Source organism: Streptomyces sp. WM6372 (assembly GCF_001279655.1).
Classification (GTDB): domain Bacteria; phylum Actinomycetota; class Actinomycetes; order Streptomycetales; family Streptomycetaceae; genus Streptomyces.
This window is the reverse complement of the sequence record NZ_LGDB01000183.1, coordinates 1-222,076: the sequence shown is the minus strand read 5'-3', so window position 1 is coordinate 222,076 and position 222,076 is coordinate 1. Positions and strand designations below refer to the sequence as shown.

General features: G+C 72.4%; 208 protein-coding genes, 1 tRNA gene, 4 pseudogenes and 4 riboswitches. Of the genes and pseudogenes, 92 read left to right on the top strand and 121 right to left on the bottom strand.

The window, feature by feature from the left end; translation table 11 throughout:
- Window positions 1-187: 187 nt before the first annotated feature.
- The gene (locus ADK52_RS18560; protein ID WP_053690934.1) at window positions 188-517 is read right to left on the bottom strand and encodes a hypothetical protein; all 330 of its coding nucleotides are present in this window, start codon (window positions 515-517) and stop codon (window positions 188-190) included.
- A 242-nt stretch (window positions 518-759) separates the two neighbouring features.
- Here ADK52_RS18560 and ADK52_RS18555 point away from each other — a divergent pair, with 242 nt between their 5' ends.
- Window positions 760-3,486, top strand: a complete 2,727-nt coding sequence (locus tag ADK52_RS18555; RefSeq protein ID WP_159045978.1) for an NACHT domain-containing protein — start codon at window positions 760-762, stop codon at window positions 3,484-3,486.
- 326 nt (window positions 3,487-3,812) lie between these two features.
- Here the strand turns inward: ADK52_RS18555 and ADK52_RS18550 are convergent, their stop codons facing one another.
- Together ADK52_RS18550 and ADK52_RS18545 are read right to left on the bottom strand one after the other, a co-directional pair.
- Window positions 3,813-5,057, bottom strand: a complete 1,245-nt coding sequence (locus ADK52_RS18550) for a glycosyltransferase (RefSeq protein WP_053690932.1) — start codon at window positions 5,055-5,057, stop codon at window positions 3,813-3,815.
- Window positions 5,020-5,856 (bottom strand): MerR family transcriptional regulator, encoded by an 837-nt coding sequence (locus tag ADK52_RS18545; protein WP_053690931.1) that lies wholly within the window; start codon window positions 5,854-5,856, stop codon window positions 5,020-5,022. The genes ADK52_RS18550 and ADK52_RS18545 overlap by 38 nt, the downstream gene beginning before the upstream one ends.
- Window positions 5,857-5,984: 128 nt before the next feature.
- Here ADK52_RS18545 and ADK52_RS18540 point away from each other — a divergent pair, with 128 nt between their 5' ends.
- Both ADK52_RS18540 and ADK52_RS18535 read left to right on the top strand, forming a co-directional pair.
- A complete protein-coding gene (locus ADK52_RS18540) occupies window positions 5,985-6,329 on the top strand; it encodes a PadR family transcriptional regulator (RefSeq protein ID WP_053690959.1) in 345 nt (114 codons plus the stop codon).
- The gene (locus tag ADK52_RS18535) at window positions 6,326-7,192 is read left to right on the top strand and encodes a hypothetical protein (RefSeq protein WP_053690930.1); all 867 of its coding nucleotides are present in this window, start codon (window positions 6,326-6,328) and stop codon (window positions 7,190-7,192) included. Before ADK52_RS18540 ends, ADK52_RS18535 begins: the two co-directional genes overlap by 4 nt.
- A gap of 122 nt (window positions 7,193-7,314) precedes the next feature.
- On the opposite strand, the gene ADK52_RS18530 is transcribed toward ADK52_RS18535, so the two are convergent.
- From ADK52_RS18530 to ADK52_RS18515, 4 genes are all read right to left on the bottom strand, one after another.
- Window positions 7,315-7,569, bottom strand: a complete 255-nt coding sequence (locus ADK52_RS18530) for a hypothetical protein (protein WP_159045977.1) — start codon at window positions 7,567-7,569, stop codon at window positions 7,315-7,317.
- A 34-nt stretch (window positions 7,570-7,603) separates the two neighbouring features.
- The gene (locus tag ADK52_RS18525; protein WP_053690958.1) at window positions 7,604-8,908 is read right to left on the bottom strand and encodes a ferric reductase-like transmembrane domain-containing protein; all 1,305 of its coding nucleotides are present in this window, start codon (window positions 8,906-8,908) and stop codon (window positions 7,604-7,606) included.
- A 259-nt stretch (window positions 8,909-9,167) separates the two neighbouring features.
- Window positions 9,168-10,391, bottom strand: a complete 1,224-nt coding sequence (locus tag ADK52_RS18520; RefSeq protein ID WP_159045976.1) for a hypothetical protein — start codon at window positions 10,389-10,391, stop codon at window positions 9,168-9,170.
- A 192-nt stretch (window positions 10,392-10,583) separates the two neighbouring features.
- The gene (locus ADK52_RS18515; protein ID WP_053690927.1) at window positions 10,584-11,948 is read right to left on the bottom strand and encodes a pyridoxal phosphate-dependent decarboxylase family protein; all 1,365 of its coding nucleotides are present in this window, start codon (window positions 11,946-11,948) and stop codon (window positions 10,584-10,586) included.
- Window positions 11,949-12,088: 140 nt separating this feature from the next.
- Between ADK52_RS18515 and ADK52_RS18510 the strand changes: the two genes are divergently transcribed.
- The 4 genes from ADK52_RS18510 to ADK52_RS18495 all read left to right on the top strand — a co-directional run bounded on the left by ADK52_RS18510 (window position 12,089) and on the right by ADK52_RS18495 (window position 14,162).
- Entirely contained in the window at window positions 12,089-12,787 is a 699-nt protein-coding gene (locus ADK52_RS18510) for a ribonuclease H family protein (protein ID WP_053690926.1), read from the top strand.
- Between the two features lie 175 nt (window positions 12,788-12,962).
- Window positions 12,963-13,331 (top strand): PRC-barrel domain-containing protein, encoded by a 369-nt coding sequence (locus ADK52_RS18505; RefSeq protein ID WP_053690925.1) that lies wholly within the window; start codon window positions 12,963-12,965, stop codon window positions 13,329-13,331.
- A gap of 106 nt (window positions 13,332-13,437) precedes the next feature.
- Window positions 13,438-13,704: a DUF4235 domain-containing protein gene (locus tag ADK52_RS18500; protein WP_053690924.1), complete on the top strand. Its 267-nt coding sequence runs from the start codon at window positions 13,438-13,440 to the stop codon at window positions 13,702-13,704.
- Between the two features lie 227 nt (window positions 13,705-13,931).
- Window positions 13,932-14,162 carry a DUF5133 domain-containing protein gene (locus ADK52_RS18495; RefSeq protein WP_053690923.1) on the top strand — a complete coding sequence of 77 codons (231 nt, stop codon included), beginning with the start codon at window positions 13,932-13,934 and terminating at the stop codon, window positions 14,160-14,162.
- Window positions 14,163-14,280: 118 nt separating this feature from the next.
- On the opposite strand, the gene ADK52_RS18490 is transcribed toward ADK52_RS18495, so the two are convergent.
- Entirely contained in the window at window positions 14,281-14,547 is a 267-nt protein-coding gene (locus ADK52_RS18490) for a protealysin inhibitor emfourin (RefSeq protein ID WP_053690922.1), read from the bottom strand.
- Between the two features lie 296 nt (window positions 14,548-14,843).
- On the opposite strand from ADK52_RS18490, the gene ADK52_RS18485 reads away from it, so the two are divergent.
- Window positions 14,844-15,962 (top strand): glutamate--cysteine ligase, encoded by a 1,119-nt coding sequence (locus tag ADK52_RS18485; RefSeq protein WP_053690921.1) that lies wholly within the window; start codon window positions 14,844-14,846, stop codon window positions 15,960-15,962.
- 97 nt (window positions 15,963-16,059) lie between these two features.
- Here ADK52_RS18485 and ADK52_RS18480 read toward each other — a convergent pair whose 3' ends face one another.
- On the bottom strand, window positions 16,060-17,910 hold the full coding sequence (locus ADK52_RS18480) for a GAF domain-containing SpoIIE family protein phosphatase (protein WP_053690920.1): 1,851 nt from the start codon (window positions 17,908-17,910) through the stop codon (window positions 16,060-16,062).
- 195 nt (window positions 17,911-18,105) lie between these two features.
- Between ADK52_RS18480 and ADK52_RS43015 the strand changes: the two genes are divergently transcribed.
- Window positions 18,106-18,261, top strand: coding sequence for a DUF6131 family protein (locus ADK52_RS43015; RefSeq protein WP_199809302.1), 156 nt, complete (start codon window positions 18,106-18,108; stop codon window positions 18,259-18,261).
- A gap of 97 nt (window positions 18,262-18,358) precedes the next feature.
- Here ADK52_RS43015 and ADK52_RS18475 read toward each other — a convergent pair whose 3' ends face one another.
- On the bottom strand, window positions 18,359-19,240 hold the full coding sequence (locus ADK52_RS18475; protein WP_234343972.1) for a YihY/virulence factor BrkB family protein: 882 nt from the start codon (window positions 19,238-19,240) through the stop codon (window positions 18,359-18,361).
- 102 nt (window positions 19,241-19,342) lie between these two features.
- Here ADK52_RS18475 and ADK52_RS18470 point away from each other — a divergent pair, with 102 nt between their 5' ends.
- The 5 genes from ADK52_RS18470 (at window position 19,343) to ADK52_RS18450 (ending at window position 26,575) form a co-directional block, all read left to right on the top strand.
- The gene (locus ADK52_RS18470) at window positions 19,343-20,005 is read left to right on the top strand and encodes a VanZ family protein (RefSeq protein ID WP_234343969.1); all 663 of its coding nucleotides are present in this window, start codon (window positions 19,343-19,345) and stop codon (window positions 20,003-20,005) included.
- A 112-nt stretch (window positions 20,006-20,117) separates the two neighbouring features.
- On the top strand, window positions 20,118-22,751 hold the full coding sequence (gene lanKC, locus ADK52_RS18465) for a class III lanthionine synthetase LanKC (RefSeq protein WP_053690919.1): 2,634 nt from the start codon (window positions 20,118-20,120) through the stop codon (window positions 22,749-22,751).
- Window positions 22,748-22,891 (top strand): SapB/AmfS family lanthipeptide, encoded by a 144-nt coding sequence (locus ADK52_RS18460; protein WP_030162116.1) that lies wholly within the window; start codon window positions 22,748-22,750, stop codon window positions 22,889-22,891. The genes lanKC and ADK52_RS18460 overlap by 4 nt, the downstream gene beginning before the upstream one ends.
- Window positions 22,892-22,958: 67 nt before the next feature.
- A complete protein-coding gene (locus ADK52_RS18455; protein WP_063783879.1) occupies window positions 22,959-24,791 on the top strand; it encodes an ABC transporter ATP-binding protein in 1,833 nt (610 codons plus the stop codon).
- Window positions 24,788-26,575, top strand: coding sequence for an ATP-binding cassette domain-containing protein (locus ADK52_RS18450; RefSeq protein ID WP_053690918.1), 1,788 nt, complete (start codon window positions 24,788-24,790; stop codon window positions 26,573-26,575). Before ADK52_RS18455 ends, ADK52_RS18450 begins: the two co-directional genes overlap by 4 nt.
- 39 nt (window positions 26,576-26,614) lie before the next feature.
- Here ADK52_RS18450 and ADK52_RS18445 read toward each other — a convergent pair whose 3' ends face one another.
- The 3 genes from ADK52_RS18445 to ADK52_RS18435 form a co-directional block, all read right to left on the bottom strand.
- Window positions 26,615-27,223 carry a response regulator transcription factor gene (locus tag ADK52_RS18445; RefSeq protein ID WP_053690917.1) on the bottom strand — a complete coding sequence of 203 codons (609 nt, stop codon included), beginning with the start codon at window positions 27,221-27,223 and terminating at the stop codon, window positions 26,615-26,617.
- A 198-nt stretch (window positions 27,224-27,421) separates the two neighbouring features.
- The gene (locus ADK52_RS18440; protein ID WP_053690916.1) at window positions 27,422-28,246 is read right to left on the bottom strand and encodes a DUF1206 domain-containing protein; all 825 of its coding nucleotides are present in this window, start codon (window positions 28,244-28,246) and stop codon (window positions 27,422-27,424) included.
- 5 nt (window positions 28,247-28,251) lie between these two features.
- Complete coding sequence (locus tag ADK52_RS18435) at window positions 28,252-28,701, bottom strand: SRPBCC family protein (RefSeq protein WP_053690915.1); 450 nt, start codon at window positions 28,699-28,701, stop codon at window positions 28,252-28,254.
- 212 nt (window positions 28,702-28,913) lie between these two features.
- On the opposite strand from ADK52_RS18435, the gene ADK52_RS18430 reads away from it, so the two are divergent.
- Both ADK52_RS18430 and ADK52_RS18425 read left to right on the top strand, forming a co-directional pair.
- Window positions 28,914-29,468: a hemerythrin domain-containing protein gene (locus ADK52_RS18430; RefSeq protein ID WP_053690914.1), complete on the top strand. Its 555-nt coding sequence runs from the start codon at window positions 28,914-28,916 to the stop codon at window positions 29,466-29,468.
- A 243-nt stretch (window positions 29,469-29,711) separates the two neighbouring features.
- Window positions 29,712-30,767, top strand: a complete 1,056-nt coding sequence (locus ADK52_RS18425) for a mechanosensitive ion channel family protein (RefSeq protein ID WP_053690913.1) — start codon at window positions 29,712-29,714, stop codon at window positions 30,765-30,767.
- On the opposite strand, the gene ADK52_RS18420 is transcribed toward ADK52_RS18425, so the two are convergent.
- The 7 genes and pseudogenes from ADK52_RS18420 to ADK52_RS18400 form a co-directional block, all read right to left on the bottom strand.
- Window positions 30,758-31,420: a DUF4230 domain-containing protein gene (locus ADK52_RS18420; protein ID WP_053690912.1), complete on the bottom strand. Its 663-nt coding sequence runs from the start codon at window positions 31,418-31,420 to the stop codon at window positions 30,758-30,760. The two genes, ADK52_RS18425 and ADK52_RS18420, sit on opposite strands and share 10 nt — an antisense overlap.
- Window positions 31,421-31,521: 101 nt before the next feature.
- Window positions 31,522-31,767, bottom strand: a pseudogene (locus tag ADK52_RS43740) (NAD(P)/FAD-dependent oxidoreductase); the annotation flags it as partial.
- A gap of 58 nt (window positions 31,768-31,825) precedes the next feature.
- A complete protein-coding gene (locus tag ADK52_RS44515; RefSeq protein ID WP_267887278.1) occupies window positions 31,826-31,948 on the bottom strand; it encodes a hypothetical protein in 123 nt (40 codons plus the stop codon).
- 86 nt (window positions 31,949-32,034) lie between these two features.
- Complete coding sequence (locus ADK52_RS18415; protein ID WP_078988426.1) at window positions 32,035-32,499, bottom strand: ATP-binding protein; 465 nt, start codon at window positions 32,497-32,499, stop codon at window positions 32,035-32,037.
- A gap of 99 nt (window positions 32,500-32,598) precedes the next feature.
- Window positions 32,599-33,549 (bottom strand): sensor histidine kinase, encoded by a 951-nt coding sequence (locus ADK52_RS18410; RefSeq protein WP_053690911.1) that lies wholly within the window; start codon window positions 33,547-33,549, stop codon window positions 32,599-32,601.
- Entirely contained in the window at window positions 33,546-33,983 is a 438-nt protein-coding gene (locus tag ADK52_RS18405) for an STAS domain-containing protein (RefSeq protein ID WP_053690910.1), read from the bottom strand. Before ADK52_RS18405 ends, ADK52_RS18410 begins: the two co-directional genes overlap by 4 nt.
- 8 nt (window positions 33,984-33,991) lie before the next feature.
- Window positions 33,992-34,927 (bottom strand): SigB/SigF/SigG family RNA polymerase sigma factor, encoded by a 936-nt coding sequence (locus ADK52_RS18400; protein ID WP_053690909.1) that lies wholly within the window; start codon window positions 34,925-34,927, stop codon window positions 33,992-33,994.
- Between the two features lie 221 nt (window positions 34,928-35,148).
- Between ADK52_RS18400 and ADK52_RS18395 the strand changes: the two genes are divergently transcribed.
- The 3 genes from ADK52_RS18395 (at window position 35,149) to ADK52_RS18385 (ending at window position 41,684) form a co-directional block, all read left to right on the top strand.
- A complete protein-coding gene (locus ADK52_RS18395) occupies window positions 35,149-35,496 on the top strand; it encodes an STAS domain-containing protein (RefSeq protein ID WP_053690908.1) in 348 nt (115 codons plus the stop codon).
- A 202-nt stretch (window positions 35,497-35,698) separates the two neighbouring features.
- Entirely contained in the window at window positions 35,699-39,169 is a 3,471-nt protein-coding gene (locus ADK52_RS18390) for a HAMP domain-containing protein (RefSeq protein WP_053690907.1), read from the top strand.
- A 91-nt stretch (window positions 39,170-39,260) separates the two neighbouring features.
- Window positions 39,261-41,684, top strand: coding sequence for a SpoIIE family protein phosphatase (locus ADK52_RS18385; protein ID WP_078988425.1), 2,424 nt, complete (start codon window positions 39,261-39,263; stop codon window positions 41,682-41,684).
- A 21-nt stretch (window positions 41,685-41,705) separates the two neighbouring features.
- On the opposite strand, the gene ADK52_RS18380 is transcribed toward ADK52_RS18385, so the two are convergent.
- Together ADK52_RS18380 and ADK52_RS18375 are read right to left on the bottom strand one after the other, a co-directional pair.
- Complete coding sequence (locus tag ADK52_RS18380; protein WP_053690906.1) at window positions 41,706-43,265, bottom strand: mucoidy inhibitor MuiA family protein; 1,560 nt, start codon at window positions 43,263-43,265, stop codon at window positions 41,706-41,708.
- 7 nt (window positions 43,266-43,272) lie between these two features.
- A complete protein-coding gene (locus tag ADK52_RS18375; protein ID WP_053690905.1) occupies window positions 43,273-45,444 on the bottom strand; it encodes a DUF4139 domain-containing protein in 2,172 nt (723 codons plus the stop codon).
- A 464-nt stretch (window positions 45,445-45,908) separates the two neighbouring features.
- Here ADK52_RS18375 and ADK52_RS18370 point away from each other — a divergent pair, with 464 nt between their 5' ends.
- From ADK52_RS18370 to ADK52_RS18360, 3 genes are read left to right on the top strand one after another with little or no spacing between them, the layout of a single operon-like run.
- Window positions 45,909-47,168, top strand: a complete 1,260-nt coding sequence (locus tag ADK52_RS18370) for a uracil-xanthine permease family protein (protein ID WP_420714916.1) — start codon at window positions 45,909-45,911, stop codon at window positions 47,166-47,168.
- The gene (locus ADK52_RS18365; protein ID WP_078988424.1) at window positions 47,165-48,607 is read left to right on the top strand and encodes an amidohydrolase family protein; all 1,443 of its coding nucleotides are present in this window, start codon (window positions 47,165-47,167) and stop codon (window positions 48,605-48,607) included. Before ADK52_RS18370 ends, ADK52_RS18365 begins: the two co-directional genes overlap by 4 nt.
- On the top strand, window positions 48,604-49,314 hold the full coding sequence (locus tag ADK52_RS18360; RefSeq protein WP_053690904.1) for a sulfite exporter TauE/SafE family protein: 711 nt from the start codon (window positions 48,604-48,606) through the stop codon (window positions 49,312-49,314). Before ADK52_RS18365 ends, ADK52_RS18360 begins: the two co-directional genes overlap by 4 nt.
- On the opposite strand, the gene ADK52_RS18355 is transcribed toward ADK52_RS18360, so the two are convergent.
- On the bottom strand, window positions 49,298-50,344 hold the full coding sequence (locus ADK52_RS18355) for a substrate-binding domain-containing protein (RefSeq protein WP_053690903.1): 1,047 nt from the start codon (window positions 50,342-50,344) through the stop codon (window positions 49,298-49,300). The genes ADK52_RS18360 and ADK52_RS18355 overlap by 17 nt on opposite strands.
- Window positions 50,345-50,653: 309 nt before the next feature.
- Between ADK52_RS18355 and ADK52_RS18350 the strand changes: the two genes are divergently transcribed.
- Together ADK52_RS18350 and ADK52_RS42410 are read left to right on the top strand one after the other, a co-directional pair.
- Entirely contained in the window at window positions 50,654-51,490 is an 837-nt protein-coding gene (locus tag ADK52_RS18350; protein WP_324615923.1) for a class I SAM-dependent methyltransferase, read from the top strand.
- Window positions 51,491-51,743: 253 nt separating this feature from the next.
- The gene (locus ADK52_RS42410) at window positions 51,744-52,505 is read left to right on the top strand and encodes a hypothetical protein (RefSeq protein ID WP_053690901.1); all 762 of its coding nucleotides are present in this window, start codon (window positions 51,744-51,746) and stop codon (window positions 52,503-52,505) included.
- Window positions 52,506-52,639: 134 nt separating this feature from the next.
- Here ADK52_RS42410 and ADK52_RS18340 read toward each other — a convergent pair whose 3' ends face one another.
- On the bottom strand, window positions 52,640-53,326 hold the full coding sequence (locus tag ADK52_RS18340; protein ID WP_078988423.1) for a TetR/AcrR family transcriptional regulator: 687 nt from the start codon (window positions 53,324-53,326) through the stop codon (window positions 52,640-52,642).
- 61 nt (window positions 53,327-53,387) lie between these two features.
- Between ADK52_RS18340 and ADK52_RS18335 the strand changes: the two genes are divergently transcribed.
- On the top strand, window positions 53,388-55,016 hold the full coding sequence (locus ADK52_RS18335; RefSeq protein WP_053690900.1) for an FAD-binding oxidoreductase: 1,629 nt from the start codon (window positions 53,388-53,390) through the stop codon (window positions 55,014-55,016).
- 140 nt (window positions 55,017-55,156) lie between these two features.
- Window positions 55,157-55,837 (top strand): HAD family hydrolase, encoded by a 681-nt coding sequence (locus ADK52_RS18330; protein WP_053690899.1) that lies wholly within the window; start codon window positions 55,157-55,159, stop codon window positions 55,835-55,837.
- A 30-nt stretch (window positions 55,838-55,867) separates the two neighbouring features.
- Here the strand turns inward: ADK52_RS18330 and ADK52_RS18325 are convergent, their stop codons facing one another.
- From ADK52_RS18325 to ADK52_RS18285, 9 genes are all read right to left on the bottom strand, one after another.
- Window positions 55,868-57,070: an LLM class flavin-dependent oxidoreductase gene (locus ADK52_RS18325; protein ID WP_053690898.1), complete on the bottom strand. Its 1,203-nt coding sequence runs from the start codon at window positions 57,068-57,070 to the stop codon at window positions 55,868-55,870.
- Between the two features lie 11 nt (window positions 57,071-57,081).
- Window positions 57,082-58,128: an LLM class flavin-dependent oxidoreductase gene (locus tag ADK52_RS18320; RefSeq protein ID WP_053690897.1), complete on the bottom strand. Its 1,047-nt coding sequence runs from the start codon at window positions 58,126-58,128 to the stop codon at window positions 57,082-57,084.
- Window positions 58,125-59,507 carry an NtaA/DmoA family FMN-dependent monooxygenase gene (locus tag ADK52_RS18315; RefSeq protein ID WP_053690896.1) on the bottom strand — a complete coding sequence of 461 codons (1,383 nt, stop codon included), beginning with the start codon at window positions 59,505-59,507 and terminating at the stop codon, window positions 58,125-58,127. The genes ADK52_RS18320 and ADK52_RS18315 overlap by 4 nt, the downstream gene beginning before the upstream one ends.
- 58 nt (window positions 59,508-59,565) lie before the next feature.
- Window positions 59,566-60,750, bottom strand: coding sequence for an LLM class flavin-dependent oxidoreductase (locus ADK52_RS18310; protein ID WP_053690895.1), 1,185 nt, complete (start codon window positions 60,748-60,750; stop codon window positions 59,566-59,568).
- 130 nt (window positions 60,751-60,880) lie between these two features.
- On the bottom strand, window positions 60,881-61,738 hold the full coding sequence (locus tag ADK52_RS18305; protein ID WP_053690894.1) for an ECF transporter S component: 858 nt from the start codon (window positions 61,736-61,738) through the stop codon (window positions 60,881-60,883).
- Window positions 61,735-63,396 carry an ABC transporter ATP-binding protein gene (locus ADK52_RS18300; protein ID WP_053690893.1) on the bottom strand — a complete coding sequence of 554 codons (1,662 nt, stop codon included), beginning with the start codon at window positions 63,394-63,396 and terminating at the stop codon, window positions 61,735-61,737. Before ADK52_RS18300 ends, ADK52_RS18305 begins: the two co-directional genes overlap by 4 nt.
- Window positions 63,393-64,577 carry an energy-coupling factor transporter transmembrane component T gene (locus ADK52_RS18295; RefSeq protein ID WP_053690892.1) on the bottom strand — a complete coding sequence of 395 codons (1,185 nt, stop codon included), beginning with the start codon at window positions 64,575-64,577 and terminating at the stop codon, window positions 63,393-63,395. The genes ADK52_RS18300 and ADK52_RS18295 overlap by 4 nt, the downstream gene beginning before the upstream one ends.
- Before the next feature lie 4 nt (window positions 64,578-64,581).
- Window positions 64,582-65,511: a hypothetical protein gene (locus ADK52_RS18290; protein WP_053690891.1), complete on the bottom strand. Its 930-nt coding sequence runs from the start codon at window positions 65,509-65,511 to the stop codon at window positions 64,582-64,584.
- Entirely contained in the window at window positions 65,508-68,303 is a 2,796-nt protein-coding gene (locus ADK52_RS18285) for a prenyltransferase/squalene oxidase repeat-containing protein (RefSeq protein ID WP_053690890.1), read from the bottom strand. The genes ADK52_RS18290 and ADK52_RS18285 overlap by 4 nt, the downstream gene beginning before the upstream one ends.
- Window positions 68,304-68,436: 133 nt before the next feature.
- Window positions 68,437-68,507: riboswitch (cobalamin riboswitch) on the bottom strand.
- Window positions 68,508-68,669: 162 nt separating this feature from the next.
- Window positions 68,670-68,745: riboswitch (cobalamin riboswitch) on the top strand.
- A 136-nt stretch (window positions 68,746-68,881) separates the two neighbouring features.
- Between ADK52_RS18285 and ADK52_RS18280 the strand changes: the two genes are divergently transcribed.
- Window positions 68,882-70,294, top strand: a complete 1,413-nt coding sequence (locus tag ADK52_RS18280) for a hypothetical protein (protein WP_053690889.1) — start codon at window positions 68,882-68,884, stop codon at window positions 70,292-70,294.
- 84 nt (window positions 70,295-70,378) lie between these two features.
- Here ADK52_RS18280 and ADK52_RS18275 read toward each other — a convergent pair whose 3' ends face one another.
- On the bottom strand, window positions 70,379-71,794 hold the full coding sequence (locus ADK52_RS18275; protein WP_053690888.1) for a short-chain fatty acyl-CoA regulator family protein: 1,416 nt from the start codon (window positions 71,792-71,794) through the stop codon (window positions 70,379-70,381).
- A 379-nt stretch (window positions 71,795-72,173) separates the two neighbouring features.
- Between ADK52_RS18275 and aceA the strand changes: the two genes are divergently transcribed.
- The 4 genes from aceA to metE all read left to right on the top strand — a co-directional run bounded on the left by aceA (window position 72,174) and on the right by metE (window position 78,911).
- Window positions 72,174-73,460, top strand: a complete 1,287-nt coding sequence (aceA, locus tag ADK52_RS18270; RefSeq protein ID WP_053690951.1) for an isocitrate lyase — start codon at window positions 72,174-72,176, stop codon at window positions 73,458-73,460.
- A gap of 106 nt (window positions 73,461-73,566) precedes the next feature.
- Window positions 73,567-75,165, top strand: a complete 1,599-nt coding sequence (aceB, locus tag ADK52_RS18265; RefSeq protein WP_053690887.1) for a malate synthase A — start codon at window positions 73,567-73,569, stop codon at window positions 75,163-75,165.
- Window positions 75,162-76,046 (top strand): 3-hydroxybutyryl-CoA dehydrogenase, encoded by an 885-nt coding sequence (locus ADK52_RS18260; RefSeq protein ID WP_078988422.1) that lies wholly within the window; start codon window positions 75,162-75,164, stop codon window positions 76,044-76,046. Before aceB ends, ADK52_RS18260 begins: the two co-directional genes overlap by 4 nt.
- Before the next feature lie 148 nt (window positions 76,047-76,194).
- Window positions 76,195-76,417, top strand: a riboswitch (cobalamin riboswitch).
- A 169-nt stretch (window positions 76,418-76,586) separates the two neighbouring features.
- Window positions 76,587-78,911, top strand: coding sequence for a 5-methyltetrahydropteroyltriglutamate--homocysteine S-methyltransferase (gene metE / locus ADK52_RS18255; RefSeq protein ID WP_053690886.1), 2,325 nt, complete (start codon window positions 76,587-76,589; stop codon window positions 78,909-78,911).
- A 105-nt stretch (window positions 78,912-79,016) separates the two neighbouring features.
- On the opposite strand, the gene ADK52_RS18250 is transcribed toward metE, so the two are convergent.
- Window positions 79,017-79,505, bottom strand: coding sequence for a DUF4430 domain-containing protein (locus ADK52_RS18250; RefSeq protein WP_053690885.1), 489 nt, complete (start codon window positions 79,503-79,505; stop codon window positions 79,017-79,019).
- Between the two features lie 146 nt (window positions 79,506-79,651).
- Window positions 79,652-79,790: riboswitch (cobalamin riboswitch) on the bottom strand.
- Between the two features lie 226 nt (window positions 79,791-80,016).
- Here ADK52_RS18250 and ADK52_RS18245 point away from each other — a divergent pair.
- Window positions 80,017-80,520: a hypothetical protein gene (locus ADK52_RS18245; RefSeq protein ID WP_053690884.1), complete on the top strand. Its 504-nt coding sequence runs from the start codon at window positions 80,017-80,019 to the stop codon at window positions 80,518-80,520.
- A 96-nt stretch (window positions 80,521-80,616) separates the two neighbouring features.
- Here ADK52_RS18245 and ADK52_RS18240 read toward each other — a convergent pair whose 3' ends face one another.
- A complete protein-coding gene (locus ADK52_RS18240; protein WP_159045975.1) occupies window positions 80,617-81,030 on the bottom strand; it encodes a hypothetical protein in 414 nt (137 codons plus the stop codon).
- A gap of 141 nt (window positions 81,031-81,171) precedes the next feature.
- Between ADK52_RS18240 and ADK52_RS18235 the strand changes: the two genes are divergently transcribed.
- Both ADK52_RS18235 and ADK52_RS18230 read left to right on the top strand, forming a co-directional pair.
- Window positions 81,172-81,471, top strand: a complete 300-nt coding sequence (locus ADK52_RS18235; RefSeq protein ID WP_053690882.1) for a hypothetical protein — start codon at window positions 81,172-81,174, stop codon at window positions 81,469-81,471.
- A gap of 111 nt (window positions 81,472-81,582) precedes the next feature.
- A tRNA-Met gene (locus ADK52_RS18230) sits at window positions 81,583-81,657 on the top strand.
- A 102-nt stretch (window positions 81,658-81,759) separates the two neighbouring features.
- On the opposite strand, the gene ADK52_RS18225 is transcribed toward ADK52_RS18230, so the two are convergent.
- Complete coding sequence (locus ADK52_RS18225; protein WP_053690881.1) at window positions 81,760-82,815, bottom strand: AraC family transcriptional regulator; 1,056 nt, start codon at window positions 82,813-82,815, stop codon at window positions 81,760-81,762.
- Window positions 82,816-83,032: 217 nt separating this feature from the next.
- Between ADK52_RS18225 and ADK52_RS18220 the strand changes: the two genes are divergently transcribed.
- Both ADK52_RS18220 and ADK52_RS40215 read left to right on the top strand, forming a co-directional pair.
- A complete protein-coding gene (locus ADK52_RS18220; protein WP_053690880.1) occupies window positions 83,033-83,809 on the top strand; it encodes a type 1 glutamine amidotransferase domain-containing protein in 777 nt (258 codons plus the stop codon).
- 78 nt (window positions 83,810-83,887) lie between these two features.
- Entirely contained in the window at window positions 83,888-86,020 is a 2,133-nt protein-coding gene (locus ADK52_RS40215; protein ID WP_107090105.1) for a membrane dipeptidase, read from the top strand.
- Here the strand turns inward: ADK52_RS40215 and ADK52_RS18210 are convergent.
- Entirely contained in the window at window positions 86,017-87,846 is a 1,830-nt protein-coding gene (locus ADK52_RS18210; RefSeq protein WP_078988421.1) for a glycoside hydrolase family 15 protein, read from the bottom strand. The genes ADK52_RS40215 and ADK52_RS18210 overlap by 4 nt on opposite strands.
- 244 nt (window positions 87,847-88,090) lie before the next feature.
- Here ADK52_RS18210 and ADK52_RS18205 point away from each other — a divergent pair, with 244 nt between their 5' ends.
- A complete protein-coding gene (locus ADK52_RS18205) occupies window positions 88,091-88,648 on the top strand; it encodes a TetR/AcrR family transcriptional regulator (RefSeq protein WP_053690877.1) in 558 nt (185 codons plus the stop codon).
- A gap of 59 nt (window positions 88,649-88,707) precedes the next feature.
- Here the strand turns inward: ADK52_RS18205 and ADK52_RS18200 are convergent, their stop codons facing one another.
- Window positions 88,708-89,724, bottom strand: a complete 1,017-nt coding sequence (locus tag ADK52_RS18200; protein WP_053690876.1) for an alcohol dehydrogenase — start codon at window positions 89,722-89,724, stop codon at window positions 88,708-88,710.
- A 291-nt stretch (window positions 89,725-90,015) separates the two neighbouring features.
- Here ADK52_RS18200 and ADK52_RS18195 point away from each other — a divergent pair, with 291 nt between their 5' ends.
- A complete protein-coding gene (locus tag ADK52_RS18195; protein WP_053690949.1) occupies window positions 90,016-91,485 on the top strand; it encodes an APC family permease in 1,470 nt (489 codons plus the stop codon).
- Between the two features lie 68 nt (window positions 91,486-91,553).
- Here ADK52_RS18195 and ADK52_RS18190 read toward each other — a convergent pair whose 3' ends face one another.
- The gene (locus ADK52_RS18190) at window positions 91,554-92,063 is read right to left on the bottom strand and encodes a GNAT family N-acetyltransferase (RefSeq protein WP_053690875.1); all 510 of its coding nucleotides are present in this window, start codon (window positions 92,061-92,063) and stop codon (window positions 91,554-91,556) included.
- A 359-nt stretch (window positions 92,064-92,422) separates the two neighbouring features.
- Between ADK52_RS18190 and ADK52_RS18185 the strand changes: the two genes are divergently transcribed.
- Both ADK52_RS18185 and ADK52_RS18180 read left to right on the top strand, forming a co-directional pair.
- Window positions 92,423-92,641, top strand: coding sequence for a hypothetical protein (locus ADK52_RS18185; RefSeq protein ID WP_159045974.1), 219 nt, complete (start codon window positions 92,423-92,425; stop codon window positions 92,639-92,641).
- A gap of 185 nt (window positions 92,642-92,826) precedes the next feature.
- A complete protein-coding gene (locus ADK52_RS18180) occupies window positions 92,827-93,783 on the top strand; it encodes a hypothetical protein (protein WP_053690873.1) in 957 nt (318 codons plus the stop codon).
- Between the two features lie 120 nt (window positions 93,784-93,903).
- Here ADK52_RS18180 and ADK52_RS18175 read toward each other — a convergent pair whose 3' ends face one another.
- Complete coding sequence (locus ADK52_RS18175; RefSeq protein ID WP_053690872.1) at window positions 93,904-94,308, bottom strand: cupin domain-containing protein; 405 nt, start codon at window positions 94,306-94,308, stop codon at window positions 93,904-93,906.
- Window positions 94,309-94,566: 258 nt separating this feature from the next.
- Here ADK52_RS18175 and ADK52_RS18170 point away from each other — a divergent pair, with 258 nt between their 5' ends.
- Window positions 94,567-95,235 (top strand): TetR/AcrR family transcriptional regulator, encoded by a 669-nt coding sequence (locus ADK52_RS18170; protein WP_053690871.1) that lies wholly within the window; start codon window positions 94,567-94,569, stop codon window positions 95,233-95,235.
- A 5-nt stretch (window positions 95,236-95,240) separates the two neighbouring features.
- On the opposite strand, the gene ADK52_RS18165 is transcribed toward ADK52_RS18170, so the two are convergent.
- The gene (locus ADK52_RS18165) at window positions 95,241-95,450 is read right to left on the bottom strand and encodes a hypothetical protein (RefSeq protein ID WP_053690870.1); all 210 of its coding nucleotides are present in this window, start codon (window positions 95,448-95,450) and stop codon (window positions 95,241-95,243) included.
- A 659-nt stretch (window positions 95,451-96,109) separates the two neighbouring features.
- Here ADK52_RS18165 and ADK52_RS18160 point away from each other — a divergent pair.
- Window positions 96,110-97,171: a sporulation protein gene (locus tag ADK52_RS18160; protein WP_234343957.1), complete on the top strand. Its 1,062-nt coding sequence runs from the start codon at window positions 96,110-96,112 to the stop codon at window positions 97,169-97,171.
- 51 nt (window positions 97,172-97,222) lie between these two features.
- On the opposite strand, the gene ADK52_RS18155 is transcribed toward ADK52_RS18160, so the two are convergent.
- Both ADK52_RS18155 and ADK52_RS18150 read right to left on the bottom strand, forming a co-directional pair.
- A complete protein-coding gene (locus ADK52_RS18155; RefSeq protein ID WP_053690869.1) occupies window positions 97,223-97,816 on the bottom strand; it encodes a rhodanese-like domain-containing protein in 594 nt (197 codons plus the stop codon).
- Window positions 97,817-98,029: 213 nt separating this feature from the next.
- Window positions 98,030-98,509, bottom strand: coding sequence for a hypothetical protein (locus tag ADK52_RS18150; RefSeq protein ID WP_053690868.1), 480 nt, complete (start codon window positions 98,507-98,509; stop codon window positions 98,030-98,032).
- Between the two features lie 57 nt (window positions 98,510-98,566).
- On the opposite strand from ADK52_RS18150, the gene ADK52_RS18145 reads away from it, so the two are divergent.
- Together ADK52_RS18145 and ADK52_RS18140 are read left to right on the top strand one after the other, a co-directional pair.
- Window positions 98,567-99,148 (top strand): TetR/AcrR family transcriptional regulator, encoded by a 582-nt coding sequence (locus tag ADK52_RS18145; RefSeq protein ID WP_053690867.1) that lies wholly within the window; start codon window positions 98,567-98,569, stop codon window positions 99,146-99,148.
- Between the two features lie 229 nt (window positions 99,149-99,377).
- Window positions 99,378-100,157, top strand: coding sequence for an alpha/beta fold hydrolase (locus ADK52_RS18140; RefSeq protein ID WP_053690866.1), 780 nt, complete (start codon window positions 99,378-99,380; stop codon window positions 100,155-100,157).
- Window positions 100,158-100,308: 151 nt separating this feature from the next.
- On the opposite strand, the gene ADK52_RS18135 is transcribed toward ADK52_RS18140, so the two are convergent.
- The gene (locus tag ADK52_RS18135; protein WP_053690865.1) at window positions 100,309-101,583 is read right to left on the bottom strand and encodes an MFS transporter; all 1,275 of its coding nucleotides are present in this window, start codon (window positions 101,581-101,583) and stop codon (window positions 100,309-100,311) included.
- Between the two features lie 149 nt (window positions 101,584-101,732).
- Here ADK52_RS18135 and ADK52_RS18130 point away from each other — a divergent pair, with 149 nt between their 5' ends.
- Window positions 101,733-102,239 carry a MarR family winged helix-turn-helix transcriptional regulator gene (locus ADK52_RS18130; RefSeq protein WP_053690947.1) on the top strand — a complete coding sequence of 169 codons (507 nt, stop codon included), beginning with the start codon at window positions 101,733-101,735 and terminating at the stop codon, window positions 102,237-102,239.
- A 223-nt stretch (window positions 102,240-102,462) separates the two neighbouring features.
- Here the strand turns inward: ADK52_RS18130 and ADK52_RS45060 are convergent.
- Window positions 102,463-102,676, bottom strand: a pseudogene (locus ADK52_RS45060) (FAD-dependent oxidoreductase); the annotation flags it as partial.
- Here ADK52_RS45060 and ADK52_RS44805 point away from each other — a divergent pair.
- Both ADK52_RS44805 and ADK52_RS18125 read left to right on the top strand, forming a co-directional pair.
- A pseudogene (locus tag ADK52_RS44805) lies at window positions 102,673-102,999 on the top strand (hypothetical protein); the annotation flags it as partial. The pseudogenes ADK52_RS45060 and ADK52_RS44805 overlap by 4 nt on opposite strands.
- Window positions 102,996-103,499, top strand: a complete 504-nt coding sequence (locus tag ADK52_RS18125; protein ID WP_159045972.1) for a DUF6042 family protein — start codon at window positions 102,996-102,998, stop codon at window positions 103,497-103,499. The pseudogene ADK52_RS44805 and the gene ADK52_RS18125, both read left to right, overlap by 4 nt.
- Window positions 103,500-103,536: 37 nt before the next feature.
- Here ADK52_RS18125 and ADK52_RS18120 read toward each other — a convergent pair whose 3' ends face one another.
- On the bottom strand, window positions 103,537-103,911 hold the full coding sequence (locus ADK52_RS18120; protein WP_053690946.1) for a VOC family protein: 375 nt from the start codon (window positions 103,909-103,911) through the stop codon (window positions 103,537-103,539).
- A gap of 279 nt (window positions 103,912-104,190) precedes the next feature.
- Here ADK52_RS18120 and ADK52_RS18115 point away from each other — a divergent pair, with 279 nt between their 5' ends.
- The 3 genes from ADK52_RS18115 (at window position 104,191) to ADK52_RS18105 (ending at window position 107,950) form a co-directional block, all read left to right on the top strand.
- Window positions 104,191-104,703 (top strand): hypothetical protein, encoded by a 513-nt coding sequence (locus ADK52_RS18115; protein ID WP_053690863.1) that lies wholly within the window; start codon window positions 104,191-104,193, stop codon window positions 104,701-104,703.
- A 5-nt stretch (window positions 104,704-104,708) separates the two neighbouring features.
- On the top strand, window positions 104,709-107,546 hold the full coding sequence (locus tag ADK52_RS18110; RefSeq protein WP_053690862.1) for a M48 family metalloprotease: 2,838 nt from the start codon (window positions 104,709-104,711) through the stop codon (window positions 107,544-107,546).
- A gap of 119 nt (window positions 107,547-107,665) precedes the next feature.
- Window positions 107,666-107,950, top strand: coding sequence for a hypothetical protein (locus ADK52_RS18105; RefSeq protein ID WP_053690861.1), 285 nt, complete (start codon window positions 107,666-107,668; stop codon window positions 107,948-107,950).
- Between the two features lie 92 nt (window positions 107,951-108,042).
- Here the strand turns inward: ADK52_RS18105 and ADK52_RS18100 are convergent, their stop codons facing one another.
- The 4 genes from ADK52_RS18100 to ADK52_RS18090 all read right to left on the bottom strand — a co-directional run bounded on the left by ADK52_RS18100 (window position 108,043) and on the right by ADK52_RS18090 (window position 111,800).
- Window positions 108,043-109,281 (bottom strand): FxsB family cyclophane-forming radical SAM/SPASM peptide maturase, encoded by a 1,239-nt coding sequence (locus ADK52_RS18100; RefSeq protein WP_053690860.1) that lies wholly within the window; start codon window positions 109,279-109,281, stop codon window positions 108,043-108,045.
- A gap of 92 nt (window positions 109,282-109,373) precedes the next feature.
- Window positions 109,374-109,601, bottom strand: a complete 228-nt coding sequence (locus tag ADK52_RS42400) for a hypothetical protein (protein WP_147419968.1) — start codon at window positions 109,599-109,601, stop codon at window positions 109,374-109,376.
- A 942-nt stretch (window positions 109,602-110,543) separates the two neighbouring features.
- Window positions 110,544-110,945, bottom strand: a complete 402-nt coding sequence (locus ADK52_RS18095; RefSeq protein WP_063783876.1) for a hypothetical protein — start codon at window positions 110,943-110,945, stop codon at window positions 110,544-110,546.
- 201 nt (window positions 110,946-111,146) lie between these two features.
- The gene (locus ADK52_RS18090) at window positions 111,147-111,800 is read right to left on the bottom strand and encodes a GNAT family N-acetyltransferase (protein WP_053690858.1); all 654 of its coding nucleotides are present in this window, start codon (window positions 111,798-111,800) and stop codon (window positions 111,147-111,149) included.
- 272 nt (window positions 111,801-112,072) lie between these two features.
- Here ADK52_RS18090 and ADK52_RS18085 point away from each other — a divergent pair, with 272 nt between their 5' ends.
- From ADK52_RS18085 to ADK52_RS18055, 7 genes are all read left to right on the top strand, one after another.
- A complete protein-coding gene (locus tag ADK52_RS18085; RefSeq protein WP_053690857.1) occupies window positions 112,073-112,870 on the top strand; it encodes a hypothetical protein in 798 nt (265 codons plus the stop codon).
- Between the two features lie 244 nt (window positions 112,871-113,114).
- Complete coding sequence (locus ADK52_RS40205; protein WP_078988419.1) at window positions 113,115-113,480, top strand: VOC family protein; 366 nt, start codon at window positions 113,115-113,117, stop codon at window positions 113,478-113,480.
- A gap of 83 nt (window positions 113,481-113,563) precedes the next feature.
- Complete coding sequence (locus tag ADK52_RS18075; protein ID WP_053690855.1) at window positions 113,564-113,839, top strand: hypothetical protein; 276 nt, start codon at window positions 113,564-113,566, stop codon at window positions 113,837-113,839.
- A gap of 307 nt (window positions 113,840-114,146) precedes the next feature.
- Window positions 114,147-114,800 (top strand): 2Fe-2S iron-sulfur cluster-binding protein, encoded by a 654-nt coding sequence (locus ADK52_RS18070; protein ID WP_053690854.1) that lies wholly within the window; start codon window positions 114,147-114,149, stop codon window positions 114,798-114,800.
- Window positions 114,797-115,813: an FAD binding domain-containing protein gene (locus ADK52_RS18065; RefSeq protein WP_053690853.1), complete on the top strand. Its 1,017-nt coding sequence runs from the start codon at window positions 114,797-114,799 to the stop codon at window positions 115,811-115,813. Before ADK52_RS18070 ends, ADK52_RS18065 begins: the two co-directional genes overlap by 4 nt.
- 45 nt (window positions 115,814-115,858) lie before the next feature.
- Entirely contained in the window at window positions 115,859-118,021 is a 2,163-nt protein-coding gene (locus tag ADK52_RS18060) for a xanthine dehydrogenase family protein molybdopterin-binding subunit (protein ID WP_053690852.1), read from the top strand.
- 394 nt (window positions 118,022-118,415) lie between these two features.
- A complete protein-coding gene (locus ADK52_RS18055) occupies window positions 118,416-118,781 on the top strand; it encodes a PRC domain containing protein (protein ID WP_053690851.1) in 366 nt (121 codons plus the stop codon).
- 140 nt (window positions 118,782-118,921) lie between these two features.
- Here ADK52_RS18055 and ADK52_RS18050 read toward each other — a convergent pair whose 3' ends face one another.
- Window positions 118,922-119,434: a hypothetical protein gene (locus ADK52_RS18050; RefSeq protein WP_159045971.1), complete on the bottom strand. Its 513-nt coding sequence runs from the start codon at window positions 119,432-119,434 to the stop codon at window positions 118,922-118,924.
- A 231-nt stretch (window positions 119,435-119,665) separates the two neighbouring features.
- Window positions 119,666-120,841 (bottom strand): FAD-dependent oxidoreductase, encoded by a 1,176-nt coding sequence (locus tag ADK52_RS18045; RefSeq protein ID WP_053690849.1) that lies wholly within the window; start codon window positions 120,839-120,841, stop codon window positions 119,666-119,668.
- 110 nt (window positions 120,842-120,951) lie between these two features.
- On the opposite strand from ADK52_RS18045, the gene ADK52_RS18040 reads away from it, so the two are divergent.
- Window positions 120,952-121,578, top strand: coding sequence for a TetR/AcrR family transcriptional regulator (locus ADK52_RS18040; RefSeq protein ID WP_053690848.1), 627 nt, complete (start codon window positions 120,952-120,954; stop codon window positions 121,576-121,578).
- A 151-nt stretch (window positions 121,579-121,729) separates the two neighbouring features.
- On the opposite strand, the gene ADK52_RS18035 is transcribed toward ADK52_RS18040, so the two are convergent.
- From ADK52_RS18035 to ADK52_RS18025, 3 genes are all read right to left on the bottom strand, one after another.
- A complete protein-coding gene (locus ADK52_RS18035; RefSeq protein ID WP_053690847.1) occupies window positions 121,730-124,702 on the bottom strand; it encodes a trypsin-like peptidase domain-containing protein in 2,973 nt (990 codons plus the stop codon).
- The gene (locus ADK52_RS18030) at window positions 124,692-124,985 is read right to left on the bottom strand and encodes a trypco2 family protein (RefSeq protein ID WP_053690846.1); all 294 of its coding nucleotides are present in this window, start codon (window positions 124,983-124,985) and stop codon (window positions 124,692-124,694) included. The genes ADK52_RS18035 and ADK52_RS18030 overlap by 11 nt, the downstream gene beginning before the upstream one ends.
- A gap of 206 nt (window positions 124,986-125,191) precedes the next feature.
- On the bottom strand, window positions 125,192-125,749 hold the full coding sequence (locus ADK52_RS18025) for a TetR/AcrR family transcriptional regulator (protein WP_053690845.1): 558 nt from the start codon (window positions 125,747-125,749) through the stop codon (window positions 125,192-125,194).
- 82 nt (window positions 125,750-125,831) lie between these two features.
- On the opposite strand from ADK52_RS18025, the gene ADK52_RS18020 reads away from it, so the two are divergent.
- Complete coding sequence (locus ADK52_RS18020; protein WP_053690844.1) at window positions 125,832-126,428, top strand: DUF2867 domain-containing protein; 597 nt, start codon at window positions 125,832-125,834, stop codon at window positions 126,426-126,428.
- A 114-nt stretch (window positions 126,429-126,542) separates the two neighbouring features.
- Here ADK52_RS18020 and ADK52_RS18015 read toward each other — a convergent pair whose 3' ends face one another.
- From ADK52_RS18015 to ADK52_RS17975, 8 genes are all read right to left on the bottom strand, one after another.
- On the bottom strand, window positions 126,543-127,946 hold the full coding sequence (locus tag ADK52_RS18015) for a sensor histidine kinase (protein WP_053690843.1): 1,404 nt from the start codon (window positions 127,944-127,946) through the stop codon (window positions 126,543-126,545).
- A complete protein-coding gene (locus ADK52_RS18010; protein WP_053690842.1) occupies window positions 127,943-128,683 on the bottom strand; it encodes a response regulator transcription factor in 741 nt (246 codons plus the stop codon). Before ADK52_RS18010 ends, ADK52_RS18015 begins: the two co-directional genes overlap by 4 nt.
- A 46-nt stretch (window positions 128,684-128,729) precedes the next feature.
- Complete coding sequence (locus tag ADK52_RS18005; protein ID WP_053690841.1) at window positions 128,730-129,299, bottom strand: hypothetical protein; 570 nt, start codon at window positions 129,297-129,299, stop codon at window positions 128,730-128,732.
- A 66-nt stretch (window positions 129,300-129,365) separates the two neighbouring features.
- Window positions 129,366-130,130, bottom strand: coding sequence for a cytochrome c biogenesis CcdA family protein (locus tag ADK52_RS18000; RefSeq protein WP_053690840.1), 765 nt, complete (start codon window positions 130,128-130,130; stop codon window positions 129,366-129,368).
- Window positions 130,127-130,750 (bottom strand): TlpA disulfide reductase family protein, encoded by a 624-nt coding sequence (locus ADK52_RS17995; protein ID WP_063783882.1) that lies wholly within the window; start codon window positions 130,748-130,750, stop codon window positions 130,127-130,129. Before ADK52_RS17995 ends, ADK52_RS18000 begins: the two co-directional genes overlap by 4 nt.
- A complete protein-coding gene (locus tag ADK52_RS17990; protein ID WP_053690838.1) occupies window positions 130,747-131,511 on the bottom strand; it encodes a thioredoxin family protein in 765 nt (254 codons plus the stop codon). Before ADK52_RS17990 ends, ADK52_RS17995 begins: the two co-directional genes overlap by 4 nt.
- Before the next feature lie 339 nt (window positions 131,512-131,850).
- A complete protein-coding gene (locus tag ADK52_RS43730; protein ID WP_234343953.1) occupies window positions 131,851-132,411 on the bottom strand; it encodes a hypothetical protein in 561 nt (186 codons plus the stop codon).
- Window positions 132,412-132,595: 184 nt separating this feature from the next.
- Window positions 132,596-133,399, bottom strand: a complete 804-nt coding sequence (locus ADK52_RS17975; protein WP_324615922.1) for a CAP domain-containing protein — start codon at window positions 133,397-133,399, stop codon at window positions 132,596-132,598.
- Window positions 133,400-133,716: 317 nt separating this feature from the next.
- On the opposite strand from ADK52_RS17975, the gene ADK52_RS17970 reads away from it, so the two are divergent.
- On the top strand, window positions 133,717-133,938 hold the full coding sequence (locus ADK52_RS17970) for a DUF7489 domain-containing protein (protein WP_053690834.1): 222 nt from the start codon (window positions 133,717-133,719) through the stop codon (window positions 133,936-133,938).
- A 55-nt stretch (window positions 133,939-133,993) separates the two neighbouring features.
- On the opposite strand, the gene ADK52_RS17965 is transcribed toward ADK52_RS17970, so the two are convergent.
- Genes ADK52_RS17965 through ADK52_RS17955 form a run of 3 tightly spaced genes read right to left on the bottom strand, consistent with a single transcriptional unit; the run spans window position 133,994 to window position 136,415 of the window.
- Window positions 133,994-134,329: an STAS domain-containing protein gene (locus tag ADK52_RS17965; RefSeq protein WP_053690833.1), complete on the bottom strand. Its 336-nt coding sequence runs from the start codon at window positions 134,327-134,329 to the stop codon at window positions 133,994-133,996.
- A gap of 20 nt (window positions 134,330-134,349) precedes the next feature.
- Window positions 134,350-135,612, bottom strand: a complete 1,263-nt coding sequence (locus ADK52_RS17960; protein WP_053690832.1) for a PP2C family protein-serine/threonine phosphatase — start codon at window positions 135,610-135,612, stop codon at window positions 134,350-134,352.
- The gene (locus ADK52_RS17955) at window positions 135,612-136,415 is read right to left on the bottom strand and encodes an alpha/beta fold hydrolase (protein ID WP_053690831.1); all 804 of its coding nucleotides are present in this window, start codon (window positions 136,413-136,415) and stop codon (window positions 135,612-135,614) included. Before ADK52_RS17955 ends, ADK52_RS17960 begins: the two co-directional genes overlap by 1 nt.
- 386 nt (window positions 136,416-136,801) lie before the next feature.
- On the opposite strand from ADK52_RS17955, the gene ADK52_RS17950 reads away from it, so the two are divergent.
- Window positions 136,802-138,421 (top strand): sigma-70 family RNA polymerase sigma factor, encoded by a 1,620-nt coding sequence (locus ADK52_RS17950; protein ID WP_053690830.1) that lies wholly within the window; start codon window positions 136,802-136,804, stop codon window positions 138,419-138,421.
- Window positions 138,422-138,645: 224 nt separating this feature from the next.
- On the opposite strand, the gene ADK52_RS17945 is transcribed toward ADK52_RS17950, so the two are convergent.
- From ADK52_RS17945 to ADK52_RS17890, 13 genes and pseudogenes are all read right to left on the bottom strand, one after another.
- Entirely contained in the window at window positions 138,646-139,335 is a 690-nt protein-coding gene (locus ADK52_RS17945; protein WP_053690829.1) for an N-acetylmuramoyl-L-alanine amidase, read from the bottom strand.
- A 322-nt stretch (window positions 139,336-139,657) separates the two neighbouring features.
- Window positions 139,658-140,497 (bottom strand): xanthine dehydrogenase accessory protein XdhC, encoded by an 840-nt coding sequence (xdhC, locus tag ADK52_RS17940; RefSeq protein WP_107090097.1) that lies wholly within the window; start codon window positions 140,495-140,497, stop codon window positions 139,658-139,660.
- A 1-nt stretch (window position 140,498) separates the two neighbouring features.
- On the bottom strand, window positions 140,499-142,901 hold the full coding sequence (gene xdhB, locus ADK52_RS17935; protein WP_053690827.1) for a xanthine dehydrogenase molybdopterin binding subunit: 2,403 nt from the start codon (window positions 142,899-142,901) through the stop codon (window positions 140,499-140,501).
- Window positions 142,898-144,391, bottom strand: coding sequence for a xanthine dehydrogenase small subunit (locus ADK52_RS17930; RefSeq protein WP_053690826.1), 1,494 nt, complete (start codon window positions 144,389-144,391; stop codon window positions 142,898-142,900). The genes xdhB and ADK52_RS17930 overlap by 4 nt, the downstream gene beginning before the upstream one ends.
- A gap of 491 nt (window positions 144,392-144,882) precedes the next feature.
- A complete protein-coding gene (locus tag ADK52_RS17925; protein WP_053690825.1) occupies window positions 144,883-145,494 on the bottom strand; it encodes a TetR/AcrR family transcriptional regulator in 612 nt (203 codons plus the stop codon).
- A gap of 121 nt (window positions 145,495-145,615) precedes the next feature.
- Window positions 145,616-146,476, bottom strand: coding sequence for a 3-hydroxybutyryl-CoA dehydrogenase (locus tag ADK52_RS17920; RefSeq protein WP_053690945.1), 861 nt, complete (start codon window positions 146,474-146,476; stop codon window positions 145,616-145,618).
- A gap of 142 nt (window positions 146,477-146,618) precedes the next feature.
- The gene (locus ADK52_RS44510) at window positions 146,619-146,861 is read right to left on the bottom strand and encodes an acyl-CoA dehydrogenase family protein (protein ID WP_267887279.1); all 243 of its coding nucleotides are present in this window, start codon (window positions 146,859-146,861) and stop codon (window positions 146,619-146,621) included.
- A 115-nt stretch (window positions 146,862-146,976) separates the two neighbouring features.
- A pseudogene (locus tag ADK52_RS17915) lies at window positions 146,977-147,747 on the bottom strand (acyl-CoA dehydrogenase family protein); the annotation flags it as partial.
- A 72-nt stretch (window positions 147,748-147,819) separates the two neighbouring features.
- Complete coding sequence (locus ADK52_RS17910; protein WP_053690824.1) at window positions 147,820-148,956, bottom strand: acyl-CoA dehydrogenase family protein; 1,137 nt, start codon at window positions 148,954-148,956, stop codon at window positions 147,820-147,822.
- 107 nt (window positions 148,957-149,063) lie between these two features.
- The gene (locus tag ADK52_RS17905) at window positions 149,064-151,139 is read right to left on the bottom strand and encodes an acetate--CoA ligase family protein (protein ID WP_053690823.1); all 2,076 of its coding nucleotides are present in this window, start codon (window positions 151,137-151,139) and stop codon (window positions 149,064-149,066) included.
- Between the two features lies 1 nt (window position 151,140).
- The gene (locus tag ADK52_RS17900; RefSeq protein ID WP_053690822.1) at window positions 151,141-151,332 is read right to left on the bottom strand and encodes a ferredoxin; all 192 of its coding nucleotides are present in this window, start codon (window positions 151,330-151,332) and stop codon (window positions 151,141-151,143) included.
- Entirely contained in the window at window positions 151,329-152,642 is a 1,314-nt protein-coding gene (locus tag ADK52_RS17895) for an NADH-ubiquinone oxidoreductase-F iron-sulfur binding region domain-containing protein (RefSeq protein ID WP_078988418.1), read from the bottom strand. Before ADK52_RS17895 ends, ADK52_RS17900 begins: the two co-directional genes overlap by 4 nt.
- A complete protein-coding gene (locus tag ADK52_RS17890; RefSeq protein ID WP_159045970.1) occupies window positions 152,639-153,118 on the bottom strand; it encodes a hypothetical protein in 480 nt (159 codons plus the stop codon). Before ADK52_RS17890 ends, ADK52_RS17895 begins: the two co-directional genes overlap by 4 nt.
- A 422-nt stretch (window positions 153,119-153,540) precedes the next feature.
- On the opposite strand from ADK52_RS17890, the gene ADK52_RS17885 reads away from it, so the two are divergent.
- The 7 genes from ADK52_RS17885 to ADK52_RS17855 all read left to right on the top strand — a co-directional run bounded on the left by ADK52_RS17885 (window position 153,541) and on the right by ADK52_RS17855 (window position 161,768).
- Entirely contained in the window at window positions 153,541-154,701 is a 1,161-nt protein-coding gene (locus ADK52_RS17885) for an aromatic ring-hydroxylating oxygenase subunit alpha (protein ID WP_053690820.1), read from the top strand.
- Between the two features lie 166 nt (window positions 154,702-154,867).
- Window positions 154,868-155,998, top strand: coding sequence for a polyamine ABC transporter substrate-binding protein (locus ADK52_RS17880; protein ID WP_053690819.1), 1,131 nt, complete (start codon window positions 154,868-154,870; stop codon window positions 155,996-155,998).
- A gap of 1 nt (window position 155,999) precedes the next feature.
- The gene (locus tag ADK52_RS17875) at window positions 156,000-156,902 is read left to right on the top strand and encodes an ABC transporter permease (RefSeq protein WP_053690818.1); all 903 of its coding nucleotides are present in this window, start codon (window positions 156,000-156,002) and stop codon (window positions 156,900-156,902) included.
- A complete protein-coding gene (locus ADK52_RS17870; RefSeq protein ID WP_053690817.1) occupies window positions 156,899-157,849 on the top strand; it encodes an ABC transporter permease in 951 nt (316 codons plus the stop codon). Before ADK52_RS17875 ends, ADK52_RS17870 begins: the two co-directional genes overlap by 4 nt.
- A 4-nt stretch (window positions 157,850-157,853) precedes the next feature.
- Entirely contained in the window at window positions 157,854-158,960 is a 1,107-nt protein-coding gene (locus tag ADK52_RS17865) for an ABC transporter ATP-binding protein (protein ID WP_053690816.1), read from the top strand.
- A gap of 83 nt (window positions 158,961-159,043) precedes the next feature.
- Entirely contained in the window at window positions 159,044-160,357 is a 1,314-nt protein-coding gene (locus ADK52_RS17860) for a flavin monoamine oxidase family protein (RefSeq protein WP_053690815.1), read from the top strand.
- Window positions 160,350-161,768, top strand: a complete 1,419-nt coding sequence (locus tag ADK52_RS17855; protein WP_053690814.1) for an aminobutyraldehyde dehydrogenase — start codon at window positions 160,350-160,352, stop codon at window positions 161,766-161,768. Before ADK52_RS17860 ends, ADK52_RS17855 begins: the two co-directional genes overlap by 8 nt.
- Window positions 161,769-161,838: 70 nt before the next feature.
- Here ADK52_RS17855 and ADK52_RS17850 read toward each other — a convergent pair whose 3' ends face one another.
- The 3 genes from ADK52_RS17850 to ADK52_RS17840 form a co-directional block, all read right to left on the bottom strand.
- Window positions 161,839-162,120 carry a hypothetical protein gene (locus ADK52_RS17850; RefSeq protein WP_053690813.1) on the bottom strand — a complete coding sequence of 94 codons (282 nt, stop codon included), beginning with the start codon at window positions 162,118-162,120 and terminating at the stop codon, window positions 161,839-161,841.
- Between the two features lie 216 nt (window positions 162,121-162,336).
- Window positions 162,337-164,127, bottom strand: a complete 1,791-nt coding sequence (locus ADK52_RS17845; RefSeq protein ID WP_107090096.1) for an isopeptide-forming domain-containing fimbrial protein — start codon at window positions 164,125-164,127, stop codon at window positions 162,337-162,339.
- Between the two features lie 105 nt (window positions 164,128-164,232).
- A complete protein-coding gene (locus ADK52_RS17840; protein WP_053690811.1) occupies window positions 164,233-165,564 on the bottom strand; it encodes a hypothetical protein in 1,332 nt (443 codons plus the stop codon).
- Window positions 165,565-165,880: 316 nt separating this feature from the next.
- On the opposite strand from ADK52_RS17840, the gene ADK52_RS17835 reads away from it, so the two are divergent.
- On the top strand, window positions 165,881-166,540 hold the full coding sequence (locus tag ADK52_RS17835) for a CPBP family intramembrane glutamic endopeptidase (protein ID WP_234343950.1): 660 nt from the start codon (window positions 165,881-165,883) through the stop codon (window positions 166,538-166,540).
- Between the two features lie 31 nt (window positions 166,541-166,571).
- Here the strand turns inward: ADK52_RS17835 and ADK52_RS17830 are convergent, their stop codons facing one another.
- Complete coding sequence (locus ADK52_RS17830; RefSeq protein ID WP_078988429.1) at window positions 166,572-168,191, bottom strand: alpha/beta hydrolase; 1,620 nt, start codon at window positions 168,189-168,191, stop codon at window positions 166,572-166,574.
- 461 nt (window positions 168,192-168,652) lie between these two features.
- On the opposite strand from ADK52_RS17830, the gene ADK52_RS17825 reads away from it, so the two are divergent.
- Window positions 168,653-169,993, top strand: coding sequence for a diacylglycerol/lipid kinase family protein (locus ADK52_RS17825; protein WP_053690809.1), 1,341 nt, complete (start codon window positions 168,653-168,655; stop codon window positions 169,991-169,993).
- A gap of 49 nt (window positions 169,994-170,042) precedes the next feature.
- Here the strand turns inward: ADK52_RS17825 and ADK52_RS17820 are convergent, their stop codons facing one another.
- The 4 genes from ADK52_RS17820 to ADK52_RS17805 all read right to left on the bottom strand — a co-directional run bounded on the left by ADK52_RS17820 (window position 170,043) and on the right by ADK52_RS17805 (window position 173,730).
- Window positions 170,043-171,848, bottom strand: coding sequence for a SulP family inorganic anion transporter (locus tag ADK52_RS17820; protein ID WP_053690808.1), 1,806 nt, complete (start codon window positions 171,846-171,848; stop codon window positions 170,043-170,045).
- Window positions 171,849-171,872: 24 nt separating this feature from the next.
- Window positions 171,873-172,142 carry a pentapeptide repeat-containing protein gene (locus ADK52_RS17815; RefSeq protein ID WP_053690807.1) on the bottom strand — a complete coding sequence of 90 codons (270 nt, stop codon included), beginning with the start codon at window positions 172,140-172,142 and terminating at the stop codon, window positions 171,873-171,875.
- Window positions 172,143-172,272: 130 nt separating this feature from the next.
- A complete protein-coding gene (locus ADK52_RS17810) occupies window positions 172,273-172,698 on the bottom strand; it encodes a hypothetical protein (protein WP_053690806.1) in 426 nt (141 codons plus the stop codon).
- Between the two features lie 204 nt (window positions 172,699-172,902).
- The gene (locus ADK52_RS17805; RefSeq protein ID WP_053690943.1) at window positions 172,903-173,730 is read right to left on the bottom strand and encodes a YhjD/YihY/BrkB family envelope integrity protein; all 828 of its coding nucleotides are present in this window, start codon (window positions 173,728-173,730) and stop codon (window positions 172,903-172,905) included.
- Between the two features lie 237 nt (window positions 173,731-173,967).
- Here ADK52_RS17805 and ADK52_RS17800 point away from each other — a divergent pair, with 237 nt between their 5' ends.
- The 3 genes from ADK52_RS17800 to ADK52_RS17795 all read left to right on the top strand — a co-directional run bounded on the left by ADK52_RS17800 (window position 173,968) and on the right by ADK52_RS17795 (window position 175,530).
- Complete coding sequence (locus tag ADK52_RS17800; protein ID WP_053690805.1) at window positions 173,968-174,177, top strand: hypothetical protein; 210 nt, start codon at window positions 173,968-173,970, stop codon at window positions 174,175-174,177.
- A 183-nt stretch (window positions 174,178-174,360) separates the two neighbouring features.
- The gene (locus tag ADK52_RS44505; protein WP_267887273.1) at window positions 174,361-174,492 is read left to right on the top strand and encodes a hypothetical protein; all 132 of its coding nucleotides are present in this window, start codon (window positions 174,361-174,363) and stop codon (window positions 174,490-174,492) included.
- A gap of 72 nt (window positions 174,493-174,564) precedes the next feature.
- On the top strand, window positions 174,565-175,530 hold the full coding sequence (locus ADK52_RS17795) for an LLM class F420-dependent oxidoreductase (protein ID WP_053690804.1): 966 nt from the start codon (window positions 174,565-174,567) through the stop codon (window positions 175,528-175,530).
- Window positions 175,531-175,537: 7 nt separating this feature from the next.
- On the opposite strand, the gene ADK52_RS17790 is transcribed toward ADK52_RS17795, so the two are convergent.
- From ADK52_RS17790 to ADK52_RS17775, 4 genes are all read right to left on the bottom strand, one after another.
- On the bottom strand, window positions 175,538-177,265 hold the full coding sequence (locus ADK52_RS17790; RefSeq protein WP_053690803.1) for a thiamine pyrophosphate-dependent enzyme: 1,728 nt from the start codon (window positions 177,263-177,265) through the stop codon (window positions 175,538-175,540).
- 57 nt (window positions 177,266-177,322) lie between these two features.
- Window positions 177,323-178,906 carry an FMN-binding glutamate synthase family protein gene (locus ADK52_RS17785; RefSeq protein ID WP_053690802.1) on the bottom strand — a complete coding sequence of 528 codons (1,584 nt, stop codon included), beginning with the start codon at window positions 178,904-178,906 and terminating at the stop codon, window positions 177,323-177,325.
- Between the two features lie 69 nt (window positions 178,907-178,975).
- Window positions 178,976-179,845, bottom strand: a complete 870-nt coding sequence (locus tag ADK52_RS17780) for an MBL fold metallo-hydrolase (RefSeq protein ID WP_053690801.1) — start codon at window positions 179,843-179,845, stop codon at window positions 178,976-178,978.
- 516 nt (window positions 179,846-180,361) lie between these two features.
- Window positions 180,362-180,895: a DUF2231 domain-containing protein gene (locus tag ADK52_RS17775; RefSeq protein ID WP_053690800.1), complete on the bottom strand. Its 534-nt coding sequence runs from the start codon at window positions 180,893-180,895 to the stop codon at window positions 180,362-180,364.
- A 474-nt stretch (window positions 180,896-181,369) separates the two neighbouring features.
- On the opposite strand from ADK52_RS17775, the gene ADK52_RS17770 reads away from it, so the two are divergent.
- Window positions 181,370-181,744 (top strand): DUF3618 domain-containing protein, encoded by a 375-nt coding sequence (locus ADK52_RS17770; RefSeq protein WP_053690799.1) that lies wholly within the window; start codon window positions 181,370-181,372, stop codon window positions 181,742-181,744.
- A 267-nt stretch (window positions 181,745-182,011) separates the two neighbouring features.
- Here ADK52_RS17770 and ADK52_RS17765 read toward each other — a convergent pair whose 3' ends face one another.
- Complete coding sequence (locus ADK52_RS17765) at window positions 182,012-182,200, bottom strand: DUF6381 family protein (RefSeq protein ID WP_053690798.1); 189 nt, start codon at window positions 182,198-182,200, stop codon at window positions 182,012-182,014.
- A 290-nt stretch (window positions 182,201-182,490) separates the two neighbouring features.
- Here ADK52_RS17765 and ADK52_RS17760 point away from each other — a divergent pair, with 290 nt between their 5' ends.
- Complete coding sequence (locus ADK52_RS17760) at window positions 182,491-182,901, top strand: SsgA family sporulation/cell division regulator (protein WP_053690797.1); 411 nt, start codon at window positions 182,491-182,493, stop codon at window positions 182,899-182,901.
- Window positions 182,902-183,011: 110 nt separating this feature from the next.
- On the opposite strand, the gene ADK52_RS40200 is transcribed toward ADK52_RS17760, so the two are convergent.
- The 3 genes from ADK52_RS40200 to ADK52_RS17750 form a co-directional block, all read right to left on the bottom strand.
- Window positions 183,012-183,185, bottom strand: coding sequence for a CsbD family protein (locus ADK52_RS40200; RefSeq protein ID WP_078988416.1), 174 nt, complete (start codon window positions 183,183-183,185; stop codon window positions 183,012-183,014).
- 213 nt (window positions 183,186-183,398) lie between these two features.
- The gene (locus ADK52_RS17755) at window positions 183,399-183,695 is read right to left on the bottom strand and encodes a DUF2188 domain-containing protein (protein WP_078988415.1); all 297 of its coding nucleotides are present in this window, start codon (window positions 183,693-183,695) and stop codon (window positions 183,399-183,401) included.
- A gap of 572 nt (window positions 183,696-184,267) precedes the next feature.
- On the bottom strand, window positions 184,268-185,398 hold the full coding sequence (locus ADK52_RS17750; RefSeq protein ID WP_053690795.1) for an NADH:flavin oxidoreductase: 1,131 nt from the start codon (window positions 185,396-185,398) through the stop codon (window positions 184,268-184,270).
- Between the two features lie 265 nt (window positions 185,399-185,663).
- Here ADK52_RS17750 and ADK52_RS17745 point away from each other — a divergent pair, with 265 nt between their 5' ends.
- Entirely contained in the window at window positions 185,664-186,167 is a 504-nt protein-coding gene (locus tag ADK52_RS17745) for a MarR family winged helix-turn-helix transcriptional regulator (RefSeq protein ID WP_234343974.1), read from the top strand.
- Between the two features lie 47 nt (window positions 186,168-186,214).
- Window positions 186,215-186,673, top strand: coding sequence for an ankyrin repeat domain-containing protein (locus ADK52_RS17740; RefSeq protein WP_053690942.1), 459 nt, complete (start codon window positions 186,215-186,217; stop codon window positions 186,671-186,673).
- A gap of 142 nt (window positions 186,674-186,815) precedes the next feature.
- Here the strand turns inward: ADK52_RS17740 and ADK52_RS17735 are convergent, their stop codons facing one another.
- Window positions 186,816-188,504 (bottom strand): serine/threonine-protein kinase, encoded by a 1,689-nt coding sequence (locus tag ADK52_RS17735; protein WP_053690793.1) that lies wholly within the window; start codon window positions 188,502-188,504, stop codon window positions 186,816-186,818.
- A gap of 417 nt (window positions 188,505-188,921) precedes the next feature.
- Here ADK52_RS17735 and ADK52_RS17730 point away from each other — a divergent pair, with 417 nt between their 5' ends.
- Entirely contained in the window at window positions 188,922-189,686 is a 765-nt protein-coding gene (locus ADK52_RS17730) for an SAM-dependent methyltransferase (protein ID WP_053690792.1), read from the top strand.
- Window positions 189,687-190,382: 696 nt separating this feature from the next.
- Here the strand turns inward: ADK52_RS17730 and ADK52_RS17725 are convergent.
- Window positions 190,383-190,754, bottom strand: coding sequence for a winged helix-turn-helix transcriptional regulator (locus tag ADK52_RS17725; RefSeq protein WP_053690791.1), 372 nt, complete (start codon window positions 190,752-190,754; stop codon window positions 190,383-190,385).
- A gap of 92 nt (window positions 190,755-190,846) precedes the next feature.
- Here ADK52_RS17725 and ADK52_RS17720 point away from each other — a divergent pair, with 92 nt between their 5' ends.
- Window positions 190,847-191,686 carry an SDR family oxidoreductase gene (locus ADK52_RS17720; protein WP_053690790.1) on the top strand — a complete coding sequence of 280 codons (840 nt, stop codon included), beginning with the start codon at window positions 190,847-190,849 and terminating at the stop codon, window positions 191,684-191,686.
- Window positions 191,687-191,694: 8 nt separating this feature from the next.
- Here the strand turns inward: ADK52_RS17720 and ADK52_RS17715 are convergent, their stop codons facing one another.
- The 4 genes from ADK52_RS17715 to ADK52_RS17700 are packed head-to-tail and all read right to left on the bottom strand — an operon-like array spanning window position 191,695 to window position 193,544.
- Window positions 191,695-191,961 carry a hypothetical protein gene (locus ADK52_RS17715; RefSeq protein ID WP_053690789.1) on the bottom strand — a complete coding sequence of 89 codons (267 nt, stop codon included), beginning with the start codon at window positions 191,959-191,961 and terminating at the stop codon, window positions 191,695-191,697.
- 2 nt (window positions 191,962-191,963) lie between these two features.
- Entirely contained in the window at window positions 191,964-192,443 is a 480-nt protein-coding gene (locus ADK52_RS17710) for a hypothetical protein (protein ID WP_053690788.1), read from the bottom strand.
- A gap of 28 nt (window positions 192,444-192,471) precedes the next feature.
- Window positions 192,472-192,786 carry a hypothetical protein gene (locus tag ADK52_RS17705; RefSeq protein WP_053690787.1) on the bottom strand — a complete coding sequence of 105 codons (315 nt, stop codon included), beginning with the start codon at window positions 192,784-192,786 and terminating at the stop codon, window positions 192,472-192,474.
- 50 nt (window positions 192,787-192,836) lie between these two features.
- Window positions 192,837-193,544, bottom strand: a complete 708-nt coding sequence (locus ADK52_RS17700) for a DJ-1/PfpI family protein (protein WP_053690786.1) — start codon at window positions 193,542-193,544, stop codon at window positions 192,837-192,839.
- A 222-nt stretch (window positions 193,545-193,766) separates the two neighbouring features.
- Between ADK52_RS17700 and ADK52_RS17695 the strand changes: the two genes are divergently transcribed.
- On the top strand, window positions 193,767-194,720 hold the full coding sequence (locus ADK52_RS17695; RefSeq protein WP_053690785.1) for a GlxA family transcriptional regulator: 954 nt from the start codon (window positions 193,767-193,769) through the stop codon (window positions 194,718-194,720).
- Window positions 194,721-194,736: 16 nt separating this feature from the next.
- Here ADK52_RS17695 and ADK52_RS17690 read toward each other — a convergent pair whose 3' ends face one another.
- Window positions 194,737-196,020, bottom strand: a complete 1,284-nt coding sequence (locus tag ADK52_RS17690; protein WP_234343943.1) for an acyltransferase family protein — start codon at window positions 196,018-196,020, stop codon at window positions 194,737-194,739.
- A 2-nt stretch (window positions 196,021-196,022) separates the two neighbouring features.
- Entirely contained in the window at window positions 196,023-198,110 is a 2,088-nt protein-coding gene (locus tag ADK52_RS17685) for a bifunctional polysaccharide deacetylase/glycosyltransferase family 2 protein (protein ID WP_053690940.1), read from the bottom strand.
- 62 nt (window positions 198,111-198,172) lie between these two features.
- Here ADK52_RS17685 and ADK52_RS17680 point away from each other — a divergent pair, with 62 nt between their 5' ends.
- A complete protein-coding gene (locus ADK52_RS17680; RefSeq protein ID WP_053690784.1) occupies window positions 198,173-198,580 on the top strand; it encodes a hypothetical protein in 408 nt (135 codons plus the stop codon).
- Between the two features lie 440 nt (window positions 198,581-199,020).
- Window positions 199,021-199,971, top strand: coding sequence for a glycoside hydrolase family 16 protein (locus ADK52_RS17675; RefSeq protein WP_159045969.1), 951 nt, complete (start codon window positions 199,021-199,023; stop codon window positions 199,969-199,971).
- A 110-nt stretch (window positions 199,972-200,081) separates the two neighbouring features.
- Here ADK52_RS17675 and ADK52_RS17670 read toward each other — a convergent pair whose 3' ends face one another.
- Together ADK52_RS17670 and ADK52_RS17665 are read right to left on the bottom strand one after the other, a co-directional pair.
- Entirely contained in the window at window positions 200,082-200,906 is an 825-nt protein-coding gene (locus tag ADK52_RS17670) for an SDR family NAD(P)-dependent oxidoreductase (protein ID WP_078988413.1), read from the bottom strand.
- A 124-nt stretch (window positions 200,907-201,030) separates the two neighbouring features.
- Window positions 201,031-201,426: a hypothetical protein gene (locus tag ADK52_RS17665; protein WP_053690782.1), complete on the bottom strand. Its 396-nt coding sequence runs from the start codon at window positions 201,424-201,426 to the stop codon at window positions 201,031-201,033.
- A 67-nt stretch (window positions 201,427-201,493) separates the two neighbouring features.
- On the opposite strand from ADK52_RS17665, the gene ADK52_RS17660 reads away from it, so the two are divergent.
- Window positions 201,494-202,093 carry a SixA phosphatase family protein gene (locus ADK52_RS17660; protein WP_234343940.1) on the top strand — a complete coding sequence of 200 codons (600 nt, stop codon included), beginning with the start codon at window positions 201,494-201,496 and terminating at the stop codon, window positions 202,091-202,093.
- Between the two features lie 265 nt (window positions 202,094-202,358).
- Entirely contained in the window at window positions 202,359-202,796 is a 438-nt protein-coding gene (locus ADK52_RS17655) for a DUF5709 domain-containing protein (RefSeq protein WP_053690781.1), read from the top strand.
- 117 nt (window positions 202,797-202,913) lie between these two features.
- Here ADK52_RS17655 and ADK52_RS43010 read toward each other — a convergent pair whose 3' ends face one another.
- Window positions 202,914-203,564, bottom strand: coding sequence for a hypothetical protein (locus ADK52_RS43010; protein ID WP_063783874.1), 651 nt, complete (start codon window positions 203,562-203,564; stop codon window positions 202,914-202,916).
- A gap of 391 nt (window positions 203,565-203,955) precedes the next feature.
- Between ADK52_RS43010 and ADK52_RS17645 the strand changes: the two genes are divergently transcribed.
- The 4 genes from ADK52_RS17645 to ADK52_RS17630 all read left to right on the top strand — a co-directional run bounded on the left by ADK52_RS17645 (window position 203,956) and on the right by ADK52_RS17630 (window position 205,817).
- Window positions 203,956-204,153, top strand: a complete 198-nt coding sequence (locus tag ADK52_RS17645; RefSeq protein ID WP_053690780.1) for a hypothetical protein — start codon at window positions 203,956-203,958, stop codon at window positions 204,151-204,153.
- Window positions 204,154-204,239: 86 nt separating this feature from the next.
- A complete protein-coding gene (locus ADK52_RS17640) occupies window positions 204,240-204,851 on the top strand; it encodes a hypothetical protein (protein WP_053690937.1) in 612 nt (203 codons plus the stop codon).
- 331 nt (window positions 204,852-205,182) lie between these two features.
- Window positions 205,183-205,455: a hypothetical protein gene (locus ADK52_RS17635; protein WP_182508457.1), complete on the top strand. Its 273-nt coding sequence runs from the start codon at window positions 205,183-205,185 to the stop codon at window positions 205,453-205,455.
- A complete protein-coding gene (locus ADK52_RS17630) occupies window positions 205,452-205,817 on the top strand; it encodes a hypothetical protein (protein WP_053690779.1) in 366 nt (121 codons plus the stop codon). The genes ADK52_RS17635 and ADK52_RS17630 overlap by 4 nt, the downstream gene beginning before the upstream one ends.
- A gap of 54 nt (window positions 205,818-205,871) precedes the next feature.
- On the opposite strand, the gene ADK52_RS17625 is transcribed toward ADK52_RS17630, so the two are convergent.
- Window positions 205,872-206,306 (bottom strand): hypothetical protein, encoded by a 435-nt coding sequence (locus ADK52_RS17625; RefSeq protein WP_053690778.1) that lies wholly within the window; start codon window positions 206,304-206,306, stop codon window positions 205,872-205,874.
- 188 nt (window positions 206,307-206,494) lie between these two features.
- Here ADK52_RS17625 and ADK52_RS17620 point away from each other — a divergent pair, with 188 nt between their 5' ends.
- The gene (locus ADK52_RS17620) at window positions 206,495-206,803 is read left to right on the top strand and encodes a putative quinol monooxygenase (protein WP_053690777.1); all 309 of its coding nucleotides are present in this window, start codon (window positions 206,495-206,497) and stop codon (window positions 206,801-206,803) included.
- Window positions 206,804-206,911: 108 nt separating this feature from the next.
- On the opposite strand, the gene ADK52_RS17615 is transcribed toward ADK52_RS17620, so the two are convergent.
- Window positions 206,912-209,374, bottom strand: coding sequence for a CehA/McbA family metallohydrolase (locus tag ADK52_RS17615; protein WP_159045968.1), 2,463 nt, complete (start codon window positions 209,372-209,374; stop codon window positions 206,912-206,914).
- A 110-nt stretch (window positions 209,375-209,484) separates the two neighbouring features.
- Window positions 209,485-210,276 (bottom strand): SDR family NAD(P)-dependent oxidoreductase, encoded by a 792-nt coding sequence (locus ADK52_RS17610; RefSeq protein WP_053690775.1) that lies wholly within the window; start codon window positions 210,274-210,276, stop codon window positions 209,485-209,487.
- Window positions 210,277-210,416: 140 nt separating this feature from the next.
- Here ADK52_RS17610 and ADK52_RS17605 point away from each other — a divergent pair, with 140 nt between their 5' ends.
- Window positions 210,417-210,989 carry a TetR/AcrR family transcriptional regulator gene (locus ADK52_RS17605; RefSeq protein WP_053690935.1) on the top strand — a complete coding sequence of 191 codons (573 nt, stop codon included), beginning with the start codon at window positions 210,417-210,419 and terminating at the stop codon, window positions 210,987-210,989.
- Between the two features lie 46 nt (window positions 210,990-211,035).
- Here ADK52_RS17605 and ADK52_RS17600 read toward each other — a convergent pair whose 3' ends face one another.
- The 3 genes from ADK52_RS17600 to ADK52_RS43005 form a co-directional block, all read right to left on the bottom strand.
- Window positions 211,036-211,305, bottom strand: coding sequence for an amphi-Trp domain-containing protein (locus ADK52_RS17600; RefSeq protein ID WP_063783880.1), 270 nt, complete (start codon window positions 211,303-211,305; stop codon window positions 211,036-211,038).
- A gap of 206 nt (window positions 211,306-211,511) precedes the next feature.
- Window positions 211,512-211,736 carry a hypothetical protein gene (locus ADK52_RS17595; protein WP_053690774.1) on the bottom strand — a complete coding sequence of 75 codons (225 nt, stop codon included), beginning with the start codon at window positions 211,734-211,736 and terminating at the stop codon, window positions 211,512-211,514.
- Between the two features lie 264 nt (window positions 211,737-212,000).
- Window positions 212,001-212,180 (bottom strand): hypothetical protein, encoded by a 180-nt coding sequence (locus ADK52_RS43005; RefSeq protein ID WP_182508896.1) that lies wholly within the window; start codon window positions 212,178-212,180, stop codon window positions 212,001-212,003.
- A gap of 49 nt (window positions 212,181-212,229) precedes the next feature.
- On the opposite strand from ADK52_RS43005, the gene ADK52_RS17590 reads away from it, so the two are divergent.
- Both ADK52_RS17590 and ADK52_RS17585 read left to right on the top strand, forming a co-directional pair.
- Window positions 212,230-212,679 carry a papain-like cysteine protease family protein gene (locus ADK52_RS17590; RefSeq protein WP_234343937.1) on the top strand — a complete coding sequence of 150 codons (450 nt, stop codon included), beginning with the start codon at window positions 212,230-212,232 and terminating at the stop codon, window positions 212,677-212,679.
- Window positions 212,680-212,689: 10 nt separating this feature from the next.
- Window positions 212,690-213,562, top strand: coding sequence for a hypothetical protein (locus ADK52_RS17585; protein WP_053690772.1), 873 nt, complete (start codon window positions 212,690-212,692; stop codon window positions 213,560-213,562).
- A 66-nt stretch (window positions 213,563-213,628) separates the two neighbouring features.
- On the opposite strand, the gene ADK52_RS17580 is transcribed toward ADK52_RS17585, so the two are convergent.
- The 8 genes from ADK52_RS17580 to ADK52_RS41570 form a co-directional block, all read right to left on the bottom strand.
- Window positions 213,629-215,065 (bottom strand): zinc ribbon domain-containing protein, encoded by a 1,437-nt coding sequence (locus ADK52_RS17580; protein ID WP_053690771.1) that lies wholly within the window; start codon window positions 215,063-215,065, stop codon window positions 213,629-213,631.
- Complete coding sequence (locus ADK52_RS17575) at window positions 215,062-215,634, bottom strand: phage tail protein (protein WP_053690770.1); 573 nt, start codon at window positions 215,632-215,634, stop codon at window positions 215,062-215,064. Before ADK52_RS17575 ends, ADK52_RS17580 begins: the two co-directional genes overlap by 4 nt.
- Window positions 215,631-217,592 (bottom strand): putative baseplate assembly protein, encoded by a 1,962-nt coding sequence (locus ADK52_RS17570; protein WP_053690769.1) that lies wholly within the window; start codon window positions 217,590-217,592, stop codon window positions 215,631-215,633. Before ADK52_RS17570 ends, ADK52_RS17575 begins: the two co-directional genes overlap by 4 nt.
- Window positions 217,592-218,023: a GPW/gp25 family protein gene (locus tag ADK52_RS17565; RefSeq protein ID WP_053690768.1), complete on the bottom strand. Its 432-nt coding sequence runs from the start codon at window positions 218,021-218,023 to the stop codon at window positions 217,592-217,594. Before ADK52_RS17565 ends, ADK52_RS17570 begins: the two co-directional genes overlap by 1 nt.
- Before the next feature lie 64 nt (window positions 218,024-218,087).
- Window positions 218,088-220,004, bottom strand: coding sequence for a VgrG-related protein (locus tag ADK52_RS17560; protein WP_053690767.1), 1,917 nt, complete (start codon window positions 220,002-220,004; stop codon window positions 218,088-218,090).
- On the bottom strand, window positions 220,004-220,726 hold the full coding sequence (locus tag ADK52_RS17555) for a LysM peptidoglycan-binding domain-containing protein (protein ID WP_053690766.1): 723 nt from the start codon (window positions 220,724-220,726) through the stop codon (window positions 220,004-220,006). The genes ADK52_RS17560 and ADK52_RS17555 overlap by 1 nt, the downstream gene beginning before the upstream one ends.
- A 31-nt stretch (window positions 220,727-220,757) precedes the next feature.
- Window positions 220,758-221,180 carry a phage tail protein gene (locus ADK52_RS17550; RefSeq protein ID WP_053690765.1) on the bottom strand — a complete coding sequence of 141 codons (423 nt, stop codon included), beginning with the start codon at window positions 221,178-221,180 and terminating at the stop codon, window positions 220,758-220,760.
- An 87-nt stretch (window positions 221,181-221,267) separates the two neighbouring features.
- Window positions 221,268-221,777: a hypothetical protein gene (locus ADK52_RS41570; RefSeq protein WP_159045967.1), complete on the bottom strand. Its 510-nt coding sequence runs from the start codon at window positions 221,775-221,777 to the stop codon at window positions 221,268-221,270.
- Window positions 221,778-222,076: the final 299 nt, after the last annotated feature.

The window sequence follows — 222,076 nt, the reverse complement described above, 5'->3', positions numbered from 1 at the left end:
CCCCCCCCCCCCCCCCCCCCCCCCCCCCCCCCCCCCCCCCCCCCCCCCCCCCCCCCCCCCCCCCCCCCCCGCCCCCCCCCCCCCCCCCCCCCCCCCCCCCCCCCCCCCCCGGTCCCCCCCCCCCCGCCGTAACCGCTCACGTCACGCACCCCCGCTGCCTGCCCTGTCGAACCCACGCATCGTAGTCTCAAGCGCCGGCGGAGTCGGAGCTTGCGCCGCCCGTGCCGGGGATCGGCGGCTCCGGCTGCGGCGGGGGGCCCAACTGGGCCCGTCTGACCTCGCGGAGGTAGCCCAGGGCCTGCCGGCTGGGCACCGAAGCCAGCAGCCGGCCCTCGTGGAGCCCGCGGCGTGCTTCGTTGCGGGCGTTGACGAGTGCCTCCGCCCGCAGCACCAGGAGCGCGGCGAACCCGATGGTCGCGACCGACCACCAGGGTGCCTCGGCCGACACCCCCAGCCCGGCCGTCACCAGGCCGCCGAGGGAGGGGAGCAGGCGTGACGGTGTCGTGGGCGGACTCATGCGGGAACTCCTCGGTCGGCAACGAATTTTCCGGACCTGCCAGTTGGCCGTACAAGCGGCGCTCCGCTGGCCAAAATGGGTGCGTCGGGGTGGGCGCGGTGACCCCCGTGCGCATCCGCCGTGAGCGTGGCGGCGAGCCCCGACGAGCACAGTTCTACGGCCCGCCGCACCCCGCCGACCAGGCTTTTCGGCGGCCGTGAACGAATGAACGGCAATGAACGGTTCGTGAAGGGGGAGAGCGGATGCCAGGACGCACCGGTTCCCGGCCCCGGGGTCCGCAGCGCCCCGATCCGGCCGCGGCCGCACCGGAGTTACGGGTCTGGGCCGAGCTCATGCGCCGGGTCCACGACGAGCTCTACGAGGGGCTGGAGCCGACCGCACGCCCCACGGTGACCGCGCTGGCCGAGGCCGCCAACCTCAGTCCGCCCTACGTCTCCGAATCCTTCTCCGGCAAGAGGCGCCCGCGCCTGGTCCCCTTCCTGTCCATGGTCACGGCGCTGGGCGGGGCCCCCGGCGAGTGGGAGCCCCGGTGGCACAAGGCCTGGGCGGAGCAGGCGCCGGCCGCGGAGCGGGATCCGGGCGGCGGCGCAGCGGAAGTTCCTCCTCCGCTGCTCCCGGGAGTCGGGGAAGAGGACGGCGGCCCGGAGCCGGAGGCGGGGGAGACCCCGCCCGCTCACCGTGCCGACGCCCCGGGCATGGACCTCCGCCGCTACCCCGTCCTCCGGTTCGCCCGGGCCGTCATGTCGTGGGTGGTGGTGGCCGTCACCTGGCCCGTGCGCCACCGCAGGGACGCGTACGCCATACGACTGCGCCGCAGGCTGGTCAAGCAGGTCAGGGACAGGGCGGCCGTGGAACTCGGGCGGGCCGAGGTCCACCACTACCTCACGCCGCGGTTCGCGATCCTCACCGCGCCGGAACCCGCGCCGGATCGCGTGCGGGAGCACTCCGTGCGCGGCCGCCGGGCCAGAAGGGCCCGCCGGGCCGAACTCGTACCGGTGCCGACCGCCGTGACCAGCGTCCGCGCGCTCTACGGGGAAACCGATGAGCTGGTGGTGCTGGGCCGGCCGGGCATGGGGAAGACCACGCAGCTCGCCCGGCTCGCCCACCGGCTGGCCGTCGAGGCGCTCGACGGCCCCGATGACCGGGAGCCCCTGCACATCCCGGTCTACCTGCGGCTGGACACGTACCGGGGCGAGCCCCTCGACGAGTGGCTGGTCGCCGCCATGAGCGAGCAGTACCGGGGCGTCTCGGGCGTGCTGGTGCGGACCTGGCTGCACGAGCACCGGCTGCTGCCCGTGCTGGACGGCCTGGACGAGGTGCCGGAACAGGAACGGCGCACGTGCGTGAAGGAGCTCCGGCAACTGCGCCGGTCCTGCCCGGGCATGGCGGTCGGCTGCCGCACGGACGAGGCCGACCTGTACCGCCTCGCCCAGAGCATCCGCGCGCTCCGCTACGTCGAGATCCGGCCCCCGAGCCAACGGGACGTCCACGAGTTCCTGGCCGCTGACCGCGGGGCCCTCGCGGACGTGCACGCCGCGCTGGAGGGGCATCCGGACCTGTGGCCGCTGTTCCGATCGCCGATGATGCTCAACTTCATCCGGCTCACCTACCGCAACCGGCCGGCGGACGACCTGCGCACGCCGGGCAGCCTCGCCGAGCGCCGCGGCCGGATCTTCGACGCCTACACCCGTGAGTGCCTGCGGCGGGACCGCCCGCGGCCGGACGCGGCCCCCGAGCGGACCCTCACCTGGCTGACCTCGCTCGCCCGGACGCTCACCGAGCGCCGGGAACACGTGCTGTACCTGGACCGGCTGGACCTGAGCTGGCTGTCCCCGCGGGAGCAGATCCTCCCGCGGATCGTTCCCAACGTGATTATGGCGGCGTTCGCGCTGGGACTTCCCCTGGTGTGGCTGGTGGTGGCCGTCCGGGCCGGGGTGGTGCACACCGGCGTGCGGGACGCCGGGGCCCTTGCCCTGGCGATGGTGATGAACGTCGCCGCCCAGGCGTACCAGTCGGAGAAGCACTACCTGAAGACCGGTGAGGAGAGCGGTGAGGAGAGCGGTGAGGAGGGCGGCGGGGCCGGGAAGCGACGTCGCGAGGAGCGCGGGGCCTTGGCGATCCCCCTCATGGCCAACGGGCCCGTGATGCTGCTCATCCTCTTCTGGCTGCTCTACGTCGCGAAGGCCGACCTGACGGGACCCGGATGCTCGGTGGTGGGGCTCGCCTACCTGTGGGTCACGGTCACCCAGATGGAAGCCTCGTTCACCCCTGTCTTCCAGCCGGTGGAGCAGATGCGGTGGACCTGGCGACGGCAGGAACTGATGATCTACTCCTCGCCGGTCAAGCAGTACCTCGCGCGCGGCACGCTGTCCGTGATCGTCTGGGCCGCGCTCATCGGCCTGCTCGGATACGTCGTCCACCTGCTGTGCCCGCAACCCTCGTGGATCGCCCCGATCGCGTCGCTGCTCCTCGGCCTCGTCTACGTCTTCGGCAACCAGTTCGAGCCGTCGTTGCAGGACCGCCGGCCCCGCCCGAACGAGGGGGTTCGCCGCTCGGCGCGTTTCTCGCTGGTCCACGGTTTCGCGGGACTGGCCGTGGGCGGTCTCGGCCTGCTGGCGCTGATCGCCCTGGCCGCGCCCGGCGACGGCCTGCGCAGGGCCGGCTTCGTCGCGGCCCTGCTCGGCGCGCTGTTCGGGGTGATCCGGGGCTTCCGCTTCGGGGGTCTGGCCGTGGTGCGCCACTGGACGATCCGCGCGGTGCTGGCGTACCGGGGGCGCACGCCGCACCGCTACCGGCGCTTCCTGCACGCCGCGGAGGAGCGGGTGCTCCTCCACCGCACCGACAGCGGCTATTCCTTCCCCCACCACCTGCTCCAACTCCACCTGAACACCACGGCCGACGAACTCCTCCCCAGGGTCGCGCCCCGTCCGCCCCGCCCGGCGGCCGAGACGCCCACCGCGCGGAGTTGACCGCCCAGGGGCGTGGGGTCGCAGGGGCGTACGCAGCGCGCGACCGGCGCACTCAAGTAGAAGATCAATTCGACTGCGCCCCACCGGGTGACGTGCAGTTGTCCAGGAGGTCGTGGGCGGCCGGCCGGACGCGTACGGCAGATGGGCCTGGTACCCGTGGTCGGGGCGGCTCGTCCACGTGCTGCCCGAGGCCGAGTTCCGGCTGGTCCGCACCGACCGAGTGCGGCACCCCGTGGGTGAAGGTCGCCGCCCGCGAGTACGCCCGCCGCCGCGACGGCGCGGACCGGCTCGACCGGGTCTGACCCGTTCCCGGCCCGGACGCCGCGTCAGCGACCGGGGCGGGGGTGCACCCGGGCGGAGCATTCCGTCAGCCGTCGTACCGCCGTCACGACGCTGCCCGCCGCGTCCTCCGTCGACATGTGCCGCGCGGCGGCCGCGGCCGCCTTCGTGTGCGACGGCTCCCGCACCGCGGTCGTGAGCGCGTGGGCGAGGCCTTCGACGGTCAGGGAGCGGAAGGGGACCGGGGAGGGCGCCGCGCCGATCGCGGCGAGCCGAGCGGCCCAGAAGGGCTGGTCCGCCGCGACCGGTACCGCGACGGACGGGACCCCGGCGCGGACCGCCGCCGCCGAGGTGCCGGCTCCGGCGTGGTGGACGACGGCTGCCAGTCGTGGGAACAGCAGGGCGTGCGGTACGTCGCCGATGGTCAGGACGTCGTCCCCGTCGGCGACGAGCCGGGCGCTGCCCGACTGGAATATCCCCCGCAGCCCGGCACGGCGCAGGGCACGTACGGCGATTTCGCTCAGGCGTTCTCCTTCCCCGGCGGCCATGCTGCCGAAGCCGACGAGGACCGGGCGCGGTCCCGCCGCCAGGAAGTCCTCCAGGTCCGCGGGAAGAGGGCGGTCCGCGTCAACGTACGGCCACCAGGAGCCGGTCACCGTCAGGTGGGCCGGCCAGTCGGAGGGGCGGGGGAGCAGCGCGGTGCTGAAGCCGTGCAGGACGGGCCACCCGGCCTGGTCCCGGCGGCGGCGCATCCGTGCGGCGGTCAGGGCCGGCAGCTCCAGGCGTTTCCGCAGCCGTGCCACCGCCGGCTCGAAGACCCGGTCGGTCATGCGCAGGGCGAACCGCCCGGCGGCGCGGTTGCCGAGCCGGCCCAGCGAGCGGGCTCCCGTCACGGTCGGGGCGAAGTCGCCGGTGGGGGTCGTGGGTTGCAGGTACACGCCCAGGCTCGGTATCCCGGTGGCTTCCGTGACGTGCCAGCCGAGCGGGGCGGTGGTGGCCGACAGCAGGAGCAGGTCCGTGCCCTTGGCGACGGCACCGGCGAACCCCTCGCCCAGATCCGTGATGAACGCGGCTGCGGCCCGCAGCAGTTCGCGTCCGCCTTGCACGTCACCGTGTGCCCGGGGGTCCGCGGGCAGGGGCCGGAATTCCAGTCCGGCTTCCCCGGCCAGGGGCGCGAACGATGCTGTGGCGGCGAGTGCGACCTCGTGTCCCGCGTTGCGCAGGGCGGCCCCCAGTCCGGTGTACGGCGCGACGTCACCGCGCGATCCGGCCGTGGCGATCAGGATTCTCATCGGTTTTCCCCATACGTGGTTCGTGGAGGTGGGCGCGGCGGGACGCGTTGGCGTGTACCGCCCGGGCCAGGTAGGCGGCCAGGTCCGGCCGCTGCTGTGACGGTGGTACGACGAGGGCGAAGGCGCGCGGGTCGGCGGCGAAGTCGTCGGCGATCCGCCGGTGCATCTCCGGCGGGCACGGCGTGAACCAGCGGGTGACGTGCAGCCGGTGCTCCTCGGCGATGTCCATGGCCCGTTCGCCGTCGGCGGGTTCGCCGTCGTCATGACAGGCGAGCAGATCCGCCCGCCAGGCGGCGGCCTCGGCCATCAGCCGGCGCCAGTCCTCCTTGGTGTGGGTGCCGGCCCGGGCCATCGCCTCCCGGTGCCCCTTCGAGTCCCGCCACTTCAGCTGGGCTTCGGTGGCGTAGCTGAGGTCGAAGGAGATCTCCCCGAAGACCTCGAAGCGTTCTTCGGGCGTCAGGGACACGCCGGTCTGCTGGACCTCGATGGCCCGCTCGGCCGCCTCGGACAGCCGCCGTAGTCGGGCGATCTCCTCCGTCAGCTGCCGCTGCCGGTTCCGCAGGTGGTGCAGCACGCCGGCTTGCGGGTCCGCGAGGATCTCGGCGATCTCGTCCAGGGGAAAGCCCAGTTCGCGGTAGAAGAGGATGTGCCGGAGCCGCGCGAGGTCGCGGTCGTCGTAGCGGCGGTACCCGGCCCGGCTGCGGTCGCCGGGAGAGAGCAACCCGGCCCTGTCGTAGTGGTGCAGCGTGCGTACGGTCACCCCGGCGAAGGCCGAGACCTGACCCACGGTATAGCCCATGGACCTGCCCTTTCGTTCGTCCACAGCCTCCAGCCTGACGTAGGGGGAGGGTCAACTCCGGCGCCGGCCACGCCCTTTGCATAAGTCGTCCATCGACATATGTCGGACACCGAGCTATCGTGATCCTCGTGAACGATCAAGCTCTGCGAGAGCCGACGCTGCTCATCCTCACCGCGATCGCCGATGCCCCGCGCCACGGATACGCGATCGCCCAGGAGGTCGAGAAGATCTCGGAAGGACGCACGAAGATGCGTACGGGAACGCTGTACGGCGCCCTTGAACGGCTCCTCGAACAAGAACTCATCGCCGTCCACGAGGACGAGGTGGTGGACGGGCGCAGGCGCCGCAGCTACGCCCTGGCTCCGCGCGGCCGCGAGGCCCTGGCCGCCGAGGCGGCTCGTATCGCGCGCACGGCCCAGGAAGCGAACCGCCGCCTGGAACTCGGCGGATTCGGCGCGGCGGTGACCGCGTGAGGGCGCTGCTGATGCTCTACCCGGCCACGTACCGCCGGGAGTTCGGCGACGAGATCGCCGGCGCCTACCGTGAGGCCACGGACGGTGCGGGCAGGGCAGCCCGGACCCGCGAGGCCCTCGATGTCGTCGGCCATGCGCTGCGCATGCGGCTCGGCCTCGGCTCGGTGGGACGCGCAGGGCGGTTCCTCGCGGCTCTGGCCCCGTTCGCCGTCGTCGCGGTCGGCGTGAACGCGATGTCCTGGGCGCGGCTGACGCTCTCCACTCTCCGCTTCGCCTGCCGGATCGACGGCGCCGGCCCCGTGGCCTTGGCGGGGGCAGCCTGCCTCGTGACGGTCGTGGGGGCCGTGCTGGCCCTGACCGGCCGCTGGGCGGCGGGCACGTGGGCGTTGTCGGCGGGCACCGCGGCGATCTTCGCGTCCCAGGCACTCCGGCTGGGTCTGGGCCTTCAATTCGCGGTTCTTTTCACCGGGCCGATCCTCCTTCTGGCGCTCGTGGCCCTGCTGTCTCCGCCCGACTTGCGACCGGCCCTGCGGGTGCGCACCGCTGTCGGGGTGTCCGCGGTGTCGGCGGGGGTGGCGGTGCTGACCCTGGCGCCGACGGTGTGGCCGCTGCCGGGCCCGCTGAGCGGGCTGCAGACCGCCGTACCGGTGGCCGGCGGACTGCTGCTGGCCGGGCGGCAGGCCTTCGCCCGATTGCGCACGGCACCCGCGGTGTTCCTCGCGGGCCTGCCCTTCGTCATGGTGGCCTCGTCGACCGGGGCGCCGCACGCGCTGTTCCTGCCCGTCGTTCTGAGCATGTTGCTGGCCGCATCCGCCGCGGTGGCCATCCACCGCCGACGAGCGGGCGCCCCGCCGCGGGCCTGACCCCGGGCGATCAGCCCACATCACCACCTCGTCGACGGCAGGCACCTGCCCGCGGCGGCGGTGCCGTTCGCCGCTCTTCGACTACCCGGTGCACGGCGGACTGCCCGGCCGGGCGCCTTCGCTCAGCGCGCGGGCTGCGCGTGCGGGGTGGCGTCCGGGGCCGCGTCCGGGGCGGGTGCGGCCGGGTCGACGGTCAGCGTGATGAGCGTCGCGGCCACGACACTGGCCAGGGCGAGCCCGGCGGCGAGCCGGCGGGACGGCGCGGACTTCCGGTGCCGGGCGGCCGCCCGGCGGGCCCGCGGCTGCGGCTGCGGCTCGCAAGCCGGTGCGGGCGGCGGGAGTCGCGCGGGCTCCTGGGGTGCGGAGTACTGGTTCATCGGATCCATCGGATTCATCGGTGAATCGGCGTCCTCAGTAGGTGAAGCACTCGGAGTGGATGCGCGCGGCCGGGACGCCCGCCCTGATCAGCGACGCGGTCGTCGCGTCGGCCATGCCGGGCGGCCCGCAGAGGTAGACGTCACGGTCGGACAGGTCGGGTACGAGCGCACGCAGGGCCTGCGGCGCGAGCGGGTCGTACGCGGCGTCGGAGCGGCCCACCAGGTAGTGCAGTGCGGCCTGGCGGGACGCTGCGATGGCCTCCAGCTCATCGCGCAGGACCAGCTGTCCGGCGTCGCCCGCGCGGTAGAGCAGGGTGAGGTCGCCGGGGCTCGCGGGCAGGGACTCGAAGAGCGCCCGCATCGGAGTGATGCCGATGCCGCCGGCGATCAGCAGGACCTTGGGGCGGGTGCGGCGCCGCTCGGTGAGCGCGCCGAACGGGCCGGTGGCCAGGACCCTGGTGCCGGGCCGCAGCCCGCGGACCCGCCGGGAGTGCCCGCCGAGCGCCTTCACGGTGATGCGCAGGCGGTCGTCGCGGGCGGGCGCGGAGAGCGAGAACGGCAGGGCGGTGTGCCACAGGCCGCCCCGTAGGAACCGCCAGCGGAAGAACTGGCCGGGCTCGGCGCGCAGTTCGCGGAGCCTGGCCCCTTGGATGGTGACGGAGACCACGCCGGGGCCTTCGGGTTCGACGGTGGCGACGCGCAGCCCGTGCCGCAGGGCCTGGCGGACCGGGACGATCCCGCGGTACCAGGCGAGCAGTACGCCGACGACGGTGTGCAGCAGGGCCCAGAACCAGGCGGTGAAGGCGGTGACGGAGACGTCGGGGCCGGCCAGCTGGTGGACGAAGCCCAGCGCGGCGGCGAGGTAGGTCAGCAGGTGGATGCCGCGCCACGCCTCGTGCGAGACCCGGCGGCGTACGGCGCGGGCGGAGAACAGGCCCGCACCCGCGAGCAGGGCGGCGCCCGCGAACGCGGCGATGAGGGCCGGGTAGCGGAACATGGCCCCCGTGGCGGACAGCAGGTCCGTCCCCGTCCGCAGGGCGTAGACGACGAGGGCGAACAGGCCGTGGGCGCCGCACAGGACCAGCACCCAGCGGCCGCCGAAGGCGTGCCAGCGGGCGAGGCGGTCGGCGCCGACGCCGTGCTCCACGGCCGGTACGCGTGCCATGAGGAACAGCATGACGAGGATGCCGTAACCGGCGAGGAGCCCGGTGAGGTGCGCGGCGGCCCCGATGAGCTCGTCGGGGCGGGCGGAGGGGTGCATCTGGGCGGCCCACAACAGGGTGACGACGCCCGCACCGGCGGCCAAGGCGGCGCGCAGCCGCTCGGACGCGGTCTTCATCCGTGCCGCCCCGGGCCGGGAGCGCACGGCGGAGGGGGCGGGATGGGCATGCCAAGGTCCGTTTCGCTCGGTTCTGCATGGGCGTAGCACCGGCAACTATGCGCAAATCCGATCGGGCCGAGCAATGGCGATGCACACAGGATGAGGTCCGTCACGCCCAAGGTCGTGACCGGAATGTCCGTATATCTGCTCTATGTACGCCCGATCGGGAGATGCTCGCCACTGCCTGCTGGTGCGGGTTTGGAGAAGTCTTTGCGCTTTACACCAGCACCCCAGCGAAGAACATCGACGCGAGGAGGGCGTACTGGACCGAGCAGAGCAGCAGCAGTGGTACCTGAACCCATCGGGACATGTGCTTGACCAGTACGAGCGCGACGAACATCTGCGCATGGTTGCGGTACCACGACATTTCCGCGCCGGCGAAGAACGGCAGCAGGAAGATCGCCACCGTCAGGATCAGGGCGGCCCACTCCTCGACGTCGAGTCGGTGGTTCCGGACGAGCCGGACCGCGGCGGTCGCCAGGACGAGCAGGATGAAGGCGGCATTGAGCCAGAGCTGGGTCCTGTGCGCGGCGAGGGCGTGCTCCACGAGCCACGGCAGGTGTCCCTCGGGCGTGTACCAGTCCTTGAACGGGAAGTCGTAGGCCTTCCTCATTTCGGCGAAGGGCTGGCGCAGGCCGCCCTGCTCGTAGCTGGACGCCTGGATGGCCTCGTACGCGTCCCAGCGGCCCGTCGCCTGCCACATCAGCCACTTCGCCCAGAGCACCCCGCAGGCGGCGAGCGCCCCTGACGCCCCGGCCTTCGCGAACCGGACCGGCCAGGCGTCCGCCCGCCACGCGAAGAACGCGCTGAGCAGCAGCATGCCGACGGCGGCCGCGCCGACCAGATGACAGGCGGTCGCGACGAACCCACCGGCGGCGGCGATGCCCCAGCTGCCGCGTTTCACTCCGGCGACGCAGACGAGCAGCGCCAGCGTGCCGGTGGCGATCGGGAACATCGCGTGGAAGTAGACACCGCCCGGGAACACGGTGCCGATGGCTAGGGTGAGTCCGGTGGCCCAGGTGAGCCGGGCGCCGAGCAGCCACCACAGCACGGCGAACATGCCGAACAGGGACGCTTCGGTGAGGACGACGGCTGATGTCTCATACGAAAGCCCCGTGGCGGAAAGCGCGCGGATCCCCATGGGGTACCCGGGAAACCAGGCGACGTTTCCGCACACGACATCGGGAAAGTCCGGGTACCGGTCCCGGCACCGGAACATCTCATAGCCGGTCTTGGCGATGGACAGGTAGTGCTCGGAATCCCAGCGCCGACGGCTCTGCGGGGACCAGTACTCCACTTCGGATCCGTCGCCGGCGACGGATGCCGCCGCGGCCGCCCAGGTGATCAGGTTCGTGATCAGCCACGCGACGAGCGGCGGCAGCAGCAGACCACGCCGCCGGTCTCGGCGGGACGGCCCGGCGGCTTCCGTCGTGGAGATCATCTGGATCAGTCTGGCGAACCCCTTGTCGGGCCGCACGCCGGAAGCCGGCCCGGCGCCCGCCGCGTCCCCCGTGTGGCCCGCCGCGCCCGACACCCGGAGCCGGAGCCCGGAGCCCGGAGCCCGACACCCGGAGTCCGACACCCGGAGTCCGACACCCGGAGTCCGACACCCGGAGTCCGGAGCCCGGCGGTCTCAGTCGGCGCAGGCGCGACGGATCGCGGCGAGGGTGCGCGCCACGTCCTCGTCCGTCGTCGACCAGTTGCTCACCGAGATCCGCATGACGCGACGGCCGCGCCAGGTCGAGCCGCTGATCCACGCCGTGCCGTCGGCGAGCAACCGGGCGAGCACCCGTTCCGTGCGTTCGTCGCCGCCGAACTCGGCGCACACCTGGGTGAACACCACGTCGTTGAGGACCGTCGCGCCGTCGATCCCGGCGATGCCCGTGGCGAACGCGCAGGCGTGCCGGCACAGCCGCTCGACGAGGTCGGCCACGCCCGACCGGCCGAGGGACCTGAGCGCGGCCCACACGGTGAAGGCCCTGCCGCGCCGGGACAGTTCGGGAACCTTGTCGATGGGGTCGCCGTGTTCGTCCTGGATGAGGTAATCGCCGCGCAGGCCCATGGCGGCCCGGAGCGCGGAGGGGTCGCGCACGATGGCGAGCCCGCAGTCGTACGGGACGTTCAGGGTCTTGTGGGCGTCCGTCGCCCAGGAGTCGGCGTTCGCGCAGCCCGCCGTCAGATGTGCGTACCGCGGCGAGGCGGCCGCCCACAGCCCGAAGGCGCCGTCGACGTGCACCCATGCGTCCGATTCCCGAGCCGTACGGATCGTCTCGGCGAAGGGGTCGAACGCGCCGGAGTGGATGTCTCCGGCCTGGAGGACCACGATCGTCGGACTCCGTCCGCCGGCCGCCAGGGCCCCGCGCAGGGCCTCCGGCACGATGCGCCCCTGACCGTCCGCCGCCACCGGCTCCGGAACGCCCAGCCCGAGATAGCGCAGCGCCAGGTCGACGGCCATGTGGCGGTCCTCGCCGACGAGGACGCGGACCGCCGGCCCGCCTGCGAGACCGTCGCGGGCGACGTCCCGGCCCGCGCGGCGCAGCACCGCGTCGCGCCCGGCGGCGAGACAGGTGAAGTTCGCCATCGTGGCACCGGTGGTGAAGCCGACGGCGCTGCCACCCGGCAGGCCGAGCAGGTCGAGCAGCCACATGCCGGCGACGTCCTCCGCCGCCGCGTACGCGGGCGAGACGGCGCGCATCACGGAGTTCTGGTCCCACGCGCTGACCAGCCAGTCCGCGGCCAGCGCGGCCGGTTCGGTGCCGCCGACCACGAATCCGTAGAAGCGGCCGCTGGGGAAAGCGGTCAGCCCCGGCTCACAGGCCGTGACCAGCAGGTCGACGACATCGGAGGGCGGGCTCGGACCGTCGGGCAGCTCGGCACCCAGCGCGTCCACGATCTCGTCGACCGAAGCGCGGGCGGGAACCGGGCGGTCGTCCAGGCTCGCCAGCCAGCGGGCGGCATGGCCGTACGCCCGTCGGAGCGCCTTTTCGCGCGCGTCCATACCTCGGACTATGGGACCAGCGCCGCGGCCCCGCAATCGGCGCGGCGGGCAGGAGGGCGCGCCCCCTCGCAGCGCTCGCCCGGCCGAACGCCGCTCGCAGCCGAATTCGTGCCGGGGCGGCCGTGGTGCATGATCGGGGGATGTCTGATCGCATCATTGCCGCCTGTGACGGCGCGGCGAAGGGTAATCCCGGACCTGCCGCCTGGGCGTGGGTCATCGCCGACACGCAGGGCCGCCCGGAGCGCTGGGAAGCCGGGCCCCTGGGCCGGGCCACCAACAACGTGGGCGAGCTCACGGCTCTTCAGCGGCTGCTGGAGTCCCTGGCCCCCGGAACGGCCGTCGAGGTCCGGATGGACTCCCAGTACGCCATGAAGGCGGTGACCCAGTGGCTCCCGGCCTGGAAGCGCAACGGGTGGAAGACCGCGGCAGGAAAACCCGTCGCCAACCGGGAGCTCGTCGAGCAGATCGACGCGCTGCTGGCCGAACGGGACGTCGAATTCCGCTACGTTCCGGCCCACCGCGAGGACGGCGACCTCCTGAACGCGATCGCCGACCAGGCCGCGAGTGACGCCGCCGCCACCCAGCAGGCGGCCGGCACGGCCCTCGGCAGCGCGTCGCTGCCCGTCCCCGCTCCCGCCCGCGCCTCCGCGCCCCGCGCCCAGCCCGCGGCCGGAGCCAAGAAGCCCCCGCGCGGCCGGGGCGGCTCCATCAAGGCGAAGTTCCCCGGCAGCTGCCCCTGCGGCAAGTCGTACGCGGCCGGTGAGCAGATCACCAAGCTCGGCACCCGCTGGGGCCATCCCGGCTGCGGCAGCCCCGTACCGAGCGACGCCCCCGCGTAGCGGGACCGCGACGGGCCCGCCGTGCGGGCGGAGTCCACACACGCCCTCTCGAACGGAATGCCGCGGCTTTCGCTCCGCGGATTCACCCCGTCCGGATCGCCGGGTGTGAGACCACGGACGAGGGGCAGGCGCGCTGTTACGAGAGTCCGATCCGACCCCCATGGAGGGCATTTTCATGACGGAGAACGTGTGGGGCTATCGCGAGACCTCGGCCCGTCCGCAGGGCGTCGACCTCATCGGATTCAAGGTCGAGGCCGTCGACGGCGCCATCGGCAAGGTGGACAAGCACTCCGACGAGGCCGACTTCGCGTACATCGTGGTGGACACCGGTCCGTGGATCTTCGGCAAGGAGGTGCTCCTCCCGGCCGGCACCGTCTCCCGCATCGACGTGGAAGACGAGCGGATCTACGTCGACCGGACGAAGGAGCAGATCAAGAACGCCCCCGAGTTCCACCGGGACAAGCACCTGCGGGACGAGGCCTACCACACGGAAATCGGCGCGTACTACGGCATCGGCGGCCCGTTCGGCGGCAGCCGATTCTGATCCGGCGCGCGCCGTCGCGACGACGGCACCGTCCCGGCGGCTCCTCGACGCTCAGGCGTGGAGGAGCCGCGTCGGGCTGCGGAGCGAGGGATAGCGGAGGTGTGCGATGAAGGCATCGAAAGTCGCCTACAAGCCGGTCGGACTGGCGCTCGGAGCCGGCGCCGGTCTGCTGGCCGCGGCGGTCTTCAAGGAGGTGTGGAAACTCGCCGGGCACGAAGGCGACGCCCCGAACGCCATGGACGAGGAACGGCGCTGGCGCGAGGTACTGATCGCCGCCGCGATCCAGGGCGCGATCTTCGCCCTGGTCAAAGCGGCCGTCGAGAGGTCCGGAGCCGTCGCCGTACGACGCGTGTCGGGTACCTGGCCGGCCTGAACCGCGGGGCGGGGAGCACTGATCGGCGCGGTCGCCCGGCCGCGGCAGCGGCTGCTGCTCACCGCCGTGGACGCGGCGACGGGTTGCGGTGTGACCGTCCCACCGCGACAACCACCGTACGGTCTCGGCCAGTACGACGCGTGTGGCGCATGGGACGCCTGGCACGGGGCACACGAGGCGCAGTGGCGTCCCGGCCCCGTGAAGGCGACCTGTGAAGGAGCGAAATCGTGCTGATGGCTCACCCCGCGGTGCTGGCGCGTCTGGTGGAGGAGTACGAGATGGTGACGCGGCTCCAGGCCGGAGGCCGTCAGGAACCGGTGCGGCAGCGACTGGAGGACGTGGTCTACACGCTGTGCGTGTCGACCGGGACGCGCGACATCGATGCCGCGCTGGCCTCGGCCCGGGAACGGATGGGCACCGCCTGGGTCACCGGCGCGGACGGCACGGCGGCGGCCTGAGGCCGGACCGAACAGGCCGACCGGGCCGAACATGCCGACCGGACCGTCGCGCGGGTGCCGTACCGGGCCCGCCCGGACCCGGTACGGCACCCCGGCGAGCCGGGGGTGGGCGGAACGGTCAGGCGCCCTCGCCCAGGACGGTGGCGATCAGCTGCCGTTGCTCCTCGGTGAGGTACGGATCCCGTAACTCCACCAGCTTGCCGTCGACGTGGACGACGTAGTTGAACCCGTCCGGCACGGGTTGCCCGCCTGCGGGGCACTCGCCGCTCAGGGCTCGCTCGGCCAGCCGCTCCAGCTCGGCGCCGTCGCTCCGGTACTCCGTGTCGAGGGAAGCGGTCCGTTCCCTGCCCGCGAACCCGCCTGTACGGGTGACGGTGATCAGCATCGTGAAACCTCCTTGAATCGAGCACCGCCTGCGGCTTGTCGGACCGGCCGGTCCGGCCGGGTCAGGCGGCGCACGGGATGGGCACCCTCTCGCCTGCCCCCGAAAGCCCCGCATGTGCCTCTGCGCCCGGCATCGCCGTGAGATGTCCGAAAGCGACCCACCGCCCGGACGGCCCGCCGAGGTGCGTTCGCCGCAGCCCCGCACCACCCGTACGCCGCGCTCACACTGCGGATGGCCGCCGCGCGAGCGGGCATACGCCGGAGGGAACGGCACGGAGAGCAAGCGAAAGGTCCCGCATGCGCAGCGTCGGCGTCGAGGAAGAACTGTTGCTGGTCGATCCGCGGACCGGGCAGCCGGCGGCTTCCGCCGGCGCGGTGCTGGCATCGGCCCTGCGGTCCGGAGGCCGGGCGGCGGGCGCCGGCGGAGAGATCCCGCTGGAGAAGGAGCTGCACGAGGAACAGGTCGAGTGCGCCACCCGCCCGCTGACCCGGATGGACGAACTCCACCAGGAGATCCGCCGGTGGCGGGCCGAGGCCGCCCGGCACGCGGAGGCCGCCGGCGTCCTGGTGGCGGCCCTGGCCACGTGCCCGCTGCCGGTGGAGCCGTCGCTGAGCGTGGGCGAGCGCTACCAGTGGATCGCCCGGCAGTTCGGCCTGCCCGCCCAGGAACAGCTGACCTGCGGCTGCCACGTGCACGTGGCGGTGGACTCCGACGAGGAGGGCGTGGCGGTGCTCGACCGGATCCGGCCCTGGCTGTCCGTCCTCACCGCGCTGAGCGCGAATTCACCCTTCTGGCAGGGGGAGGACACCGCGTACGGCAGCTACCGCAGCAGGGTCTGGAACCGCTGGCCCTCGGCGGGCCCGGTCGACCTCTTCGGCACGCCCGAGCGCTACCACGAGCGGGTACGGGCCATGGTCGCCACGGGGGCCATCCGGGACGAGGGGATGATCTACTTCGACGCGCGGCTGGCCGCCTCCTATCCGACGGTGGAGATCCGCGTGGCGGACGTCTGCCTCGACGCGTCGACCGCCGTGCTGCTGGCCGCCTTGGTGCGCGGCCTGGTGGACACCGCGGCCCGGGACTGGCGGGCGGGTGAACCGCCGCCGGTGGCCGATACGAGCCTGCTCCGGCTCGCCGCCTGGCGTGCGGCCCGGTCCGGGCTCGACGGGCCGCTGATCCACCCGGCCACCCTCCGCGAGGACGGAGCCGTTGCCGTCGTCCGGGGGCTGTACGACCACGTACGGGATGCCCTGGAGGACAACGGGGACGCCGGCTTCGTCAAGGAAGGCCTGGCCGCGCTGCAGGCCCGCGGCAACGGCGCCCGCGTACAGCGGGAGCTGCTGCGCACGGGAGGCGACCTGGCCGCCGTGGTGCTCCGCTGTGCCCGGCGCACCCTCGGGGACGAGGCCGGGTGAGACCTTCCGGCCTGTCGTTCACGCCCGCCGAGCCGTTCACGCCCGCCGAGCCGCTGATGGGCGTCCCACACGGAGCCGTCCGGTCCCCCCGCGCCGGTCAGGGAATGCGCAGCACGAGGAGGACGACGTCGTCTCCCGGGGGCGGTTCCGCCAACCGGTTGTTGATGCGGCGGAGCAGTTCGGGCAGCGGACGGTCCCCGTGGCGGGCCAGCAGGCCGGCGAGCTGCGCGATGGCGGCGTCGATGTCGTGGCCGCGCCGCTCGACGAGTCCGTCGGTGTAGAGCAACAGGGTCGAGCCCGGCCGAAGTTCCCGCCGGGCCTCGGTGCGCCGAGGGGCGGCGAGACCCGGGTGGAGGAGGACGTCGTGTTCCACCAGGGTGGTGACCACGCCGTCCGGGGTCCGCAGGAGCGGGGGCGGGTGACCGGCGTTGGACCAGGTCAGGGCCCAGCCGCCGGCGTCGCCCAGCGAGTCGAGGCGGGCATGGACCAGGGTGCCGCCGACGTCGATGGGCAGGACCGAACAGGCCGCGTCGAGGGCGGTCAGAGCGGCCGCCGGGCTGTACGGGGGATGGTCGAGGGTGGCCTGGCGCAGCATGCTGCGGATCTGACCCATCACGGTGGCGGCATGCATGTCGTGGCCCGTGATGTCGCCGACGGTGATCATGAGCGGGGCGACGTCGCCGGACCCGGCCGGCGGCAGGTGGTAGGCGTCGTACCAGTCTCCGCCGATCATCTCCTCGTCGGCGGCCGGCTGGTAGAGGGCGCTGATGTCGAGGGCGTCGGTCCGGGGGAGGTCGGTGAGCATGGCGGCCTGGAGCTGGCGGGCGATGGAGATGCGTTCGTCCAGGTAGAGGGCGCGTTCCACCGCCTGGGCGGTGTACCCGGAGGCCGCGGTGAGCGCCGCCCGCTCGGGGGTGCTCACCTCGTGCGGGTTGGTCCAGCAGGTCACGAGGACGCCCAGCAGCCCGCGACTGCCCCAGAGCGGCAGGCACAGCACCGTGGTGAAACCCATGCGGTCGAAGAAGGCGACCGCCTCGGGGCTGTACCCGGCCACGAGCGCCTCACGGTCGGGCACGAACACGGTCCGCCCTTCCCGCATGGCCCGGGCGCTGGGAAATGCCGCGTCCGCGGAGAGGGTGAGGAATTCGTGCTCGACGGAGTGCACGACGTCCGGGTCCGGGATGCGGTGCAGTTCGTTCTCGTCGGCGACGAGCAGGCCCACGTACGAGGGCTTGCCGACGCCGACGAACAGGTCGCGCAGCCGTCGCCGCAGGTCCTCCAGGCCGGAGGTCTGGGACAGCTCCTCCGAGGCCCTCAGCAGCAGCTCGGCGTGGTCCAGGCCGGCCTGGGCCTCGTGTTCCAGGCGCTCCGCGTCGCCCCGGGCCCGCTCGGCGGCGGCCCGCGCGGTCTCCAGTACGTTCTGTGCCGCCTGGCGCTGCGCCGACACGATCCGCAGGCACAGCTCGGCGGAGCACGCCGCGGCCAGATCCGCCAGGTCGGCGAGCTCCCCTTCGCTCCAGGCCCGGGGCGTGTGGTCGAGGGCGCACAGAGCGCCGAGGACGAGCCCGTTGCCGTCGGTCACCGGTATGGCGGCGTACGCCACCATCCCGAGGTCCTGCACGGGGCTGTTGCGCAGCCTCGCGTCGGCGCGGGTGTCGGAGATGCTCAGGGGCTTCCCGGAGCCGACCGCGTACCGCCAGAGGGCGTGCGACGGCGGCAGCGCCCGGCTCTCCGCCCAGGGCTCGGGCAGACCGACCATGCCGGGCAGGACCTGCCGGTCCTCCTCGATCAGCGAAACGAAGGCCACGGGTACGCGGAGAAGTCTCGTCACCAGCCGTGCGAACCGGTCCATCCCCGGATCCGAGGCGTCCGACAGCCCGGCCAGTCGCAGGGCCCGCCGCCGTGCGCCGTCCAGGGCCTCCACGGGCTCCCGGCCCTGTTCCGCCATGTGCCCCTCCGGTCCCGGACCCGAGGCTGTCCTGGCAGCATCGTAAGACATCGGAACGCGCACGACCGGTCCTGCGCGGACGATGTCGGCGGGACACAGCACTGATACGTACGGATTTCCGGGGTACACGCCGTCCGAGGCGCCACGGCGGTTCCAACCGTTCCGCCGAACCCCCAACGTGAGAACGAGGGCATCATGATTCTCGTGGGACTGATTCTCCTGCTCATCGGATTTCTGACCGGAATTTCCATCCTGTGGACCATCGGGGTCATCTTGCTCGTGGTCGGCGCGGTGTTGTGGCTCCTGGGCTCGGTCGGACACGCGGTCGGCGGCAGGCGCCACTACTGGTAACCGCACCGTGCGGTGACACACGGCACGGGCGGGTCCCCCACCGGGGGGACCCGCCCGCCTCGATTGAGGAGCGCGGGCGGGGGCCCGGGAACCGGGCCTACGGGCGGGCGGCCGGTTCCCGGGCCCGTTCGGCGTTGAACTGGGCCCCGGTGAGCAGGGCCAGGTTGGCGATCCAGAGCCAGACGAGGAAGACCACGATGCCGGCCAGCGAACCGTAGAGCCGGCCGTACGTGTCCAGCCCCGTGTACAGCGTGAAGAGCACCGAGGCGGCCAGCCAGAGCAGGGCCGCCAGTACGCCGCCGGGCAGGCCCCGGCGGGTGCCCCGGCTCTGGGCCGGGCCGGTACGGAACAGGATCAGCACCAGGAAGGTGACGGCCACGAGCAGCACGGGCCAGCGCAGGAGCGCGATGACCTCCGGGCTGCTCCCGCCGGCGGTCCGCGCCACCCATCGGGCCGGCGGACCGGACACGACCAGTCCCGCGGCCGCGACGACGAGCAGGACCAGCAGCACCGCGGCGTTGACGAGCAGCGTGTGGGCGGCACGCAGCGGAGGCCGCCTGTCGGGCACCCGGTGCATCGTGTGCAGGGCCCGGCGGAACACCGCCAGGTAACTGCACGCCGACCACAGCGCGCTCAGCACGCCGCTGATCAGCAGGGCCCACATCGACGACTGCTCGGCCGCGAGTCCGCCGAGCGCGTCGCGCAGCACCTGCGCCGACTGGGGCGGCGCGTACGCGGTGAGGTCGGTGATCAGCCGGTCCCTCGTCTCCCCGCCCAGCAGCCCGACGAGGGAGACCGCGATGACGAGCGCGGGCAGGAGCGCCAGGACGGCGTAGTAGGTGAGTGCGGCCGCGTGGTCGGCGAGGTTGTCCGTCCAGACGCGGACGGCCGTACGCCGCAGTTCGGCGCGGGTGCGCGCCGCGAGGGCGGCCGCGGGCGGAGCGTTCGGGCGGGATGCGGTGCGGGGGAGGTCGGTCACGCTCCGCAGGTGCCCGACGGGCCCGGCCGCATGCGCCGGCCGCCGTGGGGGAGCGCCGGTGGCGCCCGCGTACCGGGGGCCCCGCAGGGTAAACGCGCCCGCATGACATGGAGTTGCGTACGGCGCAGTACGGAGAAGCGGGCGGACCGCAAGCGGGCGGACCGGAGGCCTGTGGAGCGCGAGCGGGCGGAACACGAGAACCCGGAGCGCGAGAACGCGGAACGCAGACGGGCGGAACGGCCCGTACCGGTCGCCCCCCGGAGGCGATACCGGGGTCCGGCCCATCCGGCGGTCCGGGCGTCGGCCATGGTCACCGCCTTCGCCGGGACCGTGCTGTTCGGGGTGGTCCTGGCCCGGCTGACGCTGGAACCGTCCGCCGCCTCGGCGGCCCTCGTGCACAGCAACGTCACGCCCGGCCGCTCGATCAACGCCTACCTGGACGGGACGTCGACGATCGAGGCGGTGCGCCAGCTGGGCGGGAACCTGCTGCTCGGCCTGCCGTTCGGTGTGCTCCTGCCCGTCCTGCTGCCCCCGGCGCGGGGGCTCCTGCGGGTCGGCGCCGTGACGGTCTGCCTGATGACGCTCGTGGAGCTGGTCCAGGGCGCCCTGGTCACGGGACGCGTCTTCGACATCGACGACGTCATCCTCAACACGGCCGGCGCGCTCCTCGGCTACCTGCTGATCGGCCGCCGGCTCGGGCGGGCCGTGCACCCGCGCCGCCGGCACTGGTGGACCCGACGGGCCGCGGAGCCCCGTGACACCTGACGCGTGCCCGGTGACTCGTGAGTACTGCACACCCCAACGGTGACAGGCGTGACTGTCGCCGCCTCCTCCGGGCGTGACACCGTCGGGTCTGCCGCCGACCGAGGGAGCAGGTGTGAACAAGGGGTACGCCGCCTTCTGCGACGCCGACCGCTGGTTCTACGACGCGCCGTACCGGCGCGCCGGCGAGAGCTACCCGGCCGCGCTCGCCCCCGTCCCGCCGGGGTGGCGCTCGCACCGAAGCGGCGACTGGCTCGCGCTGCGCCCCGCCGACGCCGAACTGCCCGCGCAGGGCTGGAAGATCCACGTCTCGGCCACGCTCGACAACGCCGAATCGCTGCTGACGACGGTGTACGCGTACTGCACCGCCCGACGCATCGCCTTCAAGTTCATACCGAGCCGGTACCTGCTGCACCTGCGCAACGCCAAGTACGCCGACCGCGCGGCGAGCGGCAAGTTCATCACCGTCTACCCGGCCGACGAGCAGCAGTGCCGCCGGATCGCGGAGGACCTCGACGCCGCGCTGGCCGGGGCGGCCGGCCCGTACATCCTCAGCGACCTGCGCTGGGGCGCCGGCCCGGTCCACCTGCGCTACGGCAGCTTCACCCTGCGGCACTGCTACGACGAGCACGGCGAGCTGGTCCCGGCGATCGAGACGCCTGACGGGCGGCTCGTACCGGATCGGCGCGGGCCGGTGTTCCAGCCGCCCGAGTGGCTCGAACTGCCCGCCTTCCTGGAGCCGCACCTCGCGGCGCGCTCCGGGATCACCCTGACCGGCATCCCCTTCACGGTGGAGCGGGCGCTGCACTTCTCCAACGGCGGCGGCGTCTACGTCGGCAAGGACAGCCGCACCGGCGAGTCCGTGGTCCTCAAAGAGGCCCGGCCGTACGCCGGGCTCGCCGCCGACGGCGCCGACGCCGTGACCCGGCTGCACCGCGAACAAGCCGCACTGGAAAGGCTGTCGGGCCTGGACTGCGTGCCCGCGGTGCGCGGCACGTTCACGGTCGGCGACCACCACTTCCTGGTGCTGCAACACCTCGCCGGCAAACCGCTCAACACCTACTTCGCCCGCCGCCACCCGCTGATCGAGGCGGACCCCGACCCGGCGGAGCTCGCCTCCTACACCGAGTGGGCCCTGAAGATCCACCGCCGCGTCACCGAGGCCGTCGAAGCCGTGCACGCCCGCGGCGTGGTCTTCAACGACCTCCACCTCTTCAACATCATGGTGGCGGAGGACGAGAACGGCGAACCCTCCGTCGCCCTGCTGGACTTCGAGGCCGCCGCGCACGTCGACGAGGGGCTGCGCCAGACCGTCGCCAACCCGGCCTTCGTCGCCCCCGCGGAGCGGCGCGGGTTCTCCGTCGACCGCTACGCCCTCGCCTGTCTGCGGCTCGCCCTGTTCCTCCCGCTGACCAGCCTGCTCGTCCTGGACCGGGCCAAGGCCGCCCATCTGGCCGCCGTCGCCGCCGAGCAGTTCCCCGTACCGCGGCAGTTCCTCGACGAGGCCGTCGAAGAGATCCTGGCCGGCGCTCCACAGGGCGCGGGGGGCGGCCGCCTGACCGCACCGCCCGGCCCGTACCTGCCCGTCGAGCCGGGGGACTGGCCCGCCGCCCGCGCCTCGATGACCGCGGCGCTGCGCGCGAGCGCCACCCCGGACCGCGAGGACCGCTTCGTGCCCGGCGACATCGCCCAGTTCGCGACCGCCGGCGGAGGCACCGGCCTCGGCTACGGGATCGCCGGGGTGCTCCACGCCCTCGCCGAGACCGGCGCCGGACCCTGGCCCGAAGCCGAGGAATGGCTGCTGGCGCGCACGGAGGAGCCGGCATCCGGCACTCCGCTCGGCTTCTACGACGGCCTCGCCGGCACGGCCTGGACCCTGCACCGGCTCGGACACCCGGACCGCGCCCTCGCGCTCACCGAAAGGCTGCTGCACCAGCCCTGGCAGAGCGCGGGTCCCGACCTGCACGGCGGACTCGCCGGCATCGGCCTCGCCCTGGACGCGCTCGGCACCGCGAGCGGCGAGAGCGGGCTGCACACCGCGGCCCTGCGCTGCGCCGAACTCCTCGCCCGGCCCGAACAGCGGCCCGCCCGCGCCGGACTGATGTACGGGAACACCGGCCCCGCCCTGCTCTTCCTGCGGCTGTACGAACGCACCGGTGACAAGGAGCTGCTGCTCCAGGCCGCCCGGGCGCTCCACCACGACCTCGACCGCTGCGTCACCAGCGCGTACGGCACCCTCCAGGTGAACGAGGGCTGGCGCACGATGCCGTACCTCGGCGAGGGCAGCGTCGGGATCGGCATGGTCCTCGACGACTGGCTGGAGCACGCTCCCGACGAGCGCTTCGAACAGGCCCGGCGCGAGATCGTACGGGCGGCGCAGGCGACCTTCTACGCCCAGCCCGGGCTGCTGCGCGGCGCCGCCGGGATGATCCTCCACCTGGCCCGGACCACCACGCCGGGCCCGGGCACCGGATCCCGGGACATCGCCCGCCAGATCGACGCGCTGGCCCGGCACGCCGTGCCGTACCAGGGGCATCTGGCCTTCCCCGGCGAGCAGATGATGCGCCTGTCCATGGATCTCGCCACGGGCACCGCCGGCGCTCTCCTCGCCCTCGGCAGCGCCGCGCCCGGCGGGCGCGCGCACCTGCCGTTCCTCCCGCCGCTGCGCAGCACCGCGGCGGCCCCAGAGCCGGTCCCGCACGGGGCCGTGACCCATCGCACCACTCGACAGAAGAGGAATCTGACATGACGCTTCTCGACCTGCAGTCGATGGAGACCCCCAAGGAAGAGGTCACCGAGGGCGCGCTGCACGGCGGTGGCGGTGGCGGCAGCCGGGCCAGCCTGCTGCTCTGCGGCGACAGCAGCCTGAGCATCACGACCTGTAACTGACCAGGTCACCCCGGGCCCGGGCGGTTCGCCGCCCGGGCCCGCACCACACCACCGGAGGCATCCGTCGATGAGCCCCCCCGACGTGGCGGCCGGCACGGCGCAGGCCGCGACCGTGGCCCGCACCGCCGACCGGGCTCTCCTGGCAGCGGCCCGCCACAGCGCCGGGCGCAGCGCCGCCGTCCTCGGATGCACCGTCAGCGCCGCCGCCGCGGCACTCGCCGAACCCGCGGTCCTCGGCCACACCCTCGACCTGCTGCTCCGCCGCGCCCCGGCGGGCCCCGCCTGGACACTGCTGTGCGCCGTGGTCATCGCGGCCGAAGTGGTGCTGGACGCTGCCGCCGCCCGGCTGACCGGCGAGGTCGACGGCCGCTCCACCGCCCGCCTGCGCAGGCTCGGGCTGGCCCGGCTGCTGCGGACGGCCCCGCACCACGCCGCCCGCCACGCACCCGGCGAAACCGCCGCGCGGCTGACCGCGCACGCCACCGAGGCCGGGAAGGTGCCGGCCGCCGTCGCGCACGCCGTCGCCGCACTGCTGCCGCCGATCGGCGCGGTGACCGCCCTCTTCCTCATCGACCTGTGGACGGCACTCGCCTTCCTCGTCGGCGTTCCGTTCCTCGTGCTCCTGCTGCGGGCCTTCGCCCGCGACACCCACACCAGCATCGCCCGCTACCAGCAGGTCCAGCTCGCGACCGCCGGCCGTCTGACCGAGGCGCTGGCCGGGGCGCGCACGATCGCCGCCGCCGGCACCGCAGAGCGCGAACGCGCGCGGATCCTCGCCGGGTTGCCCGAGCTGGGCACCGAGGGCAGGCGGATGTGGCAGGTCTACGGCGGCACCACGGCCCGGTCCTCGGCCCTCATGCCGATGCTCCTGTACGCGGTCCTCGCCGTCGGCGGCATCCGCCTGTCGGCCGGGGCCATCGGGGTCGGAGAACTCCTCGCCGCCGTACGGTACGCCGGCCTCGCGGCCGGCATCGGCGCCGTGACCGGGGGACTGGCGGCCGTGGTCCGCGGCCGGTCCGCGGCCCGGCGGACCGCCGCCCTCCTGGACCTGCCCGTACTCGGCCACGGCCGGGCGGAACTGCCGGAAGGCGGCCCGGGCACCCTCGAACTGCGCGACGTCCGTGTCGTGCGCGGCGGAGCGACGGTCCTGCACGACATCAGCCTGCTCATCCCCGGAGGCGCCACGGTGGCCGTGGTCGGCCGCTCGGGCGCCGGCAAGACGCTGTTCGCCGCCGTGGCGGGCCGGCTCACCGACCCCGACGCGGGCCGGGTGCTGCTGGACGGAGTGCCCCTGCGGGAGCTGACCGCCGAAGCGCTGCGCCGCGAAGTCGGGTACGCCTTCGACCGGCCCGCACTGCTCGGGGACACGGTCGGCGGTGCGATCGCCTTCGGCACGGGCCCGGACCCCGGCCCGGAAGCGGTGCGCGCCGCGGCCCGTGCCGCCGGAGCCGACCCGTTCGTACGGCGCCTGCCCCACGGGTACGGCACGCGCCTCGCCGACGCCCCGATGTCCGGCGGGGAGGTCCAACGCCTCGGGCTGGCCAGGGCGTTCTGCCACGCGGGACGGCTCCTCGTACTGGACGACGCCACCTCCAGCCTCGACACCGTCACGGCCCGCGAGGTGGAGCGGGCCCTCGCCCGTGAGATCCGGCCCGGCACCCGGATCGTGGTCGCGCACCGCCTCTCGTCCGCCGTCCGCGCCGACCTCGTCGTATGGCTGGAGGACGGGCGGGTACGGGGGACCGGCAGCCACGGCGAGCTGTGGCGACGCGACCCCGCCTACCGGGCGGTGTTCGCCGCCGACACGACGGAGGAGACGGAAGAGGAGACGGAAGAGGACACGGAGAACGACACGGGAAGCGCCACGGAAAGCGACACGGAGCGGGAGGCGGCGCGGTGACCGGGGGAGGGGCCCGGAGCCGGGTGGGCCCCGAGGGGCGGCGGTTCCTGCGCGGCCACAAGGGTGCCGTCGGACGGCTGGCCGGCTGGTCGCTCCTGGAGTCCGCGCACACGTTCCTCGGCGGCTACGGCGTGGCCCGCGCCCTCGACGACGGCTTCCTCGCCGGCCGCACCGCCACCGGTCTCGGCTGGCTGGCCGCGGCCGGAGCCGGGGCACTGCTCGGCGGGTTCGCGCTGCGCGGTGTGTTCGCCGGGCTCGCGGACCTCGTGGAGCCGCTGCGGGACGGCCTGGTCCGGCGGGCCGTGCGGCAGGCGCTGGACCGCGCGGTCGCCGACCCGGCGGGCGCGGGCGACTCGGGCGCCGTGTCCCGGCTGACCCAGCAGACGGAAATGGCCCGTGACTCCTTCGCCGGGCTGGTCCTGACGGCACGTTCGTTCGTGTTCACCGCCGTGGGCGCCCTCGCCGGCATGGCCGCCCTGGCACCCGTGCTGCTGCTGGTCGTGCTGCCGCCGCTGCTGCTGGGCGTGGCCGCATTCCTGGCCATGCTGCGCCCCCTGGCCTCCGTACAGCGCAGGTCCCTGGACACCGACGAGGCGCTGGCCGACCGGGTGGGGGCGGTGGCCGAGGGCCTGCGCGACATCGTCGCCTGCGGGGGACGGGCCGCTGCGGAAGCCCGGGTGGAGCCCCTGATCGCCACGCAGGAGCGGCTGGCGCGCACGCTCGCGGGCTGGGGCGCCCTGCGCACCCTGGCCCTGGGCACGGCGGGCCGGCTGCCGGTGATCGCGCTCCTCGCCGCGACGCCCTGGCTGCTGGGCCGCGGGATCACCGCCGGTACGCTGGCCGGCGGCCTCACGTACCTGGTGCAGGCCCTGCTGCCCGCGCTCAACTCCTTGATGACCGCGCTGGGTTCCGCCGGAACCCGGCTGCTCGTGGTCCTCGAACGGTTCAGCGGACCGGTGCCGCCGGACCGGAACGGCCACAGCCCCGCGCAGCCGACGCCGACGCCGCAGCCTCAGCCGCCCGGGCCGGCCGGGCCGCCGACCGACGCCGCGGCCGAGCTCCGGGGCGTCACCTTCGCGTACGGCCCCGGCGCGGCTCCCGTACTCGACGACCTCGACCTGGAGGTGCGCCCCGGGGAGCACCTCGCGGTGGTCGGACCGAGCGGAATCGGCAAGTCCACGCTCACCGCGCTGCTCGCCGGAATGCTGTCGCCCGACGCGGGGGCGGTCCTCGTCGCCGGCGCGGCCGCCCGCCGGGAACCGGGAGCCGGCGGACCCGACCCGCGGCGGACCCTGCTGCCGCAGCAGGCCTACGTGTTCACCGGCACCGTACGGGAGAACCTGACCCACCTCGGCGCGGGCCCGGACGCCGCCGGGCCCGGGGACGCCCGAGTGCGGCACGCCGTCCGTGCCCTCGGACTGGACGACCTGGTGGCACGGCTCGGCGGCCTGGACGCCGAGGTGTCCCCCCGTCTGCTGTCCCGGGGCGAGAGCCAGCAGCTCGCGCTCGCCGCCGCCTACCTCTCGCCCGCTCCGCTGCTGCTGCTCGACGAGGCCACCTGCCACCTGGACCCGGCCGCCGAGGAGCGCGCCGAACGGGCCCTCGCCGAACGCCCCGGCACCCTCGTCGTCGTGGCCCACCGCGTCTCGTCCGCCGCCCGCGCCGACCGGGTCCTCGTCCTCGACGGGACCCGCGCCGTCTGCGGCACACACGAAGAACTCCCCGCCAGGTCGCCCCTGTACCGCGATCTGGTGGGGAGGTGGAACCTGGCCGCGGACGAGTGACACCACACGGGGCCCGTGTCCGGCCGCGGCACCCGCGGATCACACCCAGCCGGCTCGCCGGGATATCCGGATGGCGTCGATGAGATTGCGCGCGCCGGTCTTGCGGGTCGCCGCGGCCATGTAGTTGCGCACCGTCCCGCTCGCCAGGTGCAGCGTGCAGGCGATCTCGGCGATCGAATCGCCCTCCGCGGCCCGGGTCAGCACGCTGAGTTCCCGCGGGCTCAGCGGTACGGGATCGGCCTCCATGAACGCGGAAGCCAGCGAGGCGTCGATGAACCGTTCTCCCGCGGCGACCTTGCGGACCGCCCGTACGAGCCGCCCCGGCGAGCCGTCCTTGTCGACGTAGCCGCGCGCCTCGGCCCGGAAGGCGCGGTGCAGCAGCCCGGGCGCGCCGGTCGACGCGAGCACCAGGACCGGGGACGGCGGCGCGAGGACCTGGCGGTCCGCGCGCCCGTCATCGGCGAGGACGGCCGTCGCCCCCGGACAGTCGAGGTCGACGACCGTCACGTCTGGTCGTAACGACTCGGTCTGGCGGGCCGCGGCCCGCCAGCCTGCCGAGGTGACCTCGAAGCGCCCTTCGGATCTCAGCAGGGCGGCCAGTGCCGACCTGACCAGGCTGACGCTGTGCAGGACGAGGACCTTCGTCATCGTGTGCGCTCCTCGGTAGACGTACCAACGGCACCACGGGTGCCCCCATACAGGGCCGATGGAACGTCACTGCGGGGGGCGTTCAGGGGCGTACGGGCAAGTTGGCCGAGATACCCACGGATTCTGCTTCCCTTCGGCGGGTAACGCCCTTGAGTGGCCGGTTCCGGGCTGCTCGCCCGGCGTGAACGGCGCCTCGTCTCAGACCTCGCGCCACCGGGCCATCGCCCAGGAGAACACCCCGAAGAGCATGAGCCCGAAGGCGACCGCGACCAGGAGCCACGGCCCCGCCACGGTCCCGGCGAACGACCTCAGGGTGTCGTCGACGCCCTTCGCCTGGCCCGGGTCGTAGCGCACCGCGGCGTACACGACGAACCCGCCGGCCGCCGTGAACACGGCGCCCCGGGCCAGGCCGCCGGTCACCCCGAGGAAATCGACGGCCTTGCGCCCCCACGCAGGGACCCCGCCCAGGGCGAGGTGCCTGCGGAAGCCGCGCCGCGCCGCCTGCACCGCGATGACCACGCCCGCGACGGCGATCCCGAGCCCTGCCGCACCCACCAGCCACTGGCCGGCGGGCAGGTCCAGCGCCCTGGCCGTCACATCGCGCGATTGTTCGTCTCCGGAGCGCCCCGCGCCGCCCGCCGCGAACGACAGGGCGGAGAAGGCGACCACGGCGTAGAAGACCGTCCGGCCCGCCGAGGCCAGCCGCTTGACGGGCTTGCCGCCGTCCGGCCCGGCCGCGCCGAACACCGCCTCCGACAGGCGCCACAGCGCCATGCAGACGAGCCCCACACCGACGGCCCAGACGAGGACGCTGCCGAAGGGCCCTCCCACGAGCTCCCGGAGGGCGCCCTGGCGGTCGGCCTCCTCACCCCCGGCGTCCCCGAAGGCCACGCGCAGCGCCAGCATCCCGATCAGTGCGTACAGCACCCCGCGCGCCAGCAGGCCGCAGCGGGCCGTGACCTCGCGGAACCCACCGCCGCGGGACACGGCCCGGACGCCCTTGCCCCTGCCCCGGCGTCTCATCCCCGTCAGACCTCGCCCCGCCAGGCGCCCGTCTCGACTCCGCGCGACTCGATGAACAGCTTGAACCGCTTCAGATCGCCGGCCACCTGGCGCTTGACGAAGCCGAGCTTGTCGGCGGCCGTCTCGGCCAGGCCGTCGGGCACCCAGTTCATGTGCAGGACGACCTTGGTGGTGGTCGCGTCGATCGGCTGGAAGGTGACCAGGCCGGCCTGGCGCGCCTCCCCGTCCACCGTCATCCACGCGACGCGCCGGTCCGGGAGCTGCTCGGTGATCTGCGCATCGAACTCACGCTGCACACCGTTCACGTTCGTCACCCAGTGGGTCAGCGTGTCCGTGCGCTGGTAGATGCGTTCGACCCCTTCCATGAAGACGGGGAAGTCCTCGAACTGCGTCCACTGGTTGTAGGCAGTGCGTACGGGGACGTTGACCTCGACATACTCCTCGACGTGTGACACGTGCACCCCTTCCGTAGCGTCAGCGGCCCGGCACCACGGGGGTGCCGGTCGCCGCCTCCAGACCTTTCAGGGCCCGGCTACCCACCGCCGGGCGCGCCATGCGCCGGCCACCGCGGACCGGCGTCGGTCCCGTTAGCGCTGCGTGATCGCGGGTACGCGCGCGGCGACCGGCGCACACGGCCGGCCGAGGCCGATCGGGAAGGAACAACGGCATGCGACACGCAGGGGACATCATCGCCGAACTGACCGTCGACCACCGCGAGGTGGACGGGCTGTTCGACCGGATCGAGCACACCACCCCGGCGGGCGAACGGCAGAAGGCGGCCGAACAGCTGACCATCGAACTGGTCCGGCATTCGGTGGCGGAGGAGGAACACCTCTACCCGGCCGTCCGGGACCATTTCCCGGACGGCGACCTCATCGCGGACAAGGAGCTCGCCGACCACGCGCGCGTCGAGAAGCTGCTGAAGGACCTCGAGGGACTTGACGCGGCGGGGCCGGAGTTCGACCAGCTGATCGCCGTACTGAAGGCGGAGGTCACCGCCCACGTGCACGACGAGGAACAGAACCTGTTCCCCCGGCTCCGCCAGGCGTGCTCGCCGGAGGCCCTGCAGACCCTGGGCGACAGGGTGCGCCGGGCCAAGAGGTTCGCGCCGACCCGTCCCCATCCCGGCGCCTTCCCCTCCCAGCCGCACCACCGGCTGATGTCCGCCGGCACGGGGCTCGTCGACCGCGCACGGGACTTCCTCAGCGGGCGCGGCAGGTAAGCCCCCGCAGCGCCGACAGCCGACAGCCGACAGCCGAGAGCCGCCGCCGGTCCCGCCCCGCCTGAACGGGCGGGACCGGCGGCTTTCGCGTACGCCGGCAGTCCTTCGCGTACGCCGGCAGTGCGGCCGGACACCGCCGCGCGGGAGGTCCCGTGTGTCGTCCCCTACGTCCGTCCCGGGTGTCGCTCCTCCTCGTCTGGGCATGCGCGGGAAGTCCATGCCGCCTACATCCGCCGAGGAGACATGAACCACGCGCTTCGCTTGCTGACCGTCCTGGGAGGCTCGCTCCTCCTCACCGCCGCGGCCGGATGGGCCGCCGACCTGCTGCTGCGCCGAGCCGACGCACGCCACCCCGAAACACCCCTGTGGAACGCACTGCGCCGCTGCCGGCGGGCCCTGCGGATCGTGCTGTTCGCCGCCCTGCTCAGGGGAGCCCACCGGCAGACGGCGTGGCCGCCCCTGCGGGAGCACGAGGCCGCCGTCGGCCGGGCCCTGTCGCTCGCGCTGATCGGCGCCGGCGCCTGGCTGATCGTGGGCGTGGCCTCGGCCGCCGTCGAGTCCGGCTACGCCCGCTACGCGGCCGGCACCCGCGATCCCGCCAGGCTGCGCAGGGTCCGTACCCAGGTCACCCTGATCACGCGGGTCGTGACCGTCGTCGTCGCCGTCGTCGCGGCCGCGGCGATGCTCCTCACCTTCCCGAGCTTCCGCGCGCTCGGCACGTCCGTGCTCGCCTCCGCGGGCATCATCGGCATCGTGGCCGGCGTCGCGGCCCAGTCCACCCTCGGAAACCTCTTCGCCGGATTCCAGATCGCCTTCGGCGACATGGTGCGCATCGGCGACACGGTCGTCGTCGCCGGCGAGTGGGGAGTGGTGGAGGACATCACCCTCACGTTCCTCGCCGTACGGACCTGGGACGAGCGCCGCATCACCATGCCCGTCTCGTACTTCACCACCCGTCCCTTCGAGAACTGGTCCCGCGGCGGCGTCCAGATGACCGGCACCGTCTTCCTCCACTGTGACCACCGCGCCCCCGTGGACCTCATGCGCGACAAGGTGCACGAGATCCTGCACCACTGCCCGGAGTGGGACGGCCGCGGCTGGGACGTCGCCGTCACCGAGACGACCCCCTCCACCATGGTCGTGCGGGCGATCGTCACGGCCAAGGACGCCGACGACCTGTGGACGGTGCGCTGCGCCGTACGGGAACAGCTGATCGCCTGGCTCTCGGAGAAGCACCCGGACGCCCTGCCCCGCCTGGTCCTCGGGGACGAGCGCGAGGCCGCACCCCCTCAGCCGTAGGCGACCGTCACCTCACGGAAGCCGAGGGAGCGAAGGAGCCCCTCCAGCATCGCCGTGGTGTTCTTCTCGGCGCGCTCGGCGAGCCCGCTGTCGCGGGCGGCCTCGTTGATGTGCTGGGCGGCGAGCTTCTGCACGGCCTGCTCACCGGCCGGGTTGTCGGAGAACAGATCGCCGATCCGGTCCAGCAGGCCCCGCTGCTTCGACACCGCGTACGAGCGGTTCGGGTCGAGGGCCGCCGTGCCGAGCACCGCGTGCGGCAGCCGGATGGAGGCCTTGGTGCGGTCGCCGTTCACGGAGACGTTCCGCTCGCCCAGCCCGCCCAGTTCGACGTACCCGCTGACCGTGCCGGCCCCCACGTACAGGGTGCGCGTTCCGCGGATGGCGTCCGGCAGGAACGCCGCGTCCTTCTCCAGGTCCACGACCACCTGGAAGTTGCCGACGGCAGCCTCGTAACGGTCCATGTCCTGGATCGACTTGAGCAGGGCCGGCCCGGAGCGGTCGCGGGTCTCCTCGCCGAAGAGGCCGCCCAATCCCGGAACCAGGCCGAAACGCGCCACGAGCACGATCAGCACCACGACCACCACCAGAACGGCAGCGATCCGCCCCCACCACGGGCGCCGCGAGCCGCCCGGACGATCCGAAGAGGTTTCCATGCTCCGCGGATACCCCGTGAACGCCCCGCCAGCCCGCGAAGCCCGCCCTCCGCTGCGTCAGGCGCCCCGCGCAGCAGGGCCGCGCCGCCTCGATGCCGCGGGCGTGCTCGGCGAGACCGGGGAGGGATGTCGAAGGAGCGCGGGATGCTTCCGGGGGCCAGGACCGGGTGGTCATAGGGCACCGCGGTCAGCTCGCCCGAGGTCTTCCGTACGACGCACACCTTCGCCCCGGTGTCCACGCCGACGGCGCCGCGGGGAACGATGCGGGTACGGTGGCGGCGGCTGCGGCGCAGGGACACGGCGATCGACTGCGGGGTCGGCACCCCGGCGGCGACCTGCGGCAGCAGCGTCCGGGCCCGCCGGGTCTCCACTGACTCCTGCGCGTGTGCCCCGGAGGGGTGGTTCCTACCGGTGACGGGCCAGGGTGCGGACGAGGACGAGGAGGGCGAAGGCGATGACGATCAGGTGGACCCAGGCAGGGCCGGGCGCCGGGGTCAGGGCCAGGGAGGTGAGCGCGTTCGTTGTCATACCGCGCGCCTGCCCCCGACTCCCGGAATGACGCTCCCGTACGGGAACACGGGAGCGCGCGAACACGGGGACGGCCGCCGGCCGATTCAGCGGCGGGTGGGCCTGCCCGAGGTCAGCCGCGAAGCCTCGATCTCGGCCCAGACGGCCTTGCCGTGCTCGTGGGTGTGGGTGCCCCAGCGGTCGGAGAGGCGCTGCACGATGTTGAGGCCGTGTCCGCCCGGGAGTCCGCGCTGCGGGGACGGGTGGCGGCGCGGCAGCGCCGTCGAGCCGTCGAAGACCTCGACCCGCAGGACCTCACCGGCCGAGACCACCAGTTCGATGCAACCACCCGCGTGCAGTGACGCGTTGGTCAGCAGCTCGGACACGAGGAGCAGGGCGTCCTCGGAAGTGTCGGTGCCGTCCCAGCCCCAGTCCCGCAAGGCCTGGCGCGTGAAGTCACGGCCCTTGGCGACGTGGCCGCGGACGCCGGAGAGCGCGAGGCGACGGCGCTGCACCACGGCGGAGGGGCCGGCGTGCAGTGGTTCGCCGGTTCCCGGTCCGATGGTTTCCACTGTGGTACCTCACCCCCACCGTTGACTCTGGTCTCTCTGGTCGCGGGAACCCTTGCGGCCCCGCCCAGCCTGCGTGACAGTTTAGGGGACCCGCCGGTCTCAGGAACATGCCATGTGCATCCTCAGCGTGAGGCCGCTGTCCGAGGCGCGGATCTCGACCAGGTCGCACAGCTGATGGATCATCCACAGGCCGCGGCCTCCGTCGACCGATGCCAGGGAGGGGCGGCGGCGCCCCTTCAGCGGGTCGGCCAGGTGCCCGCCGTCGCTGATCTCGGCGACGACCGCGCCACCGGCGGTGCTCCACAGCCGCAGGGAGCCGCTCCCGCCGCCGTGGGCGAGGGAGTTGGCGGCAGCTTCGCTGACCGCGAGGATCAGATCGCCGCGCCGCGCCGTGCTCAGGGCCGTGCCGCGGGCCCAGCTCTCGGTGTACGCGCGTACCTCGCCCAGCTCCCCGGAGGCGTACGCGAACCGGGGCGCACCCCCGTCGGGCTCGGGCAGCGGGTCGTCGCAGTCGGCGCAGACCACCGAGGCGTCGGCGTACTCCGGGCTGTGCAGGTCCTTGCCCTCCGCGATCACGGTGGGATGGGTGCGCCGGGCGTCGGAGACCACCTCGGCCGGCAGGCCCAGGACGTCGTACGGGCACAGGATGGTGGCGTGCCGCCCCGCGAAGGCGGTGTTGATGAGGGCCTCGTGACGCGTGGCCTCCAGCACCTCGGCCCGCGAGCGGCCGGGCCAGATCGGCTCGCCCACGATCCGGGCCGGCCGCCCGGCGTGCCGGTCGGCGAAATCCTGCAGCGCGGCCAGGATGCGGCCGGGATTGCGGCCCAGCTGCGTCATGTCCGTCCAGGTCACCTCGGCCGCGGCGACGTCGAGGCTCTCGCGCAGGACGTCCAGCCGCGGGCCGGGCACGGCCACGAGCACCGGCTCGTCGGCCGCGAGCGCGGCCCGTACGAACCCGCCCACCCCTGCCAGGTACTCCGCCCGGCCCTGGTAGAAGAGGGCGGGGTGGACGAAGTCCCCTGGTGCGGTGGGCGCAGATACGTTCGTCATGCTGCGACCTCCAGCGCGGCGCATTCGTCCGGGAACATCTCCACTACCTTGCGGAGCGAGTATGGCGGGTGGTGGAGCAACAGACGACGGCCCTGTCCCGTGACGGTGGCGTTCGCCCGCACCAGGGCGGCGACGGCGGCGGCATCGAGGAAGGCCACGCCGGAGAGGTCGAGGTGGACGACCGGCCCGGGGATCCGCGTGACGACGCCCAGCGCCGCGGACAGGACGGGCCGGGTGTCGAGGTCGCAGCTGCCGCACAGCAGGGCGCCGGGACGGTCGCGCAGCGGCCGGGCGGTGAGGGGCCGCCGCACGACCGTCCCGGCGTTCGCGGCGTCCGCGCACCGTACGACGGCGTCCGCCCACGCCACGTCGTCGTACAGCGCCTGCGCGCCGACGGGCGGGACGGACCCGTCGTTCCGGTGAGCCTGGGCCATGTCGCTGCCTACACCGAGAGCATTCCGGCGCGCAGCCGGGCCAGCGTCCGCGACAGCAGGCGCGAGACCTGCATCTGCGAGATGCCCAGTTCGGCGCCGATCTCGGCCTGGGTCTTGTCCTGGCCGAAACGCAACTGCAGGATCAGCCGGTCGCGTTCGTCCAGCTGCTCCAGCAGGGGCGCGAGGGTGTGGAACTCCTCGAAGAGCTCCATGGCGGGGTCGACGTCACCGAGACGGTCCGCCAGCGGCCGTGTCGTCCGGCTCGTCGAGGTCGCGGGCTCGTCCCCGTCGGCGCCGGTGGTGTCCAGGGAGCCGCTGGTGTAGCCGTTCGCGGCGACCAGCCCGTCGATGACCTCCTCCTCGGACAGTTCGAGGTGGTGGGCGACCTCCTTGACCGTCGGGGCCCGCCCCAGGACGTCGGTCAGGGCCTCCTGGGCCTTGGCGAGCTCCGTACGCAGTTCCTGGAGGCGGCGCGGTACGTGCACGGCCCAGGTGGTGTCGCGGAAGTAGCGCTTGATCTCACCGGTGATGTAGGGGAGCGCGAGCGTGGAGAACTCGACCTCGCGCTCGGGGTCGTAGCGGTCGATGGCCTTGATGAGGCCGATGGTGCCCACCTGGATGATGTCTTCGATGTCCAGGCCCCCGCCCAGCACCCGGGCGCGGAAGCGCCGCGCCGCGAACTGCACGAGGGAGAGGTTCATCTCGATCAGGGTGTTGCGGGCGTACTGGTACTCACGCGTGCCTTCCTCCAGGGTGCGGAGCCTCCCGAAGAACAGCCTCGAAAGCTCGCGTGCGTCGCCGGGTGCCACCTCCCGGGGGTTCTCCACCTCGGGCAGCACCACGCCCTGCGGTGGTGCTCCCACGGTCCTGTCGGCGGGCACAGAGGGCGTGATCTGCACGTCTGTTGCGCGAATGGGGCCTACGGCGCTGGCCGAGCGAGACATGGTGGCGGTTCCCTCCCGATTGACTGACCGCTGCCCGGGCGCTCATGCCCCGTCTTCTCGTTCTTACACGGCCCGCGCGAAAACTTTCTTCAGGACGTCCTGCGCGGCGGCCGTGCGGGTCACCGGATGCGGTGTGCCGCGGTCCCGGCGCTTCCCTGCGCCCGATGGACAGGCATACTCCCTTGCGGAGGCCGTACAGGTGACGATCCGGGGAGGCGGACATGACCGGAGCAGGAGACACACACCGCGAAGGCGTGGTCGGGGACGGCTACCCGGCCGGAGCCGGGTGGGTGGTGGCCGCGCAGGGGGAGCTCGACCAGGACACGCTGGCCCCTCTGGAGGAGGAACTCGCCACCGCCGCGGACCGGTATCCGCTGGTGGTGCTGGACGTGGGCTCCGTCACCTTCGGCGACTCGTCGTTCCTGAACCTGCTGCTGCGGACACACCATCTGACGGCCCTGCGCATCGCCGCCCCCGGGGAACAGCTCAGCCGCCTCTTCGCCCTGACGGGTGCCGATACGGTCCTGTCCCTGTACCCCAGCGTCGAAGACGCCGTCGGCGGGTCGTGACGGGCGCGGACTCCCCGGCCCGCCCCGGTCGGCCGGCGGGCCGGGGAGTCCGCACTGATTCGTCCACCCCGCACCCGCTCGGGCACCCGCGGGTTCCGGGGCAGTGTGCGGAACCGCGGCTTCAGGGTGATCGGTCGTGCCATAAGGTCCTTCGGGTCGGCGTCAACCTTCGCCGACCGGTCGTGTGGCGAGGGGTAGACGGATGTCTGAGCGGACGAGCCCGGAGTCACTGAGCGGTCCGCCGGGGCCCGAGGGCGGGGACGGGATCGGCGAACCGGAGCTGCGCCGCCTGCTGGCCGGCCTGACGGCCGTACGGGACGGGGATTTCCGCACCCGGCTGCCCGATACCTCGGACGGACTGCTCGGCGAGATCGCCACGGTCTTCAACGGGATGGCCGACCAGCTGTCGCTGGTCACGTCGGAAGTCACGCGGGTGGCCCGCGAGGTGGGCACCGAGGGGACCCTGGGCGGCCAGGCCGACGTACCCGGAGTCGGCGGTGCCTGGCTGGACCTCACGGATTCGGTCAACTTCATGGCCGGAAACCTCACCGACCAGGTGCGCTCCATCGCCCAGGTCGCGACCGCCGTGGCCAAGGGCGACCTCTCCCAGAAGATCACCGTCACCGCGCGCGGGGAGATCCTGGAGCTGAAGGAGACCATCAACACGATGGTCGACCAGCTCTCCGCCTTCGCCGGGGAGGTCACGCGGGTGGCCCGCGAGGTCGGCACCGAGGGCCGGCTCGGCGGCCAGGCCGACGTCAAGGGCGTCTCCGGTACGTGGAAGGACCTCACGGAATCGGTCAACGTCATGGCCGACAACCTGACCGCACAGGTCCGTTCGATCGCCCAGGTCACCACCGCGGTGGCCCAGGGCGACCTGACGCAGAAGATCCGGGTGGACGCGCGCGGGGAGATCCTGGAGCTGAAGGAGACCATCAACACGATGGTCGACCAGCTCTCCGCCTTCGCCGCCGAGGTCACGCGCGTGGCCCGCGAGGTGGGCAGCGAGGGCCGGCTCGGCGGCCAGGCGGAGGTGGAGGGCGTCTCCGGCACCTGGAAGCGGCTGACGCAGAACGTCAACGGACTGGCCGGGAACCTCACCCGCCAGGTACGGGCCATCGCCGAGGTCGCCAGCGCGGTCGCCGAGGGAGACCTGACCCGCTCGATCACGGTCGACGCCTCGGGCGAGGTCGCCGAACTCAAGGACAACATCAACTCGATGGTCGGTTCGCTGCGGGAGACCACCCGGGCCAACCAGGAACAGGACTGGCTCAAGTCCAACCTGGCCCGGATCTCGGGCCTGATGCAGGGCCACCGGGACCTTTCCGTCGTCGCCGCACTCGTCATGGACGAGCTGACACCCCTGGTCGCCGCCCAGTACGGTGCCTTCTACCTCGCCGAGGACGGCCCCGACGGCACCGTGCTGACCCTGGTCGGCTCGTACGGCCGCCCCGCCGGAACCGGCGGGGCCACCGGCTTCGCCCTCGGCGAGTCCCTGGTCGGCCAGGCCGCGCGCAGCCACCGGATCATCGCCACGGACCAGGTCCCCGGCGACTACGTCATCTCCTCGGGACTGGGCCGCGCAACCCCCGGCAGCCTGATCATCCTGCCGATCGCGGCGGACGAGCAGGTCCTCGGCGTGATCGAGCTCGCCTCCTTCACCGCCTTCACCCCCGTACACCGGGACTTCCTGGGCCAGTTGATGGAGACCATCGGCGTCAACGTCAACACCATCGTCGCCAACGCCCGCACCGACGAGCTCCTCGGGGAGTCCCAGCGGCTGACCGGCGAACTCCAGGCACGTTCGGCGGAACTCCAGGTGCAGCAGGAGGAACTCCAGCGCTCCAACGCGGAACTGGAGGAGAAGGCGGCCCTCCTCGCCAGCCAGAACCGCGACATCGAGGCCAAGAACCTGGAGATCGAACAGGCGCGGCAGGAACTGGAGGACCGCGCGCAGCAGTTGTCGCTCGCCTCCAAGTACAAGTCCGAGTTCCTCGCCAACATGAGCCACGAGCTGCGCACGCCGCTCAACAGCCTCCTCATCCTCGCCCAGCTCCTCGCGCAGAACCCCACCCGCAACCTCAGCCCGAAGCAGGTCGAGTACGCGGGCGTCATCCACTCGGCGGGATCCGACCTGCTCCAGCTGATCAACGACATCCTCGACCTGTCGAAGGTCGAGGCCGGGAAGATGGACATCAACCCCGAGCCGGTGTCCCTGCCGCAGCTGCTGGAATACGTCGACGCCACCTTCCGCCCCATGACCACGCAGAAGAGCCTCGACTTCACCGTCACCACCGCCCCCGACGCCCCGGACGCCCTGCACACCGACGACTCGCGGCTGCGCCAGGTCCTGCGCAACCTGCTGTCCAACGCGGTCAAGTTCACCGAGCGCGGCGGCGTCGAGCTCCGGATCGAACAGGCGACCGCGACCGAGGTACCCGCCGGGCTGCGCGGCCGAGGACCCGTGGTGGCCTTCCGCGTACGGGACACCGGCATCGGCATCCCCGAGCAGCAGCTGGCGTCCGTCTTCGGCGCCTTCCAGCAGGCTGACGGCACGACCAGCCGCAAGTACGGCGGCACCGGCCTCGGCCTCTCCATCAGCCGCGAGATCGCCCAGCTCCTCGGCGGCGCCGTCACCGCGGAGAGCACACCGGGACAGGGCAGCACCTTCACCCTCTACCTGCCGGTCAGGGGGGCGGAGTACGAGAAGGACCCCCTCCCCGACGTTCCGGCGCCCGCCCCGCACGGCGCCGCCGCCGGCTCCGCGGAACCGGGCCACGCGGGCGCACCGGTCCTGCCCCGGCAGCGCCAGGCCCGCCGCCTGCTGGTGATCGAAGAACGCCAGGGCGGCCTGCTCTCCCTCGTCGCCGAGAGCGCCGACCGGGACTTCGCCCCCCGCCACCGGCCGGCCGGGGACCTCGGAGGCATCCAGGTCGTCGGCGTCACGAGCTCGCGGGAAGCCGCCGCCGCCCTCGCCTCGGCTTCCTTCCACTGCGTCGTCCTCGAGCTCGACCTGCCCGACGGCGAGGCCCTGCGCTTCCTCGACGCCCTCGACGGAGACCCGGCGCTCTCCTCCCTCCCCGTCCTCGCGCACAACAATCCCCGCCTGAACACGGGCCAGGAGACGGCGCTGCGGGAACGGGCCGCGTCGCACCGCGTGGAGCTGCTGTCCAGTCTGGACGAGCTCCGCGAACGCATCGTGCTGCACCTGTCCGCGGATCAGCCGGGGGACGTACTGCCCTTCGTCCAATCGGGAGCGGAGCGGGCGCAGACCCCCGCCCACGTGCTCGACGACGGCCTGGCCGGACGCACCGTCCTCGTCGTCGACGACGACGCCCGCAACCTGTACGCCCTCAGCGGCGTGCTCGAACTGCACGGCATCCGCGTGCTCCACGCGGAGGACGGGCGCAAGGGCATCGAGACGCTCACCCGCAACGAGGGCGTCGACCTCATCCTGATGGACGTGATGATGCCCGAACTGGACGGGTACGCGGCGACCGCCGAGATCCGGCGGATGCCGGCCCACGCCGGTCTTCCCATCATCGCGGTCACCGCCAAGGCCATGCCCGGCGACCGGGAGAAGAGCCTCGCCGCGGGGGCCAGCGACTACGTGACCAAGCCCGTCGACGCCGACGACCTCATCGCCCGCGTCCGGCACTGGCTCACGAGATGACCGCCGCCCCGCCGCCCCCGTCCGCCCGCGCAGCCGTCCCACGGCCCGGCCGGCACGACCGGGACCGTCCCAGCAAGGAGCCGGAAGTACCGTGAGCACCCCCGACACACAGTGGCACGGCGATGCGCGGGCACCGGAAGCGGTCACCGGGGAGCCGTGCCGCACCACGATCCCCCACCAGGCTCCGACCCCCTTGGGACGCCTCGTCGCCACCGTCGAACGCCTGCGCGGCGAGGTGCAGGCGGCGCACGCGGCCGCGGACGGCAGGGCCCTGGTCGAACTGGCCAAGGGCATCCTGATCGGACAACTGAGCTGCACCCCCGCCGCGGCGGCACGCCAGCTGGACGAACTGTCCCGCGAGACCGGGCTGTCCCCGCTCGACCTCGCCGCCGACATCGTCAACCAGGCCGCCCGCGACCACGTCAGCGAGGTCGCCGCCGAGTTCGTCGAGCGGACCGGCACCCTCGGCCCGGCCAAGCCGTCCACCAGGGTGGCGGTCCGGCTGCGCACCGCCGAGAGCGGGATGCTGGCCGCCGCCGACGACACCCAGGCAGTGGCCGAATCCCTCCTGACGAACGCCCTCAAACCCCTGGGGGCGATCGCCGTCGCCGTGTGGACCGCGGCGCCCGACGGCTCCCTGGCCCTCGCCGGGTACGCCGGATTCCCGCCCGGGGAAGCCGCGCGCTGGCGCCACGTCCCCCCGGGCGTCTCCACCGTCGCCCGCCTCGCCCTGCGCGAGCGCCGACTGGTCACCCTCGCCCGTCTGCAACGCGAAGGACTGCCCTCGATCGCGCACCTGCACTGGCCCGACGGCGGACGGATGGCCGTACCGGCCGGAACGGGCGGCCGCATCCACGGCGTGCTCGAAATCTGCTGGCCGCAGCCCCTGGCGCCGCAGCCCCCGCAGATCGAGCGCCAGGTCGAGGCCCTCGCCGAACTCTGCGCCCGCACCATGGACACCTCCGCCCCGGGCGACCCCGACCTCCCCGAAGCGGTGCTCCCGGACGTCTCGGAGCTGACCGACCTCGCCGAGGGCTTGCACGACCCCGCCGTCATCCTCACCCCCGTGCTCGATCCCGAGGGCCGGCTGACCGACTTCCGCATCCGCCACGCCAGCAGCCGCTTCGTCGACCCCGCCGGACGGCAGCGCGCCGACGTCAACGGCGCCCTGCTGCTGGAGGCCTATCCGATGGCCGCCGGCGAGAACGGGCTGTTCGACATCATCGAGCGCGTGCACGCCACCGGCGAACCCTTCAGGGCCGAACGCATGAGCCTGACCGCCCTCGTCGACCAGATCCCCCTGACCTCGGTCGCGGACATCAGCGTCAGCCGGCACGGCGCGGCCGTCCTGCTCATCTGGCGGATCGAGGACGAGACGGCACGACTGGCCGACCTCCTCCAGCACGCCCAGCGCCTGGGCCGGATCGGCGGCTTCGAGGAGAACCTCGTCACCGGCGAGATCACCTGGAACGCCCAGCTGTACGCGCTGCACGGACTGTCCGCCGGCGCCCCGCCCGTACCGCTGCGGGAACTGCCCGGATACACCCACCCCGACGACTCCGCCGCCCTGGGCCGTTTCCTGCGGGCCGTGCTGAGCTACCGCCGCCCGGCATCCGTCGACCTCCGCCTGCGGAGGTCCGACGGGATCACCCGCCACATCCGCGTCGTCGCCGAGCCCGTCCTCGACGCCGACCGGCGCCTGCACGCCGTCCGCGGCGCCTACCAGGACATCTCCGCCCAGCACTGGACCGAAGTCGCCCTGGCCGCGACCCGGGACCAACTCGCCCACACCGCGGCCGAGTCCGCCGAACGCAACCGCCTCACCCTTCAGCTCCAGCACGCCATCATGCCGCCCACCCCGCAGGCCGTCGAAGCCCCGGGCCTGCGCGTGGCCGTCCGCTACCGGCCCGCGGAGTCCGAGTCGCTCGTCGGCGGCGACTGGTACGACACCGTCGTCCTGCCCTCCGGGCTGATCATGCTCTCCGTGGGAGACGTCGCCGGACACGGCATCGAGGCCGCCACCGGCATGGTCGTCCTGCGCAACGCCCTGCGGGGCCTCGCCGTGACCGGCGCGGGCCCCGCCCAGCTGCTGTCCTGGCTCAACACGGTCACCCACCACCTGGCGAAGCACGTGACGGCCACCGCCGTCTGCGGGCTCTTCGACCCCCGTACCCGGGTGATGCGCTGGGCACGCGCCGGGCACCTGCCGCCCGTGCTCGTCCGCGGCGGCGAGCCCGAGGCCTTCCCGCTCATCGAGGGCCTGCTCCTCGGAGCCCTGCCGGACGTCACCTACATCGAACGGGAGGTCCAGCTCGAACCGGACGACACCCTGCTGATGTTCACGGACGGGCTGGTGGAGCGGCGGGACTCCTCGGTGGAGGACTCCCTGGGCCACCTCGTGAGCGCGGCGGCCTCCGGGGGCGGCGACCTGGACGACCAGCTGGACCGCCTCCTCGCCGAGAGCCGTTCCGACACGGACGACGACACCTGCGTCATCGGAATCCAGGTCGGCTGACAGCGCCGGCGCGGTGACGCCTCAGATGCCCGCGACCTTGGCGCTCGCCGACAGCTCGTAGACCAGGGTGACCGTGCGGCGGCCGCCGGGCGGGAGCACGACGTCCCAGCGCGCGATGCCTTCGGCGTCGACCGCGGCGGGCGCGGGGGAGCACGCCTCCTTGCGCAGGCGCACCTCCACGGCCGAGACCTCCGAGACCGGGATCCGCTCCCGTACGACGACCACCCGTTCGCCCCGCTCCGCCGGCGCGGAGAACCGGGACAGGTGCAGGCGCACCGTGCGGGTGACCACGGTCCGCTGGCTGATTCCGGCGGTGGCCCGGGACTCCTCGGCCTCCCGGACCACGCTGTGGTCGTCGCAGCTGCCGAAGGCCAGTACGACCGGGGCGCCGGGAGCGGTGAAGTCCAGCGTGCCGCGGCCGCTGAACCCGCCGGTACGGACCAGGTCCACGGGACCGGCGAGCAGCGCGTGGCCGGACCCGTTGTCGAACCGCACCGCCTGGGTGACCAGCGGGGACAGTTCGGGCGAGCAGGCGTACTCGCTGCTCGCGGGCGCGGTGAACGCGGACAGCGGCACCCGGTGCGCGCGCCCGTCACCGGGTACGGAGACCGGCGCGGGCGATCCCAGCACCCGCGCCTCACCGCCGTCGTCCACCCCCGGCAGACCGAGCACCGGGGCCGGGCCGATGTCCCCGATCGCCTCCTCGCGCAACTCGACGTCGACCGAGCGGCGTTCGGCGGCGGTGCGGTCGGCCAGCGTCAGCCGGTCCTCACCGAGCCGCGGCGGGTCGGTGGCCAGCGCCGACCGGGCCGTCGACAACGTCAGCCGTACGTCGGACCAGTCCTCGCCGGTGCGCTGCCAGACCACCGCGTCGCTCTCCAGCGTCAGACGGCCGCCGTCGAGTACGGCCCGGTAGGCGGGCCGCCACAGCGCGCACGGAGTGAGGTGGCTCAGGCGCAGCCGGACCGGACCGGCGGCCGAGGCGTCCACGGTCAGCTCGACATGCCCGACCAGCTCTGCGGGTTCCGTCTCGGAGCCGGCCATGGCCCGCCGCAGCTCGCCGAGTTCGGCATCGAGCGAGGCCGACCGGGACTCGGTGGAGCGGAGCCGCTCCCCGAACTCCTCCCGCTCGGCGTCCACCCGGTCCAGTTCACGGGCCCAGCGGGGCCCGTCACCCTCTCCGGAACCGGCGCCCTCACCGATGTCCCGCAGCAGATCCGCGGCGAGGCGGCCGAGCACGTCGAGGCGGGCGTGCAGCCGGTCGCGCCGCTGCTCCACGGCGTGCCGCTCGCCCTCCAGTTCGTGCACCCGGCGGCGCAGGGCGGAGTCGTCGGCGGCCGGCAGCGGCCCGCTGGGCGTCCACGTGCGGACCATCCGTACGTCGAGCACGGCCGCCGGGTGATCGGCGGTCAGCTCGGCATGGAGGGTACGGTCGACGGCCAGCGCACTGACCGGACCGAGACGCAGCCGCTGGACTCCGGCCCGGAGGTCGAGCACGGCGGTGCGCTCGATGTGGGCCCGGTCCTCCAGACAGGTCACCGCGGTGACGGGGAGGGCGATCGGCGTGGGGGCCGTGGACATGGCTGTGTCAGCTCCTGCGGTTGCCGCCGACCAGGCCCTTGCCGGCCGGGATGCGGATCTCGTAGCCGCCGTCGAGGGCGGTGGTGGCGCCGGCGGGCAGGTCCACCCGCCAGATGCGGGTTCCCGGTGCGTGGTGCTCGGGCCCCGCGCCCTCCTCGGGTGCCGTCCAGTCGGCCCGTTCCTCGATCCGGACGTCCGGTTCGGTGGTGACCGGCACCCGCTCGCGGACCTCGACGGTGACGGGCCCGGCGAGCCGGTTGGCGAGCTCCACGTGGACGCGGTGGTCGAGCACGGTGGTGTTGCCCCGGAGGCCCGCGGTCGACTCGTGCAGGTTCGTACGGCGGGTGACCGCGATGCCCTCGGCCGGGCCGAGCCCCACCCGGCGGACACCGCCGGGGGCGAGCGTGGGCAGGGCGGCGGTCAGCAGGAACTCGCCGTCGACGGTGACCTCCACCGGGCCGGCCAGCAGGGCCTGGTCGGTGGCGTTGGAGAGCACCAAGGTCGCGTACACGGTCTGCTCCACGGACGGCACGCAGAGGTACTCGGTGCGCAGGCCGACCGGGATCTCGCCGACGGTGACGGTGTGCCAGGTTCCGTCCGAGGGAATGTCGGCGCGGGCGGCGGCATCGAAGCGGTGGTCAAAGGAGCCCGCCGACTCGCGGGGACGGACGGCGTGTCCGGGCAGCGGCAGCGCGGCCACCGCCTCGGCGCGGCGCCGGTGTTCGGCCGCGACCGGGTCGGAGGGCGCGTCCGGGAACAGCCGGCCCCGGCGGCCGCCCTGCTCGTCCGGGCCGCACAGCACGAGGGCGGCGTAGTCGAGCTCGGCACCGCTCGGCCGCGGCGGCCCGGTCGGCGGCGTGGGAGGCGGCGGTGGGGCCCCGCCGGGAGCCGCGGGGGCTATCGGTGCGGATGCCATCGCGGCGGCGGGCGCGGCGAAGCCTGCCCCGCCACCGCCCGGCCGCCCGGCGGCTCGTGAGCGGGCCGGTTGCGCGGGGGAGGGCACGGCGGCGCCGAAGCCGCCGTCCGCGCCGCCGGGCACCGGGAACGCAGCGGGCGGCGCGCCGTAACCCTGCGGGGCCGGCGGCGGTGCCGACAGCGCTGCGGGTACGGGTACGGGTACGGCCACGGGTGGCGGCGGTGGTGGAACGGGACGACCGGGCAGCGCGGAGCCGGCCCCGACAGCAGGACGTGCACCGGCCGCGGGCACGAAGGCCGGGGCCGGACGGGGGCCGGCCGCCGCGTACCCGGCGAACAGGTCGGCGAGCCCCGCCGGAGGCTCGCGCCAGCCGGACGGCGCGGGGGCGGGCTGACGGCGCCCGATCCTGAGCGAGCGCAGCTTCGGCAGGTCGGTGCGGCGCCGGAGGTCGGCGGTGGCCAGGGCCACGCGTACGCCGGTCCAGTCCTCGCCGGTGCGCTGGGCGACCGAGGCGCGCAGCACGAGACGGCCGGAGCCCTCGCCCTGGCGGTGGGCGAGGCGGTAGGCCGGCACCCAGACGGCTCCGGGCACCGCGTACTCCAGCTCCAGCTCCAGCTCCAACTCCGGTTCCCGCTCCGGTGCCGGCTCCTCCGCGTCCGTGGTGCCGTCGAGGGTCAGCACCGCGCAGACGGTGGTCTCCACGTGCGCCGACGGCGCGTCGGTGGAAGCGCGGTCGAGCCGGTCCACGGCGACGGAGAGCTCGTGCTCGACGAGGCGCTGCGCCTCCTCCAGTTCGACGAGACGTGCGTGCAGGCGTGTCAGCCGGGCGTCGACGAACTCCGCGAGCTCCAGCCACGCGTCGACCGGAGTGCGGCGGTGCGGGTCCCCGCGCCTGCGCTCCGGCGGTACCGGGTGCAGACCCCTGACCTCCTCGATCAGGCCCAGTTGGCGCTCCCGGCGGCCCTGCGCCGCCGCACACTCCTCGCGCAACCGCACGACCTCGCGCCGCAACGCGTCGGGTGTGCCGGCGCCGAGGGGTTCGGCCTCGACCTCCACCCGGGCCTCGGTGACGCGCACTCCGGGGGCGTTCAGGACACGGGCCCGCAGGGATCCCGGGTCCAGTGAGCGGGGCAGTCCCGTCACGCGCAGCCGGGCGTCGGGCGGCATGCTGCCGCGGACCAGGCGGCGGCAGACCGCCCCCTGCGCGTACACCACGACCGAATCGAGGGTCGAACCCCACGTCCGTGCCGTCTTGTTCGTCATGTGCTCCGCCCCGCCCCCGTCGTGCCCGTACTCGGCGAAGCCTACGCCCGAGCACCGCGCGCCGGTTGCCGGGACCCTTGACGGCCGTCCGGGGCCCTCACATACTGACGGCCAAATCGATTTGGCCAAATCGATTTGGCTCCCCGTCCAGGGCCGGATCGCGGCTGAACTCATGCGAGTCGAACGCCGATCGGAGCTCGAACGTGTCAAGTCCCCGCCACACCCTCCCCGGTACCCACCAGCCCCCGGCGCCGCAGCCCCCCGAGTCCCACACCCCCGACTCCCACACCACCGGCCCCGAAGGAACCGGCCCCAAGGGAACCGGCCCCGAAGGTGCCCACACCGAAGCCACCGCCCCTGATGCCGCCCGCCCCGACGGCATCAGCCCCGACGGCGTCCACCCCGTCGACGAGTCCCGTCCCCTCGGCCGGATCCTCCTCTTCGGCGTCCAGCACGTCCTCGTCATGGCGGCCACACCGATCTCGGCGATCTTCCTGATGAGCGCCACCCTCCGGCTCGACCCGCACCTGACCGTCAACCTGCTCTCCGCGGCCTTCGTGCTCTCCGGCGTCGGCTCCCTCATCCAGTCGCTCGGACCCTGGAAGTTCGGTCCGCGGCTCCCGTTCGTGATGCTGCCGGGCGGCGCGCCCCTCGTCCTGTTCCTCGCCATCGCCGAGCAGCACGGCCTGCGCACGGCCACCGGGGCGGTCATCCTCACCGCGCTGTTCTCCTTCGTCGTCCTCCCCGTCATCTCGCGGCTGCTGGCCTTCTTCCCCACCCTCGTCATCGGCACGATGATCGTCATCGTGGGCGTCAACCTGGTGAAGGTCGGCGCCCTCCTCGTCACCGGCCGTCCCGGCGAGCCGGGATTCGCCGACCCCGCGCACCTCGGGCTCGGCGTGGCCACGATCGGGTTCACCGTCGTCTTCTACCTGGTGTCCACCGGCATCGTGCGCCAGCTCGCCGTCATGCTGGGCCTGGTCGCCGGGACCGTACTGGCGGCGGTCCTCGGCACCGTCGACCTCGCCCGCGCCGCCGACGGCGGCCTGTTCAACGCCCCGCAGCCGCTGCCCTTCGGCTCACCGCAGTTCGACCTCGTCGCCGCGCTGCCGCTGATGCTCTACAGCCTCGCCTCCATGGCGGAGGCCACCGGGCAGACCGTCATCAACGCCGAGGCCGTCGGAAAGGAGATCGACCGGCGCATCGCCGTGCCCAAGACCATCAGGGGAGACGCGCTCACCTCCCTCGTCGGCGGATTCCTCGGTCTGCCGCTGATGGTGACGAGCGGCGAGAACATCGGGATCGTCCGCGTCACCGGTGTGCGCAGCCGCTTCGTCACCGCCGCGGCCGGCATCGTCCTCATCGTCATCGGCTTCCTCGCGCCCGTGACCCGCGCCATCAGCGTCATCCCCTCCGCGGTCATCGGCGGCACCGCGATGGTCGTCTTCGCCGTCATCACGGTGCTCGGCATGCAGATGCTCGGCCGCTCGGACCTCGACCAGCACACCAACACCTTCGTCTGCGCCGTCGCCCTCGCGCTCGGCCTGCTGCCGATCCTCATCCCCGGCGTGTACGCGGGCTTCCCGCCGAACCTCCGCATCCTCCTGGAGAGCGGCGTCGCCGTCGGCGCGTTCGTGGCCGCCCTGCTCCATTTCCTGTTCCACCACATCAGGCCCGGCGTCGCCGCGCGCGTCGCCACGGCCCGTACGGAAAGCGACCGATGAACCAGCCCAGCCACGATCTGCGCGACCTCCGCGACCCCAGCGAACTCCACGACCTCAGCCGCCTCCGCGGCCTCCTCGAAGGCCCCGGCCCGCTCCTCCTCGTGCCCGACGCCGTGCTGCTGCCCGAAGGCCCCGCCGAGGGCGCGGCGGTCGTCATCGCCGACGGCACCTTCCGGGCCGTCGGCCCCGCCGAAGAGCTGGGGCGCACCCACCCGCGGCTCGACCCCGTACGGCTGCCCGGCCACCTCCTGATGCCCGGCTTCGTCGATGCCCACCACCACCTCACGCAGAGCTTCGGCTCCGCGCTCGCCTACGGGGAGCCGTCGGAGATCTTCCGCCGGGTCTGGGTGCCGCTGGAGGGCGCCCTGGACGAGGAGTCGGCGTACACCGCGGCGAAACTGGCGGCGCTCGAAGCGCTGCGCGGCGGGTTCACCACCGTCGCCGACGCCGGAAACCGCACCGGAGTGGACGTCGGCGTCGTGGCCTCGGCCACCCGCGACGCCGGTATCCGCTGCGTCCTGGGGCTCGTCTGCGACGACGCCGCGACGGGCGACCCGTCCGTACTCGACGGCGCGGGCAAGCACCTGGCCCGCTACGACGGCGACCCGCTCGTCCACGCCTCCCTCGCCGTCTCCGTCCCCGAGGCGGCCACCGACGCCACCCTCCGGGGCACCGCCCGGCTCGCCGCGGAAGCCGGGGCCACCGTGCAGATCCACGTCAACGAACACCTGGCCGGCGTCGAACGGTCGCTGGTGCGCCACGGCACGCGCCCGCTGGAGCACCTGCACCACCTCGGCGCGCTCGGCCCGCAGCTGCTCGCCGCACACGCCACCCTGCTCACCCCCCGCGAGATGACCCTGCTCGCCGACACGGATACCGCCGTCAGCTACAACCCCGTCGCCAGCGCCTGGAAGGGCAACGCCGTCGCCCCGGCCACCGCCATGGCCGAGCGCGGCATCCGCTTCGGGCTCGGCACCGACGGCACCCGGGGCGACGGGTTCCGGCTCGCCGACGCGGCCGAGTTCGCCCAGCGGATCGCGTACGGCCTCGCCACCGGCGACTCCTCGTGCGGCGCCGGGTGGACCTGGCTCGAACACGCCACGCGCGGTGGCGCCGACGCCGTCGGCCTCGGTTCCCGTACCGGCACCGTCGCGGCGGGCCTGGCCGCCGACTTCCTCCTCGTCGACGTCACCAACCCCGAACTCGCACTGTCCTGGGACCTGCCGTGGGAGCTGGTACGACGTGGCAACCGCGACCAGATCACCGCCGTGTTCGTCGCGGGCCGGATGCGCCTGTGGCGCGGACGGCCCACCGGATGGGACGGTCCCGCGCTCGTACGGCGCGCGGCGGAACTGGCCCGCGCCGCCGTGGCACGGGCCCCCATCACCCGGGTCCACCCCACCTCCACGGCGGCCCGCGAGCGGAGCACTTCACGATGAACCCCGCGACGCTGACGGTGCTCGCCCTCACCGTGGCCCTCGCCGCCTTCGTCCAGGGCAGCAGCGGGCTCGGCTTCGCCCTGATCGTCGCCCCCGTGGCGGGGATCCTCGATCCGGGCCTGCTCCCGGTGTTCGTGCTGGCGTCGATGATCCCGCTCAACCTGTACGTCGCCTGGCGCGAGCGGGCCGCGCTGGATCTGCGGGGCGCCGGCTGGATCACCTTCGCCCGGCTCGCCGCGACCCCCGGCGGACTGGCACTGCTCTGGCTGATCCCGGACCGCAGCCTCGGCCTCTTCGTGGGCATCGCCACCGTCCTTGCGGCGGTGGTGAGCCTCGCCGCACCCGCGTTCACCCCCGGCCGGGCCGCCTACGTCGGGGCGGGCGCGGTGACGGGTCTGACGGAGACCGCGACCGGCGTGGGCGGCCCGCCGCTCGCGCTGGTCTACCAGCACAGGCCGCCCGCGGAGCTGCGCGCCACCGTCGCCGTCTGCTTCCTCATCGGTGAAGTGGCCTCGCTGGTGCTGCTCTTCGCCACCGGGCAGGGCCGTGTCCAGGACCTGGGCCAGGCCGTCCTGCTGCTTCCGGCGATCGCCGCCGGGGCGTGGCTGAGCAGGCTGGTCCACCACCGCCTGGACGCCCGCAGGATGCGCCTGTTCGTCCTGCTGTTCGCCCTGGTCTCCGGTGTGGTCCTCATGCTGGGGGCGTGACCCGCAGCGAGGACGCCCGTACGACCAGCCGGGGCGCGGGCGCCGCCGCCACCGACACGGTGGGCGCCGCCCCGCCCCGCAGCCGTCCCAGCAGCAGCTCCACCGCGTCGGCCGCCGCCCGGTCCAGGTGCAGGTCGACGGCGGTGAGCAGCGGATCGCAGGTACGGGCGCGCAGTCCGTCGTACCGGGTGACGACCATGACGTCGTCCGGTACGGTCCGCCCGCTGTCCCGGATCGCCCGGACCGCCCCGACCGCGAAGGCGTCGACCAGCGCGCAGACGGCGTCGATCCCGGGATGCTCGGAGAGCAGGGCCGCGCAGCACTCGTATCCGGCCCGCTCGCCGCCCGCCTCGGGGGCGGTCGCCACGACCGGCGGCCAGCCGTGCTGCGCCGCCATGCGCCCGTAGGCTTCGCGCGCGTCGACGGAGGAGTGCCGTTCACCCGACCCGATGATCAGTGCGGGCCGCTCGGCGCCCTGCTCGTGCAGGTGGGCGAGGAGCATCTCGGCGACGGGACCGCCGTGCAGGTCCACGTACGGAGCCTGTTCGTCCGGGGATACGGGCCTGCCGAGCGCCACGTATGGCAGCCCGCGCTCCCGCAGCCGGGCCGCCGCGGGGTCGTTGACGTCCGGCTCGACGACGATGGCCCCGTCGATGTCGACGGAGTGCAGCCCGGAACCGGACTGGACGGGCGGTACGAGGACGAGGGCGTAGTCGTGCAGCAGCGCGCTCTCGGCCGCGGCGGCGGCGATCTCCATGTAGAACCCGAGCCGGGACGGCCCGCCCGCCACCGCGAAGGGCATCGAGGAGGCGAGCGCGATGGCCTTGGCCTGCCCGTGCCGCAGCCGCTGGGCCCGGAGGTTGGGCCGGTACCCGAGCTCGGCGGCGACCTGCTTGATGCGCTCCCGGGTGCGGGGGTCGACCTTGCCGAGCCCGTTGAGGGCGTGCGAGACCGTCGTGCGCGACACCCCGGCGACACGGGCGACATCGGCGATCGTCGGAGGCTTGGGGCCGGGACCGGACGCGGGCATCTGCGCGGACTCCTCACGTATTGCGGGCGGGTGACCCCGCCATCCTCGCCGACCCGCACGGCGAAAGCGCCTCCCGGGTCGGCCAATGATCGCCCAGGACCCGCGCCCGCGGGTGCAAGGGCCGTCCCTCAGCCGTCGGAGCCCGCCGCCGAACCCGCACCGCAAGACCTGCCGACCACTCGCCGGCCGTCCGCGGATCGCACACGCAGCCCGCCCGGTGCGGACAGGCGGGTCCTCTGTCGCGACCGGGGCCCACACGACACACTGGAGGATCCGGGGCGGAACGCCCCGTCACGAGGAGGTGGTGGGGTGTTGTCGGGAACCCCTGCAGAGCAGCCCGCTCCGGCCGTGCGGCCCGAGGTGTGGGAGACGTACGGGCCGGCCGATCTCAGCGCCGTGCCGGTGTTCGCCGGCGGGTTCATCAACTTCGGCTACTGGCAGGCCGTCGATCTCGAACAGCCGCTGTCCCAGGGGGACCGGATCCGCAGCGAGCAGGACCTCTACCGGCACGTACTCGACGCGGTCGGCCCCGCGGGCGGCCGGGCCGTGGAGATCGGCTGCGGTCTCGGCCTCGGGTGCGCCCTCGCCCTGGAGGAGTACGGGCCCACGGAGATGACCGGAGTGGACATCCACCCCCAGCAGCTCCGGCGGGCCCGCGAAGCGAACTCCCCCCTCCTCGAAGCCCGGCCGCCCCGGCTGCGCTTCGTGCTCGGTGCGGCGGAGAACCTGCCACTCGGCGACGCCGAGTTCGACTGCCTGTACAGCGTCGAGGCGGCCCAGCACTTCCCGGACCTGGGCGCGTTCGCCCGTGAGGCGGCGCGGGTCCTGCGCCCCGGCGGGCGGGTGGCGGTCGCCAGTTTCTTCAGCGTCGAGGGTGCGCAGGCGCCGGCGGAACGGCTCGCGGCGCTGCTCGATTCGTTCGCCAGCGGCCTGGACATCGCCCGGCCCGTTTCGCGGCTCGGCGAAGCGTTGGCGGACGCCGGTTTCGTCGACGTACGGATCGCCTCGATCGGTCCGCAGGTCTGGCCCGGCTGGGACCGCTGGCTCGCGCGCCTGTGGGCGCCGGGCACCTGGCCCCGGAACTTCCTCGCCGCCTGGGAGCAGCAGATCCTGGACTACTACCTGGTCACCGCCACCCGCCCGTAGCGCGCAGGCCCTTCACCCCCGGCTCCGCCCGGGGGAGTAGGCCCGACCCCACACCCGGCTCCTCCGGCACCACGGCGGCGGAAGCCGTCGCCCCCGCACCGGGCGTATGCTCGCGGTCCGCCGGGTTGATGCGAGTCGTCGTGCAACTCTGACCACAGGCGCTTCCTTTGGGCCCGGTACCGCTCAAACTCACACACCTCACAGGTCACCTGAGTAGAGTCCGCACCCAACACCGTCCATCGAAGGAGCCCACATGTCCGCTCAGGAGATTCCCACCCTCAAGTCCCAGTACGCGGAGAAGGTCGCCGCCGACCTCGACCTGAACACCGCCGAGCAGGCACGCATCCGCGAGGAGATCGCCTCCCTCCAGGGGCGCCTGGCCGGTCTGGAGCAGGACCACGGACTGCTCGTCGGGATGCGGGCGGCCCTCGGTGACACCGCGACCGCGGTGCCCGCCCCGCGCACCGGCAAGAAGACAGCGACGACCACCACCGCGGCAACCACCGGCGCGACGACCATCGCCGCGAAGACCACCGCCGCGAAGAAGGCGACCGCGAAGAAGGCGGCCGGCAGGAAGACGACCGCCGTGAGGGCGGCGGCGAAGGAGCCCGCGAAGGCGAAGACCGCCGCGCCCAAGGAGAAGGCCGCCGCTCCCAGGGCGAAGACCGTGGCCGCCAAGGAGAAGGCCGTCGCCGCCAAGGAGAAGCAGGTCCCGCTGACCGAGCTGATCCACCGGCACCTCAGTGGTCAGGCGGAGCCGAAGACGGCCCGCGAGATCGCCCAGGCCCTGAAGACCGCGCACGCTGACCGCAGCGTCAGCGACAACCTCGTGCGCACGACCACCGAGCGTCTGGTGGCCCGCAGCCTGGCCGAGCGCGTCAAGCAGGGCGCCACCGTCTACTACACGGCCCTCCCGCACCACGGCGAGGCGGGCGAGGCCCCTGCCCCGGCCGCGGCCGACGATGCGGTGGCCGGGAAGGAGACGGAGACCGCTCCGGTGCCGGCCACCGCCTGACCGGCCCGTACTGCGGTCGGCGATCGCCACGACGCGGTGCTTCCCCGGGCCTGCCGGCTCTGCCTCCGGCCCGGGGGTGCCGAACGTGCCGATCGGAGGCCGTGGCTTCACCTTCCCGACCCCGGGTCGGGTGTTCAGGCGCTGCGGATCGCCGTCAGGAGTCGGGCGCAGCGTGTGCTCATGTCCTGGGCGGACTGGTCGGGGTGGGCGATCCACCAGCCCATGAGGGCGCTGACGGTACCCGTCCACACGTGCTTGAGGGCATCGGCGTCGAGGGGGTCCTCGTTGCCGCGGCCGCTCAGCAGCGCCGCCGTGCCCGTCGCGGCGAATCCGTCGACGGCCTCCCGGTGGCGCTGGGCGGCGAGGCGCAGTTCGGAGCCGGGCGGCAGGGTCCTGTCGTAGAGGACGAACCAGGCGTGCCGCCGTCCTTCGAGGGCCGTGAAGAGCCCGGTGAGGACGGCGTGGGGGAGCTGCTCCTCAGCGGTGGCGGCCGGTCCGCGTGATGACATCGCCTCGTCGATGGCCGCGATGACGCGGGCGGCGATGTGTTCGAGGCAGGCGAGGTAGAGCCCGTCCTTCGAGTCGAAGTAGGCGTAGAGCATCGGCTTCGTCACGCCCACCCGCCGGGCGATCGCGGCCATCGACGCGGAGGCGTGCCCGTGCCGGCCGAACTCCTCCATCGCGGCGGCGAGGATCTGCTCCTCGCGCTCGGCGCGCGGTACGCCCTTCGTCCCCGCCGGTCTGCCCCGGCGCCGGCCCGCCGGTGGCGAGGCAGCGGTCGGAGGGATGGCCGGTTCGGCGCCGGCGCTTGTGGAGTCCATGGAGCGAACTATACGGTGGAGTAAATTACCAAGCGGTAAATTACCGAAAGGTCATATCTCCATGGCCGAGACCGTGCCCGCCGCCCCTCTCGCCCAGCCCCGACGCCACCGCTCCTGGTGGGGCTGGGGCGCCGATGACAAGGCCTTGCCCGACGCCGAGTGCGTCGCCCTCGGCGCGCTCGTCCCCGGGGCAGCCGACACCCCGCTGCCGGTACCGGACGTCCGGTCCGTCGATCTGCCCGAGGCCCGGGTCGCCCCGCCGTCCTCCCTCGCCCATTTGATGTCCGACACACCGCAGGAGCGGGCCTCCCACACCTACGGCAAGGCCTACCGCGACGTCGTACGGGCCCTGCGCGGCGAACTCGGGGCGGCCCCGGACCAGGTCGCCTTCCCCCGCTGCGAGCAGGACGTCGTCGACGTCCTGGACTGGGCCGAGAGCGCGGACGTGGTCGTCGTGCCCTACGGGGCCGGCAGTTCGGTGGTCGGCGGAGTGGAGTACCGAGGGGACCGGCGGCGCGGTGTGCTCTCCCTGGACCTCGCCGCCCTCGACCGCGTGCTCGACATCGACACCACCAGCAGGGCGGCACGGATCCAGGCGGGCGTGCTCGGGCCCGACCTGGAAGCCCAGCTGAGGCCGCACGGACTGACCCTGCGCCACTTCCCGCAGAGCTTCGAGTTCTCCACCCTCGGCGGCTGGCTGGCGACCCGGGCCGGCGGCCACTACGCCACGCTCCTCACCCACATCGACGACCTGACCGAGTCCCTGCGCGTGGTCACCCCGGTCGGAATCAACGAGTCGCTGCGCGTGCCCGGTTCGGGCGCGGGCCCGTCCCCCGACCGGCTGTTCCTGGGATCGGAGGGCACGCTCGGAGTGATCACCGAGGCCTGGATGCGGCTCCAGGACCGGCCCCGCCACAAGGCGTCCGCCTCGGTCCTGTTCGACGACTTCAAGGCCGCGGCCGGCGCGGTCCGCGCCATCGCGCAGTCGGGCCTGCACCCGGCCAACTGCCGACTTCTCGACCCGGGCGAGGCGGCGCTCGCGGGCGTGGCAGGCGGCGGCCGGAGCGTACTCGTCCTCGGGGTGGAGTCCGCACACGTCCCCGTCACCGACCGGCTCGCCGAACTGGTCGCCCTGGCGCGGGACCACGGCGGTTCTCCGGCCGTGACACCTCCCGCGGCCGGCGGCCCCGCCGACGACTCCGCGGCCGACACGTGGCGCTCCGCGTTCCTGCGCATGCCCTACCTGCGCGACGGACTCGCGCGGATGGGCGTGATCAGTGAAACCTTCGAAACGGCCTGTACCTGGGACCGTGCCGAGGGGCTGTACGAGGCCGTGCACCGGGACCTGGGCGCCGTCGTACGCAAGGTCACCGGCGCCGAGGGGATGATCAACTGCCGCTTCACCCACGTCTACCCCGACGGCCCCGCCCCCTACTTCACCGTCATAGCCCCGGCGAGGCGCGGCTCGGAGGTCGCGATGTGGGACGAGATCAAGGCCGCCGCGATGGACGTGCTCGGCGCACACGGGGCGACCGTCACCCACCACCACGCCGTCGGCCGCGACCACCGGCCCGGATACGACCGGCAGCGCCCGGAGCCGTTCGCCCGGGCGCTGCGGGCCGCGAAACACGCGCTCGACCCGGCGGGGATCCTCAACCCCGGAGTGCTCTTCGACGGGGAGCCGAGCTGAGCGGACGGCGCATCCGCGGCGGGCGGCCGGAAAGCCGCCCGCCGCCGACCCCGCACCCCGCACGGGGCCCGTCCGGCGCCGCCGAAACCTCGCACCCCGGCGGAAGGACTGCACGGGCGGGAGACGGGTAGGCGCGGCCCATGAACCGAGCCGCGTTGTTCGACGTCGACGGGACGCTCGCCGACACCAATCATCTGCACGTGGTGTGCTGGTGGGAGGCGCTGCGCCAGGCCGGCCACGACGTCTCCATGCACGCCATCCACCGGGCGATCGGCCTGCCGGGCGAGGACCTGCTCGCCCACCTGCTGGGCGACGGCCGGGACACCGGCGAGGACGATGCGCTCAGCACCGCGCACGACACCCTCTACGGCACGTTCTTCGACCGGCTGCCCCGCATCGAGGCGGCGGACGAACTCCTGCTCACCCTGGACCGGCGCGGGTGGCGGGTCGTCCTCGTCACCTCGGCGGGCAGTGAGGAACTCGGCGCCCTCAGGCGGGCCGTCGACGCCGACGACGCCATCGACGCCACCGCCAGCTCCGACGACGTCGACGAGGGCAAGCCCGCGCCCGACCCCGTCCACCACGCCCTCGAACTCGTCGACGCGCCCGCGGACGGCGCTGTTTTCGTCGGCGACACCGTCTGGGACATGAAGGCCGGAGTGCGGGCCGGGGTCACGAGCGTGGGCCTGCTCTGTGGCGGTATCCCACGCCTCGACCTGGAAGACGCCGGAGCGAAAGCGGTGTACCGGGACCCCGCCGACCTCCTCGAACAGCTGGACCACAGCCCCTTCGCCGACGCGCCCGAGGGCGCGGAGCGGTGATCCGGCGTGCGCGATTCCCGCGGCCGGCCGTCAGCCGCGCCGCTGCCATTCCTGCGCCAGCAGGTGGTAGGAGCGGACCCGGTCCGCGTGCCGGTGGGTGATCGTCGTGATCAGCAGCTCGTCGGCGCCCGTCGCCTCCTGCAGCCGTTCCAGGTGGTCGGCGACGGTGCGGGGCGAGCCCACGAACCGGGTCTCCACCCGGTCCGCCACCAGCTTGCGGTCCTCATGCGACCAGGGAAGGGCGCGTGCCTCGGCAGGCGTGGGATAGGGGATCGCGCCCTCGGCCGTGCGGATGCTGCGCACCCACGGCCCGTACCCGGTGGCCAGCTCGCGGGCGCTCCCGTCGTCCTCGGCGACCACCACGTCGGCGGAGACCGTCACGTACGGCCGGTCCAGCTCCGCGGACGGCTTGAAGGCGGCCCGGTACCCTTCGGCGGCCTCCAGTACCGTGGCCGGGCTGACGTGGTAGTTCGCCGCGAAGCGCAGCCCGTTGCGGCCCGCCGTCTCCGCGCTCACCCCACCGCTGCTGCCCAGGATCCACACCTGTACGTCGGCCCCCTCGCCGGGAACGGCATGTGCCTCCACACCCTCCGGCGTGCGGTACTCGCCGCGCAGCAGCGCGAGGACGTCGTCGACCTGCTCGGAGTAGTCCTGCGGCTGCGCGCCGGGCAGGTTGAGCAGCTTCTGCTGGAGCGCCACCCGCGGATGGCCGAGCAGGTGGGCGAAGGAGAAGCGGTCGGGGATGCGGAGCCCGTTCGCGGTGTACCCGTCGGTGACCGGGGTGACCGGGGTGACCGGGGTGACCGGGGTCACCGGGGTGGCCGGGGTGGCCGGTGTGACCGGTACGGGTGGTGGCGCGACCTCGCCCTCCACCGGGCCGCGCCGCTGCGGCGGCCCCGCCGAGCGGCCCAGCCCCAGGTCCAGGCGGCCGGGGTGCAGCGCGTCGATGAGGCCGAACTCCTCCACCGTCGACAGCGCGGTGCGGTGCCCGAGCTGGACGGCGCCGGAACCGAGCCGGATCGTGCTGGTGGCGGACGCGGTCAGCGCCAGGACCACCGCCGGCGAGGTCCCGGCGACACCCGGATTGAGATGGTGCTCGGCGAACCAGTAGCGCGCGTAGCCGAACTCCTCGGTACGGCGGGCCAGGTCGATGCTGTGGGTGAGGGCCTCGGCGGCGGTCGAGCCGGACGCGACCGGGACGAGGTCGAGGACCCCGAGGGGGATTCCGGACATGGCCTGGCTCCTTACAGGTCGGGGAAGGAAGGGTCGGGTATCTCCCGGCGGAGCACCGGGGCGATCTCCGACTGGAAGAGTTCGAGGGAGGCGTGGTGCTCCGCCTCCCGGAGCCCGCCCGCCTCGGCCTGCAGGTGCAGGACGGTGTGGCCGAACTCCGCGTGGTAACGGTGGACCTTCTCGATCACCTGCTGGGGGCTGCCGATCAGCGCCGAGCTGCGCTCGACGAAGTCCTCCAGGGTCGCGAAGACCGGCTCCACACCCTGCGCGCGGTGCGCCGCGAGGTACCGGGCGAAGGCCGGCCGGTACGCGGCGACGGCCTGCTGCGAGGTGCGCGCGGCGTGGTAGCCGGCCGTGCCCGCGCCGACGACGGCGCGGGCCGGGTCATGGCCGTAGTGTTCCCAGCGCTCCCGGTAGTGGCGGACCAGTTCCGCGTACGGGCCGATGGGGTGGGTGACGTTCGCCGAGAACAGCGGGTCCCCGTAGCGTGCCGCCAGATCCACCGACTCCCGGCTCGTCGCGCTGCCGTGCCAGACGCGCAGCGTGCGCTGGTACGGCCGCGGCAGCACCTCCGCGCCGGTCAGTGCGGGGCGGAAGCGCGGCTCGGCGCTCACCTTGTCCTCGCGCCAGATCCGGCGGAACAGCTCGTAGCTCTCGGCGTTGCGCTCCCACTGGTCCTCGGGAGTCACGTGGAACAGCTCGCGCTGGGCCGTGCCGTTGCCCTTGCCGACCATCAGTTCGAGGCGGCCGTCGCAGAGGTGGTCCAGGGTCGCGTAGTCCTCGTACGCCCGCACCGGGTCCAGCAGGCTCAGCGTGGTGACGGCGGTGAACAGGCGGATCCGGCGGGTCAGCGCCGCGATGTGGCTGAGCACCACGGGCGGTGAGGACGACAGGAACGGCCGCTCGTGGCGTTCACCGACGCCGAACCCGTCGAAGCCGAGCTCCTCCGCGCGCAGCGCGCTCGCGACGACCTCGCGGAACCGCTCCCGGGTGGGGGCCGCGGCGCCCGTCACCGGGTCCGTGTCGTCGGTGATCAGGGTGATGGCCAGGAACTTCACGAGGCCGCTGCCCGCCGCCGGCCGGAGGCCGCCCGCGGCACCGCGAGACCGAGGTGGTCGCGCAGGGTGGTGCCTTCGTACTCGCTGCGGAAGACCCCGCGCTCCTGGAGCAGGGGGACGACGGTGTCGGCGAAGGTGTCGAGGCCGCCCGGGGTGATGTGGGGGACCAGGATGAAACCGTCGGCCGCGTCCGCCTGCACGAGCGTGTTGATCTGCTCGGCGACGGTGGCGGCGGAGCCGACGAAGGTCTGGCCCGAGGTGGTGGCGATGACCAGCTCCCGGATCGAGAGGTTCTTGGCCTCGGCGAGGGCGCGCCACTGCCGGGCGGTCTCCAGCGGATCGCGGAACTGGCGCACGCTCGCCCGGCCGAGGGCGATGGTGTTCTCGCCGGTCACGGGGTCGATGTCGGGCAGGGGGCCGTCGGGGTCGTAGCCGGACAGGTCGCGGTTCCAGACGTGTTCGAGGTACTTGATCGCGGTCTGCCCGCTGACCTGGAGCCGGCGCACCGCGTGGGCGGCCTCGCGGGCTTCGGCGTCGGTGTCGCCGAGGATGAAGGTGGCCGCGGGCAGGATCTTCAACTGGTCGTGCGTGCGCCCGTACTTCGCGAGGCGGCGCTTGACGTCGGCGTAGAACGCCCGGCCCTCGTCGAGGGTCCCGTACCGGCCGAAGATCGCGTCCGCGTCGGAGGCGGCGAACTCGCGGCCCTCGTCGGAGTCGCCCGCCTGGAAGATCACCGGGCGGCCCTGCGGGCTGCGCGGCACGTTGAACCGGCCCTCGATGTCGAACTGCGGGCCCTGGTGGGCGAAGGCCCCGGCCCGGGCGTCGCGCAGGAAGGTGCCGGATCCGGCGTCGGCGGCGAGATCGCCGCCGTCCCAGGAATCGAACAGCTCGTGCGCGGTGGCCAGGAACTCCTTGGCGCGGCTGTAGCGCTCCTCCCGGGGCAGGAAGCCCCCGCGCCGGAAGTTCTCGCCGGTGAACGCGTCCCAGGAGGTGACCACGTTCCAGGCGGCCCTGCCGGCCGACAGGTGGTCCAGGGAGGCGAACTGGCGGGCCACCTCGTAGGGCTCGTTGAAGGTGGAGTTGATGGTGCCGGTGAGCCCGAGGCGGTCGGTGACGGCCGCGAGGGCGGCCAGCACGGTGAAGGTGTCGGGCCGGCCGACGACGTCCAGGTCGTAGATCCGTCCGCCCTGTTCGCGCAGTCGCAGGCCCTCGGCGAGGAAGAGGAAGTCGAACTTGGCGCGCTCCGCGGTCCGGGCGAAGTGGGCGAAGGAGTCGAAGTCGATGTGGCTGCCGGCCGCCGGGTCGCTCCAGACGGTGGTGTTGTTGACGCCAGGGAAGTGGGCCGCGAGGTGGATCTGCTTGAGCGGCTCGGTGGTCATGGTTCGTCCTTCCGGAGGCGAGAGAGGGCGAGGCGAGCCTCGCGTCGCGTGGGGTGGCTCAGGCGGCCGGGAGCGTGGCCGCGGCGTAGCGGTTGGCGGGCCGGTCGAGTCCCAGCAGGCCGCGCAGGGTGTCCGCCTCGTACTCCCGGCGGAACAGACCCCGCCGCTGGAGTTCCGGCACCAGGGCGCGGGTGATCGCGGGCAGGTCGTGGGCGATGACCGCCGGTCGCAGCAGGAAGCCCGACAGACCCGCCTCCCGGCGTTCCTGGAGCAACTCGGCCAACCGGCCGGGCGTACCGGTGAACACGGCGGTGTCGCCCTCGTACGGTTCGCGCGCGGCCTCGTCGAGGCGGCCGCGGCGGTCGGCCGCCGCCGCGGCACTCTCGTCGAGGAACACGGTCAGCTCCCCGAACAGGTGCAGCGGCCGCTCGGCAAGGCCCGCCGAGGTGCGGAGCCCCCGGACGGCGGTGACGGCCGCCCGCGTCTCCTCGGTGTCGCGGGCCACGAGGCGGCCCATGTCGGCCGACCGGGCGATGAGCCCGTACGCCGCGCTGTCGGTGGCGCGCGCGCTCACGACGGGCTGGCCCTGGGGCGGGCGCGGGGTGATCGAAGGGCCCCGGACGCTGAAGTGGTGGCCCGCGAAGTCGATGTAATGGAGTTTGTCGCGGTCCACGAACCGGCCCGTGGCCACGTCGCGGATCTCCGCACCGTCCTCCCAGCTGTCCCACAGACGCCGGACCACCTCGACGTGGTCGGCGGCCTCCTCGTACAGCGCGTCCTCCGCGAGCGGTGCGGGACGGCGGCCGAAGTGCCGTTCCTCGTAAGGGAGTCCGGAGACCTGGACGTGCAGGCCGGCGCGGCCGCGGCTGACGTGGTCGAGGGTGGCCACGGCCTTGGAGATGTGGAAGGGCTCGGTGTGGGTGGTGGTCACGGCCCCCACGAGCCCGATGCGGCGGGTCAGCGGTGCCACCCGCGCGGCGGTGAGGACCGCGTCGAGCCGGCCGCGGACCCGGTCCGTGCGCTCGTCGGGGCCACCGGGGGAGGAGGACTGGAGGGCGAGCCCGTCCTCGAAGGCGACGAAGTCGAGCAGCCCGGCCTCGGCCTCCGCGACGAGACCGGCCCAGTAGCGGGCGGTGAACAGCTCGGCGGGCCGGGCTCCCGGCTCGCGCCAGGCGGCCGGGTGCGCGCCCGCGCCGTCCAGCGAGACGGCGAGGTGCAGTGGTGCGGAAGCGGAAACGGGCATGGTGAATCGCGCCTTCCTGATCGGCGTGCGGAGATGAGGAGGCCGATGCGGGGTGGGCGAATTCAACCCGTCATCAAATGCTCCCGAAAAACGCTACGCCGGACGGTGGCGCCACTCAATGGCCGCAGTATTAAGAGGACTTGGCAGTCGTGTTGCCCAGCTGCTCCGGAGGAGTGTCCTCGGTGGGGAGCGCGCGGGGCCGGAAGCGGATCGGGGCCTGGAAGCGGGCCTTGCGGGCGGCGCGGCGGAAGACCGTGAGGACGGCGGGGCCGGCCAGGCAGACGCAGACGAAGTTGGTGACGGCCCGGCCGGTGTCCCAGCCCAGTGAGGTGGCGAGGTCGAAGGCGAGGTAGCGGTGGAACTGCTCGGTGAAGGGGAGGCCGGGCAGGTAGGCGAGGGAGCTGTTGGGGTCGAGGGAGAACGGCCAGAAGGACAGGTTGAGGAGGAAACCGAAGAGGTAGCCGGAGACCGACCCGTAGACCGCGAGCAGCGCGACCTCCTTGCGGCCCGACGCCCTCGGGAGGAGACCCGCCAGCATGCCGACGAAGGCGCACCCGAACATCTGGTACGGCATCCAGGGCCCGACCCCGCCGGTGATGAGGGCGGAGGCGAAGAGCGAGGTGCAGCCGAGGGTGAAGCCGAATCCGGGGCCGTAGACGCGTCCGGCCAGGACGAGGATGAAGAACACCGTCTCGATGCCCGCGGTGCCGGCGCCGAGCGGGCGGATCGCGGCGTTGACCGCCGACAAGACCCCGAGCATGGCCAGGGCTTTGGAGTTGATGCCGCCTTCCGCGATCTCGGAGATCACCACGGAGAGCACGATGACGAGGAGGACGCCGAAGATCAGCGGTGGTGCGTAGTTGGATCCGAACTTGCCCGGGGCGACGAGGAAGGGCCAGAAGAACGCGACGATGCCGAGGAAGGCGGCCATGCCGATGACGATCGCGGCCCGGGGACGGATGAGGATGGCCGCGTGCTGCGTGCTCACGAGTGGAGGTCCGTTCCGTCGGCGTCGGAGGGGAGTACGGCGGTCAGCTGGTCGACGGTGAGGAAGGGCAGCGGGGACAGGATCTTCGCGGTCTGGGGTGCGAAGACGGGCGAGGCGACGATGACCTCGGTGGTGGGACCGTCGGCGACGACGTCGCCCTCGGCCATGACCACGACGCGGTCGGCGGCGCGGGCGACGAACTCGACGTCGTGGGTGGAGATCACGACGGCGCGGCCCTCCGCTGCGAGGTCGTCGACGATGCGGATCAGTTCGGTCTTGGCGCGGTAGTCGAGGCCGCGGGTGGGCTCGTCGAGGAGCAGCACCCGCGGTGCGGCGGCCAGCTGGATCGCGAGGACGAGGGCGAGCTTCTGCCCTTCGGAGAGGTCGCGGGGGTGGGTGCCGTCGGGGATCCCGGGGGCGAGCCGGTCGAGGATGGCGCGGGCCCGGACGTCCTCCGCCCCGACCCCCGACTCGGTGTCGGCCTGGTCGAGTTCCTGCTGGACGGATTCGAGGTAGAGCAGGTCGGTGGGGGTCTGCGGGACGAGTCCCACCAGCTGCCGGGCCGCCGCCGCGGACAGCTTCCGGGGATCCTGGGGCTTCGAGCCGTCGGCGGTGGCGACGGCCACCGAGCCCGCCTTGCGCGGCCCGGATCCCTGGAGGGCCCACAGGAGGGAGGACTTGCCGGATCCGTTGCGGCCCATGAGGGCGGTGATCTCCCCGCCGTGCAGGGTGAGGTCGACCTCGCGGACGGCCGGCACGCCGTGGTAGGCGACGGTGACCCCGCGCGCCGTGAGCAGCTCCGAGCGGTCCGCGACGGGAGCGGGCCGCACGCGCGGGGGAGCGGTGTCGGCCAGCCGCGAGCGGAGCGGGCCGGCGGCCCTGCGGGCGTCGCGGATCGAGAGGGGCAGCGGGGTCCAGCCCGCGGCGCGGCCGAGTTCCACGATCGGCGGCGCGATGGAGGACGTACGGAAGATCTCGGCGGGCGGGCCGGACACGACGCGGCCGTCGCCGGGCAGGTGGATGACGCGGTCGGCGTACTGGACCACGCGCTCCAGGCGGTGTTCGGCGAGCAGGACGGTGACGCCGAGGTCGTGGACGAGGCGGGTGACGGCGGCCAGGACCTCCTCGGCGGCGGTCGGGTCCAGGGCCGAGGTGGGCTCGTCCAGGACGAGGACGCGGGGGTGGGCGGTGAGGACGGAGCCGATGGCGACGCGCTGCTGCTGGCCGCCCGAGAGCTCGTGCAGGGCGCGGTGGCGCAGATCGGCGAGGCCGAGGAGGTCGAGCGTCTCCTCGACGCGCTTGCGCATGGTGGCCGGGGGGACCGCCAACTGCTCCATGGCGTAGGCGAGTTCCTCCTCGACGGTATCGGTGACGAACCCGTCCAGCGGGTCCTGGCCCACCACGCCGACGACGTCGGCGAGTTCACGCGGGGGATGCTCCGCCGTGTTCCGGCCGTCGACCACGACACGGCCGTACAGGGTGCCGCCGGTGAAGTGCGGGACGAGGCCGTTGACGGCGCCGAGGAGGGTGGACTTGCCGACGCCGGTGTGGCCGACGACGAGGCAGAGTTCGCCCTCCTCGACGGTCAGGTTGACGTCGTGCAGGACGGGTTCGGCCGTGTCCTCGTACCGGACGGTGACCTGGTCGAAGGTGATCACTTGGGTTCCTCGGTGCGCTGTGCGGGGACGGCCGGCCGGGCGGGCGGGGCGGGAGGCGGGGCCAGGAAGCCGGCGGTCCCGGCGAGCAGGATCGCGGCGGCGGGTACGAGCGGCAGGGTGGGCCAGCTGAGCGGGTAGATGGAGGGGTTGAGCTCGGCGGCGTTGAAGCCGACGTTGGTGAAGAGGAGGACGGCGGAGAGGACCCCGCAGCCGGCGACGGCCCATTCGGCGAGGTGCCAGGGGTCCGGCCGGTAGGTGGTCCGGGTGATGCGGCGACCGCCGAGGCGCAGGCCGGCGAAGCACAGGAGGGCGCCGGCGCCCATCGCGGGCAGGCCCAGCAGCTTCGGGGCGGTGGCGTCGAGGAGTCCGTACGCGCCCGCGCACAGGCCGCACATGCCGAGCAGCATCAGGGCGCCGGTGGCGCGCCGGGAGCGGCGGGTGGCGGTGCCGGCCCGGCCGTAGCCGCGCGAGTCCATGGCGGCGGCCAGTCGCAGCGAGCGCTCCAAGGCGTCCTCCAGGACGGGGACCACGATCCCCCGCAGGGCCCGGAGCCCCTTCGACCGCCCGGCCCGCAGCCGTTTGGCGCGGTGGACGCGCTGCACGCTCTGCACGAGCTGCGGGGCGACGCTGATGGAGACCGTGACGGCGACGCCGAGTTCGTAGAGCGCGCCCGGCAGGACGCGCAGCGCCCGTTTGGGATTGGCGAGGGTGTTGGCCGCGCCGATGCAGCACAGCATGCAGGCGAGGCGCAGTCCGTCGGTGGCGGCGGAGAGCAGGGCCTCCAGGGAGACGGGGCCGCCGAGCTGGATGCCCGCGTACCAGTCCGGGGTGGGGACGTGGGGCAGGGAGAACAGGAAGTGGTCGCGGGGGGTGATGCCGGTGGCGAAGACCGCGCGGAAGGTCACGCGGATCGCGACGACCGTGATCGCGAGGTAGAGGTAGTACTTGAAGCCGCGGGCCCAGGGGGCCTCGGTGCGGCGCATGGTGATGACGTAGCCGAGGACCGCGAGGACGAGGAAGAGCAGCAGCGGGTTGTTGGTGCGGCTGACGGCGGTGGCGAGGGCCAGGGCCCAGATCCACCAGGCGACGGGGTGCAGGGTGCGGGGCAGACGGCGGCCGCCCGCGTCCGGCGCGAGGCCGGACGCGGGCGGCTCGGCCGCGGCCGAGGTGGTGCGTGACACGCGGTTACTCCGTACGACGGCGGCGCTTGGCCGCGTAGACGGCGGCGGCGCCGATCAGCAGCACCAGCGCCCCGGTGGCGACGGCGGGCAGGTACGAGCCCACGTCGTACTCGGCGTCGGCGGCGGGAGCGGCGTCGACGACCGGGGGTCCGGGCGCGGCCGCGGCCGCGGGGGCGGACGGCGGTGGTGCGGAGGGGGTCGGCGCGGTGCTGTCGGAGGGGCTCGCCGAGGGTGACGGGCTTTCCGGGGCCGTGGGGCCGGGGGACGGTGTCGTCGCCGGCGGGACGGCCGCGGGCGGGTTCTCCGGTTTCGGGCCGGTGTTGACGTTCGGAGGCAGGGGCGCCGCGGTGCGGGTGTCCTGGGGCGCGGGTCCGCCGGTCGGCGCGGTGTTCTTGGCGCGCAGCTGGTCGGGGGTGACGGTGGGCTTGCCCTCGGTGCCCTCGATGTTGGTGCCCCCGAAGATCCACAGGTCGACGCTGCCCGGCCTCGGCTTGTAGAGCATGGCGCCGAGCTGGCTGTACTCCCAGGTGTTCTGCCCCGGGTTCGCGTGCCAGTACGACCAGTAGGCGGAGGCGGGCGGGGTCAGGACGCAGTCGTCCTGCTGCGGGGTCGGGTACTGCTTGCCGCCCTGGTGGCCGCTGTAGCCGATGCGGCAGATGAAGGCGGGGCCGTCGTGGCCGGTGCCCGTCGTCGCCCAGCCGCCCTGGTTGAGGAGCTCGTAGCCGGTGGTGGGCGTCGTACCGCAGGAGCGGTAGACGGGGCCGCCCCAGTGGCTGAAGTCGACGGCGAGGACGACGCCCGAGGAGGTGGTGCACTGGCCCATCGGCTGCGGGGCGGCCCCGGCCGGGGCCGCGGCGGCGGCGAACGCCGCCACCGTCAGCCCCAGCGCGGCGGCCGTACGGGCGAGGGCGCGCAGGAGCCGGTTGCCGCTCATGCCCGGCCCCCGGTGTCCTCGCGGCGCCGCTTGGCGGCGCGGGTGAGGCCCCAGCCGCCGAGGGTCAGGACCAGGGCCATCGCGGCGAGCGCGCCGACCTGGGCGCCGGTGGAGGCGAGGCCCCCGCCGCCCGAGCCGGTCCCGCCGGAGGAGCCCGCGCCGCCCGCGTCCTCGCCGGGGGTCACGATGACGGGCGAGCCGTTGCCGCCGGAGGCGCCGGCGCTGGCACCGCCGTTGGAGCCGCCGTTGGTGCCGCCGGACGTGCTGGGGACGGGCTCGGGGGTGGTGCCCTTCAGGTCGCGGGTCAGGACGCCGAAGGAAATGCCGGTGGCGCCGCCGACGGCCTGGGTGGAGGCGCGCACGTCGGAGCCGGGCTGCGCGTCCTGGGCGATGTTGAAGCCGCCGTCGCCGTTCTGCTGGCCGGCCAGGAACTTGCGCGCCTTGGCGACCTGCGCACCGTACTTCGCCGCGTCCAGGTACAGCCCCTGGACGGCGAGTGCGGCGGAGTTGACGGAGTTGCCGGAGGCGCCGGGGAAGCCGCCGTCCTGCTTCTGCTGGGTGGCGAGCCAGGCGAGGGCCTTGTCGACGGCCGTCCGGGAGGCTTCGTCGGGCAGCAGGTCCAGGGCCATGGCGGCCATCGCCGTGGAGTCGACCTCGGCGCCGCTGTCCTTGCCGATGAGGCTGGGCCAGGCGCCCGAGGAGTCCTGGAGGCTCTTGAGGTAGGCGATCTGCTCGGTCGCGGCGGCGGTGTCGCCCGCGCGGACCTGGGCGATGACGCCAAGGGACTGGTCGAAGACGGACTTGGCGTTCTTGTAGGCGCCCTTGCCCCCGCAGTAGGGGGTGGACGTGGTGTCCTTCGCGGTGCAGACGCCCGTCGCGAGGGCCGCGATCAGGTCCTTGCCGCCGAAGTTGCGGGGGTCGCGGCCGACCGCTTCGGCGAGCAGGGCGGTCTTGCCGATGGAGCCGCCGCCGGCGTACTTGGTGCCGATCAGGGTGTAGTCGTTGATGGTGCGGCCCTTGCCGTCCTTGCCGCCCTTGTCGAGGAAGTCGACGATGTTGCGCAGCACGGGGTTGTTCTCGCCGGTCGCGGCCAGGGCGTAGGCGCCGTCGATGGTCATGCCGTAGTCGGCGAAGCCGGTTCCCTTGCCGCTCTCGTAGAACCGGCCCTGGATCAGGCGCGAGGTGCCGGTGAGGTACGCGACGCCCTTCTTCAGGTCCGGCCCGTCACCGGGCGGGGGAGTGACCGGCGGGACGGTCGGCGGTTCGGTCTTCTTGGTGGTCAGCGCGACCAGATCGCTGCCGGCACCCGCGATGGCGGCCGTCGCGGTGGGGAACAGCCTCGATTCGGTGTCGTCCTCGCCGAAACCGAAGCCTGCCGCCGGGAACTGGCGCGTGGAGAGCCAGGAGACGCCGGCGTCCGCGAACGCCTCGTCGCCGAGGGCGCGCAGTGCCTGCGCGGCCCAGGCGGTGGCGGCCGGGTTGCCGGTCGTCTCGTAGTACATGGCGGGCCACGCGCCGGTCGCCAGCTGGGACTTCTTGAGGTAGCCGCGGGCCTTCTGGATCGCCTTCTCGTCGCCGCCGGCCCGTGCCAGGGCCAGGGTGATCAGGCCGGTGGAGCCGGCCTCGCTCTCGCACGCTCCTCCGGCCCGGATGAGGACACTGGTGAATCCGCCGTCCTCGCACTGGAGGCCGACCAGTCGGTTCACCGCGTGGGCCGGGGGCGTCACACCGCCGTTGGCCAGGGCGATGACGGCCATGGCCTGGGCGTCGGCCTGTCCGGTCGTACGGAAGTCGCCCTTGGTGTAGCAGCCGTCGATCGTCTCGCCGTCGCCGATGTCGCGCGGGCAGACGTACTTCACGAGGTCGCCGAGGAGGTCGTGGCCGCCGAACGCGTGCGGGTCCCTGCCGGTGGCCTCGGCGACGAGCGCGAGGCGCGCGGCGGCGGTGGCGTCGGGGATCGAGTCCTTGCCGGCCGGGTAGGCGTACGCGTCGGTCTGCGCGGGCGTGGCGAGGAACCCGGCGGCCTTCTTCGCCACCGGGCTCTTGGGATCGGCGGCCGCCAGGGCGAACACAGCCTCCGTGGTGAGGAAGTGGTTCGCGGCGGTGGAGCCTTCGTCGACGACGCGCTCCCCGTCCGTCAGCTTCCCGGTGATCCAGCGGGTGGCGGCGGGTACGTCGACCGAGCCGGCGGGCACCTTGGGCGGGGCCGCCGGGACGGCCGGGTCAGGAGTGGTGACGCCCCGGACGTCGTCGGGGGAGAAGGACGGCTTGCCCTTGGTGCCGCCGACGTCGGTGCCGCCGTAGACCCAGGCGTCCACATCGCCGGGCTTCAGGGGCCGGGCCATGGCACCGAGCGGGCTGTAGGTCCACTTCCGCTGGCCGGGCGAGGCGATCCAGTACGACCAGTAGGCGGTGGCCTGCGGGGTGAGGACGCACTCTTCCTTGTCCGGGGTGGGGTACTGCGTCCCGGAGCCCTTGCCGATGCGGCAGATGAACCCGTCGCCGTCGTGGACGGTGCCCGTGGTCGTGAAGCCGCCGGTGTGCAGCAGCTCGTATCCGGAGGTGGGGGTGGTGTCGCAGCCCTTCTCCACCTTGCCGCCGAAGGGGCCGAAGTCCACGGCGACGAGGGCGCCGGTGGTGGGCGTGCACTGCTCGATCGGGTCGGCACTGGCCGATCCGGGGGCCGCGAGGAAGGCCGCTCCCGCGCCGAGCGTCAGGAAGGACGCGGTCACGAGGGAGAGGAACCGCCGTCTCGTCCCTGACTGACGTTTCGCCTGCTGTTCGGTCCCCACCGCGGCCCCTCGTCTCTGCCGGGCGGCTGCGTGCGTGGCGATGTGCCCCCGCACGGCTTCCTTCGCCATGGGGAGGCTGCGACGACCACACCGCAATCCGCGACGGCGCTCTTCGTACTGTGGCCCGGCCCCAGGCATTCCGGCTCACCCGGGACGATCCGGGCCTACGGTTGCGGGTCAGCGCCGGAATTCGACCGGCTTCCCCTGGTGCTGAGCAGTTATCAGCCGGAGTGCAACACGGATCCCGTGGACGCGTCAAGGTGGCATAAGTCTCAGCCGACCGGGCCCGGTTGCGTGCCGCGGTCATCCCGCCGACGTGGCTGGCGGTCCCTTGATCACTCGGGTAGCGTCCTGGGCTGCCAGATGGGGGAATCCGGTGTGAAGCCGGAGCTGACGCGCAGCGGTGTGGGACGGCGGGGGCCGTTTCCGAGCCCGAATGCCCAAACGGCGATGCAGTACAGGAAGCCGTACCACGCGTTCCGGACGGCGGCCCTCCGACCAGGCCCCTGCCGTGCCCCACGGCGGTGTAGTGCCGCCTGTCGGGAGGAGCCGGCGTCCGCCGATTCCAGGAGCAGGACATGTCCCGTCCCCGTACCTCCCGCCGCCTCGCGCTCGCCGTGCCCGCGGCCCTGGGCGCCCTTGCCCTCACCGCGCTGCCCGCCTTCGCGACCTCCAGCCCCGCGCAGATCGCCACGTCCAAGACCAACGGTGTGGCGTACCTCAAGTCCCTTCAGGCGGCGGACGGTTCGTACGCCGGCTCCGGCCTGTCCAACGAATGGGCCTTCAGCGCCTTCGCCGCAGCAGGCACCGCGGTGGTCGACGTCTACCCCGGCGGAGACACGACGAAGAACGCCCGCACGGTCTACCGCAACCTCCTCTCGACGGCGGGCTGGCCCTCGGCCTCCCCGGTGGTCACCGACTACGAGCGCGGCACCCTCAACGCGTACGCCGCCGGCATCGACCCGGCCCGGGTCTCCGCCTCGCGCAACCTCGTGGCGAACGTCTACTCCTACTGGCAGACGGCGGAGTCCGGCTACTTCGGCCCCTCGGGGAACTTCAACGGCACCGTCTTCGCGGCGCTTTCGCTGGGCGGGGGCAAGACCCAGAGCGGCGCGAACCGCGTCCCGCAGGCGCTGACCGACTCGGTGGTCACTCGCATCAGGGCCAACCAGCACGTCGACGGCGGCTGGACGTACCAGAAGGGCGAGGGCAACCCCACCGTCCTGAACTCCGCGAGCGACGTCGACATGACCGGCGCCGCGATGGCCGCCCTCTGCGTCTCGGGCGTGCCCAACACCGACACGGACGTCGTCCAGGCGAAGAACTTCCTCAAGGGCACGCTCGTCTCCGGCAGCGGTGCCTTCAACTCCCTCTACGGGGTCAACACCAGCTCCAACGGCTGGGGCGTCGCCGGCCTGAACGCCTGCGGCTTCAACCCGCAGACCGGGGACTTCCTCACCGCCGGCGGCAAGACCCCGATCGACTTCCTGATCGCCAACCAGTACAACCCGGCCGGGGGCTTCAAGTACAAGCCCTCCGACACCGCGCCGTCCGCCTACTCGTCCATCGACGCGCTGCGCGCGGTCGTCGGCGGCGGCTTCACCACGGCTCCGCCGGTTCCGGTCACCCCCGGCGCCCCGCAGTGGGTGGCCCAGTCCACCTTCACCGCCGGTACCGCCACCAAGCTGGCGCTGACCGTCGACGACGGCGCGGGCAACCTCAAGGTGTGCTCGGTCGCGTTCACCCCGACCGGGACGACCACCACCCTCGGTGACGTCCTGGCCGCCGCCACCGGCGGCGCCACCCCGTCGGGCTGCGTCACGAGCGTGACCCCGTCCTCCGGCACCGGGACGATCACCAACGTCAACGGCAAGGCCAACAGCGGCTCGAACACGTGGAAGGTCAGCGTCGACGGTTCCGCCTTCGCGGGCGCGCTGCGCGAGAAGGTCATCAACGTGGGCGACACCATCGCCCTGCGCTGGGGCGCCTGATTCCCACGGGTGCGGGACCCGCTGCCCGCGGGTCCCGCACCCGCCCTCACACCGCCTGCGGCAGCGGCCGCTGCGCCGTCGGTGTCAGCCGCGGCTCGCTGCGGATGGGCCTTCGACGGGATAGGGGACGAAGGTGCTGCTGTTCTCGTCGACGGCCAGCACCCGGCCGAGCGGGGGGACCGCGCGCTGCGGGCAGTCCAGGCGTTCGCAGAGCCGGCAGCCCATCCCGATCGGGGTCGCGGCCGCCGTGTTGTCGAGGTCGAGCCCGTCCGCGTAGACGAGCCGCGAGGCGTGCCGGATCTCGCACCCCAGCCCGATGGCGAAGGTCTTGCCGGGCTCGCCCCAGCCCCCGCGGTGCCGGGTGACGGCCCGGGCGGTCCACAAGTACCGCTGCCCGTCGGGCATGGCGGCGACCTGGACGTGGATGCGGCCGGGGGCGGTGAAGGCCTCGTACACGTTCCACAGCGGGCAGGTGCCGCCCGCCCGGGAGAAGTGGAATCCCGTTGCGGACTGCCGCTTGGACATGTTCCCGGCCCGGTCCACCCGGACGAAGGAGAACGGAACCCCACGCAGCCTGGGGCGTTGTAGGGTGCTGAGGCGGTGGCAGACCGTCTCGTAGCCGAGGCCGAAGTGGTCGGTGAGCCGCTCGATGTCGTACCGGAACTCCTCCGCGGCGGTGTGGAAGGCCGTGTACGGGAGGATCAGCGCGGCCGCGAAGTAGTTGGCGATGCCGATCCGGGCCAACGGGTGCGCGGCCGACCCGGGCGGGAAGTCCTCGGCGGCCAGCCGGTCCAGTTCCTCCCCGTATTCGAGGAGGGCCAGCTGCGTGGCCATCCGGAAGGCCTGCTGGCCGGGCCGGAGCCGGTTCGAGAGGTGCAGGACCCGGGCGTCGGCGTCGTAGTGGTGCAGCCGGTCGCAGTCCGCGGTGATCCCGACCCCGTGCCGGCCGGTGAGGCGCCGGGTCAGGGCGCGGATCACGTCCCCGGGGCGGATGCCGATCTCACGGGCCAGCTCCTCGGCGGCGAGATCGGTGTCGTGGAGGTAGTTCTGCCGCCGGTAGAAGAACTCGCGGATCTCCTCGTGGGGCGAGCGCGGCGCCTCGGCGGCACCTCCACGGCCCTCGGCCGCGTCCGTGAGCCGCTCCGCGAGGAGCTGGCTGCGCCGCCCCAGGTCCAGCAGGACCGAGGCGACCGCCGGCATCCGGGTGGCGAGCTCGGCGAGATCGGAGGAGGAGACGCGGGCTTCCGCGACCTCCTTGGCGAGCGCCTCGCGCAGGTCCGCGACCAGGCGGCTGGTGTCCCGCTCCGAGAAGAACCCCGGGTCCACCCCGAAGGCCTCGGTGAGGCGCAGCAGTACCGGAACGGTCAGCGGGCGGGAGTCGTGCTCCATCTGGTTCAGGTAGCTGGGCGAGATGCCCAGCACCCTGGCCAGGTCGGCCTGCGTCATCCGCCGCTCCTCGCGCAGCCGGCGCAGCCGTGCCCCCGCGTACGTCTTGCTCACCGGACTCCTCCACCGTCGGACAGGCTCCGCAGCATACGTGGATCCCGTTCACCACGGGCCTTCGCAACCTTGGCAATTCCGGCCCGGAAGATTCGCAAAGCTTGGCAGTCGTACAGCCTTGATGGCACCCAGTGCCAATGCCAGAGTCAGTCCTGCGGCCAGCCGGAACCGGTGGCCGGGACGGACCTCAGATCCTCGATTCACGCCCTGATTTCGGCGATCTGAACGTCCTGCTCCTGGCAGATCGGCAGCATTGCTCAGCTCCGGCCCACGGGCGGATTCGGCGGCCGCACCCTCTCTCACAGGCACAGAGTGTCAATGCGTGGATCCCTGCCGGGGGCATTGGCAAGACAAGCGACGGATGGAAACGGTGACGGTCATGGCAGAGGCGAACACGACGGCGGCGGCCGAGCAGCTCAAGCAGCGCTGGGCCGATGACCCGCGGTGGGCGGGCATCGAGCGCACCTACACGGCCGAGGACGTGGTCCGGCTGTCCGGCAGCGTCCGCGAGGAGCACACCCTGGCCCGGCGCGGCGCCGAGCGCCTGTGGCGCCGGCTGCACGAGCAGGACTACATCCACGCGCTCGGCGCCCTCACCGGCGGCCAGGCCGTCCAGCAGGTGCGGGCCGGGCTCCAGGCGATCTACCTGTCCGGCTGGCAGGTGGCCGCCGACGCCAACCAGGCCGGGCACACCTACCCCGACCAGAGCCTCTACCCGGTCAACTCCGTTCCCCAGGTGGTCCGTCGGATCAACAACGCGCTGCTGCGCGCCGACCAGATCGCCACCGCCGAGGGCGGCGCCGACACGACGGACTGGCTGGCACCGATCGTCGCGGACGCCGAGGCCGGCTTCGGCGGACCGCTGAACGCCTTCGAGCTGACCAAGGCGATGATCGCGGCGGGCGCCGCCGGCATCCACTACGAGGACCAGCTCGCCTCCGAGAAGAAGTGCGGCCACCTCGGCGGCAAGGTCCTCGTCCCGACCTCGCAGCACATCCGCACCCTGAACGCGGCCCGCCTGGCCGCCGACATCGCCGACACGCCGACCCTGATCATCGCCCGTACGGACGCCCTCGCCGCCACCCTGCTGACCAGCGACGTCGACGAGCGCGACGCCGAGTTCTGCACCGGCGAGCGCACCGCCGAGGGCTTCTACCACGTCCGTAACGGCATGGCCCCGGTCATCGCCCGCGGTCTGGCCTACGCCCCGTACGCGGACCTCATCTGGGTCGAGACGGGCACCCCGGACCTGGAGCAGGCGCGGGAGTTCGCCGAGGCGATCCACGCCCGGTACCCCGACCAGATGCTCGCCTACAACTGCTCGCCCTCCTTCAACTGGAAGGCGGCCCTGGACGACGACCAGATCGCCAAGTTCCAGCGGGAGCTGGGCGCGATGGGCTACCGCTTCCAGTTCATCACGCTGGCCGGCTTCCACTCCCTCAACCACGGCATGTTCGACCTGGCCCGCGGCTACGCCGAGCACGGCATGACCGCGTACGTCGACCTCCAGGAGCGGGAGTTCGCCGCCCAGGCGCAGGGCTTCACGGCCGTCAGGCACCAGCGCGAGGTCGGCACGGGCTACTTCGACCTGGTCTCCACCGCCGTCAACCCGGCCTCCTCCACCACCGCGCTCGCCGGTTCCACCGAAGAAGAGCAGTTCCACTGAGAGTGCGGCGCCGGTCCCGCCCGGCGCCCTGAGCTCGCCGTCCGACGGCGCCCGGGGCCCTGCCGGCCCCGGGTGCCGGCCACCCCACGCCGAGGAGCAGAACCGCATGTCACTCAAGCCCCTGACCCGCAGTGTCCAGGTCCTCGGCGCGCCGGGTGAGCGCCACGAGGAGATCCTGACCCCCGAGGCCCTGGAGTTCCTCGGCCGGCTCGACGCCGCCTTCGCGGACCGCCGCCTGGAGATCCTCAAGGAGCGCCGGCGCCGCTCGGCCCACCTGGCCTCCGGGTCGCCCCTGGACTTCTCCCGCGCCACCGCCGCCGTCCGCGCGGACACCGACTGGCGCGTGGCCCCGCCCGCCCCCGGTCTGACCGACCGCAGGGTCGAGATCACCGGCCCGCCCGAACGCCGCATGGCGATCAACGCCCTCAACTCCGGCGCGAAGGTCTGGATGGCCGACTTCGAGGACGCCACCGCCCCCACCTGGAACAACGTCATCGGCGGTCAGATCAACCTGATCGACGCCATCGACCGGCGCATCGACTTCACCACCCCCGGGGGCAAGGAGTACCGCCTCGGACCGGACCTCGCCACGATCATGGTGCGCCCGCGGGGCTGGCACCTCCTCGAAGAACACCTGGAGATCGACGGCCGGCCCCTCTCCGCCTCCCTCGTCGACTTCGGCCTGTACTTCTTCCACTGCGCGCGGCGGCAGATCGACGCCGGGTACGGCCCGTACTTCTACCTCCCCAAGCTGGAGAACCGGTACGAGGCCCGCCTGTGGAACGACGTCTTCGTGTATGCCCAGGACCTCCTCGGCATCCCGCGGGGCACCGTCCGCGCGACCGTCCTGATCGAGACGATCACGGCCGCGTTCGAGATGGAGGAGATCCTCTACGAGCTGCGCGAGCACAGCGCGGGGCTGAACGCCGGCCGCTGGGACTACCTCTTCAGCCTGATCAAGACCTTCGGCCACCGCACCGACTTCCAGCTCCCGGACCGCGCCAAGGTCACCATGACCGCCCCCTTCATGCGCGCCTACACCGAACTCCTCGTACGGACCTGCCACCGGCGCGGCGCCCACGCCATCGGCGGCATGGCCGCACACGTCCCCAGCCGGGACGCGGAGGCCAACGCCGCCGCCCTCGCCAAGGTGCGGCTCGACAAGGAACGGGAGGCGGAGGACGGCTTCGACGGCTCGTGGGTCGCCCACCCCGGGCTCGTCCCCGTCGGCCGCGAGGTCTTCGACAACGTCCTGGGAGAACGTCCCCACCAGCTGGAGCGGACCCGCGAGGACGTCGAGGTCACGTCCGGCGACCTGCTCTCCGTTCGCCGGATCGCCGCCCCGCCCACGCAGGAGGGCGTCCGCTCCAACGTGGCCGTGGCCCTGCGCTACTTCGACGCCTGGCTGCGCGGCAGCGGAGCCGTCGCCCTGAACGGGCTGATGGAGGACGCCGCGACCGCCGAGATCGCCCGCGTCCAGATCTGGCAGTGGCTCCGCCACGACCGGGTGGACCGGGCGGTGGTCACCGACCTCCTCGACGCCGAATGCGCGGCCCTGGAGGCGGCGGACCCGCAGGCCCTGGTCCTGGAGGCGCGGGAGGTCTTCGTGGACAGTGCGCTCTCGGTCCGACTGCCCGCGTTCTTCACCCCCGAGGCCTACACCCGCCACCTCGTCCGTCACACCGCCGTGCGGGTGAACGCGTGAACGCCCCCGTGCGGCCCGCCCGGATCCGGCGCGTCGGAGTCGTCGGCGGGGGGCAGATGGGCGCGGGCATCGCCGAGGTGTGCGCCCGCGCCGGACTCGACACGGTCGTCGCCGAGGCGGACGCCACCGCGGCCCGCGCCGCCGGCCAACGCGTCGCCGTCTCCCTGGAGCGGGCCGTCCAGCGCGGGAAGCTCGACCGGATCTCCGCTGAGGACGCACTCACCCGGCTGGTGTTCACGGGGGACCTGGAGGACCTCGCCGACCGGCAGCTCGTCATCGAGGCGGTGACCGAGAACCCGGACGCCAAGACGGCGGTCTTCACCGCCCTCGACAAGATCGTCGAGGACCCGGAGGCGATACTCGCCACCAACACGTCGGCCATCCCGGTCATGCGGCTGGGCATGGCCACCGGCCGGGCGGACCGGGTGGTGGGCCTGCACTTCTTCAACCCCGTGCCCGTCCTGCCGCTCGTCGAGGTCGTGTCCTCCCTCCACACGTCGGCGGACACGCTCGCCGCCGTCGAGGACTTCGCCCGCGACGCCCTGGGCAAGACCGTGGTCCGCTCCCAGGACCGGGCCGGGTTCGTCGTCAACGCGCTACTGATCCCGTACCTCCTGTCGGCCGTCCGGATGGCCGAATCCGGCTTCGCGAGCGCCGCGGACGTGGACGCGGGCATGGAGCTGGGCTGCGCCCACCCGATGGGACCGCTCAAGCTCGCCGACCTGATCGGCCTCGACACGGTCGCGGCGATCGCCGAGTCCCTCTACGAAGAGTTCAAGGAACCGCTCTACGCCCCGCCCCCGCTGCTCCAGCGGATGGTGCAGGCGGGACTGCTCGGACGCAAGACGGGCCGCGGGTTCCACACATACGGCCGGGGCTGAGGGCCCCGGCACTGTCTCCGGGCTGAGGGTGCGCCGGAGGCACGCGGGAGCGGTGGGGGTGTGGCGAGTGGTGTCGCCGCGCCCCCACCGTGTCTCATTTCGGCGTCCGACATGTGGAAAGCGGTGTTCATTCCCCGGTCACCGACCTAGTGTGGGCCTCGCAGCTGGTTCGCCCCGTCCGCCAGGCGGGATGCGTCGCAAGAGGGAACCCGGTGGGAATCCGGGACTGCCCCGCAGCGGTGAGCGGGAACGACCGCCGTCATACGCACTGGGACCGGAACAGGTCCTGGGAAGCGACGGCCAGTAGGTGTCTGCCCGAGTGGCCGGCGTGCCCGCGAGTCCGAAGACCTGCCCGTTGCCCGTGCGCGATCGACCGCGCCCGGTTTCCCGGTGACCTCGTGGGCGGGTCGGCGTGCTTCGGGCGGGACCTCCCCGTCGCGTACCCAGTCGTACGTGACCCCCGGGGGCCGCCCGGTCCGGCACCCCTCGCGTCCTCGACCCCACCGGGTCCATGGAGACACGCTCGCGAAGGAGAGTTCCGTGACCACCCAGTCCGCAGCCGCGGCAGTACAGGCCACCGTGTACGGCTACCCCCGCCAAGGCCGGAACCGCGAACTGAAGAAGGCCATCGAGGGCTACTGGAAGGGCCGCGTCACCGCGGAATCCCTCCGGGAGACCGCCCGCGACCTGCGCCGGGCCAACTGGGCCCAGCTGGCAGGGGCCGGCATCACCGAGGTGCCGACCGGTGACTTCTCGTACTACGACCACGTCCTGGACACCACGGTCATGGTGGGCGCCGTCCCCGGCCGCCACCGGGCGGCCGTCGAAGTCGACGCGCTCGACGGCTACTTCGCGATGGCCCGCGGCACGCAGGACGTGGCCCCGCTGGAGATGACCAAGTGGTTCGACACCAACTACCACTACCTCGTCCCCGAACTCGGTCCCGACACCGTCTTCACGGCCGACTCCACGAAGCAGGTCGCCGAGTTGAAGGAGGCCCTGACGCTCGGTCACGCGGGCCGTCCGGTCCTCGTCGGCCCGGTCACCTACCTGCTGCTCGCCAAGCCCGCGCCCGGCGTCGCCGCCGACTTCGAGCCGGTCACCCTGCTCGACCGGCTGCTGCCCGTCTACGCCCGGGTGCTGGCCGACCTGCGGGCGGCCGGCGCCGAGTGGGTCCAGCTCGACGAGCCGGCCCTCGTCCAGGACCGCACCCCGGCCGAGCTGAACGTCGCCGCGCGCACCTACCGTGAGCTCGGCGCCCTCACGGAGCGCCCGAAGCTGCTCGTCGCCTCCTACTTCGACCGGCTCGGCGAGGCCCTGCCCGTCCTGGCGAAGGCACCCGTCGAAGGCCTGGCCCTCGACTTCACCGACGCGGCCGCCGCGAACCTCGCCGACCTCGCCGCCGTCGGCGGGCTTCCGGGCAAGCGCCTGGTCGCGGGCGTGGTCAACGGCCGCAACATCTGGATCAACGACTACCAGAAGTCGCTGACCACGCTCGGCACCCTCCTCGGCCTCGCCGACCGCGTCGACGTCGCCGCCTCCTGCTCCCTCCTCCACGTCCCGCTGGACGCCGCCGTCGAGCGGGACATCGATCCGCAGGTCCGTCGCTGGCTGGCCTTCGCCCGCCAGAAGACGAACGAGATCACCACGCTGGCCCGCGGACTCGCCCGGGGCACCGATGCCATCGCCGCCGAACTCGCCGCCAACCGCGCCGACCTGGCCTCCCGTGCCACGTCCCCGGTCACCCGCGACCCCGCGGTCCGGGCCCGCACCGCGGCGATCACCGGCGCGGACGGCCGCCGGCCCCAGCCGTACGCCGACCGGGCGGCCGCCCAGCGCGCCCACCTGGGGCTGCCGCTGCTCCCCACGACGACCATCGGCTCCTTCCCGCAGACCGACGAGCTGCGGGTGGCCCGAGCCGACCTGCGGGCCGGGCGGATCGACACCGCCGGCTACGAGGAGCGGATCAAGGACGAGATCCGCGAGGTGCTCTCCTTCCAGGAGAAGACCGGCATCGACGTCCTCGTGCACGGCGAACCCGAACGCAACGACATGGTCCAGTACTTCGCCGAACGGCTGACGGGCTACCTCGCCACCCAGCACGGCTGGGTGCAGTCCTACGGCACGCGCTACGTGCGCCCGCCCGTCCTGGCCGGGGACATCTCCCGACCGGAGCCGATGACCGTGCGCTGGACGACGTACGCGCAGACGCAGACGGCCAAGCCGGTGAAGGGCATGCTGACCGGCCCGGTCACCATGCTCGCCTGGTCCTTCGTACGGGACGACCAGCCCCTCGGCGAGACCGCCCGCCAGGTCGGACTGGCCCTGCGCGACGAGGTCGACGACCTGGAGTCAGCCGGCACTTCGGTCATCCAGGTCGACGAGCCCGCCCTGCGCGAGACGCTCCCACTGCGCGCCGACGGCCACGCCGAGTACCTGGCGTGGGCGACCGAGGCGTTCCGGCTGACGACCTCGGGCGTGCGGCCGGAAACCCAGATCCACACGCACATGTGCTACGCGGAGTTCGGCGACATCGTCCAGGCGATCGACGACCTCGACGCCGACGTCATCAGCCTGGAGGCAGCCCGCTCGCACATGCAGGTCGCGACCGAGCTCGCCGAGCACGGCTACCCGCGCGAGGCCGGCCCCGGGGTGTGGGACATCCACTCGCCGCGCGTCCCCTCCGCCGCCGAGGCGGTGGCCCTGCTCCGCAAGGGGCTGGAGGCCATCCCGGCGGAGCGGCTCTGGGTCAACCCCGACTGCGGTCTGAAGACGCGCGGTTGGGCAGAGACCCGTGCCTCCCTGGAGAACCTGGTGGCCGCGGCCCGCGAAGTCCGCGCGGAGACCGGTAGCGCGGCCGGCTGACCTGCATGCGGGCCGGAACGTCAGTCTCCTGATGTTCCGGCCCGCCCGCCCGCGTCCCCGTCAGGCGGGGGTGTTCGGATGCGCCTTCCCGCTGGGAGGGCGGTCTTAGAAGGCGGTCCAGGTGAAGGCGACCTGGTCGCCGGCGTTGAGCTTGAACTGGCAGCCGCCGACCGGGGTCGGGGTGCCGTTGACGGATATGCTCCAGTAGGCGGAGCCGCCGCCGCTGACGTTCTTGATCGTGTCGACGGAGAAGTCGTCGAACGAGGCGTACCAGGTGCCGTCCCAGCTGAAGTAGTGCGTCTTCGCCGCGTCGTCCAGGGCGGCGGTCGGCGTGGGCACGGCGCTCGGGTTGGCCGAGCCGTTGGTCCCGTCGCACTTGTGCGTGCCGCCGGTGACCGTGGTGACGTCGTGGCCCTTGGTCTTGATCTTCCCCTTGAACAGCAGACCGCTCGGGCCCTGCACCGTGAGGTTGACCTTCACCGGGGCGTTCGTGTTCGGAACCGGCTTGGCGTGGGCGACCGCAGGCGCGGTGGCGAGCGCGAGCCCCAGGGCGGCGGACGTGACGAGGGTGCGGCGGACGAGGTTCGGGCGCATGAATTGCCTTTCGAGCCGGACGGGCACGCAGAGCTGCCCTGTCCGCCACGGCATCCGCCACTGGTGCCACGACCCCGCCACGGCGGGATCCGGCTGGATGGTGAGCCGGCGGCTCAAGGCTTCGCGCTGCAGACCATGACAGTGGGAAGCGGTACGAACCGCGTGCTGGGCTCTCCGACTCGGAGCACGGACGCGCTCCACACGGTTGCAGGTCAGCGCCGGATTCCCACCGACTTCCCCCAGGTCACACGGCGATTCAGTTGTCGCCCGATGCGGACCGGGCAGACGCATCGTACGGTCGTGACAGCGTGGTGACCAGTGGCCACTTTCCGGGGCGACGCGTCGCCGTCGAGATCGGACCGTCGCGGCACGAGCGGCATCAGGCCGCGCCGATACCGCGGCACGAGCGCCGCGAACCGGGCATGATCCACTGGACACCCACCGCCGGGGCACCTCGCGGAACCGTTCCCCGGAGATGCCGGGCCCCGATCGACACACCGGAGAATCGGCCGTGACCGGCATCGAATTCCTAGCCTCCTTCATCAGGACCGGGCGCCTGCACGGCATCGGCATCGGTTCCACCCTCGCCGAGGTCGGCCGGGCCCTGCCGTACCGCTGCGTCGACGTCGTCGATGAGGGCGGCGCGTCGCTCCGCCGCGACTACGGCTTCGTCGAGTTCTACTTCAACCCCGGGAGCGAGTGGGTGATGTCCGGCGGGTCGATCGAGCTGCACCGCCTCGCGAACGCCCCGGGGCGGGCGGCCCGATGGGGCGCGGGCACGGGCGTCGACTTCACCCCGTACACCGCCTGGGCGGACGTACGGGAGGCGCTCTCCGAGCTCCCTGCTGCCCCGGAACTCACGGTCACCGCCCAGGGCGGGTTCCTGGAGTACCGGGCGGAGACGTCCTGCGTCTCCCTCCTCGTCGTGGACGACGAGGAGGAGCGGAGGGGCCGTCACGTGGGGCACGGGGACCTGTGGAGTGCCGGCCTGTGGGCGCCCGTACGGCCGAACTGACCGTTCTGGGGAATCCTTCGAAGACCCCGGCGCGTTGACCGCTCGCGCGCAACCACGGCAGGCCGAGGCGCAGGATGTACGTGCCGGTGCTGTCGGTCAGGGCATCTCGTCGGGGTCGCAACTCGCCCGGCGCAGCCCGATCGTGCGCAGGGCCCGCATCAGGGCTTCGGAGTCTCCCTCGCGCACGACGTGGACGGCGCCCTCGACCGCAAGGCCGGACACGGCACGGGGCATGCGGTCGGCGGCCGTCCGCAGCACCACCCCGCTCGGCGGGTCCAGGGATCGCACCCCGCGGAACACGCTCAGGATGTCCGGGTCCGCGTCGAGGCTGTCGAGCCCGGCGGGCAGGGACAGGACGGTGATGTCGGGCAGCAGGAGGCGGGCGTGCGCGAGGGCGACGGCGGGGTCGTGGGCATGTGACAGAACCCGGAAGTGCGGATTGCGCTGGATGCCCGCGCGCAGGAGCTCCAGCTGCTCGCCGTCCGGCACGCCGACCACCAAAACCGTCATCACCTGTTCCATCCTGCGTTCCGGCACGCCGTGACGCGACCCGGGGCGCACGTGCACACGGCGGCGACCGCTCCCGATCCGCCCGGGCCGGCGCCCGCGGGGGCTGCCGGCTGATCGCCCGCGGGCGGCGACACTGGTGCCATGAGCCAGCACCGCTTCCCCGTTGACCTGACCGGCACCGACGACACCGGCGGCACCGCCGGCGCCCCGAGCCATCACCGCAAGCCCCAGTACCGCCACAGCCTCCGGTACGAGAACCCCGCCGGTGAAGCGTGGACCAGCCCCGAGGGGCACACGCGGCGCGCTCCCTCCGGTCTCACCGTCGTGACGTGTTCCTGCGGCCTCGCCACCGAGGCGCTCCCGAGCGATGACGCGCGGCTCGTCTACGAGGAACACCGCAACGTGATCCGCGACGAGACGATGCGCGACGATCTGCGGTAGGCGAGCCGGGCCCCCGGTCCTCCTCACGGGACTGCCCGTCCAGGCACCCCCGGAGCGGCCGGGCAGCACGCCGAGCGAAAACTGGTCGAATGCGGCAGGACAGTGCCGTAGGGTGGGGTTCACCGACGCCGGTAGCTCGCTGGGCTCATAACCCAGAGGTCGCAGGTTCAAATCCTGTCCCCGCTACTACCCGGAAGGGCCCGGATCCTCACAGGATCCGGGCCCTTCCGTCGTACGGAGGCGCTGTGGCCCCGGGGCGTGACGGGGACCCGCCCGCGGTGACGCCCGTCACCCGCTGCCGGCTCCGTCCCGGTTGTGGGCCGCGGGCCCGTACCGGCCCCGGTACGCCCCGGGAGGCATGCCCTCCCACCGGGTAAAGGCGCGGACCAGGGCCGTCGCCCCGCTCAGGCCGACGAGGGGGGCGATCCGGTCCAGCGGCAGGGGCGTGCTCTCCAGCAGCCGCCTGGCCCGGCCGTGGCGGGCGGTGTCGAGGAGCGCGCGCCACGAGGTGCCCTCCGCGTGCAGGGCCCTGCGCAGGGTCCGGACGCTGAGGTGGAGCTCCTTGGCGGGGCCCTCGGGGCCCGCGTCCTCCAGCGTGGCGTGCTCCAGCCACCGCCGCACGCGCTCGGCCACGGGCGCGGGCGCGGACAGCTGGTGCAGGAGCCGGTCGGCGTAGGCCCGGTGCAGGGCGTTGAGCGTCGGGTCGTAGAGGGGGCGGCGCCGGTCGAGGTCCTCGTTGGCGACCGTGATCGCGTTCTCCCGGGCGTCGAAGGTGACGGGGCAGCCCAGAACGCGGGCGTAGGGCTCCGCCGATCCCGCACGGGGATGGGCGAACGACACGGACAGGGGCGCCCAGTCGTCCCCGGCGATCCAGCGGGCCGCCCGCACCATGCTGCTGACGATCGCCTCCACCTGCTGGGGGTGCATGGCCGCCGGGTCGACGGTCGGCCGGTAGCGGATCCGGCTGGCGCCGCTGCGGCGGTCCAGGGACACCGTGCCCGCCTGGCTCACCAGGGGGTGGTAGCGCTCGGCCGCCAGAGCGGCGTCCGCGAGGCTGGCGCAGGTGAGGACGAGGTGGCCCATGATGTGCAGGCCTTCGGGCCGGATGCGGTCGCCCACGAGGAGCCCGGTGTGCGGGCCGGCGTCGCGGGCGCCGAGCACGGCGTCCCACAGCGTACGCATCTCACCGAACCCCAGCCGGTCCGTGGGCAGGGCCCAGGACGCGGACCCGACGGACCCGACGGACCCGATGGCCCCGGCGGACCCGACGGTGCCGTCCTCCAAGGCGCGCAGGACGGCGAGGGCGTAGCACGCGGTGACGGAGGGCGGCTCGATGGTGGACACGGCCGCCAGTCAATGCGGGCGCACCGACCCCGTCAACACCGTCCGCGAGGACGGCCGCCGGGGGCGGGTCGGGAGAGTCAACGGATTGGCCGCCGGAGTGAATGACGGCGCCGCGGGCCGCTTCTAGGGTCGGCCTTCGGACCCCGCGGGGGTCAGGGGCCCACGGAGCACCGGGGATGCGAGCTGCCCTGATCGCCACCGCTCAGAGGAGTACGCCGTGATTCTCTTCCTGCTCCCCGCAGGCGACTACGACCCGACCGAGGCGGCGGTTCCCTGGGCCGCACTGCGGGACGCCGGCTTCAAGGTGCGGTTCGCGACCCCGGGCGGGAAGGTCGCGCTCGCCGACCCCAGGCTCACGGACCTCGGCTTCTCCTGGCTGTCGCCCTGGCTGATGACCCGCCGCGCCGAGCTCGCCGCGTACCGGCGCCTCTGCGAGGACCCTTGGTTCCTCGCCCCTTCCTCGTACGCCGATGTCGACCCCGCCGACGTCACGGGCCTCTTCGTACCCGGCGGCCACGCCGCGGGCATGCGGACGCTGCTCGAAGACGCCACCGCCCAGCGACTGTTCGCCCGGGTCTTCACCCGGAACCTGCCGGTCGGGGCCGTCTGCCACGGCGTGCTGCTCGCCGCCCGGGCCAAGGATCCCGCCACCGGGCGCTCGGTCCTCCACGGCCGGCGGACCACGGCCTTGACGGCGCTGCTGGAGTTGACCGGGTGGAACCTCACGAGGCTCTGGCTGGGGCGCTACTACCGCACGTACCGCACCACCGTGCAGCAGGAGGTCACCGCGGCGCTCGCCGATCCGGGCCACTTCCTCACCGGCCCGCCGCTGCCCGTCCGCGACACCGCCGCCCGCCCCGGACGCGGCTTCGCCGTCAGGGACGGCAACTACGTCTCCGCGCGGTGGCCCGGCGACTGCCACCGCCTGGCGGGGGAGTACCTGGCCCTGGTCCGTGCCCATGAAGCGGAGCGAGCGGTGCGCGGGAACGGCTGATCGGCCCGCTCGCGCCGACCGGCGGCCGGAGACGATCTCCAAGTTGTCATGAACGCATCGTGAGAGGGAGGGATGGCGATGAACCGACGAAGAGTCTTCGGACGGAGCCGGTACCTGTTGATCGGCCTGGTCCTCGCACTGGCGGCACTGTTACTCGGTCCGGCGACCGCCGGCGCGGCGGCAGGCCCGCAGTGGTGGGAGCCCGTCGCACGCCCGGCCCCTGACTCGCAGATCAACGTCACAGGCGAGCCGTTCAGGGGGACCGACGCCCGGGGCCGGGTCCGCGGATACGTCGACGCGCACGTCCACCTGATGTCCAACGAGGGCTTCGGAGGACGGCTGGTCTGCGGAAAGGTCTTCTCCACGGCGGGGGTGGCGGACGCCCTCAAGGACTGCCCCGAGCACTACCCGAACGGCGTCCTCGCCCTCTTCGACATGATCACCAAGGGCGGCGACGGCCTGCACGACCCGAACGGCTGGCCGACGTTCCGCGACTGGCCGGCCCACGACTCCGCCACCCACCAGCAGACCTACTACGCCTGGGTGGAGCGGGCCTGGCGGGGCGGCCAGCGGATCCTGGTGAACGACATGGTCACCAACGGAGTCATCTGCTCGCTCTACTTCTTCAAGGACCGCGGCTGCGACGAGATGACCGCGATCAGGCTCCAGATCCAGAAGACGTACGAACTCCAGGACTACGTCGACGCCATGTACGGCGGCGCAGGCAAGGGCTGGTTCCGGGTCGTCACCGAGCCCGACCAGGCCCGCAAGGTCATCCAGGAGGGCAAGCTCGCCGTCGTCCTCGGGGTGGAGACCTCCGAACCGTTCGGCTGCAAGCAGGTGCTGGACAGTGCCCGCTGCACGATGGCGGACATCGACCGCGGCCTGGACGAACTGCACCGCCTGGGCGTGCGCAGCATGTTCCTCTGCCACAAGTTCGACAACGCCCTGTGCGGCGTCCGGTTCGACTCGGGCACCCAGGGCATGGCCATCAACGCCGGCCAGTTCCTGTCGACCGGCACCTTCTGGAGCACCGAGGCGTGCCCCGGCCCCGAGCACGACAACCCGATCGGCTTCGGGCTCGCCGCAGGCCCGGCCGCGGCCGAGGGCCAGGAGGAAGCGGGCGCCACCGCGACCGCCGTGAGCACCGCCGCCGCCGGGGCAAAGGAGGAGGCGGAGGCACGGGCCCGGATCCGGGACGCCCTGCCGGAAGGGGTCGAACTGCCGCGGTACGCCGGCTCCCTACAGGCGGCGCAGTGCAACCGCCGGGGCCTGACCGCCCTGGGCGAGTACGCGGTGCTGGGCATGATGAAGCGCAGCATGATGCTGGAGATCGACCACATGAGCGTCAAGGCGGCGAACCAGGCGCTGCGCGTGCTCGAAGGCGAGCAGTACGCCGGCGCCCTGTCCACCCACGGCTGGATGGACGACAACTGGACCGAACGGGTCTACCGCCTGGGCGGCTTCATCACCGGCCACATGTACGAGGCGCCCGCGTTCACCGCCGAGGCGCGCAGGCACGCCGCCCTGCGCGCCGAGTACGGCGCCGGGTACGGGATCGGCACCGACATGAACGGCTTCGCCTGGCTGCCCGGAGCCCGGGCCGCGGCCGGCGACCCCGTGCACTACCCGTTCCGCAGCCCCGACGGCGGTTCGGTCCTCGACCGTCAGGTGACCGGCGACCGTGTCTGGGACGTCAACACCGACGGCGGCGGTGCCCACTACGGCCTCGTACCCGACTGGATCGAGGACATCCGCGTCACCGGCGGCCAGGACGTGGTGGACGAGCTCATGCAGGGCGCCGAGGGCTACCTGCGGACCTGGGAACGCAGCCGCGGCCACACCACGCCCTACACCCCGCTCGTCCGCGGCTACCGCCCCCACTACGGCCACCTCGCCTCCCCGCGCCCCCTGCCCGGCGACTTCACCCACGAGGCGGTCTGGAAGGTACTGAGGGATCCCGCGCCCGGTACGGTCCGGCTCTACGAGTGCAAGGCGGCCAACCACTCGCTGCTGACGCCCGACCCGGGATGCGAGGGCCAGCAGCCCCTCGGCCCGGTCGGATACGTGTACACCACCGCGGTGCCCGGATCGGTGCCCCTCTACCGGTGCTACATCCCGTCCGTCTTCGACCACTTCGTATCCAACAGGCCCGACTGCGAAGGCCCGTACACCCGGGAAGGACTGCTCGGCTACGTCATGCCGGCCTAGCCGAGGGCCCGGTCGAGGTTGAACGCCGCGCTGATCAACGAGAGATGGGTGAAGGCCTGCGGGAAGTTGCCGAGCTGTTCGCCGGTCAGGCCGATCTCCTCGGCGTAGAGGCCGACGTGGTTCGCGTAGGTGAGCATCTTCTCGAAGGCGAGCCGCGCCTCCTCCAGCCGTCCGGCGCGGGTGAGCGCCTCGACGTACCAGAAGGAGCAGATCGAGAAGGTGCCCTCGGCTCCCCTCAGGCCGTCCGGGCTGGCTTCGGGGTCGTAGCGGTAGACCAGCGAGTCGGACACCAGCTCCGCGGTGAGCGCGTCCAGGGTGGAGAGCCATTTGGGGTCGGTGGGGGAGATGAACTTGGCCATCGGCATCATCAGCACCGAGGCGTCGAGCACGAGGTCGTCGAGGTGCTGGACGAACGCCCCTCGCTCGGGGGACCAGCCGCGCTGCATGATCTGCCGGTAGATCGCGTCACGGCTGCGCTGCCAGCGGGGGAGGTCCGCGGGCAGGCCCCGCCGGTTCGCCATCCGGATGGCCCGCTCGATCGCCACCCAGCACATCAACCGGGAGTACACGAAGTTCTTTCGTCCCCCGCGGGTTTCCCACACCCCGTCGTCGGGCTGGTCCCAGTGGTCGCAGAGCCAGTCCACCAGTACGCCGAGCTCCTCCCACCGGTCGCTGCTGATGGGCTGGCCCCACTTGTCGTAGAGATACACGGAGTCGATGAGCGCTCCGTAGATGTCCAGCTGGAGCTGCCCGGTCGCGGCGTTCCCCACCCGCACCGGGGCGGACCCCAAGTAGCCCTCCAGGTGGGGCAGTACCTGCTCGGGCAGCTCGCCGCGCCCGTCGATCCCGTACATGATCTGCAGTGGGCCGGCGGGGCCGCTGCCCCGCATGATGCCCCGCTCGGACAGGAAGCGCATGAACGCCTCGGCCTCGCCGGTGAAGCCCAGTCTGAGCATGGCGTAGACGCAGAACGCGGCGTCGCGGACCCATACGAAACGGTAGTCCCAGTTGCGTTCGCCGCCGATCTGCTCGGGCAGGCTGGTCGTCGGGGCGGCCACGATCGCACCGGTCGGGGCGTACGTGAGCAGCTTCAGCACGAGAGCCGAGCGGTGCACCATCTCCCGCCACCGTCCGTGGTAGCGCGAGCCGGCCAGCCAGTCGCGCCAGAACCTGACCGTCGTCTCGAACTGCTGCTCGGCCTCGGCCTGGGGGCAGGCCCGCGGGATGACGTCGTCGACGACCGGGTCGAGGGCGAACACCGCCGACTCGCCCTCCAAGAGCTTGAAGCCGGATCGTGCGTCGAGTCCGTCGCACTCCAGCGGCGCGGTGGAGGTCAGCGCCAACGACAGGCTCCCGGAACGGAAGACCACGGTGTGGGCGCCCCGCGCCTGTGCGGAGTGCGGTGCGGCGCCGTACCCGAAGCGGGGAGCCACGTGCGCCGTGAAGGGAAGCGATCCCCGTACGCAGATCACCCGGCGGATCAGCCGGTGCGGGGCTTGCGCGTCCGAGTCGTCGGCGACCGGCATGAAGTCCTGGATCTCGGCCACCCCGTCGGAGGCGAAGAACCGCGTGATGAGAACGTTCGTGTCGGGAAAGTAGAACTGCCGGGTCCGCGTCGGCACGTCGGCGGCGAGTTCGAACGACCCGCCCCGGTCCGCGTCCAGAATGGAGGCGAACACGCTCGGTGAGTCGAAGCGCGGGCAGCAGTACCAGTCGATGGTGCCGTTCGTGCCCACGAGCGCCGCGCTGTGAAGATCCCCGATGAGGCCGTGGTCTGCGATCGGCAGATAGGACGAGAGGCCCGTTCGTCCGAATCCGGCGTTCACGATACCGGCCTCCCTACGGCGGCAGGGCGCATGGTGCGTACTCGTGATGGTAGGACTTCCCGGCCACGGCTGCCATCGCGTCCGGCGGCGCCGCGGCCTCCCCCGCAGGCGGCGCGGCCCTCTCGCGTCGGCCTGGCCCGACCACCCGGAAGGCGCCGACCCGGCCCGGCCCTGCTAAGGTTTTATGTTCTAAGATGGTTGGTCATATTGCGACGAGGGGGTGCTCCCGATGGGCAGGAGGAGCATGCGCGAGGAGATCGTCGAGGCGGCGGTCGACCGGTTCCATGCCCGCGGGTTCAACGGGGCGGGCGTCAAGGACATCACCGACGGCGCGGGGGTCCCGAAGGGGTCGTTCTACAACCACTTCGAGAGCAAGGAAGCGCTGGCCGTGGTGGCCCTGGAGCGGTACGGCGAGAGCCGCCGGCTCCACGAGCTCACCGATGCGTCCGTCGATCCGCTGCTGCGGCTGCGGCGGCACTTCGAATTCCTCCGTGATGAGAACACCGGCCGGGACTTCGCCCGCGGCTGCCTCCTGGGAGGCCTCGGCACGGAGATGGCCGATCACAGCGACCTCATCCGCGAGGCGGTACGAACCGGCCTGGCGAGCTGGGAGCAGGCGCTCACGGCCCCGATCGCAGAGGCTCAGGAGTCGGGCAGGGTCACGGCGGCCACGGACCCGCGCACGCTCGCCCGGTTCATTCTGAACGCCTGGGAGGGGACGCTCATCTCCACCCGGGCCGACCGTTCGGAAGACTCCTACGAGGTGTTCTTCGACGCGGTGTTCGGCACGCTGCTCGCCTGATGCCACCGCCTGCCTGACACCAGCGCACCGCATGCGAACGCGATGCCGCCGGGGTCGAGTCAGAGCGCCACATGCAGCACGACACGGAAACGGGCTTCGCCGGACATCATGCGCTCGTAGGCCTGGGGAGCCTGGGAGAGCGGCATGACCTCGGTCATGGGACGGACGTCCCGGTCCGCGGCGAACCGGAGGTTGTCCTCGTTCTCGATGGAGCTGCCGGTCAGGCTTCCGCTGACCGTCCGGGTGCCGAAGATCAGGTCACTGGTCTGCACCTGGATCGGATCGGGGGCGGCCCCGAGCACCACCATGCGGCCGCGCGGCGCCAGCCCGGAGACCAGCGGCGACATCGAGGCACCGCTCGCGGCGGTCGCGACGATCGCGGCCGCCCCGCCGAGCCGCCGCAGCGCCTCGCCCGGGTCCTCCGCGGAACTGTCGATGTAGTGGTCGGCGCCGAGCCGCTCGGCCAGCTCCGCCTTGTCGGTGCCCCGGGCGATCGCGGCGACGCGGAACCCGAGCCTGTTCGCGTACTGCACGCCCAGGTGTCCGAGGCCGCCGATCCCCTGTACGGCGACCAGTGCGCCGGGGGCGCCGTCGGCCTGCCGAAGCGCGCTGAAGACCGTCAGTCCCGCGCACAGGAGCGGCGCCGCGTCGACCGTGCTCAGCTTCTCCGGGATCCGTACGAGGCCGCTGGCCCTGGTGACCAGCACCTCCGCGTAGCCGCCGTCGATGTCACTGCCCGTCTGAGGCTGATCGGCGCAGTTGACGAAGTCGCCGCGCCGACAGAAGTCGCACACTCCGCAGTGGCCGTTCAGGTAACCCACGCCCACGCGCTCGCCGACCCGCCACGTCGTCACCCCGGGGCCGACCGCGTCGATCACGCCGACGACCTCGTGCCCGGGAACCACCGGCCTGGACGGGTCGGGCCGCATCCCCTCGGCGGCCAGGACATCGGAGTGGCAGACCCCGCAGGCCTCGACGCGCAGGCGCACGTGCCCCGGCGGCGGCTCCGGAGTCTCGCGCTCCACCCACGCGAACTTCCGTGACCCCGTGACCTCGAACGCTCGGTATGTGGACATGTCATTCCCTCGTGTGGGTGGATCGGGCGGGCAAAATGACCGGTCGTCTCGGTTCCATGATGATCGGTCGTCTTGATCCCAGTCAAGCGCCCGGGCCCTGGTCACCGGGGCCTGGTGGAACGGCCGCTCGCCGCCGGGGCGGGGCGCGAACTTCTCGGCCTCCGCACGGCCGGTCGCGCGAGCCGAACGGGAGGCGGCTGCGCAAGATGGTGCACGTGCTGCACTGAACGGTCCCGCGGTCCGCCGTGTGCCTCGGGCATGGGCGGGGCCTTGGAAGGTGAGGTGGACACGGTGGTGGAGTCTTCGTCCGGTGCCCAAGGCGATGCGGCGTCCGTCGAGGCCGGGGGCTACCGGCAGGAGCTGAAGCGGACGCTCGGCTCCTTCCAGGTGTTCGCGATCTCGTTCGCCTTCATCTCGGTGGCGGTCGGCATCTTCGCGACCTTCGACGAAGTCCTGCAGACCGCCGGGCCGGTCGGGATCTGGTTGTGGATCGTCGCAGCGGTGGGACAGACCCTCGTGGCGTTGGTGGTCGCCCAGTTCGCGGCCCGCATTCCGCTCAGCGGCTCCTCCTACCAATGGGCCTCGCGGCTGGCCACCCCGAAGATCGGCTGGTGGTTCGGGTGGCTGACCTTCTGTTACCTGGCGATCGGCGTGGTGGCGGTCGACAACGCGCTCGCGAGCCAGGCGTTCATGCCGCTCGCCGGCATCGCACCGGACGAGGACACCGCGCGCCTGATCACACTCGTGGTGCTGCTCGTCCAGACCGTGCTGGCCGAGGCCTCCACGCGCATCGTCAGCCTGATCAACACCGTCGCGGTGGGGCTCGAACTGGCGCTCGTCGTGGTGGTGGCGATCGCGCTCGTCATCGCCGTCGCGGTCACGGGCGACGGCGCGGTCGGCAACCTGACCTCGCGGGGCGTCGTCGAACGCGCCCCCGACTACTTCGCGGTCGGCGGCGGCCTGATGCTTGCGATGATCATGGGACTCGCCACACTCGTCGGCTTCGACTCGGCGGCGAACCTGGCCGAGGAGGCCAAGGATCCGTTCCGCACCGTCCCGCGCGCGATCGTGGGATCGGTCGTGGCGGCCGGCGTCCTGGGAATGCTGTTCCTGATCACACTCACCATCGCGATCGACGACATCCCCCGCATCGGCGCCGACGGCTCACCGGTCGCGGCCATCATGCGTGACCAGCTCGGTCCGGCGACGGAAAAGACCCTGCTGGCCGCCATCACCATCGCGTTCTTCGGCGCCGGGATCGTGGTGATGGTCGCGTGCTCGCGCCTCGTCTACGCCATGTCGCGCGACGGGCGCTTCCCCGCCCACCACCTGATGCGGCGGGTGAATCCCCACACGAGGACACCGATCCCCGCCACCGTGCTGGTCTTCGCCCTGGGCATCGTCCTGATGCTGGCGCTGCCGGGCGCCGCGCTGCTGGAACTGGTCACGGCCTCGACCATCCTCCCCGCGGTCACGTACGGCTCGACCATCGTGCTCTACCTGGCGGTACGCAGCCGCCTGAGCCGCCAAAAGGGTGCCTTCGACCTGGGACGCTTCGAACTGCCGGTCGCCATCTGCGCTCTGGGGTGGACGCTCATCGCGCTGTTCGTTCTGGTGACCCCGAACGAGGCGCTCGTCTCCGTCGTGATCGTGGTGGGCCTCCTCCTGCTGGGCGGCCTGTTCTTCCTCGCCATGCTGAGGTTCGACCGCCAGGCCATGGAGACGGAGCCGGCGGGTGTGGCGGGCCCTTCCACCGACTGACCCGAGCGAGACCCCGCCACCCCGGCGAGCCCCCACGACGGCGGTTTCGCCATGACCGTCGCCATGGCTCAGCTGCTTCCGGCCGCCCGCGCCCAGCTCACCGCGTAGTACAGCAGCCGTTCGTCCCCGCCCGCCGGGAGCATGCCGGCCGCCGCCATGACACGCTGCGAGGCCGTGTTCTCCCGGTCGGTGTCGCCCGACACGGAGACCGCTCCGTGAGCACGGGCATGCGCCAGCAGGGCGCGCAGGGCCTCGGCGGCGTAGCCCCGCCCCCGTGCGGCGGGTACCAGTCCGTACCCGACGGTCACCCGGCCCTCCCCGTCCGCAGGGCCGTGGAAGCCCGCGCCGCCGATCAGCAGCCCGTCGGAGCGGCGCTGGATCTCGAACGCCCCGTACGGTGCCGGGTCGCCGGTGTCGGCCAGCACCCGCAGGTACCGTTCGGCCCCGGCCCGGTCCCCGGCATCCGGATACCCCTCGGCCCAGCGGTCGCCCGGAGCCGGTATTCCGGCGGCGAGCCCCCGGGCCCGGTCCGCGTCCAGGGGGAGGAGGACGAGGCGTCGGGTCGGCAGCGGTTCCATCCCCCAGGAGATACCAGCCCCGTCTCGCGCGCCGCACCCGGATTTCCGTCGTCGTCGACAGCTCCCACGACCTCGGAGTGCTCGGACCCAGCGGCGCCGGGGCCGCGGACCACTTCGGACTGCAACCCCTGCTGACCACCCCCTCTCCAAGAGCCTGGCCTCCGTCGGCGGAGTCATCGCCGGACCAGCCGATGTCATCCACTGCTCGACCTCGGCGACCGACTCCACAACGGCCTGAGGGCGCTCGGATACGACACCGGCGCCTCCGTCACCCCCGTCGTCCCCGTCCTCGCCACGGCCGGGAACGGTGCCTGCGCATGTGGCGGGAGCTGCTCCGGGCGGGAGTGTTCACCGCACCCATGACCTATCCCGGCGTCGGAACGGGCCGCGAGGTACTGCGCGTCACGCTGACGGCCGCACACACGGACCAGCAACTGGCCGGCGTGCCGGCCGCGTTCGAGGAGGCCGGGCGGAATGAGGGCCTCATCCCCCGGACCCCGCAGGGCGCACACACCCCGGTCCGGGTCGTACGACCGGCAGGGATCCAGGCCGCCGCGACCACCGCGTCCATCAGCTAGGAACGGACGCGGCGGCGGCCCCGCCACTGCCGTCGGCCCCTCACACGGGGGCGCCGTGAGCGGAACGCGCCTAGGCTGGAAGACGACATCCGTTGGCTCGGCACCGTGCGGCCACGCACGAGTATCCGGGGTGATCGATGAGCAGCGAACGTGGAGCGAGGCCGAGGTCAGGCAGGGGAATCGGCGTGATCGCCGCAGCGGCGACGATGGCCACGGCATGCCTGGTGTCCGGGTACGCGGATGCGGATTCCGCCGCTGCGCCCGCGGCCGGTACCTGCCCGACCTCGCTGCCCGACAGCTTCTGGCGCGCACCCGTGGACGGGCTTCCCGTCCACCCGAAGTCCGCCCAGTACGTCTCCTCGATCGGCGCTTCGGAGCCCCTGCACCCGGACTTCGGGTCGGGGCTCGTCGACGGTCTGCCCTTCGGCATCCCGATCACCGTCACGGACGCGGCGGTGCCGGAGTCGAAGGTCACGCTGGACTACGCGCAGGAGAGCGACGCTTCCGGGTACCGGATTCCGCAGGACGCCCGGGTCGAGAACGGTCCGGCCAGCGACGGCGACCGGCACGTCATCGTCTGGGACCGCGATCTGTGCACGTCGTACGAGCTCTGGAACGCACAGCACGAGAGCGGCAACGCCTGGCACGCCGGGTCGGGCGCGGTCTTCGATCTGCGGAGCAACGCGCTGCGTCCCGACGGGCGGACGTCGGCCGATGCCGCGGGCCTCGCCGTCCTCCCCGGCCTGGTGCGCCACGACGAAGCGGCGGCCGGGCACATCGACCATGCGATCCGGATGACCGTGCCCCGCTCGGACCAGAGCCACGTCTGGCCCGCCCGGCACCAGGCCGGCTCTGCGGCGGACCCGTCGCTGCCCCCGATGGGACTGCGGTTGCGGCTCAAGAGCACCGTGGACACCTCGAAGCTCGCCCCGCAGGCCAAGGCGGTCGCCGACGCGCTCAAGAAGTACGGCGTCATCGTCGCGGACAACGGCTCTGCCTGGTACATCTCGGGGGAGGAGAACCCCGGCTGGAACAACTCCCAGCTCGACGGACTCAAGAAGATCAAGGGGTCGGACTTCGAAGCGGTCGACGCCTCAAGCCTCCAGCGGTCCCCCGACTCGGGAGCGGTCGCACCACGGTGATCGTGCAGAGCCATGACCAGACGCCGGCTCCGTCGGGACAAGGAGGGGCCCTGATCGATGCCGGCCGCGTACACGGTCGGGGGTGGCCTCGCCCGTGAAGGCGAGGCCGTGAGGGCTCGGTCAACGCGTGTCGGTACGTTTTTCGAGGCGGGTGCCGTGGCGACGGGTGATCGACATCAGGTCGCTGGGGGCGTCCAGCTCCAGGCGGTGCCAGCGGCCGCGGGGCACGATCACCGCGGTCCCCGGCTGCAACTGCACCATCTCCTCGCTGCCGTCCGGCCCGGCGGGACGGAAGTAGACGCGGACACCGCCGGTCAGGCAGCACACCGCCTCCTCGGCCTGCGGGTGCATCTCCCAGTGGTCGGCGTGGACGTCGGCGTCGGTCTCGACGTGGAACGTCGCGAGCTGCCAGGCGCCGGAGTCGCTGCTCGTCATCCGCCGTTCGGTGGCTCGGACATCACCGTCGGGGTGGATGTGCAGCGCCGAGGCGAACAGGTCGATGGGTGAGAGGGGTGTCGTCGTCATGACGGTGTTCCTTCCAGTCGCTTCTCAGCAGGGGTGGCGGCTCGCGGGGCAGGTGGTTCGGTCCGGTGGCCGTGCCGGTGCGGTGTGCGGCGTGGTGGACAGGGCGACGTTGACCACGGATAGGTCCAGGGCGACGGCGAACCGGGCGACGGCCACGGCTGCCAGCACCACTCCGGGTCGCCATCGCGAGTTTCTGTACACGTAAAGAAACTAGCCCCAAGGGGCCGTTGCTGTCGACACCTGGGGGATGATGGGGACATGCCGCAACCGTCCGCACCGCGCAAGAACCCCGGCCGACCTCCCCGTATCTCCCGCGAGGAGGTCGTCGAGACGGCCCGCCGCATCGTGGACGCGGAAGGCGTGGACCGGCTGACCATGCGGCGACTGGCCACCGAGATCGGCAGCACGCCGATGGCGCTCTACCACCACGTCCGCAACAAGGAAGAACTGCTCCTCCTGCTGCTGGACGACTACGCCGCGCGGACGCTGCGCCGCCCCGAACCGCCCGCCCGGCCGCGCGAGCGGATCGTCGTCGCCGCAGCCGCGATCCACGAGGCGCTCGCCGCCTGCCCGTGGATCGTGGAGGTGCTGACCGCCGACGACCTGATGTCCACTTCCGCCCTGTGGTTCGTCGAGCAGATCGTCGACGGGCTGGTCGTGTGCGGCCTGTCCCCCGAGCGGGCCGTGCACGGGTACCGCGCGATCTGGTACTACACCGCCGGCGAGATCGTGGTCCGCGTGACGGCGGCCCGGCGGCGCGCGGACGCCGACCGTCCCACCTACCGGGATCGGGTCTTCGCCGATCTCGACCCGAGCGAGCTGCCCCGTTTGGCGCAGGTCGCGGACCACTGGTCGCCGCTGACCGCCGAGGACACCTACCTGGACGGGCTCCGAGCCCTGGTGGACGGTCTCCTGGCTCCCCGCTGACCCGCTCAATTCACTGACCGGGCCCGCCGCCGGCGGAGCTCGCCCCTGTGGTCGTCCGCGCCCGTACGCTCTGGCTCCTGGACCGGGCGCAGGACGGCGAGGACGCCCGGCAGGGTGAAGAGCACCGCCGAAACCCAGAGCGGCAGGGCGTCGAAGACCGCCGCACCGGCCGGCGCGGCCGCTGTCGCGAGCAGCCGCGGTAAGTTCCCGCGCACGCGGTGCAGTTGGGAAACCTGCCGGGAAGCCGCCCCGTGTCCCGTACGCGCCTTCGAAACGTCTCGCCGAAACTTCCCCATGGCTCCCACCCGCTCTCGATCCGCTGTCGCCCGACTCTTCCGACTCCAGGAGAGCAAGGGCGGCGCCGGATTGCAGGGCTCACGCGGGGGGCTCACGGATCGCGGCCCGAACCCACGCCAACTCCGTTGCCATACGCTGGAATTGAACGGAACGTGACCGAGTCGGACGGGCGGCGAAAGGGAGCGTGATGGCGACAGGGACGAGGTCGGGGACAGGGACAGGGACGGGGACCGGTAGTGGTACCGGGAACAGGGCGAACACCCACCTGGAGACGCTGATATCCGAAGCGGGCATCAGTCACAAGAGGCTGGCCCACCGGCTGAACCAGATCTGCTCATCGCAAGGACTGTCCACCGAGTACACCCACACCTCCGTGGCGAACTGGTGTCGCAGGGGGATGACACCGAAGTGGCCCGTTCCCCGGCACATCTGCACGGTGCTCACGGAGAGTCTGGGCCGCCCGGTCGACCTTTCGGACATCGGGATGGAGTCCGCGAACGGCGACCGTACCGTCGGACTGGGATTCCCGAGGGAGCAGCAGCAGGCACTTTCCGAAGCAACGTCGTATTGGAGCGCCTTGAACCGACGAGACTTCATCACGACGGCACCGTTCGCCGTCGCCGCGTTCTCCGATCCCGTGACCCGGTGGCTGATCAGTCCGACCGAGCCCGTGGCGAGCCCGAGCGGCCCCACGACGGTGGAGCGCGAGCACATCGAGGAGCTTCGGCAGGCGGCCGAGGCGGCACGGGCCTGGGACTCGCGTTTCGGCGGCGCGGCGTGGAAATCGCAGTCGCTGACCGAATACCTGTATGAGCGGGTCACACCGCTGCTGCGCGGCAGGTACACCGAGCGCGACGGCCGCGACCTGTTCTCGGTGACCGCCGAAATGGCCCGGCTCGCCGGGTGGACGGCCTTCGACGCAGGCCATCACCAGACCGCCCAGCGGCACTACATCCAGGCCCTTCGGCTGGCCAAGGCCGCCGGGGACATCAACCTCGGCTCCTACGTCCTCACGACCATGGCGATGCAGGCGATGATGCGGGGCTTCCCCTCGCAGGCGATCGACATGGCGCAGGGAGCCTGTGAGCGGGTGCCGGGCGCCGATCCCCGCGTGCTGGGATTCGCCAAGCTGATCGAGGCACGGGCCCACGCCCGCGCCGGGGACGCTCGCTCCGCATGCGTCTGCCTGTCCACTGCCGAGGGACTGGAGCAGCAGGGGTCGGCGGAAGGTTGCGGCGAACGCACCTGGATCGAGTTCTTCAACCGGCAGCGGATCGTCACGGACGCCACGGAGATCTTCCGTGACCTCGGCCGCCCGAAGTCGACGTTCGCCTGGCACGCTCTGGGTGCGATGCCCAGTGACGCGTTCGCGAGGTCGCGCGGGATCCGGCTGTCGGTGCTCGCCACGGCGCACGCGCAGCAGGGGGACTGGGAAGCCGGACTGCAGCTCGGACACGAGTCCCTGCAGCTCTTCACCAGGCTCCAGACCGTACGGGGCGGCGACTATCTCGGCATCTTCGCCAGGGCCCTCCGCCAGTGGCGCCACGAGAGGCCGATTGCCGCCTACCTCGCCGAGGTGCGGGCGCTGACCGCCGGATCCGTCAAACGAGCGGTGCGAAGGGCGGACGGGGGTTTCTGACGGGCGGGGAGAGCCGGCCGGGGAACTTCGGCGTACCGGGTGGGGGAGTGGTCACGCGCGGGGATCCTCGGTGCCAACGGACGGGAACGAGCCGTAGTGGTCCAGGGGTGCCTTCCCCCGCTGGTTGAAGGGAAGCCTGCCGAGTACGACCGCCATGCCGCAGGTGTTGCTGAGGGCGGAGAAGACCAGGCCGGCCGCGATCCCCGCGGACAGCAGCCGGAAAGCCGGGTGGACGAGAGGGCCGAGGGCCAGGCCGAGGAGTACGACGGAGCCCGCGGTGAACCGGACCTGGCGCTCCATCGCCCAGACGGCCCGAGGGCGGCCTTCGGGATGGTCGAGCCGGTGTCCCCCGGCCGCCCAGGCGGTGGTGCCGCCGGTAAGGCTCGACGCTTCGATGCCGTGGGAGGCCAGAGCGGCAACGGCGTTCTGCGCCCGGGCCCCGGAGGCGCACACCACCAGCAGGGGCCCGTGCTCGGCGGCCTGCAGGAGATCCGGCAGCGACCGCCCGATGCGGTCGAGGGGGATGTTGACGGCGTCCGGCAGATGACCGGACGCGAACTCGGCCGGAGTGCGGACATCGACGAAGGTCAGTTCGTGGCGGCGGGCGAACGCCTCGCTCACGCTCAGGGCGGCGGAAACACTCATGGCAGATCGCGTTCCTTGGCAGAGGGGGGAAGGGCCTGCGCGGAAGGCCGGAGGCACGTGCGGGGGATCCTAGACACCGCGGTGCCCTCGCGGCCCCGGCCCGGCACGACTGCCACACGGTTGCCATGCTGCGGCAACAACGGACGGCACTCGGTGTACGAGCGCCGTCGGCCGTGGGATCCCCGGCTCGGCGGATCCCGGGCCCGGGATCCGTCAGCGTTCCTTCGGGGCGATGGACATGAGCAGCCGGACGTACGGGGACCAGCGGGCGGGCCGGGCCGGGCGCTCGGCACGGTCGAGGCTGTCCTCCAGCAGTGCGTCGTGCAGCCAGCGGAAAGCCAGCGGCCAGCTCAGCCGGGCGATTCCGGTGACCCGCATCGACAGGGTGTGCCGCAACACCGTGTGCTCGTCGTCGACCGGCAGCACGGCGTACTCGTGGAAGCCGTGGAAGCCGCGAGGGCCGCTGAAGGCGAAGCGGACCCAGGTTCCCGGGACGTACGCGGCGACCGTGTAGCGGACCGGGCCGTGCCCGCCCTTCGCGCCTGCTGACAGCGGGCGGTCGAACTCCATGGGAGACCAGGTCCGGTGCGGCCAGAGCCGGTCGGCCGGCCCGTCGGAGAGCGAGTCGAGGAGGGCGCCGGCCTCGGCGGCCTTCATCGGCAGCAGGCGTTCGTGGACGTTGTGGACGGGCATGGAACTCCTTCAATTGGAGAGCAACCTCTAATTGAAGTGGAGAGTACTCTCTGATTCATGCCGAGACCACCCCGCTTCGGCGTCGACGATCTCCTCGACGCCGCCGTCCTCCTCGCGGCCGCCGGCGGCCCGGCCGCAGTCACTATGTCCGCCGTCGCCCAGGCGGTCGGCGCGCCCAGCGGATCCGTGTACCACCGGTTCCCGGGGCGCCCCGCACTGCTCGCCGAGGTGTGGCTGCGTACCGTCGAGGGCTTCCAGGAGGGCTACCTCGCCGCCCTCGACGGCGACCCCGACCCCCACGGGGCCGCCCGCGCCGGCGCCCGGCACGTAGTGGCCTGGAGCCGGGCCCACCCGCGGGAGGCGGCGCTGCTCCTGTACGGCGCCGAGGAGTTCGGCCGGGCCGGCTGGTCCGAGGGGCACCGGGAACGCGCGGATCGGGGCAACGAGAAGGTGTTCGCGCGCCTCGGCTCGGCCGGCGCGGCCCTCGGCCTGACCGGGCCCGAGGGCCGGGACCGGATCGCCCTGGCCCTGATCGACCTTCCGCTCGCGGTGGTCCGCCGCCACCTGCGCGCAGGCCGCCCGCTGCCCCCGCACGCGGAGGACCTCGCCGAGGAGTCCGCGGCTGCCGTGCTCGGCTGAAGGGTGTTGCAGAGGGCTCGGCTCGTGCGGGGTTGGGCTACCCGGGTTACAACTGATCTGCTGATCTGCGCCGTTGTGAACGGAAACGGGTGGGGTGTATCGGTCGATCCACGACTGGTGTCGCCCGACTGCCGTGCCCGCGCAAGGGGCTTGCACCGGGGGATCGACGGACCTGACCCTGGTGGCTACTCTCGTCTCTCCATCGATCTTGACTGCAGGGGAGCAGACCGTGCGCCATGCCGCCGTGACGCCCGAGGGCGACCGGATCCGCTGGGTCGAGCTGCCGGGGCAGGAGCCATCACGCGTCTACGTGCATGGTTTGGGCGCCACTTCGCCCGCCTACTTCACGGAGGTTGCGGTCCACCCCCTGCTGGCCGGCCGCCGTTCGCTGCTCATCGACCTGCTCGGTCATGGCCTCAGCGACCGGCCGACGGGTTTCGACTACACCCTGGAATCCCACGCGGACGCACTCGCGGTGGCCCTGACCTCCGCCGGTGTCACCGGCGCGGAGCTGATCGCCCACAGCATGGGAGGCTCGGTGGCCATCGTCCTCGCCGCCCGGCATCCACATCTGGTCTCCCGATTGGTCCTGGTCGACGCCAACCTCGACCCGATCCCGCGCCTGCCCGCCGCCAACGGCAGCAGCGGCATCGCCGCGTATTCCGAGCAGGAATTTCTGACGTACGGCTGGGAGGAGGTCCGAGACCGGGCCGGCTCCCACTGGTGGTCCACCATGCGGCTGGCCGGCCGTGAGGCCCTGCACCGCAGCGCGGTCCACCTCGCCCGCGGCACGGTTCCCACCATGCGTGAGCTCCTGCTGGACCTGAAGGTCCCCCGCACCTACCTTCTGCCCGAGGCCGACGGCCCGCTCCCGGGTGCCGACGAACTCGCCGAGGCCGGGGTGTCCGTAGTCGCGATCCCGGACTGCGGACACAACATCATGCTGGACAACCCGGAAGCCTTCGCCCGCGCCGGAGCGGCGGCGCTCGCGGACCGGAACCAGGAATAGCCGGGCCCGCGCCCTGTCCCACACCTCCACCGCACGACGGCGGATCGCAGACCTCCGCCCCCTCACGTCTTCGTGCGGCCCCGGTTCCCATGCGGAGACACGAAGAAGGTGAGGGGGCGGAGGGGGCGGGGGGTTCGCGGCCGGCCGTGGATCAGGAGCCGAGGACCAGGGCCGCGGCGACCGCCGGGCCGAAGGCGCCGCCGAGCTGGTAGCAGAGGGCGAACAGGCCGATGGCGGTGGGCCGCTGGGCTGCGGGGGCGCCGGCCGCGGCGTGCATCGAGAGGCAGGCGTTGGCGCCGGTGGCGGCGAAGACCCCGCCGACGGTGGCCGCCAGCAGGAGCGGGCCCCAGTCGGAGAACGCCGCCGCGGCGGCTGCGAGGGCCCCGACGCCGATCAGGACGGCCAGTACGGCCGGGCGGCCCATCCGGGCCGAGGCCGCGGCGAGCAGCCAGGACAGTGCCGAGCCCACGAGCAGCGCGACCAGCTGGCCGGTCCCGGCGGCTCCGGTGTCCCAGCCGGCCCGGTCTCCGAGCAGCCGCGGCACCGCGAAGAGCAGCGTGAAGTACGAGCCCGACAGGACGAGCGCCAGCAGGCCCGAGGTCAGGAAGACCGGCGTGCGCAGCAGGGCGGCCGGGACGAACCCCTCGGGGCGGCGGCGGATGTGCAGGGCGAGCAGGAGCGCGGCGACGAGAGCCGCGCCGAGTGCGGCCAGCGGGGCGTGGGGGAGTGTGACCAGGGCCGTGGCCAGTACGGTCAGCAGGGCGGCGCCGCGGCCGTCGAAGCGGTTGGACGAGGGTGTGATGGCCCCGGCGTACCGCATCACCGCCGGCACGGCGAGCACCGCGACCACGGACACGGAGAGGGAGAGCCGCCACGAGACGGTGTGCGCGAGCTGTTCGCCGAGGAGCGGGCCGGCCGCGCCGAGCATGCCGAACCCGGCGCTGATGACGCCCATTCGGCGGGCCGTGCCGGCCAGGCTCATCGCCGACGCGACCAGTCCCGCACCGCCCGCGGCCTGGGCGGCCCGGCCGGCCAGGGTGAGCGGGAGCCAGGGGGAGACGGCGACGAGGAGGGTGCCGACGAGGACGAGGGCGGAGGCGAGGCGCAGTACGGGCCGCAGTCCGCTGCGGCGCAGGAGTCCGGCGAGGAGTGGGGTGCCGACGGCCATGGCCCAGGCGAAGGCCGAGACCAGCCAGGACGCGGTGGAGGTGGACACCCCGAGGGAGCGGGCCATGTCCGGGAGGATCAGGACCGGGGCGTTGGCCCCGGCGGCGATGGGGGTGGCGAGCAGCGCGAGCCAGAAGGCGGGGACGGGTCCGCGGGCCGCCACTCGGCCGGGGGCGGCCGGGGCTCCTGGTGTGCGGGTGGCGGATGAGCCGGTGCCGGCACCGATGCCGGCGGCTGTGCTTGCGGGCGCGGTGGTCATGGCGCCGCTCCAATCCATCTGAAGGCTAACAATCTCAACGTTGAGATAAATGAAATCACCAGAAGCCCCTGAACGTCAAGTCTCTTAACGCTGAGGCATCTGGGTTATGCTGGGTCCGTCGCGAGCGAGTGACCGAGACGGAGGACCTGATGGGTGACGCGGTGGACGTGATCGTCGGCCAGTGGGTGGAGGAACGGCCCGACCTGGCGGACGAGCTGTGGCCCATCGAGGTCCTGGCCCGGATCCAGCGGATGAACCGCATCATCGAAAAGCAGCTCAAGGCCTTCGTGGCCGAACGCGACCTCGAGGTCGGCGAGCTGGACATCCTCACGACGCTGCGGCGTTCGGGTTCGCCGTACACACTGACCGCCGGGGCGCTCATCCCGGCCGCGATGGTCACTTCGGGGGCCATCACCAACCGCATCGACCGGATGGAGGCCAAGGGGCTGGTCGAGCGGATCCGAGACGGCAAGGACCGCCGGTCGGTCCGCATCCGCCTGACCGACCGGGGTCGCGAGGTCGCGGAGAAGGTGATGGCGGAACACCTGGATCACTTCGCCTCCCTCCTCGCTCCCCTGGACCGCGACACCTGTGACACGGTGGCCTCGGCGCTGCGTACCCTCCTGGAATCCCACGGGGACACTTCGACCGGCTAGGGCGCTCCGGGCGCTGTGTCAGGTCGCCCCGACATTTCCGGCCACGCCGTGTCCGCACCACCTCCGAGCTGGGACGAAGCCGCACCGGGGCGGCAGTTGGAACCCCTCGCTCCGCCCCGCCGGGGCGCGCCGGCCGTCCGCCCCCCAGTCCGATCCACCCGATGTGGCCGGTTTCGCCCCCACGGAGCCACCGCCATCGACACGATGACCGGGCGCGGTCGGATCAGTTCAACTGTGGTGGGGCCCACTCATGGTGCCGAAGGATCATGCGGGTCGCGGCGGTCGAGGGTGTCAGCCGTATCGCCGTATTTGCGCAGGGCCACGGCCAGCGGGTGGGAGAGCCGGTGGCTCATCCGCCCGGCTTGCCGGGCGGCCTTCGCGACCGCCTGGCTGCGCGGGCGGCGCTCGGCGTCGTAGCGGGCGAGCGCGGCTTCGACAGCGCCTCACCGGCGAGGGCCGCCGCCGCTCACTCGCCCGCTACGCTTGCGCCGTCGAGAGCGTGCGCGACCCGGAGCTGCGCGAGATCCTCGTTCCCCGCGAGGCGCTTGAAGGCCTGGTTGCCGCCGCTCTGCGTTGGTGCCCGCTGTCCGGTTCGGTTCAGCCTCCGCGCACGCGGCTGCGGCATCGACGCGGTCCGGAGGTGCCAGAAGGTGCGCGGGGGCGGGGCGCCCGTCGCAGATCGCGGTGCGTCGCTCCTTCGAGTGATATCCGGCCCGATGGCCCCCGCGGCGAGTGGCCGTGGCCAGACTCGCGATCGTGACCGACTTGAACACCCCCGATCGGGCCGCCGATTTCGCCGAGGGCATGGACGCCAGGACCGCGTGCGTCACGCGCGAGCAGGCCTGCGCGAACGCCCGGCGCGTCCTCGATGCCGCCCGCATGCGTCGCGACCGTGACCGGGCCCTCGGGCGCTTGGCGCCGCAGGTCGAGTTCGTCCTCCGGCGCCTCGAACGTGCACAGCGCGCTCTGCCCGCCGCCGACGGACCGCGGGAGGAGGCCCTGCTGCTGCACTGCGCGGGCAGGTGGGAAGACGGAGAGACCATCCGCACGTCGCTCCGAGCACTGGAGCGGGCCACCGGCTTCCGCGTGGAGGACGTCAGAGAGGCCCTGGACCACCTCGCCGCCACCGGCGATATCGGCATGTCCCGCAGCAACACGCCACCGGGACCGGTCAGTGCGACGAGCGTGCCCGCGTCTGCCGCATTGGTGATCTCACCGGATTGGCACCGCATCAACGACAGGCGCCCACGTCCCCACTGACCGAGGGCCTTTGCGTAACTGCGGTGGGCCGGCGGACTCAGTGGAGGCAGAGGCAGAACGGATGGCCGGCCGGGTCCGCGTAGACCCGCCAGTTGGCCTCCGGGCGGAGTTGGTCCGTCCGCTCCAGCACGGTCGCGCCGAGCGTGAGCGCCCGCTCCTCCTCCCCGTCGAGGTCGTCGACGTCGAAGTCCAGGTGCAGCTGCTGCGGGCGCTCCTGACCGGGCCATGCGGGCGGCTGGTAGCCGTCGACCCGCTGGCAGGCCAGCGGCGTTCCCTCGAATCCGTGCACTTCGACCCAGCCGGGATCCTCCGGGTCCGTGATCACGCGGCCGCCGAGCAGGTCCGCGTAGAACGCCGCGAGTCGTACCGGATCGGCGCAGTCCAGCGCGATCGCCTGCAGCTTTCGGATCACTTCCGGCACCCCTCGTTCCTCCGCCGCTTCCGCGACTCTCCCGTACGGGAGGGACGTACCCGCGGCCCCAGCGACCATGCGCGGTGTCCCCCGTCCGGCTTCGGCTTCCGCTGGAGTCGGCCCGCCATGCACCACGCGTCACACATTTGCTGAAGCGCGGTTCTGGCGCGGAGCCGAGCCATTACCCTCCTGTCCTGCCGTGGCCACACGGCACACGGACGATTCGCGGGGGGCGCAATGGTCTCGGGTGAAGGTTCTTCCGGCAGCAGCAGCAGCGGCATGGCCGGGCAGGTCAGGGTGCGGGAAGTGGTCCGCGAGGTGGTGGCGGAGATCGCGCCGCCGGAGCTGGTCCTGGTGGACGGCCTGGCCCAGTTCGATGACGCGACGGCGGTGCGCCGATTACGGCCACAAGGTGGGCGAAGGGAGCCGCTCGGCTTCGGACTGGGTGAGATGGCGGCACTGGTGACACCGGTGGTGTGGCTCGTACTCGACCAGACCGCGAGGAAGTGCGCGGAGTCCGCGGTGGACGGCACGGTCAGGGGCACCCGGGCTTGGCTCCGCAAGGCGCTGAACAGGACTGCCGAACCGCTGGTCATTCCCCCGTTGACCCCTGGTCAACTCGCCGAGGTGCGCGCGCGTGTGCTGGAAAGCGCGTCCCACCGTGGTCTGACGGTGGAGTGTGCGGAGGCGGTCGCCAACGCGGTCGTGGCCAGGCTGGCGCTCGCCGTGGCGGATCCGGACCCGGAGAGGCCGGCCGACCCGGCTGACGGTGACGCTCCGGACGAGAGCTGACGGCGATGGCCACCGAGCCGCTCCGGGTGAAGCCGGACGGACGGGCGATGCCCGCCGGGACGACCATGCGTTTCGTACTGCTGGTCATCCTGATGATCGCGAGCAGCAGCTCGATGCTGCCGATGGCGCTCACTGCCGCCGGCCTCAATGAAGGCACCCAGTGCCTGCGTGCGGCCGGAGTCGCCACCGGTGAGGCTCCCCCCACCGAGGTGCTCCGCAGCGCCGCCTACCAAGCCTGCATCGCCCAGCACGTGCAGCTGCCCTGGTGGATCGCGCCCGCCGTACCGGTCGTCTTGCTGGTCCTGGCCGGCGGACTCTTCTTCGTCCTTCCCCTCTGGAAGAAGCGCCGGAACCGGGTCGTCCCCCTGGCGGCGGTGGATCACGACGGCCGGATCCGGCATCAACTGGAACAGCTGGCAGAGGTAGCCGGGCTGAAGCGCGCTCCGCAGGTTGTCGTTGATCCATTCGCCGCCTCGACCGGCGCTGCGGTGTTCGGCAGCAACCGTCGTCCGACCATGTGCCTGCACGGTGGTCTGCTCGCCCGAAGGACCGTGGCGCCGGAGGACTTCGAGGCGGTGATCCTGCACGAGCTGGCCCACATCCGCAACGGTGACGTCACTCTCACCTACGCCACGGTCGCGCTCTGGCGGACCTTCATCGCCGCCGTACTCGTTCCCTACGCCGCGGGCTTCGGATTCCTCCTCTTCAACTCGTTCGCCCCGAAGTCGCCGCCCTATGAAATCGCACTGGGAGCGTGGCGTTCCCTCATCCTCCCGTTCCTCATGACGGTGGTCGTCTACCTGGCGCGGTCGGACGTGCTGCGCAGCCGGGAGTTCCATGCCGACCTCGCCGCTGCCCGTTGGGGGGCGAACCTGCGCGTCTGGGGGGCCGTCGAGTCAGCTCCGGTCGTACGGGTGCTGCCTCGCGCACTGCGTTCGTTCACCGAGCTCTGGCGCACGCACCCGCGGTGGGAATCCCGGCGAGAGGCGCTGGCCGACTCCACGCCGTTGTTCGAGGTTCCTGCCCTGCTGATGTTCCTGACCGGGACCGCGGCCGTTCTGGTCAACGGCCAGCTGTGGCAAGTCGTCGGTGCTTCCGGCCTGGCGGGTCAGTGGGTGTGGGATCTGGTCATGGCGCTCCCGCCTGCCGCACTGGTGACCGGAGTCGCGGGCATCGCTCTGTGGCGTTCGGTGGTTCACCGGCTGCTGACCGGGCGACGCAGGCTCTCCGGGGCATGGGCGGGCCTCTGGCTGGGCATCGGGATGGCGGTCGGTGAACTGTTCGGGGTCCGGATCGCGGTCAACCGGTGGATGCCCGGCGAGCCCGTGATGGTGGTGCTCGTGGTGCTCGCGGGACTGGCGTTCGCCTGGTGGGTCACCCAGTGTTCCCACCTGTGGGCCACGGTCTGGCGCGGTCGGACGATCCATCCGCCGATGATCCTGGTCGTAGCGGGGGCGTGCCTGGCGCTGTGCGCGTGGTTCTGGTGGTGGCAGGACTTCGGCGTGGTCCTCGCGAACGTACCGGGGCTGCTGGCCAACGTCGTCGGACCGGGCACCGAAGGGCTACCGGTGGATCCGGCCGGGCAGTACACCGCGATCCTCACCGCGACCGAACGCGCGGTGGCGCTGCTGGGCACCACGGTCGCCGTTCCGCTTGCGCTGCCGGCGGTCGCCGGGCTGTGGGTGGTGCCGCTGCCGGCCTGGACGGTTCACCAGCTGTCCTCGGGCTGGGCCCGTCGCGCCGCACCGGACATCGAGGAATCGGCGGTCCCCGCCGCACCGCTGCCACCGCTGCGTCGCGTGCTGCTCGCGGGAATACTCGGTGGTGTTCTGTGCTGGGCCGGCGTCGCCGGCGTGAAGGGCTACATGCACACGTGGCAGCCGCCGGTCCGGCTCCGAGGAATCGCCGGGGCCCTCCTGTTCCAAGACGGGGTGTGCGCAGCCCTTCTGATGGGAGCTCTGGTCGCAGCCCTTGTCGCAAGCCTGCTCGTCGACCGCTACCAGCTGATCGCCGCGCTCGTCGCAGCCCACGCAGCCGTGCTGGTGGGCTACGGCGGCGTATTCGTGCTGTCCGCGTCGGACGGTTGCATCCAGACCATCAGCACGTTCACGCCTGCCTGTGACTGGCGACCCGTCGCGACCTGGCAAGCCTTCCAGTACCTGCTCGGTATCCTCCTCGTCCTCGTCACCGTTGAGGCCATCGCCTCGGCCGCGGTCATCTCCGTCGCCCGGAGGGTGGTTGGACGAGGGACACGCCCTCCGACCTCCGCACCGGCCGGGAGGGAGTCCCGGGGGCCGGTCCTGCGCCGCTTGGTCGTAGGGGTGCTGTGCGCCGGGGCCGTCGGGGTTCCCGCAGCACTTCTGTCCCTCCCGGAACCTCGGGGGAACAGCGGGGAAGCGGCGTCCCCGAAACCCGCCCAGCATCCGAGGCTCGCCGCGCAGGAAGCGTCGGTGCAGGCGGCAAGCTGGTACGGCCTCGGTGGGCGGGACCTGCTGGTCCGCTACAACGCCGTCCTCCGACAGCTGGGTGATCTCGGGGCGGAAGCGAAGCAGTCCGCGGACGGCGACGCGCTGATCCTGTCCCGGCTCCGCCCGATCTGCGACGAGTTCGGAACGGTCGCGCGGGACGCCAACGCCTACTTCCCCGTCCCAGATCCTCGGAGCCGGCCGAGCTGGACGACGTTCACCACGATGGTGGCCAAGAGCAGTCAGGATTGCCTGAGCGGTCTCGACCAGAACGACAACACCCTCATCGCCACCAGCATGGCGGAGATCCAGCAGGCGACGGGCGCCGTCAACACGGTCATCGAGTGGGTCACCGCGAGCAAGGGAGCGAGCCCCTGAAATCCGGTTGCATGATGCGCCTGTCCGGGTGCCTTCCGGACGCCCGGCGGGCGAAAGACCCGCGGTGGGGGTATGTCGTTTCGCGCCAGGTGACCTTGGGACCCATGAGGAGATCAGCCATGTACGCAGTGGTTCGACGGTATGAAGGGGTGACTGATCCTGCCGAGGCGGGACGCCGAGTGGACGAGGGATTCGTGCCCCTCCTCCGCCAAGTCCCCGGATTCGTGGCCTACTACTGGGTTGACGTGGGGGGAGGAGCGATGATCTCCACCAGCGTCTTCGAAGACCAAGCCGGGGCCGAGGAGTCGGTGAAGAGGGCGGCAGACTTCGTCCGGGACAGCCTCGCGTCACTGCTGCCCAATCCTCCCCAGGTCATGGCCGGCCAGGTTGTGGCTGCTGGGTGACGATCTCCGTAGCGGTACGGATCCACGTCCCCACCATTCCGCGTGGTCGGGCGGGCGTTTTCGCTGGCTGCCGGCCGGGGGCCCTCGCCCACCTAACGCAGGAGTGCGTTGATGTCTGCGAGCACGGTTTCGTTTATGTGCAAGATGAGGCGCTTCAGGTCCGCGCAGTAGACGGATGGGTTGAGGTAGCCGGTTCCCTTTTTGTAGCGATGGGCGTAGAGGCCGCCACCGCATACGTTGCGTATGGGGCAGGCGTTGCAAGTGTCGCAGAGTCCTTCCGTACCCCGCTGGCGGGCGACCACGCCGGGATGCAGCATGAGCGAATCGATCGAGTCCCGATCTATGTGTGAACCTGTGATCTGGGCGCCTGAATAGGCGGATTTGAGCTGATGGCAGAAGTCGATTGACCCGTTGGTGTCGATCGTGAGCGAGCGGAACGGGCTCAGTCCCACGGTTTCCGCCCGGCTCTGGCCGCCAAGGATCAGGGCCAACACTTCGTCAAAGATTCGGACGGATGTGGGCTTGGATTCGGCGCGATACCAACGGTCGAATATCGGTATGAGCCAATCGGCGTAGGGTGTCCCACCCTGATCGCCCGACCAGAACGGCGGAGGCTGGGTCCAGTTTCCGTGAGGGAGCAGAAAGTCGACCATGGGCGACCCAAATGAAACCAAGGTGTCGTACGTTTCCACCGGGTCATTCTCGAGGTTAACGGTGCACAGCATCCCTGAGAACAGGTCGCCGTAGGGATCTTCGCGCAGAGCCGTAATGCCTCGCACTGCGGCGGCGAAGCTGCCCTGCCCGTTCGCGTACTTCCTATGGCGGTCGTTGTCTTCTTGGCTTCCGTCCAGGCTGATGTACACCTTGATTCCCGACGCGTGGAGCGCTTCCAGCATGGTGTCGTCGAGAAGGGTGCCATTCGTCGTGACGCGAAAATCGACGTCAATTCCATCGGGTATTTCTGCCCGAAACCTCTGCGCCAGATAGCGGATCATATCCGGCCCGGCCAAGAGTGGTTCGCCCCCGTGCAGTACCACTTTCACGACCTTGAGTTCGTCGCGATGGGCCTTGACGTGATCGGCCAGGCGAACGGCCGTTTGGTCTACGGTGGATTTCGACATGACCTTGCTCTGGTCTTTCCATGTCGAGTCGCCCATTTCGTACACGTAGCAGTAGTCGCAGGCGAGATTACACCTACTGTGAAGTTTTACAACGAATTCCACGAACGGCAGAGGTTTCCAGTTCGGATCGGCAAGTGCCCCGGTCGTCACCTCGATGGTGGGCCATTCCGTACTGGTGTCGCTTTTGCTTACGATCGGAAGGCTGCGCATCCCGAGCTCCTAGGCTGGTGGTGGATTGAGTCCGCGCGGCACCTTGAAGCGGTGCCGCGCGGAAATCACTCAGTACGGTCCGGATGGTTCCACTAGCTGTTGAAGTAGCCGGACGGGGTGGATGTCGGGTCATCGCTGAGTACACGCGCGATGGCCAACCCCAAGGCGCTGTTTTCCGAGATCTGTGCAGTGGCCCCTGATTCGTTCTCCGGAGATGATGCGGCGCTTGCCGCACCTGCGCTGAGAGTGAGTGCCGCGACGGTCGCAGCAGCCGTCAGGCCGGCCTTTTTCAGTAAGTCGCGCTTACCGTCATTCGACATGGAAAGATCCTTCCCGTTCGATGGCTCGATCTCTGAGATTGGCGCCCGGACGAGATTACATGTATGGCCCGGACCTCTCAGTGGGGCTCAGCGGCTGATTCAAGACGACTTGATTCCGGAGTTCGGAACTCCGATTCGCGAGGTTTTCGGACATGCCGGTGGGGCAGTCGGGCTGGTGCCCGGCCGTACGAATTGCATGAAAGCCGCTGGTAGTGGTGGTGCCCGTGATTCCCGATCAAGCTCCCATCCGGCGCTCCGAGCACGCGTCCGGGGGCAGGCTCCCTCTGATCCACACATTCAGTGCCGACGGGCCCTCATGGCCCGGTGCAGGGCTGTGGCCGGTAGGCCGTCCGGTTGTTCCGCCGGGCTTCCGGCTGGTCATGACACATTCGTTCGGCCCGCACCGGCTCTCGCGCGACGATGCCTGTGTATTGCGCACGGATATCCTGAGTCCGGGCGCCGAGACTGGCCAGAAGGCGACCGATGCCCGACCGTCCTTGTCGTGCATGCCGGCCGCTGATCCATCTTGTTCGCGTTCGCGGGCGGTGGCAGCTGGTGACGGCGTTGAAGTAGCGGGCGGGGCCGCCGGGATGACGCGCTTGGCCTGCTTGCGGCTGGGCTGGGCTGGAGATCGTCTGGGCAGGCCGCGGGGTCGAGGCTGGGGTCGGGCGCGGGGCCCTGGCGCGTCTCCGGATCTTCGCAGGCCGAGAATGCGGCGGGACAGGCCGCTCGGTGCGTGCGGGGGAGTCGTCGTCCGGGTACCGGGGCGTGGCTCCCGGCCCTGTGGTGCCGGCGCGGCAGCCGCCCCGGGGCGCCGGGCTGCCTGGCAGGTGCCCGACGGGCTCCGGGCCTGCACCCCGTGCCGTCTGGTGGCCTCGGGTGCCTCGCCCAGCCCGGCTTCACACCGGCCCGGGTGCGGCGCGGGTTTCGCCGTGCCCCCGCTCAGACCTCCTTGGTGGCGTTCAGGCGGGTGATCTCGGCAGCGTACTTGGCGGTGCGGACCGCCGCCGTGCCGGAGGCGTACAAGCCGGTGCCGAGCGAGGCCAGCGGGAGGGAGAGGAGCAGGGCGGCGAGTATCGGTCCCCAGTCGCGTTCGGCGTCGCAGCGCTCGCCCTCGTCCGTGAGGTACGACACCGCGTGGTCGCTGTCCTGGTGGAAGGCGCGGGACTCGCACTCGATGGGCTTGAACCGCTCGCCCCGGTCGATGCTGAAGGGGAAGACGAGCAGGTAGCCCACCCAGAGCCAGATGAGGGCGGCCGCGGCCATGAGTCCCCGGCCCCACCCCTGCTCGCGCAGGCCGCGCACGCGAAACTCTCGGTCATAGATCTGTGCCAATGAGTTCATGGGGGCGAAGCTAGCGCAGGCCGGTCACCCAGGACGTGGCCAGGTGCCCTGAGACGGTCTTCGCACGCGCCCGAGCCAGACCGTAGGGAGCAGGCTGAAGAGGTGCCGGCGAACTGCAACGCGACCTCCAGCCCGAACCGGCCTACGACGGACTACGCGTCGACGAGGCCGGGGGGAGGAGCGGCGGCTGACGCCCAGTCATCACTCGGCGGCATCCGACGGCTCGTACCAGAGGCTCGCCATCGGGGCGCACGGGGTCCAGCCCAGCGAGGAGTAGAGCGCCCGGCCCTCGGGCGTGCCGACCAGGATGCCCGTCCTTGCACCGGCCTCGTACGCGGTGCTCTGCAGCGTGCGCATCACCAGGCCGCCGAGGCCCTTCCGCCGGTGCTCGGCAGCGGTCTCGACCTGGTCGACCACGGCATGGGCGCCTGCCTGTGCGATCTGCCCCCGCGCCGCGAAATGCCCGGCGGGCGTGCGGACGAGCACCCGGCTGACGTCGCCCCGCGTCCAACTGGTGAGGGTGTATCCGGCCGGCACCTCAGGGCGCTCCGGTGCCAGGTGACAGACCATCAGGAAGCCGGGGCTGTCGATCCGCCAGCCCGGTCCGACCCAGGGCAGGACCGCCTGGTCCTCGGCGAACAGCTTCAGCCACGTCCCGGGCGCGCTCGTCGCGGCGACGATCTTGCGCACATCGCCCTCGGAGGGCTCCGGCAGTACGTGCCGGGCAACGTGCTTGGGCTGCCCGACGTCGATCGTCCACCCCCACGGCTCGTCGATCGGGTCCGAGCTGCCGCGGGAGACGACCCAGCCGTCGATCCACATCCGCACGAGCTCATTGATCCTGGTGTCCGGCATCGCCGCCCGCCCCCTGGGGTGTAATAGCCAATAGCGTGAAATGAACATTACGCGAGGGAGATGGGATCTGACCATAGGAGCCGGAGCCGGTCGCCCGATCAAGGGCCGCGAGGAGTACCGCCGGTGGCCCGGCAGAACCGCGGTGTGACGCATGGTGGGTGGCGGTAGGAAGCCCCAACCCCCCACGGGGGAACGTGCCCATGCAGCGGAGTGGCGGCGAAGCGTCCGGCCCCGAACGTGGCCGGTGGTTTCCGCTGGGGGACCATAGCGGCATGCCCGAGGAAACGAACCTGCTGTCAGCCCTGTGGCCGCTCGCGGCGTCGGGTACCACCGACTGGCTGCTGGAGCTGTGCGGCGACGGCGTGACCGGGTTCATGCCGCCGGCGATGCCCGAGGCCGTCTGGGTCCTCAACGCCATGTACGAACACGAGGACGGTCCGACCGAGGTGTCGTACCACGAGTACCGTCAGGCGCGTCTGGCGGACGGAACCGTCAAGCCCGACGCCCTTGCCGGCATCGACCTCGAAGTAGGCGTCGCCACGGGGGGCGGCCTGGGCCGCGCCGAGCCCCCCGGCAGCGGCTGGCGGCGGCTGCGCTGGGCGGAACTCGCCCTCCGTACCGGTGATCCCGTCGTGCCGGAAGGGCTGCTGCCCTCCTACCGCTGTTTTCCGAAAGCCAAGAAGGACGGCAGCCGGCCGCTCGGCATCGCTCCGCCCACCGAGGGGAGCCTGGACCGTACGACCTGGAACCGGCTGGTCGCCATCCTCACCGAGCACAGTCCCGCGGGGCCGGACACCCCGTGCCTGGCCTACTACAACCCGCTGATGCTCAGGGTCACCGACTTCGACAACCTCCATGTGCAAGCCGGTCGTCTCGGCGATGCCGAGATCCTCTACGACAACCCCGTGGCCGGCTTCAGCCCGTCCAACTTCTGGGCCGAGGACCGCTCATGGGCTCTGTGCACCGACTACGACCTGTGGGGTACCAAGGTCGTGGGCCCTCCCGTCCTCATCGAAGCGCTGCTCAACGACACCGTGGTCGAGGCGGTGACACTGCCCTGGGCGCGCTGACGACGAGCTGCGCCGCCATGACGCGCGACCGGCGAGGCGCAGGCGCAGGCGTAGGCGTCGGTGGCGAAGGTGAGGAGCGTCCCTCGGAGTGCCGCAAGAGCCGGATGGTGTGCGCTGCTTGGGTGAGCTGATGGTGATCAGGCGCGGTCGGACCGAGTGGACCCTGTCGGGCCCCCATGCCGGCCGGCCGCGTCTAAGGTGTGCATCACCAAGGTCCATCGATCGGTCCCGGAGGTGCCATGCCATGCCCCTGCAGATGAAGTTGACCGCGATAACGCTCGATTGCCCTGATCCGCTGGCTCTGGCGGCGTTCTATCAGCAAGCCACCGGCCTCGAACCTCACCCGAAGTCCGATGCCGACTTCGCCGGTCTCAGCCGTGAGGACGGCCTCTTCATCGGATTCCAACGGGTCGACCCTTATCGTGCTCCCGGCTGGCCCGATCAGAGCCTGCCCCAGCAGTTCCACCTCGACTTCGAGGTGGACGACCTGGATGAGGCCGAGGTCCGACTGCTGGAACTGGGTGCGGGCAAACCGGATCACCAGCCAAATGAGCGATGGCGGGTCCTCACTGACCCTGCTGGGCATCCCTTCTGCCTGGTCACAAGCTGACCACTGCTGCTGAGGCTGGGTGGAAGCCCGCCCGACCCGACCTCTGTGCCGACTGATTCGGACTCCTCGGTAGGGTCTGGGCAATGACAGGAAATCAGGGCCGCTGGTCAAACAGCGACCAGGATGGTGGCATCGAGGACGTGACGCTCCTCATCCTGGAATGGCTGGGTGAGCGGGGCGTGAACGCCATGATCAGGGTGGACGCCGAGAGGGTGGCCGACAACGCGCCGGCGTGGACGTTCGCCGCCAGTGGGGGTCCCTTGGAGCATGGCATGCGTGCTGATGGGAGGACTGTGCGGCAATGCATGTCCAAAGCCCTGTCCCAGCTGCGAGAGGCCGGGCTGCCGGTTCCGTTTTGACCTCCGCCTTCGCTCGCCTCTGGCTTCGGTCACGACGTCGGTCTCGGCGTCCCGGCAGCTTGCGGAGCGTGGTCGGCGCGCCGATGGCGCGCTGGAACGGGAGCGGCATCCACGGGCTCCGGACACGCTCGTGGACGTCGTAGGACTGCATCAACCGGATCGCGCGGCCTGCACGCAGTCCCCCTCCCGGCCGTGGGCCGTACGGGGGAGGCAGGCGGGGGCGTGCGCCGCGCTCGGGCGTGCGAGGGGTCAGGCTGGGCAGTCGAAGGGACATTCCCTCCCCCAACGGACGTCAAGGGAGCTCGTCGTGGCCCACGCAACCGACCCGCCCGCCCACCGGCCGGCATCCGACGGCGGCCCCGGACCGGCGCCGCGCTCGCCGGACGACGCGCTCGCCGGGGCCGCCCGCTCCCCTGTGACCCTCCGCGTCAACGGGGTCCACCACGACCTCGACCTGGACCACCGGGTCACGCTGCTCGACGCCCTGCGCGAGCACCTGGACCTGACCGGCGCCAAGAAGGGCTGCGACCACGGGCAGTGCGGTGCCTGCACCGTCCTGGTCGACGGTCGGCGCGCCAACAGCTGCCTGCTGCTCACCGTGGCCCTCGACGGCTGCGAGATCACCACGGTCGAGGGCCTGGCCGGCCCTGACGGCGCCCTGCACCCGCTCCAGCGCGCCTTCATGGAGTACGACGCCTTCCAGTGCGGCTACTGCACCCCCGGCCAGCTCTGCTCCGCGGTCGGCGCGCTCCGCGAAGCCGCCGCCGGCCACCCCTCGCACGTCACCGCCGCCGCGGCCGCGGTGGCACCCGGCCCCGCCGTGCTGACCTCCGAGGAGATCAGGGAACGGCTCAGCGGGAACCTCTGCCGCTGCGGCGCCTACCCGGCGATCGTCCGCGCCGTCGCCGATGCGGGAGCCCACGCCGAGGCCACCGCGACCGGCGCGGAGGTGACCGCGTGAAGCCCTTCGCCTACGTACGCGCCACCAGCCTGCAAGCGGCGGCCGACGCCTACGCCGCCCACCCCGGCTCCCGCTACCTCGGCGGCGGCACCAACCTCGTGGACCTGATGAAACTCGGCGTCGAGACCCCCGGCGCCCTCATCGACGTCTCCCGCCTGCCGCTGGACGAGATCCGCGAGCTTCCCGACGGCGGCCTGCGCGTCGGCGCGACGGTACGCAACACCGACCTGGCCGCCGACCCGCTGGTGCGCACCCGCTACCCGCTCCTCAGCCGGGCGCTGCTCTCCGGTGCCTCCGGCCAGCTGCGCAACGTCGCCACCACCGGCGGCAACCTGCTCCAGCGCACCCGCTGCGGCTATTTCCAGGACCTCTCCAAACCCTGCAACAAGCGCGAGCCCGGCAGCGGCTGCGGGGCCCTCGACGGCCTCCACCGCGACCACGCGGTACTCGGACACTCCGAGCACTGCATCGCCACCCACCCCTCGGACATGGCCGTGGCGCTCGCCGCGCTGGACGCCGAAGTCGAGCTGTACGGCGCGGCCGACAGCACCCGTACCGTCGCGGCCGCCGAGTTCCACCGGCTGCCCGCCGACCGGCCCGAGCAGGACACCGTCATCCGCCCCGGGGAGATCATCACGGCGGTGATCCTGCCCGCCGCCGCGCCGGGCGCCGTCTCCCTCTACCGCAAGGCCCGCGAACGCGCCTCGTACGCCTTCGCCCTCGCTTCGGTCGCCGTCGTCCTCGACCTCGACCCCGACGACGGCCGGGTGCGCCGGGTCGCCCTCGCCTTCGGCGGCCTCGCCCACCGGCCCTGGCGCGCGACCACCGCCGAGGCCCGGCTCACCGGCGCCGTACCGCACCCCGACGCCGTCCGCGCGGCCGTCGACGCCGAACTCGCGCAGGCGAGGCCCCTGCGCGACAACGCGTACAAGATCCCGCTCGCCCGCAACCTCGCCTGCGACGCCATCGCCGAGCTGGCCGGCACACACCCCGGTTCCCCCGCCACGCCCTAGGGGGTGACCACACCAGCGGCGCCACCGACCAGGAACAGGACCCTGATGAGCCCGACCTCCGCCACCCTCGAATCCACCGCCTCCCCGGCCGCCACAGCCGCCGCTCTCGGCACCTCCGTCCCGCGGCGCGAAGGCCGGGAGAAGGTGACCGGCGCCGCCCGCTACGCAGCCGAACAGCACCTGCCCCTGCGGGCCTACGCCTGGCCGGTGCCCGCGACCGTCGCCCGCGGCCGGATCACCGCCGTCGACACCGCCGACGCCCTGGCCCTGCCCGGCGTACTGGGCGTCCTCACCCCCTACGACGCACCCCGCCTGGGCCCCTCGGACGACCCCACCCTGCAACTCCTCCAGGACCTGCGGGTACCGCACCGCGGCTGGTACGTCGCCCTGGCCATCGCCGACACCCTGGAGGGGGCGCGGGCCGCCGCCGACGCCGTGCGCGTCACGTACGAGAGCGAGCCGCACGACGTCACCCTGCGCGAAGGGCACCCCGGCCTGTACACCCCCGAGGTGGTCAACGGCGGCTACCCCGCACACCGCGAACAGGGCGACCCCGACGCGGCGTTCGCCGCCGCGCCCGTACGCGTCGACGTCCGCTACACGGTTGCGCCCCTGCACAACCACGCCATGGAGCCACACGCCGCCACCGCCGACTGGGACGCCGAACGCGGCCACCTCACCGTCTACGACTCGTGCCAGGGCACCACGGTGGTGCGCAACGTCCTGGCCGGGCTGTTCCGGCTGCAGGAGCACCAGATCACCGTCCTGGCCGAACACGTCGGCGGCGGATTCGGCTCCAAGGGCACACCGCGCCCCCACGTCGTCCTCGCCGTGATGGCCACCCGGCACTGCGGACGCCCCGTCACGCTGTCCCTGCCCCGACAGCACATGGCCGCCACCGTCGGACACCGCGCGCCCACCCTGCACCACCTCCGGCTCGGCGCCCGCCCCGACGGCACCCTCACCGCCCTCACCCACGAGGTCACCACGCACACCTCGCAGGTCCGCGAGTTCGTCGAACAGGCCGCCGTACCGGCCCGGGTCATGTACGCCGTCCGGGACAGCCGCACCACCCACCGCGTCACCGCGCTCGACGTGCCCACGCCCTCCTGGATGCGTGCCCCGGGCGAAACACCCGGCATGTACGCCCTGGAGTCGGCCATGGACGAGCTGGCCGACGCCCTCGGCATGGACCCCGTCGAGCTGCGCGTGCGCAACGACCCGGCGACCGAGCCCGACAGCGGACGCCCGTTCAGCACCCGCCACCTCGTGGAGTGCCTGCGCGAAGGCGCACGCCGCTTCGGCTGGGCCGGCCGCCGGCCGCCCCGCCGCGAGGGGCCGCTCCTCCTCGGGACCGGTGTGGCCGCCGCCACCTACCCCGTGTACATCGCCCCTTCGGGAGCCCGGGCCCACGCCCGCCCTGACGGGAGCTACCTGGTCGAGGTCAACGCCACCGACATCGGCACCGGCGCCCGTACGGTCCTGGCCCAGGTCGCCGCCGACGCCCTGCACGTCCCGCTGGACGCCGTCTCGCTGGCCATCGGCAACAGCGCGCTGCCGCCCGGCCCGGTCGCCGGCGGCTCCACCGGAACGGCGTCCTGGGGCTGGGCGGTGCACGACGCGTGCACCGCGCTGACCGACCGGCTGGCCCGGCACCACGGGCCGCTGCCCGCCGCCGGGCTCTCCGCGTCCGCCGACACCACCCAGTCGGCGAAGCAGAAGTCCCCGTACGCGCGCCACTCGTTCGGGGCGCACTTCGCCGAGGTCCAGGCCGACACCGTCACGGGCGAGGTACGCGTCCGCAGGCTGCTCGGCGTCTTCGCCGCCGGCCACATCCTCAACCCGCTCACCGCCCGCTCCCAGTTGATCGGGGGGATGGTGATGGGGCTGGGCATGGCGCTCACCGAACACAGCGAGCTCGACCCGGCGTTCGGCGACTTCGCGGAACGGGACCTGGCCGCCTACCACGTGCCGGCCAACGCCGACGTCCCCGCCATCGAGGCCCACTGGATCGACGAGCACGACAAGCACCTCAACCCGATGGGCAGCAAGGGCATCGGGGAGATCGGCATCGTCGGCACGGCCGCGGCGATCGGCAACGCCGTGTGCCACGCCACCGGCCGGCGGCTGCGGGAACTGCCCCTGACCCCCGACCGGGTCCTGGCCGCCCTCGAAGCCGGGCCGGGGGCAGCGGGCCGCGCCGGATGACAGCCGGCCGCGCCCCGAGGCGGGCCGGTCCGCTTCCGGCCGCGCTGCCTGGCTGCGTGTGGAGGAGCGCGCCGGCCGCGTGATGGCGGGGGGATGCCACCACGCGGCTCGGGCCCGCTCGGGAACCCGTGCCGCTCACCGCCACGGACTCCCATGACCACGCTTATGGCCGGTCTCCGGCGGCGCAAACGGTGGGAACGCGGTTTTTCTCGGAGCGGGGCGACGGGCGCGGGGGCGGGGGAGTGGAAGTGGGAGTGGGAGCGGGCGAGTGGAGGCGGGTGGGGGAGTGGAGCCGCGGATCTCGGGGCAGGCGCGCCACCGACGGGGACTCCTCCGCCTCCGGGCCGCTGAGGGGGAGGGACCACAGTCCGATCGATCGAAGGAGTTGTTTCGCATGACGGAGAACGTGTGGGCCTACCGCGCCGGCGTCGACTACCTGGCGGCCGACCTCACCGGCTACGGGGTCGAGGCCCTCGACGGCAGGATCGGCAAGGTCGACAAGCACTCCGACGAGGTCACCGACGCCTACCTGGTCGTCGACACCGGAGTGTGGATCCTCGGCAAGGAGGTCCTGCTGCCGGCCGGCCTGGTGACCCGCATCGACCATGCGGCGGAGAAGGTCTACGTGGACCGTACGAAGGAACAGATCAAGGCCGCTCCGGAATTCCGACGGGACGAGCACCTCGGGAACGCGGACCATCACGCGGCCCTGGGCACGCACTACCTCTCCGGAATGCCGTTCGGGGTCCCGCCCGCCTGACCGGCGATGCCCCCGCGATGGTCCCGCAGCGCACGTTCGCGGGCCGCGATCGGGGTCGGACGCGATGTTCCAGCGGTGACCTGACCGCACCGCGGGGCAGCCACCCGGCCCGGTGGCTGCCCCGCGCGCCAGGACACCTGCTAGTTGTCGGGGAAGGGTACGGGGACCGGGTCGGGGATCACCCCGATCAGTACGACCGAGCCGTTGATCTGGGCGACATCGCCGATCGCTTCTCCCTCGGCGTAGATGGCGGCGAGCAACGGGATGAACAGCGCGTCGAGTTCAGGGAAGTCCTCGACGGCGTCGCCCAGGACCTTTTCAAGAGCCGATGCGGCGCTCGTGACCATGGCGACGGCGTAGGGGTTCAGGTGGATCTTGTACCCCAGGTCCAGGAATCCGTAGAGCTCGCACCAGATGTTCGGGCCGTCGTCCAGGGACTGCGGATCGGTTCCGCGCAGCTCGGCCCGGATCGCTTCGTCCACGACCACGGCCGGCAGCGCCCTCGCTTCCATGGCCCGGCGCACGGACCCCTCCAGGTCGAGCCCCGCTTCCAGGCCCCTGCTCTGTGCCTGCTTGCGCGCGAAAACCTCCTGGATCTCTTGAACCCTGGCCTGGACCTGTTCCTTTCCGGGCTTTCCAGCGCTTCCGGTCATGATCCCCCTCGCTTTCCGGTGGCCCACCAGTGGACGCCATCCATTCAGCCCGATCCGCCCCTGCCCGTCCACCATGCGATCCAGCCATATCGTCCTTGTCATACTTTGGCCCCATCATTCGGGCCGGGTCACCTGGACACCAGGGGCAACGGCCGCGGCGCGAACACCTTTTCGGGGTGGGGGTGGCGATGGCGGTACGGCTGTCGTTTCGGGGCGCCGCCGCGGTCGACGTCAGTGGTGTTGCGTCATGTGAGCGAGGGTCATGGTGGCGCTGTCGGGGGCGAACGCGCTGTCGATTCCCTCTGCGGCGCCTTCGGCGGCCTGAATGGAGCGGGGCAGCAGGGTGGCTTCGTAGGCGCGGACGGCGTCGTCGATGGTGCGCCCTTCGATGATGGCTCGGGCGAGGTCGGCGCCGTCGAGCATGGCGAGGTTGGCGCCCATGCCGGAGAAGGGCGACATGAGGTGGGCGGCGTCGCCGAGGAGGGTGACGCCGGGAGTGTGGGTCCAGGTGTGGGGGACGGGCAGGGCGTACAGGGGGCGGTTGGTGTAGCCGGAGTCGGCGTCGGTGATGAAACCGAGCAGGTCCGGGCTCCAGCCGGCGAACTCCCGGCCGAGGGCTGCGCGTACGGCGGCGGTCTCGGTCAGGTCGAGGCCGGCGTGCCGGTGCCAGTCCAGGTCGGTGCGCATGCCGATGTAGATGCGGATGTGGCCGCGGCTGTTGCGCTGGGCGACGAAGCCCCGGTTGTCGTCGAGGGCCATCATGGTGCCCTGGCCGGTGAGTTCGGCGAGGCGCGGGTGGCGGGTGTCGGCGTCGTCGAGGCCGGTTTCGACGAAGGTGACGCCGGTGTAGCGGGGCGTCGCGTCGGATACCAGGCGGCGCACGGTGGACCAGGCGCCGTCGGCTCCGATGGCGAGGTCGGCGTCGGCGCTCGTGCCTCCTGCGAAGTGCAGGCGGTGGATGCCGTCGCCGAGGGCTTCGGCCCGGGTGAGCTTGTGCCCCCAGCGCACGGTGTCCGGCGTGAGGGAGTCGAGGAGGAGGTCGCGCAGCTGTCCGCGGTCGATCTCGGGATTGCCCTCGGCCGGATCGCCCTCGGCCGGATTGCCCTCGGCCGGATCGGCCTCGGGCGGGAGGGCGTCGAACAGGATGCGGCCGTCGCGGCTGACCAGGCGCATCTGCTGGCCTTCCGGGCGGGCCTGGGCGAGAAAGGCATCCAGGAGTCCGGCCTCGCCCAGGGCTCGCTGGCCGGAGTCGGGGTGCATGTCGAGGGTGCCGCCCTGGTCGCGGGCGGTGCGGGACCTATCCAGGTCGTAGACGGTCGCGGTGATGCCGTGTTGCTGCAGGACGCGGGCGCAGATCAAACCGCCGGGGCCGGCTCCGATGATCGCGATGCGGGGGGTGGTCTCCATGGGGTTGCTCCGTTCGTGGCACTCGGAAGGGCTTCAGAAGAGCACACCAACCCAATAAGTGCAACGACTCAACTTTTGTAGTTGGGCAACCCAAGCGGTAGGCTCCTCGTATGAGCGACATCGTGAGTGACACGGCGGCCGGCATCCCGCCGACGGCGCCGACGGGGCGGCGTGAACGCAAGAAGGCCGCCACCCGCCAGGCCCTGGCCGACGCGGCCCTGCGACTCTTCCTGGAGCGCGGGTACGAGCAGGTCGGCATCCGCGAGATCGCCGATGCCGCCGACGTGTCCACCACCACGCTGTTCAAACACTTCCCGGTCAAGGAAGCCCTCGTCTTCGACGAAGACGCCGACCAGGAAGCCCTGCTGGTGGCCGCCGTACGCGAGCGCCCCCCGGGCCGGTCCATCCCCGCTGCCCTGCGCGAGCATGCGCTGCGCCGCCGCACCGCGACAGCGGGCGGCGACACCCACTTCACCGCGTTCCTCGAACTGGTGGACAACACCCCCGCCCTGCGCGACTACGCCCAGCGCATGTGGCTCCGCCACGAAGCCGCGCTCGCCCGTGTCATTGCCGATGAGAGCGGACTTCCCGCCGACGACCCGGCATGCGTCGCCCTCGCCCACTTCGCCCTGGAGGCCCCCCAGGCCGCCCGGGGGCAGGGCGACCCTCGTCAGGCCGTCGCCCGCGCGTTCGACCTCTTGGAGAACGGCTGGAACTCCGTCATCCCGGGCGCCTGAGCACCCCACCGTCCTCCCGCGCACCCGGCTCCCGTACGTCCGTCACCGGTACACGGGGCCGCCCGCCGTCCTCACGGGCGGCGGGCCGGCGCGTCTCCGAGGAGCCGAACGCCACCGATCGGGCTGCACGGGGCAGTTCGGCGGAGCGCCGTCAGGCGTGGTCGCGCAGGTACTCGGCCTGCGCGGTCAGCCAGGCCGGGCGGACCATCTCCACGTTGCCGCCGGCGCCCTGCGCAGCCCGGTCCAGGGCATCGGCCGCCGTACGCGCAGCGGGCACCAGCCAGGCGCGGGCCGCTTCGGCGAGGGCCCGCGCCGCCGCGGCCTCGGCGGCCCCGGCGCGGTGCAGGGAGGCGGCCGAACGCTCGGCCGCCTCGACGGCCTGCCCGTACCGGCCCAGGGTCCACTGTGCCCAGGCCGTGTTGTAGAGGACGACGCCCTCGGTCCGCGGGTTCTCCATGGCCGATGCCGCGCGCAGCGCCTCCTCCAGGCAGGCCAGGGCCGCCTCGGGACGGCCCAGGGCGAGCAGGGACACGCCCTTGGCGTTCAGCGCGTAGTCCGTCGCCTCCTGGACGCCGGCGGCCGCGTAGGCGCGTACGGCCCGGTCGCCCGCCGCGATGGTCTCCTCCCAGCGGCCCAGGGTCAGCAGGGCCGTGAAGCGGGCGTTCCAGGAGCGGGCTTCGGTGAGCTGATCGCTTGTGGCCGCGGCGAGTTCGCCCAGCCGGTCGGCGCCCGCCAGGGCCGCCTCCCCGTCGCCGAGGGTGCTGTGGGTGAGACTGAGACTGAGGACCGCGTGGGCCTCCGCTTCGGCATCGCCGTTCTCCCGGGCCAGCTCACCGGCCCGGGCCAGCGACCCCGTCGCGTCCTCCAGGCGCCCCAGCTGCCGGTGCGCGTCGCCGAGGCCGAACACGGCCTCTTGGAGCGCGCGACGGTCCTCGATGCGCTCGGCCACCTCCGCCGCCTCGGTGAAGAGTTCGAGCGCGTGCGGCAGCGGGCCGGCGCTCAACCGGGCGTGCCCGAAGCTGATGAGGTGGGCCAGTCGTGCCCGGTCGTCGTTCACTCGTTCCTCCAGTGTCAGGTGCATCGAGATCGCGGAGAGCACGGAGCCGTGCCACACCATCCATTGCCCGATCGCACCGAGGATCAGCGCCGCCTCGTCCATGTCCCCGGCCCGCACCCGGTGGTCGAATGCGCGCCGGTGGGCCTGTACGTCGTCCAGCGTGCGCCAGTCCCGGCGGGGCGGGGCGATCCGCGCGTACCACTCGGCCGCCCGCCGCTCCAGCGCATCTCGCCCCAGCGGGCCTTCGGCCGGCAGGGCGCCGTACGCGAGGTCGGCGTCCATCGGGTGCAGGGCGTAGGCGCGGGTTCCCCGGTCCACCGACAGCATGCGCATCCGCAGCAGGCCGGACAGGGCAGCCGTGACGTCGAGGGCGGGATCGAGGCCGCCGGCGATCCACTCGACCGCCTCACGCGGCGCGGGGGTGCGCAGCACCGCGAGGACGCCGAGCACGCTGCGGCTGTCGGCACCCAGCCGTTGCTGGCGGTCCTGGGCCAAGCCGGCGACCACATCACCGCGCAGGGTGAAGTCGTCGAGGACGTCCTCCAGCGTCGGCAGCATCAGGGTGTCGTCGGCCAGGGCGCCCACCAGCAGTTCCAGTGCGCGCGGCACTCCGTGGACGCGGACCGCCGCCCGGAGCAGCTCCTCGTCCGAGAGCCGCGCCACACCTAGGGTGCCGTCGTGGTCGAGTTCGCGCAGCAGCGCGACGGATTCGGCGGGCGGCAGACCGTCGGTCAGCTCGACCTCGGCGGCGAACCGGCGCAGCTCGGGCGGCAGGCGCAGCGGCAGCTGCGAGGTGACCAGGAGCCTCGGTGTGCCCCGGGCCCGGAAGAGGCAGTCGAAGAAGGTGTCGAGTTCCGCGTCGTCGAGCCGGCCGTCGTCCGAGAGCCGGTCCTCCAGGTTGTCGACGAGGATCACGAAGAGCCGGTCCGCCATCGCGGCGAACAGCTCATCGATCTTGTCCGGCACGGGGCGGTTGGCAGCCCACACCTCCAGCAGGCGTGCCTCGTGCGCGGGGCCCAGGGCGCGGGCGCAGTCCAAGTAGAGGCGTTCGAGGGAGACCCCGGAGGTGCGGGTGCTCAGGTTGACCAGGCCCGCCGGAAGCGGCGCCTGGGCGTGGCCCGGCCACTCGCCGCGTTCCAGCAGCTCCATGACCTTGGCGGCGACCGCGCTCTTGCCGATGCCCCGGCGTCCGGTGACCGTGACCATCCGGATGCCCGGGTCCGCGAGGTGGCGGCCGATCAGGTCCCGGGCCTCGGCCCGGTCCTTGAACAGCTCCAGGCCGTGCGCGACCGGCAGCCCGATGACCTTCGACGAGGCCGGCGGGCCCGGGGCGTACGGGCCGTCCGGCTCGGCGCCGGCGTCCGGCAGGGCCGCGTGATCGGGGATGGCCAGCAGCGCGGCCAGCTCCGTCCGGGCACTGTCGGCGACGCGCTGCAGGGTGTGGTCGATGCGCACCGCCGTGAGCCGGCCGAGGCCTTCTCCGCGGTGGTGTTCGGCGACGACCCCGACGAGGTACGGCCCGGCCCACACGGCGGCCCCGGACATCCCCGACCAGGGTGATACCGCGGGGTCGGGGTCGGCGGCCGCCGCCGGGACCGTGATCTCCAGGGTTCCGGTGCGCAGGTTGGACAGGGCGGCCACGGTTCCGTCGGCCTGGTGCAGTTCCCGGAACTGCCTGCCGTCGGCGCCGCGTCGGCGCTTCCACAGCGGGAAGCCCGCCGCGTGGACGTCGATGACGGCGTGGCGGTCGTCGCCGATACGGCCGAACAGCGCGGACGGGACCGGCGCCGCGCCCGGCGCGGCCGTAAAGGTCAGCACCGCGACGTCCGTTCCGGGATCCGACCAGGCGAGCTCCGCCGTAGCGGCCCACTGGCCCGGCCGGTCGGCGTCGAAGCGCACCAGCACCTCTGCCGCGCCCGCCACCACGTGGAACGCGGTCAGTACCGCCGTGTCGCCGACCCGGTACCCCGAGCCCCGCCGCCCGCCTCCGGCGGCGGTGGTGACGATGACCTCGGCGATGCGGTGCGGGTCGAGTCCGCCGCGTCCGGCGGCCGCCTCAGCGCTCACCGACCAGCTCGTCCCCGGAGATCAGGGCCATCTGCTCGGGCGCGTCCGCCCGTACGGGCTGGAGCGTGAGGGTCAGCTTCTGGGTGACGGTGGCCGAGCGCTTCGCGGTGGCGCCGGCGTCGAAGACCCAGAACCGCACCTTCACGCCCGGTTCGTTGGTCCGCTCCACTCCCACGGTCAGTTCCAATTCCACGCGCTCCGCCTTGAACTTCAGGTCGGATTCCTCGCCGGCGGACATCGCGAGGCTCAGCTCCCGGCGCAGCTGCGCAATCATCTCCGCCAATTCGACCGCATCATTCACAGGAGCCCCCAGGCCGATCCGCATGTCAACTACCCACGATAGTAGTCAACATCATCGCGGATCAGCGCACGCCGGTGGCCCTGGCGGCCTCCCGCACGCCTTCCGGATGGCGCTCGCCCCGGGTGGCCCGGCTGCGCTCCGCCGCCAGGCGCCGGGCGCCCATCCTGACGCGTCCAAGTCGGCCGGCATCAACGCAGGAGCCACTGCCTGGTCCGGGCCATGACCTCGGCGCGGGAGCGACCGGGGTGGTCGGCGGCGATGAAGTGGTAGCCGATCCGGAGGGAGAAGGCCAGCATGCAGCGGACCTCGACCTCGTCCTCGTCGGGGCAGAAAGAGCGGAAGAGGGAACGCAGGTAGTCCATGCGGCGGTTGTCGCAGCGCCGGAGGCGCTGTGCGACGCCTTCGTCGCGCCGGGCCCAGTCGCGGATCGCGAGGTCGGCCGCGACGCCCGTCATCGGGCCGTCGGCGGACGAGGCGATCGCGAAGAGGCGCTCCAGCTTGACCCGCGCGTCTCCTCCGCCGCTCTCGACCTGCTCGATCACCGACTCGCTGACCCTGCGCTCCCAGGTGTCGAGCATCTCCGTGAGCAGCGCGCCCCGATTGTCGAAGTACCCGTAGAAGCCGCCCTTGCTGACGCCGAGCGCCTGAGCCAGGGGTTCGATCCGCACGGCTTCCGGGCCGCCGGCGGCCAGGGCCTTGAGCCCCTCCTCGATCCACTTGTCGCGAGGCGTCCGCGTCACGCCCATGATGTACCTCCCTCGTCTATACGGTGCCGTATAGATGGTGCTAGCTTGATCTATACGCCATCGTATAGACAGGGGCCAACGAATGAGACTCCCCATAACCGCGCACACCTCCCGCCCCTGGCGGATCCACGAGATCGCCGGAGACTTCCGGATCGAAGACGTGTGGGCACTCCCGACCCCCGGCGGCCCGGACGACCTCGCGCGACTGGTGGACCAGTTCACCCACGGCACCGGGGAGCCGGTCTCCGCCCCGATCCCGCGGATGCTCTTCGCGATCCGCTGGAAGCTCGGCAGGCTCTTCGGCTGGGACAAGCCCGGTGCCGGGGTCGGCACCCGTGTGACCTCGCTCCGGAACCGACTGCCCGAAGACCTCCGCGAGGGCCCCCGGGGCGAGGACCCCGGCGCGGTCCCCTTCACCTCCGTCTACCAGACCCACGACGAGTGGGTGGCCGAGATGGGCAACCGGACCGTGCACGGCCTGCTGCACATCGGCTGGGTCCCCGACGGAACCGGCGGCTACCGAGGCCAGATGGCCGTCCTGGTGAAGCCGAACGGTCCCCTCGGCGCCGTGTACATGGCAGCCATCAAGCCCTTCCGGTACCTCGGCGTCTACCCGGCCCTGATCCGGGGCATCGGCCGCGAGTGGCAATCAACCGCCGCCGAACGCAACGCGCCTTGACCGAACGCCTCCGTACATGCGCGGACGCCGATCCGGTACGTCCACGAGCCGCCGTCGAGCCGCCGGCGTTCGTGGAGGCGTACGCGCGAACCGCCCACCGGGGCGGAAGCGGCCCTACCGCCTGCGCGGCCAGACCGGCCGGCGGCGGGAGATGCGCGGCCTGCGTCCGGCGGGAGCCCGCGCCGCCAGGGCGAACGACACCGTGATGTGGGCGCCTCCCAGGGGGCCGCAGCCGATGCGCACCGAGCCGCCCGTCGCGGTCGCGGCCCGTCCGGCGATGTCGAGGCCCAGCCCGGTGGAACCGGTGCTGCTCCCGCGGGAGAGGGCCAGGTCCGGCTCGGGGATGCCCGGTCCTCCGTCCGCCACGACCAGCTCCACGGCCTGGGCCGTGCGTACCACCTGGACGGCGAACGGGGTCCCGGGCGCGGTGTGGCGGAAGACATTGCCGATCAGTGCGTCCACCACGGCGGCGACGTCGTCGTCGGAGAGGCCCACGGTCGTGGGTTCCTGGGTCAGGTCGAGGGAGCAGGACCGGTTCTGCTGCTCCGCCAGGACCGACCAGAAGGCGGTACGGCGGCGGACCACGTCGGCGGCCTCGCAGCGCGGGCCGGATGCCCCGGCCCCGGAGCCCTGGCCGGCTGACGGCTCCGTGCCGAGCATGCCCTGGCCCATGGGGCCGACCGCGAGCGGGGTGCGCGCCGCGGCGATGATCGCCCGCAGCTCCGCCTCCAGTTCACAGACGGCCGCCTCGACCCTGGCCGACTCGGGTGAGCCCTCCATGCGCTCCGATGCGAGGTGCAGCGCGGTGAGCGGCGTACGCAGCCGGTGGGAGAGATCGGCGACGAGTTCGCGTTCGACGGCGAGCAGCTCGGTCATCCGGTGCGCCATCGCGTTGAACGCGACGCCCGCGTCGCGCAGCTCCTTGGGGCCCACGGGGTCCACGCGGGTGTCCAGGTCGCCCTGGCCGAGTGCGCGCGAGGCCTGGGCGAGCTTCCTCGACGACCTGACGACCTTCGAGCCGAGACGGTCGGCGACCAGGACGGAACCGCCGATCAGCGCGACCGCGAGGAAGGACATGACCGCCCACGACTCCTTGACCCCGTGGGTCAGTTCCTCCTCAGGCACGAAGTTCTCGATCACGGCGACCCGGTCGCCGGGGAGCACCACCGGCTGCAGGCATATCCAGCCGCCGGGGACCGCCTGGGAGATGGACTCCCGCCCCTGCTGCGCCCGTTCGAGCAGCGCCGCGGGCGCCTTGGAGCTGCCGAGGGCCCCGGCGTCCGCCGGCAGGTGAACCACCAGTTGCTGGGCCGGGTCCAGGCTGGCGGCGGACTCCCGCAGGGCGGCGGGATCCGTGGTCAGGGTGAGGACGGGGGCCAGGGCGGCGGCGCGCTGTTCGGCCGCGGTGACGGCCTGCGCCTTGACCAGCGACATCACCAGTGCGGCCAGCGGTATGAGGAAGGAGAGGGCGACCATGGAGGTCACGGCGAGCGCCACTCCGGCCAGTGAACGCCTCAACGCGGTGCCACCAGTTTGATGCCGACGCCGCGGACGGTCAGCAGGTAGCGCGGGGCCGCCGCCCGTTCGCCGAGCTTGCGGCGCAGGGACGACAGGTGGACGTCGACGGTCTGGTCGTCGACGTACGGCTCGCGCCAGACCTCGGTCAGCAGACGGCGTTTGGAGACCACCTGGCCGGGGTGGCGGGCGAGGAACGCGAGCAGGTCGAACTCCCGGCGGGTGAGGCGCAGCTCCACGCCGGCCAGGTACGCGGTGCGCGCGCCCGGGTCCACGACGAGGTCGCCCACGGTGGTGGGGTGCAACGCGTCGGCCGCCGGAGCGGCCCGTGCCACCGGTGCTCCCCGCGAACCCGGCGCGGGTCCGGTGGCGGGAGCGTGAGCGGTGCGCCGCAGGACGGCCGAGAGGCGCGCGACGAGCTGTCCGCCGGAGAAGGGCTTGACCAGGTAGTCGTCGGCGCCCGCGTTGAGGAGGCTGATGATTTCCCGCTCGTCGTCGCGGGCGGTGGCCACCAGGACGGGTACGGAGGAGATGCCACGGATCATGCGCAGTGCGTCCCCTCCGTCCAGATCGGGCAGGCCCAGGTCGAGGACCACCGCGTCGAAGGGCGTCTGGGTGACCTCCCGTAGAGCCCCGAACCCGTCGGCCGAGCTGCGTACGGCGTACCCGTGTTCCGCCAGGACCTCGATCAGTGACTGGCGGATGCTGGGGTCGTCTTCCACGACCAGGACGCTGGGCATGGGGGACACCTTAGGTGCGGCCGGGTGACTTGCGGTAAGTCACCCCCTAGTGGGGGTGGAACGTCGCGCGGTCGCCGGTGACGTGCAGGCGCACCGGGCGGTCGGAGACCGGAATGGTACAGCCGTCCTGGGTGCTGCAGCTCGCGTATCCGAGCAGCACCGTTGCGTCCCCGTTTCCGTCGGCGCTGACGGGCAGCGTGGTGGTGACGGGGCCGTCCGGGTAGACGGGCAACGGCGTTTCGACGCCGGGCACGGTGATCGACCGTACCTCCGCGGAAGCCGCCAGCCTGCCGTCCGCCTTGAGGGAACCGGTGACCGCCATCGCCGTCGGTCGGCCCACGCCTTCGACGCCACCGGCCGGCAGGTCGGTGCTGTAGAGGTGGAAACCCTTGCGCTCGGGCGTGAAGACCGCGGTGAGCGTTCCCTTCGAGGCGTGCCAGGCGGACACCGAGAGCGTGACCGTGACCCCCTGCTCGGTGAAACTCGTCGTGGCCGCGGAGGCGCCGGCGTCCTCTGCGTGCTGACCGCCGCATGCGACGAGGGCGGCGGGGGAGAGGAAGGCCGCCGCGACCAGGGCCGCCGCCCGGGAACGCCGTATGTGCCGCGAAAGGTTCATGTGCGCTCTCTGCATCTCTGTATCTCTGCATCTCCGTGTCGCGATGAATCAGGAGGGGGATCGGTTCTAGAGGGCGGTGGTGAAGTCCGCGCTCCACAGCTGCAGCGTGTACACCAGGTCGTTCCACACCCCGGTGGCCAGCAGTACGCCGACGAGGACGAGCAGACCTCCGCCGGCCCGCAGCACCCACGGATAGTGGCGTTTGACCAGGCCGAAGGCGTCCAGGGCACGACGGAAGGCCAGCGCGGCCAGGACGAACGGCAGACCCAGCCCGAGGCAGTAGGCGGCCATCAGCAGGGCTCCGCGGGCCGCGCTCGCCTCGGTCCAGGCCAGCGCCTGGACGGCGGCCAGCGTCGGGCCGATGCAAGGGGTCCAGCCCACCGCGAACACCGCCCCCAGCACGGGTGCCCCGGCCAGTCCCAGCGCGGGCCGCCGGTGGCTGCGGAACTCCCGCTGTGCGAAACCCGGCAGGAACCCCATGAAGGACAGGCCCATCAGCACGGTGAACGCGCCGACCACCTGGGTGACCGCCTCCTGGTGGGCCAGCAGGACGCGGCCGAAGTGGCCGAACAGGGCGCCTCCGGAGACCAGGACCGCCGTGAAGCCCAGGACGAACAGCAGGGCTCCCGCCGCCATGCGGCTGCGGCGCCCGCCGCGCGCGTCCGCCAGGTCGGAGACCGACAGGCTGGTCACGTAGCTGAGGTAGCCCGGTACGAGCGGCAGGACGCACGGCGAGAGGAAGGAGACGAGTCCCGCGATGAGCGCCACCGGGGCCGCGATCAGGAGTGTCCCGTTGATGAGGGAGGGGGCGTCGGCGCTGGCGAGCGTCATGGACCCTCCTGCGCCACGTGTGCGAGTACGGGCCGCAGCTGCTCCTCGGTGACGGCGCCTCCGATGCCGGCGGCGATGCGTCCGCGGCGGTCGATCACCAGGGTCGAGGGGACCGCCTGCGGGTTGAGCAGCGCGGGCGGGAAGCGGAGCAGCAGTTCGCCGGTGGGGTCGGGCAGGCTGGGAAAGCTCAGATGGTGCGCGCGTACGAAGGACCTGGCGGCCTCCGGGTCCCGGTCCCGCGTGTTGATCCCGAGGAACCGGACCCCGTCGGCGCGGGTCTGCCGGCTGAGCCGCTCCAGGTCGTCGGCTTCCGCCCGGCAGGGGCCGCACCAGGAACCCCAGACGTTGAGGACGACCACGCTGCCCCGCAGCTCGGCGAGGCTGACCGGCTTCCCGTCCAGGTCCTCGCCGGTCAGTTCGGGCGCGTCCGGCCGGGCGGTGGGGTCCGCGACCGTGGCCCCGGCCGCGGTCCTGATCGCGGTCCTGACCGCGCCCGCCCGTCCGTCCGGTGCCGCGGCTCCGCGGTCGTCCGTGGCGATGCCGGCGAGGACGAGTGTGGCGGCCACCGCGAGTCCGGCTCCGGCCGGGACGGCGACCGACGACCGGGCCGGTCGTCTCATGACGCCCACTGGCGCAGGAAGGAGTTGATGCCTTCCGGGGTCAGGGACGGGTTGCCGGTGACGTGGGTGTCGGTGCGTACGGTGCCCGACGGGGAGACGACGACCAGCACGGGCATCGTGTAGGTGCCGCCGGACGGGCTGTACTTGCGCAGGAGGGCGGAGTTGGCGGAGCTGTTCCCACCGATGTCGATTTTGACCATGCGGTACGAGTTCCCGAGGATCGCGGCGGTCTGGGACTGCGCGAACACCTTGTCGGCGGCCTTGCAGTTGCCGCACCAGTTCGCGCCGAAGTCGAGCAGCACCATCCGTCCCTCGGACTTGGCCGTGCGCAAGGCCGCGTCGATGAGCTTCTGCGCGTCGGCCGAACTGTCGTAGCCGGATCCCGGTACGGCGGCCGGCTGGGCCGCCGCGGACGTACGGGACGGCTTGGCCGACGTCCCGGTGGCGGCGGCGGACCCGGCCTTGGCGGGCGAGGAGCCGGGCCGGGGGGTGGCGGACGCGGACACGGACGCCGAGGCCGATGCGGTCGGGGACGCCGAGGGCGATGCGGTGGCGGACTCGGCGGCGGAGGCGGCGGAAAGCTCCGGGGTCGCAGAAGTCGTGGACGGCGCGGCGGATCCGGCGGGCTGGGTGGACGGCCCGCAGGCAGCGGTCAGACCCGCCGCGACCACGGCCGCGGCGACCAGCGGCAGTCGCATCCCCCGCGGCGTGCCGGGGCCGGGCGGCTGCGTACGGAGGTCGGAGCGGACGGGTCGGAGCATGCGAGGACTCATGGCGAAGACACCCCAAGGCACGGATCGGAATGCGGGAAGGGCAGGGAGCGGGAGCCCCCGGCTCGGTGAAACCGGCGGCCCGACGGATCGCCGGGATCACGTCCCGGCGCCGAAGGCCGCTCGGCTGAGGCGAGCATAGGACCGCTCCGGGCCGCCGGAACCGGCTCTGCCCGATCTTGAGGATGCCCTAAGGAACAGCTCACCTTCCGCTTCGCCGGGGCGCGATACCGGGGCGGGCGCAGGGTGACGAATCCCGTCAAAGGGGGTGGGGCGGCGCCGTGTCGTCACCGCCGAACCGGCCGCGGCGTCCGGCGCCGCGACCAGGTGTCAGAGGGACGATTCGCGGACGGTGGCCTTCGCCGACGGATCGATCGTCGCCGTCACGACCGACCGGTGATCGGCGCTGGTGAACGTGACCGAGAGGGTGTCGTCCGAGGTCTGCGAGGTGCTGGTCTTGAAGCCGCGGTCCGGGACCGCGGAGATCAGGCACACGCCGCGGCTCCCGTACCGCACGGTGACCTTGCCGCCCTGCGAGGGGACGGTGTAGAGGCCCGGTCCGCCCTCCGAGCAGTCCACGGCGCTCTTCGAGGCGTTGGCATGGGAGGATCCCGGCGAGGCCTTGGCGGGGGTGGGCGACGCGGCCGAGGGGGACGGCCGCTGCGTCGCCGACGGCGAGGGGCTCGCGGACGCGCTCGGGGGCGGCGTGCTCGGCGACGGGGTGCCGGCCTGCCATGCGGGCGGGGTCTCGATGACCGTCGGGGCGGACCGGGCGACCGGGGGCGTGTGCCGGGTCGAGCCGACGACGAACTGGACCGTGGCGAGCACGGCGGTCACGCTGGCGGCCGTGCACGACAGCCATACGAGCAGGTAACGCGGAAGTCGGGGCACGGCCCCATAGTGGCGGACGCGCCCGCGGGCCCGTCACCGCCTCCCCCCTTCGGGGAACCCGGGGTTCCGCAGGGCCGGGCGGGCGGCCGGGCCGGCGAACGCCGACGTCCTCCGTACCCGTGGACGGGTCGGAGGACGCGGGGACGCGGGGGCCTGGGCGTGCGTGGGGCGTTCGGTGGGCGGGCTACCTGGAGGCGCCGAAGTCCTGGGTCCACCACGGGCCGCCGTCGCCCTTGTGCACGCCTATGCCGATCTCCTTGAAGGCGCAGTTGAGGATGTTGGCCCGGTGGCCGGGGCTGTTCATCCACGCGTTCATGACCGCGTCGGCGTCGGCCTGGCCGCGGGCTATGTTCTCGCCCAGGTTGGACCAGGAGTATCCGGCGGCTTCCACCCGGCTGGTCATGGTGGAACCGTCGGGCCCGGTGTGGGACATGACGCCGCTGCGGGCCATGGTGTCGCTGTAGGCCCGTGCGGCCGCGCTCAGCTTGGAGTTCGAGCTGAGCGGGCCGCACCCGGCGGCGGCCCGCTCCTTGTTGACCAGGGAGAGGACCGCCGACTCGCTGTCCTTGTCGACCGTGCCGGAGCCACCGGAGCTGCCTGAGCCACCTGAGCTACCGGAGCCCCCGCCCGTGGTCGCGGGCTTGCGCGTGGGCTTGTCGTTCTGGGCCGTTGCCGACTTGGCCGCGGTGCTGCTCTCCGCCGCCGAGGGCTGCGGGGGAGCGGCGGACGCCGAGGCGTCGGCTCCGGGCGTCGCGGTCGTCCCGGACGGACTCGGGCTGGTCGAGGCCGAGGCCGAGGCCTCGCCGGTGGGGGCGGGAGGGATGGAGGCAGCCGCTCCGGCGCCGCTGTCCGCCTTCCCGGACAACGGTCCCGCGGCGCCGTCGGTGTGCCCGCCCCCGCGCGCGGCACCGTCCGAGTCGGCCACCGCGACGCCGACCGCCACCGCCGCGGCAGCCGCGGTGACGGACAGCACGATGCGCGTGCGCACCGTCTTCCTCCGTCGTGCTTCGACGCGGGACGGACGTTCGGGAGTACGGCTGGGGCTCATGCCGGTAACACCTCTACAAGGCAGGGAACGAGGGGAGTCCGTCCGAGCCTAGGCTGGTGACCAGCGAAAAGAGCGATCTGGAGGGGTTCTTCAACTTCCCTTAAGGAAGCCCGCAGGATCGGCGCAGGGGCGATCCGGGCAATCGCTCCAACCTGCGACAAAGGGCGCGTGGTCGCGAGAGCCATGACATTTGTACTCCGCAGGCTGTGATCTGCGGCCCTGTTGGAGCGGCCACCGCTCTTCCTAGACTCCACATCATGACGAAATCACACGAAGTCCGGCGTGACGACTCCTGGGAAGGCGTCGTCACGCACATGTCCCGGGGCATGCTCGACGGCTCCAACATGTACCACTTCGCCGAGATCCGCCTTGCCGACGGCGCATCCGTCAAGGTCAGGATCGGCCGCCGGCTCTGGAAGGCGATCGCGGTCGGCGATCGCCTCGTCAAGCGCCCCGGCGCCGACCCGGTGAAGGAGTAGCGCGGGCGGGCCCCCGACCCGGGACCGCTTGCGCCGGGGCGCGGAGTTCAGGGGCTCAGGCCCCGGCCGCGTCCACGTCGGTGTAGAGAGGGATGATCTGGTCGAGGCCGACGATGCGCAGGATGCGCTGGGTGTGGGCGGGCACGGCGGCGAGTGCGAGTTCCGCGTCGGCGGCGTGGGTGTGGTTGTGTGCGGAGATCAGGGCGGTGATGCCGCTGGAGTCGCAGAACGTCATGCCGGCCAGGTCCAGGATGAGGCGTTGGCCCGGTCGGAGCGTCAGGGTGGTGAGCAGGTCCCGCAGCTCGGGGGCGCTGGCGTAGTCGAGGTCGCCGATGACTTCCAGAACGGGACCGGTCGTGGCGTCTCGGGCGGTGATCTTCAGCGGGGTCATGGTCTGTGAGTGTCCAGCGGTCAGCGGCGGGGAACGCCGAGGGCGAGGAGGGCGGTGTCGTCGTCGAGGCCGTCACCGAAGTCGTCCAGCAGACTGGTCAGGGCCTTGATGACAGCGTGCGGGGGTCTGCCCGCGTGGCCGGCGGCGAAGGTGAGCAGGGCCTCGTCCCCGTACAGGCTGGTACGGCTCTGGCCGGTGCGGGCTTCGGTGAGGCCGTCGGTGTAGAGCAGGAGGGTGTCGCCGGGAACCAGGACCGTGGACGCGGTGGCGAAGCGCGCGGCGGGCAGGATGCCGATGAGGAGGCCGCCGGGGGTGGGCAGGAAGTCGGCCGTGCCGTCCGCGCGCATGACGAGAGCCGGCGGGTGGCCGCCCGAAGCGATGCGGACGGCGACGTTACCGGTCTCGGGGTCGGGGTCCAGCACGCCGAAGATGGCGGTGCAGTAGCGCGGGTCGCCGCCGGAGTACCGCTCGTGGAGCACCTTGTTGAGGGTGGACAGGGCGGAGACGGGATCGGCGTCGTGCAGGGCGGCGGCGCGCAAGGCGTAGCGGGTCAGTGACGTGACAGCGGCGGCAGCGGGGCCCTTGCCGCACACATCGCCGAGGAAGAACGCGAAGCGTTTGCCGTCGACGGGGAAGACGTCGTAGAAGTCGCCGCCGAGCCGGTCGGGCGAGGCGGTGTGGTAGTGGGCGGCCGCCTCGACTCCGGGCACTTCGGGCAGGGCGTCGGGCAGCAGGGACCGCTGCAGCACGGCGAGGGCGTCCTGGAGCCGCGCCCGGTCGGCCTCCGCCTGTTTGAGCGCTTCTTCGGCGACTTTACGACCGCGCAGGAGTTCCTGTTCGTACGCGCGCCGGTCCCGGGCGTCGAAGACGGTCGTGCGGATCAGTTGTGGCTCGCCGTTGCTGCCGTGCTTGACCGCGGAGGAGACCAGCACCGGTATCCGTTCGCCGCCGGCCTGTTTGATGTCCAGGGCGATGCCGCTGATCTCACCCCGCATGTGCAGCAGCGGCGCGAAGTGCGTCTCGTGGTACAGCTTTCCGCCCACGGTCAGCAGGTCGGTGAACCGCATGCGGCCCACCACGGCCCCGAGCTCCAGGCCGAGCCAGCCCAGCAGCGTCGCGTTGATCCTCGCGATGGTGCCGTCCATCAGCGTGGACAGGTATCCGCACGGCGCGCTCTCGTACAACTCCTCGGCGCTGTCCTCCAGAAGTTCGGCGAACGTCGCGACCGAGGATCTGTCGTCGTCGGTCTCGGGCTGGTCGGGCAACGGCCCGGCAGGGCACATCACCGTAGGCCGGCCAGGAACGTGGTGATGGCCTCATTGGTGGCCTCGGGCGCGGACAGGTGCGGGCAGTGGCCGGTCGCGTCGAGCGTCACCAGTGTCGAGCCCGGGATCGCCCGGTGGACGAAGGCGCCGACCTCGCGGGGTGCGATGGCGTCCTGGGTGCACTCCAGCACGAGCGTGGGCACGCCCACGCTCTTGAGGTCGTCCCTCGAATCCGACAGGAACGTGGTGTGCGCGAAGACGCGTGCCATGTCCGGGTCGGTGGCGCAGAAGCTGTTCCTCAACTCCTCACCCAGCTCGGGCCGCTCCGCGTTCCCCATGATCACCGGTGCCATCGCCGCCGACCAGCCCAGGTAGTTCGACTCCAGGGACTCCAGCAGCTCGTCGATGTCCTCGGCGCTGAAGCCGCCCCGGTAGCCCTCGTCGTCGATGTACCGCGGGGACGGAGCGACCATCACCAGTGCCCCGATACGCTCCGGAGCCAACGCGGCGGCCAGCACGCCGATCATCGCGCTGACCGAATGCCCCACGAACGCGGCATCGCGCAGATCGAGCGCCTCACACACCTCCACCACGTCCCGGGCGTAACCACCCAACGTGGCATAGCGGTCCTGCGAGAACGCGGACGGGTCCGAACGCCCGGCGCCCACGTAGTCGAACAGCACCACCCGGTAGTCCTCGGCCAGCGCAGGCACCGTCAGCCGCCACATGTTCTGGTCGCAGCCGAATCCGTGGGCCAGCACCACCGCCGGTCCCTGCGGGTTGCCGGTGACCGTGACGTTGTTCCTGCGGGGGATATCCATACCCACCACCTTGTCAGGAGTCACGCGGATCTCCACCCCGGCCGGAAACACCACACCCGCCCCACCCGGGACGTTCACAACGCCACCCCGCACCTGCTCGCAGCCCTGGCGCCCCGGAATGCCGGGGTCCCGCCGTGCCGCACTCGCGCCTCCCGGCCTCCTGTAGGCGGTACGGGGGAGACGGCGCGGCCGCGGCGCCGTCCCGCGACTTTGCCAGGCCTTTGCTGAAGTCGTGTCAGGCCGGTCAGCACCGGGGAGCCCGGTTGCTCACAAGCCCCGAAAGCGTGCACACTTGCGCGAATTCCGGCCGGGCGCAGCGTCGCACCCCACTGCCCACCTGCCTGGCATTCGCCGTGCCGGCCACCAGCAAGTCAACGGGAGCAAGGTTGAGCACATCGGGAACTGCCCGCCAGCAGGACCTCCACGACCTCAGCGACGCACAGCTCTGCGCGCTGCTCCGCGAGCGCGACTCGGCGCCCAGTGCCGATGTCAGCGACGTGATGGGCGAGGTGTTCGCCCGTCACCACGACGCCGTACTCGCCTACGCCCGCACCTGCTGCCGCGATCTGGCCACCGCCAGTGACCTCGCGGCCGAGGCCTTCGCCCGCACCTACCGGGCGGTCGCCTGGGGAGCCGGACCCGAGTACGCCTGGCGGCCGTACCTGCTGACCTGCGTGCGCCGGGTGGCGATGGAATGGGCGCGCCGCGGGGCCCGCACCCAACTGTCGGCCGACTTCGACACGTGGGCCGACAGCCTGTCCGACGGTCAGGACGTCGAAGGCGCCGCCCTGTTGGCGGAGGAGGGCTCGCTGGTCCTGCGGGCGTACCGATCGCTGCCGGAGCGCTGGCAGGCCGTGCTGTGGCACGCGGTCGTCGAACGCGAGGCCCCGGCCGAGACGGCCCGGCGCCTCGGGATTTCGGCGGGGGGCGTCGGTTCCCTCGCGGCGCGTGCCCGGGAGGGCCTGCGCGAGGCGTACCTGCGCGCCCACCTGGACCAGAGCGCGAGCGACGAGTGCCGGCACTACGGCGGCCAGCTCGCGGCCGCGCTCCGCCGGCCGGGCAAGCGCGTCACCCGGGACCTGGGGCGGCATCTGCGGGCGTGCGACGACTGCGGACGGGCCGAGAGCGATCTGCGGGCCGTCAACAGCCGACTGGGGGCGCTGCTGCCTGCCGGAATCCTGCTGTGGCATCCTGACGCCTACGCGTTGACCGCCGGAGCCCACCACCTGGCAGCGGGGAAGGTGGCGGGGCTCAAGCTGGCCGCGGCGCGGTTCGGCGGGGCGAAGTGGACCGCGGCGGCAGCCGTCGCGGGCACGACGATGACCGCGTTCGTCCTGCTGCCGGCCGAGGACCGGCTTGAGCGAGCCGCACCGACGCCCACGGTCGCGAGCCCTGGCCCGATCCAGGAGCCGAACCCGTACCTCCTTCCCTCCCCGACGGACGAGGCGCCACCGATCGTGTCGATCGGCGCCGCCATGTCGGCCGTCGCCGCGCCGTCGGCTCCCGTCGCTCCCGCGCCGTCCTCCGCTTCGCCCTCGCCGACCTCCGCTCCCGCCGGCCAGCGGTTGGTCAACACCAGCTCGGGGCTGTGCGTCGGCTTCGCCGGCAGCGGCTCCGAGGGAGCGCTGCAGCTCCAGCCGTGCACCGGCGACGCGTCCCAGGGCTGGCAGCGCCTGCCGGCCGGCCGGGACACGTACCAGTTCCGGAACGCGGGCACCGGTACCTGCCTCGACGGAACCACCGCCGGCGGGAACGTCGTCGACGTCACCCTTCGCGCCTGCCGCTCCGGCAGCGGTCGTGAGACGCAGCTCTGGAGGACCGAGTCGGCCGGACGATCCGGCGCCTTCCGGCTCTGGTTCGTACCACCGGTTCCGAAGAGCGACTACGCCGACCACCTGCTGGGCCCGCGGAACTGGCCGAAGGTCGATCCTCCGCGCCAAGGTTCGGCCCTGGTGCAGCTGCCCAACTACTACAACTCCGTCAATTTCCTCTTCACCCTGGGATGAGCGCACGGGCGAGACGGTTCGACCGATGCCCCGCTCGGTGTTCGGTCCGTTGGATGACTCTTGCCTGAGGGTCGAGGGGAGGACGAGGGGCTGCGTGACGGCAGCGGCCGTCGGCTCGACCCCGATCACATCGTCGAGTACGTGGCGGAGGCATGGGCCGACACGGAGTGGCTCCGTCGCACCGGCGATGCCCAGTTTTGGACCCGCCGCCGGCACGGCGACGCCTACCGGGGGTGCCTCACACGGACCGCGCTGAGTATCGCCCCCGTCTGGGCGGACCGGAGAGGGCCGGGGCATGCGTGGCCGCCCCAGTCCCGGCCGCCCATGCTGTGGATGCCGAACCCCTGGCCCAGCGGCGTGGAGGCGGGTTCGAGGGGCCACCCGTGCTGCGCCATGCCCCAGGCGTAGATCCGGGCCAGGGCGTCCACCTGCTGCGCGGTGAGCGGGCTGCTCGCGAACCCCGAGGTCTCCACCGAGAGCCACGACGGGTTCCCGGCGCCCTGCGCCCAGGCCCGGTCGTGCGCGGAGACGTACTGTTCGATCTCGCCGGACTGCGAGACCCAGAAGTGCGCGGAACACTTCACTGCCGGGTCGCTGAAGCGATCGTGGAGCGAGTTCTCGCCCTCCTGCACATGCAGGACCAGCCCCCGCATCTCCCTGATCCCGCCCGGAGTGAAGTTCACCGCCAGCGGCTTGCGGGTGACGTCCGGCATCCACGCCTGCCCCCGTTCGGGAGCCGTTTCGGCGGGTAGCCCCGGCCCGACCTCGTCCTGCGTTTCCACTCGGCCGGGCCCGGGGTCCTTGCTGACGTCGTCGTCGACGACGACGAGAGCGGTGGCGATGAGTCCGCCGGCGGTGCAGACCATGGCGGTGCGTCGCGACACCAGCCGCGGCTTCGGTTTGCGGCGGGTCACGCGAGCGGCTCCGTACGCACGGGGCGGGGAGCGGAGGTCCCGCCCCGAGGCCCGGATGCGGACGCAGGTCGGGACGGCCCCGCAGGCCGGTTCGGCTCCCTGACCCTGGCCCGTCGGGAACGGAGCATCGGTAGATCCTTTGCTGAGCTGAAACGTTCTCCACCGGAATGCTTGCCGACTTTTGATGTCGGAATGAGACCGGATCATGACCGTTTCGTGACAGCTAAGCAGGGGCCGGACCGGCCGTCGGCGGAGCTGCTCGACGCCGGGACTCCGGGACGTCGGGAACCACCTGTGGTGGGCGGCACGTACGACGGCGAATTCAAGGGACCAGGTTCGACACGGCCCGGTGGTGGTCCTGTTCGAAGGACCGGAGCAGGTCCGCCGCGACGCTCACCGCGATCGCGGCGGGTTCCTTGCCGGTGATTCCGGCGATCCCGATCGGGGTCTTGATCCGGTCGATGGTGGCGGCGTCGTGGCCGCCCTCGGTGGCCAGGCGTTGCCGGAACCGCGCCCATTTGGCGGACGAGCCGATCAATCCGATCGAGCCGAGACCGGCGGTGCGCAGGGCGGCGTCGCACAGCGCGGCGTCCTCGGCGTGATCGTGGGTCATGATCAGGACGTGGGTGCCGGGGGCCAGCTCCGTGAGCACCTCCTCCGGAAGCAGCGGGGTGTGGTGCACGTGGACCTGCGCCACCGCATCGGCGAGCACACCGAGCCGTTCGTCGGTGAGCATGTCGGGGCGGGTGTCGATCAGGTGCAGGTCGAGGTGGTGGCGGGCCAGGATGCGTGCCAGTTCCAGCCCGACGTGCCCGACGCCGAAGACCGCCACCGCCTGGACCACCGGCAGCGGTTCGAGCAGTACGGTGACGGCTCCGCCGCAGCACTGCACGCCGTGCCGGCCGGTGACCTTGTCGTTCAGGGCGAATTCCATCAGCTCGGGCTCCGGCTCCGGACCGGCGGCGCCGTTCAGCTCGCGCGCCCGGTCGATGGCCACGGCCTCGATGTTGCCGCCGCCGATCGACCCCCAGGTTTCCGTCCGCCCCACGACGAGTTTCGCACCGGCCCGGCGGGGCGCGTGGCCGCGCACGGTCGCGACGGTCACGAGCACGCCGGGTTCCCGGCGTGCCCGCAACCGCGCGACCGCGGCCACCCAGCTCATGTCAGGCATTGCTCAAAGCGCTTGCGTCGGCGGGGACCTCGCTGCCGTCGGGGACGCGTCCGTCGTGCCGCCGCGCTCCCCCCTCGCGGGCCGCTTCGATCGCCCAGTACACCGCCTCCGGTGTCGCGGGGGAGGCGAGCTCCACGCTGACTCCGGAGGGTCCGAACTCCGCGGCCGCCTGCCGCAGCGCTTCCCGCACCGAGAAGGCCAGCATCAGCGGAGGCTCACCCACCGCCTTGGACCCGTACACCGCACCTTCCTCGGTGGCGTTCTCCAGCAGCCTGACGTTGAACTCCTCGGGCATCTCCGAGAAGCTCGGCAGCTTGTAGGTGCTCGCCGCCTGCGTCAGCAGCCGACCGCGGTTCGGCCCGTCGCCGGCGTCCCACCGCAGGTCCTCCAGCGTGAGCCAGCCCGCGCCCTGCACGAAACCGCCCTCGACCTGACCGATGTCGATCATCGGGGAGAGGCTGTCGCCGACGTCGTGCACGATGTCCACCCGCCGGATCCGGTACGCGCCGGTGAAACCGTCCACCTCCACCTCGGTCGCGGAGGCGCCGTAGGAGAAGTACTTGAACGGCGAGCCCTGGAACGTCTTCGCGTCCCAGTGCAAGCCCTCGGTCCGGTAGAAACCGGCCGCCGACAACTGGACCCGCTGGAAGTACGCGGTGCGCACCAGGTCGTCCCAGGCCAGTGCCTTGTCGTTGCCGAGGACGCGTGCGACGCCCTCGACGATGCGCACGTCCGAGGCGTTCGCACCCAGCTGGGTTCCGGCCACCTGCAGCAGCCGCCCGCGCAACTGCTCGCAGGCGTTCTTCACCGCCGCACCGTTGAGGTCCGCCCCGGCACTGGCGGCGGTCGCGGAGGTGTTGGGCACCTTGTCGGTACGCGTCGGGGCCAGCCGCACCTTGTGCAGCGGGATGCCCAGCGTGGTCGCGGCCACCTGAAGCATCTTGGTGTGCAGGCCCTGCCCCATCTCGGTACCGCCGTGGTTGATCAGGACCGAGCCGTCCTTGTAGATCAGCACCAGTGCGCCGGCCTGGTTGAAGGCGGTGAGGTTGAACGAGATGCCGAACTTGATCCCGGTGATCGCGAGCGCCCGCTTGGTGTTCGGATGCGCGGCGTTGAAGGACGCGATCTCGCGCTTGCGATCGGCGATGGCGGCGTCGTTCCGAACCTGCTGCCAGATGACCGAGATCCGCTCGGGGTGGAGAACCGGCTGTCCGTACGGCGTCGATTGGCCCTGCCGGTAGAAGTTGCGTTCGCGCAACTCCATCGGATCCAGGCCGAGCAGCGGCGCGCACCGGCCCATGATGTCCTCGATCACCAGCATGCCCTGCGGTCCGCCGAAGCCGCGGAAGGCGGTGTTGGAGACCTTGTTGGTCTTGGCGATGCGACCGGCGATGCGCGCGTGGGGAATCCAGTAGGTGTTGTCGATGTGGCAGAGTGCGCGGGCCACCACGGGCTCGGACAGGTCCAGGCTCCAGCCGCCGTCCGCCGTCAAGGTGGCGTCCAGGGCCTGGATACGGCCCTCGGCGTCGAAGCCGATCTTCCACGTGGCGTGGAAGCCGTGGCGCTTGCCGGACATGGTCAGATCCTGGGTCCGGTTGAGCCGCACCCGAACGGGCCGGCCGGTCAGCCTGGCGCCGAGCGCGGCGACGGCCGCGAACCCGTGCGGCTGCATCTCCTTGCCGCCGAAGCCGCCACCCATCCGCAGGCACTGCACGGTCACCTCGTGGCTGTGCAGGCCGAGGACGTGCGCGACGATCTCCTGCGTCTCCGAGGGATGCTGGGTGCTGCTCTGGACGAACATCTGCCCGCCCTCGTCGACGTGGGCCAGCGCCGCGTGCGTCTCGAGGTAGAAGTGTTCCTGATCGGAGAACTGGAACTCGCCGGTGAACACGTGCGCGGAGTCGTCGAAGCCTGCATCGACGTCACCGGTCAGCATCAGAGGCCGGGCGCCGTGAAAACTCTCCGCCGCGATCGCCTCCTGGAGCGTGATCACGGAAGGCTTCTCGTCGAGCTCCACCTCGACGGCCGCCGCACCGAGCCGGCCCGCCTCCAGGGTCTCGGCGAGCACCCAGGCGACGGCGTGGCCGTGGAACATGACCTCATCGGGGAACAGCGGTTCGTCGTGCTTCATACCGGCATCGTTGACGCCGGGAACGTCGGCACCGGTCAGTACGCGGACCACACCGGGCACGGCGAGCGCGGGCTCGGTGCGCAGCGCGGTGATCCTGCCGTGGGCCTTCATGACCTGGACCGGGTAGGCGTGCAGTACGTCCTTGGTGCGGTGGACCAGGTCGTCGGTGTAGAGTGCGGTGCCGGTGACGTGCAGGTTCGCGCTCTCGTGCGGCATGGAAACGCCGACGACGGGCATTTCGGGGCGCTCGGACAGATGACTCATGACGACACCGCCTCGGTGGTTCGCGCGTACAGCTTCAGCAGGCTCTGGCCGAGCATCGCGGAGCGGTAGCCGGCGCTGGCGCGGTGATCGTCCATGGGCGTGCCCTGGGCCCGCAGCACCCGGGACGCGGCCTCGACGGTCTCCGCCGCCCACGGCCGGCCCTCCAGGGCCGCCTCGGTGGCGAGGGCGCGGATCGGGGTGGCGGCCACGCCGCCCAGGCCGATGCGTGCCTTGCGCACGATCCCGTCTTCGATGTCGAGGGCGAAGGCGACCGCCACGCTGGAGATGTCGTCGAAGCGCCGTTTGGCGATCTTGTGGAAGGCCGCGACGGGCGACAGCGGCAGCGGGACGCGCACCGCGCGGATCAACTCGCCGGGCCGGCGCACGCTCTGCCGGTAACCGGTGAAGTAGTCGGAGAGGGGGACCTCGCGCTCACCGTCGGCGCCGGCGAGTACCACCGACGCCTCCAGCGCGAGCAGCACCGGCGGGCTGTCACCGATGGGGGACCCGGTACCCAGATTGCCGCCGAGGGTGGCGCTGTTGCGGATGAGCCGGGATGCGAACTGCGGGAACAGTTCCGCCAGCAGCGGGACGCTGCCGTCGAGGCGGCGTTCGATCTCCGTGAGCGTCTGCGCCGCCCCGATCTCGATGTGGTCGGATTCGACTCGCATCTCCCGCAGTTCGGGCAGACGGTCGACCGCGACCACGCAATGCGCCCGGCGGGAACGGATGTTCACCTCCACGCCCCAGTCGGTGCTTCCGGCGACGACCGCGGCGTCGGGCCGCTCGCGCAGGAGCCGCAGCGCATCGGCGAGGGTGCTCGGCCGCAGGAACGTGCTGTCGTCCCGGGTGTATTCGGTGGGGACCGGTTCGGGCGGGGACTGCTCGCGACGCCGCGCCAGGGGGTCGTTCTCGGTGGGCGTGCCGACGGCGAACGCGGCATCGCGGATCGGGCGGTAGCCGGTGCAGCGGCACAGGTTTCCGCTCAGCGCGTGCAGATCGAAACCGTTCGGACCGTGCTCGGTGCCGGTGCCGGTGCCGGTGCCGGTGGCGGTCTCGGTGTCGACGGCCGGGTCCGCGTGCGCGCAGCGGTCGGGTCGGTAGTACTCGGAGGCCATGCTGCAGATGAATCCCGGTGTGCAGTAACCACACTGGGAACCGCCGCGAACGGCCATCTCCTCCTGTACGGGGTGCAACGCGGCCGGCGTGCCGGGCGCGCCGGCGGTGGCGAGACCTTCGGAGGTGACGACCTCCTGACCGTCGAGCGCCGCGACCGGGACCAGGCAGGCGTTGACCGCCACCCAGTCGGTGGGCTTGTTCACCCCGGGACGGGCCACCAGGATTGAACAGGCGCCGCATTCACCCTCGGCGCAGCCCTCCTTGGTGCCGGTGAGGCCGCGCTCGCGCAGGAAGTCCAGCACCGTGGTGTGGGGTGCGGCCGGTGAAATCGGTGCTTCTTTCCCGTTGACCGTGATCCGCGCCGCTACCACGGCGCACTCGCATTTCGGCGCGCGGTCGATGTGACTGTCCAAGTCGCCATTTTCAGGAGCTTTCTCTTTCGGTGGTCGCAGCTCGATAACCCCGAGCGCGACAAATCGACACGCAACGACGTGCCGTGGAGGGTGACAGAGAGGGGAGGGTCCCGGGGCCACAATCGGGCACGCCGGGAAGAGGGCTGCTCAGCAGCCGTGTGCCACACGACCGGGAGCCCAGGCGATCTGGTGTGCGAGGCGAAGCAGCACGGAGATGGTCGACATCCGGCTTCGCCCCCTTCCAGTCGTGGCTCGCGCGTCGGTGCGGTCGAAGTTACGTCGCCGCAGGTTCATCGGTCAAGCGTCTGTAGGTCGATCCCACGAACGCGGGCCTCTTCGAAGGGCGGGTATTCGTATGCGCAACCAGTGGAGGAGCCGCCCCCTCGGTCCCCCTGCCGAAAGGCGCCGCGGTAGTGGAGCGGGAGGTGGCCCGGGCGCGGACCTCGCCGTCACACCTCCGGGAAGACCGGCGCGACCCCGAGGGCCGGGGCGATGGCCTGCCAGATCGTCGACCGGGCCGTCGCGAGGTCGACCCGGGGGTCGTCCAGCATCAGGCGGATGCCCAGGCCGTCGCACAGGGCCAGGATCAGCGTGCTGACGGCGGCGACGTCGCACGGGGTGAACTCGCCCGAGTCGATGCCCCGTTGCACGGCCCCGCCGACCCAGGCGTGGAGCTGGTCGTACAGGTCCACGGCGAGGTGACGGGCCGTCTGATCGCGCTGGGCGCGCACCCACAGCTCCTGCCAGAGCTTCCAGTCCTGACGCAGGTCCGCGTCGCTGGGCAGCATGCTGCCCAGGATGCGGGCCAGGACCACGGCGGCCGGCGCCGCGTCACCGCCCTCCTCGGCATCCGTGCCGGTCTGGGCGAAGGAGTGCGTCATCGCCTCGGCGAAGAGCTTCTCCCGGGTGTCGAAGTGATAGTGGAGCAGGGCCTTCGAAACCCCGGCGTGCTCGGCGACCTTGCGCATGCTGACGTTCTCGAAGCCGATGTCGGCGATGACTTCGCACGCGGCCGTGAGGATGCGCTCGCGCGTCTCCAGTGCACGCTCGGCCTTGGTCACGTTGGCTGCTCCCCGTGTCGGCGCCCGCAGGGCGGGTGGGTGGTCGGGTCTGGCTGCCGGGCCGCCAGACCATCATCTTCGCTCATCGGGCCCCCGGGCTCCGGCCGTCCGGGCGCGGTGGTCAGGGGTACGTGTGGAAGCCGCGGCCCGTCTTGCGGCCGAGCAGGCCCGCGTCCACCATGCGGGCCAGCAGCGGCGGCGGGGCGTACAGCGGCTCGCGGTACTCCGCGTACATCGACCGGGCGATGGCCTGGACGGTGTCCAGCCCGATGAGGTCGGCCAGCGCGAGCGGCCCGAGCGGGTGGGCGCAGCCCAGTGTCATGCCCCGGTCGATGTCCTCGGCCGACGCCGTCCCGGACTCGGCCATGCGCACCGCGGCCAGCAGGTACGGCACGAGGAGCGCGTTCACGATGAATCCCGCCCGGTCCCGGGCACGGACGACGTGCTTGCCCAGCACCTCGGAGGCGAAGGCGCGTGCGCGCCCGGCGGTCTCCTCGGAGGTGAGCAGGGACGGTACGAGCTCAACGAGGGCGAGCACCGGGACGGGGTTGAAGAAGTGGAGTCCGACCACCTGCCGGGGCCGCGAGGTGGCGGCCGCGAGCCGGATGACGGGGATGGAGGAGGTGTTCGTGGCCAGCACGGCGTCCGGGCGCTCCACCACCCGGTCGAGCCGGGCGAAGACCTCCAGCTTGGCCCGCTCGTCCTCGGCCACGGCCTCGATCACGAGGTCCCGGTCCGACATCAGGGCCATGTCCGTGGCCATCGTGATCCGGCCGGCCGCGGCGTCCCGTTCGCCCGGGGTCAATTTCCCCGCGTCCGCGGCACGCGCCAGGGAGCGGGTGATCCGCTGGAGGCCGGCGTCCGCGGCCGTCCCGCTCGCCTCCACCACCACGACGTCCCGGCCGGCGCGGGCGCAGATCTCGGCGATGCCGGATCCCATCAGGCCGCATCCCACGATCCCGACCCGTTCCACATCGGCCATCGGTTCTCCCTCCACGTACTCGGTGTACTCGATCGGTTCGGACACGGCGGCGGTCCGGGCCCGGCATCGAACCCGGACCGCCGTACGGTCATGCGGTCATGCGGTCATGCGGTCATGCGGTCATGCGGTCATGCGGTCACGGTCACGCGGAGCACGGCATCCGCAGCACGCCCGTGCCGCGCTTGACCAGTTCACCCGCGATGATCAGGCGCTGGATCTCGGAGGTGCCCTCCCAGATGCGGTCGACGCGCAGTTCGCGGTAGAGGCGCTCGACGGGGTACGAACGGTCGTAACCGCGGCCCCCGAAGATCTGCAGGCACCGGTCGATGACGCGACCGGAGGCCTCGCTCGCCGCCAGCTTGGCGATGGCCGCCTTGGCGTGCAGCGTCTTGCGGTTGATCAGGCCCTCGTCGACCTCCCAGGCGACCTGGTGGGTTGCCCTGGATCAGCTGGAAGTCGGCGATCGGGGAGCCGAACTGGCGGCGCTCCACCGCCCAGTCGCGGGCCAGTTCCAGGGCCCGTTCGGCGGCGCCGATCGTCCGGGCGGCGATCATCAGCCGCTCCTCGGTGAACCAGGACCGCGTGATGTCGTAGCCGTTGCCCACCTCCCCGAGCACCGCGTCCGCGGCCACGTGCACGTCGGTGAAGGTGAACTCGGGGTGCTCGTAGACGAACGTGTGCATCCAGCGCGGCACCCGGGTCATCTCGATTCCCGGAGTGTCCTTGTCGACGAGGAACAGGGTCGGCGCCCGCTCTTCCCCGGCGGCGGCGAGCACGATCATGAAGTCCGCGTGGTCGCCGACGGTGACGAACCACTTCTCTCCGTTCAGCACCCAGCCGCCGTCGGTCCGCGTCGCTGTGGTCCGCAGGCTCTGCGGGTCCGAGCCCGCCTCGGGCTCGCTCACCGCGTAGCAGTCGCGCCGCTGCCCCCGGATCACGGGGACGAGGTAGCGCTCGCGCTGCTCGGGCGTGCAGAAGGACAGGGCGTTGGCCGGCCGCCACACCATGTCCCACAGTGCGCCGGTCAGCCGTCCGAGCTCCGCCTGGACGGTGACCTGCTCCAGGATGGTGAGCCCGGCGCCGCCCCATTCGGCGGGCATGTTGACGGCCTGCAGTCCGCTGTCGAGGACGGCGTCGCGGATCTCGGTGTGGGCCTGCGGGGGCAGGCCGTTGTTCTCCTCGCAGTCGAGCTCGTACGTCGTGATGAACTCGGTGAGGGCGCGCGCCGAGTTCTTGAGCTCTTCCTGACGGGCGGTGAGGCGGAAGTCCATGTCTGTCGGTCCTCGTGGTCGTGGTTGCGGGGCGGGGCTGGTGGCGGAAGGGGACGTGGGGGATGCCGGACGTCAGGCGCCGGGCAGTGCGAGGGCCCGGGTGCCGCGCTTGATGAGCTCGTTGGCGATGATCAGGCGCTGGATCTCGGAGGTGCCCTCCCAGATGCGGTCGACGCGCAATTCCCGGTACATGCGCTCGACCGGGTACGAACGGTCGTAGCCGCGGCCGCCGAAGATCTGCACGCAGCGGTCGATGACCCGCCCCGCGGCCTCGCTCGCCGCGAGCTTCGCCGTCGACGCCTTGGCGTGGAGGGTCTTGCGGTCGGTGTGAGGCTGGTCGGCTTCCCAGGCGACCTGGTGGGTGTAGGCGCTGCCCTGGATCAGCTGGAAGTCGGCGATCGGGGAGCCGAACTGGCGGCGCTCCACCGCCCAGTCGCGGGCCAGTTCCAGGGCCCGTTCGGCGGCGCCGACCGTCCGGGCGGCGATCATCAGCCGCTCGTCCGTGAACCATTCCTTGGTCAGCTCGTACCCGTTCCCGACGCCGCCGAGCACGTCCTCGTCGGGGACGAAGACGTCGGAGAAGGTGAACTCGGGATGCCCGTTCACCGCGGAGTGCATGAACCGGGGGACGCGGGTCATCTCGACGCCCGCCGCCCGCTTGTCCACGAAGAACAGGGTGGCGGCCCGCTCCGGCCCCGCATCGGCCTGCACGAGCAGGAAGTCCGCGATGTCACCGCAGGTCACGAACCACTTCTCGCCGTTCAGCAGCCAGCCGCCGTCGGTACGGGTCGCCGTACTGGTGCACGAGCCCGGGTCGGAGCCCGCGCCGGGCTCGGTCACCGCGAACGCGTCGAACCGCTCGCCCCGGATGACGGGGAGCAGGTACTTCTCCCGCTGCTCCCCGGTGCCGTGGGCCAGGACGTTCGCGGGCCGCCAGGGGATGTCCCAGAGGCAGTTGGTGACCTTGCCGAACTCCTCCTCGACGATGACCTGGTCCAGCAGGGTGAGGCCGGCCCCGCCCCATTCGGCGGGCATGTTGATGGCGTAGACACCGGCCTCGATGGCGGCGCGGGTCAGTTCGCGGACGGTGGCGGAGGGCAGTGGCCCGCCGGCCTCCTCGGACTGGTCCTCGTACCTCATCAGGAGCCGCGCGTAGGCCGCGGCACGGGCCTTGAGGTCGGCCTGCTCGGGTGTGTAGCGAAAGTCCATGATGTGCTCCGGGACGCGTAGGGGTGCGGACGGAAGGGACCGGGGACGTCGGGGGTGGGCCAGGGTGGTGGGGGAGGGACGTGTACGGCGGGCGGCCGGTACGGCGCTCAGGCCAGGACGGCCCGCGCGTCCAGGGCGAGGGCCCCGTCCGGGCGCACCAGCAGGGGGTTGACCTCCAGCTCGGCGATCTCCGGATGTGCGGCGGCGACCGTGGTGATGCGTTCGATCACTGCGGCGGCCGCGGCCACGTCCACGGCCGGCCGGCCGCGGACGCCCGCCAGCAGCGCGGCGGTCCGCAGGCCGCGCAGCAGTTCCCCGGCACGCCGGGCAGGTACGGGCGCGAGGGCGAAGGCGACGTCCCGCAGGGTCTCGGTGAGGACCCCTCCGAGCCCGACCAGGGCCACCGGCCCGAACCGCGGATCGCGGTTCACGCCGACGATCAGCTCGATGCCGTCGGTCAGGTCGGCCATCGCCTCGACCGAATAGGAGGGCGCGCCGAGCCGGGCGCGCATGTCCCGGTAGGCGGCGAGGAGCGCGTCCCGGTCGGCCAGGCGCAGCGCGACGCCCCCGGCGTCGGACTTGTGCAGGACGTGCAGGGCCTTGAGCACGTACGGGCCCTCGAACTCCGCCGCCGCGGCCAGCAGTCCGGCCTCGTCGGCGATCTCGCGGGCGGGCGGGAACGGCACGCCGGCGGAGTCGAGCAGCGCCCGTACCCCGTGGTACCCCGTGTCCCGCAGCGGCGCGCCGGGATCCGGCAGCGGAAGGAGCCCCGGTGCGCCCGCGGCCCCCCCGGCGGTCATCGCCGCGAGCGCGCGGGCGGCGTCCTCGGTCGCCGCGAACACCGGTACCCCGGCCTCGGCCAGCAGCCGGCAGCTCGGCGATCGCGGATACATCGACTGCACGACCAAGGGCTTCGGGGCCGCCGCGAGATGGGTGACGATCTCCCGGGCGGCCCGCGACTCGCCCTCCGCGAGTACGGACCCGCCGGCCGGGCCGCGGCCCAGGCCGCCGTCGGAGGCGGCGTACCCGCCGAAGTAGCCCGTCATCAGGACGGCGTCGACCTCTTCGGCGGCGAGCAGTTCCCCGACCGTGTCGGCGTACGAAAGGGGGTCCTGCTCGCCCATCCCCGCGAGGTCGACCGGATTGCCGACCGCGGACTGCTCCCACAGCACGGTCCGCAGCCGCCGCTGCACCGGCGCGCCGAGTTCCGGCACGTCGAGTCCGGCGTCCTCGGCGGCGTCGGCCGCGATGGCGCCGTGGCCGCCTCCGTCGGTGAAGACCGCGGTCCGGCGGCCCCTCGTAGGCGCCCGGGACCCGGCGCCCAGGGCGGCCAGTACGACCGTCATCTCCCGTGGCGTGTGCACGAGTTCCACCCCCGCGTCCCGGCAGGCGGCGGCCACCACGTCGGCCGAGGTGGTGAGCGCCCCGGTGTGCGACTGAGCGCTGCGCGCGGAGGCGGTACCCCGGCCCGCGGTGAGCAGGACGACCGGTTTCCCGGCCACCGCGGCGGCCCGGGCGAAGGCCCGCCCGTCGCCGAAGTCCTCGGCGTACACGGCGATGGCGGAGGTGGCCTCGTGGCGGGCGCAGTCCTCGACGAGGTCGACGAGGGTGACGTCGGCCTGGTTGCCGAGGGAGACGAACCGGGAGAAGCCCAGGCCGTGCGGGGCGCAGCGGAGTTGGAGTTCGAGGGCGAGGTTGCCGCTCTGGCTCAGCAGGGCGACGCCGCCGGGTGCGAAGCGGTCGGAGGCGAGGTACAGCTCGGTCGTGTTGTCCGCGATGCCGAGGCAGTTGGGGCCGACGAGGACGGCTCCGGCGGCCCTGACGCGTGCGGCGACCGCTCGCTGCCGGGCCAGTCCGGCCGGGCCGGCCTCCGCGAAGCCCGCGGTGATGCCGACGATCGCCTTCGCCCCGCAGGCCAGGGCGTCGTCGACGGCTGCCTCGAAACCGGCGCCGGGGACGGAGATCACGACCAGCTCGACGGTTTCGCCGATCGCGGCGAGGGAGGGCGCCGCGGTCCGGCCCAGGACGGTGCCGCCGCGCCGGTTCACCAGGTGCACGGGTCTGCGATGGGGGGCCCGAAGGGCCTGGGAGGCCACGGCGTGTCCGTACTTCGCCGGATCGTCGCTGGCGCCGACCACGGCCACGGAACCGGGATCGAAGAGGGCGGTCAGGTCGCGTCCCACGTCACTTCTCCACTCGGAGGGCGGCGTTGGGGCAGCTGTCGGCGCAGGCGCGTGCGGATTCCTCCGCGGCGGGCGCGACGACGAGGGTGATGACCTCGGCATAGCCCCACTCGTCGAGCTCGACGAGGTCGGGTGCCTGTTCCTGGCACAGTCCGTAGCCCTGGCAGCGGGTGGAGTCCAACAGGAGTTTCACGGCGTTCCTTTCAGCACGGGCAGCGGAGCGGGGACGGTCACCGGGGCGCCGTGCGGGAGCGCTCCCGTGACCGCGGGCACGGCCACGGCGAGGCGCCCGTGGCCGCCCCCGGACGGGTCGGCGGCGCAGGCGGGGCACGCCGCGCCGAGGTGGGAGGGCACGGCCTCGGGAAAGGCGCGCAGGAGGCTGCCGGCGGTACCCGCGGCGGCGTCGAGGAGGCCGCACGCGCCGCGGCCGGGCAGGCCGTGCGACCACCGGGTCAGGTTCGCGGCGGTTTCGGGCCCGGCCGTTCCCGCGGCGAGCGCCCTCAGGGCGCCGTGGACCGCCGCGGTGCCCGTCACGCAGACGCCGCACTGCCGTGCGCTCTCGGCCGCGAGGTGGCCGACGGCCTCGGCCGCGACGGTCACCGGGCAGGTGCCGGGCGCGAGGAAGCGGATCGCTCCGCAGCCCAGTGCGGTGCCCGCCGCCCTCAGCGCGCCGGGTTCGAGGGGCAGGTCCAGGTCCCGGGCGCCGATGAGCCCTCCGAACAGCCCGCCCATCAGGGCCCCGGCGGCATCCGGGGTGCCGTGCGCGGCCGCCAGGGTGCGCAGGGGGACGCCGTAGGGGACTTCGGTGAGCAGCGGGGCTCCGGTCCCGCCGGACAGCGTCACCAGGGTGGAGCGGGCGATCCGCTGCCGCAGTCCGGGCCGGGCGGCGGTCAGGGCGATGCGGGCGAGCGTCTCGACGTTGGAGACCAGGGTCGGCGCGCCCCCGATGCCCCGCTCGAAGGGACGGGGCGGTTTGGCCGTGGGCAGCGCCGGGCCGCCGTCGATCCTGCGGACGACCGCGGTCTCCTCGCCGGCCACGTAGGTGTGGTCGGTCTCGACGACCTCGATGGGCAGGGGCGGCTCGCGTTCGGCGAAGGCCCGGCGTACGCGTGCGCCCGCTTCCGGGTCCGAGAGGTAGACGTAGCCGCGTACGGCCCCGGTGACCGCGGCGGCGCGGAGGAGCCCGTCGAGCACCAGGTGGGGCCGGGCCCGGAGCAGCCAGCGGTCCTTGGCCGAACCCGGCTCGCCCTCCTCGCCGTTGGCGACCACGACCGGGGCGCCGCCGCCCTCGCGGACGGCGCGCAGTTTGACGGCGGCCGGGAATCCGGCCCCGCCGCGGCCGCGCAGGCCGGACGCGTCGAGGTGGTGCAGCAGTTCGTCCGGGCCGATGGCGCCGTCGTAGCCGCCGGTGGCGCGGTACGCCTCCGCGCTTTCCGTCACGCCCGGATCCGTTCCGAGGACGGAGCCCGGCCGCCGCGCCGCCAGGAATCGGATCGTGGTCATCGGCTGCCTCCTGTCCGGGTGGGGGACCGCAGGGTGCGTACGGCACGCTCCAGTGCGATGCGGTCCCCGGTGGTGCGGCCGTATCCCGTTCCCGGGAGGCCGATGAGCATGCGGTGGTGGTCGAGGACCACCTCCGCGGCGAGCAGTGCGGCGGCCCGGTCGCCGGGGCGCGAGCCCTCGGCCACGCCGGTGACGAGGTCGGTGACCTCGGCCAGGTAGCGGAGCCAGCTGTGGCGGCTGCCCCGCAGGACCAGGCGCTGTACGCGCCGTCGTTCGGCGGCCACCTCTTCGGCGGCCACCCCCTCGGCGGCCACTCCTTCAGGGGCCGCCCTTCCGCCGGCCGTCCCGTCGGCGGCCGGGACCGGAGTCTTCCGTGCAGGCGGCGACGGGGCGCGCAGGGCGGCCACCGCCGTGGGCAGTTCCCGCTCCGGTTCGGGGGTGAGTCCGAGCCAGTCCAGACGCCGACGACCACTCATGCGTGCCTCCGGGGGATGGGTGCCGTCGCCGTGAGGCGGGACCCGGGAAAAGGGGGCCTGGGGGAGGTGACCGCCGCGCCGGGGACGCCGAGGTGCGCGGCGGGGAAGGGGAGGTGCGGGCCCGGGCGGATGCCGGGGCGGGCAGGGCTGCGTCCGGCCCGGGGACCAGGGCGAATGCGCGATGGCGCCGGAGCAGCGACGGGTGACACTTTGACTGACCGAGCGGTCAGTGACAACAATTACGCTAGCTGACCGATCGGTCAGGCCACAAGTCTTGACCCTGCGGAATCGAGCCATCAGTCTGGCTGTCCAATCGGTCAGCGAGGTCGCGGCGGAAGCCGCCACCCCTGCCCGCAGCTGGGTCGCCTCGACATCGATCGCCGACACCGATCGCCGCACGTACGGCACGGAGGAGTCACCCGATGCAGCACAGAGCCCCCCGAACGCCACTCGGCCCGCCTGGCCAGGACACCCCCGGGCCGGCCCTGTCGGCCCGCTACTACACCGATCCCGAAACGAGCGCCGCGGAGATGCGGCACGTCTTCGCCAAGTCCTGGCAGATCGTCTGCCACGAGTCCGACCTCCCGGACGCGGGAGCCCGGCTCTCCGCCACGGTCGCCGACCGGGAGGTCCTCGTCGTCCGCACCGAGGACGGAGGCCTGGCCGCCCACCTCAACGTGTGCCGCCACCGCGGAACGCGCCTGGTGACCGCCGCGGAACCGGCCGGCAAGGCGATCCGCTGCCCGTACCACGGCTGGACCTACCGGCTCGACGGAACTCTGGTCGGCGCCCCGGAGGCACGACAGATCCCCTGCCTGGACAAACCGAGCCTCGGCCTGTTCCCGGCCCGAGTCGAGTCCTTCCTCGGCTTCGTCTTCGTCAACCTCGACCCCGACGCCGTCCCGCTGGCGAAGAGTTGCGCGGGCCTGGCCGACGCGGTCGGCCACTACGCCGGGGCCGACCTCGTACCGGTCGGCCGCGCCCGCATCCACGACCTGGCCGGCGCCGAAGTGCAGGAGGCCAACTGGAAGGTGGCGGTCGACAACTACCTGGAGGGCTACCACGTCCCGGTCGCCCACCCGGGGCTGATGAGGCTGCTCGACTACCAGGGCTACACCTGCGACATCGACGAGTCCTACGCGCTGTTCAGCTCGCCGCTCCGCGACAAACCCTCCTCCAACTGGCCCGAACGCCTCTACCAGCGCGTCGCCGCCCCCATGCCGGGCCTCGCCGAGGCCGACCGCAGGGTCTGGCGGTATGCGGTGATCTACCCCAACACCCTCATCGACTTCTACCCGGACCACGTGCTGGCCTGGACCGCGATCCCGAAGGCGGTGGACAAGGTGGCGGTACCCGGCGCGTTCTACACCCGCCGCGGCACCGGCCTGCGCACCCGGCTGGCCCGGCGCCTGAACATCCACATCGGCTGGATCACCAACGACGAGGACGCCGAGCTGGTCGCCCGCGTCCAGAAGGGGCTCTCCACCCCGGAATTCGAACCCGGTCCCCTGTCCCGCCGCGAGTCGGCGGTCGGCTGGTTCGCCGGGCGCATCCGGGCCGACCTCGACGCCGCACAGCGGTGAACCCCGCCCGCTGACCGCCTACCGCCTCCCGCTGGCCGTCTACCGCCTCCCGCTGACCGCCTCCCGCCGAAGCGCGCCGCGAGTGCACCGCGCGCACGCGCCCCGCCGCACTGTCTGCTCCCCGCCGTCCCCGACGGCCGCGGGCCCCTACGGAGAGGACCCCCGAATGTCCCCCGAGGTACTTCCCCTGACCAGACGCTCCTTCCTCCGCGCCGGCGCCACCGCCGCCCTCGCCCTCACGTCGGCCGGCTGCGGATTCGCATCCGGCGACGACCCGGCCGCCGCGGCGACCGCGCACACCCCGATCGACGTCAAGATCGACGGCGACCTGGTCTACTTCAACTGGGCCGACTTCGTCGATCCGGCCGTCTTCGAGGGTTTCCAGAAGGAATACGGCGTCAAGGTCGTCCAGTCGAACTTCGACTCCATGGAGGGCATGGCCGCCAAACTCAACGCCGGAAACCGCTACGACATCATCTTCCCCACGGCGAAGTGGGCACAGCGCCTCACCGCCGGCGGCCGGCTCCGTACGATCGACCACACGCGGCTGAAGAACGCCGAGGCGGTGTTCGGCGGTTACGGCTACTTCGCCGACCCCTGGTACGACCCCGGCTCCGCGCACACCGTCCCCTTCACCATGTACAAGACCGGCATCGGCTGGCGCCGGGACCGCCTCGGCGAACTGACCGGTTCCTGGGGCGACCTGTGGAACGACCAGGTCAAGGGCAAGGTCTTCGTGCTCGACGACCGCGACGAGGTGCTCGGCATGGGCGCGCTCACACTCGGACTCGGCCTCTCCACCAGCGACCCGGCCGAGCTCGGACGCGTCACCGACACCCTGCGCACGCTCCGCCCCCGGCTGCGCGGCTATTCCAGCGACAGCTACAACAACCTGCTCAACGGCAACGCCGACATGACCCAGGCCTGGAGCGGGGACATGGCCGCCATGCTGGCCCAGGCCGAGGACCCCTCGGTCTTCGGCTTCGAGGTCGCCCGCGAGGGCGCCCCCGTCAACACCGACTGCTACGCCATACCCGCCAACGCGCAGCACCCCGGCACCGCGATGCTCTTCATCGACTACATGCTCCGCCCGGAGAACGTGAAGAAGAACATCGAGTACATCGGCTACCCGATGCCGGTCCGCGGCACCGAGGACGCCTACCAGGCACTCGTGGAACCCTTCCCCCAGTGCCTGGTGACCGCCGACGACCTGAAGGCGGACCTCTTCTTCCGCAACGGCACTGCGGCGGGCGAGCGGGCCCGTGACGCCGCCTGGACCGACGTGAAGGCCGGCTGACATGGCACGCGACGATCGATCCGCCGCGCCCCGTCCGGACCGGGGTCCGTCCGCGTCGGGTGCGCGCCTGTGGACCTGGCTCATGCTCCCCGGCACCCTGTGGATGACCGGCTTCCTGGTCGCCTCCCTCGTCCTGGTCGCCACCCTCGCGTTCGGCACCACCGACCCGCTGGGAAACCCGCGCTTCGGACTGGACTTCGCCAACATCACCGCCCTGGCCGACCCGGTCTACGCCACCGTCCTGCTGCGCTCCCTCGGCTACGCGCTCGTCACCTGCGTCATCTGCCTGGCCCTGGCCTACCCGGTGGCCTACACCATCGCGCTGTACGGCGGGCGCTTCAAGAACGTGCTGATCGCCGCCATCGTCGTCCCGTTCTTCGCCAACTACCTGGTGCGGATGTACGGCTGGTCCGTCGTCCTCTCCGACGACGGGCCGTTGCTCCGGGCCCTGCGTACGATCGGCCTCGCCGACGGGGGCACCAAGATCCTCCAGACCGGAGCGGGCGTCATCGCCGGACTCGTCTACGGCTTCATCGTGTTCATGATCATCCCGCTCTACGCGGCCCTGGAACGCATGGACACCTCGCTCATCGAGGCCGGACGCGACCTCTACGGCGGCCCCTTGCGGACCTTCTTCTTCGTCACCGTGCCCGCCACGCGGCAGGGCGCCGCCGCCGGCTGCGTCCTCGTCTTCCTTCCCGCCATGGGTGACTTCGTCAGCGCCCAGCTCATGGGAGGACCCGACCAGATCATGATCGGCAACCTGATCCAGGACAAGTTCTTCCAGGGCCAGAACTGGCCGCTCGGCTCGGCCCTGACCATGCTGCTGATGGCGGTCCTGTTCCTCGGGATGCTCGGCTACCTGCGGCGCACCCGCAAGGACGAGACGGAGGCGGCCCGATGACACCCCGCCAGATCTCGGGACCGGCAGTCCCGCAGCCCCTCCACGACACCTCCCCGCCCCCCGGTTCCCGGCCCGCGGGCGAGCCCGGCAGCCCCCGGCCGACGCGGCGGCGCGGCTTCCCCCGGCGCCCGCGGCGCGGCGTCGAACGACGGTCCCGCTTCGCGATCTCCGTCACCGCGGTCTTCTTCGCCCTCCTCTACCTCCCCGTCATCGTCGTCGTCCTCTTCTCCTTCAACGCGCAGAAGTCCCTGACCGTCTTCGACGGGCTGAGCCTGCGCTGGTACCGGGCCTTCCTCCGGGACGACGTCCTGCTCGATTCGCTCGGCATGAGCCTGCGGGTCTCCCTGGTCGCCATGGCCGGCTCACTGGTCCTCGGCGTGGCCCTGGCCCTCGGGCTCGTACGCGGCCGCAGCCGGCTCGGCTCCTTCGCCGGCCTGGTCATGCTCGTCCCGCTGATCACTCCGGAGATCGTCACCGGGGTCGCGGCGATGCTGCTCTTCAAGGGCACGGGCATCACGCTGTCCACCGGCACCGTGATGCTCGCCGAGATCACCTTCTCCATCTCCTACGTGACGGTCATCCTGCGCTCCCGCATCGCCGCCCTGAACCCGGAGGTGGAGGAGGCGGCGATGGACCTGGGCGCCACCCGCCGACAGGCACTGCGCCTGGTGACCCTGCCCGCTCTGCTCCCCAGCATCCTGGCCTGCGCCGTCCTGATCTTCGCCCTCGTCTTCGACGACTTCGTCCTCGCCTACTTCACCACCGGCGTCGATCCGCAGCCGCTGTCCGTACGCATCTACTCGGCGATCAGGTTCGGCGTGCAGCCCACCATCAACGCCGTCGGCACCCTGATGCTCGTCGGGTCCGTGGCACTCATCGTCCTCGCGCTCGCCATCCCGCGTCTGTTCGGCCGGCGCGGCGGCCTCGATCTGCTCTCCGGGAAGTGACCCCATGCAGCACCCGAATCCGCACCCGAATCCGCACCCGCACCCTGCGGTCCGGCTCGACCGGGTCGGCAAGCAGTACGCCGGCGCTGCGGACGCCTACGCCGTCCACGACGTCACCCTCGACATCGCCCCGGGCGAGTTCTTCTCCCTCCTGGGCCCCTCCGGCTGCGGCAAGACCACCCTGCTGCGGATGATCGGCGGGTTCGCCGATCCCACCGCGGGCAGCGTCCTGCTCGACGGCGAGGACGTCACCGGGCTGCCGCCCAACAAGCGCAACGTCAACACCGTCTTCCAGAGCTACGCCCTCTTCGACCACCTCTCCCTCGCGGACAACGTGGCCTTCGGCCTCAAGCGCAAGGGCGTGGCCCGCGCCGAGATCCGCGAACGGGTCGCCGGCATGCTCGACCTCGTCCAGCTCGGGCACCTGGCCGGCCGCAAGCCGCCCACCCTCTCCGGCGGCCAGCGCCAGCGCGTCGCCCTCGCCCGAGCCCTGGTCAACCGCCCCCAAGTGCTGCTCCTGGACGAGCCGCTGGCCGCGCTCGACCTCAAACTCCGCCGCCGGATGCAGGTCGAACTCAAGCAGATCCAGCGCGAGGTCGGCATCACCTTCGTCTTCGTCACCCACGACCAGGACGAGGCACTGACCATGTCGGACCGCCTCGCGGTCATGAACGAGGGCCGCATCGAGCAGTGCGGCACGCCGGAGGACGTGTACGAGCGCCCCACCAGCCGTTTCACGGCCTCCTTCATGGGCACCTCCAACCTCGTCCCCGGCACCTACCGCTCCGGCGAGGTCGTCCTGGAGCAGGGCCCCGCCCTGCCCGTCGGCCCCCGCCCCGGAGTCCCCGACGGCACCAGGGTCAGCGTCTCGATCCGGCCCGAGAAGATCTGGCTCTCCGACTTCGAGCCGGACATGGCCCAGGTGAGCGGCGTCGTCCGGGAGACCGTCTACGGCGGTGCGACCACCACCTACCTCATCGAACTCGCCCCGGGCGTGACGGTGTCCGTGCTGGAACAGAACACCGTCCGCGCCCGCATGGAGGACCGCTGGAGCGGGGGAGAGCGCGTCGAGATCGGCTGGAAGCCCGAACACTGCCTGGTCCTCGACTGACGGCCCGCGGCCGCGCCTCCTCCCGCGCCGGCCACGCCACCTCCTCCCCGCCGGCTTCCCGCACCGACCGAAGGAACACCCCAATGAACCACGACGTCATCGTGCTCGGCGCGGGCCTCGCAGGCCTCGCCGCCGCACGCGACCTTGCCGCGGGCGGAGCCGACGTCCTCGTCGTCGAGGCCCGCGACCGGGTCGGCGGACGCGTCGAGCAGACCCGGCTCCCCGACGGCCGCCTCGTCCAACTGGGCGGAGAAGTCGTCGGCCGGGCCCACACCGCCTACACGGACCTCGTCGCGGAACTGGGCCTCACCCTGGTCCCCAGCTACGTCGCCGAGCCCGGCGCCCTCGTCCGCGCCACTCCCGAAGGAGCCTCCGCCGGGGACCCACCCCACTGGTTCGGCCCCGGCGACGAGGCCCGCCACCACAAGGTCACCGCCGCCTTCGCCGAGCTCGCCCGTACCGTCGCCCCGGACGACCCCTGGTCCCACCCCGACGCCGCCGCCCTGGACCGGCACTCCGTCGGCGGCTGGCTCCGCGCCCAGGGCGCCACACCCGCCGTCGTACGCCTCTGGGAGATCGGGCAGCTCGCCCTCGCCGACGGCTCCTGCGAACGCACCTCCCTGCTCGCCGCCCTGCGCAAACACGCCTCCGTACCCGGCGCCGGACACTACGAGTACGAGGCCTGGGAGGGGCTGCGGGTCGCCGAGGGCTCGGCGACCGTGGCCCTGCGCATGTCCGAGGCCCTCGGCGGGCGGATACGGACCGGCTCCGCGGCCGAGGCGGTGACGGTGGCGCCCAACCGCTGCTCCGTACGCCTGGCCGGCGGCGAAACCCTGACCGCCGCGGCCGTCGTCAGCGCCCTCCCCGTCGGCCCGCTCCGATCGGTCGCCGTCACCGGGGTCAGCGAGGAGCGCCTCGCCTCCCTGCACCGCCAACGCCACGCCCTCGCCGCGAAGTTCACCGCCGCCTACGACACGCCCTTCTGGCGCGACCACGGCCTCAGCGGCCTCTCCGAAGGCGAAGGGGTCCTCGGCAGCACCTGGCCGCAGAGCGAGGGAATCCTCTCCGCCCTCGTCCCGCCCGAACGGTTCGGCGTCCTGCTGGGCACCCCGGCACACCTGCGCGGCCCCGAACTGCTGGCCGAGATCGCCCGCCTCTACGGCGACGCGGCGCACCACCCGCTCGCCACGTACCTGCGGATGTGGGGCACCGACCCCTGGACCCAGGGGTACGTCACCCAGTGGGCCCCCGGTGACGTCCTGGCGGTCGGCCCCCGCCACGGCACCCACGAACCGCCCTTCTACGTCTGCGGGTCCGACCAGTGGGTGGCCGGCTACATGGAGGGCGCCGTACGCACCGGACGCGACACGGCCGAGGAGGTGCTGTGCCGTGGCTGACCTTCCGCTCAACCACATCGGCGGCGAGGACCGGCCGGCCGCCTCCGGCGCGGTGATGGAGCTGACCGACCCCGCAACCGGCCGGGTCCGCGGTCACGCCCCGCGCTCCGGCCCGGCCGACACCGACGCCGCCGTCGCGGCGGCGACCGCCGCGTACGCGCACTGGTCCACGACCACCCCGGCCGTCCGGCAGCGCGCCCTGCTGGCCCTCGCCGACGCGATCGAGGCGCACGCGGGCGTCCTGACGGCGGCGGAGACCGCGGACACCGGCAAACCGCCACGGCTGTTCAGGGAAGAGGAACTGCCCGCGATCGTCGACACGGTGCGCTACTTCGCCGGAGCCGCCCGCAACCTCCCGGGCGCCGCCGCAGCCGAGTACACCGATGGCCGCACCTCCCTGCTGCGCCGCGAACCGGTCGGGGTCTGCGCCCAGATCACTCCCTGGAACTACCCGCTGATGATGGCGGCATGGAAGATGGCCCCGGCGATCGCCGCCGGGAACACGACCGTCCTCAAGCCCGCCGACACCACGCCTTCCTCGTCCGCGCTGCTGGCACGGATCGCCTCCGAACACCTGCCGCCGGGCGTGCTCAACGTGGTCTGCGGCGACCGCGACACCGGCCGCGCGCTCACCGCCCACCCCGACGTGGCCCTGATCGCCCTCACCGGCAGCGTGCGGGCGGGCCAGGAGGTCGCGGCCGCCGCGGCGGCCGGCCTCAAACGGGTCCACCTGGAGCTCGGCGGGAACGCCCCCGTCATCGTCCACGACGACGTGGACGTCGAGGCGACGGCCGCCGCCCTCGCCGCCGTCGCCTACTACAACGCCGGCCAGGACTGCACCGCGCCCACCCGGATCTTGGTCCACCACCGTGTGCACGACGTATTCGTCGCCGCTTTCGCCGCCTCCGCGCGGAAACTGCGCACAGGCCCTCCCGGCGAGCCGGGCGCCGACTTCGGACCCCTCAACAGCGCGGCCCAACTCGCGTCGGTACGGGCCCTGCTCGACCGTCTTCCCCGCCATGCGGAGATCGTCACCGGCGGTGCCCGTATCGCGCGGCCCGGCTTCTTCCACGAGCCCACCGTCGTGGCCGGCGTGCGCCAGGACGACGAGATCGTGCAGGAGGAGGTCTTCGGCCCCGTGGTCACCGTCCAGCCGTTCACCGACGAGGCGGAGGCCCTGCGCCTGGCCAACGACGTCCGCTTCGGACTCGCGGCCGGTGTCTGGACCTCGAACCACGACCGCGTCATGCGCGCGACCCGCTCCCTGCACACCGGCATCGTCTGGGTGAACACGCACGGCACCACCGTCTCCGAGATGCCCCACGGCGGTGTCAAGCACTCCGGCTACGGCAGCGACCTCTCCCTGTCCGGCCTGCTGGACTACACCCAGGCCAAACACGTCATGCTGTGAGCAGCTCCGGCCGGCGTCGGCGCAGGCCGTGGACCTCCGCGCCCCGAGACCTCTCGGGATGCGGCTTCGGTCAGTCGTCGCGCCCGTCGCGTTCGTCGCGTCCGTCGGTTCCGACCACGTAGGCGACGAGCGCGCCGGCGAGCACGGCCCAGGCCGCTGCGACGGGTCCTGCTGTGGTCCAGGCGAGGAGGCCGAGCAGCAGGGCGGTGAGGGCTCCGGTGGCGAGGGCTCGTGGGTCGGTGAGGAACCTCCAGTGCCTGCGTCCGCTGCCGGGCCGGCGGATTTCGGCGACCGCCGTCCTGATGACGAGGGCAGCCACCACCATGGCGATGCTGAGCAGGGTGATCGCCATGGCGTCTCCGATGCGGTCGGTGGTGCTGCGTGGCGGCCGGCTCTGCCGCGTTGCGCCGGCCCGTGAACCCTCCGCCGTTCACGATGTCCCCACCATCTCGCAGCCGGGCCGAGAAGGACACCGGGTCGTCGTCACGCAGTACGGGGCGCCCCCGGACCGGGGCCCGGTCCGGGCCCGGTAGCGGTCCCGGTCTCGGGAGCACCCTGTCGGATCAGGTCACGGGCAGCCGGAGCCCGTTCCGGGGTTGGCGCAGACGTCGGTGCCGGGGCCTCCGTTGTTGGTGTTCGTGCCCGGGCCGCCGTCGAGGTTGTCGTTGCCGACGTCGCCGAAGAGGGAGTCGTTGCCGGGGCCGCCGGTCAGGGTGTCGTCGCCCGGGGAGCCGTGGAGGGTGTCATCGCCCGTGCCGCCCGCGATGCGGTCGTTGCCGGGGCCGCCGGTGATCGAGTCCGCCCCGGGGCCGGCGCATACGAGGTCGTCGCCCGCACCGCTGTTGATGGTGTCGTTGCCGCCGTGGGCGAGGATGACATCGCGTGCGGGCGTGCCGTTGATGTTGTCGTTGCCGGGGGTGCCGGTGATGGTGGGCTGTTCGCCGAGGCAGGTGACCGCGTTGACGGTGGTGGTCTCCGTCGCGGTGTCGTTGGCCGGGGCCGGGTCGGAGACGGCCCCGGCCACGCCCGCCGTGTCGACGGCGATGTCCTCGGTCGTGGCCGTCACGGTGATGGTGCGCGCGGCGCTCGCTCCGGCGGTGAGGGTGCCGACGCCACAGGTGACGACGTCCGGGGTGGTGCCGGCCGCGGTGCACCCGGGGGACGCCGAGACGAACTGCAGTCCGGCCGGGAGGGTGTCCTGGAGGACGACCCCCTCGGCCGTCTGCGGGCCGTTGTTCGTCGCGGTGAGCGTGTACGTCACGTTCTGGCCCTCCACGACCGGGTCGGAGCCCGTGTCGGACTTCGCGACGGCCAAGTCGGCGTCGGTGAGGTGGAGGTGCCCGATGAAGCCGGAGGTCTCGGCGAACCAGATGTCGTCGTCCGGGCCCTTGGTGATGCCCCAGGGGCCGCGCTCCGAAGAGGGCAGGGGGAACTCGGCGATGACGCCGGACGTGCTGATCCGCCCGATCTTCCCGCTGTTGCGTTCGGTGAACCACAGGCTGTCGTCCGGCCCGGCGGTGATGTCCTGGGGCTGGGGCGCGAAGCCGTTCGACGGTACGTCGTACTGGGTCATCACGCCGGACGGGGTGATCCGGCCGATCCGGTTGCCCCCGAACACGGTGAACCAGAGGTTCCCGTCGGGACCGGTGGTGATGTCGGTCGGGCCGCCGCCGCCGGGGACCGGGAACTCGGTGACGGCGCCGGACGGGGTCATGCGGCCGATGAGGTTGTCGCCGATCTCGGTGAACCAGAGGTTCCCGTCCGGTCCGGTGGTGATGTAGGACGGCTGGCCGGAGCCGACCGGGAGCGGGTACTCGGTGAGGGCGCCGGTGGTGGTGATGCGGCCGATCCGGTGGGCGTTCTGCTCGGTGAACCACATGGCGCCGTCCGGGCCGGCGGTGATCCCGGTGGGTTCGTCGAACTGGTCGGGGAGGGGGTACTCGGTGACCGTCCCGCTCGTGTCGATCTTCCCGACCCGGGAGTCGAAGTGCTGCATGGTGAACCAGACGTTCCCGTCCGGGCCGGTGGTGATGTCGTGCGGGGTGCTGAACTCGCCGGGCAGCGGGTACTCGGCGATGAGGGTGCCCGTGGCGCTCATCCGGCCGATCTTGTTGCCGACCGCCTCGGTGAACCACAGGTTGCCGTCCGGGCCGGTGGTGATGCCGACCGGGGTGCTGGGGGTGGGTACGGGGTATTCGGCGATGCCGACGGCCGCCCGGGCCTGCGGGGCACCGGCGGCCAGGGGCAGGACGGCGGCCATCAGGATGCCGGTGACCAGTGCCGCCAGACCGCGCCGACGGCGGGGTTTCGGCCGTGGGGACGTCCCTGGCTCCGGCACGTCGGGGGGTGTGGAAGGCATGGGCGAGCACCTTTCGGTCGCGTGGGAACGCGCCCGTAGTACCAGTGCCCCATCGTTTCTTCGGATGCGGCGGCACCTGCGACGCGCCGGATCCCCACCCGCAATTCACCCGATCGGATCAGTGTCGGCGAGGATCGCACGACGGGCCTCGATCGCGGCGGCGAGCAGGCTCTCGTCCAGCATCGTCTCGCCGTCCCGCGTGGAGTCGTTGACCGGTATGCGGGTACGCCGGTCGATCAGTGCCGTCAGCGACGGCAGCGCCGGCACCGCGTGTCGGCCCATGCGTGCCAGGCCTTCCGCGTAGTACGCGCCGATCCCGTCATCACCGAGGCGCGGTGTCATGAGTGCGAGAAGGCGGGGCAGCGCCGTGGGGCCGGCGTGGCGCAACCAGAGTGGAGCGCACAGCGCCTGCATGCGTCCAGGCCGTTCGAAGGTGAGATTGCGCAACTGGGCAGCCTGCCGGACGGTCAGCGGACCCGCGTCCAGCAGTGCCCCGAAGATCTCAGGTGCTCGGTGGAGGCGCCCCGTGTCCACGGGCTTGGCCCGAAGGACCGCGGCGGCCGTCGTGCTGTCGTACGACGGCGCCGGACCGACCGAAGGCCGACGGGCTTTGGGATACGGAGTGAAGGGGACCGCTGCGATCAGCGCACCGTGCGCGTCCATCGCGGCCCGCGAGAGGGAGGCGGTGGTGAGTGCTGCGGCCATGGCCGGGCCGATTCCTCCTCCTCCGCAGTGACGGACCAGCAGGGGCAGGAGCTCGACCGGGGCCGCCCGCCAGCCGTGACAGGCCTCCCTGGCCAGGCCGGCGCCGATGTCCCGGGTGGCGGGATCGCCCAGGAGGCGGGCCACCAGGGTGTAGACGTGACGCTCGCGCCCCAGCCCGTACAGGACCCGGCCCCAGCGCCACCCGACGCCGTCCAGGTGGCGCGCGCCCTCCCGGGCATCGGCGAGCAGCGCCTCGTCGAGCGGCAGCCACTGCCGCGGAGGGGCGACGCTGAGGGTCTCCAGTCGGGCAAGGAAGCGGACGGAGGCCAAGGGGTCGTCTTGCAGGTGCGCGACGGAGCCCCGGAGTCGATCGGCGAGGGCGGTACGCACCACGGGCTCGGTGAGTTCACCGAGCGCCCTGAGCGCGACATCGCTGCCTCCGGCGTGCACGAGGAGGTACGCGGCCCGGCGCCGTACCTCTTCATCAGGGTCGGTGAGCCGAGCGAGCGCGGCCTCGGCGGCAGCGGGCCAACGGCGCCCGGCCGCGGCGGATGACAGGAGGTCCATGACCTCACGGCGTACGAACGCGTCGTCGGCCCGGGAGAGCTGAAGCAGCCGGACGGGTACGGGGCCGGTGCGGTCGGCGCGTAGCGCGTCGATGACCGCGACGCGGGCAGGGTGGGCGGCGGTCGTGGCGTGTCCCGCGGACACGGCCTCGTCCAGCCACTTCATCGGACGGGGCGGTGGCCGCCCTTCCGTGCGGAGAACTCGAACATGCGGCTGATCATGTCACAGGGCGCGTCGCCCCACGGCACGGCGCATGAGCAGGCGCGTCGCCGCCGCTCGGGCGCTCCGGGAGACGTGCCCGGTAGCGTGGGGCCGAGGGGGCGGGACGAATCGTCGGCTCAACCGAAGGACAGACGCTCATGCCCTGTCACGACCCCGACGGTGCCGGGCGGCGCGTGCACGAGGGTGCCGCACCGTGAGTGGCACGCCCCGGATCCGGTGGCCAGGACCCATCGGCACTTGGCCGGCTGTGGGCCTGACGGTGGCGGTTCTCGTCGCCGCCAACCTGGTCTTCCACCGCTGGCCGGGTCTGTTCGGCCTGGTGACGGCCGTCGTGGTCAGCATCCTGCTGCTCGGCGTGCTCCGATGGGCGGGCGGCACCTGGGCGGACGCGGGCCTTGCGCGCGGCACCCTGCCCCGCGGTGCCCGCTGGGCGCTGGCGCTGATCGCTCTCGTCGGTCTCGTCTACCTGGCCGGGGCCCTCTTGCCGGCCACCAGGACAGTGTTCGAGGACCGGCGGTACGCCGACTTGGGCGGCGGCGAGGTGATGCTGCGCGTCTTCGTGCTGGTTCCCGTCGGCACGGTCCTGGTGGAGGAGATCGCGTTCCGCGGCGTCCTCTACGGTCTGGTGCGCCGCGCCCGCGGGACGGTGTGGGCGACCGCCGTGTCGAGCCTGCTGTTCGGCCTGTGGCACGTGTTGCCCTCCCTGCACCTGGCGACGGCGAAGCCCGCTCTGACCGCGGTCTTCGGCGACTCCGCGCTCGGCGGCGTCCTGGCGGTTGTCGCGGCGGTGGTGTTCACGGCGGCAGCGGGCGTCCTCTTCTGCGAACTGCGTCGCCGCAGTGGCAGTCTGCTGGCTCCCATGGGCCTGCACTGGGCGGTCAATGCGTTCGGCTACCTGGCCGGGTTCCTGTTGCGCTGACCGCCCGCCGGCGGCCCCGTGACGGTCGGGCTCAGCCTACCGGCTGGATGATCTCCCTCAGCCGGTCCAGGTCCTGCGTCGTGAATCCGGTGGGCCGCATGACGGCGTTCCAGCCGTCGACGTACGCGGCCTTGTAGGTGTGGCCGTGGCCGTCCGGAACGCCCGTGGAGAACGGCAGGTCGGCGGTGACCTGCCAGAAGGTCACGAAGGGCATCCAGACCATGGCGCCGAGCACGTCCGTGCCGGGCGTCTCTCCGATCCAGTCGGGTTCGGAGAAGGCCAGGCTGGGACTCCACCAGACGATCGGGTCGGACGGGTGCATGAGGTAGAGCACCCTCGTCCCGTCCCAGGGCCGGCCCGCCGGGGGGATGCCGGTGGCTGGGTCGTCGGTGAAGCGGACGGTCCGTCCGTCCTTGTACACGGGCTCGATCTCGGGACTGCCCGCCTCGCGGTGGTCGCTGAACTCGCGGAAGAGCGTGTTGAAGTTGGGAGGCCCGGCGAAGAGGGTGCCGGCGGTGCGGTTGCGCAGGTCGTACTCCCCGCTGAAGGCCGTCTCGCCGCCGAACGACCCCAGGCTCTCACCCGCCACGAACAGCCGTGGACGCCGGTCCTGCGGCAGCTTGGACCACTTGTCGTAGACCGCGTCGAAGAGTTCACGGCCGGCCTCGCGGGCCTTGGACTGGTCGACGAGGTAGGACAGCCACGACGGCAGGTACGAGTACTGCATCGCCACGGTGGCCGAGTCTCCGTTGCCGAGGTACTCGAACGAGTCCACTGCGGCGGGATCGACCCAGCCGCTTCCCGTGGTGGTCATCACGAGCAGGTTCTCGCGTTGGAAGCCGCCCGCCCGTTCGAGGTCCGCGACGGCGCGCTGCGCCCGGGATTCCGTGGAGTCGGAGGTTTCCAGCCCGGCGTAGGCCCGGACGGGCTCCTGCGCCGTGCGGTGGGTGAACGTCCCGATGTCCCGGGCCGACGGTCCGCTGCCGGTGAAGGCCCGGCCCTGATAGCCCAGCGAATCCCACGGCACCAGGGAACCGGGCCCGCCCGAGCGCCGGGAGGACGTGGGCTGGTGCACGCCCTCCGGCGTCTTCGTGTCACGCACCGAGAACGCCTCGTTGGCCGCGTTCACGAAGCCGCCCAGCAGCACCCCGCTGAACACGGACCATGCCAGGCCCGCCACCACGAGCCAGCCGACCACCCGCGCGGCTCGCGGGCCGATCCAGCGCCCGAGGAGCCGCGCGGCCCCGTGGTACAGGTGCCGTAGCCCGCGCCCGGCCATCAGCAGGAGGTAGAAGACGAGGGCGGCGATGAACGGGCAGGCGATGGTGGTGAGCGCGTTGTAGTCGGTGACGTCCATGAGCACGCGGATCTGGTGCTGCCAGTACTGTCCGAGCCCGAACGCGAGGCCGAACAGCACGATCGCGCTGATGAGCAGGACGAGCCACGACCTGCGCGAGGGGATGCGCGCCTCCCGGTCGGCGAAGGCGCGCCACACGTAGGCCGCGAGCACGCCGAGCCCGTACCCGATGGCCGCGCTGATGCCGCAGATCAGTCCCTGGAGCACGCCTCCGCGGGGAAGCAGCGACGGGGTGAAGGACAGGCACGCCAGGACGAGCGCGCCCCAGCAGCCAGGCAGTGTGACGCGGAGCAGCCGGGGCCACTTCCCGGAGCGAGGGGGCGGCTCGACGTGCTCGGTGGCCGCCGCCGAAGCGTGGTCCCCGGCCCCGGCAGCGTCTCCGGCCCCGGCCGCGTCTCCGGCCCCGGCCGCGTCTCCGCCCCCGGCCGCGTCTCCGGCCCCGGACTCGCCCGTGCCGCCGGGACCGCCCGCGCGGCCCTGGTCTTTGTGTGACGAAGGTCCGTCCGACGGAAACACTGGCGGGTGGTTCTTCATGGCTCTCCTCCGGGGCAATGCTCCCAAGGACCTGCCGGTACTGCCATCCGGGCCGCCGCCCGCCGTGCCGCCCCGCCCGCCTGGAGCACCTGTCCGCCGAGCGCGGGCGCGGCCGGCAGGCCGCGCCGAGGGGGCGCTCGTAGCCTGAAGTGGCTGCCCGACTTCGTTGCGGCAGCCGATGGAGCGGCGGGAGGCCGTCGTCCCAGGCGGGAGGTTGGCCCATGAGCAGGCGTTGGACCGCGCGGCTGGCCCTGGCGGCGGGCCTGGCAGCGCCCGTGGTGCTGCTGCTGTTCGGCGGCCTCGTGAGCCTCGTGCTGATGGCGGTGGGCTGGGCAGGGCTGACGCTGACGGCGGCGGGCGTGTGGTGGATGCTCACGCACACCGGCTGGATCAGGGCGCTGGCCGTGCTGCTGGTGGTCGTCGCCCCGCTTGCCGTCCTCCTCCTGTACGCGACCGCGGGGCTGCTGTGGGTCGTGCTGGTCTCGCTCGTCCTGTGGGCCCTGGCCATCGCCGCGGGCAGGCATGCTCTGGCCGGAGCCACGGCGGCGGGCATGCCGGAGCGCTCCGCCGTCCGCGCCGAGCGGCCCTACCTGATCATGAACCCGCGCTCGGGCGGCGGAAAGGTCGAGAAGTTCCGTCTGGCGGAGCGGGCCCGGGCCCTGGGCGCCGAGGTCTTCGTACTGGATCCGGCCGGGCGGCAGGACGTGGCCGAGCTGGCGCGGCAGGCCGTCGAGGACGGGGCCGACCTGCTGGGCGTCGCGGGCGGTGACGGCACGCAGGCCCTGGTCGCCGCCGTGGCCGTGGAGCACGATATTCCGTTCATGGTGATCAGCGCCGGCACGCGCAACCACTTCGCCATGGATCTGGGCCTGGACCGGGCGGATCCGTCCAGGTGCCTGGAGGCGCTGACCGACGGCGTCGAACTGCGCGTCGACCTCGGCTTCATCCACGGGGGCGCACCGGCGGACGGGAGCACCGGGCGCGTCTTCGTGAACAGCGCCTCGTTCGGCGTGTACGCGGAAGTCGTGCAGAGCCCGGCCTACCGTGACGACAAGGCCCGCACCATCCTGGAGATGCTGCCGGCCCTGCTGACCCATGCGAGCGGCGCACGGCTGGGCGTCCGTGTGGATGCGCTGGCCTTGGACGGTCCCCAGGCCGTGCTGGTGAGCAACAACCCCTACCAGAGGGGGGATTCGGCCGGACTGGGGCACCGGGAGCGGCTGGACTCCGGTGTGCTGGGGGTGCTGAGCGTCGATGTCGCGAACGCCGCCGAAGCGGCGGAGCTCCTGCTGCACGGCGGGCAGGGCCGCGGGCTGACGACGGTCACCGCCCGTGAGGTCGTCGTCGACGCGGACGCTCCCGTGATCCCGGTCGGTGTCGACGGCGAGGCCCTGACGCTGTCCACTCCGGTGCGCTGCCGTATCGAATCGGGCGCCCTGCGCGTGCGCGTGCCCCGGCACCGCCCCGGCGTGCCGCAGTCCGCGGCTCCGATGGACTGGCGCCGGGTACGGCGGCTGGCGCTGACCGTGGGACGGGCCGCGACGGGACACAGCGGAACCTGAGCGGCGGAGCGCGTCGGACCCGGGGCTGCCGCCACCACCCGGGGGACGGTCACCTCTCGTCGCCGGTCCCGGGCCGGGCGGACCCGGGACCGGGCCGGGCGGGCCCTTCGCCGGGCCCGGTGGGGGACGCCCACTGCGCTCCGGTGCGCCGGCGGAAGGCGGCGACGGCGGCCTCCACGGTGGGGAAGAAGTGTGCGGGGTCGATGGTCCGGGTGAGTTCGTACCGTTCGATCTTGCGCCGCACGGGGTCCTTGAGCTCGGCGAACACGAGGTGGACGCCGTCCGCGTTGAGCGTCTCGTCGAGGTCCTGAAGGATGTCGGAGGCCGTGGTGTCCACGTCGGTCATGGGCTCCGCCGCGACCACGATCCAGCTCGGCCGCGGCTCCGCTCCGGCCATGCGCCTGATCTCGTCCCGGAACGTCTTGGCGTTGGCGAAGATGAGCGGGGCGTCGAACCGGTAGATCACCAGGCCCGGCAGCAGCTCGGCCTGCGGGTAGGAGCGGATGTCGTGGTAGCCCTCCAGGCCCCGCACCCGTCCGAGTACGGTGTCGTACGGCCACCAGGCGCGCCGGAAGACGTTGAGGACGGACAGGGCCACGGCGATGGCGATCCCGGGCAGCACGCCCAGCAGGGCCACACCGGCGAAGGCCGCGAAGCACAGCAGGAACTCCGTCCGGCGCTGGCGCCACAGCCGGACGGCTCCCGGTACGTCGGCCAGGGACAGCGACGCGGTGATGACCACGGCGGCCAGGGCCGGCTGGGGGAGGTTGCGGAACAGGCCCGGGGCCAGTACGAGCATGAGGACGATGAGCGCCGCTCCGACGACCCCGGTGAGCTGGCTCCTGGCCCCCGCGCGCTCCGCCACCGCCGTCCGGGACCCGCTCGTGCTGACGGGGAAGCCCTGGAAGAGGGCGGCCGCCAGGTTGGCCGCGCCGACGCCCGCCATCTCCTGGTTGCCGCGGACCTCCTGCCCGGTGCGGGCCGCGAAGGCGGACGCGTTCGAGATCGTGTCGGCCAGGGACACCAGGGCGATGCCCAGCGCACCGCCGAGCAGCGGTGCGAGGTCGGTGAGGCGCACGTCGGGGAGGGTGAACGGCGGGAATCCCTCGGGCAGCACCCCGACCAGGCCGACGCCGTGTTCGCCCAGGTCGAGGGCGGTGGCCGCGGCGATCGCCAGGACCACCATCACGAGCACCGCCGGAACCTTCGGCAGGAAGCGCTGCAGGACCAGGATCAGGACGATCCCGCAGATGCCCACCGCGGCGGCGGCCGGCACCGCCGCCCCGTCGGCGAGTTCCCGCACGAGGCCGACGCACTGGCCGATCAGATGGTCCGCGTCGACCTTGAAGCCGAGCAGCTTGGGCAGCTGACCGATCAGAATGGTCAGGGCCAGACCGTTCATGTAGCCGATCATCGTCGGCTTGGAGACCAGGTCGGCGATGAAGCCGAGCTTCGCCACCGAGGACAGGATCATGATGGCCGCCACCATGACCGCGAGCATCGAGGCCAGCGCGACGGCCCGGCCGGGATCCCCGTCCGCCGCCACCAGCGGCAGCACGGTGGCGGCGATCATCGGCCCCAGTGAGGAGTCCGGGCCCAGCACCAGGATCCGGGACGGGCCGAACGCCGCGTAGCCGAGCAGGCAGAGGATCGTCGTGTACAGGCCGGTGATGGCCGGCAGGCCCGCCAGCTCGGCGTACGCCATGCCTTGCGGCACCAGCAGCGTGGTCAGGACCACTCCCGCGACCAGGTCCTTGACCAGCCACTCGCGCCGGTAGGACGAGGCCGCGCGGACCCCGGGTACGGACCGGAAGCGGGAGAGGACCCCGTGGCCGTGGTGGTGCCGTGTCGTCACGACCGGCCCGCGCCGAGCGGCTTCTTAGTTGCCGATACCGGAGTTGCCGACGCCGGAATTCGCGATGCCCGAGTTGCCGACACCCCAGTTCCCGATCCCTGAGTTGCCCAGGCCGAAGTTGGTGATGCCCGAGTTGCCGACGCCGGTGTTCCCGATGCCCGAGTTGCCGACACCGCTGTTCCCGAGGCCGGAGTTGCCGACACCGTCGGCGCCGGCCGCCGCGGCTCCGCCCAGACCGAGCGCCGCGGCGGTACCCAGTACGACGGTGAAACGGAGCAGACGACTTGCACGCATTGCATACCTCCCATGAAGTGGTGTGATTGCAAGACATCAATAACATTCGGTTCGTCGCACTCACGGAACGTGTGCCGAAAGGGGCCGTGTCGGCACCGTACGGCCTACGCGCGGCGCTGCGCCGCGCCCCCTAGAGCTTCGCGACGTCCTTGTGCATCACGACGTTGCTGTCGGAGTGGTACGAGGCGAGGCGCACCTTGAGCGGGTGGCCGGCCGGAGCCTTGATGACGACGTTGAGCGGCTCGAACAGGCCGATGCCGTGACAGGAGGGCTCGGAGTCGAGGTTGGTCCAGCCGTCCCCGGTGTTCTTCGGGTCGTTCCACTGCACCCAGGCGCAGTCGGGTTCGCCGCTGGTGACGTCCACCGAGATGATCTTGACGGAGTTCACCGCGCCGTCGACGCGCTCGTAGGTCACGGTCGCGGTGTTGTGGTGGAGGTTGAGACCGGCGTCCAGGGTGACCACGTTGGCCGGGGTCTCGGCGGCGGCCGGGGACGCCGCTCCCGCGAGAGTCGCGGCCGTCAGGACAAGGGCGGCGGGCAGGGCGGATATGCGCATGTTCCGTCTCCATAACGGTAGTTGGGGTGGTCGCACCTTATCCCGCAGGCGGGACGATCCCTCCTCGGCTGCCGGTCAATTCACTTGGTATACAAGGGAGTTGACGCGAATCAGCGCTTGGATGCGAAGGAGGGGCCACCGGACAGGCTGCCGCCCGGCCGAACGGAACCCCAACCCCACCCCCACCGGGAAAGCCCCGTCGTCTCAGCTGCCGGGAGCCGGCGGTTGAGCCCGGCGCGCCAGTTCGTCGTGGACGAGTCGGCCGACGAGTGCACCGCCCAAGACGACGACGCCGATCCCCACGAGCCATGTCTGGATGACGAGGACCGTCCCGAACGGGCCGTACGTAACGGCGCTGGATGCGATCAGAGGTGAGAAGACGAGCCGGGAGAAGATGCGGAGCCCCAGCAGTCCGATCATGGTGGCCAGCGCCCCGGGAAGGAGGGCCGGCCACCCGATCCGGCCGCCGAGCAGCAGCCGCTGGGACCACCAGAAGAACAGCGTGCCGATCACCACGGTGACGAACCCCCGGGCAGCCGACTCGCGCCACGGTGACGTGATCGCCGACAGGTAGAGGACGGCGATGAGCGCGCCGAGCCACAGTACGTGCCGCCAGCGGGCCCACCAGCGCGCCGGCGGCAGGTCCCAGATCCGTTCGTAGCCGCTCTGCAGCAGGGTGCAGAAGGACAGGCCGAACACGGCGAGCAGGGCCAGGCCGAACGCCGTGGTGGTCCGCCATGCCTCACCGGGGAGGGCGAAGAGCCGGTCGATCTCCGCCCTGGCGGCCGGCGACACGCCGAGCCCGTCGCCCAGCCACTGCGCGAACCCTTGTCCGCTGGCGGTGTTCGCCGCGGACACGACGATCAGCAGCGGTACCAGTGTCAGGAACCCGAGCGCGGCGAACCCCAGCGAGCGCTGCCACAGTTCCACGTCCCGGACACGCCCCCAGCGTCTGCCGGCCCGCGTACGGCGGATCGTGCTGCTTATCCGTCCGAAGCCCGGCCACCGGGCCGGCCCGCGGGAGCCGGTCATGGCGGTCCCACCGGCGGGTGCGGCGACCAGGACGGAGAACGCGAGGTCGATGTCACGGGCATGGCCGCTCCAGTTGCTGCTGGTTCCCACGGTACCCGGGCCCTGCGCACTGCCCGGGCGGCGTTCGCGCCGGGTGCTCCGTCCGGCTGCGCGCTCGGGGCCGCTCACCGATCGGCAGGCTTCGGGGCGACGGTGCGGGGTAGTCGCGGGAGACAGGGACCACCCGAGGAGGACGCGATGGCGGACCACGAGAAGTCCGGGCGACACCCGAGGACCACGCCGTCCGAGGCCGTGGGCGAGAGCGGTGACCGTGAGGCCCGGCGCCAGGCGGACGACGCCGTCGTCCGGGGGAGGACAGAGGACGACGCGGATGCCGGAGGCCACCGTGCCAAGCGGCACCGTCCGGGCATCGGTCGTGAAGAGCAGATCCACCGGGACGACGCCTGAGGCAGACTCGCCGCGAGGCCGGTGTGAACCGGTCCGAACGCGCGCCGCGGCCGTTCAGGCACGGCGTGTGGTGAACGGTGGGCACGCGCCTGTGGCCGGCCTCCGGGAGGCCGGCCGGCCTGGCGCAGGGCTGCCTCGTCTGCACCGCGCACGTCACGCGAACGGTCCGCGAAGCCGGCGCCCATGACGTGGACGGTGCCGGCGGCGGTCTTCACCGAGCCCCGGATCGCCTCGGTCGACGGCCTGACCTCGACGTCGACCTCGACGTCGACCTGCGACCGGGTGCCCGCAGAGCGTCGGCGGGGAGACGGGTGACCGTTCGACCCCGGCCGTTCGGCCTGACGGCAGGGGGTGTTTCAACGGCTCCGGAGCGGTAAGGCGCCCGGTATGGCGAGGTTCGGATACACGATGATGACCGAGCAGGCCGGCCCCCGGGAGCTGGTCGAGCACGTGGTGGGCGCGGAGCGGGCGGGGTTCGACTTCTCCGTCATCTCCGACCACTCCTTCCCCTGGCTGGAGGCCCAGGGGCACGCGCCCTACGCGTGGAGCGTCCTGGGCGCCGCCGCGCAGGCCACCACCCGGATCCCGCTCATGACGTACGTGACGTGCCCGACGTTCCGCTACCACCCCGCGGTGATCGCCCAGAAGGCGGCCACGATGCAGCTCCTGTCCCAGGGGCGCTTCCGCCTGGGCCTGGGTTCGGGTGAGAACCTCAACGAGCACATCGTCGGCGCGGGCTGGCCCGCCGCCCACGTCCGCCTGGAGATGCTCGAGGAAGCCGTGGGGATCATCCGCTCCCTGTTCGCCGGCGACTGCGTCAGCCATCACGGCGCCCACTTCGACGTCGAGAACGCCAGGCTGTGGGACCTCCCCGAAGATCCGCCCCCGATCGGGATCGCCGTCTCCGGGGACCGCTCCTGCGAGATCGCGGGCCGCTACGGCGACCTGCTCATCGCCACCGAACCGAAGAAGGAGCTGCTGACCGCGTTCGGCGTGTACGGAGGCTCCGGCAAACCGCGCGTGGGCCAGCTCCCGGTCTCCTACGACCCCGACCGCGACGCGGCCGTGGCCCGGGCGCACGACCAGTTCCGCTGGGCGCTCGGCGGCTGGAAGGTCAACGCGGAACTCCCGGGTCCCGCGGGTTTCGCCCAGGCTTCGCAGCACACCAGGCCCGAGGACGTCGCGGACGCCATCCCCTGCGGCGACGACGTGGACGCCTTCGTCGAAGCGGTACGCGCGTACGTCGACGCGGGATTCACCGAGGTCGCTCTGATCCAGATCGGCGGTGACCGGCAGGAACCCTTCCTGGACTGGTCCGAAAAGAAGCTGCTGCCGGCCCTCGCGGAGCTGTGAACTCCCCTCAGTCCTCGCGGCTCGACAGGGTCTCCTTGACCTTGGCGATGGCGAAGCCCCACCCCTGGGCCACGGTCGGCTTGCCCGGTACGGCCACTTCCTCGGGGTTGGTCAGTACGTCCAGCAGGACCGGCCCCGGTGTCTCGAACGCCCGGCGCACACTGCCGTGGAGTCCGGCCGGATCGGTGACCCGGATGCCCGTCAGGCCGAGGGCCGTGGCGACCGCGGCGAAATCGGGGTTGTCGAGTCGCGTGCCGAACTCGGGGAGTCCTGCCTGCTCCTGTTCCAGTTTGACCATCCCCAGCCGGCGGTTGTCGAAGACGACGAGCTTCACCGGGAGCCCGTACGTCTTGATCGTCATCAGGTCGCCGAGCAGCATGCTCAGCCCGCCGTCGCCGCAGAAGGCGACGATCTGCCGGTCGGGCGCCCAGAGCTGGGCCCCGAGGGCCTGGGGCATGGCGTTCGCCATCGAACCGAGGTTGTACGAGCCGATCAGCCGCCTGCTGCCGCGCATGCTGACGAAGCGGGACAGCCAGACGGTGGCCATGCCGGTGTCGGAGGTGAACACGGCGTCCTCGTCGGCATACCGGTCCACCGCGGCGGCCAGGGCCTCCGGGCGGATCTCGTGGTCCCGGTTGTCGAGTGCGGCCCGCAGCCTGCCGGTCCAGCGGTGCTCGTGGCCCGGGTCGGCCAGCCGCTGCTGTCCCTCCTCCCAGCGTACGAACCGCTCCCGGGCGCCGTCGAGGTGCGTACGGTCGGGAGCCTCCTCCAGCAGCGGCAGCAGGGCGCGCAGGGTGGCCCCGACGTCGCCCGCGAGACCCACGTCCACCGGGACCCGGCGGCCGAGGTGCTCCGCGCGGGTGTCGACCTGCACCACCTTGCACCCCGTCGGGTACCAGTCGCGGTAGGGGAAGTCGGTGCCCAGCATGAGGAGCGCGTCGCCGCTGTCGAGCGCGTGCGCCGCGGCGGGATTGCCGATCAGGCCGGTCTGCCCCACCTGGAAGGGGTTGTCGCCCTCGAAGCCCTCCTTGGCCTTGAGCGTGAGCACCATGGGCGCGGCGAGCAGCTCCGCGGCCCGGAGCACCTCGGCGCGGGCCCCGCGCGCCCCGCGGCCGACGAGCAGCGTGACGCGGGAGGCGGAGTTCAGCAGCTCGGCGGCCTCGGCGAGGGCCGGGTCGTCGGGCCGCGTGCGGGGCGCGGCGAGGGCGAAGCGCGTGGGGCGGTCCTCGCTCAGCTCCTGGTCGCCCAGATCGCCGGGGACGGTCAGGACGGCGACGCCGCCTTGGGTGACGGCGGCGCGCACGGCCGACTCGAGCATCCGCGGCATCTGGTCGGGGGAGGTGACCGTGGCGCGGTAAACGGCCACGTCGCGGAAGAGCAGGTCGTTGTCGACTTCCTGGAAGTAGTCGCTGCCGACCTCGGCGAGGGGGACCTGTCCGCAGATCGCGAGGACCGGCGTGCGGCTCTTGGCCGCGTCGTAGAGCCCGTTGAGGAGGTGGACGGAGCCCGGCCCGACCGTGCCCATGCACACCCCGAGGGTGTCGGAGAGCTGAGACTGCGCCGAGGCCGCGAAGGCCGCGGCCTCCTCGTGCCGGCAGCCGACCCAGTCAAGGTCGTCGGCGGTGCGGATGGCGTCGGTCAGGGGGTTCAAGGCGTCTCCGACGACGCCGAAGACGTGCCGGACACCCAGTTCCTTGAGTGCGTCGACGATCACGTGGGCGACGGTACGTGCCACAGGAGTTCCCTTCCGTCCGGTGCGGCCCCCGGCCCCGGGGGGAGGGCCGGTGCGGTGTCAGTGGGTGAAGCGGTCCGGGTCGGCCGCCCGCCAGTCGGATGCCCAGCCCTCGGGCGCTGATGCGAGCAGTTGTCCTGGTGTGAGCCACTCGTGCAGTTCCGCGTAGGAGCGGACGGTGTACGGATCCACCCGCTGGACCAGCTGGTGCGGGCGCAGTCCGGACGGCTCGTCGACCCCCATCGCCGCCATGATCTGCAGGGCGCTCTTGACCGTGGCCTCCTGGAAGCGCCGCACGCGCTGCGCCTTGTCGCCGACGTCGAGGGCGCGGGCGCGCCGCTCGTCCTGGGTAGCGACGCCCACGGGGCAGGTGTTCGTGTGGCAGCGCTGGGCCTGGATGCAGCCGACGGCGAACATCATGGCGCGGGCGGCATTGGTGTAGTCGGCTCCCTGGAGGAGGCGTTTGACCAGGTCACTGCCGGTGGCGACCTTGCCACTGGCCCCGATCCGGATCCGCTCGCGCAGACCCGCCCCCACGAGGGCGTTGTGTACGGTCATCAGCCCCTCGCCGAGCGGCAGGCCGACGTGGTCGGCGAATTCGAGCGGTGCGGCGCCCGTTCCGCCCTCGGCGCCGTCGACGATGATGAAGTCCGGCGTGGTGCCCTCCTCCAGCATGGCCTTGCACACGGCGAGGAACTCCCGGCGCGAGCCGACGCAGAGCTTGAAGCCGACGGGCTTGCCGTCGGCCAGTTCGCGCATCCGGGCCAGGAAGCGCACCAGCTCGCGCGGCGTGGAGTAGACGCGGTGGAAGGGCGGCGACACGACCGTCTTCCCCTGCGGGACGCCGCGGACCTTCGCGATCTCGGCGTTGACCTTGGCTCCCGGCAGGACGCCGCCGATGCCCGGTTTGGCGCCCTGGCTGATCTTCAACGACACGCACTTGACCTGTTCGTGCGCGGCCTTGGTGGCGAACTGCCGTTCGTCGAAGCCCCCTTCGTCGGTCCGGCAGCCGAAGTAGCCGGTGCCGATCTCCCAGACGAGGTCCCCGCCCGGGCGCAGGTGGTACTCCGACAACCCGCCCTCGCCCGTGTCGTGGGCGAAGCCGCCCGACCGGGCGCCGGCGTTGAGGGCGAGCACGGCGTTGGCCGACAGGGAGCCGAAGCTCATCGCCGACACGTTGAGCAGGGCCATGTCGTACGGGCGGGTGCAGTCGGGTCCGCCGATCCGTACCCGGGGCGGATCCGTCCGCACCGCCCGCGGCGCCATCGACGGGGTGAGGTACTCACTGCCGGGCCGGTACGGGTCGAGCTCGGTGCCGAACGGCTCCTCGGCGTCGGTCCCCTTGGCCCGCTCGTAGACGATGCTCCGGGTGTCCCGGTCGAAGGGGCGGCCGTCGAAGTTCCGCTCGATGAAGTACTGCTGGATCTCCGGCCGCAGGGCCTCCAGGGCGAAGCGCAGGTGCCCGAGCAGCGGGTAGTTCCGCAGGATCGAGTGCCGACGCTGTACGAGGTCGTGCACGGCCACCAGCGCGAGCAGGACGAGGGGGACGGCCAGGGCCACGAACCAGGGCGTGCCCAGTACGGCGGCGGCCGACGCACATGCGGCGAGCAGGACGAGCAAGACCACGAGAAGTATCTTCAGCACGTCGCGCTTCTGTCCCGAAGTCTTCCCGCCAACCGCCCACGGGGTGGGGCCCGGTCGCTCTCGGCCCCTTCACCAGCGAACGGCGGTGAAGTCGACCGGGCGGGGCCGCAGCCGCCGCGTGCGCTCTGCCAGTGCCTCCATCCGCCGGCACATCTCGTCGGCGGACAGCCTGCGGCGATCGCCGTGGCCCGGCAGAACCCATTCGAACCGGAGCAGTCCGGCCGTCCTGGCCAGTGAGGTGGCCAATTCCTCGATGGAGTACCAGGTCACACTGTCCGCGACGTCCAGATCGCCCGTGGTGCGCGACCAGTAGAAGCTGTCCCCGCTGAAGCAGTATCGGTCGTCTGCGAGGTACAGCACGCTGCCCCGCGTGTGGCCGGGCAGCGGGTGGGCGGTGACTCCCTCACCGATCTCCAGGGGTTCGAGACCCCGGATCACCTGGTCCGCGTCCGGCGCCGCATCGAGATCGCCCTCGTGGATCCACAGCCGGGCGCCGAAATGGTCCGCGTAGCGGCGGCCGTGTGCGGCGTGGTCGCGGTGGGTGAGCAGCACATCGGTGATCGGGCCCACCGCTGCGTAACGTTCGGCCAGTTCACGACTCCAGCGCGGTGTGTCGATCATCATGACCGTGCGGGACGGCCGCAGGAGCAAGTAGGAATTGGCCCCGGCGGTGTGTTTCGAGTTGTGCCCGCACAGCAGTACGCCGCTGTCCAAAGCCATCGGGAAGGGGTCGAGTCGCCGGTCCGGTTGCCCGGAGGAGGGGCGGATCGAGCGGGTGGGGCAGGCGAAGACGGCTGCGTGTAAGTCCCGGGTCTCCTTCTCGTCGTGTGGCGGGCGCAGGATCTGGGACTTTCCCTCGGCCTCACCGATCAGGTCGGGCGCGAGCTGTCGTGCGACATCGCAGTTGAAGCAGCGCTCATCCACGTACCAGCCGTCCACGGCAAGTGTCCTTCCAGGGGGCAACGACCTCCGATCGGGGCCGCCTTTCAGGGATACCGGACCCGCGGCCGGAACCGGTAGGCCCTGCGGATCTTGTACTTCCCGCACCGATGCGATCTCCCGCCCCTGGTCGATGCCAGGGTCATGTTGGCCGGGCCGACCACGCGAGGTACCTTGAACGCGTTGAATTGAACACGTTCAAACATGGCGGTCGTGGTGGTGGAGGAACGCCGGGGGGTGGCTGCCCGCCCATTGCGGTGGGCTGTGGCGGGGGTCGTGGGCGCCTTCGGCCTCGTGATCGCGCCCTTACTGGCACACTTCGTCTCGTCGCGGCCTTCGCGGACGAGGGCGTTCGCCCGGACACGTGGCTGGTGGTGATCACGACGATCGCGGCCGTGGCAGCCGTGGCAGGGTTCTTCTCCCGGTAGCCGCAGGACGTGCGGTTTCAGCTCGTCGAAACAGGTCGTGCCTTCCGCCTGGACTTCGTGTGCCGGCAAGGCAAGAGAGCCCGCCCGCTCATGTCGCGGGGTGCGCTCCGACGGCCTGTCGGTAGGCCACGTGTCCGCCCAGTGCGCCGGTGACGGCGAGGGCAGCCAGGCCGCCGAGGGACCACAGGCGGCCCTTCGCCGAACGGCCGTGGAGCCGTGACCTCAGGGACGCGGCGTAGCAGGCCACCGAGGCCACATTGGAGACCGCGTGGGCCAGCCCGACCCGGGCCTGCTCGGGAGGAAGGTCCGCCCAGTCCGCCCAGCCGGCCATCGCTGCCGGGGCGACGCCGGCGAGTCCGACGGCGGTGAGGGTCGTCGTCGCCCGCCGAGTGCCGGGTACGAGGTCCAAGACGGCGGCCGACAGCCAGCATCCGATGGGTACCTGCACCAGCACGGGGTGCACGGGGTGGCCCAGCGGCCTGCCACGCAGCAGATCGCGCATCCCGCCCAGGGGGAGCGAGCGGATTCCCCGCTGGAGCGCCTTGACCGCAGGGTCGGCCACGGTGGTCCGCTCGAGCCGGTCCAGGGCCGTCAGCCACCATGTCGAGGCCGTGTCGATCACTGCGGTCTGCCCTGCCGTGCTCGAGGTATCGGGGGTGTGTGAGTTCATACACGACGCCTACCCGGTGGCGCGTTGCCATCCCGCCCCGGCTTCGAGTGCACCCGAACGACTGGCCTGCCAATGGGGGAGTCGCGCCCGGGCGTGCTGCGCCATACCCGAGATCCCCAGCAGTGACGGCCCGGCCCGGGCCGAGGCCGGACGGCCGGCGGGGCCACTGATCGCCTCGGCCGGCTTCGCGTTCTACGCCGCGAACTTCGCCGCCTCCAACGAGACGTGCTGCTCGGCCGGGATGCGCGTTCGCTTCCGGGGTAGGCGCGCCACGACAACGGTGTGCGCACCACCGCAACCGGGGGGTGCCGCAGTGACCGCCATGGCAGGGAAGAAGCAGATCGCTCCTGCGCGCGCGCCGGTCCCGGAGCGGACCATCGACCGCGTCACCGCCGACCTGGCCGAGATCAAGGAGAAAGCGTAGCGATGACCAACGAACCCCGAACCAACATCGGCACGCCCACCCCCGACGAACTGCGCGAGCAGGTCGAGCGCACCCGCGACGAACTCGGGCAGACCGTCGAGGTGTTGGCGGGCAAGGCCGACACCAAGGCGCAGGCGATGGAGAAGATGGCCGCCGTCAAGGAACAGGCCGCCGAGAAGACCGCCGCGGTCGCCGACCGGATACGAGGGAAGACCCAGCATGCCGCGCAGATGGTGAAGGACACGACACCCGATCCGGTTCTGGACAAGGCCGGCCAGGTCGCCGGCGTGGCGCGCGTCAACCGCAAGCCGCTGCTCGTGGCCGGCACCGCTCTGATCGTCTTCCTGCTGGTGAGGCGCAGCCGCGCACGCCGATAGGGCCGCCCACAGGCCGGTCGGGCCGGGCCTGAGGGCCGTCATCGGCCCGGTACGGCAGTCGGCGTAGCGCGCGGCGCCGGGAGCCCGCCCGGTCGGCCGGCCGAGCAGAATCCGGTCGCGCGTGGGCGCGTGGGCGAGGACTCGTGGCTCCCCGCGCGTGAGCCTGCCCGGCGGGGCTACGGGAAGGACGAGACGCGCCGCAGGCGCCCTTCCGGTCCGGACGGGAGCAGGTCACCCGCAGGTCACCCGTGGGCCTGGTCTACATGTCTACATGGGATCCATGGTTCCGCTGCCCCTGCCGTTCTCCTGCTCCGTCTTCTCCCGGATCCGCATGGCCTTGTCCGTCAGGCGCTGCCGCTCTGCCGGATCGGTGGCGTGCTGTGCCGCCTGCTCCAGCTCTTCGGCCTTGGCGCGCATCTGCTGGGCCCGCTTGCTCGGCTGGCTGTCGCCGCTCATGATCGCTCCTCGGGTATGGGGTGCAGGTACCCCCAGGCAAACAGCGGGAGCACTGACGCGCCACCGCAGATCTCGCGCCAGGCAGGATTTTCGAGAGCCTCCGAACGAATCCGAGGCACCCCACCCGGGCCGCTGGTCGGGGTGGGTCCCCTGCGTGCCCCGCGCCACCGGCAAGGGCCCACCCACGGCGTACGCGAAGAGATGGTGGCCGATCTGTTGGCGGGGCAGTGTGCCGAGGGCGAGGCGGGGCATACGAGTGCAACCGTGCAGTCCATCCCGGAGGCCCGTCGATGTCCTTCATATCTGCTCTGATCACGGTCCATCTGGACGCGGTGAGGGGCCGTGTGCCGCTCCTCGCCCGGTTCACGTACGACGGCGAGGACCCGTACGCCGTACAGGTCACGTTCCTCGACGGCCCCACGGTCCTGGCCCGTTGGCACTTCGACCGGCAGATGCTCGCCGAGGGATTCCACCGCCCGGTGGGCGAGGGAGACGTCACGTTCTGCCCCCACGGGGCGGCCGGAGTCGACGAGCTCCGCCTCTCTTTGAGGGGCTCCGCTGGGCAGAGGCAAGGAGACGCCGTGCTCTTCGTGGAGGCCCGCGAGCTCACGGACTTCCTGCACCAGACGTACGCCGTGACCGGCGCGGGGGAGGAGTTCCTCGACGTCGACAAGCTCCTCGACGCGTTGCTGGCCCGCTGACGCGCGGGCCACGGATGCGGGACCGTCGGGTCGGGTAGCCCTGGACGCGCCTCGGTCCCGAACCCCAGACGGGTTCGGGACCGAGGCACTGCTCTGCGGGTGCGGCCAGGTCACCGTTTGAACATGTCCTTGATCTTTTCCTTGGCCTGGCGGGCATCGCCCTTCGCCGCTTCGCCGCGGCCCTCGGCAGTCAGCCGCTCGTTGCCCACCAGACGGCCGGCCGTTTCCTTGAGCTTGCCCTTGGCCTGCTCGGTCTTGGCCCGGCCCTTCTCGTTCTTCGACACAGCTGATCACTCCCTGGGGGTGCGGGGGACTGCTTGCTCTGCGCGTCTGACCCGGATCGCGGACGCCAAACCTGCGCGAAGCCCTGCCCCAGCGGCCCCCACCACATGCCGAGGTGCCCTGGAGCCGCCGCATGCGAAGAAGGGGTCGGGTGCCCGCCGGTTTGGGAGGCGGCCGGCCTCCGTGGACACCGGGCCTGCCCGTGCGGGGCCGCGCTAGAAGACGCCTCCGGCTTTTCCCGTCCTGCGGCCGCGCTCGCCGGGGGGCACGGCGAGGGTGAGGCCGTAGGCGTATGCGGTGCGGACGTGCCCGTCGCGGGCGTGGACGATGATCTGTGCGGGCGTGTGCTCCTTGGCGTGGCGGCGTGCTGAGTCGATCGCCTGCTGCTGCGTACGGTGCGGCTCGTGGAGCACCCGGCGTCCTTCCCTGCCCTCGACCTGCCACTTCACTCCTGCGGCCGCCGCTCGCTCACCGGAAGGTGAGACGTGGTAGACGGTCCGTCTCGGTGCCATGATCCTTCTCCTCGCCTGTCAGGCGGAATCCCGCCGGGCCCCGGTGGGAAGCCGCGTTCCCGGCCGCCCTCGGACGTGGAGGCCTGCCCGGCCCTTCACGGAGCGGCACCGCGGCGCGGAGGCCGTGGCGTTCGGCCGTAGGGCTTCTGCCCGTACCAGCGGCCCCAAACCTTCCCGGTCCGGCAGCGCCGGTGTGAGCAGGTGGTCGGGTGTCGAGCACGGTGGAGCGTGCTCGGGAGCGCCGACCCCTCGTCGGGGGTGGGCGCTCGACCTGTACGGCAGGATGGCTGCGCTGCCCGGACCAAGCCGCATCGCTCTCGTCGCGTGAAGGGTGAGCGGCCGCGGCGGCCGCGGGTTGACGCGCCGACCGTCGCGGCCGCTCCCACGATGCCGTCGGCCGCCCGCATCCGGCGGAGTGGCCCGTCCGGACGCCGGACGCCCTGTGGATGCTTTGGCCGGAGCGCGAACGCCCCGCGACGTCGGCGGACCGACGTCGCGGGGCGTCCTCGGACCGGCCGTCCGGAGGGCTGCCGGTCCGGCTTCCGGCAGGCCGAGCCGGCTCCGGGTGCCGGCTAGTGGCTGAGCGACCTGAGCGCCGCCGCGTCGTACGGCTTCAGCTCGTCGAAGCGGTTGCCGAGGACCTTCGCCGCCCACTGCGGGTCCTGGAGCAGCGCCCGGCCGACGGCGACCATGTCGAACTCGTCGCGTTCCATGCGGTCCAGGAGGTTGTCGATGTCACCGAGCGCCGCACCCTCGCCGGCGAAGGCGCGGATGAAGTCGCCGTCGAGGCCGACCGAGCCGACGGTGATGGTCGGCCGGCCGGTGAGCTTCTTCGTCCAGCCCGCCAGGTTCAGGTCCGAGCCCTCGAACTCCGGGAGCCAGTAGCGACGGGTGGAGGCGTGGAACGCGTCGACGCCCGCCGCCGCCAGCGGGGCCAGGATCGCCTCCAGCTCCTCCGGGGTCTGCGCGAGCCGGGCGTCGTAGGCCTCCTGCTTCCACTGCGAGTAGCGGAAGATCACCGGGAAGTCGGCCGGGACGCGCTCGCGGACCGCCGCCACGATCTCCGCGGCGAACTTCGTACGGGCCACCGCGTCGCCGCCGTACGCGTCGGTGCGGCGGTTGGTCCGCTCCCACAGGAACTGGTCGAGCAGGTAGCCGTGGGCGCCGTGCAGTTCGATGCCGTCGAAGCCGATCCGCTCGGCGGCCGCGGCGGCGTCGGCGAACGCGCCGATGACGTCGTCGAGGTCGGCGCGGGTCATCGCCTTGCCGGTCCCCTCGGTGCCGTCGACGCGGATGCCGGAGGGGCCGACGGCGGGCGCGTCGGCGTACGGTGCCTCGCCCTGCTTGCGCACCATGCCTATGTGCCACAGCTGAGGCACGATCGTGCCTCCCGCCTCGTGCACGGCCGCGGCGACCTTCGCCCATCCCGCCAGCTGGTCCTCGCCGTGGAACCGCGGCACCCGGTCGCTCTGCCCGGCGGAGTCGTGACCGACGTAGGTGCCCTCGGTGACGATCAAGCCCACACCTGCGGCGGCCCGGCTGGCGTAGTACGCCTGCACGTCCTCGCCGGGCACGCCGCCGGGGGAGAACATCCGCGTCATCGGAGCCATCGCGATGCGGTTGGGGACGGTCAGGCCGTTCAGCGTGATGGGCCGGGACAGGATCTCGGCCGCTCGGGAGGCGGTGGACGTGGTGAGGGTCATGCGGGTCCTCCGGGTTGAGGCTGTGGCTCGTCGGGGTGACAACGAGGAGTGCATAGTACACACGCTATGTATGATGCATATTCCATGGTCCGGCCCTCGGGCGGAGCCTTCCGCGGCCCGCCCAGCCGAGGTCCGCCGGTTCGCGGGTCCGCAGGGGTCCACGGGTCCGCAGGTCCGCGGGGGGTCCACGAGTCCACGGGTCCGCGATAATGGAACGCCGGAAGGAGCGGGAGGCGCAGTGTTGGAGAAACTGGAGCGGGAGCTGATGCTGCTGTCGCGGCACCAGGTGCTGGCCCGGCGCGAGCGCGACCCCGAACGCCTGGAGCGGTCGGCGTACCTGCTGCTCAGCCGGATCGACACCCAAGGCCCCATGTCCATCGGACAGTTGTCAGAGGCCTTCGGGCTCGACACCTCGACCGTGAACCGGCAGACGGCCGCACTGCTGCGCTGCGGACTCGCCGAGCGCGTCGCGGACCCGGACGGCGGCATGGCCCGCAAGCTGCGCATCACCGCCGAAGGCGGGCGCCGCCTCGCCGGAGACCGCGAGGCCAACCGGTCCTGCCTGGCCCGGGTGGTCGCCGACTGGTCCCCTGAGGAGGTACGGGAACTGGAGGACGTCCTGGTCCGGCTCAACCGCAGCGCCGAGGCCCTCGAAGGACGGCACTGGCCGCGCACGGAGGAAGGCGCCCCCCGCGCCGTATGCCACCCGCCGGTCCCGCAGGAATCCGCGGCACCCGCGCCGTGGGAATCCGCGACTCCCGCCCCGTAGGAACGACCGCGGCCCGCCCCCACGCCCGGCCGGTAACCTCCGTGCCCGTGAAGCGACGCCGCCAGAAGAAGCTTTCCCGCCGCCTGTTCGCGGCGATCATGCAGAGCGATGTTCCGCGGGTGCGTGCGGCGTTGCGTGCCGGTGCCGACCCGCACCGGCCGGACACCGGAGGCACCACCCCTCTGTACGAGGCGGCAGTCAGCGGCAGGACGCAGATCGTCCGCCTGCTGCTGGAAGCCGGGGTCTCCCCGGACGCCGAGAGCCGGGGCGTCGGCGCGGAGGGCACGCCGCTGTGCGCGGCCGCGTGCTGGGGGGACGCGGAGACGGTGCGGGAACTGCTGGCCCACGGCGCCGATCCGAACCTCCGAGAAGACGACGGCGCGGGCCGTTCCCCGCTGGAGTGGGCCAACGACGGCCCCCATCCCGAGACCGCTGCCCTGCTCACCTCGGCGGGAGCCCTCGGCCCGGCCGTTCCGTTTTCCCCTTCGCTTTCCCCCGAACCCTGAAACGACCGTCAAGGAGACCGGGTCAGTCAAACCCCGGTGCCACTGCCGGCCGGGCCGTGTCTTTCGGGCGGCAAGGTGTCCGTAGGACACTGCCGCGGGCGGCGGTCACCGTCGCCGCGTACACGCGTCGCCGCGTATACGCCTAGCAGGCGGGGGACGAGCCCTTCTGGCCCTTGAGGTCGCGGTTGTACAGCCACCCGGTGGCGTTCGTGCCGTCCACGCGCACGAACGTCCACTGGTTGCCGTACGAGTTGACGATGTAGCACTGGTACCAGAGCTTGGTGCCGTCCTTGACCATGATGCCCTGCGGGCACTGCTGGTACGGCGCGGCCAGCAAATGGTGGTCGCCGGATATGTAGCCGTAGGTGCCCGGCGCCGGGTCCCTGTGGGTCCAGCCGGTGCAGCCCGTCGGTTCGGGCCCGGGCTTGGCCTTGGCGGGCGAGGAGCCCTCCGGGGAGGGCGATGACGTGTCGGTCTTCTTCGAGGAGCTCGCGGATGGCTTCGCCGTGGGTCCGGAGCCGGAGGGAGACGGTGCCGGGGACTGCGAGCCCGGCTGCTCGCCGGCGGCCGGGGAGCCGTCGGGCGCTCCGGCCGGAGCCACCGCCCGCGTCCGGTCGCCGTCGCTGTCGCTGCCCGAGGCCACGGCGTAGGTGACTGCGCCGGCGGCGAGTACGGCGACGACCGCCACGGCCATCACGGCACGGCCGCGACGCCGCGCCCGGTCCACGGCCGCCGGGCCGGACTGGTTCACAGTGAACGGCTGACCGGGCGGGGGCCCCTGCGCGAGGCCGTGCGACGGGAAGCCGGGCTGCGGGGCGGGGGCGTAGGGCTGCGGAACCGATACGGCGCCGGCGTCGAACCCGGCCGGGGGTGGGGGCCCGAAGCCGGGAGCGGGCGCGGCCACGGGCTGCGGGGCGGGCGTCGGCGGGGCCGTGGCGGGCGCCGCCGCGGGGCCCGCGCCGCGGCCGGCCGCCACCTGCTCCAGCATGGCGCGGGCCTGATCGGCGGTGGGCCGGTGCTCCGGGTCCTTCGCCATCAGCGCCCGCAGCACGGGGGTGAGCGGCCCCGCGCGCCGCGGCTCGGGCAGAGGCTCGCCGACGATCGCGGCCAGCGTGGACCACACCGAGGTACGGCGGAACGGCGAGACGCCCTCGACCGCCGCGTACAGGGTCATCCCGAGCGACCATATGTCGGAGGCCGGTCCGGGCTCCCTGCCCTGCGCGCGCTCCGGCGGCAGGTAGTCGAGCGAGCCCACCAGCTGACCGCTGCGGGTGAGCTTCGCCATGGCCTCGTCGTCGGAGGTCTCGATGGCGGCGATGCCGAAGTCCGTGAGCACGACCCGGCCGTCGCGCTCCAGCAGTACGTTGCCCGGCTTCACGTCGCGGTGCAGGACGCCCGCGCGGTGCGCGGCGTCGAGCGCGTCCATCAGCTTGGCGCCGATCGCGGCGGCCTCGTACGGGTCGAGTGCGCCACGCTGCGTCAGCACCTCGTCGAGCGAGGGGCCGTCGACGAGTTCCATGACGATGACGGGCAGACCCTGCTCGTGCGTCACGTCGTGCACCGTGACGACGCCGCCGTGCCGGATGCGGGCAGCGGCCTGCGCCTCGCGCCCCATCCGGGTACGCAGGCCGGCCAGTTCGGCGTCACTGGCGTCGGTGTAGGCCCGCAGGACCTTGACGGCGACCTCGCGGGCGAGCAGCTCGTCGACGGCCCGCGCGACCACGCCCATGCCGCCGCGGCCGACCACGGAGGTCACACGGTAGCGTCCCCCGAGCACCTTTCCGATCAGGTCCCCGTCGTTCGCTTCCCCCGCTTGACCCGCTGGCACCATATGCTCCGTTCCACGACCGGTCGTCCGTCTCGACTCTCTGACGAGCACAAGCGTAGATGCATGATCAGCAGGCCGACCACGCCGCTGCCGTCCACGTGCGGCGCACGGCAGGTGGACGTGCGGCGGGCCGTCCCTCGGACCGGACGGCCCGGGTGCCCTCACCTGAGGTTGGCCGGAGTGGGGTACCAGCCATCAGGCCCGGTGAGCTCCGGCCCGCTGCCCCGGCCGCCGCGAGCACATGAGCGACGCCGTCCAGGCAGTCGCCGCACTGCCGTTCCACCCCTCGCCGTCCCACCGCCGATCATGCACGAGCTCGTCACGGGTACCGAGATGCCGTTGCGGTCCATCGGCGCCGGAAGCGGCGCAGGTTCCGAAAAGGGTTTGCCGGCACGTCAGACTTCGGTTTGAGTCGTGCCCGTGACGGCTTTGAATGATCTTGTACGTCCGGACCGCTATCCCCGCTCGTCCCGCTACGACCCGGCCTGGCTCGTCGGCCTCGACATGGGGCCGAACCCGTTGTGGCTGCTGGAGGACCTGGCCCGAGACCTCGATCTGCGCCCCGGGATGAGAGTTCTCGACCTCGGCTCCGGCAAGGGAGCCACGTCGGTGTTCCTGGCCCGCGAGTACGGCGTGCACGTCGTGGCGGCCGACTGGTGGGTCCCCGCACAGGACGCGGAAGCCGTCTTCACGCAGGCGGGTGTCGCGGACAAGGTCCAAGCCGTGCGCACCGAAGCGCACGTCCTGCCCTTCGACGAGGAGAGCTTCGACGCCATCGTCAGCATCGACGCCTTCGAATACTTCGGCACGTCGGACAACTACCTGCCCTACCTGGTGCGCTTCCTGCGCCCGGGCGGCCAACTGGGCGTGGCCACCCCCGCCATGACACGGGAAGTGCGCGACCTCGGCGCGATTCCGCCGCACATCAAGCGGGTCGTCGGATGGGAGGCGATCGCATGGCACACGCCGCAATGGTGGCGTTTCCAGTGGGAGATCACCGAGTTGGTGAACGTCACTTCCGCGCGGCTGCAGCCGGACGCCTGGCAGGACTGGCTGCTGTGGAGCCGCGCCTGCGCCGAGCACCGGCCGGACGGGGCGAAGGCGAACCAGCCCGTGATCGACATGCTCACGGAGGACGGCGGCGAGTACCTCTCCTTCGCCCTGTTGACGGCCCGCAAGAACTGACTCCCTGAAGAACCGTGTGGGCTTCCCCGTCTCGGACTCTCGCGCCGAGCTGCCCACCGGGCCGACGACTTCCCCGCCGAAGGAGACCGCATCATCGCGGGCCTCTTCGACCAGAACCGCACGGGCTCGGCGCACACGGCCACCGCCTGATCATCGAGCGCGACAGCGAACTGGTGGTGGGCTCGATCGGCCTGTTCTGCCGCCCTCCCAGGGCATCCACTGAGACCTCCGTGACCTCCGATCCCTCTGGGAGCGCCGAGGAGAACGTCGTCCGCTCCAGGGTGACGAAGCCGGACCTCCGCCACCCATGACCGGCGGGTCGTCGGTATTCCGCAGACTCGTACCGCCCGTTGGTCGGCCGCGGAGCGGGCGGATTGCTCGGCCGGTCGCTGTGCGAGCGCCGACACGATGCCTCGACGCCGTCTCCGGCTCTCCGGCCTGGTGGTATGCGACGCGAACACGCTGAAATCGCGAAGATGTCTGAGCACTGCCCAACGGTCCGGCCGTCCGTGAGCCCCCAGCGGTCGGGCCCAGTCAATCGGCCGGCCCGACGGGAGCGTCGGCCGGAGTACCGCCGGTCGGCCGCCGGCGATGCCGCCGACCAGGCAAGAGCCGAAAGAGACGGCCCAGCAGCAGGCGGGACTCCTCGATCGACGCGAACAGATCACGCCCTCACGCCGGCCGACCGCGACCGCACTATCCCGCGCTGCGCGGCGGCAGCCGCTTGGTGATCCGGTCGAACAAGTCCGTCAGCGGCTCGCCGACGTCCTGGCCGAACTCAGTCAGGCCGTAGGTGACTTGGGGCGGTGTCGTCGGCTCGACCTTCCGCCAGACCAGGCCGTCCTGGACCAGCGCGCGCAGTGTCTGAGCGAGCATCTTCTCGCTGACGCCCTGGATGCTGTCGCGCAGCTCGTAGAACCGAAGGTCATTGCTCCGCAAGGAGATGAGCACCCAGATGCCCCACCTGCTGGTCACGTGGTCGACCATGTCGCGCGCCGGGCAGTCAGTGTGAAACACCTCATACCGATGTCCCGCCTCGACCTGCCTCAGCTGCGCGCCTTCCTTCATGTCCGGAGCTTACCTCTGGGTACGTCCTTACGAAAAGTAAGCCCGACTCCTAGCGTCAATTCCCGCAGTGCACAACGGAGTAGGAGCTGAACATGATCGTGGTGACCGGGGCTACCGGGAACGTGGGCCGGCCTTTGACGCAGGCCCTGGCCGAGGCGGGCGAGCAGGTGACGGCGGTGTCGCGCCATGCGGCGGTGGTGCCGGACGGGGTCCGGCACGTGGTGGCCGACTTGGCCGCGCCGCAGGGCCTGATCCCCGCGTTGGACGGGGCGAGTGCGCTGTTCCTCCTGCTGTCCGGCGACCTGCACGCCCCCGAAGCCAGGCCGACCGACATCGTCGACCTGGCCGTCGCCAGCGGGGTCCGCCGGGTCGTCCTGCTGTCTTCGCAGGGCGTGGCGACCAGACCGCTCGGCCCGTCGCGGATCGCGATGCGCGCGGTGGAGGACGCGTTGAGGGGGTCCGGCCTGGACTGGGCCGTCCTGCGACCGGGCGGCTTCGCCTCCAACGCCTTCGCCTGGGCGGAGTCCGTCCGCACACAAGGGACGGTCGCCGCACCCTTCGGCGACGTCGGGGTTCCGATCGTCGACCCGGTGGACATCGCCGAGGTCGCGGCGGCCTGCCTGCTGGACGACCGGCACACCGGCGGAGTCTTCGAGTTGACCGGGCCGGCGGTGATCACGCCGCGTCAGCAGGCGGAGGCCATCGCCGCCGCACTCGGCTCCCCGGTACGGTTCCATGAACTCACCCGCGCGGAGGCCAAGGCCGCGATGACCCGGTTCGTGCCGCCGGAGCTCGTCGACGACACCCTGGACATCATCGGCTCCCCGAACCCCGCCGAACTGCGGATCAGCTCGGACGTGGAACGAGTCCTCGGCCGCGCCCCGAGCCCCTTCGGCGACTGGGTCACCCGCAGCATCGCCGCTTTTCGCTGACGTACGACTCAGTCGAAACGACCGGCGGCCTTCAGGCGGCGCAGGGCGAGCATGCCCCCGATGCCGGGGATCGCGGCAAGGAGCGTGACGGTACGGTCCGGGCCGGCCTCGCGGGCGGCCGCGATGACGGCGATCAGGTAGGCGCAGCCGTGGAGGGGGCCGATCGCCGAGGCGACGGCCTGCTGTTGCAGCACGGCGACGTTGGCCAGCAGCACCAACAGGGAGAGGAGTTCGACGGGGGCGCTGAGGCGCAGGAGTCGGCTGGGCGGGTGCATGGTCAGGCTCCTGTGGTGGATCCGGGCCGGATGATCATCAGAACGGTCACCGTGGCCCAGAGCAGGTTGAACACCCCGGTGAACATGCCGAGTTGACCGGCAACGCGCTGGACGGCCGTCGGTTCCAGTGTCTCGGACGGCCCGTCGAGCGCGGCCAGGGCCGAGCCCTGACGGGGAAGGATGAGGGCACCGAGCACGGCGGCGGCCAGTGCCGTGAGGACGATCGACGTGATGAGCCAGGCGCTGCCCAGGACGTGGAGGCCGTTGGCGGTCGCGAGGCCGAACACCGGTACCGTCACCGCGATCACGGCGTAGACCCGGCAGATGCGGTGCAGCGTACGGACGGTGGCGAGGCCGGAGGGGTCGCCGGGTGCGGCCAGGGCGCGGCGGACGGCGGGCGGGAACATGCTGGCGGCCACGGTGACCGGGCCGATGGTGATGATGGCCGCCAGGACGTGGACGGCGAGGAGGAGTTTCGTCACGGGAGGGCTTTTCCGATTTCCGGGGTGCTCAGGAGTCGGACGACGGTGCGGTGCGGCGGCCGGTGACCTTGGTCGCGGGCAGGCGGCCGGCCTTGGCGGTGCCTGCCAGCTGGTCGCCGCGCACCACGACGTCGAACGCCAGGTGCAGGCGCATCGGCTTGGTGATGGATTGGCGCCAGGTCAACCGGTCACCGTCGACGGAGAGCTCGCTCAGTGGAACCTCCTCCGCCTCGCTGGTGGCTGTGCCGCGCAGGCCGCCGCCGTCGGGAAACGGCCGGAGTACGGCCTGCTGCCTTCCGACGGGGGTGGCGATGACGAGGTTCCAGGTTCCTTCGACAGGCATGGGAGTGCGCTCTTCCTGTGGGGCTTCGGGGTGGAGGGAGGAGGTGGATTTCAGAAGGCGGCGGGGACCGGGCCGGCGTCGCGCCAGACGGTGCCCCGGCGCTCGTGGGCGAACAGCTGCTCCACCGCGTGCGCGATGCGCGGACCGAGTTCGCGCTCCAGCAGGTAGAGGCCGAGGTCCAGGCCGGAGGTGACGCCGGCGCCGCTCACCAGGTCGCCGTCGTCGACGATGCGGGCGTCGATCGCGACCACGCCGGTGGCGTCCAGCAGGTCGAGGCCCAGACGGTTGGTGGTGGCGTGGCGGCCTTCGATCAGCCCGGCCATGGCGAGCACCATGGAACCTCCGCACACGGTGGCCACGATCGAGTCCGGCCGGTCGAGGGCCTCCTTCAGCAGGGCCGGCAGCCCGGTGGTGATCGAACGGGCCAGCAGCGCGGGGACGGTGTCCCGGCTGCCCGGCGCGTGCGGGAGGTCCGGGCCGTCGGGATGGCCGTCGGGGCCGTCGGGCGCGTCGGGGGCGCCGAGCGGTCCCACCGCTCCCGGTATCAGGACCAGGTCGGCCCGCTGCGGGTCGAGCCGGGCGGTCGCCCGCAGCGCGAGCAACCCGGAGCCGCTGGGTACCTCGCGCGGGCCTTCGGCCGAGACCAGCTCGACGCTCAGCGCGCCCGGAGCGGCCATCGAGCCGGCGAACAGCACCTCGTACGGGGCGATGACATCCAGCGGGTCGAAGCCGTCGAACAGCACGATCTGACACAGCATCGGCAGTGGTCCTCTCCAGGGGGCTCGGCACCCCCACGCGGGGTGCCGGAGCCGACGGTAGTCACCGCCGACGGTGACGAGTAGTGGCTGGATTGCCAGCTTCCACCGGATTCCGGCCAGTGCGGAGAATGGCTGTTCAGCGGGCTCAACGGCAGTCAGATCGGCGAGGTGGCCCCACTCAAGCGGCTTGGCCGGAACACGAGGTAGCCCTAGGGTTGGGCCATGCATACCGTGGCCGTCCTCGCGCTGGACGGAGTCATCGCCTTCGACCTGTCCACCCCCATCGAGGTCTTCGGACGCACCCGCCTGCCCGACGGCCGCCCCGCCTACCGCGTCCGCGTCTGTTCGGCCGCGGGCGACGTGGACGCCGGCGCGTTCACCCTCAGGGCGCCCTGGCCGCTGGAGATCCTCGCGGAGGCGGACACCATCGTGCTGCCCGGCGTGGCCGACCCCGACGTGCCCGTACCGCCCGACGTCCTCGACGCGCTGCGCGAGGCCGCCGGGCGGGGCACCCGGATCGCGTCGATCTGCACGGGCGCCTTCGTGCTCGCCGCCACGGGTCTGCTGGACGGGCTGCGCGCCACCACTCACTGGGTGGCCGCCCCGCTCCTGGCCGCCCGGTACCCCGCGGTCGAGGTCGACCCCGACGTGCTCTACGTGGACAACGGGCAGTTCCTGACCTCGGCCGGAGCCGCCGCGGGACTGGACCTGTGCCTGCACCTGATCCGGCGCGACCATGGCTCGGCCGTGGCAGCGGACGCCGCCAGGCTGTCCGTCATGCCGCTGGAACGCGACGGCGGGCAGGCTCAGTTCATCGTCCACGAGCACCCGCCCGCCCCGCGCGGATCGACCCTGGAGCCGCTGCTGCGCTGGATGGAGGACAACGCCCGCAGCGAGCTCACCCTCGACGAGGTCGCCGCGCAGGCCGGTATGAGCGTGCGCACTCTGAACCGGCGCTTCCGCGAGCAGACCGGCACCTCGCCCCTGCAGTGGCTGCATCGTGCCCGGATCCGCCAGGCCCAGTACCTGCTGGAGACCACCGGCCACCCGGTCGAGCGGATCGCCTCCCAGGTGGGCTTCGGCTCGCCGACCGCCTTCCGTGACCGCTTCCGGCGCATCACCGGCACGAGCCCGAACGCCTACCGCCGCGCCTTCCAGGGTCAGGCCGCGCAGTGATGCGGACGGCGCGGTCTCAGCGCAGCCCCATCAGGGGCCCGGCCCGGCGTCTGCCCCGTCGGCGGCGCGGGTACGGGAGGAGCCGCGGCGAGCGCTTGGCGGCCACGTCCTCGACCCAGCCGAATGTCAGCACCAGCACGCCGAGCAGCGGGATCGCCACCAGGAGCGTGAACCATGGGCTGGCCAGCAGCCACTGGAAGTGCTCGTAGATGAACTGGACGGACCAGAGGGGGTCGATCAGCGGGACGGCGACCACCAGCGCGGCCTCGTGCCACAGGTAGACGCTGACAGCGCGTGCGTTGAGCAGGCTGACAAGGCCGCTCCACCGTTCCAGCGGCCTGGGCCACTGCTCCCAGGTCGGGCTTACGTGGAGCAGGAGGGCGACGAAGCCCAAGGACCACAAGGCCTGGGCGATGGGCCAGGACTCGATGTCGGTCGGTTCGGTCGGATCGGCCGGCCGGGTCTGCAGGTACCAGAAGGCGGCCACCATGATCAGCGGCGCGATGGACGGCAGTACGTACTGTGGGATCTTCTTGAGCAGTCCTTCCCGGTGGGCCATGCCGAGGATCCAACAGGAGCCGAACATGGTGAAGTCGCTGGTGGTCTCCCAAACCCGGCCGTAGATGAACTCCTGGTCGGCGAAGAACGTGTTCATGACGATGCACAGGGCCAGGGGAGCGAACAGCGTCACCACCGGAAACCGTCGCAGTGCCCGGAGCATCAGCGGTGAGAACAGCACGTACCACAGGTAGGCGCGGAGGTACCAGAGCGGGACGATGACCTGTGCGGCCCAGGTGTGTTCCACGTGGTGGAAACCGGGCAGGCCGTCCGCGTACGGCGGAGTGCTCAGCGGCAGGATCCAGAACGCCAGCTTCGCCCACCACCAGGTGGGGTGGCCGTCGGAGTGGGGGCCCCAGCTGTCGAGGATCTGAAGGGTGATCATGATGGCGCCGAACAGCCACATCGGCGGCAGCAGTCGGCGCAGTCGGCCGCGGATCACTCCGAGAGCGGGACGGCTGAGCGAGCGGGCCATGAGCGAGCCCGCCAGCGCGAACATCACGCCCATCGACGGGAAGACGAGAGGCAGCCAGAACCAGCCGAAGTTGTGGTAAAGCACCACGCGAACGAGCGCCAGCGCGCGCAGCAGGTCGAAGTAGCGGTCTCGGCCGCCCTTGCGCGGGGACGATTCCACCGGCTCCGGCTCCGGCTCCGGCTCCGGTTCCGGCGCCGGTCGCAATCCGGCGGGGACAGTCAACCGGAGGGTGTCCTGGGTGCGTCCGAGGTCGATCGATGCGGTCACGGTCAGGCCTCCACAGGTGCAGCGACCTCGCCGGTGCGCCGGAGCTTCTGCCAGCGCAGCCGGCCACCGGTCATCGCCGTGATCGCGGACTGCAGCAGGACGATGTACATCAGCTGCCGGTAGACCAGTTGCTGGATCGGCAGGCTGATCAGATGCCAGGGCTTCTCGCGGTCGAGCCGGAAGGCGTACCAGGACAGCACGGCCTGAAGCAGGATGAAGCCGCCCCAGCTGGTGAGGGTGACCGGGGCGTCCGCGAACAGCACGCCGTACAGCAGGAACATGTCGACCAGCGGCGCCAGCAGCGGGGCGACCACGCCGAACAGTACGACGAGCGGCAGTCCGACCCGGCCGAATCGCCCGGCCGGACCGCGGGAGGTCACGGCGCCGCGGTGCTTCCACATCGCCTGCATGCTGCCGTAGCTCCAGCGGTACCGCTGGGACCAGAGCTGCTGGAGACTGGCGGGAGCCTCGGTCCAGGCGCGGGCGTGCTCGGCGTAGACGATCCGCCAGCCGTCGCAGAGCACTGCGATGGTGATGTCGGTGTCCTCGGCGAGCGTGTCGTCGCTCATCCCGCCGACCCGCTGCAGGGCCTCCCTGCGGAAGGCGCCGACCGCGCCGGGGATGGTCGGGATGACCCCCAGCATGTCGTACATCCGGCGGTCCAGGTTGTGGCCGAGGACGTACTCGATGTGCTGCCAGGCTCCGATCAGGCTCTCGCGGTTGCCGACCTTGGCGTTGCCCGCGACCGCGCCGATCGCCGGGTCGCCGAAGGGCTGGACCAGCTCGCGCACGGTGGACGGCTCGAAAACCGTGTCCCCGTCCATCATCACGATGATGTCGTGCGAGGCGGCCGCGATACCGGAGTTGAGCGCGGAGGACTTGCCCCCGTTGACCTTGCGGACCAGCCGGACGAACGGCAGGTCCATCTCCTCGACGATGTCCGCGGTGCCGTCCGTGGAGCCGTCGTCGATGACGATCACTTCGATCGGATGGTCGCTGGCGGCGAGGGAGCTGAGCGTGTTGGCGATGCACTCGCGCTCGTTGTAGGCGGGGACGAGCACGGTGACCGGCTCGGTGACGGGTGGCCCCCAGGCGTCCCGCCGCTTGGAGCGGCGGGCGTGGATCGGTGCGAGAACGAGCATCAGCGCGAACCGGCCGAAGTTGAGGAAGCCGACGAGGGCCAGCAGCCAGACCAGTACCGGCAGGGTGAGCACGGCGACGTGGGTGGCCCAGATGAATCCCTTGCCCGCCCACAGCTGGAAACCGTGCACCGGCACGGTGGCGCCGGAGGCGCCGAGCGCGTCCGAGATGGTGGTGAAGCGGTAGCCCTCAGCCTGCAGCCTGTCGATGACCTGCCCGAGTGCGGCGATGGTCTGGGTGCGGTCGCCACCCGCGTCGTGCAGCAGGATGAGCTCGCCCGCACCGGGCTTGGTCGGCATCGCCGCCTTGACGATCGCATCGACGCCGGGACGCTTCCAGTCGTCGGTGTCGCGGTCGATGAACGCGGTGAGGTAGCCGCGCGCGCCCACGTACTTCACCACCGGGTAGTTCCAGTCGTCCAGCGCCGAGGCGTCGGAGGAGTACGGCGGGCGGAACAGCGCGCTGTGGACGCCCGCGACGCCGGCCAGCGCCAGCTGCGACTGCGCCAGCTCCCAGCTGATCCGGGCGTGGGACTGGTACACCAGATCGGGGTGGGTGAAGGTGTGCACGCCGAGTTCGTGGCCGCCCGCGACGATCTGCCGGATCAGCTCCGGATGGCGCGTGGTCATCGCGCCGGTCACGAAGAAGTCCGCCCGGACGTGGCGGGCCGCGAGCATCTCCAGGATCTTCGGAGTCCACTCCGGCGAGGGGCCGTCGTCGAAGCTCAGAACCACGGTGCGGTCCGGGATCTTGTAGCTCACGGGGTGCGCGTTCTTGCTGCCACGCGCGTCGACGACCGGGCCGCCCTTGAGCAGGTTCTGCGGCACGGTGTCCTTGTCGACCGAGATGGCGATCCGGGTGTCGTGGAACACCTCGTTGGTGGCGAGGCCGCGCAGGACGAGGAGCGCGAGCAGGCAGGCCAGCAAGGACAGCGGCATGAAGAAGCGCAGCGGCGGCGCGGCCAGTCGGCGCGGCCTCAGCAGGGACTGCCGGCGGCGCTGGTGGCGGGACAATGACGCTCCTGGAGATGGGTGGTGCGGACGATCAGGGGCGCTTGGTCGGTCGGCCCGAAGGCGTAGCCCCGCGCGGCGCGGTGGTCGGGGGCTTCGATGTGGTGGCCGAGGTCTTCGGCTTGGGGGCCGGGGACCGTGTGGCCGTCCGAGGCGAGGACGACGAGGACGACGAGGGCGATGAGCCGGGCGACCGCGACCGCGACGGCGACGGTACGGGTGAGAGCGCCGGGGCGGCCGACCGCGAGGGCTGCGCCGGTATGCCCATCGCCGGGGCGTCCGCCTGCACACCGATCAGGCTGCTGCCCATGGCGACCGCCAGGATCGCGCCGACCACGGAGACCGGCCAGCAGAAGCCCCGCAGCAGACGGCCGCGCAGACCGGACTGGTCGACGAAAACCGGTGTGTGAGCGGGCTCCTCAAGGCCCGACCCGGACATTCCAGGTGGTGCCTGGTCCGCCGATCCGCGGTCGATGGACGTGATGGCTGGGCGCACCTTGCGAGGCCTTTCAGTGCAGGGTACGTAGACCGCGGAAGCTAGGGCGAACGCTAGTGCACCGGCCTGAATCGAATTGGGCTCGATAGATGCATTTGGCGCGGTCTGCTCAGGTGTTGTAATCGGATCGAAATGCTAATTGGTGTGTACCGACCGGTAAGCGCGCCGGCTACTGATCGGTATGTGATCGGCCGAAGTCGTTCGTATCGATCTCGGGCTCGATCTCTCGGATCACCATCATGCGCGGGGGTTGGGGCGTCCATATGTAGTTAGGATGACCGCCTTATCGGATCGTCATTGATCCTCATGCAGAGGGCGTGTCCAGGTACCGCCTCTACGCCCCAAGGAGTCCGTGTGCGCCAGCCCCGCCGCACCTCTCGTCGCCGTGCGCGGGCCGTGCTCACCGTGCCCGCCCTCCTGTGCGTACTCGCCGCGTGTTCCGGCGGTCCCACGTTCGGTACGGGCGCCGATGGCGCCGCGCCGGCGCAGGGCGGCCCGCCGACCCCGTCCGGACCACCGGGAACCCTGTTCGACACCTTCCACTACAGCGGCCCGGACGACCCCTCGCTCACCGCCCACGGCTGGGAGGTCCGTACCGGCGGGGGTGGCCCGGGGATCAAGGACACCTGGTCCACCGCCGGTGCCGGCTTCCCCGCCGACACGACCGCGCAGGGGGGCAGGGTCCTGCAACTGCGGTCCACCACCGACGGCACCAAGCAGGGCACCAAGCAGGTCGAGGTGCAGAGCACCGGCGGGAACCTCTTCACGGGGACCTTCGCCGCTCGGGTCTACCTCAGGGACAAGCCCACGAGCGGTCGCAACGGCGACCACGTCGTCCAGGCCTTCTTTCCGATTTCCCCCTCGGACTCCTCGGCCGACTACAGCGAACTCGACTACGAGTACCTGCCGAACGGCGGTTGGGGTTCGGTGGGTCCCCAACTCGACACCGTCAGCTGGTACAAGGCCGATCCGCCGGACCGGGTCAGCCACACGCTCAAGCAACGCCTTGAGGGTTGGCACATCATGATGGTCACCGCCGTTGACGGAAAGGTCACTTACTCCCTGGACGGCAAGGAACTGTTCACCAGTTCCGGCAAGTACGTCCCGCGAGAGAAGATGGACATCCACTTCAGCAACTGGCTCATTGACCTTCCCTTCACCGGTGGTCCGCGCACATGGGACATGAAAGTCAACTGGTTCTATTACAAGGCCGGTGAAGTCGTTTCCCAGGCTGAGGTCCAGAAAACGGTGGACGGCTTCTACAGTGCGGGCACCAACTACATCAATACCGTGCCGAAATCCTGATCCCGGGTCAGGGGCCCGTCCCATGGGAACGGGTACGGCGTGCGGGGTGTGAGCCTCCACGGAAGCGCGGTCAGAACCCGACCCTTCCCCGGCCAGGGCGGCGGCCTGACTCAGGTACGCAGGTACGAGGCCCCGTTGAGGTCCAGAACCGTCCCCGAGGCCCATTCGGCCGCCGGTGACGCCAGCCACAGCACGGCCGCCGCGATCTCGTCCGCCGACCCCACTCGCCCGAACGGGCTTTGCGCACGGATCGCATCGCCCTCCGCCCCGCTCAGCCGGTGCGCGACCCGCTCCGTCTCGAAGAACCCGGGGGCGACGGAGGCGACGCCGATCCCGTACGCGGCGAGGTGCACCGCGAGGGACTGGCCCAGCGCGTGCACCGCCGCCTTCGTCGCCCCGTACGCCGGGTGGTCGGGCTCGCCGCGGAAGGCCCCGCGCGAGCCGACGTTGACGATCCGGCCGCCGCCGCCCTGCTCGATCATTCGGCGAGCCGCGAGGTGGCTGAGGTTCGCCGTCGCCAGGAGGTTGACCGATACGTGACTCTGCCAGGCGGCCGCCCACTCCTCGTACGAGGTGCCGGCGAGCGGATGCGGGAGGTTCACGGCCGCGTTGTTCACCAGTACGTCCAGCCCGCCGAGCCCTCCGGCCGCGGTCTCGGCCACGGCTCGCGCACCGTCCGGGGTGGACAGGTCGCCCCCGGCGAGGACGTGCCCCGTACCGGAGAGGGAAGCGAGGGTCTCCTCGGCCTCCCCACGCCGTGAGCCGAAGTGGACGGCCACCCGGTCCCCATTGGCGGCGAACGCCCGAGCGAGCGCACGGCCCAGTCCGCGCGAGGCGCCGCTGATGAGCACACGACGGCCGGTCGGCGCAAAAGCCCGCGCGGTGACGCCGGAAGACGAGGGATCGATGGAAGGAAGGATCTCTGCGGAAGCCATGTGGATCATGATGCCCCCTGGCTCGCCCGGCTCGCCCGGCTCGCCCGGCTCGCTTGGCCCGCCCGCCCGGCCTGTTCGGCGCCTCACCTCTCGTCCCGCGTCGGCCCGGCGGCCGGCCGCGCCCCTACGCCCCCTCGTCGTAGGTTCCCGCCTCGACCTCCAGGGCGAGTTCCCGGAGGACCTCGATCGAGGTGACGTCCGTGCGGCCGGTGTCGTGCGCGATCGCGAGGCTGGTGAACGCCAGGCTGAATCCGGAGACCATCGTGTGCAGGGCCGGACCGAGCGCTTCGGCCACCAGCGCCGCCACCTGTTGCGGAGACGCGTCGGCCGGCACGCTGATGGACGGCAGCATTTCGTTCAGGAGCGTGGTGGCCACACCGGCCGTCGCGGCGGGGCCGTCGCCCTCCCCGTGGATGTCGCCGTAGCCCTCGTCGTCCTGGCCGGATTCGACGGCCCGGCGGATGTCCTGGGCTTCGGTGAGGATGCCGATCACTCGCTTGAGTACCTCTGCGCGTTCCATCCTGCGGAGCGTAGCCCGTGCTCGCCGGCCGGGGGTGGGGGTGCGGCGATCCCGTACTCACCGGATCATGACCGTGTACGGGTACCCCGCGGCGAAGGAGGCGGCCATGTCCTCGGGCCCCGCCCCACCCACGACGTCCTCGGCCCCGGAAGAGGCCGCCGGGTGCCGGCTGCTGCTGGTGCGGCACGCGAAGGCCGTACCCAAGGGAGATCCGGTCCAGGACGTCGAGCGACCCCTCAGCGAGCGCGGCAGGGCCGACGCGCCCCGGGCGGGCCACTGGCTGGCGGAGTCGGGCTTCACGCCCGACCTGGCGCTGTGCTCCCCGGCGCGCCGCACACGGCAGACCTGGCAGTTGATGGTCCCGGCGCTGGCGGAGCCGCCGTCCGCCGTGTACGACGAGCGCCTCTACAACGGGCCGCCGAACGCGCTGGTCACCGTCTTGGCGGAGCGGGCCGCGGGTCTCGGCTGCGCGGTCCTGATCGGCCACAATTCCGGCATCCACGATCTGGCCTCGGCCCTGTGCGGTTCCGGTCCGCCGAAGCTGCTGGAGGAGCTGAGGGCGGGGCTGAGGACGTCGGCGGTCGCGGTGGTGGACCTTCCGGGAGGCTGGGACGCCGTGACCCCCGGTGCGGGTTACCTGAAGGCCCTGTGGTCACCGCGCCACTGACCAGCGGCGTGGCCGCGGGGCACGGGTCCGGACCGTTCCATGAGGGGAACGTGCCATGTTCGCGAGCCGGTACGCGCTCGGCACGCGCGCGGGGTTCGCCCCAGCGGGGGGAGGGGGCGAGCCGCCCGTGCGCCAGGAGCCGGCCATGGGGTCGTGCGGGGAGTGTTCTGCCGCCGCGCCGCGTGTTCCGCGCATTCCTGGGGAGACGCCCAGAGAGCGCGCAGTGCGACCCGAACCGGTGCTGCGATGAGGAGAGGACAGGCTCATGAGCGACTCGGATGCCCGCGGCGACGACGTCTACCAGCCCCAGCCCGAGGACGAGCCCTCCGAGCGGCAGCCGGACATGGACGACAGCGTCGGGGAACTCGGCACCGATGCCCTGATCGATCAGGGTTACTCGCCGCCCGAGCGGCTCTTCGCGCGTGAGAGGGGGGACAGCCTCGATGAGCGCCTCGCCCGCGAAGTGCCCGAGCGGGAGATGCCCGCCGACGACGGGATCGGGGACCTGACGGGTGGCGCGGGCGAGCCCGTGGATCCGCAGGCGGGCGGTGCGCGCGCCGGCCGGCTGGCCCCGACCAGCACCTTCCCCCACGAGAACAACGTCCTCGCGCACGACGTCGGCATCGATGCCGGTGCCGCCTCCGCGGAGGAGGCCGCCATGCACGTCATCGAGGACTTGGAGGAGGAAGAGGGGGAGCCGTAGCGGAACGCACCGACGCCGCTCGTCGCCCCCCGCCCAGCCAGGTCACCGGGCGTCCCCGCAGAGGGACTGGCGGGTTGGCGACCAGCTGCTCGGGCGGACCCACGCCGGCAAGGCCGTCTAACGCTGGCCCTGGCCCTTGTCCGGGTGGAAGACGTGGTCCCGCCGGATCCGGTCCGCGTTGGCACGGCGCACCCGTCGCTCGTCGGGAGGCGGCTGCCGCGTACCGGTTCCGGTGCGCGAGGGGACCCCCGGCAGCCGCCCGTGGTCGTCCGTCGTTCCCCCCTCGTGCTGGAGCAGTGGCCGCTGCCGTGCCCCTGGGGCGGGAGGCGACTCGTCCGGCATCGTCTGCTGTGTCCCTGGGGCGGCGGCCGGATCGTCCGGCATCGTCTGCCGTGCCTCCGGGGCGGGGGCCGGCTCGTCCGGCATCGCCGCGCGCACGGCCTGCCCCGTCCGCTCGGGTTCGGCGACGGAGACGGCCACCCGGTTGAAGGGCGCGCCGGGGCCGAGGTCCATGCACAGCACCACACTGCCGGCCCGCACCGCCACGAAGTCCTCGCCGCCGAGTGCGTGCCGGATGCCGACGCAACGTCCCGGGGCCCACCGGCCGGGACCGGGCAGCCCGCGGAGCACACGCCACCAGCTGGTCTCGACGTCGACCCGGCGCAGCGCCGAGACGGGTACGCGGACCTCGCGCCGTCGTGCGGCGAGTCCCTCCAGGAAGCCCAGCCGGACGACGAGGTCGGCCCCTTCGACGCGCACGCGTGCCATGGTCTGCCACCGTCCTTCCAACGGCCCGGAGCGGGCCTCGCCCCGCGCGCTGCATCGCGGCCGGCCGGTGGGCCCCACGAACCGCGGGTTCCGGCGGCAGGGGGCCATGAGGCGGTGGCGATCCTTTCGCAAGGTGCCCGGCGCCTACCCGGCGACCGGGTTCCCATGCGGCCGTCAGCCCGCCGCGTGCCCTCGCGAACCCCGGGCCACGCATCCCACCCACCCGGGATCGGCGCGGCGGAGACACGGGCGACGGCCCGTACGTCCGACAGGTTCGTACGGGCAGTCGCCCGACAGGTTTCATACGGATCCGCCGAGCGTGGGTGGCGGCGGCGCAGCTGGGTAGCCGCATCCGCGGGAACGCCTTCGCGACAGGCGCGAGGAGGATGCCATGACGGCCACGGGAGCGCTGGGCCGGTACCACCGGCGGCGTGACTTCTCCGGCGAGAAGGAAGCGTGGCTCCTGGTCAAGCACGCCGACGAGCGGACGGCCGCTGCCGGGACGCCCGACCCGCGACGGGCACGCTCGGCCCGTACCGGACGTACGCTCAAACAGGTCGCCGCGGCCGCGCGAGGGGGAACCCGATGACCCCGGGGCAGCCGCCCGCGCGGCCGGAGCGCACCCCGGCCGGCGGGGCCGGCGGGGCCGGCCGACGCACCGTCGCACGACAGCTGATGGAGGAGTACGGGCGGACCCACGCCCAGGAAGCGGGCATCCGGCTGCGGAACACGCCCGCGCCGCTGTACCAGTTGCTGACCCTGTGCGTGCTGTTCTCCGTACGCATCAAGGCCGACATCGCGGTGGCCGCGGCCCGCGCGCTGTTCGAGGACGGCATGCGCACGCCGCGGGCGATGGCGGCCGCCTCGTGGCAGGACCGGGTGGACGCACTGGGCCGCGCCCACTACCGCCGCTACGACGAGAGCACGGCCACCGCGCTGGGAGCCGGGGCCGACCTGGTGCTCGACCGGTACCGCGGAGACCTGCGCCGACTGCGCGAAGCCGCGGGCGGCGACCCGGACCGCGTCCGCGAGCTGCTCCGGGAGGTCCCCCGGATCGGGCCGGTCGGCGCGGACATCTTCTGTCGGGAGGCGCAGGGCCTGTGGCCCGAGCTGCGCCCCGCGTTCGACGGCCGGGCCCGCCACGCCGCGGCGGAACTGGGGCTCCCGGAGACCGCCGAGGGCCTGGCGCGTCTCGTCGACGCCGAGGACCTGCCGAAGCTGGCGGCCGGGCTCGTCCGGGTCGAACTCTCCGGGAAGGTCGCACTCTCCCCAAGGAAGGAAACCTAGCCATGGGCACCCCCGGTACCCCTCCCAACGATCCCGTACCTCCCAGCCCCACCCCCGCGCCGGGCCCCGGACCCGGCCCGCAGCCCGGGCCCGTGCCGGGGCCCGTGCCCGCGCCGGGCGGCCCCGACCCGGTGCCGCCGGCTCCGCCGCAGCCGGAACCCGACCCGCAGCCGCCGCCGGCCCCGCGCCCCGATCCGCACCCGCAGCCGGGACCCCTGCCCGGCCCCGTACCGGCCCCGGAACCGGTCACGTCACGTGAGAACGGCGTGCGAGGCGACGGGTTCTTCCATTTGATAGCGCCTGGTATCAGCAGCTAGCTATGGTGCTGGGTATGGGGAAGCAGACGAACATCCGGCTGGACGAGGCCGTCAAGGCGGCCGCCGAGCAACGGGCGAAGCGCCGCGGCTTGAGCTTGCAGGGGTACGTGGCCGATCTGATCGAGCAGGACGTGAACGAGTCTCGCGCCGCCTTCATGGCCGGTGCCACGGCGTTCCTGGCCTCGTACGCGGACCAGTTCGAGGAGGAGCTCGGCGAGGACCGCTACCCCGGTCTCCCGGCGGTTCCGGCGGGCCCGGCGGAGGCTGCGCCGAGGGATGCCGCGTGAACCTCCGGATCGATCTCGCTTGGATCCTGGCAGTGGCCCAGCAGATCCCGGGGGATCCCCAGGTCGTCGACTACGGGGTACCGGTAGCGGCGGAAGCGCGGCACCGGGCGGAGGTCCTGGACCACGAGGTCTACCCGGAGCCCCACCACAAGGCCGCGGCGCTGCTGTGCGAGCTGGCGAGGAACCCGAGCCTGGAGGCGAGGAACCTGCTGTTCGCGGCCACGGTGACCGCCGCCTACCTGTCGGCGTGCGGTCTCCGGGTGAGCCCGGGCCTGGACGCCGTGCTTCCCTTGGCCCGCGCGGCACGGGACGGGCTCCCGGTGAGGGACGTCGCCGCCCAGCTCAAGACCTGGACGAGCTGAACGAGCTGAACGACCCGTACGGGTCACCGCCGCGGGCCGACGTGCTCGGGAGCGTCACCGGTGCTCCTTCATGCCCTCGGCGATGAGGGAGACGCCGATGCCCAGCAGCCAGACGTCCTTGGCCAGCGGGATCCCCTGCTCGGTGGGACGCAGGCTGCCCTCCTGCCGCATGCCCGGCGTACGGAGGTAGAGACCGAGGGTGCCGGCGGAGAACGCGGTCAGCGCCACCCCGGCGACGGCGGCAGGAACGAGCGGCACGAGGAGCGCGGCGGCTATGGCGAGCTCCCCGGCGGAAAGCACACGGACGAACTTCTGGGCGTCCTGCTCGCCCAGGAACGGATACGTCCCGGCGGCGAACTGATGGAGCCGCTCGGCCGTGGCCTCGTCCGCTGCGCGTTTCGAGAGTCCGGAATGCAGGAAGAACGCGCCGGCCGTGAGCCTGAGCGGAAGCTGCCGCGCCGCCGAACGCCATGCCTCACAGGAAACCATGCCGAGCCTCCCAGCGATGACCCCACGTTCCACCCTGCCACCCCTCCGAAGCGTGTCAAACGGGCCAACCTCGTGGAATTGCCGCGTCGGCGGGTGTGTGAGCCGGGGGCGGCCCGCTCGGCGGTGTTTGCTGGCGGCAGCAAGGACCTCACCCGCGAGGCCGCCACGCGCCAGGAGGAACCGGAACCATGAAGTTCGCCCAGATCATCGACTTCGAGACCGAGCGCATCGACGAGGTGCGCAGCCTCCTGCGCACCTACGAGGAGCGGGCCCGCTCGCAAGGCCGGACCGGCGCCCCCGACTCCCGCACCCTGCTCCAGGACCGGGCCAACCCCAACCGCTACCTCGCCGTCGTCGAGTTCGACTCCTACGAGGCCGCCATGGCCAACAGCAAAGCACCCGAGACCAACGAGCTGGCCCAGCAGCTCTCGACGTTGATGACCAGGCCGCCGGTCTACACCGACTGCGACATCCAGGATCAGCAGCGCATCGGCTGACGTCGGCGGTCGCGCGTCGGCATCCTCCCAGGTCACCGCGACGGGCTCGGCGCTGCTACCGAGCGCCGAGCCGAGGACGCACGTCCTCGCGGTGGGGGACGGCTCCGGTCAGCCGGCGCTGATCGCCGTCACGTGGGTGGCGCCGTCGCGCAGAGCGGTGATGCGGACCTGCCCCGCGGGGAACGGGTCCCTCCCGTTCGGGCCGGGTATCTGCGCGAACGGGGTCCAGGAGCCGTCCGGCTTCCTGACGTTGTGCCATATCCGGCCGTCGAGCCCGACCGCCACGACCTGGGCGGAGCCGTCGGGCGTCCCCGCGATGCCGATGGCGCTGGCTCCCATGGTGGAGGTGGTGACGCCCCGCGGCGGCCGGAAGCCGGTCCACGAGCCGTCGGGCCGCCGTTCCTGGTGGTACACCAACCCGTCGAGGCCGATCGCGAGGACCTGGGCGGAGCCGTCGGGCATACCGGTGATCGCCAGGGCGGGGCCGGAGAACGTCGGAGCCCCGTTGTAGCCGGCCAGGCGCGCCCACGCCGTCCACGCACCGTCATGCCCCCGGAGGCAGTGGTACATGGCCCCGTCCGTGCCGTAGCAGAGCAGCTGGGCGGAGCCGTCGGGCATGGCGGCGATCGACACCTTCGTCGCACCCCAGCGGCCTTGCAGGGCGAAGCCGGACAGGGCCCGGAACCCGGGCAGGGTGCCGTCGGCGCGGCGCTGCTGGTGGAAGACGGTTCCGTCCATGGCCGTCACCACGATCTGGCAGGTGCCGTCGGGGAAGGCGGCGATGTCCGCCTCCCGGACGGTGAACCCGGTCGAGCCGTCCGGTCCCGCGACGCGCTGCCACGGCCTGAGCGTGGCCGGACCCCGTACGGCGGTCAGCCACAGACCGTTGTCGGGCGCGACGCCCAGCACCACGACGGAGCCGTCCGCCATGCCGGCCGCGGCGCTCTGGACTCCCGCGAACGATGTGGCGCCGGAGGCGGCGCCCGGGAGCGGACGCATAATGCTCCACGACCCGTCGGGGCGGCGCTCGGTGTGGAAGAGCGCACGCCGCTCGACGTCGTACGGGGGCAGTTGCGCGGAGGAGAACCACACCGGGTTGGTGATGGCCACCAGTTGGTCCAGCGTGGTGGAGGCGGGCTTGGGCCTGCGCACCTCGGCCCGGGCGAACAGGGAGGCCTTGCCCCAGCCGCGCCAGCGCAGTTGCCCCTGACCACTGCCGTCGATGCAGGTGGCGGCCATGATGCCCCACTCCGTGTACAGCGTGGCGATGCTGTCCGGGGCGCCCGTCACGTTCAGGGTGACGTCGACGGCGTCGAAGAACGACAAGGGCAGCTCCTCACCCGGCCCCGCGTCGGTCCCGCCGGCGCGGGCGGTGAAGTCAACGGTCACGGCAGCGGATTCGACGGCGTACGACCGGCCCATGCGCAGGGCGTCCAGTACGGCGGGCGTCGACAGGCTGGTGGCGCGCACCACGTTGTGGGGGCGGCCGACGGCGTCCGCGGGGCTGTGGGCGTCGCTGTTGCCCACGGCGGCGACCCGCTTGCCGAGGCAGAGCATGACGTGCCAGGCGGCGATGTTGGCCGCGTCGTCCAGGGTCCACGGGCCGTTCCACACCTCCAGCGCGTCCACGCGGTCGAGGCCGAACTCCCAGAAGGATCCGGCTGCCGGAGTGAGCGGATGGGCGGCGATCGTCAGGCCGCCCAGACCGTGCACGCGCCGGGCGTGGCCTTCGAACACCCCTTGGTCCGCGGGGCCGTAGCGCCAGTCCACCCATTCGCCCTGGGGCAGGCCGACGGCCAGCCAGTGGCCGTGGCGGGTGGTGACCTCCTCGGCGTTGATGACCAGCAGGTCGGTCGGGATGTTGCCGCGCCATGTCACCCCGGTGGAACTGGTGTTGTGGTCGGACGTGGCGATGAAGTGCAGCCCCTCCTGGCGGGCTGCCGCGACGATCTCGTCCACCGTGCGCTTCCCGTCGGAGTGCACGCTGTGCAGGTGCAGGTCGCCCCGGTACCAGCCCGGCCCCCGCCCCGCGACAGCGGCGGGCAGGATGTCGTACGGGGTCCGGGGCAGCGGGTCTCCGGCGTGCAGGGTGACGTCGACCTGCCAGGCCATGCCGCCGGCGGCGCCGACCATCGGCCCCAGGATGACGGACCAGCCGCCGGGCTCGACGGGCCCGGGTACGTACCCGGGAGTGGCGTCCGCCGCGGAGAGCGTGAACCCGGACCGTTCGCCGCCCGACCAGCCGCGGAACCCGGACGGGCCGAAGACGCCGAGGTCCAGGATGCCGGCGGCCGCGTCGTGGGAGGTGGAGACGGAGATCCGTTGCACGCCGGCGGGGACGTCGAAGGCGACGTACGCCCACTGGTCGTTGCCGTACGGGGAGTGGCCCTGGTAGGTGGTGGTCACCTCGCCGGTCCCCTGGCCCCTCGTCGCGGCGTGGGCGATCGGTGCGGGCACCAGAGCTGCGGCTCCGCCCGCGGCGAGCAGGGCCGCTAATCGGAGCAGGGACCTGCGATCGACACCCGGGGCGACGAGGCCGGGTGCGGCGTTCGGGAGGTGTTCACTCGACACAGCCGTGTTCTCCGTTCACGTGAGGCGGCAGGGAAGGCGTGCGGGTGCGTGTGGGGTACGGCGGGGGGGGGGGGGGGGGGTCCCGCCCGGCGGCGCGGGACCGCCGCTCGCTAGCGGCGTGAGCGCTGGGCATCGACGATCTGTCGCACGGAGCCGTCGACGTCCGCCCGGGCCTGGACCCGCTCCGCGAAGCCGGGGAACTGCCCCGCGACGGCGCTCAGCAGCCGCAGCTCCAGCGGTGCCACGTTGACCTCGCACCGGTCGCGTCGGACGGCCCGTACGACTCCGTCGGCGACCTGGCCGGGCCTGACGGTCCTGATGCCGTTCGGCGTCGAGGCACCGGTGTCCGCGAACATTCCGGCGTCGCGGACGAAGCCGGGCTGGACCACGGACACCCCCACCCCCGTGCCCCTGAGGTCCTGGCGCAGGCCGAGGGCGAAGCCGCGCAGCCCGAACTTCGTCGCGTTGTACAGGGAGGTCGACCGGGTCGCCGCCTTGCCGGAAAGGGAACCGACCAGAACGATGTGGCCGCGGCCACGGGCCGCCATGCGTGCCGCGAGCAGCCGGGACAGCAGGACGGGCGCGCGCAGGTTGACGTCGAGGGCGCGGTCGAGCTGCTCCTCTGTGTAGTCCAGGAGCGCGCCGCTGGCGGGCAGAGCGGCGTTCGCGACGAGGACGTCCGCCTCCGCGCAGCTCTCCGCGAGGTGGCCGACGTCGGACCGGACGGCCAGGTCGGCGACGACGGTACGGGCGCCACAGGCGTCCGCGATGGCCTTGAGGGCTTCCTCCCGCCGCCCGGTGACCGTAAGGCGGGCCCCCTCCGCGGTCAGCCGTGCGGCGAGGGCGGAGCCGATGCCTCCGGTGGCCCCGGTGAGCAGTACGTTCGATCCGGATATGTCCACAACGACTCCCGTGCGGCGTCCCTTTGCTGTTCGTTCGAACGAACAGTAGGGATCGCTCCGCCCGGTGTCCACACCGCGGCCGTCCCCAACTCCCCGCCCCGCCCGGACAGTCGCGGCGGCCGATGGGGCAGAATGTCGACATGCCCCACGCTTCCGCCACCCGCCAGAGCATCATCGACGCCGTACTGCGGATCATCGGGCAGGACGGCATCGCCGCCGTCACCAACCGGCGGATCGCCAAGGAGGCCGACGTCTCCCTCGGTTCCGTCACCTACCACTTCGCCACCCAGCACGAGCTGCTGCGCGAGAGCCTGCTGCACTTCGTGGGCGAGGAGACCCGGCACTTCACGGCACTCGCCGACGCATGCTCGGACGACCGCTTCGACATCGGGCAGGCGGCCGAGGTGGTGGCCCAGGTCGCGGGCGGCAACGCCTTCGACAGTCGCCACATCGCGCCGTTCGAGCTGTATGTCCAGGCCGGCCGCGACGAGCGGCTGCGCGCCGCCGCGGCCGAGTCCTTCGCCGCCTACGACCTGCTGGCCACCCGGATCCTGACCCAACTCGGCGTGCCGGACCCCGAACGCCTGGCCGGCGCGGCCGTCGCCCTGGTCTTCGGGCAGCAGTTGCGCCGCCTGGCCACCGGGGCCCCGGCCGAGGAGCTCGTCGACACCCTGCTGATCCTCACGAAGTTCACCCCGGAGCAGACCGCGTAGGCGGCGCGGTCGAGGGCTGCTTCGCCGACGCCCGCACGCCGAGTCCCTACTCCTCGTCGGACGCTGTCCGCGGTGACGCGGCCCCGGTCTGCGGGGTGGGCCACTTGAGTTCGATCTCCAGCTCGATCTGCCCGTCTCCGACTTCGACCTCGATTTCCGTACGGAGTTCGTCGGGGACCCGCAGGCTCAGGGTCCCAGGTCCGAGTTGCAGTTCGGCATTGCCGCCGTGCCTCAGCGCCTCCGCGAGTGCGGAGAGCTGATCGGCGGCCTCAAGGCGTGACAGGGAGCTTTTCTGCTCAAATTTGAGGTCCTTCACGGATGTCTCCAATCCGCTGCGAACAGCGGGCACAGCAGCTAGGGCTCATTGTGACGCGGCGCGGCAGGTCGGGCATCCCGGGAGGCCCGGGCGCCCATCCGCCCAGAGCGCGGCGAAGGCCGCCTCCCTCTCCACGTCTCACCACGGTTTTCGAGGGCCACCGCCCCGCGGCCGCTCTCGGAATCCGCTGACGACCGTTGTTGCTTCTAGCCGCCGCCCCTGTGGAGGAAGAGAAGAAGGTTGTTGGCTTGGGCGGGGGTCAGTTCAACCGGAACGCTATGGGGAGCCGGCCTCCCGTCGGCGATGGCGAGGAGGCAGTCCTCGGCTTGCTCGGGTGGGACGCTGTCGAGGATTTCATTGACCAATTTCATCATTTGTTCGTCGGAGAGTGCTTCCGGATCGGTCGGGTCTTTCGGCTGCTTCTTGTCCATTTCCATCCTTGCGCGTAGCGATGTGTTCGAACCTCTGTGCCCTTGCCGCGGGTCTTGGCCTGAGGTCTGCTTTGCTCTCGCGAATTCACCTGTATCGCGGCGATTGTCCGTCGGGCCGCATTCGCCCGCCGCCCCATCATGGGGAAGTCGTGGCGCGCGAAGCCAGAACAAACTGCTCATGTCGCCCACGATCCGGTGGGGGCGGTAGTGGTCCACGGCGGATCGGGGGACTTGCTCTGTGCCACATGATGATCGGACAAATAATCAGTATGGGGTAATTTCAGAAAAACCCCTTATGTGCCCCGGACATGATGCGCTGTCATATTCCTGCCAGATCGCCCCGTTCATCTCGTTGAACCCATCAGGGGAAGGCAGGAAAATGGGCAGGTTCAGGTACGGAACCACGGCGTCGGCCATCGCGCTGGCCGCCTTGGGATCGCTCACGGCCGTGGGAGGCACGGCTCACGCGGAAGCGGGTCAGGACACCATCAGCATGCTGAAGCAGGAGAAGACCCAGTGGTGCTGGGTCGCCTCCGGGCTGACCATCGCCAAGTTCCAGGGCTTAGGCTCCACGCAGACGGACTTCTGCAACCGGGCCCAGCCCTACTACGGCTGCAACAACCAGCCCGCCACGCTCGACGACATGGCCAGGGGCTGGAGCAGCCTCGGAATGGCCCACACCGGCTCGGCCCTGAGCAGCGCGGCCACGTTCAACCAGGTGTACACCGACGTCAAGGCGGCCCGGCCGATCGGTGCCCGCATCGGGTGGACGTCCGGTGGTGGCCACATGAACGTGGTCTACGGCTTCGACACGTCGAACACCACGATCGCCGTGGCCGACCCGTGGCCGGACACCACCACGTACACGTGGTGGAACTACAACGACTACGTGAGCAACAGCTCGTCCAAGTGGACCCACTCCCGCATCGGCATCTCCCGCTAAGGCAGGCGACATGCGTGACACCGAAAAGTCCAGCGAGCGGGCGGGCTCTCGCTTCTCCCGCCTGTCCATCGTCATCGCACTGAGCGCATCCGCACTGCTGTCCGTCGTCGGTCCGGCCCATGCGGCCCCGGCCAAGGACCCCCTCCCGGCCGACATCCCCGACTATCAGGCCGCCCTCAACGCGGTGAAGTCCACCGACGTCCGCAACGCCGTCTGCCGCTTCCTGCGCACTCCGCTGCCCGCAGACGGCGCCGGCGGGCCGGTGCAGACGATCCCCGAAACGGCCGAGCCGTGCCAGGGCCTCCCGGTCTTCACGATCAAGGACCCGCTGGCACGGAACGAGATCACCCCCGGGTTCGTCGCCGGCACCGCCAAGCCCCTGCCCACCGAGGCGATCAAGCTGACGCAGCTGGTCTCCTCGCTCAGCACCACCGTCAACGGCCGCAACGCAACCGTCATGCTCGCCCCCACCCAGGGAGGCGGCTGGCACCTGGCAGCCGTGCGCGACGGCGACAGCGACGCCGCGTACGCCGGCAAGGCCACCTTGGGCACGCTGGTCTTCACCGAGCCGCAGATCCGGGGCTGGTACCAGCTCAAGCTCACCACCGTCGAGCCCCTCAACGACCAGGCCAGGGAAGGCCTGGGCGGCCAGGCATCGGTGTCGCTCAGCGATTACCAGAAACTGGTCAAGGCCCGCTATGCCGACAAGCTGCCCGGCTCGGAGTACGACACCAACGGCTACTCCAGCGGCTACAGCACCCAGCGCGAGGCCGACGGCTCCTCGCCCTCCGCCCTGCTCCTCGCCGGCGGTTCCAGTGCGGCCCTCGCCCTCGCGGGCGGGGCCGCCCTGCTCCGCCGGCGCAGGCGCACAAGCGCCGGCTGAGCCCAACCCGTACGCGCCCTCGCTCCGTCCCGGCAGCCGGCCGGGGCGGAGCGAGGGCGCGTACGGTCAGGAGCGGTTGGCGTTCGACGGGCCGAAGAACTCGATCTCCGAGATGGCGACCTGCTTGTCGGCGGAGGTCGCGTGCGACGACTCGACGGTGAAGCGGACCTTCGTGACCTCGCCGACGCGGAACGGACGCCGCTGGCCGCCCGCCCCCTGATCCAGGATCAGCCGGCGCGTGGTGACCTTGCCGTCCTTCCCGGTGATCGTCGCCGTGACGCGGTGCGGCAGGGCGGACTCGCCGACCTTGTCGGCCCGCACGGAGACGCCCGGAGTGATGATCAGGTCCAGCAGCCGGGTCGGCTCGCTGAAGGTGGCCTCGATCCACTCGCCTTGGCCGGACTGGGAGACGCCGGGGCCCCACCAGGTGTTGCTGCGCTTGTCGAAGGCGAGCTCCGGCTGGTGGCCGGGGTACGAGCGGGATGCCGCGAGCCGGTCCGGGGCGACCGGGGCGCGCTTGGCGAAGTGGTCCCGGGCGGCCTGGACACGATCGGGCAGGTACACGAAACCGAGCACGGCCGCGGTGGCGACGACGACAAGGACGATCCAGGTGCCGATGCGGTCGAAGACGCGCCGCAGCCGGGGACGGTCGCCCGCCCACGGCGTCTCGCGGTGCCGCCCGCCGAAGATGCGGCGCCACCAGGGCGCCCGTCCCGGTACGGCGGCCTCGCCGGTCACGGCCAGCGGCATCGCGCAGCGCACGCAGTAGTGGCGGTCGGAACGGTTGGGCGTCGAGCACCAGCGGCACGGCGGGCCGCCCTCGATGCCGGGCTGCTGTCCCGGGGCGCGTACGGCGGGCCGGCCGGTGTCCGGGCGGCCGGGCAGGACGGGCCGGGCGGCTTCCGGAGCGGGATGCGGCGCCTCCGGGTCCGCCACGGGCACCAGGAGGGACCGCGCTCGGTCGGACATGGTGTCGTCCGACGGCCCGGACCGATCCGGTTCCCCGCCCCGCCGGGCCGGCCCGGCGGGCCCGGCGGCGGCGGGCGTTCCCGTGGCTTCCGAACTCCTGGCGGTCCCCGGGCCGGCCGGTTCCTCCGGCTCCTCCGGTTCCTCCCGATCCGACGCCGATCCCAGCGGACCGCCGGAGACGGAAGCCGGAGCGGGCCCGGTGCCGCCACTGCTGCCGGCGGCGCGCGCCGCCCGTGGCGCAGGGATGGCGTCCATGGTGCCCGCAGTCGTGCCGGCGGGCGCGGGCGCGGGCGCGGGTACACCGGTGTCCGAGCCGCCCGCCGTTCGGGCGTCGGGCGCGTTCCGGTCCGGCCGTGCGGCCTCGTACGGGGTCCCCGCCGTGTCAGCGGCGGGTCCGCGCAGGTGTGACGACGAGACCGCGGGCCGCGCGGCACGGGCGTCCCGGTCCCAGCCGAGCACGGCGCCGCACGCGTCGCAGAAGGACTGGCCCGGTTCTGCGGGCGTTCCGCACTCGGCGCAGTTCTGCGTGCTCATGTCTCCGGGTTCCTTTCGGTGGCGGTCACCTCGACCGCGTACGGCATGTGGGCGGGGCGGGCGGCGGCGACCAGGGAGTCCAGGCGGTGGATGTCGGCCGGAGTCGGGTCGGGCAGCCGCAGGGCGACGTGCAGACGGGGGCGCGGGGCGCCGGGGAAGGGGCCGAGCGGGCGGGCGCTCCAGTCGGCGCCGCCGCTCTCGGTGATCTCGGGTGCGACGCCGAACGCGAGGCGTACCGCCTCCGCGAGGCCACGGCGGGTACCGCGGATCCGGTGCAGCGCGACGGCGGCCGCGACGGCGGCCCGCAGCCGGGGCTCGGGCTCGCCGCCGTCCGTCTCGGCACCCACCCAGGTGCCGAGCCACCGCGCGAAGTCGGCCGGGGCCAGCGCCGGGTCGAAGTAGGTGTCCAGACAGTCCAGGACGTTCAGGATGGGCGCGATGACGTCGTCGAGTCCGCCGACGAACCGCTGGGCCAGGTCGTCGTCGGCGAAGACGGCCGGGAGCATCGTGCCGAGGGGGAGTGCGGAGCCGAGGCCGTCGACGGATCCCCGGCGGGAAGCGGCCGTCATCCGCCGTCCCCCATCACCCGGACGCGGTGGTCGAAGGAGAAGACCAGCGAGGGCCGTTCCAGGTCGATGCGGTCGGTCGGGTCGCCGCGCTTGCCGGTGAGGGGGTCTGCGGGATGCAGGACGACCTGGTCGACGAGTTCCACGCCCGGGACCCGCTGCAGGACCGCGAACACCTCGCCGGTCTGGACGGGCCGGCCGAAGGGCCAGCCCTGACCGTCCGCGCCCCCGGTCAGCGGGTCGAGGTGGCGGTAGAGCGCGTCGTGCGCCTGGCGGCGCACCCGGTCGGTGTCGACGCCGCGGAAGGCGTGGACCGTGGCGACGACGGTGACGCCCTGGTAGTACGGAGGGCCGACGGCCAGCCGGGTGCCGATGAGACGGCGCTCGTCGAGGTGCCGGGTGATCCGGCTCAACAGGGCGTCGCCGGGCACGAGCTGCTCGAAGCGCAGGCGGCCGCCCGGGTCCGGGACGGCCTGGGGGACGACGAGGACGCGGACCGCGTAGGCGCCGTGCCTGCCTTCCTCGCCCTCCAGGCAGGTGATGCGCGCGGTCTCGGGCGCGGCGCGGCGGGCGAGCTCCTCGTAGTCGCGCAGGGTGACGGCGCGGTCCTGGGCGCGGAGCGTGATCGGCGCCCGCAGCTTGGCCTCCTCGACCGTCTCGCCGTCGACGCCGCCGCGCGCCGCCTCCCGGTTGACGACCTCGGCGACGTACGGGATGGAGGTGCGCAGCACCTGGACGGCGCCGCGCGCCACGTTGCCGCCGCGACCGCCGCCGGTGCGGTAGCGGTGGGCACGCACGACGGCGCCCTTGGGGGCGACCGCTCCGTACTGGCGCAGCGTCCCGTCCGGTTCGCGGACGGCCGGGCCGAAGGCGATCTCGCCGGTGGCGGCGTCCAGGGTGACGTGGCGGTCGCCGGGCCGGGAGGCGGCGAAGTGCGGGACCACCTGCCAGTCCTGCCAGCCGTCGTCGTCGGCGGCGGTCTGCAGGAGCATCGGCGGGTCGTCGGCGACGACCGGAGCGTGGGCGAGCCGCAGCCGCTGGCCGGGCAGTCCGGTGGCCTCGCCGAGGGCCTCGTCGTGGACGGTCTCGGCGTGCACGGCGCGGGTGGTGCCACCGATGGTGTACGCCTCGACGGAGCGGATGCTCGGCGAGGTCGTGTAGAAGGGCTGGCCGGGCAGCGGATCGGTGGCGCGGCAGCGGACCCAGCCGGCCTCGTGCCCGCCGACCCGTGAGAGCACGTGACCGCCGGGCACGTGCAGGACGACGTCGCCGGGCCGGTTGAGACCGCCCGTGCCGTCCCGGTCCACCTCGCAGGGCTGCCAGCCGTCCTCGGTCCACGCCTCCCACACCAACGGCGGCTGGCGGGGATCGACACCGACGCCGTCGACGCGGCTGTCGAGCTCCAGCGCGAGCGCGCAGTGCGGAGCTGCCGCGGTCAGACCGATGAGCATGCAGTCGCCGGGGTTCGGGGCCTCGGCGAAGCACAGCACGTCCTTGCCCTCGACGAGGTCCGTGGTGCGGTCCCCGACGGGCTGCCCGTGGTGCTGCACCACCACGTGGGACATCGCGCACGGGACGACGGCCAGGTCGCGCTCGGTGGCGAAGACGACGGCCTCCTCCCGCTCGGTGCGCAGCGTGGCGACCTCGGCACCGGCCGGGACCAGGACCACGTCCTCCTGGGGCGCGGACAGCCAGAAGGTGACGTCCGTGCGCGCCGCGGAGGGCGGGAAGAGGGTGATGCCCACCAGGTCGAGGAAGGCCAGGTGGTTCTTCTCCGGTACGCGGTTGAGCCGGTAGACGATCTGGTCCGCCATGTGCGCGACCGTCTCGACGAGCGTGACGCCGGGGTCGGAGACGTTGTGGTCGGTCCACTCCGGGGCGCGCTGCTGGATGTAGCGCTTGGCGTCGTCGACGAACTGCTGGAAGCGCCGGTCGTCGAGGTTGGGGGAGGGCAGGGACATCAGCGGTCGCTTTCCAAGGAGCCCGGCGCGCCCGGCTCGTCGTGGGAGGGGATGACGTAGAAGGGGAAGACGAGGCTGCGCGGGTTGTTGGTCCCGCGGATGGAGTACCGGACGTCGATGAACAGGACGCCCTGGTCGGTACCGGTCGAGACCTCCACGTCGTGGACCTCGATCCGGGGTTCCCAGCGGTCCAGGCTCACGAGCACCTCGTGCTGGATGCGACCCGCCGTCTGCTCGTTGACCGGGGCGAAGACGAGGTCGTGGATGGCGCAGCCGAATTCCGGGCGCATCGGCCGCTCGCCCGGGGCGGTGGCCAGGACGAGCCGGATGGCCTCCTCGACCTCGCGCTCACCGCTGACCAGGGCGATGCCCCCGGTGGGGCCGATGCGCATCGGGAACGCCCAGCCCGAGCCGACGAACTGTTCGGCCATCAGGGGGCCACCTGCCTTTTCCTTCTGCCGGCGGCACGGGGGCGCGCCGGTGCGGTCCGTCCGGTCATGCGGGGAGGGGGTACTTCACGGTGTTGACGAAGACGAGGCCCTGGAGGTCGAGCCGGACGGCGCGGATGCCCACGTTGGCCACGGAGTTGATCTGCACCGTGCCGACGGAGGAGATCATGGCGGCGCCCAGGGTCTTGAGGCTGAGCGCGCCCATCGCGTCGATGCTGACGGCGCCCGCGAGCGACCTGACGTTGACGATGCCGCGGCCCTGGATGTCGAGGGGGCCGCCGCTCTTGATGGTGAGCCGGCGCCGGGCGCTGAGCGTCAGGTCGGTTCCGGCCTCGACGGACACCGAGCGGCCGCCCTTGATGGTCACCGACCCCTCGCTGTCGACGGTGATCTCCGTCTTGGTGCGGTCGAGGTTGATGGTCAGCCGGTCGTCACCGCTGGCGATGCGCACGCCCTGCCTGCGCCCGCCGGTCCGCTGGCTGAGCAGGTCGACGCGGTTGGCCTGCCGGTCGGACAGGGTGTGCCGGGCGGCCTTCCGCTTCAGCCCGTCGTGCAGGGGCACGTCGTCGACCCGGGTCGGCAGGTCCCGGCCGTTGTAGAGACCGCCGATCACGAACGGGTGGTCCAGCGCGCCCCGGTCGAAGGCGACCAGCACCTCGTCGCCGACGTCCATGGGGAAGATGCCGCCGCCGCCCACGCCTCCGGACTGCACGCTGCGGGCCCAGTCGCTCACGTACGTGTCGTCCAGCCACGGGAACTGGAGTTTGACGCGCCCCTGCTTCAGCGGATCCTGCACGTCGGTGACGATGGCGTTCGCGACCCCGGGCAGCCGGGAGGCGCTCATGGCGTCCGCGCCGCCCCCGCCCGACGCGAGCCCGTAGAGGGAGCGCCACTGGCGTCCGCTCACCGTGATCCAGGACTCGTAGTGCTTGCCGTCGCCGAAGACGTGCCGCACGGAGGTGACGGTGTACTTGCCCTCGAAGGGCCTGCCCACGTCGCCGAGGGCCACGGGCACGCCCGGCCGCAACTGGGGATTGCCGTACACCGCGACCTCCAGCTCCGCGAACGACGAGGTGACGTCGGCGGCGAGGGCCTTGGCGGCGCTCTGGACCTCGTCCTGCCGGTCGTACGGCGTGGCGGTCTCGACGAGTTGCGCCGACGCGAACTTCCCGGCCGCCTGGCCCGGGGTGAGGCCGATGGAGACGCCCGGATCGGTGGCGGCCGGGGCCGTCTCGACGATCTTCTTCTTGGTGGTGACGTTCCAGCCGCGCGACTCGACCGTGCCGACCTGGTCGGCGGCGGTGACCGCCGCCCGCAGCCGCAGGATGTCGTGGCCGGCCTGGAGCACGAAGGGACTCTTGTCACCGTCGGTCTGCGGGGACGGCCCGCCGGCCGAGGGGGTCGGCGTGACGAACCGGAACTTCCCCCCGGAGTCCAGTGACATCACCATGTTGTTCTCGTCGGCGAGCCGGGAGAGGAAGTCCCAGTCGGTGACGTTGGACTGGCTGATGAACCCGTACGTGCCCTTCGTCGGCTGGATCCGGCCGATCGGCACGCCGTCCAGGGCAGCGAGCTTGCGGGCGATGTCGGAGGCCTTCTGGTTCCGGTAGGCGGCGACACGGCGCTGGCGCATCATCCGGTGCCCGAGGTCGTAGCCGCGGATCACCGTGAAGCTTCCGGTGCCGTCGTAGTCGGCCTCCAACGCGGTGACTTCGCCGGTCAGCAGGGGCTTGCCACCCCCCTGGCCGTCGGCGATCGGCGTGAGGACCACCCTCGTCCCGAACGTGACGCCGAGCTTGCCGAGGACCAGACGGTACGGGTCCCGGAAGGTCAGCCGGAACGCGGCGGGAACGCCGACGCCCTGGTCGACCCAACCCTCCACGAGCAGCGGGGCGATGTCGTCGGGGAGCTTCGCGGAGCCGATCCGCACCTGCATGATGCTGGAGAACGAGGGCTGCACCATCAGCGCGACACCTCCTCGGGCGCGGGCAGCACCAGTTCGGTGCCCGTCGGCAGCCGGGACGGGTCGTCGATGCCGTTGATCTCGGCGATCGCCCGCCAGACGGTGGCCGTGCCGTACTCCCGCCACGCCAGCGACTGCAGTGAGTCGCCGGCCACGACCCGGTGCACGCGCTGGGCGGTGAGGGCGCCGGACGTCGGGTTCTGGCCCTTGGTCTTCCCCGGGATCTCCACCAGGTGCACCTGGCAGGTCGCACGGATGGGCACGCCCGTGGTGCCGAAGAGGCTGTACGACGCCTCGACGGAGCTCACGTACGCGACGAAGCGGGCCGTGGAGAACGACCCCCACTCGAACACCACCCACGGTGGCGACGGCTGGTCGGCGGCGATGCTCTTCGCCGTCACCTCGCAGCAGGCCAGCAGCGACTCCACCTTCTTCAGCACCGTATTGCCCGTCGGCGCGGTCGACGAGTCCAAGAAGATCTCCAGCGTCATCTCGCGCGGCTCGGCGCCCATGAACTCCGGCTTGGAGCCGTCGCGCACCGCCATCGTCGGCGTGGCCTTCCACTGGGCGCGCTGACTCAGGGACAGCTGCGCCGGATTGAACTCGAAGCCGAACGTGCGCATCAGCGCCCCGGGCGTCGTACTCGTCCCGACCGGGGGCTCGTGGATCGCCAGCGTCGCGCGCACCAGGCTCTTGCCGGCGCCCCTGCTGCTCGTGGCCATGGGTGTGGTTCCTTTCCGCTCTGCCGCGCCGTCAGTCCGTGAACCCGTGGTGGGCGATCTCCAGGACCTCCGTGGCCACGGCGGGGCTCGCGGGGTTGAGGGTGGGGCCCTGCCAGCTCACGGGCAGGACGTCGATGAGCCCCCAGCGGGCCACCAGCGATCCGTCGGCTCGCAGCGCCGCGATCTGTGCGGTGGGCCGCTTGATCCCCGTCTGGACCGACGAGATCCACTTGGCGACCTTCGCGGTGTCCGGCGTCAGGGGCCGGGTGAGCCGGATGGTGGAGAAGGTGACCCGGGTGGGCAGCTGCCACACGAAGCCGTTGTTGCCGCCCTCCTGGCGGTGCTCGACCTCCACCTGGGACGACAGGCCTTCGCACCCGTTGAAGTAACCAAGGCTCTCGCCGTCGATGGTGAGGGTGAACCAGATGGTGGACCCGGGGTCCTGGCGGGGCATCCGAGGTGGGCCTTTCTGTCGTTCTTCGGTGGGCCGGTGGGCCGGTGGGCGGGGTCCGGGGTCCGGGGTCCGGGGTCCGGAGGTCCGTCAGGCGCGCGGATCGCGGAGTCTGCCGATCCGTTCGCGGTCCATGCGCAGTTCCGTGCGGACGAGGCGGGTGACCCGGTCGATGATCCGGTGCACCAGCTCGTCCAGCTGGAAGTCGGTCAGTTCGCGCGGATCGAACGCGCCGGCGGGGACCGCGGGGTGCTCGGGCGTCGGGGCCTCCTGGGAGACCGACCCGGGAACCGGACGGCCGCCGGGCGGGGGCGCACCCTGCGCCACGGGCGGTGTCGCGTACGTCGGCGGCGGTCCGGGCGGCGAGGCCTGCTGCGACGGCGGCCGCAGATGCTCCAGCGTCGAGGCCACCGTGGCCGACGCGGCGGCCGCGAGCGCGCCGATGGACCGGCCGGAGCCGGAGCCGGAGCCGGAACCGAAGGAGGGGAGTCGCTGGACCGCGGGTCCGGAGGGCGACGGACCCCCGGTCGGCGCCCCGGCCGCCGGGAACGCGGTCGACGCCAGGGGCGCGGCCGCGGGCGGCGGAGTCAGCGGTGCCACCGGGAGCGGACCGCGCGCCGGGGCGTCCCCACCGGGCACGGCGGTCCGGCGCAGCGGAACGCCCCGCACGGGGAAGGCCCGTTGGACGGGAAGGCCCCCGGCCGCACGGGGAAGGTCCGGCGCGGGCGGCGGCGTTGGCGGGAATCCCGGTGCGAGCGGCATCGCCGGAGGCGGTGCGGTCGGCGCCGGGGCGCGCCGCTGGGCGGGCGGGGGAGGTGATGCGCCGGGACGGGGAGTGCGGTGTTCCGGGGTGGGGGCTGGTGCTGTGTGGGCGGGTATGCCGAGGGGGGAGTGCTGTT

Excerpts from the sequence above, each read along its gene's own strand:
- ADK52_RS18560 (WP_053690934.1), bottom strand. The coding sequence starts at position 517 with ATGAGTCCGCCCACGACACCGTCACGCCTGCTCCCCTCCCTCGGCGGC.
- ADK52_RS18555 (WP_159045978.1), top strand. The coding sequence starts at position 760 with ATGCCAGGACGCACCGGTTCCCGGCCCCGGGGTCCGCAGCGCCCCGAT.
- ADK52_RS18550 (WP_053690932.1), bottom strand. The coding sequence starts at position 5,057 with ATGAGAATCCTGATCGCCACGGCCGGATCGCGCGGTGACGTCGCGCCG.
- ADK52_RS18545 (WP_053690931.1), bottom strand. The coding sequence starts at position 5,856 with ATGGGCTATACCGTGGGTCAGGTCTCGGCCTTCGCCGGGGTGACCGTA.
- ADK52_RS18530 (WP_159045977.1), bottom strand. The coding sequence starts at position 7,569 with ATGAACCAGTACTCCGCACCCCAGGAGCCCGCGCGACTCCCGCCGCCC.
- ADK52_RS18525 (WP_053690958.1), bottom strand. The coding sequence starts at position 8,908 with ATGAAGACCGCGTCCGAGCGGCTGCGCGCCGCCTTGGCCGCCGGTGCG.
- ADK52_RS18520 (WP_159045976.1), bottom strand. The coding sequence starts at position 10,391 with ATGATCTCCACGACGGAAGCCGCCGGGCCGTCCCGCCGAGACCGGCGG.
- ADK52_RS18515 (WP_053690927.1), bottom strand. The coding sequence starts at position 11,948 with ATGGACGCGCGCGAAAAGGCGCTCCGACGGGCGTACGGCCATGCCGCC.
- ADK52_RS18510 (WP_053690926.1), top strand. The coding sequence starts at position 12,089 with ATGTCTGATCGCATCATTGCCGCCTGTGACGGCGCGGCGAAGGGTAAT.
- ADK52_RS18505 (WP_053690925.1), top strand. The coding sequence starts at position 12,963 with ATGACGGAGAACGTGTGGGGCTATCGCGAGACCTCGGCCCGTCCGCAG.
- ADK52_RS18500 (WP_053690924.1), top strand. The coding sequence starts at position 13,438 with ATGAAGGCATCGAAAGTCGCCTACAAGCCGGTCGGACTGGCGCTCGGA.
- ADK52_RS18490 (WP_053690922.1), bottom strand. The coding sequence starts at position 14,547 with ATGCTGATCACCGTCACCCGTACAGGCGGGTTCGCGGGCAGGGAACGG.
- ADK52_RS18485 (WP_053690921.1), top strand. The coding sequence starts at position 14,844 with ATGCGCAGCGTCGGCGTCGAGGAAGAACTGTTGCTGGTCGATCCGCGG.
- ADK52_RS18480 (WP_053690920.1), bottom strand. The coding sequence starts at position 17,910 with ATGGCGGAACAGGGCCGGGAGCCCGTGGAGGCCCTGGACGGCGCACGG.
- ADK52_RS43015 (WP_199809302.1), top strand. The coding sequence starts at position 18,106 with ATGATTCTCGTGGGACTGATTCTCCTGCTCATCGGATTTCTGACCGGA.
- ADK52_RS18470 (WP_234343969.1), top strand. The coding sequence starts at position 19,343 with ATGACATGGAGTTGCGTACGGCGCAGTACGGAGAAGCGGGCGGACCGC.
- ADK52_RS18460 (WP_030162116.1), top strand. The coding sequence starts at position 22,748 with ATGACGCTTCTCGACCTGCAGTCGATGGAGACCCCCAAGGAAGAGGTC.
- ADK52_RS18455 (WP_063783879.1), top strand. The coding sequence starts at position 22,959 with ATGAGCCCCCCCGACGTGGCGGCCGGCACGGCGCAGGCCGCGACCGTG.
- ADK52_RS18445 (WP_053690917.1), bottom strand. The coding sequence starts at position 27,223 with ATGACGAAGGTCCTCGTCCTGCACAGCGTCAGCCTGGTCAGGTCGGCA.
- ADK52_RS18440 (WP_053690916.1), bottom strand. The coding sequence starts at position 28,246 with ATGAGACGCCGGGGCAGGGGCAAGGGCGTCCGGGCCGTGTCCCGCGGC.
- ADK52_RS18430 (WP_053690914.1), top strand. The coding sequence starts at position 28,914 with ATGCGACACGCAGGGGACATCATCGCCGAACTGACCGTCGACCACCGC.
- ADK52_RS18425 (WP_053690913.1), top strand. The coding sequence starts at position 29,712 with ATGAACCACGCGCTTCGCTTGCTGACCGTCCTGGGAGGCTCGCTCCTC.
- ADK52_RS18420 (WP_053690912.1), bottom strand. The coding sequence starts at position 31,420 with ATGGAAACCTCTTCGGATCGTCCGGGCGGCTCGCGGCGCCCGTGGTGG.
- ADK52_RS44515 (WP_267887278.1), bottom strand. The coding sequence starts at position 31,948 with ATGACAACGAACGCGCTCACCTCCCTGGCCCTGACCCCGGCGCCCGGC.
- ADK52_RS18410 (WP_053690911.1), bottom strand. The coding sequence starts at position 33,549 with ATGACGAACGTATCTGCGCCCACCGCACCAGGGGACTTCGTCCACCCC.
- ADK52_RS18405 (WP_053690910.1), bottom strand. The coding sequence starts at position 33,983 with ATGGCCCAGGCTCACCGGAACGACGGGTCCGTCCCGCCCGTCGGCGCG.
- ADK52_RS18400 (WP_053690909.1), bottom strand. The coding sequence starts at position 34,927 with ATGTCTCGCTCGGCCAGCGCCGTAGGCCCCATTCGCGCAACAGACGTG.
- ADK52_RS18395 (WP_053690908.1), top strand. The coding sequence starts at position 35,149 with ATGACCGGAGCAGGAGACACACACCGCGAAGGCGTGGTCGGGGACGGC.
- ADK52_RS18390 (WP_053690907.1), top strand. The coding sequence starts at position 35,699 with ATGTCTGAGCGGACGAGCCCGGAGTCACTGAGCGGTCCGCCGGGGCCC.
- ADK52_RS18380 (WP_053690906.1), bottom strand. The coding sequence starts at position 43,265 with ATGTCCACGGCCCCCACGCCGATCGCCCTCCCCGTCACCGCGGTGACC.
- ADK52_RS18375 (WP_053690905.1), bottom strand. The coding sequence starts at position 45,444 with ATGACGAACAAGACGGCACGGACGTGGGGTTCGACCCTCGATTCGGTC.
- ADK52_RS18370 (WP_420714916.1), top strand. The coding sequence starts at position 45,909 with ATGGCGGCCACACCGATCTCGGCGATCTTCCTGATGAGCGCCACCCTC.
- ADK52_RS18365 (WP_078988424.1), top strand. The coding sequence starts at position 47,165 with ATGAACCAGCCCAGCCACGATCTGCGCGACCTCCGCGACCCCAGCGAA.
- ADK52_RS18360 (WP_053690904.1), top strand. The coding sequence starts at position 48,604 with ATGAACCCCGCGACGCTGACGGTGCTCGCCCTCACCGTGGCCCTCGCC.
- ADK52_RS18355 (WP_053690903.1), bottom strand. The coding sequence starts at position 50,344 with ATGCCCGCGTCCGGTCCCGGCCCCAAGCCTCCGACGATCGCCGATGTC.
- ADK52_RS42410 (WP_053690901.1), top strand. The coding sequence starts at position 51,744 with ATGTCCGCTCAGGAGATTCCCACCCTCAAGTCCCAGTACGCGGAGAAG.
- ADK52_RS18340 (WP_078988423.1), bottom strand. The coding sequence starts at position 53,326 with ATGGACTCCACAAGCGCCGGCGCCGAACCGGCCATCCCTCCGACCGCT.
- ADK52_RS18335 (WP_053690900.1), top strand. The coding sequence starts at position 53,388 with ATGGCCGAGACCGTGCCCGCCGCCCCTCTCGCCCAGCCCCGACGCCAC.
- ADK52_RS18330 (WP_053690899.1), top strand. The coding sequence starts at position 55,157 with ATGAACCGAGCCGCGTTGTTCGACGTCGACGGGACGCTCGCCGACACC.
- ADK52_RS18325 (WP_053690898.1), bottom strand. The coding sequence starts at position 57,070 with ATGTCCGGAATCCCCCTCGGGGTCCTCGACCTCGTCCCGGTCGCGTCC.
- ADK52_RS18315 (WP_053690896.1), bottom strand. The coding sequence starts at position 59,507 with ATGACCACCGAGCCGCTCAAGCAGATCCACCTCGCGGCCCACTTCCCT.
- ADK52_RS18310 (WP_053690895.1), bottom strand. The coding sequence starts at position 60,750 with ATGCCCGTTTCCGCTTCCGCACCACTGCACCTCGCCGTCTCGCTGGAC.
- ADK52_RS18290 (WP_053690891.1), bottom strand. The coding sequence starts at position 65,511 with ATGAGCGGCAACCGGCTCCTGCGCGCCCTCGCCCGTACGGCCGCCGCG.
- ADK52_RS18280 (WP_053690889.1), top strand. The coding sequence starts at position 68,882 with ATGTCCCGTCCCCGTACCTCCCGCCGCCTCGCGCTCGCCGTGCCCGCG.
- aceA (WP_053690951.1), top strand. The coding sequence starts at position 72,174 with ATGGCAGAGGCGAACACGACGGCGGCGGCCGAGCAGCTCAAGCAGCGC.
- aceB (WP_053690887.1), top strand. The coding sequence starts at position 73,567 with ATGTCACTCAAGCCCCTGACCCGCAGTGTCCAGGTCCTCGGCGCGCCG.
- ADK52_RS18250 (WP_053690885.1), bottom strand. The coding sequence starts at position 79,505 with ATGCGCCCGAACCTCGTCCGCCGCACCCTCGTCACGTCCGCCGCCCTG.
- ADK52_RS18240 (WP_159045975.1), bottom strand. The coding sequence starts at position 81,030 with ATGACGGTTTTGGTGGTCGGCGTGCCGGACGGCGAGCAGCTGGAGCTC.
- ADK52_RS18235 (WP_053690882.1), top strand. The coding sequence starts at position 81,172 with ATGAGCCAGCACCGCTTCCCCGTTGACCTGACCGGCACCGACGACACC.
- ADK52_RS40215 (WP_107090105.1), top strand. The coding sequence starts at position 83,888 with ATGAACCGACGAAGAGTCTTCGGACGGAGCCGGTACCTGTTGATCGGC.
- ADK52_RS18205 (WP_053690877.1), top strand. The coding sequence starts at position 88,091 with ATGCGCGAGGAGATCGTCGAGGCGGCGGTCGACCGGTTCCATGCCCGC.
- ADK52_RS18200 (WP_053690876.1), bottom strand. The coding sequence starts at position 89,724 with ATGTCCACATACCGAGCGTTCGAGGTCACGGGGTCACGGAAGTTCGCG.
- ADK52_RS18190 (WP_053690875.1), bottom strand. The coding sequence starts at position 92,063 with ATGGAACCGCTGCCGACCCGACGCCTCGTCCTCCTCCCCCTGGACGCG.
- ADK52_RS18185 (WP_159045974.1), top strand. The coding sequence starts at position 92,423 with ATGACCTATCCCGGCGTCGGAACGGGCCGCGAGGTACTGCGCGTCACG.
- ADK52_RS18175 (WP_053690872.1), bottom strand. The coding sequence starts at position 94,308 with ATGACGACGACACCCCTCTCACCCATCGACCTGTTCGCCTCGGCGCTG.
- ADK52_RS18170 (WP_053690871.1), top strand. The coding sequence starts at position 94,567 with ATGCCGCAACCGTCCGCACCGCGCAAGAACCCCGGCCGACCTCCCCGT.
- ADK52_RS18155 (WP_053690869.1), bottom strand. The coding sequence starts at position 97,816 with ATGAGTGTTTCCGCCGCCCTGAGCGTGAGCGAGGCGTTCGCCCGCCGC.
- ADK52_RS18150 (WP_053690868.1), bottom strand. The coding sequence starts at position 98,509 with ATGCCCGTCCACAACGTCCACGAACGCCTGCTGCCGATGAAGGCCGCC.
- ADK52_RS18145 (WP_053690867.1), top strand. The coding sequence starts at position 98,567 with ATGCCGAGACCACCCCGCTTCGGCGTCGACGATCTCCTCGACGCCGCC.
- ADK52_RS18135 (WP_053690865.1), bottom strand. The coding sequence starts at position 101,583 with ATGACCACCGCGCCCGCAAGCACAGCCGCCGGCATCGGTGCCGGCACC.
- ADK52_RS18130 (WP_053690947.1), top strand. The coding sequence starts at position 101,733 with ATGGGTGACGCGGTGGACGTGATCGTCGGCCAGTGGGTGGAGGAACGG.
- ADK52_RS18115 (WP_053690863.1), top strand. The coding sequence starts at position 104,191 with ATGGCCGGGCAGGTCAGGGTGCGGGAAGTGGTCCGCGAGGTGGTGGCG.
- ADK52_RS18110 (WP_053690862.1), top strand. The coding sequence starts at position 104,709 with ATGGCCACCGAGCCGCTCCGGGTGAAGCCGGACGGACGGGCGATGCCC.
- ADK52_RS18105 (WP_053690861.1), top strand. The coding sequence starts at position 107,666 with ATGTACGCAGTGGTTCGACGGTATGAAGGGGTGACTGATCCTGCCGAG.
- ADK52_RS18100 (WP_053690860.1), bottom strand. The coding sequence starts at position 109,281 with ATGCGCAGCCTTCCGATCGTAAGCAAAAGCGACACCAGTACGGAATGG.
- ADK52_RS42400 (WP_147419968.1), bottom strand. The coding sequence starts at position 109,601 with ATGTCGAATGACGGTAAGCGCGACTTACTGAAAAAGGCCGGCCTGACG.
- ADK52_RS18095 (WP_063783876.1), bottom strand. The coding sequence starts at position 110,945 with ATGAACTCATTGGCACAGATCTATGACCGAGAGTTTCGCGTGCGCGGC.
- ADK52_RS18090 (WP_053690858.1), bottom strand. The coding sequence starts at position 111,800 with ATGCCGGACACCAGGATCAATGAGCTCGTGCGGATGTGGATCGACGGC.
- ADK52_RS18085 (WP_053690857.1), top strand. The coding sequence starts at position 112,073 with ATGCCCGAGGAAACGAACCTGCTGTCAGCCCTGTGGCCGCTCGCGGCG.
- ADK52_RS40205 (WP_078988419.1), top strand. The coding sequence starts at position 113,115 with ATGCCCCTGCAGATGAAGTTGACCGCGATAACGCTCGATTGCCCTGAT.
- ADK52_RS18075 (WP_053690855.1), top strand. The coding sequence starts at position 113,564 with ATGACAGGAAATCAGGGCCGCTGGTCAAACAGCGACCAGGATGGTGGC.
- ADK52_RS18060 (WP_053690852.1), top strand. The coding sequence starts at position 115,859 with ATGAGCCCGACCTCCGCCACCCTCGAATCCACCGCCTCCCCGGCCGCC.
- ADK52_RS18055 (WP_053690851.1), top strand. The coding sequence starts at position 118,416 with ATGACGGAGAACGTGTGGGCCTACCGCGCCGGCGTCGACTACCTGGCG.
- ADK52_RS18050 (WP_159045971.1), bottom strand. The coding sequence starts at position 119,434 with ATGACCGGAAGCGCTGGAAAGCCCGGAAAGGAACAGGTCCAGGCCAGG.
- ADK52_RS18045 (WP_053690849.1), bottom strand. The coding sequence starts at position 120,841 with ATGGAGACCACCCCCCGCATCGCGATCATCGGAGCCGGCCCCGGCGGT.
- ADK52_RS18040 (WP_053690848.1), top strand. The coding sequence starts at position 120,952 with ATGAGCGACATCGTGAGTGACACGGCGGCCGGCATCCCGCCGACGGCG.
- ADK52_RS18025 (WP_053690845.1), bottom strand. The coding sequence starts at position 125,749 with ATGGGCGTGACGCGGACGCCTCGCGACAAGTGGATCGAGGAGGGGCTC.
- ADK52_RS18020 (WP_053690844.1), top strand. The coding sequence starts at position 125,832 with ATGAGACTCCCCATAACCGCGCACACCTCCCGCCCCTGGCGGATCCAC.
- ADK52_RS18010 (WP_053690842.1), bottom strand. The coding sequence starts at position 128,683 with ATGCCCAGCGTCCTGGTCGTGGAAGACGACCCCAGCATCCGCCAGTCA.
- ADK52_RS18005 (WP_053690841.1), bottom strand. The coding sequence starts at position 129,299 with ATGAACCTTTCGCGGCACATACGGCGTTCCCGGGCGGCGGCCCTGGTC.
- ADK52_RS18000 (WP_053690840.1), bottom strand. The coding sequence starts at position 130,130 with ATGACGCTCGCCAGCGCCGACGCCCCCTCCCTCATCAACGGGACACTC.
- ADK52_RS17995 (WP_063783882.1), bottom strand. The coding sequence starts at position 130,750 with ATGAGACGACCGGCCCGGTCGTCGGTCGCCGTCCCGGCCGGAGCCGGA.
- ADK52_RS17990 (WP_053690838.1), bottom strand. The coding sequence starts at position 131,511 with ATGCTCCGACCCGTCCGCTCCGACCTCCGTACGCAGCCGCCCGGCCCC.
- ADK52_RS17970 (WP_053690834.1), top strand. The coding sequence starts at position 133,717 with ATGACGAAATCACACGAAGTCCGGCGTGACGACTCCTGGGAAGGCGTC.
- ADK52_RS17965 (WP_053690833.1), bottom strand. The coding sequence starts at position 134,329 with ATGACCCCGCTGAAGATCACCGCCCGAGACGCCACGACCGGTCCCGTT.
- ADK52_RS17960 (WP_053690832.1), bottom strand. The coding sequence starts at position 135,612 with ATGTGCCCTGCCGGGCCGTTGCCCGACCAGCCCGAGACCGACGACGAC.
- ADK52_RS17955 (WP_053690831.1), bottom strand. The coding sequence starts at position 136,415 with ATGGATATCCCCCGCAGGAACAACGTCACGGTCACCGGCAACCCGCAG.
- xdhC (WP_107090097.1), bottom strand. The coding sequence starts at position 140,497 with ATGAGCTGGGTGGCCGCGGTCGCGCGGTTGCGGGCACGCCGGGAACCC.
- xdhB (WP_053690827.1), bottom strand. The coding sequence starts at position 142,901 with ATGAGTCATCTGTCCGAGCGCCCCGAAATGCCCGTCGTCGGCGTTTCC.
- ADK52_RS17920 (WP_053690945.1), bottom strand. The coding sequence starts at position 146,476 with ATGGCCGATGTGGAACGGGTCGGGATCGTGGGATGCGGCCTGATGGGA.
- ADK52_RS17910 (WP_053690824.1), bottom strand. The coding sequence starts at position 148,956 with ATGGACTTTCGCTACACACCCGAGCAGGCCGACCTCAAGGCCCGTGCC.
- ADK52_RS17895 (WP_078988418.1), bottom strand. The coding sequence starts at position 152,642 with ATGACCACGATCCGATTCCTGGCGGCGCGGCGGCCGGGCTCCGTCCTC.
- ADK52_RS17890 (WP_159045970.1), bottom strand. The coding sequence starts at position 153,118 with ATGAGTGGTCGTCGGCGTCTGGACTGGCTCGGACTCACCCCCGAACCG.
- ADK52_RS17885 (WP_053690820.1), top strand. The coding sequence starts at position 153,541 with ATGCAGCACAGAGCCCCCCGAACGCCACTCGGCCCGCCTGGCCAGGAC.
- ADK52_RS17880 (WP_053690819.1), top strand. The coding sequence starts at position 154,868 with ATGTCCCCCGAGGTACTTCCCCTGACCAGACGCTCCTTCCTCCGCGCC.
- ADK52_RS17875 (WP_053690818.1), top strand. The coding sequence starts at position 156,000 with ATGGCACGCGACGATCGATCCGCCGCGCCCCGTCCGGACCGGGGTCCG.
- ADK52_RS17870 (WP_053690817.1), top strand. The coding sequence starts at position 156,899 with ATGACACCCCGCCAGATCTCGGGACCGGCAGTCCCGCAGCCCCTCCAC.
- ADK52_RS17865 (WP_053690816.1), top strand. The coding sequence starts at position 157,854 with ATGCAGCACCCGAATCCGCACCCGAATCCGCACCCGCACCCTGCGGTC.
- ADK52_RS17860 (WP_053690815.1), top strand. The coding sequence starts at position 159,044 with ATGAACCACGACGTCATCGTGCTCGGCGCGGGCCTCGCAGGCCTCGCC.
- ADK52_RS17850 (WP_053690813.1), bottom strand. The coding sequence starts at position 162,120 with ATGGCGATCACCCTGCTCAGCATCGCCATGGTGGTGGCTGCCCTCGTC.
- ADK52_RS17845 (WP_107090096.1), bottom strand. The coding sequence starts at position 164,127 with ATGCCTTCCACACCCCCCGACGTGCCGGAGCCAGGGACGTCCCCACGG.
- ADK52_RS17840 (WP_053690811.1), bottom strand. The coding sequence starts at position 165,564 with ATGAAGTGGCTGGACGAGGCCGTGTCCGCGGGACACGCCACGACCGCC.
- ADK52_RS17825 (WP_053690809.1), top strand. The coding sequence starts at position 168,653 with ATGAGCAGGCGTTGGACCGCGCGGCTGGCCCTGGCGGCGGGCCTGGCA.
- ADK52_RS17815 (WP_053690807.1), bottom strand. The coding sequence starts at position 172,142 with ATGCGTGCAAGTCGTCTGCTCCGTTTCACCGTCGTACTGGGTACCGCC.
- ADK52_RS17810 (WP_053690806.1), bottom strand. The coding sequence starts at position 172,698 with ATGCGCATATCCGCCCTGCCCGCCGCCCTTGTCCTGACGGCCGCGACT.
- ADK52_RS17805 (WP_053690943.1), bottom strand. The coding sequence starts at position 173,730 with ATGACCGGCTCCCGCGGGCCGGCCCGGTGGCCGGGCTTCGGACGGATA.
- ADK52_RS17800 (WP_053690805.1), top strand. The coding sequence starts at position 173,968 with ATGGCGGACCACGAGAAGTCCGGGCGACACCCGAGGACCACGCCGTCC.
- ADK52_RS44505 (WP_267887273.1), top strand. The coding sequence starts at position 174,361 with ATGACGTGGACGGTGCCGGCGGCGGTCTTCACCGAGCCCCGGATCGCC.
- ADK52_RS17795 (WP_053690804.1), top strand. The coding sequence starts at position 174,565 with ATGGCGAGGTTCGGATACACGATGATGACCGAGCAGGCCGGCCCCCGG.
- ADK52_RS17770 (WP_053690799.1), top strand. The coding sequence starts at position 181,370 with ATGACCAACGAACCCCGAACCAACATCGGCACGCCCACCCCCGACGAA.
- ADK52_RS17765 (WP_053690798.1), bottom strand. The coding sequence starts at position 182,200 with ATGAGCGGCGACAGCCAGCCGAGCAAGCGGGCCCAGCAGATGCGCGCC.
- ADK52_RS17760 (WP_053690797.1), top strand. The coding sequence starts at position 182,491 with ATGTCCTTCATATCTGCTCTGATCACGGTCCATCTGGACGCGGTGAGG.
- ADK52_RS17755 (WP_078988415.1), bottom strand. The coding sequence starts at position 183,695 with ATGGCACCGAGACGGACCGTCTACCACGTCTCACCTTCCGGTGAGCGA.
- ADK52_RS17750 (WP_053690795.1), bottom strand. The coding sequence starts at position 185,398 with ATGACCCTCACCACGTCCACCGCCTCCCGAGCGGCCGAGATCCTGTCC.
- ADK52_RS17745 (WP_234343974.1), top strand. The coding sequence starts at position 185,664 with ATGCTGCTGTCGCGGCACCAGGTGCTGGCCCGGCGCGAGCGCGACCCC.
- ADK52_RS17735 (WP_053690793.1), bottom strand. The coding sequence starts at position 188,504 with ATGGTGCCAGCGGGTCAAGCGGGGGAAGCGAACGACGGGGACCTGATC.
- ADK52_RS17725 (WP_053690791.1), bottom strand. The coding sequence starts at position 190,754 with ATGAAGGAAGGCGCGCAGCTGAGGCAGGTCGAGGCGGGACATCGGTAT.
- ADK52_RS17720 (WP_053690790.1), top strand. The coding sequence starts at position 190,847 with ATGATCGTGGTGACCGGGGCTACCGGGAACGTGGGCCGGCCTTTGACG.
- ADK52_RS17715 (WP_053690789.1), bottom strand. The coding sequence starts at position 191,961 with ATGCACCCGCCCAGCCGACTCCTGCGCCTCAGCGCCCCCGTCGAACTC.
- ADK52_RS17705 (WP_053690787.1), bottom strand. The coding sequence starts at position 192,786 with ATGCCTGTCGAAGGAACCTGGAACCTCGTCATCGCCACCCCCGTCGGA.
- ADK52_RS17700 (WP_053690786.1), bottom strand. The coding sequence starts at position 193,544 with ATGCTGTGTCAGATCGTGCTGTTCGACGGCTTCGACCCGCTGGATGTC.
- ADK52_RS17695 (WP_053690785.1), top strand. The coding sequence starts at position 193,767 with ATGCATACCGTGGCCGTCCTCGCGCTGGACGGAGTCATCGCCTTCGAC.
- ADK52_RS17680 (WP_053690784.1), top strand. The coding sequence starts at position 198,173 with ATGACGCTCCTGGAGATGGGTGGTGCGGACGATCAGGGGCGCTTGGTC.
- ADK52_RS17670 (WP_078988413.1), bottom strand. The coding sequence starts at position 200,906 with ATGGCTTCCGCAGAGATCCTTCCTTCCATCGATCCCTCGTCTTCCGGC.
- ADK52_RS17665 (WP_053690782.1), bottom strand. The coding sequence starts at position 201,426 with ATGGAACGCGCAGAGGTACTCAAGCGAGTGATCGGCATCCTCACCGAA.
- ADK52_RS17660 (WP_234343940.1), top strand. The coding sequence starts at position 201,494 with ATGACCGTGTACGGGTACCCCGCGGCGAAGGAGGCGGCCATGTCCTCG.
- ADK52_RS17655 (WP_053690781.1), top strand. The coding sequence starts at position 202,359 with ATGAGCGACTCGGATGCCCGCGGCGACGACGTCTACCAGCCCCAGCCC.
- ADK52_RS43010 (WP_063783874.1), bottom strand. The coding sequence starts at position 203,564 with ATGGCACGCGTGCGCGTCGAAGGGGCCGACCTCGTCGTCCGGCTGGGC.
- ADK52_RS17645 (WP_053690780.1), top strand. The coding sequence starts at position 203,956 with ATGACGGCCACGGGAGCGCTGGGCCGGTACCACCGGCGGCGTGACTTC.
- ADK52_RS17640 (WP_053690937.1), top strand. The coding sequence starts at position 204,240 with ATGGAGGAGTACGGGCGGACCCACGCCCAGGAAGCGGGCATCCGGCTG.
- ADK52_RS17635 (WP_182508457.1), top strand. The coding sequence starts at position 205,183 with ATGGGGAAGCAGACGAACATCCGGCTGGACGAGGCCGTCAAGGCGGCC.
- ADK52_RS17625 (WP_053690778.1), bottom strand. The coding sequence starts at position 206,306 with ATGGTTTCCTGTGAGGCATGGCGTTCGGCGGCGCGGCAGCTTCCGCTC.
- ADK52_RS17620 (WP_053690777.1), top strand. The coding sequence starts at position 206,495 with ATGAAGTTCGCCCAGATCATCGACTTCGAGACCGAGCGCATCGACGAG.
- ADK52_RS17605 (WP_053690935.1), top strand. The coding sequence starts at position 210,417 with ATGCCCCACGCTTCCGCCACCCGCCAGAGCATCATCGACGCCGTACTG.
- ADK52_RS17595 (WP_053690774.1), bottom strand. The coding sequence starts at position 211,736 with ATGGACAAGAAGCAGCCGAAAGACCCGACCGATCCGGAAGCACTCTCC.
- ADK52_RS17590 (WP_234343937.1), top strand. The coding sequence starts at position 212,230 with ATGCTGAAGCAGGAGAAGACCCAGTGGTGCTGGGTCGCCTCCGGGCTG.
- ADK52_RS17585 (WP_053690772.1), top strand. The coding sequence starts at position 212,690 with ATGCGTGACACCGAAAAGTCCAGCGAGCGGGCGGGCTCTCGCTTCTCC.
- ADK52_RS17580 (WP_053690771.1), bottom strand. The coding sequence starts at position 215,065 with ATGAGCACGCAGAACTGCGCCGAGTGCGGAACGCCCGCAGAACCGGGC.
- ADK52_RS17575 (WP_053690770.1), bottom strand. The coding sequence starts at position 215,634 with ATGACGGCCGCTTCCCGCCGGGGATCCGTCGACGGCCTCGGCTCCGCA.
- ADK52_RS17570 (WP_053690769.1), bottom strand. The coding sequence starts at position 217,592 with ATGTCCCTGCCCTCCCCCAACCTCGACGACCGGCGCTTCCAGCAGTTC.
- ADK52_RS17565 (WP_053690768.1), bottom strand. The coding sequence starts at position 218,023 with ATGGCCGAACAGTTCGTCGGCTCGGGCTGGGCGTTCCCGATGCGCATC.
- ADK52_RS17560 (WP_053690767.1), bottom strand. The coding sequence starts at position 220,004 with ATGGTGCAGCCCTCGTTCTCCAGCATCATGCAGGTGCGGATCGGCTCC.
- ADK52_RS17555 (WP_053690766.1), bottom strand. The coding sequence starts at position 220,726 with ATGGCCACGAGCAGCAGGGGCGCCGGCAAGAGCCTGGTGCGCGCGACG.
- ADK52_RS17550 (WP_053690765.1), bottom strand. The coding sequence starts at position 221,180 with ATGCCCCGCCAGGACCCCGGGTCCACCATCTGGTTCACCCTCACCATC.